The sequence below is a fragment of the Streptomyces sp. NPDC101234 genome (assembly GCF_044767525.1).
In the GTDB taxonomy this organism is placed as follows: Bacteria; Actinomycetota; Actinomycetes; order Streptomycetales; family Streptomycetaceae; genus Streptomyces; species Streptomyces sasae.
Map to the genome: position 1 here is coordinate 1 of NZ_JBIWOA010000023.1, position 193219 is coordinate 193219.

Genomic DNA, 193219 nt, shown 5'->3' on the forward strand with positions numbered 1-193219 from the left:
TCGGCCGCGGCGACCGGCACCAAGGTCACCGCCCGCACCGCCCGCGAGTCCACGGGCCGCCCCGAGCTGACCGAGGCCGCGATCGTGGTCTCCGGTGGCCGCGGCGTCAACGGCGCCGAGAACTTCGCGATCATCGAGGCCCTCGCCGACTCCCTCGGTGCGGCCGTCGGTGCCTCGCGTGCCGCCGTCGACGCCGGCTGGTACCCGCACACCAACCAGGTGGGCCAGACCGGCAAGTCCGTCTCCCCGCAGCTCTACATCGCCAACGGCATCTCCGGCGCGATCCAGCACCGCGCGGGCATGCAGACCTCGAAGACGATCGTGGCCGTCAACAAGGACGCCGAGGCCCCGATCTTCGAACTGGTCGACTTCGGCGTGGTCGGCGACCTCTTCGACGTCGTCCCCCAGCTCACCGAGGAGATCAACACTCGCAAGGGCTGATCAGGCAAGAGGCAATTCCCCGACGCCTACGTCAACAGCCCACAGTTCTACGGGAACACGGTCAGCCCAGGCGCTCCCGGGCCGCGGCCGGGGACTGCCTCGTGGCCGTACGGACCAGTGCCTCGACACGGTCGGCGGGCAGCACGGTACCGGGGCAGTCCATGAACCAGCGCATCGCGTCCTCGGCACCGCTCAGTCCCGGCGGGCGAGGCGGCAGATAGGGCCGCACGTACGCGGAGGTGTTCGGCTCGAACCGCCAGCTCTCGGCGAGGGGCCCCACGTCCACGGCGTCGTAGCCCAGCAGGTCGAGCAGGCGGCGTACCTCGGTCTTCGCCCCGTCGTCGCCGCCGGCCAGCGGCAGCGCGCTGCGGTCGGCGGAGCCGGCGGGCCGGGCGAGCAGCTCCAGCCGGCGGAAGTCGATGTTGTTGAAGGCTTTGACCACCTTCGAGCCGGGCAGTCGCCGCTGCACCAGCTCACTGGAGGTGAGCTCGCTTCGGTCCAACTCGGCGATGAGCCGGTCGCGTTCGGGGTAGTAGTTCATCGTGTCGATGACCGTCTTGCCGGTGAGTTCGGAGACCGGGAGGGTCGTGTAGCCGCCCAGGGGCACCGTGGCCACCACGATGTCCCCGGCCAGCGCGGCTTCCCGCACGTCCGCCGCGTGGGCCCGCCCGCCCCACGAGCGCACCAGTTCGCTCAGCGTCCGCGGCCCCCGGGAGTTGCTCACGACGACCTCCAGCCCGGCGGCGATCGCCAGTCCGCCCAGGGTGCTGCCGATCCGGCCCGCGCCGATGAGTCCGAGAGTGGTCGTCACTTCGTCCGTCCTTCCGTGAGTGGAAACGCCGCCGAGCAGCACGGAACCGCCGTTGTCCGCACGCGCCCGGCGCCGACTCCGGCCGCCGGTATGCCGGCTGCGAGGGGCGGCGTCCGCGGGTGTCCATGCCGTCCGTCCCATCGGCATGGACACCCTACGAGTCGTCCCCGAGCGCACGCCCGCGTCGGCTACCAGGCGACGGGCAGCTCGTAGATGCCGTAGGCCTGCGAGTCCTCCTTGAACTTCAGCTCGGAGACATCGACCGCCATCCGCAGCGTCGGGATGCGGTTGAACAACGTGCTGAAGACCACGTGGAGTTCGACTCGGGCCAGCTGCTGCCCGACACACTGGTGCGGTCCCCAGCTGAACGACATGTGGTGCGATGCCTTGCGGGTGAGGTCGAGCTTCTCCGGCTCGGGGAACGCCTCCGGGTCCCAGTTGGCGGCGGGCAGGGCGGCGATGACGCCCTCACCGGCCCGGATGATCTCGCCGTCGATCTCGATGTCGTCGACGACCGCGCGCCGGGCCAGCAGGTGCGGGATGGTCAGGTAGCGCAGCAGTTCCTCGACCGCGTTGGCGACGAACTTCGGGTCGTCGCTGTTCTCCCGCAGCAGTGCGAGCTGGTCCGGGTTCTGCAGGAGGACCGCGGTACCGAGGGTGATCATGTTGGCGCTGGTGTCATGGCCGGCGACCAGCAGGATGTGCCCGAGCGGGGCCGCCTCCGACATGGCGAGATCGCCCGCCTTGACGCGCTCGGCGAGGTCGGACAGCACGTCCTCGCCGGGGTTGTCCATCTTGGCCTCGATCAGCCCGGCGATGTACTCACGCAGCACGCGCGTCGTCTCCGCGGACTTCTCGGCGCTCTCGAACCGGGCGTTGGTGACTCCGGCGTGCTCCTGGAAGAAGTCGTGGTCCTCGTACGGCACGCCGAGCAGGGCGCAGATCATCAGTGACGGCAGCGGCAGCGACAGCGCCTCGTTCAGATCGGTGGGGTTGGGGCCCGCCAGCATCCGGTCGATGAGGTCGTCGGTGATCTGCTGGATCTCCGGGCGCAGCTTCTCCATCCGGTGCCGGGTGAAGGAGCTGGTCAGCATCCGGCGCCAGCGCTGGTGCTCGGTGCCGTCGGTGTTGTTGATCGACGGCTGCATCTCGGCGGCGTGCTCCTTCATCGCCTCCGTGGTGTGCGGATAGCCGGGCGCACCGATGTTGGCGCTGAGCCGCGGCTCGGCGAGCAGCTGCCGCTGGGCGGCGTGGGTGGTGGCCACCCAGGGCGTGCTGCCGTCCCAGGTCTCGACCCTGCGCACCGACTTGCCCGAGTCGTGCAGCGCGAGCAGGCCCGGCGGCGGCGCGAAGGGGCACTCCGCCGCCCGGGGCGACGGGTACTTCGGCATCTCCTCGGCCGTACCGGCGCCGGTCGTGTTCTCAGCCATGTCCGCACTCCTCTTTCTCGACTTCGTCATCGGACGGCGATGGTCCACGCGCGTTCGTCATGACGTCGGCGGAACTGCCCGCCTCGCCCTGCCGCGGTGGACGGCGACTGCCCCAGGACGGCCTTCGAAGGTCATGCGCGGCTCCTGGCCCACGGCACGGCGATGTGCACGACACCAATCTTACTTCGACCGGTCGGTACAATCAATGAGCGAGGTTCCTTTCCCGCCAGGCCCGGACAGCCGACCACGAAGGCTCCGCCCAGGAGGGGACGGGGGTCGGAAGAGCACGGGCCGGAGGCCGCGACCCATGGGAGTCACGGCCTCCGGTGTTCCCCCCGGCCGGCCGGTCAGTCCGTCGTCTCCGTCTCTCCGACGAGGTCGAGGACGGCACGGTAGGCGAAGGCCAGGCTGCTGCCGATCGGTGTGCCGGCACCCGGATACGCCCGGCCCGACATGGCCGCGGCGGTGTTCCCGGCCGCGTAGAGCCCCGGAATCGCTCCGCCGTCCGGCCGCAGGACACGTGCGTTCTCGTCCGTCTTCAGCCCGCCCTTGGTCCCGATGTCCGAGAGGACGACCGTCGCGGCGTAGAAGGGCGCGGTGCCGATCGGCATGAGCAGCGGATTGGCCAGGTCCGGCGAGGCCTTCGCCGGGTAGTTCATCACGGGGCCGGCGGGGAAGCCCACGATCTGGCTGCTCATCCGGTCCCAGGGGCTCTCGCCCCGGTGGAACCGCTCGTCCACACCGCTGTCGGCGTAGCCGTTGAACTCCTCGACGGTCTTGAGCAGCGCCTCGTGCGGCACCCCGATCAGCTCGGCCAGCGCTTCCAGGGTGTCCGCCTTCTTCAGCGCGCCCGACTCGAACCACGCCGGGTTCGGCGGCTGTTCGGGATCGCCGCCGAAGCTGTCGCGGTCGAGCGTCCGCTGGTCGAACACCCAGTGGCAGGGGATGTGGGAGACGCCCGTGGTGGAGTGCAGCCGCACCATCTCGTGGCCGGCCTGGTCGTAGGGGCGGGTCTCGTTCACGAAGCGTTCGCCGGCGCCGTTGACCCAGATTCCGCCGCGGGTTCCCGAATGGAACACCGGCAGCCCGTCCGGCTGGACGAGGCCCGGCGCGTACCACGCCTCGTCGAGCAGGTCGGTGGCCGCGCCCACTGCCACGCCCGCCTGGAGCGCGTCCCCGGTGTTGGAGGGACAGCCGTTCGACCATGTTCCGTCGAGCGGCACCGGGTGGTACTTCGCCCGGAGCTCCGCGTTGCGTTCGAAGCCGCCCGCGGCGAGGAGCACGCCGCGGGCGGCGCGGAAGGTGATCTCCTCGTCCCCGCTCGTCGCCGTGACGCCGACGACCCGGTCGCCCTCCAGGACGAGGCTCTCCAGCCGGGTTTCGAGCAGGAGCGTGCCGTTGCCGGTCTCCAGGAAGGCCGCCAGGGCCCGGCCGATCAGGGCACGGCCGCCGGTGAGCACCGTGCCGCGCGCCACGCCCCAGCGTTCCCGGGGGATGCTGCCCCGGACCAGGTCGGCCCGGTCGCCGAGGTCCGCGACGGGGACATCGGGCGGGAAGACGGTCCGCCCCGCGAGCGTGGCGCCCGGGGCCGATGCGAAGTAGTCGGGTACGGGTCCATGGACGAACGACTGGAACCAGGGGTTCTGCTCCAGTTCGTCGATCAGCCTGCGCCCCGCCTCCAGATAGGCGTCCTGCATGCGTTCCCTGGTGTCGTCCGCCACCACACTGCGCAGATACGCACGGGCGTCCTCCGGTCCCTCCTCGACACCCGCCCGCTCCAGCGGCGCCGAGCCCGGGTACCAGATGCCCGCGCCGGAGTAAGCGGTCGTGCCGCCGACCCGGTCCGTCTTCTCGATCACGAGAGTCCGCAGTCCCCGCGACGCGGCGACATAGGCGCCGACGAGCCCGCCTCCTCCCGACCCCACCACGACGACGTCGTAGGTCTCCCCACCGGCCATCACTGTCCTCCTCGTGTGCTGCTCTCAGGGGTTGCGCTCCGGGCGCCCGTCCCAGGGCACCCGGAGCGCCGGTGACCGTCCCTTGTCACCTCGCCCGGCGGAACACGCCCGGGAGCATGACGTCCTGCGGTTCGCACGCCGCGCGGCGGAGATCGGCCGGCAGGAGTCGCCGGCAGGACCCGGCCTGCCTCCGGGCGCGGCCGTGTGCACAGTGTGAAGGCGGCCTCTTCGGCCAGGTCGGCCGAATTCCGTTCACCGAGACGGATGGTGCGGGGTGCGGGACCCCGCACGGCGTCAGCGGTTGGTGCGGCCCAGGTCCACCGGCAGCTGGACCCCGGTGATGTGGCGTGCCTCGTCGGAGGCGATCCAGGCGACGGCCGCCGCGATGTCCTCGGCCTGGCTGACACCGTCGGGCAGCACGCCCTGGAAGAAGGCGCTCAGTTCCGGGTCCTTCTCCAGGACCGGGCGGATCCCGGGCACGAGCTTGGTGTCCACGCCGTGCGGATGGACGGTGTTGACCCTGATCCGGTACGAACCCAGTTCGTTGGCCAGGGTTTTGGCCAGTCCGGTGACACCGTGCTTGGCGGCCACGTAGTCGGCCAGCAGCGGCAGTCCGCGCAGTCCGGCGACCGAGCTGGTGAAGACGATGGCGCCGCCGGTCGCCTGCTCGATCATCAGTGGTACGGCGGCCTTCACGGTGTGGAAGGCACCGGTCAGGTTGATGTCGAGGGTGGCGTTCCAGTGGTCGAGCTCGATCTCCCAGGTGCGGGCGAACGTGGTCATGCCGGCGTTGGCCACCACCACGTCCAGCCGCCCGAGTTCGCGGACACTCGCCGTCAGCGCGGACTGCAGGGCGGGGAAGTCGCGGGTGTCCGCCTTGTGGGTCAGGATGCGGCGGCCGAGCTTCTCCACCAGGCGGGCCGTCTCCGCCAGGTCCTCGACGGTCGCCCCCGGGTACTCCGTGGTGGGCAGGTCCTCGCAGATGTCCAGGGCGATGATGTCGGCGCCCTCCGCGGCGAAGCGCACCGCCTCGGCACGGCCCTGGCCGCGCGCCGCCCCGGTGATGAAGACGACCTTGCCCTCGAAACGGCGGGCGATCGGCTCGCCCGGGACCGGGGCCTCGGGAATGTCGGCGGTCATCGGATGTCTCCTTCGTCGACGGCCTGTTGCTCGGTCGAGGCCGGTTTCGGTGCGGGGGCGAGAGCCAGCCCGGCGAGTTCACCGCGCTGCCGCCACTGCGCCAGCATGCTGAAGTAGGCGGTGGAGGTGCCCGGGTAGTTGACGTTCTTGCGGGGCCGGGCCTCGGGGTCCCCCTCGTTGTTCCAGCGGCCCGGTGTGCAGTCCTTGAGGAAGGTGCCGCCGCCCAGGAGCGCGAGGCCCGAGCCCTCCACGACGTGCCGCACATAGGCTTCCTCGCTCTGCCGGGTGGCGTCCGCGATCACCCCACGGCGCTCGAACTCCCCGACGCAGGCGGCCACATGCTGCGCGGTCTCGTCCAGGGTGTGGCAGAAGTTGATCGCGGCGGTGCCCTGGGTGTAGTTCGGCGGCAGGATGAAGAAGTTGGGGAAGCCGCTCGTCATGACGCCGTGGAAGGTCTCCGGTCCGTCCTGCCACTTCTGCGCGAGGGAGACACCGTCGCGGCCCGTCACGTCGAAGCCCACCCGGTCGACGTAGGCGGAGTCCTGGTCGAAACCGGTGGCCAGGACGAGGCAGTCGACCGGGTACTCGACCCCGTCGACCTCGACTCCACGCGGGGTGAGTCGCCGTACGCCCTGCCCCTGGGTGTCCACCAGCCGTACGTTGGGCCGGTTGAAGGCCGGCAGGTACTCGTCGTGGAAGCAGGGGCGCTTGCACTGGTAGCGGTAGTACGGCTTGAGGGCTTCTGCCGTCGCCGGGTCCCGTACGGTCGCGTCGATCCGGGCCCGGATGTTCTCCATGTGCCGCAGATCGGTCGACTCCCGCTTCTCCGCGGCCTCTTCGGGGCTCAGGTCGCCGTACGAGTCGCTGCTGAGCAGGGCGTGGTAGAAGACGGTCCAGCCGTCGCCCACCTGGTCCTCGGTGATCTGCTCGCCGTTGGTGACCAGAGTGAAGTTCTCCCGCCGCCGCTTCGTCCAGCCGGGTTTCTGGCTGCGCGCCCAATCCAGGTCGGTCTCCCCGTTGTTGCGGACGGCGACCGTGGAGGGGGTGCGCTGGAAGAGGAGGAGTTCCCGGGCCGACTCGGCGAGCGGCGCCACGATCTGGACCGCGGTGGCACCGGTGCCGATGACGCCGACCGTCTTGTCCGCCAGCTTGGTGAGCGGGCTGGCGGCATCGCCGCCGGTGTAGTCGTAGTCCCAGCGTGAGGTGTGGAACAGCTTGCCCCGGAAGTCCTCGATGCCCTCGATCGCCGGCAGCTTCAGCGAGGTGAAGGAGCCGTGCGCCACCACCACGTACCTGGCCCGGAAGGCGTCGCCGCGATCGGTGCGCACGGTCCACCTGGCGGCGTCCTCCTCCCACCGCAGCCCCGTCACCGAGGTGTGGAAGAGCGCGTGGTCGTAGAGCCCGAAGTGCCGGGCCAGCCGCCGGGTGTGGGCCAGGATCTCGGGGCCGTAGGAGTAGCGGTGCCGGGGGATGTAGTCGAGTTCCTCCAGCATCGGGAGATAGACGTAGGACTCGACGTCGCACATCGCGCCGGGGTAGCGGTTCCAGTACCAGACTCCGCCCACGTCGCCGGCCTTCTCGACGATGCGGATGCGGTCCAGTCCGGCCTTGCGCAGATGCGCGGCGGCGAGCAGGCCGCCGAATCCGCCTCCCACCACCATCACGTCGACGGTGTCGTGCAGCGGCTCCCGCGGCACGACCTCCATGAAGGGGTCCTCGACCAGGTCCTCGTGGTCCCGAAGGTCGAGGATCTCCCGGCGTGAGGGATCGAGGCGCTTGTCCCGCTCGGCTCGGTACTTGGCGCGCGCCCGATCGAGATCCGTGGGTGCGGCCGAGGTCTGCGTCATCCCTGTTTCTCCGTCCTGGGGAGAGCTGCGCCGGCACGGCAACGGCGTACCGCCTTCCGGCCGACGGGAGCGATTTTATAAAAACAGCTAAATCATGTGAAGGTATCGAACCACTTCAATCAGCTAACTCAATGCTACGATTTTTGAGCCGCGTCGTGCAGTACACGGACTTCCGGGAGGATCGGTCCACATGACTGAGTTCGGTATGCCCTGGGCGGGAGCCGAGGTCGGCGCGACGGCCGAGGCCGCGGGCGCGACGGCCTTCTGCACCGGGGAGTTCGCCGACCACGACGCCTATGTCACGGTCGCCGGGATGGCCGCCGCGACCCGGCGGGCGCTGGTCGGCCCGGCGATCGCGTACGGGTTCTCGCGCACCCCGTTCGCCCACGCCACGGCGATCCGCACCCTGTGGAACCAGGCGCCCGGACGCGTCTTCGCCGGGCTGGGCTCGGGCGCGTTCGCCATCAACCGCGACTGGTGCGGCGTGCCGGCCGACCGTCCCGTGGAGCGGATGTCCGAACTGGTGACGGCCGTACGGACCTGGCTGCACGCCGAGAACGGTCAACGCGTCCGCTTCGAGGGCGAGTTCTACCGGATCGACGCGAAGGTCAGGGCGCCGGTCCTCGGCCGGATCGAGGTCCCGGTGCTGCTGGCCGGGTTCCAGCGGCGGATGGCGACCGCGGCCGGCCGCACCGCCGACGGCATCATCGGCCACGGGCTCTTCACCGACCGCTGGTGGGACGAGGTGGTCCGGCCGGCCGCCGAGGCGGGCTTCCGCGAGAGCGGCCGGGACCGGCGGCCCCTGGAGCACGGCTGGCTGCTGACGGCGATCGACGACGAGGACCCCGAGCGTGCCGTCACCGACATGCGCCGGATGATCGCCTTCTACCTGACCGTCCGCACCTATGACGCGTTCGCCGCGCACCACGGCTGGACCTCCCAGGTCGAGAAGATCAGGGAGGCGTTCGCCGACGGCCGGACGGACGACATGGCGCGGGCCGTCACGGACGACATGGTCGAGGCCGTCGCGCTGTGCGGCAGCACGTCCGACGCCGTCGCCGCCCTTCGCCGGCGCCGCGGCTCCCTCGCCCGGGACGTCGCCTACTTCGCACCGCCGTCCTTCCTGGTGAGCGAGCGCCGCCGACGGGCCTACGCCCACGCCGCCCTGGCCCTGCTGCCCGCCCTCACGTCCGACAAGAATCGCTGAGGAAGCCCGCGCCCTGCCCGCACACACCGACGACAGAGGAGACCTGTCATGCCCCGAGCCCAGGAAGTCGTCCAGGAAGTCCTCGCCCTGCTGGAGCCGATGGTCGCTCCGGACGGTGGTTCCATCCGGCTCGCGGAGTTCGCGCCCGAGCAGTCCCGGCTGACCGTGGACTACTCCCGCGGCCACAACGACGCCTGCTCCACCTGCGTGCTCGACGGCGACTCGCTCAAGGCGTTCATCGAGGAAGGGCTGCAGACCCGGGGCATCGAGCTCTCGGAGGTGACGGTCCGGGAGCCGAGCTGAGCCCTCTCCCGCACAGGAACGGGCGGGGCACGGTGGATTCACCGCGCCCCGCCCGTTTCCGCACCCCCCGTTTCCGTGCACCACCCGGCCGCTACCAGCCGACGAGCCGGTCCAGCAGGACCGAGGTGCTGGAGAAGTAGTCGCCGTAGCCGCCGCGGAAGAACAGCAGCGGGGTCTTGACCGACTCGGTGCGCAGGGCGTGCACCCGGCCGACGGCCAGATGGTGGTCGCCGATCTCCACGACGTCCTCCAGTTCGCAGTCGATCCAGGCCACCACGCCGTCGAGGACCGGATTGCCCAGCGGAGACCGCCGCCAGGTGATGCCGTCGAACCGGTCGGGCCCCCGCGTCGCCATCGACCGGCAGAGCGTCTCCTGGTCGGCCGCCAGGGCGTTGACGCAGTAACGGCCGGCGGCGCGGATCCTCGGGAAGGTCCGCGAGGAGCGGTCCGCCAGGAACGCCACCAGGGGCGGTTCGAGGGAGACCGAGGTGAAGGACCCGACGATCATCGCCTCGGGCCGGCCGTCCGGCATCCCGGCGGTGATGGCCACCACGCTCGTCGGAAAGTTCCCCAGCACCTGCCGGAAGTACGTCCTGTCCTCGGGGGATTCCACGGAGCCGGTGTGAAGGGGGTCGGGTACGCCCTCAGTGTGCATGTGCTTCCTCCTCACCCTCACCCGAGGGACGGCGGTCGGCGGTCGGCGGTCGGCGGTCGGCGGTCGGCGGTCGGCGATCTCAGAGCATCACGCGCAGTTGCGGGGGCAGGTCCACCCCCATCTGCGCCAGCGAGTTGGCGTGGTAGGCCACACCGGGAACATGGATCATGTGGGCGAGGCCCACATGTGCGTCGCGCCAGTAGCGCTGGAGCGGATTGCTGCGCCGGATCACGTTCCCGCCGGACCTCGCGAAGATCTCGTCGAGCGCCGACACCGCGCGCCAGGCGCAGCGCACCTGGTTGCGCCGGATGTCGGAACGCTCCTCGACCGTGACCGTCTCCCCCGCGGCCACCCGGTCGTAGACCCGGCCGATGCCGTCGATCAGCTGCACGCGCGAGGCGGCGATCTCGGCGGCGGCCTCGCCCGCCGCGTAGAGCACATACGGGTCGTCGCGGACCTGGACGCCGGTCACCGCGACGCGCTCGCGCTGCTGGGCCAGGTGGAGGGCGAGGGCACCCTCGCAGATGCCGATGACGGCCGAGGTGATCCCGAGAGGGAACATCGAGGTGAACGGCAGCCGGTAGAGGGCCTCGCCGACACCGTTGCTCACCGCCGCCTCGCCGCCCGAGACCGCGTCCTGGTCGACGGTGCGGTAGGAGGGGATGAAGGCGCCGTCCACCACGACGTCCTTGCTGCCGGTGCCGGACAGCCCGATCACGTCCCAGGAGTCCTCGATGATCTCGTACGACGACCTGGGCAGGATCACGTGCAGGACCTTCGGCGGGGACACCGGCCGGCCCTTGCCGTCCCCGACGAGCGCGCCGAGGAAGACCCAGTCGGCGTGGTCGGTGCCCGAGGAGAAGGGCCAGCGCCCGGACAGGACGTAGCCTCCGTCCACCGGCTCGGCGATCCCGTTCGGCATGTAGGGAGAGGCGATCCAGGTGTCCGGGTTCTCGCCCCAGATCTCCTGCGCCACCCTCGGGTCCATCTGCGCGGCCTCCCAGGGGTGGACGCCCACGACCCCGCACACCCAGCCTGCGGCGCCGTCGTGGCGGGCCACGGCCATGACGGCCTCGGCGAAATCGCGGGGATGGGCCGCGTGGCCGCCGAACTTGGCGGGCTGCAGCAGGCGCAGCACTCCGGCGGAGCGCAGCAGGCCGACCGTCTCGTCGCTCAGCCTGCCCAACTTCTCGTTCTCGGCGGCCAGTTCCGCCAGCTTCGGACCGTACTGCTCGACTCGCTCGACGACGTCATGCGCCATGCCCCGTACCGTCCACTTCCTCGTAGGCCGCCTCCCGACGACGGCGTGGGATATCCCTCATAGTCATTTCTTGCGCCCTCCGCGGGCGGCCGGGTCCCGTTGGGCGGGACTCGACGGCCTTTCTGACGCAGGCCGGGTGCGGTGACAGCAGGTCCTGGTCGACTCGAAGACGGGGGGCGCCGTCCGGCGCTGCGGGGCCGGCGCGATGTCGCCGAGCGGTCGGTGCGGGGACGCGGTCCGCACCGCTTCGTCCGTCACCCGGTCCGTCACCCGGTCCGCCGCGCGCTCATCGTCCCGCGTCCGCCGCTGCGACGGCCGCCATCTGCCCGCTGAGCGGGACAGAGGTGATCAGCGGGCGCGGCCGCGGCCTCGACGTCACCCCCAGCCGACGGGAGATCTCGGCGGCTGTCCACTTGACCCCGGACTTCAGCTCGTCGGCGCGGATCCGCTCCTTGGGACCGCACACCGAGACAGCGGCGATCGCCTGGTCCATGACGAGGACCGGTGCGGCCACGCACGCCACCGTGGACACGGCCTCACCGGTCTCCGTGGCGTATCCGGTGCCGTGGATCCTGGCGAGGGCGGCTTCCAGGGCCTGTGCCGTCGCGATGCTCGCGTCCGTACGACGGGACAGTCCGCTCCACAGGTACTCGTCCACCACTTCCTTCGGGGAGTACGCGAGGATGGCCTTGCCCACCGCGGTGCAGTGGGCCGGGAGCCGGCCGCCTATGCGGGACGGCAGGGTGCTGGCGAACGCTCCGCCGACACGTTCCAGGTAGACCACGTCCTGCCCGCTGAGCACCGCCAGGTGCACCACCTGGCCGGTGGCCGTGCAGAGTTCCTGCAACAGCGGCCGGGCGGCCTCGTTCATCCGGGTACGGTGCACGACCAGACTGCCGATCTCGAACATGCGCAGTCCGAGCCGGTATTCGTTGTCGTACCTGCTCAACAGGCGGGCGTTGACCAGCTGCTGGAGAATGCGGTGCACGGAGGAGCGCGGCAGACCGCTGCGGGCACTGATCTGCCCCAGGTTGAGCGGCCCGGTGGACCGTTCGAAGACACCCAGGATCACGACGACCCTGTCGACCATGCCGGACGGGGATTCGGACACTGCGACCTCGGCTCTGTTTCGTCGGATCAGTACGGCATGCGCGGGCACGGGCCCCGGTGGTCAGACCGGCAACTCCCGGTAAGGGCCCGCGAGATGACCGCCGTCGGCGGTGAACTGGGCCCCGGTGCAGTAGGAGGACTCGTCCGAGGCGAGGAAGAGGGCCATGGCCGCGATCTCCTCCGGCCTGCCCATCCGGGTCAGCGGCTGGCGCCCCACGGTGCGGGCCAGCCGTGCGGCGCGCGCCTCGCCGATCGAGCGGACCAGCGGTGTGTCGACGATGCCGGGGTGCAGCGAGTTGACCCGGATACCGAGGGGGCCGAGGTCGATGGCCAGTGACCGGGTGAGGCCGGTCAGCGCATGCTTGGACGCGACATAGCTCGCCATCGAGCCGACGCCGGTCAGTCCGTCGATGGAGGACACGTTGACGACCGAGGCTCCGTGTCCTTCGCGCAGGAGGGGAAGCATGGCGCGGATGCCGTAGTACGCCCCGTGCACGTTGACGTCGAAGAGCCGGAGGTGGTCCTCGATGTCGAGCTCGTCGATCCGGCCGAGCCGCGCGGGCGCGATCCCCGCGTTGTTGACCAGGACGTCCAGGCGGCCGAACCGCTCCCGCACGGCGGTGGCGGCGGCGTCCCAGTCCGCGGTGGAGGTGACGTCGAGGTGGAGGTAGCCGCCGTCCGCCGATTTCGCGGTCGCCTCGCCGAGGTCGTCCAGGACGTCGCTGACGATCACCTCGGCGCCCTCCCGTGCGAACAGGGCTGCCTCGCAGGCGCCCTGACCGCGCGCGGCTCCGGTGATGAGCGCCACCTTGCCTTGCAGTCTTCCTGTCATGATCGCCTCTCAGGCCATCGAAGCTCCGCCGTTGACGCGGATCACGTGTCCGGTGACGAAGCGGCTCGCCTCGGACGCCAGATAGAGGACCGCGTAGGCCGAGTCGAGCGGCTCGGCGACCGTGCCCAGCGGCGAGGAGGTGGCCATCCTGCTCGCGAGTTCGTCGAACCGGTCCTGCTGGAAGCGGCCCGACGCGTCGACGTGCCGCTGCCGGGTGATGCCGGTGTCCGTCCAGCCGGGTGCCACACCGTTGACGCGGATACCGCGGGGCCCCAGTTCGACCGCGAACGTACGGGTCAGCGCCTCGCCGCCCTTCTTCGCCGCGGCGTAGGAGCCGGTGCCCGCGGTGGCGAAGTCGATGATGGTGGACAGCGTGTTGACGATGCTCGACCCCGGTCGCATGACGCGCGCGGCGGCCTGGGTGCCGTAGAGGACGCTCTTGAGGTTGACGGACAGGACCCGGTCGAACTCCTCCGGCGGGACCTCGATGAGCGGGCGGCGGATCATGACGCCCGCGTTGTTGACGAGGACGTCCAGCTGTCCGAACCCGGAGACGGTCTCGTCGACCAGGGCGGTCACGGCGGCCGGATCGGCCACGTCGAGGCGGTGGGCGACGGCTTCCCCGCCGTCCTCCTTGATGCCGGCCACGGTCGCCTCGGCGTTCTCCGCGTCGAGGTCGGCGACGACGACCCGGGCGCCGGCCGCGGCCAGCACGCCCGCACTGGCCCGGCCGATGCCGCTGCCTCCTCCGGTGACCACGGCCACCTTGCCGTCCAGCCGGAATGCGGTCGACGGATCCATCTCACTCCTCCCCCGCCGTCTCACGGCGGTGCCGAGTTCCTGCGGTGTCCGACCGGCGGGGCTGCTCGAACGGCTCGTCATGCCGCCCCCGCCCCCTCTCGCACCGTGTCGAGTCCGAGTCCTGCGGCGACCTGCGCCGTCACCCCCTCGGCGAACGCCCGGTGTCCCTCGTCGCCCGGGTGGATTCCGTCCACGAGCAGTCCGGCCGGCACCAGGTCCCGGCCCGGCACGAGCGTCACACGCCCGTCCCCGTTCGCCGCGGCGAACCGGCGTACCGACTCCTCCAGGGCCGCCCGCAGATCGGCGAGCGTGGCGCCGAAGCGGTTGGGGGTGTCTTCGCCGTCCGGTCGGACGATGGGGCTCACCACGACGATCGGGGCCTCGGGCAGCCCTTCGCGTACGACGGTGAGGTAGAGCCGCATCGTCTCGGCGATCCGGGCCCCGCTGGTCGGCAGCGAGGTGTACGCGTTGGTGCCCCACGCCAGGGCCACGGCGTCGGCCCCGGAGGCGGCCACTGCGTCAGCGGTGGGGAGTTCTCCCCGGGCCGCCCCCGCGAAGCCGAGGTTGACCAGGTCGAGGCCGAGGGCGTCGGCGACCCGCGAGGGCCAGGCGAGACCGGGTTCGGTGACCGACCAGCCCTGGGTGATGGAGTCGCCGTACACCACCCACAGGGGGCCCTTGGGCGCCGGTTCCGGGCGCCGGTCCCCTGCCAGACCGACGATCGCGATCTCGGCGGACTCCGGCAGGTACACGCGTACGACCTGATCCGGGTCCCGCTCCGGCAGCGGTACGCGCACCACTCCGCCGTCGGCCGGCAGTGGAACCTGCCGCGACGGACGGCCCGGCACCCGCACCACGAAGGCCTCGGCAAACGTGGGCGCGGGCACCGTGGTCCGCTCCTCCACCGACACCGTCAGCTCGACCGTCGACACCGGGCCGGTGAAGGCGAGGTGCACCCCTGCGGGCACCCGGGCGGCCCGCACCGTGTCGGCCGTCAGTTTGGCGCTCGCCGCCGCGGACAGCCGCGAGCCGCCCGCCGCCCATGACACTCCGGGCAGGACACCGCGGAGAAAGCGTTCCGCCTCGACCCGGATCATTCAGGGATCACCTCTCATTGGGGCGGTCCGCTTCGAACCGCGGCTACGTACCCGGGCGTTGAACGCTGCCCATGAATCATCTAACTTACTTAACGGATATCGCTATATTAACGAGGCGGCTCCATCCGGCGTCAAGGAACGTGTCAGCACCTTCCGGGACGCTTCTGCGGACGGCCCCTCGCCAGCCAGGGAGGCACGATGGGCATCACGGAACTCACTCCGGACTACCGCGGTTTGATCGATCTCACAGGCCGGCACGTCCTCGTTCTCGGCGGGGGCCTGGGCATCGGACGGCAGACCTGCCTGGCCGTCGCGGGGGTCGGTGCCAGGGTGTCCGTGGTCGACATGGACCACGTCCGGGCCAAGGCGGTCGCCGAGGAGGTCGGAGGCCTGGCGCTCACGGGCGACGCGACGGACCGGGCGGAGGTCGAGCGGTTCGTCGGCGAGGCCGTGGCGCGGTTCGGTCCGGTGCACGGACTCGCCGACATCATCGGCATGTCCGACAACGGCCCGCTCAGCGAGGTGACCGACGAACTCTGGGCACGCGGGCTGGATCTGAATCTGCGTCATGTCCTCCTCGCCCTGCAGATCGGTGCGCGGGCGATGACAGAGGGCGGCTCGATGGTGTTCGTCGGCTCCGTCTCCGGTCTGCGCTCCGCCCCGAACCACGCCGTGTACGGGGCCGCGAAGGCCGGTCTCGCCAACCTCGTCAGCACGGCCGCCCTGGAACTCGGCCCCGACATCCGCGTGAACGTCGTCGCCCCCGGCCAGACGGCGACCCCGCGGGTGGCCGAACGCCATCCCGAGCCCGACTACTACGAGAAGGCCGCCGAGCAGGTTCCGTTGGGGCGGGTGGGCAGGACGAGCGACATCGCCTCGGCCATCCTGTTCTTCCTCACCGACCTCTCGGGATGGGTCACGGGGCAGACGCTGGTGGTCGACGGCGGGGCAGGGCGGAAGTTCGCCTACCGGCTCTGAGCCTCGGGCACGAACGGGGTGGCGCGGACCCGGAAGCCCCCAGGGCCGCGCCACCCGTCGTCGTCCGTCACAGATGGTCGGCGATGGCCTTCTCGATCAGCGTCCGCGGCTTGGCGCCGACCAGGGTCGTCAGGAGCTGTCCTCCGGAGAACAGCAGGAGCGCCGGGATCGAGGAGACCCCGAATCGCCGGGCGGTCTCCGGGCTCTCGTCCAGATTGACCTTCACGATGTCGAGAGTGCCTTCGTGTGCCTCGGCCATGGCGTCCAGGATCGGGCCCATGACCCTGCACGGGCCGCACCAGGGCGCCCAGAAGTCCACGAGCACCGGCCTGCCGGCCCGTCGGACGACGTCGTCGAAGTCGTCGTCCGTGACCTCGCGCGCGCTTGCCGACATGGTCGCGCCTCCCTTCTCCGGCTCGGCGCCGGGCTATCCGATCGCGATGATCTTCTCGGTGATCGGCGTGGTCATGGTGCCGAAGACGAACTCCTTGGGCGTGCCATGCCCGGCGACGGCGATGTTGATCGCGGTCGGGTCGTTGAACGCCTGGACGGACTGGCTGCGCTGTTCCTCGGGGGTCAGCTGGAACATCCAGTCCCACTCGGGACGCACCAGGCCGCGCTCCCGGAAGTCGATGAAGGGCGCGATGACGTCGGCGATCCGCGGCCGCATGTTGTGCAGCAGGAACCGCTTCACCGCGTCCTTGCTCAGCCCCGCGTCCGCGAACTTCTTCGCCGTCTCCGGCGGCAGCAGGTAGAACAGCCCGTCCTCGTTGCCCTGGAGACCGGCCAGTGTGCTGGTCATGAAGCCGACCTGGGTGAGGGTGGGCGTGCGCGCCGCGATGGAGCGGACACGGCGGTCGGCGGGCCCGTGGTTGGAGCCGAGGTCCCACTCACCCACCGTGTGCACCACCGTCACGGTGCTGTCGTCGGGGCGCAGGCCCTGGCTCACCTGGTAGGGCTCCCAGGGGCTTTCGTCCTCGTTCTCCCCGAGCACCTGGATGTTCTTGCGCACCGTGCCGATGGTGTCGAGGTCCATGCGTCCGGGGATCCAGGCGCCGAGGTTGCGCAGGGTGAGGGCGACCGCCCGGCCGATGCGGATGTTGACCCGGTTGTTGAGACCGGGGCCGAGCGGACTGCGTCCGCTGTTGATGCCGAGCTTCTTCACGAGGGGTCCGTTGACGAGGATCACGGGCGCGAAGGCGCCGGTCGACATCAGCACCGAGAGGTTCATCGGAGGCGGGCACGCGGCGATCGCCTTGAGCGCGGCGATCACGACGGGCAACTCCTCCGGAGTGCACCCGGCCATCGCGGCGTTGACCGCGATCCGCTCCAGGGTGCCCCGGCCGTGCAACGGCGGAACGGTGAGGATCAGCTCGTCCCGCGGCCGCCCCTGGGCCTCGATGATCGCCTCCACCTTCGCCCGGGTCGGCGGATGCAGCGGCAGGCCGTCGCCGAAGTCCCGTTCCAGGTAGAAGGTGTTGAAGGCGTCGACGGCTGCCACCGCGTCGGCCCCGTGGAAGGTGTACGACTCCTGCCACTCGCCGGCGTCCTCCGCCGGCTCCGCGACCGCGGTCCTGTCGTACCCGGCGTCCTCGGTGAGGGCGCGGATGATGTCCTCCGTGACCGGCAGGGTCTGCTCGGCCGCCTGTTCCGCGGTGAGCGCGGTGAAGACCCGGGGCACGACCACGTACCGCAGACCGGGCACCCCGAACACCTTGGCGCTGGTGTCCGTGTCCCGCTCGAAGCCCCGGGCCACGATGGTGACCTGCGGGACCCCGGCCTTCTCCGCCTGGGCGCCGTCGTGGATCAGCCAGGAGGTGCAGGCGCCGCAGTCCGCGGTGGCACCGATCAGGGCGTCGCTCTCCTCGATGGCCCGGCGCAGCAACTCGGGCTCGAAGCGGATGGATCCGGGGTAGAGACGGATCTTGAGGTCCGGGTACGTCTCCTTGATCTTCTCCGCCACCGCACGCAGCGCGACCTCGGCATTGGGCTTGCTGTTGGAGAGCAGCCCCAGCACCTTCCCGTTCAGTGTGTCCAGTCGCGGGGCGATGGGTGACCCCGCCGAATCCTGCTTGTCCGCGGTCGGATTGACCACCTCTACGGTGATCTGCTCTGCGCCGGCCTGGATCGTCACGACCCTCTCCTCAACAGTTCAGTTATTTGTATCAGTTATACGATTCGAGATGGCGTCCCCGTCAATACTCCGGTCCGGGACTGCCGACCGTGGGCTTCTCGATGTCAGCACCGACATCACCGTCACGCCGGTGACCGCGGCGGCGATCACCAACCAGCCGGCCGCTCGGGGACCGGCGGACCGGGTCAGCTGGGCGGCCAGGTAGGGCGTGAGACCGCCGCCGGCCACGGCACCGGCGTTGTAGGCGAACGACGCGGACGTGTACCGCACCCGGGTCGGGAACGCCTGGGTCAGGGTGACGTACATCGCCGGGGCCGCCGCATAGCTGAAGGCCAGGGCGAGTACGTACAGGGCACCCGCTCCGACGAGTGCCCAGGCGCCGCCGGAGGCCACCCCGCGCATGCCGTACAGCAGCGGGAAGACCAGCGCGGCCGAGCCGCCGTAGCCGAGCAGCATCGCCGATCTCCGCCCGAACCTGTCGGTCCACCAGCCGCCCACCAGGAACCCCGAGGCCCCGAGGAACAGACACACCGCCGAGAGCCAGTAGACCCTGATGGCGGGCACGTCCACGACCGTCAGCAGGTAGACGCTCATGTAGGTGACCAGGACGCCGAGCACCATGGTGACGACGAGGTTGAGCACCGCCGCGACCGCGATCATGCGCCAGTGGCCGCGCAGCGCGGCGAGCACGGGTGAACGTTCGACCGCATCGGCTGCGGCCAGCGAACGGAACTCCGGTGAGTCCTCGAGCCGGACCCGGTAGACCACGACGGCGAGGGTCATCGCCGCCGAGAGCAGCAGCGGGACGCGCCAGCCCCAGTGCGCCATCTCCCGCGCGCCGAGCACCGTCACCAGGACACCGACCACGGCAGGCGCGACCGCCACCCCGAGGCTCGACCCCAGGGGTATCAGCGCCTGGAAGCGCCCTCTCCTGCGGCCGCCGTCGGACTCTGACACCAGCGTGGCCGCGCCCCCGATCTCACCGCCCGCGCAGAATCCCTGCACCATGCGCACGAGGACCAGCAGGACCGGCGCGGCGACCCCAACGGTGCCGTAGGCGGGCAGCAGCCCCATGGTGGTCGTCGCGCCGCCCATGCCGATGACGGTGACCAGCAGGGCGGAGCGCCGTCCGCGCCGGTCCCCGAGACGGCCGAAGAACAGGGCGCCGAGGGGGCGGGCGAGGTATCCCACGCCGTAGACGCCCAGCGAGGTGAGGATGCCGGTGGCCCGGTCGCCCGTCGGGAAGAAGAGCGGGGCCATGTAGACGACGAGGAAGCCGTAACAGGTGAAGTCGTAGAACTCGATGAAGGTCCCGAGCATGCTCGCGGTCCCCACCCGCGCCGCACTGGACCGGGTGCCTGTGGCGTCCGGCAGGGCTCGGGGGTTCGGCATGGCTTTCGACATCTTTGTCTCCGCCCGACGGTGTGGGTGTCTGGGTGAGCGGGAGGGCCGGGGCCGTGGCCGTGGCTGTCACGGGTGCACGACGACCTTGAAGGTTCCGGGCGGTCTGGACGCGGCGACCTCGAAGGCCCGTGCGGCCTCCTCGATGCCGAACCGGTGGCTGATCAGGGTCCGGGCGATCTCGGGCCGGTCGGCGAGCAGTTGGGCGGAGTGCGCGAACTCCCTTGTCCCCGCGGCGTCCTGTGCGTACCCCATCGACGGTGCGAAACGGACCTCCTTGAGGAACGCGGCCATGTACGGCCAGCCGACGTCGGGGGGATAGACGCCGACCGTGCTCACCGTGCCGAGCGGCCGGGCGAGTTCGACGGCACGGGACAGTCCGCTCTCGCTGCCGCTCGCCTCGACGACGACGTCGTACAGACCCGACGGCCGGGTCATGCCCAGGCGCTCACCCGCCTCGACCTGATACGGGTGTCTGGCCACGAGCGCCACCTCGGGAGCGCCCATCCGCAGGGCCGCGGCGGCGGCCAGCATGCCGATGGTGCCGGCCCCCACGACCGCGACCCGGGTGCCGGGGCCGACCTCGCCCCGGTGGCAGGCGTGCCAGGAGACGGCGCCCGGCTCGACGAGTGCCGCGTCCTCCAGGGCCAGTCCGGCCGGCAGCGGTACCAGTGCGGACGCCGGCGCCCGGAAGCGCTCCGCCATGCCACCGGGCACGGTCAAACCGACGATGTCCCGGCCCGCGCGCCGGCACATGTTGTGCCGGCCGGCCGCGCACCACTGGCAGTTGCCGCATCTGGCGGTGGCCTCGACGGCCACGGGGGTGCCGTCCGCGGCCGTCCCGGCGATCTCGTGCCCGGCGATCTGGGTGCTTCCGCGCCTCAGATACCTCAGGTCCGAGCCGCAGATACCCACGGCGGCGACCTGAACCAACTCACCTTCTCCGTCGGGTACTTCGGTCTCCACGACCTCGACGCCCGGGGGTGCGCAGCGAACGGCTCTCATGTCGGCCCGGTCCTCACGCGAAGTCGTAGTCCTCGGGGCGGAACTTCGCCAGTAGCTCGTGGTACTCCTCCAGCCGCCAGGGCACGTTGACCTGCTGCCGGCCGAACTCGTTGACGTAGTAGTTGCGGTCCTTGGACCCCGGGTCGTACCAGATGAGGGAGAGCATCGCCTCGTCGAGTCGGCGGTTGTAGTCCTCGAAGACCTGCTCACGCACGGACAGATGGCGGTGGCCGCCCTCGATGAGGGCCACCAGGGCCTCGGCCGTGTACCGCGCCCAGGTCTCCATCCACACGATCAGCGAACCGGACCGGTTCTGCGAGTTGGGACCGTACATGATGAACAGGTTGGGGAACCGCGGCACGGTGATGCTGAGGTAGGCGCGGGGCCCGCCGCCCGCCGGTTCGTTCCAGCGGTCCTCCAGGGTCTCCCCGTCCAGGCCCTCGTACCGGGTGGGCCACAGGTACTTCTGCGTGGCGAAGCCGGTGGCCGTGAAGACCAGGTCGTAGGGGCGTTCCTTGCCGTCGGCGGTGCGGATGCCCGTCGGGGTGAACCGCTCGATGGACTCCGTGACCAGCTCGACGTTGTCCTCCAGCAGCGAGGCGTACCAGTTGTTGTCGACGATGAGCCTGCGGGCCATGGGGGCGTGCCGCGGGATGAGCTTCTCCCACAGGTCGGGCCGGTCGCCCAGCTTGGACTTCACGTACGTGGTCAGGCTCTCCCGGTAGCCGTCGCTGGCCTCGTTGACGAGACCGCCCGCGGCCTGCCACTCGGGGTCCGGTTCCTGGAGGACCTGACCGCCCAGCCGCAGGGTCGCGACCGAGTAGCAGTACCAGTTCCAGTAGTACGGCATCGTGTCCAGCAGCCAGCGGGTCTCCGGGGAGATGGGCTCGCCGTAGCGTTCCCGGGGGCTGATCCACTGCGGGGTGCGCTGGAAGACTCCGACGCTCCGGGCCCGCTCGCGCACGGACGACATCATCTGCACACCGGTCGAGCCGTTGCCGATGATGGCGACGTCGCGTCCGTCGAGCCGTTCCTGGCCGGTGCATTCGGCGGTGTGCACGATCTCGCCCCGGAACTCCTCGATGCCCGGGACGTCGAGGCGTTTGGGTGTGGCGAACAGACCGCTCGCGCTCACCACGGCGTTGGCGGTGAGCGTCCTGGCCCGGCCGTCGGTCACGACGTCGAGTGTCCAGCGGCCGGTCTCGGCGTCGAAGACGGCTTCCCTGACGTCGGTGTCGAAGCTGATGTGCTCGAAGACGCCGTACTTCTTGGCCACGTGCTGGAGGTACTCGCGTACCTCGCCGGCCCGCGCGAAGTACTCGGTCCAGGGGTAGTTCTTCTCGAAGAAGTACTGGTAGAGGAAGTTGGTGGTGTCCACCCGGACGTCGGGGTACGCGTTGATGCTCCAGGTACCGCCGAGTTCCGGGCGCCGCTCGTAGACCGTGTACGGGATGCCGAGGCGCTCCAGCTGGACGGCGACGGCGATGCCGCCGAAGCCGGAGCCGATGACCGCCACCTGGAAGCCCTCCGGTATGGGCGGCCTGGCGCCCGTCCACCGGGCCAGCCGGGGGTGGTCGTCGAAGGCGGCGAGGTCGCGTCGGTAGGCCCAGTCCTGTTCGGTGAGTTCCTCGTTGCGGAACGCCTCGTACATACGGCGCAGTTCGGTGTCGCCCGGCTTCTCCTCGGTGAAGCCGGACGGCTTGTGGAGCAGGAACTCCTTCGCCCGGGCTCGCAGGTCCGGTATCGCTTCCTCGGCGACGACGGTCTGGTCGAGGGCGCCGCCGTACATGGGCGTCGTCCTGAGCGGCACTTCGAGCAGGGACTCGTCCCGGGTGGCCTGGTACAGCGCGAGCCTCAGCGCGTTCAGATCCGCGTCGTCCAGCGCGCGGTCGACGAACGCCTCGTCCACCTGCGGTGGCGTTCCCGTCGCGAGCCTGCCGTTCTCGGTCATGCGGCTCCTTCCCTGCCGACGCACCCGTACTGACGGGCGATCGTCCACACATCAAGGTTATTCAGTTAACTTAATAGACTCATAGAGCTGGATACAAGACAGCGAGAAAGAGGGCGAGGGCATGGGCAGAGCTCAGCCACCCGGCTGCCGCACAAGGCGTTCAAGGCGCACAAGACGAACGGCCGACCGGGCGCTGCGCCGGGTCGGCCGGATCAGATACGAGGAGAGTAGGCGGACGCAGGGCGCGGCCCGCGTCACTTTCCACTGACCGGGACGCCCACTGCGAGGCCGGCGCCCGTCTGCGTGAATGAGACGGCGACGCGCGGATGCCCCGGCGACTGCCGCACGGATGCCCCGGCCACCGCGCGCACCGGCGCCCCGGTGACCGGAGTCAGGCGAAGAGTTCCACCACGGGCTTGTTGTGCAGGTCGTCCTTGAGGAGGTAGGTGCCCGCGACCTTCATATGGTTGCGCCAGTGCCGCTCGGCACCCTCGGCGTCCCGGGCTTCGAGCAGCGTGACAAGGCGCTTGTAGGCCTTGATCGCGCGCTGGAAACGCTCGGGCGACTCGGTCTTGTCGAAGTTGCGCGCGACCCGGTGTTCGAGATGGGTGGCCACGATCTCCTGGAGCACCGCGCCCTGCACCGCGAGGGTCCGGTTGCCGCACCGCTCCATGATCAGCTCGTGGAACCGGTAGGTGAGCCGGGACCACAGGGCCGGGTCGGGCACGGCGTCGTCCTTGGCCTCCACGGCAGACTGCAGTTCCGACACCACCGCTTCGAGATCGGCGAGGTCCTGCTTGGTCCGGCGCTTGGCCAGCATCCGCGCACAGGCGGGCTCCGCGACCATGCGGGCTTCATAGACGTCGTCGACGGTCGTGCCCTGCATCTGCAGGAGCAGGCCGACATGACGTGCCGCCACGGAGAAGTCCGGTGCCATCACCTGGGCGCCGCCCCGGCTGCCACGGCGGACGCTGATGAGCATCTCGGCCTCTAGAATGCGGTAGGCCTCGCGCAGGGTGGGCCGCGAGACCCCGAACTGCTCCATGAGCTGCATCTCGGGCGGCAGGGTCTCGCCGGGCGTCAGCTCGCCCAGGACGATCCGGCGGCGCAGCTGCGCGGCGATCAGCTCCGCCGTCTTGGGCGCGCGGACCGTCTGACCGATTTGCGGACCCGATGTGGCACTCATGGCAATGAGTGTACTTGATTAGCGAGTCTCATCACCTGGGTCGCGACCAGGCCGTCCGCTCACCGGACCCCCTTGTCGAGCCCTCCCGCTCACCGGGACGACCCGCCGTTTTCGAGCTGTAATCATCTTACTGATTTATCTCATCGCTGCTAAGGTCAAGATGCGTGAAGGTCACGACGATGCCGGTGGACACCCGATGAGCCTCAGTCTCGACGAGGGCCAGGAGGAACTGCGCCGACTGGTGCGCGGGTTCCTCGACGACAAGGCCATGATGCACAGGCCACCCCCCTCCGGCACCCGCCCGGAGGAACCGGAGGAGTACGACGGGGACATCTGGCGGCAGCTCTCCGGCGAGCTCGGCCTCACCGGTCTCGCCGTGCCCGAGCGGTACGGGGGTATCGGCCTGGGCCCCGCCGAACTGGGCGTGGTACTGGAGGAGATGGGCCGCGCCCTGTGCCCGAGTCCGTACTTCGCCACGGTGGCACTGGCCGGCCAGACCCTCGCACGGTGCGGGAACACCGCGGCACAGGAGCGCTGGTTACCGGGTATCGCCTCGGGCACCCTCACCGCCACGCTGGCGACGACCGAGCCGGACGGATCGTGGGAGACCGATGTTCTCACCACCACGGCCGAACCGCGCGCCGGCGGCTGGTCCCTGACCGGCACGAAGAGCTATGTGGTCGACGGGCACACCGCCGGTCTGCTGCTCGTGACCGCGCGCTGCCCCGACGGCGTCGGAGTCTTCGCCGTCCCGGACACCGCGCCCGGGATGACCCGCACGGTCCTCGACGCCCTCGACCCGACGCGGCCGCTGGCCAGGATCCGCCTCGACGCCACCCCGGCGACCAGGATCGGCACCGGCGACGCCTCGGAGCCGCTCGCCGCGGTGCACGACCTGGTGCGCGCGGCGGTCGCGGCGGAACAGGTCGGCGGAGCCGCGGCCTGCCTCGACATGGCGGTCGCCCACGCCAGGACCCGTGAGCAGTTCGGGCGCCCGATCGGCTCGTTCCAGGCGGTCAAGCACAAGTGCGCCCAGCTCCTGGTCGAGGTGGAGTGCGCCCGGTCGGCGGCCAGGTTCGCCGGATCCGTGGTGGGCACGCCGGGTACCGAGGCGGCGATCGCGGCCGGCGTGGCCCGCGCCTACTGCTCGGAGGCCTTCACCCATGCGGCGAAGGAGAACATCCAGATCCACGGCGGGATCGGCTTCACCTGGGAGCACCGGGCACATCTCTATCTGCGCCGGGCCAAGTCGTCCGAGCTGCTGTTCGGCACACCGCGCGAGGAACGCGCCCGGCTCGCCCGTCTCACCCGGCTCATCGTGGCAGGAGGGACCCGCCCGTGACGACCACCGCACCCCGTCCGCAGGACCGGGGGGAGCAGGACGACCGAGAGGGTCAGGAGTACCAGGAGGACCGAGAGAACCGGGAGAACCAGGAGTCGCTCGACGCCTTCCGGGCCCGGCTGCGGGAGTTCCTCGCCGGTCACGGACCCGGGCGGCGGCCCCGCGATCCCGAGGAGCGGTTCGCCTGGACCCGTGCCTGGCAGGCCGCCCTCTTCGACCACGGTTTCGCCGGGCCCGGCTGGCCGCAGGAGTACGGCGGGATGGACCTGCCGTTCGCCCACCAGGTGGTGTACCAGGAGGAGTTGGCACGCGCCCGGGTGCCCGGCCCGGTCGGGACGGGCCTCGGGATCGCCGCGCCGACGATCATCAAGTTCGGCAGCGCCGAGCAGAAGCGGCGCTGGCTGCCCGCCATGCTGCGCGGGGACACCGTGTGGGCCCAGGGCTACTCCGAGCCGGAGGCCGGTTCCGACCTGCCGAGCCTGCGCACCACCGCGCGCCGTGAGGGCGACACCTACGTGGTGAACGGGCAGAAGGTGTGGACCAGTCATGCCGCCAGGGCGGACGTCTTCTTCACGCTCGTGCGCACCGGGACCCGGGAGTCCCGGCAGCGCGGGATCACCTATCTCGTCGTCGACGCCCATGCGCGGGGCGTGGCGGTCCGGCCGCTGCGTGACCTGACCGGGGACCGGATGTTCGCGGAGGTGTTCTTCGACGACGTCCGGGTGCCCGTCGCGGACCGGGTCGGCGAGGAGAACGGGGGCTGGCCGCTGGTCCGTACGAGTCTGGGACACGAGCGTGCCGCCGGTGCCATGAACCAGGCGGCGACCTACCGCCGTGTCCTCACCGAGCTCGAACAACTCCTCGCGGACAGAGGCCTGTTGGACGACGCGGACGTACGGGACCGGATGGCCGGCTTCGAGATCCGGGTGCGCATCATGCACTACAACGGGCAGCGCACCATCTCGGACATCCTCACCCACGGGGAGCCGGGTCCGGTCTCCTCCGTGTCACGGCTGCACATCACCGCGTTCGAGCAGGACATCCACGAGTTCGCCGTCGATGTGCTGGGCCCGGCCGGCCTGCTCGGCCGGGGGTCCGAGGAGGCGGTGCAGCGCGGCAGATGGCTGTACGGGTTCCTGCGCACGCGGGCCTCGACGATCGGTGCGGGCACCGCCGAGATCCAGATGAACACCCTCGCCGAACAGGTGCTCGGGCTGCCCCGCGATCCCGGCATGCCCTCGGTCTGAGGTCCCACCGGGCGACGGCCCCGCCCACGGCGAGGAGGCCGCCGCCCGCCTTCGGCACCGGAGAGACGATTTCGACAGGAGAGACGATGAGGCTCGACACCGACGCCGGACTCGACGCCTTCCGCGCCGAGGTGCGGGCGTTCATCGGCGCCCACGCCCCGGGCACGAGGACCCACGCGGGTGTTCGGGCCCCCGCCGCCGCCCTCGTACCCGAACTGCGGCGCTGGACCGCCCGGTTGTACGAGGCCGGCTATCTCGGCAGGTCGTGGCCGTTCGAGTTCGGCGGTCTCGCCGACCCGCGCCCCGGCCCCGGGTTCGTCGTCGCCGAGGAGCTGGCACGGGCACGGGCCTGGGGGCAGATCGGCGCCGGTGCCCTGGCCTCGGGCGCACTGCTGGCGCACGGTTCGGAGGCACAGCAGCGGCACTTCCTGCCCCGGCTGCGGTCGGGCGCGGATCTGTGGTGCCAGCTGTTCAGCGAGCCCGAGGCGGGCAGCGACCTGGCGGGGCTGCGCACCCGGGCGCGCCGGGACGGCGATCACTTCGTGGTCGACGGGCAGAAGGTGTGGACGACCAACGCCCAGTACGCCGACGTCGGATACCTGCTCGCGCGGACCGGTCCGGCGGCGCGCCGGACCCGGGGCATCACCGCGTTCGCGATGGACATGCGCACCCCGGGGGTGGAGATCCGGCCGCTCAGGGAGATCACCGGCACCGCGGACTTCAACGAGGTGTTCCTGGACGGCGTGCGCATCCCCGCCGACCGGGTGATCGGCGAGGTCGGCGACGGATGGCGGGTGGCCGGCGCCAGCCTGGCCCAGGAGCGGGGTTCGGTCGCCGCGCGCAGTGCCGAACTCCTCGACGACCTCGACGGCCTGCTCGCTCTGGCCGCCCGGCCCGGTCCGGACGGGGAGCCCGCGTTGCGGGACGGCGCCACTCGTGCCCGGCTGGGGCGGCTGGCCGCCCGGGTACATGTCGCCGACCTGATGAGCAAGGCGGTGCAGTCCCGGATGGCGGCCGGCACCGACGAGCCCGCCGACCCCGCGATGGTGAAGATCTTCTACAGCGAGACCAACCTCGAAGCGGTCGCCCTGGGCGTGCAGTTGCAAGGGCTCGACGGCCTCCTGGCCGAGGGCGACGAACGTGCCGTGGCCGGGGGCTACTGGCAGGACGCCCTGCTCTACTCCCGGGCCTACACCATCGCGGGCGGCGCCAACGAGGTGCTGCGCGACACCGTCGCCGAACGGGCCCTGGGGCTGCCCCGGGAACCCCGTCCCTGACCCACCGGAAGACATCACAGCGGCCGAGAGGCGGAAACCGTGCTGAGCGTTGCCGAGTTCGACACCTTGGCCGAGCGGGTCGACAACTGGAAGCGCTGGGGCGCGGACGACCAGCTCGGCACACTCAACTTCATCACCCCCGAGGTCGTCAGGAAGGCGACGGCGTCCGTGGTCACGGGCGAGACCTTCTCCCTGTCCATGTCGCTGTCGCTGGACGGCCCGCAGCAGTCCGGCACGAGCGTGCCGGGACGCATCAACCCGGTCCGCACCATGCTCACGATCAACGCGCCGATGTCCGCGTCCCCGGACTCGGTCGCCTACAGCGACGACATCGTGGTGACGCCCACCCAGGCCGGGACGCACTGGGACGCCCTGTCGCACTGCAGCCATCGCGGTCTCATGTACAACGGCGTGCCGGCGGACTCGGTCGACGCCTCCGGGGCCACCAGACTCGGCATCGAGGCGGCCGGCACCATCGTGTCGCGGGGCATCCTGCTGGACGTGGCCCGGCACCAGGGCGTCGACCGGCTGCCCGGCCGGTTCGCGGTGACGCGCGCGGTCCTGGAGGCCGTGGAGGCGGCCCAGGGGACGCCGGTGGAGGAGGGCGACATCGTCCTCGTACGGACGGGGCAGGTGTCGCACTTCCTCGCGGGTGACGTACCGGCCTACCGCCGTCCGGTACCCGCGCTCGACTACGACGCCCCGCTCTTCCTCCACGAACGCCGTGCGGCGGCGGCCGCGATCGACAACATGCCCATGGAGCTGCTGCCTTCCAACGTCGAGGACGTGATGCTGCCCGTGCACATCCTCTGCCTGGTGATGATGGGCATGATCCAGGGGCAGAACTGGGTCCTCGAAGACCTCGCCGCAGCCTGCGACCGCGACCGCCGCTACACGTTCCTGCTCGACGCGACCCCGGAGCGCTTCCTGCGCAGCACCGGCGGAATGGTGAACCCCGTGGCGATCCGCTGAGGGGGCAAGGGCAGTGCTACGAGGGCTCACTGTGGCCGTCGTAGCACCGCCCTGAGTCCGTCCGCGCCGGACGGCTCTCCTAACTCCCCGTCCACACGGGCTCTCTGCGTTCCACGAAGGCCCGTGCGCCTTCCCTGGCGTCGTCCGAGGCGAACACCGCGTCGGACCACGGCGCCTGCCGCTGCCAGACCTCGTCCTGCGGCCAGTCGGACGCGGCGCCCGCCACCGCCTTCGCACACTGCACCGCGAGGGGCGCGTTCTCGGCTACCCGTGCGGCGAGTTGCAGGGCCGCCTGCAGGGCCTGCCCCTCGGCGACCACGCGGTTGACCAGTCCCAGCCGCTCCGCCCGGCCGGCGTCGACGGGGTCGCCCGTGAGCAGCAGTTCCATCGCCACCGAGCGGGGCAGCCGCTGCGGCAGCCGGATCATTCCGCCGCCGCGGGCGACCAGGCCGCGCCGGACCTCGGGCAGTCCGAACCGCGCCCCCTCGGCGGCCACCACCATGTCGCAGGCCAGGGCGAGTTCGAAGCCGCCGCCGAGCGCCCAGCCCTCAACGGCGGCGATGATCGGTTTCTTCGGGGGTGCCTCGACGAGTCCGCCGAATCCGCGGCCCGGCACGGCGGGCCGCTCCCCCTGCGCGAACCGCTTGAGGTCCATGCCCGCGCAGAAGGTCCCGCCGGCACCGGTCAGCACGGCGACGGACAGCTCCGGTGAGGCGTCCAGGCGGTCGACTGCCTCGGCGACGAGATGTGCGGCCGCCAGGGTCATCGCGTTCTTCTGTGCCGGCCTGTCGAGGGTGATCACGAGGATCCGGTCGTGCCGGTCCACCAGGACCTCGGGTGCGGTGCTCATCGCGGGCCCATCCGCAACGCGCCGTCGAGGCGGACGGTCTCGCCGTTGATGTAGGGGTTGCGCACCAGGGTCAGCGCCAGGTCGGCGTAGTCCTCGGGGTTCCCCAGCCGCCTGGGGTGGGGGATGGTCTCGGCGATGCTCCGGCGGATGTCCTCGCGGAGCCTGGCCAGCATCGGGGTGTCGAAGGTGCCGGGCGCGATGGTGTTGACGCGGATCGCCCAACTGGCCAGGTCGCGGGCCGCCACCAGCGTCATCGCGTGCACCCCGCCCTTGGAGGCCGCATACGAGGTCTGGCCGATCTGTCCCTCGAAGGCGGCGGCGGAGGCGGTGAGCACGATCGCGCCGCGGTCGCCGTCCTCGACGGTGTTGCCCGCCATGGCGGCGGCGGCCAGCCGCAGGACGTTGTAGCTGCCGACGAGGTTGACCTCCAGGACCTGCCGGTAGCTGTCCAGCGTGGCTGGTGCTCCGGACCTGTCGAGGATGCGCAGCCGGTCACCGCCGCGGCCGGCGCAGTGCACGACGGCTCGCAGGTTGCCGCTCTCCTGAGCGGCTTCGAGGGGAGCTCGCAGGCTCGCCTCGTCGGTGATGTCCGCCGGCACGAACCGCACGCCGCCGCCTATCGCGGCGGCGGTCTCGGCGCCGGGCGAGCCGGGCAGGTCGGTGATGACCACCTTGGCTCCCGCGTCGGCGAACGCCGCCGCGGTCGCGGCTCCGAGGCCGGAGGCACCGCCGGTGACGAGTGCGGTGATCGCGTCAAGTCGCATGGTTCTCCTGGAGTCGGGCCGGCCGCGGACCGGCGCGTGGCGGGCGGGACACCCGACGACATCGCGCCCCTTGGCCCCACCCGGACAGCATCGGTACAATCAAATAACTAATTTACCTCAAAGGCTCGCCTCGTCGTAGAAGGGTGCCATGACGAAACAGGCCCGCTCGCTTCCCACCGGGCGCAGCTTGCCCCCGCTCTCGAACTGGCTCCGCCGGGTGCTGGACGTCGAGCCGACCGCGACGGCACTGACCTTCGCGGAGTCGGACTTTCCGTGGTCGTACTTCGCCTGCGCCGCAAGCGAGTTGGACGCGCTGCTGAGTGACCGTCCCACCGCCCGGCGGATCGGCCTCGTCCTGCGCAACAGGCCCGGCCAGCTGGCCGCGCTGCTCGCCACGATCGCGACCGGACGGCAGGTCGTCACCCTCAGCCCGCACGTGGGCGACACCGGACTCGGCGACGACATCCGTACGCTGCGCCCGGACGTGGTCATCGCCGACGACGAGGACTGGGGCCGCGACTCGGTCCGCGCCGCCGCCGAGGACACGCGCGCGATCCCCCTGGTCGTGTCGCCGGAGTCCGGGCTGCGGCCGCACCCGGTCTCCTGGGTGCCCGAACCGCCCGGACTCCCGACGGACGACGTGGCCGTGGTGATGATGACCAGCGGCACCACGGGCAGGCCCAAGCGGGTCTCCCTGAGCTACCCGCAGCTCACCGCCGCCTTCCAGGCCGCCGGCACGGTGCTGGACGACAGCACGGGCCCGCGTCTGCGCCAGGGTTACGTCATCCTGTGGTCGTCCCTCGCCCATATCAGCGGGCTCTACTTCGCGATCGCCCACGCCGTCGACGGACGGTCCGTGGCGCTGCTGGAGCGCTTCCAGGTCGAGGAGTGGGCCCGGTCGGTGCGCCGACACCGGCCCCGTCAGCTGCGGCTGCCGCCCACCGCCATCCGCATGGTGCTGCACGCGGACCTGTCCGCCGACACCTTCAGCAGCGTCCGTGCGATCGGCTCGGGCACCGCGCCCCTGCCGCCGGAGCTGGCGGAGGAGTTCGAGGCGCGCTACGGCGTGCCGATCCTCACCACCTACGGCGCGACCGAGTTCGCCGGCGCCATCGCGGGCTGGTCCCTCGCCGACCACCGACGGTGGGGCGCGGCCAAACGCGGCAGTGTGGGCCGCGCGCATCCCGGCATCGAGTTGCGCGTCGTCGACCGGGCTGCGCAGGAGGAGGTGCGGGCGCCCGGCGCCATCGGCCTCCTGGAGGTCCGCGGCCCGCAACTGCCCACCGGCGGCGGCTGGCTGCGCACCAACGACCTGGCCTCGGTGGACGAGGACGGGTTCCTCTTCATCCACGGCCGCGCGGACGACGCCATCAACCGCGGCGGCTTCAAGATCCCGCCCAGCGTGATCGAGGATGCGCTGCACCAGCACCCGGCCGTGAGCGACGCGACGGCCCTCGGTCGCGCCGACGAACGGCTGGGCGAAGTGCCCGTCGTGGCCGTCACGTTGTGCTCCCAGGCCAGCGAGCGGGAACTGCTGGACCACCTCTCCGCCCGGCTGACGCGCTATCAGATGCCGGTGGAGCTGCGGATCCTGGACCAGTTGCCGCGGACCCCTTCGCTCAAGGTCGACCGCCCCCGCCTCCAGGAGCTCTTCGGCGCCGCGCGTACGCCAGAGGAACAACCGTCCATCTCACCCATGGAGGAGCGAAGTTGACCACGTCGACGGATCGGCCGGACTACGGCCTGCTCACCGACGAGGCCGTCGAGCGCTCGCGCCGCCGCATCGGTGTCCCGCAGCGCCGGCTGCCGCCGCACAACCTGGAGGTGACGGCCGACGGGATACGGCACTTCGCGCTCGGCTACGGCGACGACAACCCCCTGTGGTGCGACCCCGCACACGGTCCGGGCACCCGCTGGAAGGGCACGATCGCACCGCCCAACTTCCTCTACACCATGGGCGAGAACGCGGTGGAGCAGGACGACCGGGCCAAGGCGATCCTCAAGGGCGATCCGTTCGCCGGACTCGGCGCCTACCAGGCGGTCATGGAGTTCGAGTACTACCGGCCCCTGCGGCTCGGTGACCGCTGCTCCTGTCTGCGGACCCAGGTGGGCGTGCAGGTCAAGGCGAGCTCCTTCGGCGGCCGGGCCGCCCATGTGACCAACGACTTCCTGTTCGCCGACGGCGCGGGACAGGTGGTCGCGGTGCAGCGCGGCACCTGGATCCACACCGAGCGGCACTCCAGCAGGAAGCGCGCGGACGACAAGAAGGCCCTCGACTTCCCGCCGTACACCGAGGAGCAGTTGGCCCAGATCGACGCCGCGTACGACGCCGAGACCCGGCGCGGGGCGCGCACCCGCTACTTCGAGGACGTGCACGTCGGAGACGAACTCCAGCCGCGGGTCAAGGGCCCGCTCACCGTGACCGACGTGGTCGTCTGGCATGTCGGCTGGGGCATGCAGCTGACCCCGCCGGGCGCCTTCGCGGTCGCCCGGCGGGTGCGCCGCAAGGCGCCCGGGCTCTACCCGCCCAACGCCAGGAACATCCCGGACACCGTGCAGCGGCTGCACTGGGAGCCCGAACGCGCTCACGAGCTGGGCATCCCCATGAGTTACGACTACGGCGGCATGCGCGAGACCTGGCTGACGCACGCGCTCACCGACTGGATGGGCGACGACGGCTGGCTGTTCCGGCTCCGTTGCGAGCACCGCAGGTTCAACTACGTCGGGGACACCACCTGGGTGCGCGGCACCGTGGTGGACAAGGCGGTGGTCGACGGCCGCAACGAGGTGCACATCGAGATGTCGTGCCACAACCAGCGCGGTGAGGTCTCCACGCCGGGCCGGGCGGTGGTCCTGCTGCCCACCCGGCGGTCACCGGTGCGGCTGCCGGACCCTCCGGCGGACAACCTCGGCGATCTCCTCGACCTGGAGATCGCCCGGTTCGCGGACTGACCGGGGCCGGGGCCGGGCCCGGTCAGCGCAGTGTCCACCTCGGCTTGACGAAGTTCTCGCGCGAGACCTGCGGCTTGCCGAGGGGGTTGCCGATGGTGGTGTAGTGCCAGCCGAGCGCCTGGGCCGTCTCGCGGTCCAGGCCGTGCGTCTCCCAGATCGCGCGCACGGTGCCCTGCACGGCCTCCGGAGGCTTGGCGGCGATGATGCGCGCCAGCTCGTCGGCCCGGCCCCACAGTTCGGCGTAGGGCACCAGCTCGGACACCAGCCCGATCTCCCGGGCGCGGGCGGCCGACATCCGTTCGTCCAGCCCGAGCAGCGCCCAGCGCAGCGCCTCGCCGAGGGGGATGCGGCGGGCCAGCCCGATGGGCTCCAGCGCGGAGGTCATGCCGTAGCTGACATGGGGGTCGAAGAAGGTGGCGTCATCGGCGCCGATCACGATGTCGCAGTCGTTCAGCCAGTAGAAGGCCCCGCCGGCCACCATGCCGTGCACCGCCGCGACGACCGGCTTCCAGACCCTGTTCTGCTTGGGGCTGAGGCCGCGTCCCGGATCCTCCTGGCTCCACACGTTCTCGGCGAGGTGGATCCGGTCGTTCACGTCGGTGCCGGTGCAGAAGGCGCGCTCGCCCGCCGCCCGCAGCACCACCACATGGACGGTGTCGTCGGTGCGCACCCGCTCCCAGAGGTCCCGGAACTCGTCCACCATGGTCTGGTTGAACGCGTTGAGCTTGTCCGGGCGGTTCAGCGTCACGGTGGCGACATGCCCCGCCACCTCGAACAGCACCGTCTCGTAGCGATGCGCGGCACCGCCGGGCTGCTGATCCGACATCGTCGCTCCTCTCCCCCACCGGGTTCCGGGCCCACGGGCTTCTCCGGAGCCGATATCCCAGATAGCTTAATCATTGCACTCAATGAGAGGCCAGTGATCCACCACCGGATCCCCAGGAAGGAACGGCCGATGGTCGACTTCGAACTCTCCGAGGAACAGGCCGCGTTGCGCGGGATATCGCGTGACCTCCTGGCCTCGGACTGCCCGCCGCGCTCCGTCCGGTCGGTCGTCGAGGCGGGAGGGGACGTCGACGACAAGCTGTGGGACCGAGGGGTGCGGATGGGCTGGACGGGGCTGGCCACCCCGGAGACTGCCGGGGGCGCCGGGCAGGGGCTGGTGGAACTCTGCCTGGTCGCCGAGGAACTCGGGCGTGCCGCGGCGCCGGGCCCCTTCGTGGAAACGGCGCTGGCGTCCTGGGCCGCGGCACGCGGCACCGCTCCGCTCGCGTCGGAGCTGGCCGAGGGGCGTCTCAAGGCGGCCTTCGTACACCCGGGTTCCCTCGCCGTACGGCGGGCGGGGCAGTCCCTCGTCCTCTCGGGCCGGGCCACGGCCGTCCATGCCGCCGGCTGCGCCGACCTGCTGCTGGTGGCGGTCACCGGGGAGGAGCCGTACGTGCTGCTGGTGCCGACGTCGGCCGTCCGCACCGAACGGCGCACCACGCTGGACCTGACCCGGTCCTGGTACGACGTCCTGTTCGACGACGTGGCCGTGGCGGGCGAACAGGTACTGGCCACCGACCCCACCGAGGCGCGCCGCTGGGTGGACGCGATGGCGGTCCTGACCGCCGCGGACGCGCTGGGCGCCGGGGAGCGGCTGCTGGAGATGACGGTCGGCCATGTCACCGTACGCGAGCAGTTCGGCCGCCCGTTGGGCAGCTTCCAGGCGGTGAAGCACAAGGCCGCCGACATGCTGATCGCGCTGCGCGGGCTGCGGGCCGCCACCTACTACGCGGCGCTGGCCCATGACGCGGAGCACGAGGACGCGACGGCGGCGGCCTCGGTGGCCAAGGCCTTCGCGAGCGAGAACCTCCCCCATGTCGCCGGAGAGGCGCTGCAGTCGCACGGCGGCATCGGCTTCACCTGGGAGCACGACCTGCACCTGTTTCTGCGGCGGGCGACGGTGGACGCGCTGGTCCACGGCACCGCCGCCCACCATCACGAGCGGGTGCTCGCCCATCTCGAACATACCCGTCTCACCCGGCGAGCCGCTTGAGCAGGGCCATGTCGGCGACCTGCCGGTCGTGAGTGGCCGCGACCGGCGAGGCGTTCAGCCCCGTCACCCCGCTCTCGCGGTAGGCGGCCACCCGTTCCGCCACCACGCCGGGCGGTCCCACCAGGGCCAGTGCGTCGACCAGTTCGGCCGGAACCGCGGCGGCGGCCTCGGCCTTGCGGCCCGTCCGGTACAGCTCCTCGATGGTGGCCGCCTGCCCCTCGAAGCCGTACCGGGCGACGAGCGCGTGGTAGAAGTTCTTCCCCCGCGCCCCCATCCCGCCGACGTACAGGGCGATGTACTCGCTCACCCGCTGCCGGCCCTCCGCCAGTTCCGCCGGGTCCTCGCTGACCAGGAGCTTGACGTCGGCGACGATCCGGAGCGGCGGCAGCCCGTCCGGGCGCCGGGCCCCGCCGGCCTCCAGGGAGGGGCCGAACACCTCCTTGGCGGCCTCGGGGAGATACAGGGTCGGCTGCCAGCCCTCGCACAGCTCGGCCGCCAGTTCCACACTCTTCGGGCCCAGCGCGGCCAGGACGATCGGGATGTCGGGGCGTACCGGGTGGTTGATCAACTTCATGGGCCGGGCCCGCCCGGTGCCGCCGCGCTCGGCCGTCAGCGGCAGCTGGAAGTGCCGGCCCTCGTGCCGCAGGGGTTCGCGCCGCCACACCGTCCGGCAGATCTCGACGACCTCCCGGATCCGGGTCAGCGGTGAGGTGTACGGCAGCCCGTGGAAACCCTCCACCACCTGCGGCCCGGAGGCGCCGAGGCCCAGCTGGAACCGGCCGTCCGACACGAAGTCGAGCCCGGCCGCGGTCATGGCGAGCAGCGCGGGAGTGCGCGAGTAGGCGTTGAGGATGCCCGAGGCGATGCGCATCCGCTGCGTCCGGGCGGCGAGATAGCCGAGCTGGCTCACCGAGTCGAAGGTGTAGGCCTCGGGCAGCACCACCGAGTCCACCCCGGCCGCCTCGAAGTCCCCCAGCCGGCGGGCGGCTTCGGCGAAGCCGCCCGAGTAGCTCATCAGCAGTCCCACATCCATGGGAAACCCTTCTGTCTGTCTGTCGGCCGATGCGGGTCCGGCCAGTGGTCAGGGGCGGACCTCTTCGGCGGCTTCGCCCGGCGCCGCCCGCAGCCGGTCGCGCAGCTCGAACTTGCGGACCTTGCCCGACGGGGCCCTCGGCAGATCGGGCACGACCTCGATGCGCTCCGGGGCCTTCTGGGGGGCGACCCGGTGGCGGGCGAACAGCTCACGAACCTCCTCGACGTCCAGCGTGCCGCCGTCGAGGACCACGAACGCGGCCACCCGCTCCCCGTACCTCGGATCGGGTTCGGCGACCACCGCGGCGTGCCGGACCCGGGGATGGGTGGCGAGGATGTCCTCGACCTCCTTGGAGGCGATGTTCTCCCCGCCCCGGATGATGATGTCCTTGATGCGGTCGGTGATGGTCAGATGCCCGTCCTCGTCGAGCCGTCCGACGTCACCGGTGCGGAACCAGCCGCCCGGCGCGAACGCCGAGGCGTCGTACGCCGGATCGCGGTAGCCGACGAACTGGCTGGGCCCACGGGTCAGCACCTCCCCCTCCGCCCCCGACGGCACCGGACGCAGCTTCTCGTCGACGATCCGCACCTCGTCACCGAAGCGCACCAGGCCGTCGGTGAGCGACCGTTGGCGCGCGGAGGCGTCCAGCGGTGAGGTCGCGCAGCGGGGGTGCTCGGTGCTGCCGTAGGCCCGCGCGACGACGATGCCCGCGTCGTCGGCCCTGGCGACCAGCGCGGGCGGCACGCCCGCGGCGCCGATCTGCACGAACCGCAGGCTGGAGATGTCACGGCCGTGCTCCTCGGCGGCCCTGAGCAGCGCCTCCACGTGCAGTGGTGTGCCGCTGGTGATGGTGCACCGGTACGTCTCGACGAGTTCGACGGCGCGGGCCGGGTGCCAGCGGTCCATGTGCACCGTGTCGGTGCCGCCGACGATGCCGCTGCACGCGGCCAGCAGCCCCGCGACATGCCCCGAGGGCCAGGGGATGAGGCGGGTGTCGTCCGGCCCGGCCTCGTTCATCAGGTCGCCCTTGCGCAGCTCGTGCAGCAGCGTGTTGTGCGTGTGCTGCACGCCCTTGGGGACTCCGGTCGTGCCCGAGGTGTAGATCAGCGCGCAGACGTCGTCGGCGTGCCCGCCCTCGGGCGGCGGCGCCTCCTCCGTCCCGTCGAGGAGGGTGCTCCAGGGGACCGTACCCGGCGCCGTACGCTCGCCGATCATGACGACGTGTTCGAGGACCGGCCCCGCGTCGAGGCCGGCCACCCGTTCGACGAAGTCGATGGAGCGCCAGGCGTCGGGCAGGATCAGGACCTTCGCACCGGCGTCCCGGAGGATGACGCCGACCTCGGCCGCGCCGTAGATGTGGGTGATGGGCAGGACGACCGCACCGGCCAGCCATGCCCCGAAGTACGAGACCACCAGTTCCAGGCGGTTGGGTATCTGTACGGCGACCACGTCACCGGGGCGCACCCCCAGCCGGCGCAGTCCGGCCGCCGCACGTCTGCCGAGTGCGAGCACGTCCGCCAGTGTCACCGTGATCGTCTCCGCCTCCGTGGCGAACACGAAGCGGGTGCCGGGGACGCGCCGGCCGGCGTCCTCCAGGGCCTCGGCCACGGTACGCGAGGAGTAGTGGCCCTCCCGATACCAGCGGTCCCTCAACAGCGCGCGGTCGCGCCGCAGTTGCTCGGGTGTCACGACCGCTGCCGTCCCCTCCGCGGTCGAGGCGGTCGGTGTCCCGCTCATGTCAGTCGGCCAGTTCGAAGACGGTGGCGTTGGCGGTGCCGCCGCCCTCGCACATGGTCTGCAGCCCGAACCGGATGCCCTCGCGGCGCATGTGGTGCAGCAGCCGGGTGGCGAGGATGGCGCCGGACGCGCCGAGCGGGTGTCCCACCGCGATGGCGCCGCCGAGCGGGTTCACCCGGTCGGGGTCGGCCTTCACCTCGGTCTGCCAGGCCAGGGGTACGGGTGCGAAGGCCTCGTTGACCTCGAAGGCGCCGATGTCGTCGATCGTCAGACCCGCCCGGTCGAGGACCTTGCGGGTGGCTGGGATCGGAGCGGTCAGCATCATCACCGGGTCGTCCCCGACCACGGCGCCCGCGCGGATGGTGGCCAGCGGCCGCAGGCCGTGCCGTCGGGCCAGCTCGTCGGTCGTGATGAGCAGCGCGGCGGCCCCGTCGGAGATCTGGGAGGCGTTGCCCGCGTGGATGACGCCGTCCTCCCGGAACGACGGCTTCAGCCGTGCCAGGGTCTCGGGCGAGGTGCCGCGGCGCAGCCCCTCGTCCTGGGTCAGGCCGGGCGCGGCGTCCACGGTGACCAACTGGTCGTCGAAGACGTGTGCGTCGATGGCCGCGGCAGCGAGTTCGTGCGAGCGGGAGGCGTACTCATCGAGCCGCTGCCGGCTCAGGCCCCACTTGGCGGCGATCATCTCCGCACCCGTGCCCTGGTCCAGGCGGTCGGTGCCGTACCGGTCCAGTACGGTCCGGCCGTAGGGAAGTCCGGTCTCGCGGGCGGCCCCGAGCGGGACCCGCGACATGGTCTCGACCCCGCCCGCGACCACCCAGTCGTAGGCGCCCGCGACGACGGCGTGCACCGCCGACTCGATGGCCTGCTGGCTCGATCCGCAGGCCCGGTTGAAGGTGACTCCCGGGATGCTCTCGGGCCAACCGGCCGCGAGGGTCGTGAACCGGGCGACGTTGCTGGACTGGTCGCCCAACTGCGTGACGCAGCCCCACATCACGTCCTCGACGTACTCGGGCGGGACGCCCGTGCGGTCGACCAGCGCGCGCAGGACCACCGCCGACAGGTCCACCGGATGGACCTCGCTCAGTGCGCCGTTGCGCTTCCCGATGGGGGTGCGAACCGCGTCCACGATCACTGCCTGACGTGCCGTCATCTCTCCTCGCTCCCACTTCACAGGTTCCGTCGCCCGGCGGCCGTCGCACGGGCACTCGGGTCAGGTGTCCGTGCCGATCTCCGTGCCGATCTCCGTGCCGATCTCCGAGGCGCCCCACCGGGTGAGGGCCTCCGTCAGCGACCGCGCCGGGCGTGCGCGCACCGATCGGCCGCCGCCCAGGGCGGGCCGCCAGCCCGGCCGGCCGTCCGGCGCCGGCACCAGGGCCTGCCGGGCGCTCAAGTGCGGGTGCCCGGCCGCCTCGGCCAGGTTCAGTACGGGCGTCAGGCAGGCGTCCGTGCCCACGGCGGCGTCCGCCCACTCGTCCCGGGTACGCCGGAGCAGGGCCTCGGCGATGTCCCGGCGCAGTTCGGGCCAGCGGGCCGGATCCTCGCGGACGCCGGTCCAGGCGGGGTCGAGTCCGAGCAGTTCGGCCAGTGCGGCGAAGAACGGTGCCTCCAGGGCGCCGATCGCGACATGACCGCCGTCGGCGCAGGGGTAGACGTCGTAGTACGGCGCCCCGGTGTCCAGCCGGTTGGTGCCGGCGACGTCCGACCAGGTGCCGCGGGACCGGTACTCGTGCAGCATGGCGGTGAGGTAGGTCGTGCCGTCCACGATGGCCACGTCGAGCACCCGGCCCACGCCGGTACGCGCGCGTTCGTACAGCGCGGCCAGGACCGACGTCACCAGGTACATGCCGCCCGCGCCGAAGTCCCCGAGCAGGTTGGCGGTCGGCGTGGGCGTCCCGCCGCAACGGGCGGCGTGGTGCAACGCGCCAGTGATCGCTATGTAGTTGATGTCGTGCCCGGCGGTGGGCGCGAGCGGGCCGTACTGTCCCCAGCCGGTCATACGGCCGTAGACCAGTCGCGGGTTGCGGTCGCGGACGTCGTCCGGACCGAGTCCCAGCCGTTCCATGACGCCGGGGCGGAAGCCCTCGATCAGCACGTCGCAGTGGTCGGCGAGCCGCAGCGCCCGCTCGCGGCCCTCGGCCGACTTGACGTCGAGTTCGACGACGGGCCGGTTCTCCACCAGCGCGGGCCGGGCGGCGCCCGGCCGGGCCACGGCCAGCACGTCCGCGCCCAGATCGGCCAGCAGCATGCCGGCGAACGGCCCTGGACCGAGGCCGAGGAACTCCAGGACCCGCAGCCCGTCGAGCGATGGCACCGGTGACATCGGTCCTCCTGCGATGACTCGACGTCATAGGGTATATCAGTTAACGGATTTAGATAATGGCCTGGAGTGCGAAAGGTGTCCGGGCAGCGGCGGACCGGCCTCCGGAACACCCGGGGCGAGAGGCCGAAGCGCAACGCCTCAACGAGAGAGGGGGCACCCGCCGTGCCACCCGGACGGGGCCCCCTCCTCCTCCGCGCGCCCGGCGAAGGGACGCACGCGTGTCGGCTACGAGGCCTCGCCCCCGGGCTTCTCGCTGAACTGGTGCCCGAGGAACGCGCCCGTCCACGCCATCAGGTCGGACGGGACGTAGTAGCCCTGCTCGTCGTTGATCGCATCCCAGTTCACGGCGACGTCCTCGATGCCGGCGATCCCGCCCTCGTGCACATAACCGGGCGTGGAGCCGATGAAGAAACGGGCGAACCGGCCCGCGCCGGCCGCGTAGATCTCTCCGTTGACCGGGCAGTCCTCGTGTGCGAGGTAGGCGACCATGGGAGACACCGCCTCCGAGGTCATGCCCGCCTGCTGGGCGGCCGCGTCGGCGGCGGCCTCGTCCTCGATGCCGCCCATCCGGGTCAGCGCGGCCGGGGCGATCACGTTCACCTTGATGCCGTGGGGCTCGCCGGCCAGCCGCGCGCTGCGGGCCAGGCCGACCACACCGCCCTTGGCCGCGGCGTACGAGAGGTTGTTGTCGAGCCCGAAGAGACCGGCGGAGGTCGTCAGCACGACCCGCCCGTAGCCCTGTTCGACGAAGTGCGGCCAGGCGGCCTTCATGGTGTTGAAGGAGCCCAGCAGATGCACGGCGAGATGACGTTCGAGGTTGTCCAGGTCGACCTCGGGCAGACCGGCCCAGCGGATGATGCCGGCGTTGTTCACGACGATGTCGACCCGGCCGAAGGCGTCCAGGGCGGAGTCGATGATCGCCTTGCCGCCCGCCTCCGTGGAGACGTCGTGGGTGTCGGCGACGGCATCGCCGCCGGCCGCCACGATCGAGTCGACCACCCTCTGCGCGGGGCCGGCGTCCGTGCCCTCGCCCGCCATCGATCCGCCGAGGTCGTTGACCACGACCTTGGCCCCCCGCTCGGCCAGCAGCCGGGCATGGGCACGCCCGATCCCTCGGCCCGCCCCCGTGACGACGGCCACGCGTCCTTCGAAGCTCAACTGGTCCATCGACGACTCCTGTCGTACTGCGCTTGTCCCGTGAAGTGCCGGTGGAGGAGCACCGGCCGCGGATGCGACGAACTGTCATATGCGGTGCGCCCGCCGCCGGGTGGCGGCGGGAGACGCTGCGGCACGAGCCTCGTGCCAGGTGTTGAGGGACTGCCGGAGCCCTGAACCCCGGCAGTCGCCGCCTTCCGTACGAAGGCGGGTGGTCACTCCTCGACGCGGATCGCGAGCGCGGGGCACACGGCCGCCGCGTTGCGCACGTCGTCCGCCAGTTCCGGCCCGGGGGTCTCGTTCAGCAGGACGACGATCCCGTCCTCGTCGCGCTGGTCGAAGACGTCCGGGGCGGCAGCGACACACTGCCCGGCGGCGCAGCACTTCTCTTCGTCGATGACAACCTTCATGGCACTTCTCCTGGTCGGGATTCGTGGGGGTTCAGGGGGTGGACACCGGGGTGTGGAGGCCGTCGACGACCTCCTGGCGCCGCAGCCGCGTCTGCTTGGGCATGTTCCAGCCGAGGACGCCGGTCACGACGCCGTCGCTGGTGTACCGGGCGACGAACCGCCGGGCGGCCACCTCGCCCTCGACGATCTCCACATCGGCGTCGGCGGGAAGCATGCCGTGCACCTGGAGCTTCGCGTCGAACTGGTCGGTCCAGAAGTACGGCACCGGCGCGTACGGCCGGTCGTCACCGAGGATCACCGCGGCGACGGCCCCGGCCTGCTCGGTGGCGTTCGTACGGTTCTCCAGCCGGAGCAGCCGGTCGTAGCCCTCGTGGTGGAAGCGGGCCACGTCGCCGACGGCGTAGATCCCGTCCGCAGCACGGCAACGGGAGTCGCACACCACGCCGTTGTCGAGGGTGAGTCCGCTGTCCGCCAGCCACTGCGTGGCCGGGGCCGCGCCGATCGCGACGACCACGACATCGGCCGGCAGGGTCTCTCCGGTGTTCAGCTCGACTCCGGTGACCCGGCCGTCCTGACCGGTCAGTCCCGCGCAGCCGGCGCCCAGCCGCAGCCGTACGCCGCGCTCGGTGTGCAGGTCGGCCAGCAGCCCGGACACCATCGGGCCGACCTGAAGCGCCATCGGCGCATCGAGCGGGCCGGTCAGGGTGACGTCCAGCCCGAGCGTGCAGGCGGTGGCCGCGATCTCGGATCCGAGCACGCCCTCCCCGACCACGACCAGGCGGGCACCCGGCCGCAGTTCGGCCTTCAGGGCCAGGGCGTCGTCGAGACTGCGCAGCACATGCACGCCGGCCAGCCCGGCCTGCCCGGGCAGGGTGCGGGCGCGTACCCCGGTGGCGATGACGACGGCGTCCGCGGACAGCTCGCGCCCGGACGCCGTCCGCACGGTGCGGGTCGGCACGTCGAGGGCCACCGCTTCCTCACCGAGCACGAAGCCGGCGTCGAGACCCGACAGGACGTCGTCCGTCCTCAGCGTCGCCCGTTCCGCCTCCCACGCGCCGGAGAGGACCTGCTTGGACAGCGGCGGCCGGTCATAGGGCGCATGCGGCTCGTCGCCGATCACGACGACCTCACCTGCGTAACCCTTGCGCCTGACGGCCTCCACGGTGGTGAGTCCGGCCGCGGAGGCGCCCACCACCAGGAGCCGGGCGGGGGCGGTCATGCGCCCACCCCGGCGGCCGTCGGCCGGACGGGCAGCCGTCGGCCGCCGTCCGGGAATCCGTGCTCGATCCTCATACCGTCACTCCGATGCAGCTTCGCGCAGCCGTGCCACGTAACTTATACTTACCGGTCGAAACAATGAATAGGGGTGAAGCGATCCGCGAGGTCACCCGACCCGGAGGAACGCGCGGGCGGCCCGGTCCCCCGCGCCGGGCCGACGCCACCGCGCGGCCCCGGACCCGCTGACGTCACACGAGGTAGCGCCCGCCGTTGGTGCTCAGGGTCTGGCCGGTCACATAGCCGGCCTCCTCCGAGGCGAGGTAGGCCACCGCGTAGGCGACGTCCTCCGGCTGTCCGGCCCGCTTCATCGGCATGTGCGCGGCGGCGGCGTCGATGTCGACGGGACCCTGACGGGCGAGCGGGGTGTCGATGAAGCCCGGCGGGACGTGGTTGACGGTGATGCCCTTGTCCGCGTACTCGATCGCGAGCGCCCGGGTCAGCCCGATCACCCCGCCCTTGGACGCCGCATAGTGGGCCATGGCCGGAGCCCCGGTCTGCGCGGACGAGGACGAGATGTTCACGATCCGCCCCCAGCCCGCCGCCAGCATGTCCGGCACCAGCTCCTTCGTGACCAGGAACGGCCCCTTCAGATTGACACCGATCATCCGGTCCCAGGCATCCTCCGCGATACTCGTGAACGGCTGATAAGCCGTGATCCCCGCGTTGTTGACCAGGATCGTCACCGGCCCCAGCTCCCGCCGGGTCCGGGCGGCAGCCTCGGCGACGGCACCGGCATCGGCCGCATCACCCCCGACCGCGATCGCCGTACCACCCGCCTCCTGAATGGCCGTCGCGGTCTTCTCGGCACCTTCGAGGTTCAGATCCCACACCGCGACCGACGCGCCTCGCGCGGCCAGCACCGTCGCGACGGCCTGCCCGATGCCACGGGCACCGCCGGTGACGACCGCGACTCTTCCTTGCAGTGACATACGTGCTCCTCATGTTGCGTGACGCCTCGCGACGGCCCCTGGCGGGGCCGCGATCGCGTGGCTGATGGTTCTTCCGCGCGGGTTCACCCCGCAGGTCCGTGCCCGCGCGTTCGTCCCCGTAGGTCCGCCCCCACGGGGCCTCCCCGCAGGCCTGTCCCCGCAGGTCTGCCCCCACGGATTCACCCCGTAGATCCGTCCCCGCGGGTTCGTGCGACGCCGTGCGGGGCCCGGCGCGCCGTCAGTCCGCCAGCGCCTTTCGGGCGGCGGTGCGCGCCGCCGTCGCGGCCGGGAAGCCCGCGTAGCCGGCGGCGTGGTAGATGACCTCGGCGAGTTCCTCACGGGTGAGGCCGTTGGTGAGGCCGACGCGGAAGTGGGTCTGCAGTTCGGTCTCGGCGCCGAGCGCGATGAGGATCCCCAGGGTGACCAGGCTGCGGTCGCGCGGGGCGAGTCCCTCACGAGCCCAGAGCGCGCCCCAGACGCTGGTCAGACCGATCTCGACGAGTTCTTCTCCGAGACGCCCGTCCCGCAGGTCGATGTCCCCTTCGGGGAACACGCCCGGCAGCGCGTCTCGCATGGCCCTGAGTCCCGCTTCACGCAGGTCGGTCGGCTCTTCTGCATTCGTGGCCGTCATGTGCGACTCCTGTTGGCACAACGCTGTGTCCGCCCCCCGAGGGAAAGTTAGACCAATCGGTCGGTATAATCAACGTCCACGACGGCATTCGCCTGTCGAGCGGGGCGCCGGACGGCCGCCACGGGCGCACGGCGCGAGATCGACACCATCCAGAGGCCGCCTTCCTGCGACACGGCCATTGATCGAGCCAGGACCCTGCTCTACCCTCGCCTCAATATTCGATCGATCGGTCGAATTAACAAACTCGGGCTCACGCGGGCGGAGCAGCCCACCTGTGCACTGTGGAGGGCAGATGAGCAACACGACGAACACGACGGCATCGGCACCGGAAGGCCAGGCCGACCCGGCCGGCCTGCTGGACGTCGTGGTCATAGGCGCGGGCGTCACCGGTATCTACCAGCTGTACCTGGCCCGCGAGGCGGGCTACTCGGCGAAGCTGCTGGAAGCCGGCAGCGGCGTCGGCGGTGTCTGGTACTGGAACCGCTATCCCGAGGCGCGCTTCGACTCCGAGAGCTACACCTACGGCTACCTCTTCTCCAAGGAGCTGTGGGAGGAGTGGGAGTGGTCGGAGCAGTACGCCGGCCAGCCGGAGATCGAGCGTTACTTCAACTACGTGGTCGACCGCTTCGACCTGCGCCGCGACATCGTCTTCAACGCGAAGGTGGCCTCGGCCGTCTTCGACGAGCAGACCGGCACCTGGACCGTGACGGCCGAGAACGGGACGACGGTCAGGAGCCGGTTCGTCGTCGCCGCCACCGGCAACCTGTCGGTGCCGTTCATCCCCGCCATCAAGGGCCGGGATGACTTCAGGGGCGAGCAGTACCACACCAGCCGCTGGCCCAAGCAGCCCATCGACTTCACCGGCAAGCGCGTGGCGCTCGTCGGGACGGGCTCCAGCGGTGTCCAGGTCGTGCCCGCCATCGCGGACGACGTGGCCTGCCTGACCGTCTACCAGATGAAGGCGGACTGGGTCACCCCGCTCAACAACCGGCCGATCACGGACGAGGAACAGGCCTCCCTGAAGGCCGACTTCGAGCGGATCCGGGACACCCTCAACACCTCCCCCAGCGGCTTCCTGCACGCCATGAACCCGGTGAGCGGTTCCGAGGTCAGCCCCGAGGACCGCCAGGAGTTCTACGAGAAGATCTGGAACAGCCCGGGCTTCACCAAGCTGACCGAGCACTACCGCGACATGACGTACAACCCGGAGATCAACGCCGAGTGGTGCGCGTTCATGGCGGGGAAGATCCGCAGCACCGTCAAGGACCCCGTGACGGCGGAGCACCTGGTCCCCAAGGACGGCGGCTACGGCGCCCGGCGCCCTCCGTTCGGCACCGGCTACTTCGAGGCGTACAACAAGCCGGCCGTCTCCCTGGTCTCCCTCCCCGAGGAGCCCATCGTCCGGTTCACCGAGACGGGCATCGAGACCTCGGAGGGGCTGCGCGAGTACGACATCGTCATCTGGGGCACCGGATACGACTTCGGCACCGGGGCGCTCAACCGGCTGGGAGTGCGCGGACGGCAGGGCCTGGCGCTGGAGGAGTACTGGGCGAACGGCCCGCGCACCTATCTCGGTGTCGCGACGGCGGGTTTCCCCAACTTCTTCTTCCCCGGCGGCCCGCACGGCGCGCTCGGCAACAACCCCCGCTACGCCGGCGACCAGGCGGACTTCACTCACGACGCCATCGTCCACGCGCGCCACCACGGCTATGACGTGATCGAGGTCAAGGCGTCCGCGGAGAAGGAGTGGACCGACCTCATGAACAGCCCCGAGAGCTTCTCCATCTTCCAGAAGGCGAGCTACTTCTACGGGTCCAACATCCCGGGCAAGGCGGTCAGCCAGCTGCTGAACCCCACCGGCCGGTGGAAGCTCCAGGAGCTGATCGGCGAGGTCAAGGAGAACGACTTCAACACCTTCGATCTCTCCAGGACGGGTACCGCGGCCGACGCGTGATCCCGTCACGACGATGCCGGGCCGCCGCCTCCGGGGGCGGCGGCCCGGCATCGGCCCGGTCAGACCTGGTAGCTGGTGGTCCGGCGCAGGAACAGCCACTTCCCGTCGACCCGGCGCAGCGTGTCGACGTAACGGCCGGTGATCTGCACCGCCCAGCCGGACTCGCCGCGCTGGAGGAAGACGACATCGCTCACCGCGGTCGCCTCGCCCTCGCCGGCCGGGGTCACCACCGTGTTGCTCACCATGTGGAGCTGGGGCTGCGTGGGCTCCCACCCCTTGAACGCCTGGCGGATCGCCTCGCGTCCCTCCAGAGGGTCGATGCCCGGCACCTCCAGGACGGCGTCGGGCGTGTACAGGGCCACGATCTCGTCGGTGCGGCCGGCGTCCTGCGCCTGGGTGTGCGCGCCGATGGTGGCACGCACACCGGCGACGGTCTCGGCGTAAGTGGTCTCGCTCATGGATGGCTCCCAGTCCTGACGGTTGCTTGCAGAGCATGGTGTACCTCATTTCGACCGATCAGTCTATTGGAGTGGAGGGAAAAGGTGATCGAGAAGCCGGAAGGCAATGACGGATTTCATTGACCGAGTGGTACAAACTCAATAGCATGACCGCAACAGTCGACAGGGACGTCGACAGAGGAGGCGTTTATCGTGACGAAGCGTTGGAAGCAGCGGCCGCCGGGTTCGACCTGGGGCGACTTCGGTGAGGACGACGAGCTGGGCCGGATCAACCTGCTCACCCCCGAGAAGGTCCTGCAGGGCATACGCGAGGTCGAGCACGGCATCACCTTCAGCCTCAGCCTGCCGCTGGACTATCCCGGCGGGACCTCGCTGAACCAGCGCCGTTACCCGCCCATCCTGCGCCCCACCGAAGACCTCGCCCACAACCAGGACGTCTTCTACAACGTCGTCGCCCGCGAGCAGATCGATCCCTCACTGATCGACGTGTGGTCCGACGACGTGGTGACCCTGTGGCTGCAGTACTCCACCCAGTGGGACTCCCTCGCCCACCAGGGCGCCGAGTTCGACGCCGACGCCGACGGCACCGACGAGCCGGTGTACTACAACGGCTACCGGCCCGGCACCGATCTCGTCGGCCCCCAGGACGACGCCAAGGGCGACGACAGCGGCAGCAAGAGCTTCGCCCGCCACCTCGGCCTCGAACACATGGCGGAGCACGGCGTCCAGGGCCGCGGCGTCCTCATCGACATCGCCCACCACCTCGGCACCGGCTACCAGCCCGTCAGCTTCAAGCAGCTGCAGGACATCATGGCCGCCGACAACGTGACCGTGGAACCGGGCGACATGCTCCTGCTCCACACCGGCTTCGCCACCCAGGTCCTCGCCTGGAACAAGAAGCCCGACCCCGTCGCCATCCACCAGACCGCCGCCTATCTCGACGCCGACGATCCCGACCTGCTCCAGTGGATCGCCGACAGCCAGATCTCGGCACTGATCTCCGACAACTACGCCGTCGAGGGCGTCGGCGTCACCCAGGGCCAGGGCCGCCACACCCTGCTGCCCATCCACCACCTCTGCCTGTTCAAACTCGGCGTCCCGCTCGGCGAGTTGTGGTACCTCAACGACCTCGCCGCCTGGCTGCGCGAACACAACCGCAGCCGCTTCCTCCTCACCGCGCCCCCGCTCAACCTCCCCGGCACACAGGGCAGCCCCCTCACCCCGGTCGCCACCGTCTGACGTCCCGGGCGGCCCCCGCCCACGACGCCGCGATGCCCCAGAACCCGGTTCTGGGGCATCGGTGCGTCCGGGCGGTGCGGGGCAGCGCCCGGACCCCAGGCGATCAGTCGCGCTTCGCCGCCCGGCGCCGCGGGGACGACGCCGGGCCGGATTCCTGCTCGTGATGGATCGGCTCGGGGGTGGCGGTCTCCCGCTTGGCGAGGAACTCGCTCATCCGGTCCTCGAGGTCGTCGAACCCGTAGCCGGGGCTGGCGAAGCCGTGGAAGAGCGTGGCGCAGTACTCGCGCGAGAGGCGGCCGGCGTCCCACTCGCCGGCGGGGTTGATCCACTGGTACGTGTGGTTGTGCATGTTCAGGAACTGCAGGGTGGCGAGCCGGGGATCGAGCCTGCGGAACGACCCGTCCTCCATGGCCGCCACCAGCAACTGCTGGACGACGTCCTCGAACTCACGGCGCTGGTCCAGCAGTCGCGAGCGGTTGGCCCCGTGCAGGTTCCGGTAGTCGTGCTCGTAGACCCAGACATGGTCCAGACGGGCGAGAATGTTCTCCAGGAGCGTCTGGGACAGCATCCGCAGCCGGAGCACCGGATCCTCGTCCAGGGCCGCGATCCGGTGCACGTTGGCGAGCATCGGGCTCATCACCCGGTCCTGGATCTCGACGAGGAGATGTTCCTTCGAGCCGATGTAGTAGTACAGCGCGCCCCGCGCCAGGCCGGCGACATCGCCCACTTCCGCGATCCCGGTGGCGGCGTACCCCTTCTTGGCGAACAGTGCTGCCGCCTTGTCGATGATCTCCTGCCGCTTGATCTCGTAGCCCGGTCCGTGCCCTGGTGGTCTTGCCATGACTCCGCAGTCTAGGTGCTTGGATGCGATGATCGAAGTGCCGTTCCGGATCTTGGATTGCGCGCAAGGTCCGCACGGCACGGAGGCACAGTCGCCAATTCTTTAGACCTATCGGTCTAATCATTGACCGGCGCTTTCTGTGTCACTAGAATTCCCTTAGTCCAATCGGGTGATGTCATACATCACCGCCGGTCCGACCGTGGGGTCCTGCCGATTTCAACCGGGCCGGTTTCGGACTTCTGCAGCAGAGATGCCTCCGGGAGATTTCCCGGAGGCATCTCTGTCTTGCCCCTCGTTTTTCAGACCGCGGCGATACGGCGCAGTGTCTCGGCGATCGTGTCGCGCGAGGGCAGCCACGCGCGCTCCAGGGACGGCGCGTACGGGGCCGGCATCGCGGGCGGGGCGACACGCGTGACGGGAGCGTCCAGGTGCCAGAAGCCCTCGTCCACGGCGAGGGCGGACAGTTCGGCGCCGACGCCGAAGTCCCTTACCGCTTCATGGGCGATGACGAGGCGGTTGGTCTTGGCCAGGGAGGCGAGGACGGTCTCGCGGTCCAGCGGGGCGATCGTGCGCAGGTCGACGACCTCGACGCTGATCCCCTCGGCGGCCAGCAGTTCCGCGGCCGCGAGACAGTCCTGGACCATCCGGGACCAGGAGACCAGCGTGATGTCGGTGCCCTCGCGGACGACCTTGGCCTTGCCCAGCGGGATCAGGTGGTCGGCCGCGGGGCGCGGGCCCTTGAAGCCGTACTGGAGGCGGTTCTCGACGAACACCACGGGGTTGGGGTCCTGGATGGCCGCCCGGAGCAGGCCGTAGGTGTCCGCCGGGGTGGAGGGCATGACCACGGTCAGTCCGGGGATGTGCGCCAGGATGGCTTCGAGGCTCTGGGAGTGCTGGCTGCCCGAGGAGCGGCCCGCGCCGAACTGGGTGCGTACGACCAGGGGCATGGAGGCGCGTCCGCCGGTCATGAAGCGGAGCTTGGCTGCCTGGTTGAGCAGCATGTCGAGGCAGACGCCGATGAAGTCCATGTACATGATCTCGACGACCGGCTTCATACCGGCCATGGCCGCGCCCACCGCCGTACCGAGGATGGCGCTCTCGCTGATCGGGGTGTCCCGGACCCGGCCGGGGAACGCCTGCGCCAGGCCTCGGGTGAGCCCGAAGACGTTGCCGCCCGCGCCGACGTCGATACCGGCCACGAACACCGCTGGATCCGCGGCTAGTTCGTGCTCCAGGGCGAGGCGTACGGCGTCCATCGAGCGGAAGATCTCGGCGTCGGCCGGCAGCGGGGCGGGCTCGGGTATGTAGGCGCGCGGTGCGGAGACGAAGTCCTGGAGGGTCTCGGGGGCGGGCTCGGGCAGGCTCCTCGCCCACTCCACGGCCGCCGTGATCTCCTTGTCGATCTCCTCGTCCACCGCGTCGACCCGGGCCTCGCTCACCCCGGCGGCCGCCAGATGCCGACGGGCCACCAGCAGCGGGTCGCGTTCCTTGGCCTCGGAGACCTCGTCGGCCGTGCGGTAGCGCTGCGGGTCGCCCTCGTAGTGGCCGTGCCAGCGGTAGGTCTCCGCCTCCACCAGGACCGGACCGCCGCCCTGCCGGATCCGCTCGACCACATCGGTCATCATCCCGGCCACGGCCAGCACGTCGTTGCCGTCGATCCGCGCGTATCCGATGCCGTAGCCGGCGGCGCGGGCCGAGAGCGGCGCCCGGTGCTGTTCGGATTCCGGGGAGAACTCGGAGTAGTGGTTGTTCTCGCAGAGGAAGACGACGGGCAGGTCCCATACGGCGGCCAGGTTGACCGCTTCGTGGAACATGCCCTGGGCGACCGCCCCGTCCCCGAAGAACGCCACCACGACATCGCCGGCGGCACGCAGTTTGGCCGCGGTGGCCGCGCCCGCGGCGATGGGCAGGCCCGCGCCGACGATGCCGTTGGCACCGAAGATGCCCAGACCGGGATCGGCGATGTGCATGGAACCGCCGCGGCCGTGGCAGGTGCCGGCGTCCTTGCCCATCAGCTCCGCCATCATCGGGGCCACGTCCAGCCCCTTGGCCAGCACATGCCCGTGCCCGCGATGGGTGGAGGTGATCCCGTCACTGGCACGCAGCGGCCAGCAGGCGCCGACGGCGGAGGCCTCCTGGCCGATCGACAAATGCAGGAATCCCGGGATCTCGGTGGCCTTGTAGAGTTCCGAAGCCCGCTGCTCGAAACGGCGGATGCGGCTCATCCGCCGGTACATTTCCAGGAGTTCATTCGCATGCGTGGATTCCACGCCGCTGATCTGCGGTGCCACAGTCATGTGCGTCCTCGCTACACTCACGCAGGCGATGCGCCGGAACGCACCGCCTCGGCCGTCATTTAATGTACTGGTCGGTCCAGCGAACCGGGGTTCCCGTCGGAGCGCTGCCGCACGAGAAGGGGAGATGCGGATGCCGCGACCGCCAGGACACGGTCCCGACTTCGAGGTCAGACGCCAGAAGATCGTCGACACGGCCGCCGAGCTGTTCGCCCGCCAGGGCTACGCCGCGACCTCCGTCAACGACCTGGGCCGGGCGGTCGGGCTCGCCAAGGGCGCGCTCTACTACTACATCGGCTCGAAGGAAAACCTGCTGATCGAGATCCAGTCGCGGGTGCTGACGCCGCTGCTGAACCGCGCGCGGGAGGTCGCCGGGCTCGACGAGTCCCCGCTGACGCGGCTGCGGCTGCTGTCCGAGTCGCTGCTGACGATCATCTTCCACCGCCTCGACCACATCTGGGTCTACGAGCACGAATACCGCAGCCTCAGCGGAGACGAGCTGGACACCGTGCTGCGGCAGCGCACCGAGTTCGAGCGGCTCGTCGCCGGGATTCTCTCCGAGGCCGCCGGGCAGGACATGATCCGTGCGGTCCAGCCCCGGCTGGCGACCCTGGAGTTCCTCAATCTGCACAATCACACCTACCAATGGGTACGGACCGACGGCTCCTGGGATCCGGCCTTCCTCGCCCGCGAGTACTGCGCCACCCTGTTCCGGGGTTTCGGGGCGGCCGACCATGTCCTGGAGGCCGTCGAGGAACGGGCCGAGGCGTTCAAGCGCGAGCGGCCCGGGCTCCCGCTGGACCCCGAGGCCGTCTGGGGGCCGGTCCCGGTGGCAGGCTGATCCGGTCCGGTGGTATGTGGCACACCACCCTGCCGAAGGCGTGCACCGCCGGGCCTCACGCCCGGCGGACCAGGTCCCTGGCGATGACATTGCGCTGGATCTCGTTCGTGCCCTCGCCGATCTCCAGGATCTTCGCGTCGGCGTAGAAGCGGGAGATCTCCGACTCGCGCATGTACCCGTAGCCGCCGTGGATCTGTACGGCTTCGGAGGCGGCGCGGTTGGCGACCTCGGAGGCGTACAGCTTCGCCATCGCCGACTCCGTGGCGTGCGGGCGGCCCTGGTCGGCGAGCCAGGCGGCGCGGTAGACCATGCACCGGGCGGCCTCGAACTCCGTGCCGATGTCGGCGATCTTGTGCGCCACGGCCTGGAAGGCCGCGAGGGGGCGCCCGAACTGCTCGCGTTCCCTGGCGTGCTGGATCGCGAGCGCGAGCGCCGCCTTGGCCAGCGACATGCTGAGCGCGGCCACGCTGATACGGCCCTTGTCCAGCACGGAGAGGAACTGGCGCAGTCCGCCGCCCTCCTCGCCGATCAGGTGGTCGTCCGGTACGAAGCAGTCGGTGAAGACGAGTTCACGGGTGTCCATCGCGTGCCAGCCGAGCTTCTTCAGCTTGCGGCCCACGGTGTAACCGGGGGTGTCCGTCGGCACATAGAACGTCGCGAACTGCTTGCGGCCCTCGTCGTCCCGCCCGGTCACCGCCAGCAGGGTCACGCCCTGGCTGATGTCCGTGCCGGCGTTGGTGATGAACATCTTGGTGCCGTTGACGACCCAGCCCCCGTCCGCCCGGCGGGCGGTGGTGGCGATGCCGGCCGCGTCGGAGCCGGCGCCGGGCTCGGTCAGGCCGAAGGCGCCGAGGGCCTCGCCCCGCGCGAGCGGCGCCAGCCAGCGGTGCTTCTGCTCCTCGGTGCCGTAGGCGAGCAGCGGCAGGGTGGCGATCGTGGAGTGCGCGTTCCAGGTGGAGGCCACGGACTGGTCGGCCGCGCCCAGTTCCTCCATCACCGCCACGTAGGACACCATGTCGGAGCCGGCGCCGCCGTACTCCTCGGGCACGAGCATGCCCATCAGGCCGAGTTCGCCGAGCTTGGTGAAGATGTGGGTGGGGAACTGTTCGTTCTCCGACCACTCGGCCGCGTGCGGCGTGATCTCGCGAGCGGCGAACTCGCGGACCATCTGCTGCAGCGCCTGCGTCTCTTCAGGCAGGTCGAAATCCATGTCACAGTCCCTTCGGGGTCAGCAGAACCTTGAGATGAGCGGCCCGGTCCCCGGCCAGGTCCGCGAAGACCCCGGCGCCCTCGTCCAGCGCATACCGCCCGGTCAGCAGTGCCGATGCGTCCAGGCGCCCGGTGCTCATCAGGTCGATGACCCGGGGGATGTCGAAGTTGTAGCCGAGGGTGCCGAGCACGGACCGCTCGTAGAAGACGAGTTGTCCCATGTCGATCTCGACGTTGCCGTGGCCGACGCCGGCGAGGACGACCCGGCCGCCGCGCCGGACGGTGGCGACCGCCCGGGCCGCGAGCGAGGCCACTCCGGTCGCGTCGATCACCACGTCCGGACCGATGCGGCCGGTGCGCAGGAACACCTCGCGCCGTACGTCCGTCTCCCGCGGGTCGTAGGCCTCGGTCACGCCGAGGTCCAGGAGTTTCTCCCTGCGTTCCTTCAGCGGCTCGCTCACATAGAGGCCCGCCGCTCCGGCGAGCCGGGCCGCGAGCACGACGGCGAAGCCGATCGGGCCGCCGCCGACCACCAGCACGTTGTCGCCGGGGCCGACGCCCGCCCGGGTCACCGCGTGCAGGCCGACCGCGAGGGGTTCGGCGAGTGCGGCCATCTCGTCGGTGACGTTGTCGGGCAGGCGGGTCAGTCCGGCCAGGGGCACGGTGACGCGGTCGGCGAACGCGCCCGGGGAGGCGAGTCCGACGGAGCCGCTCCTGGGGCAGATGTGGTACTCGCCGCGCACGCACCAGTAGCAGGTGCCGCAGCGCCAGACCGGGTCCGCGGTCACCCGGTCGCCGATCGCGATCCCGGGTACCTCGCTGCCCAGGGCGAGGACGGTTCCGCTGAACTCGTGCCCGAGGGCCAGCGGGGGTTCGGCCCCGGTCAGCGGATGCGGGCCGGTGCGGATCATGTGCGGTCCTTCGAGGAACTCGTGCAGGTCGGTGCCGCACACCCCGCACCAGGAGACCTCGACGACCGCCTCGTGCGGCTTCGGCGGCGGCGGGTCGGACACCTCCTCCAGCCGCAGGTCCCCCGCACCGTGCCAGCGCAGTGCCTTCATGCCTCCCCCTCCTCCTTCGTGTCGTCGTGGTCCGCGTGGCCGCCGAACTTCGCCTTGCCGGGGCCGTGTTCGAGGAAGGAACGGAGTCCGGTGGCCGCGTCGGCCGTGCCGAAGACGCCCGTGAACAGGGACCGTTCCAGCGCGAGGCCGGTGGACACGGCGGTGTCGGCGCCGTGGTCCACGGCCTCCTTGATCGCTTCCAGGGCCGCGGCCGGGCCGTCGGCGAGGGTCCGCGCGTAGGCGAGCGCGGTCGCCAGCACCTGGTCGGCCGGGACGACCTCGTCCACGAGCCCGATCCGCAGGGCCTCCTCGGCCCGGACGTTGCGGCCGGTCATCAGCAGGTTCTTGCTCCGGGCCGGGCCGACCAACCGGGTCAGCCGCTGCGTGCCGCCGGAGCCGGGGATGATGCCGAGCCGTACCTCGGGCTGCCCGAGCACCGCGTCCTCGGCGGCCACCCGGTAGTCGGCGCACAGCGCCAGCTCCAGGCCGCCGCCGAGCGCGTATCCGGTGATCCCCGCGACCACCGGCATCGGCAGCCGGGCGATGTCGTCGAACGTCCGCTGCAGGGCGCGGTTCCAGCCGCGTATCTCCTCGGGCCCCATCGCGGCCAGGGCCTTGATGTCGGCGCCGGCCGCGAAGAGCCGCTCCCCGCCGTGGATCACCACGGCGCGTACGTCACGGGAGTCCGCCAGGTCACGCGCGGCGGCGGCGAGCTCCTGGCGCTGCAGGGAGTCGAACGCGTTCAGCGGCGGATGGGCCAGCCGGAGCACGACGACCGGCCCGTGGACCTCCAGACGGATACGTGACACGGAAAACCCCCTTCTCGGCGGAAACCGCCCCCGCACGACGGTTGTAGGTGGCAGCGGAGCGTCGTAAAGTGCCGCTACCTGTTTTATAGACCAATGGGTACACGAAAACTTTGCAGCGGGCAACCGACCGGTCGGAATATTGCTGGTCACCGAACAAGAGAGTCGCCGGTGGACAATTTCGCGAGCATCCTCGACTACCACTCGGCCCAACGGCCCGAGTCCGTGGCCGTCGTACAGGAGGAACGGCACCTGACGGTGCGCGAACTGCACAGAAGGGTCAATGAACTGGCGGCCGGCCTGACCGCGCTGGGCGTGGGCCGGGGCGACATCGTCGGGCTGCTGCTCTACAACCGGCCGGAGTTCCTGGAGCTGGTGTATGCCGTCAACCGGATCGGCGCGGTCTTCCTGCCGCTGAACTACCGGCTGTCGGAGGACGAGTGGCAGTACATCCTGGACCACTCCCGGGCCAAGGTGATCGTGACCGAGCCGGAGTTCGTCCCGGCGGTGGACCGGATCGCCACCGTGCTGACCGGCCTGGACCACCGTGTCCGGGTGGAGGGCGGGGCCGCCACGCCGGGGTGGACCGGTTACGAGGACCTGCTGGCGCGGCACCGGGGCGCCGTGGTGGCACCCGTCGACGTGGAGCCGGGCGATCTGCAGCGGCTGATGTACACCTCGGGCACGACCTCGCGCCCGAAGGGCGTGTGCATCACCTACGCCAACCTGCAGGCGAAGAACCTCGCGCACATCGTCCACTTCGGGCTGACCGCCGCCGACACCACGCTGGTGTGCGGCCCGCTGTACCACGTGGGCGGGCTGGACATGCCGGCGCTCGGTGTCCTGTACGCCGGCGGAAAGGTCGTGCTCCAGCGGAAGTTCGACGCCGAGGGAGTCCTCGGGGCGATCCAGGAGCAGCGCGTCACCAACCTGTGGCTCGCTCCCGCCATGGTGAACTCCGTGCTGGAGGTGCCGGCCCGGGAGTCGTACGACACCACCTCGGTCCGTTTCGTGCTGGGCGGCGGGGAGAAGACCCCGGAGCCCGTGCTCCGGCGGGTCATGACCGCCTTCCCCAACGCCTGGTTCGCCGACGCCTACGGGCTGACCGAAACCGTCTCCGGCGACACCTTCCTCGACCGCGAGCACTGTCTGTCGAAACTGGGCTCGGTCGGCCGTCCGGTGCCGCACACCCGGGTCCGGATCGTCGACGACACCGGCCGGGAGGCGCCGGCCGGCGAGCTCGGCGAGATCACCCTGCGGGGCCCGAAGGTCTTCGTGGGCTACTGGCGGGACGAGAAGGCGACGGCCGCGGCGCTGAAGGACGGCTGGTTCCACACGGGCGACATCGGGCACGTCGACGAGGACGGTTTCCTCTACATCGACGACCGCAAGAAGGACATGATCGTCTCCGGCGGCGAGAACATCGCCACGCCCGAGGTCGAACGCGTCCTGTACGAGCATCCGGCCGTGCTGGAGGCCGCCGTGGTCGGACTCGCCCACCCCCGCTGGGGAGAGGTGCCGCGCGCCTTCGTGGTCTTCCGCCCGGGTACGAAGGCGGAGGCCGAGGAGCTGAGGGAGTTCTGCCAGGCGCGGCTGGCCAAGTTCAAGGTGCCCGCCCGTTTCGACGTGGTCGACGCACTCCCGCGCACCCCCTCGGGGAAGGTCCTCAAGCGGAACCTGCGCGATCTGCCGACGGAGGTCCAGGCATGACCGATGTGACGAGCGATCTGCGCCTCGACGGAAAGACGGTCTGGGTGACCGGTGCCGGGAAGGGGCTCGGCCGGGCGATGGCCGTGGCCCTCTCCCAGGCCGGAGCGACCCTGGCCGTGACGGCACGCACGGCCGACGACCTGGAACTGCTGGCCGCCGAACTCGCCGTCCACGGGGGCAAGGTCCTGGTGCTGCCCGGCTCCGTGGCCGACTCCGACGCCGTACGCGGCGCGGTCGGCCGGATCACCGAGTGGACGGGCCGGCTCGACGCGGTGATCAACTGCGCCGGCGTCAGCCCCCACTTCACCCGGAGCGAGAAGGTCACGGACGAGGCCTGGCAGCAGGTCATCGACATCAATCTGGCGGGCACCTTCTACTGCTGCCGTGAGGCCGGCAAGGTCATGCTGGAGCAGGGCTCGGGCTCGGTCGTCAACGTCTCCTCGGTGCACGCCGGCGCCGGCTTCGAGCGGATCGCCGCGTACGCCGCCAGCAAGGGCGGGGTCGAGGCGCTCACCAAGTCCCTTGCAGTCGAGTGGGCGGACCGCGGCGTACGGGTCAACGCCCTCGCGCCCGGCTACTTCCGCACCGACCTCAGCTCAGGCCTGCTGGACAGCCGCTGGGGCGAACGCATCGTGGGCGGCACCCCGATGGGCCGGGTCGGCGAGGCCGAGGAACTGGGCGGCGCCGCGGTGTTCCTCGCCTCCGACGCCTCCCGGTACATGACCGGCACCACGGTCACCGTGGACGGCGGCTGGACGGCCTGGTAGCGGAGGAGAAGCCCGCAGGACAACCGCATACGCAGGGCTGAGGGGCGGTCGGTGAACCGTCCCTCAGGCATGCCCGGGTCCGGTGGCCGAACGGGGGCTCCTGCCACGGCTTTCCACTGGCTCGGGCGCTTTTTCTTGACCAACCGATTGATTGTACCGACCGTTGGGTCTACTTTACCGGCAGCCGCACCGCATCGGCTGATTCACCGCGCAACCATTCCCGCGTTCCAGCGCTCCGACGACGTCCCGCTCGGCCTGCTCATCGGCTGACACGGGCGGTCGAAGCCCCGCCGACATGAGCCGCAGTTCGACGTCGGCCCTACACCGACGGACTCCGTGCAAGCCCGCCGGCCCGCCCCGTCCAGGAAACACCAGGCCGTGCCCCAGCCGTGCCCCTCCCGGGTCCGCGGCCACCCGCAACGACCTCCGCTCACCCTCGGAAGGCCTCCCATGTCCCAGACACAGACCACGCCACCCCAGACCCCGGAGAGACACCGCTCCGCCACCCGCAACGGCCTCATCGTGGCCGCCCTGCTGTGGGCGGTTCAGCTGGTGTCGCTCGTCGCCGCCCTGTCCGGCGTGACCCAGGCCGCCATCGCGATCCACTTCCAGACCACCCAGATCGCCTGGTTCACCCTGATGACCCTGCTCACGGGCACGTTCTTCCTGCCCTTCCTGGTCAAGGCGGCGGCCCTGTACGGCAAGCGGCGCGTCCTGCTGATCGCCACCGGCCTGGGCTTCGTCGGAGACCTGGTGGCCGCCATGGCCACCGACTACCGCACCCTGCTGATCGGGCGCGGCATCGCCGGCATCTACACGGCGGCCACCCCGCTCGGCTACGCCATCACCCGCGACGTCTTCCCGCGCCGGTGGGTCGGACTCGCCAACGGCATCATGGCGGGCGGTGTGGGCCTGGTCGCCTTCGGCGGTCCCTTCCTGTCCGGCTGGCTGCTCGATACCCACGGCTTCCGCGGTGTCCTGTGGTTCATGGCCATCAGCACGGCCGTGAGCTTCGCCCTGGTCGCCCTCCTCGTCCCGGAGAGCCCGGTGCGCGAACGGGGCGGCCGGATGGACTGGGCCGGCGGCATCCTCCTCGGCGGCGGGGTCACCCTCATCATCTACGGCGTGGGCGAGGGCTCCGACTGGGGCTGGGGCAGCGGCAGGTTCATCGGCTACATGGCCGGCGCCGTGGTCGCTCTCGTCGCCTTCCTGCTCGTCGAACGCCGGGTCGCCGAGCCGCTGTTCCCGGTGTCCATGACGCGGCGCCGGCCGGTGTGGTCCGCCCTCCTGGCCACCGCGGTGGCGGCCGGTGCGCTCAACGCGGTCGGCGTGGTGATCCAGTTGCTGGTGCTGATGCCGAAGATCCCCCACGTCTCCGACGGACTGGGCTGGACCGGAGAGCACAACGCCATCGTCACGAGCCCGATCAGCGCCATGATCATCGTGGGAGCGGTCGGCACCGGCTCCGTCGCCCGCCGCATGGACAGCCGGATCCTGCTGGCCCTGGGTGTCGCCCTGGCGGTCGTCGGCTACGGCATCGGCACGCAGTACCACTCGACCGCCGGCCAGATCATCTCCTGGGGCGTGGTCGCGGGGCTCGGCACGGGTGTGGTCGTCGCGGTCGTGCCCATCATGGTCATCGAGGTGGTCAGCCCCGAGGAGCAGGCGCTGGCCAACGGCGCCCAGAACCTGGTCCTGGGCGTGGCGCAGATCATCGTCTCCCAGCTGGCCTATGTGGTGATGGCACAGCACGGCATGGTCCTCAAGGGAACCCAGTTCTACCTCGACAAGGGCTTCACCAACGGGATCTGGCTGGTCATCGGCTGCTGCACGCTGGGCGGACTGCTCGTCGCCCTCGTCCCGAAGGCCGAGCGCCTCGACGACGCCGAGGTCGGCCGGGCGGCCTGACCCACCGGGGCTCCCGTATGGCGCGCGGCGATGCGGGAGCCCTGTCGTGATGCCGGCCGGCCGACGGCGATGCGGAGCCCGGTCGTGGATCCCGTCCCGCTGAGTGGGCGGGCGGTGTCCGGTGCGCCGCGGCGGCGATCACACTGCTTGCCGGTACGCAGGAAACGGTTCGGCTCCCTTGTACGGGAGGGCGCTGCCGTGGCGTCGGATCGGGAGGCGGGACAGCATGGCGGGGTCACTCGGCGACAGGGTCGCGTTCATCACCGGTGCCGCCCGCGGGCAGGGCCGGGCGCACGCGGTGCGGCTGGCACGCGAGGGTGTCGATGTCATCGGGGTCGACATCTGCCGGGACATCCCCACCATGGACTATCCCAACGCCTCCCCGGACGACCTCGCCGAGACCGTCCGGCTGGTCGAGCGGCAGGGCCGCAGAATGGTCGGCCTGACCGCGGACGTACGCGACTACCGGAGCCTGAAATCGGCGTTCGACGAGGGCTTCGCCGAGTTCGGGCGGCTGGACTTCATCCTCGCCAACGCGGGCATCGTGCGCTTCGCCGCCGAGGAGGGCGACGAGTTCGTACGGATCTGGCAGGACATCATCGACACGAACCTGACCGGGGTCTTCCACACGGTCCGGGCCGGTCTCCAGGCCATGATCGACGGTGGCCGCGGGGGCTCCGTCGTGATCACGAGTTCGAGCGCCGGTATCAAGGGCACCGGCTCCCCGAACGCGGGCGCCCAGGCCTACACCGCGGCCAAGCGCGGCCTCGTCGGCTATATGCAGACCCTCGCGAACGACCTGGCGCCGCACATGATCAGGGTGAACACCATCCACCCGACGGGCGTCGTCAGCGGCATGACCCAGAACGAGGCGCTGGCGAAGAAGGCCGCGCAGGCCGGCAGCGAGATCTCCCAGATGCAGAACGCGCTGCCCATCGAGATCCTGCAGCCCGAGGACATCGCCAACGCGGTCGCCTGGCTGCTGAGCGACCAGGCGTCCTACGTCACGGGTATCCAGCTTCCGCTGGACGCGGGGTTCTGCGTCCGTTAGGCGTCGGACGGGGGGCGGTAAGGGCTGCCGGCTCAGTAGGCGATCGCGACGTGCAGGGCGCGCTCGCGATCGCCGGCCGTCTCGATCGCCTCGACGATCCGGTCCAGTTCGAAGGTGTGCGTGATGATCGACGCGAGATCGAAGCTGCCGTCGGCCATGATCTGCATGACGTCGAGGACGTCCTCGGGGCGGTAACCGCCCGGGCCGATGATCTCCTGCTCACCGTAGGCGAGCCGGACCAGGTCCACCGGGACCGGCTTCGGGTGCACCGCCACGGCACCGATCCGGGCACCTGGTTTCGCCATCTTCTGGATGGTGCCCAGCAGTTCGTCGGCGCCGGCCGCTTCGACGTAGATGTCGACGTCCGGGAAGGTGCCCAGCAGGGTCGTGACCTCGCCGAAGACCTCGGCCGCCCGCTCCTGGACGTCCTGGCTGAGGGAGTTGCAGGTCTCGAAACCGAGCCCGGCCGCCTTGCCGAGGCGGAGGCCGGCGAGATCCACCACCATGACCTGCTCGACACCGAAGCTCTTCAGGGCCACCGCCGCACCGATCCCGATCGTGCCGGCACCGAACACGACCGCGTTCTCGCCTCGTCGGGGCCGGCAGCGCCGCACGGCACGATGAGCCACGGTGAAGGGTTCGATGAGCCCGGCGACAGGTGTCGGAATGCGCCTGTCCACGGCGAAGACCTGCTCTCCCAGCCGGCAGTCGGGCACGAGGATGTACTCCGAGAATCCGCCGATACACCCCGCCCTGCCCGGGTCCCCCTTCACCAGCAGGGGATACGGGTACACCCGGTCGCCGACGGCCAGTTCGGTCACCTCCGGCCCCACCTCCGCGACCTCGGAGACGACCTCATGCCCGAACTCCTCGCCCGCGAGGATCTGGTGCGCTCCCGGACCGTGCCGGTAGACCGCCACATCGGACCCGCAGATGCCGGCGTGCAGATTGCGCAGGAGTACGTCCCTGGGGCCACAACTCGGCTTCTCGCGCTCGGTGATGACGATATCGAAAGGCCCGTTGTAGATGGCGGACTTCATGTCTCGAGATCCCTTTCTCCGGGTTGTCGAGCGCTGAGCCGCCGAGGGACGATGCCCGGGACGCTCAGTGTCGGCCGCGGTGTCACCGCGCCCGTGAAAGCTACTGCCGGACCCCGTCCGATCAGCCGTCGTATCCCGCTGTGCGGACAGCTTTCTCGATCGTCATCGCGTCGTGCAACTCCGGTTCGGACAGCGGCCGTTGCCGCCGACGCACGGTTCAGCGGCCGCGCCCTGGGCCGACGTCGGCCTGCTCGCGCCGAGCCCGCCCGGTGCCGACCTCTTCCAGGGGCGGACACCGGCCATGAGCCGGCGGCTGCCGTCCAGGATCCGGCGGGCGCGGTCCTCCGGTGAGACTCCCAGCCGCTCCAGGCGGCGCAGCGGGACTTCCGCGCTGACGGTCACCTCCGGTGGGAGGAGCGAGAGGATCTCGGCCAGGGGGAACTCTCCGTCCCCGGGCACGGCCCGGTCGTGTCGGCCCCCGGGGTCTGCACCGCGGAGGAAGACGGACACCGCCGCCGCCCCGATCCCGCCGGCCGCCCCGGTCACCAGCACACGACGTCCGGCGAGCGGTCGATCCATGGGTTCTGCCGTTCGGGTCACGCGCTCTCCTTCGCCGTGGTGCCGGCGGCATGGGGTTCGAAACGGCGTCCACACCGCCGTACCCGTGTGCACGAATACCTGAATTGAGTGCACTCATTCAACCAAGTCATGGGATCGAGGCCGGATTCAGTTCCACTCAGTGGAAACACCGGACCGGGTCAGAGGGCCTCACGGGAAAGGTCGCCTTCGTCAAAGGACCTACGGCCTTGAGGATTCCCGCATGGAGACCCCGGCGTACTTCGACCGCTTCCCGGACTTCGCCCTCGACCGCGCGGCGAGCGGTGTCCTGACCCTGCGGCTGCACAGCGGGGGTGAGCCGGCCGCGCTGAGCGTACGGCTCCACCGCGACTTCCCCCGTGTCCTCAGGGAGATCACCGACGACCGGGACAACCGGGTCCTGGTGCTCACGGGCACCGGCGACCGCTTCATGACCGAGATGGACATGAGGGGCGATCGGCAGGCGTTCAAGCCGCTCCACTGGGACGAAATCTACTGGGAGGGCCGCCAGGTGCTGCGCGCCCTGGTCGATCTCCCGATGCCGGTCGTGGCGGCGATCAACGGGCCGGCCACGATCCACTCGGAGTGGGTCCTGCTCGGTGACATCACGATCGCCTCGGACACCGCGTGCTTCCAGGACTTCCCCCACCTAGCGGGCGAGGTCGTACCCGGCGACGGCGTCCACGTCGTGTGGGAAGAGCTCCTCGGCATCAACCGGGCCCGGTACGCTGCCCTCACCCAGCAGGTGATCCGGGCCGACGAGGCGCTCCGGCTCGGCATGGTCAACGAGGTCGTCCCGCCCGTCGACGTACTCCCCCGGGCGCTGGCGCTGGCCGAGCAGCTTGCGTCGAAGCCACCGCTGCTGCTGCGTCTCACGTCTCTGGCGCTCCGCCAGCGACTCGCCCGGCGGCTGGACGAGGGCGCGACGCTGGGCCTGGCCCTGGAGGGTCTGACCATGGCCGACAAGCCCTACCAGCCGCCCGTCTGAGCACCGCCGGACGGCCCACGGCCCCGGCCGCCGCACGCACATGGTGGAGGCGGCTACACCCCTGGTTGGGGAGTACGCATCCTCGTTCCGGTGAGCCCGGCCCGGGATCGTTGAGATCAGCTGATCACAGCGGCCCCAGTGCTCGTCCGGAAGGGAACCACCATGACATCGACGCTCGCCTCAGAGCCGGAGACGTCGCGTCGGAGCCGGCGGACGGAGACCGAGGCGGCGACGGCGCACCGCTCTCCGGCCGCGCCCGGGCCGCTCGCCTCCTTCGTACGGTTCGTGGTGTGCGGCGGAGGCGTCGGTATCACCTGCGGCCCGGCTGTCACCCTGCTCGCCCAGTCGATGCCCTGGACCCTGGCGAACGCGCTGACCACGGTCGCCTCCACCGTCCTGTGCACGGAGCTGCACGCGCGGTTCACCTTCGGGACCGGGCGTCGTGCCGGTGTGCGCCAGCACTGGCAGTCCGCCGGGTCGGCCACCGCCGCCTACGCGGTGACCTCCGCGGCCGTGCTCCTGCTCCACACGGTCCAGCCGTCCGCCGGGGTGATGCGGGAGCAGGCCGTGTACCTCACCGCCTCCGCGCTCGCCGGGATCGGGCGGTTCCTCGTGCTGCGCCTGTTCGTCTTCGCCGGCCGCAAACGCGCTGCCGGGCCCGTGCGGAAGCCCGCTCGGTTCGTCAAGTCCGGTACCCGGCTCCCCGTGCTCTCCCTGGGTCGCCCGGCCGGTTCGAGCGATCCCGCCGGTTCGCCGGCACTCGGTCCGGCGTAGCACACGTGCAGTATGCAAGCGGTCCGACGCACATCGGTGTGCGTCGGACCGCTCGCATGCCGTCCTGCACGGCGCCGGGCCGACGGGCCGTCACTCGTCCCGCACGGCGGCCCACAGGCCGCCGTCGACGACGATGTCGGCGCCGCTGACGAAGCTCGCCCCGTCCGAGAGCAGGAACGCGGCGACCGCGGCGACCTCCTCGCACCGGCCGGTGCGGCCCAACGGCGTGTGCTCGATGAGCTGCCGCACCGACGAGTGCCGCGCCGCCTCCATCCGCGTCTCGGGCGTGTCGAGGGCGCCGGGCGACAGGGAGCAGACGCGGGCGCCCACCGGCCCGAGCCGCACCGCCTCGGCGCGGACGAAACGGTGCACGCCGTAGGTGGCCCACGGATACGCCCACGCCGGATCCTCCACGGCCGGGCCGATCGCATCCCGGATCCTGGTGAGGAAGTCGCCCTCCAGCGGGGTGTCCAGAACGGCCGCGACCTGCGGATCGGGCTCGATGTGAGCGATGAGCGGAGAGACCGAGGCCAGGTACACGAAGGCCGTGCCGGCGACGGCGAGGGGGCGGAGGGCCTCGGCGAGGAGGGCGCCGGAGACGAAGTCGACGCCGAGGATCCGCCGCCAGTCGCCCTCCTCCGGAGGAACGGTCTCGGTGTGCGCGACGGCCCGCAGGGTGCCGAGCCCGTCGGCGCGTTCGGCGAGCCGCGCGAGGTCGTCCCGGTCGGTGACGTCCACTCCCAGCGCCTCTACGACGATGTGCCCGCCGCGCTCCGAGAGGTCCTTGGCCACCGCGGACGCGGCGGCTTCACTGCGGTCGGCGAGCAGCAGCACGTCCACCATGTCCACCAGGCGCCTCGCGCACTCCTCCCCTGTCCCGCGGCCGACGCCGGTGGCGATCCCCACTGTGGTCATGCGTCACTCCTCACCAGAGACACTCGTCACGGCACGAGTGTCTCGCGAGTGCCCCCGGTGCACCGGCATCAGGACGTGCACACGTTCTTCAGCCCGTCGGCCGCGGCGTCGATCTCGCTGGAGTCCGGGTTGGTGTCGCCGTTCAGAATCGCCCGGTTGTAGTCCTTGATCGCCTTGTCGAGGCGGTCCACCGCCTTGTCGACCTTGCCGTCGTCCGTCTTGCTGTTGATCTTGTCGATGTTCTTCTGGATCGTGGTGATGGACTCCTCGGTCCGGGTGGGGTCCTTGGCCGCGTCCGCACCGGCCTTGTTGATGGCCGTGATGCTGTCGGCGATCGTGTCGGCGTTGGAGAGGCAGTCCAGCGAGTCGGTGGGGTCGCAGCCGGTGGCGAGCCCGGCGGTCAGCGCTACGGCGGCCACGGCGGTGGCGAAGGCGGTGCGGTGTCGGCGGCGGATGACGGCCATGGGACGGTCCCTTCCTGATGTCGGCTCAGCTCGGCGACGGAGCCGCGGAGTCTGATCTCTGCCGACAACGATCCCGTCGCTCCCCCGTCCGCCACGAGGGAGCGAGCTACCCGAGCCGAGGTGTAGCCCGCTACACCCGGCAGGATCCCCCTGACCGCGAGCGGAATGCGAAGACGCCGGTCACACCCCAGTGGGCGGAACCGGCGTCCGGTGCGAGGTGGGGCAGTCGTCCCGGCTACCAGGTGACCGGCAGTTCGCGGACACCGAAGGCGAGCGCGTCGGCCGGGCGGAAGTCCAGTTCGTCACGGTCGACCGCGAGGCGCAGCGTGGGGATACGGCGGTAGAGGGTGCCGTAGACCACCTGGAGTTCGATACGGGCGAGTTGCTGGCCGAGGCACTGGTGGATGCCCCAGCCGAAGGCGTGGTGGTGGCGGGAGTCACGGGTGAGGTCGAGCTTCTCCGGCTCGGGGAACGCCTCGGGGTCCCAGTTGCCTGCGGGCAGCGGTACGACGATGCCGTCGCCGTTCTTGATCTGGGCGCCCTCGAACTCGAAGTCCTCGGCGGCTATGCGCCGTTGACCGAACATCGCGATGGTCAGGTAGCGCAGGATCTCCTCGACCGCGGGAGCGGCGTCCTTCGTGTCCTCGATCTCCCGCATCCGCGCCAGTTGTTCGGGGTGTTCAAGAAGCAGGGCGGTGCCCAGCGTGATCATGCTCGCGCTGGTCTCGTGACCGGCGATCAGCAGGATCATGCACAGCAGGGTGGCTTCGGGGAGGGTGATGTCACCGTCCTTGATACGCGCGGCGAAGTCCGAGAGGACGTCGTCGGCGGGCTCTTCCATCTTCTTCCGGAGCAGCCGCGCGAGGTAGCCGCCCAGCGCCTCGCTCGCCCGCCGGTCGTCCTCCGCGGTCTTGTCGCTGCGGGTGGCGACGGACGCGTGCTCCTGGAAGAACTCGTGGTCCTCGTACGGCACTCCGAGCAGCGCGCAGATCATCAGCGAGGGCAGCGGCAGCGACAGGGCGGTGACCAGGTCGGCCGGCTTGGGCCCGGCCAGCATCTTGTCGATGAGGTCGTCGGTGAACCTCTGGATCTCCGGTCGCAGCGCCTCCATGCGGGGCCGGGTGAAGGGGCGCGTCATCATGCGGCGGATCCGGGCGTGGTCGGCGCCGTCGGCGTTGAAGATGGTCAGCGGGTGGTGGTGGGCGTTCTCGGCCATGGCCCGGTTGGGGTACGGGAATCCCGACCGTTTGTCGTCCGAACTCACCCTCGGGTCGGACAGGATGGCGCGCTGTGCGGCATGACCGGTCACGAGCCAGGGGGTGCTGCCGTCCCAGATCCGGCCCCGGGAGACGGGCGCCGTCTCGTTCAGGGCGCGCAGCCCGGGCGGCGGCGCGAAGGGGCACTTGGCGTCGCGGTCGTCCTGGTAGTAGTAGACCTGCTCGTCGGGGGCGAGCGGGGCCTCTGCTTCAGGCATGGGTTCTCCTACGGTGGTGAGTGGGGGGAAGGGGCGGGCTCGGGACGCGCTATTCCTCGATGCGGATGGCGAGGGCCGGACATACGGCTGCCGCGTTGCGGACCTCGTCGGCCAGCTCCGCCGGCGGGTTCTCGTTCAGCAGGACGACGATGCCGTCGTCCTCGCGCTGGTCGAACACGTCCGCGGCGGCGGCCACGCACTGTCCGGCCGCGACACACTTCTCCTCGTCGACGACGACCTTCATGGGATCTCTCCAGTTCGTCCAGCGGGTCGGGGTGGAGGCCCGGCAGACGACGACGACCTCCAGTCGCCTGCCGGGCCGGCTCGGTGTCGAGACACTGCGTCGGCAGGGCTCAGACGAGGTAGCGCCCGCCGTTGGCGCTCAGGCTCTGACCGGTCACATAACCGGCCTCCTCCGAGGCGAGGTAGGCCACCGCGTAGGCGACGTCCTCCGGCTGTCCGGCCCGCTTCATCGGCATGGTGGCCGCGACCGCGTCGACATCGACGGGACCCTCACGCACCAGCGGGGTGTCGATGAAACCGGGCGGGACGTGGTTGACGGTGATGCCCTTGTCCGCGTACTCGATCGCGAGCGCCCGGGTCAGCCCGATCACCCCGCCCTTGGACGCCGCGTAGTGGGCCATGGCCGGAGCCCCGGTCTGCGCGGACGAGGACGAGATGTTGACGATCCGCCCCCAGCCCGCGTCCAGCATGTCCGGCACCAGCTCCTTCGTGACCAGGAACGGCCCCTTCAGATTGACACCGATCATCCGGTCCCAGGCATCCTCGGCGATGCTGGTGAACGGCTGATAAGCCGTGATCCCCGCGTTGTTGACCAGGATCGTCACCGGCCCCAGCTCCCGCCGGGTCCGCGCCGCCGCCTCGGCGACAGCACCGGCATCGGCCGCATCACCCCCGACCGCGATCGCCGTACCACCCGCCTCCTGAATGGCCGTCGCGGTCTTCTCGGCACCTTCGAGGTTCAGATCCCACACCGCGACCGACGCGCCTCGCGCGGCCAGCACCGTCGCGACCGCCTGCCCGATGCCACGGGCACCGCCGGTGACGACCGCGATCTTTCCTTCCAGCGACATACGTGCTCCTGGTTCGCCTGATTCGTTCGGCCGGTTCGGACGCCGCCCGGAACCGCTACTCGCCCAGCGCCTCGCGCGCCGCGGTCCGAGCCGCCACCGCGGCGGGGAAACCGGCGTAGCCGGCGGCGTGGTAGAGGACCTCCGCGATCTCGTCCCTGGTCAGACCGTTGGTGAGGGCGATCCGGACGTGGGTCCGCAGTTCCGTCTCGGCCCGCAGCGCGATCAGCAGGCCCAGCGTGACCAGGCTGCGGTCCCTGGGGCTGAGGCCCTCGCGGCCCCACAGGGCGCCCCAGACACTCGTCAGGCCGATGTCCACCAGTTCCTCGCCGATACGGCCGTCGCGCAGGTCGACGTCCCCCTCCGGGAAGACCCCGGGCAACGCCGCACGCATGGCCTTCCAGCCGGCGGCTCGCAGATCGTCGGGGGTCCCGGACACCTCTTCGGCGGGCTCCCGGACGTCTTTGGGTGTCATACACGACTCCTCTGACACGGCTCTGTGTGGTTCGCCTGAGCGAAAGTTAATTCAATCGGTCGGTACAATCAATGCTTTCGCGGATCCGTCGATCGCCGACCCGGGCGACACCCGACAGCCGCCGAACCCGCACCGCCGAACCCGCACCGGGACGGGACCGACGGCACAGGCGCTTTGCGGTTCGGGCTACTTGAACGTCGTGACGCGCTTGCGGAACTTCCATACGTCGCCCACCCGGACCAGCGTGTCCTCGTAGCTCCCGACGAGCTGTACCGCCCAGCCCTCCTCGCCGCGCGCGAAGAACACCAGGTTGCTGCTGACGGTCACCTCGTCGCCGGGCGGCGAGGTGAGCAGGATGTTGCCGACCATGTGCAGCTGCGGGGCCTGCGGCGCGAAGGCCCCATAGGCCTTGCGGATGGCCTCCCGGCCCTCGAAGGTGCCCTGCCCGACGATCTCGGCGACACCGTCCTCGGTGAAGAGGTCGGGAATGGCATCGGTGTTCCCGGCGTCGACGGCGTGGGCGTAGGCAGCGATGGTGGCCTGCACGCCGGCCAGGGCGGCTTCGGCGGAAATGGTCATCGGTCTTCTCTCCCAGGACGGTTCAGAGGATGGAGTGGCCCAGGGCCTGCGGCCGGACCCGGCGGACGGAGACACGGCGCCACGTCGGACCGCGGCTCGGCGACAGGCACCCGAAGCCATATTTCGACCACTGAGTCTATTGATACACCAGGCGCAGAGGGAGTGGGTATTCGCAATCACCCCTCTTGTTGACCGATCGGTACAATCCCAATGCCATGCCGCCGGGCAGGCACCGGGACCGCCCCGCACCCCGGCCGCCACCGTCCGAACACCGCAGGCGTGACGGGAACAGGCGAGAGGGGTGTCCCCGGGACTTCGGTCCCGGGGACTCTGCACTGCGCCACCGCGCGCACGGCTGATCCGGAGCCCGAGGTCCGCATTCCACCGAATACGCCGAAGGCTGTTCGACGCGGGCTGCGGGAACCTGTTTCAATCAACGCATCGTCACGTCAAGCGGGGAGAGAACCGATGCCACGACCGCCGGGCCACGGACCGGGCTTCGAGGTCAGACGCCAGAAGATCATCGACATCGCGGCGTCGCTGTTCGCGCAGCAGGGGTACGCGGCGACCTCGATCAACGACCTGGGACGTGCGGTCGGGCTCGCCAAGGGCGCGTTGTACTACTACATCGGGTCCAAGGAGAACCTGCTGGTCGAGATCCAGTCCCGGGTGATGGGCCCGCTCCTCGCGCGCGCCCGTCAGATCGCGGCACTCGACGAGGGCCCCCTGGTGCGGCTGCGCCTGCTGTCGGAGTCGCTGCTGACCATCATCTTCCGCAGGCTCGACCACATCTGGGTCTACGAGCACGACTACCGCTCCCTCAACGGCGAGGAGCTCAAGACCCTGCTGGGGCAGCGCTCCGACTTCGAGCAGGTCATCTCGGGGCTGCTCACGGAGGCCATGGAGCAGCATGTCTTCCGTACGATGTCGGCGCGGCTGGCGACCCTGCAGTTCCTGAACCTGCACAACCACACCTACCAATGGGTGAACCCGGAAGGACAGTGGGACGCGGCGTTCCTGTCACAGGAGTACTGCGCGACCCTGTTCCGCGGATTCGGCGCGCCGGACCACGCCCTGCCGAAGATCGAGGAGCTGGCCGAGGCGTTCAAGCGGGACCACCCCGGGCTGCCCCTCGACCCCGAGACGGAGTGGGAGCAGGTCTCCGCCACGGGCTGACGCAACGGCACGCCGAGGCCCTGCGACGTGATCCGCCCGACACCCGCCAGCCGCCCCCTAGCCGACGAGGCTGGGCACGTCCCGCCGGCCCGGCTGTGGGGTCGTCAGGAGTTCCTCGGACACGGCCCGTACCGCTTCGACCACCAGCGGGGCCACGAGTTCCAGTGCGGAGCGGCCGTCCCCGACAACCGATATCGCGCCGAGGGGTCCTTCGGGCCCGCGCAGCGCGAGGCCGACGCAGCCGAGGTCGGGGAAGCACTCCCCCCGGTCGATCGCCAGTCCGTTGCGGCGCCGTACCAGGGCGAGTTCGCGGTGCAGCTGGTCGAGACGGCCGATGCTGTGCGGGGTACGGCGCTCGATCACCTGCGTGTACCGGGCGTCGATGTCCTCCGGGGACAGCCAGGCGAGCATGGCCTTGCCGAGCCCGGTGCAGTGCGCGACCGCCCGGCCGCCGACCTGGGACGGGATGTCCACCGCGGCCCGGCCTCCCACCTTGTCCAGGTAGTAGATCTCCGGCCCGTCGAGCACGGCCAGGTGCACGACCATCCTGGTCCGCACCGCCAGATCGAGGAGATGCGGTGCGGCGGCGGCCCGCAGGGCGCTGTGGCCGATCTCCCGTCCGCCCAGGCCGAGCGCCCGGGTTCCCAGCGTGTACCCGGCCGCTGTGTGCCGCAGCCAGTCCAGCCGGACCAGCTGGTCGAGTATCCGGTGCGTCGTCGAGCGGGGCAGCTGTGTCCGACGGGAGACCGCTTCGAGCGTCAGACGGGTCTGCGGACGTTCGAAGAGATCCATGATCAGCGTCACGCGCTCCATCATCGACGGAGGCAGCGCGTGGCCGTCGGCCTCGGTCGCACGCGCGCTCAGACGAAGGGCAGACGTCATCGTCGGTGCCTCTCTGCTCAAACTGAAATCAATTCTAGTTCGGCGCCGACGCCAAACTACCAACGCCGTCGGCCGCTGAGAAAGACTCGTGCACCGAATTATTGGGGCGGATGGTCTATTAATTCTTAGAATGCAAAAAAGCGTACCGCTCACCGGGAAAGCGGTCCCGGGAGCGGTACGTGGGCTGGTACGTGAGGTGGGTACTCAGCCGCGGACGAGGTCCAGGGCGATGTCCACGATCATGTCCTCCTGCCCGCCGACCAGCCCGCGCCGGCCGACCTCCTCCAGGATGGTGCGGGCGTCGAGTCCGTACCGGTCGGCCGCGGCCTCGGCATGGCGCAGGAAGCTGGAGTAGGCACCGGCGTAGCCGAGGGTGAGGGTCTCCCGGTCGACGCGTACCGGCCGGTCCTGCAGCGGTCGTACGAGATCCTCGGCGGCGTCCTGGAGGGCGTGCAGGTCGCAGTCGTGCTTCCAGCCCAGGAGGTTGGCGACGGCGACGAACGGTTCGATCGGGCAGTTGCCCGCGCCGGCGCCCTGGCCCGCGAGCGACGCGTCGACCCGGGTGACGCCCTCCTCCACCGCCACCACCGAGTTGGCGACTGAGAGGGAGAGGTTCTCGTGGGCGTGGATGCCGATCTGGGTCTCCGGGTCGAGTACGTCCCGGTAGGCGCGGATGCGGTCGCGGACGCCGTCCATGGTGAGGCGGCCGCCGGAGTCGGTGACGTAGACGCAGTGGGCGCCGTAGGACTCCATGAGCTTCGCCTGCCCGGCGAGGGTCTCCGGGGACGCCATGTGGGCCATCATCAGGAAGCCGGCCACGTCCATGCCCAACTCCCGTGCGGTGGCGATGTGCTGGGCCGCCACGTCCGCCTCCGTGCAGTGCGTGGCGATGCGCACCGAGCGGACCCCGAGGGCGTAGGCCCGCTTGAGCTCCGCGATGGTGCCGATGCCGGGCAGCAGCAGGGAGGTGAGCACCGCGCGGTCGATGGCGTCCGCGGCCGCCTCGATCCACTCCCAGTCGGTGTTGCTGCCCGGCCCGTAGTTGAGGCTGCCGCCGGCCAGACCGTCACCGTGGGCGACCTCGATCGCGTCCACGCCCGCCCGGTCGAGAGCCGCGGAGATCTTCGACACGAACTCGGGGGTGATGCGGTGCCGGATGGCGTGCATCCCGTCCCGGAGGGTCACGTCCTGCACGTAGAGCCTGCGGGCGGCGGTCACTTGGTCACCTCGGTGGTCAGTCGCCGGGCGATGCGCTCGGCGACGCGCAGCGCGGCCGAGGTCATGATGTCCAGGTTGCCGGCGTAGGCGGGCAGGTAGTGCGCGGCGCCCTCCACCTCCAGGAAGACCGAGACCTTGGTGGTGGGCAGCTCGGAGACGTCGTCGGGCAGCAGGGTGTGGACCGGGTCCCCGGCCGCGACCGGGGTGAACTGGACCTCCTGCTTGAGCCGGTAGCCGGGCACGTACTCGGCGACGGCGGCCACCATCTCCGCCACCGAGGCACGGATCTCGTCCTGGTCGGCGTCGCCGGTCAGGCAGTACACCGTGTCCCGCATGATGAGCGGCGGCTCGGCGGGGTTGAGGACGATGACGGCCTTGCCCCGGCGGGCACCGCCCACCCGCTCGATGGCACCGGCCGTGGTCTCGGTGAACTCGTCGATGTTGGCACGGGTGCCGGGCCCGGCCGACCTGGACGCGATCGAGGCGACGATCTCGGCGTAGGGCACCGGGGTCACGCGGCTGACCGCGTGGACGATCGGGATGGTGGCCTGGCCTCCGCAGGTGACCAGGTTCAGGTTCTCGACATCGTTGGCGAGGTGCTCGTCCAGGTTGACCGGTGGTACGACGTACGGTCCGAGGGCCGCCGGGGTGAGGTCGACCAGGCGCTTGCCGTACGGGGCGAGCCGCTTGGCGTTCTCGATGTGCGCCTTCGCGGAGGTGGCGTCGAAGACGATGTCGATGTCGTCGAAGCCGTCCATGCGGATCAGGCCGTCCACGCCCTCGTGTGTGATGGGGACCTTCAGCCGGGCGGCGCGCGCCAGCCCGTCCGACTCAGGGTCGATGCCCACCATCGCGGCCATCTCCAGGGTCTCGGACAGGCGCAGCACCTTGATCATCAGGTCGGTGCCGATGTTGCCGGAGCCGATAACGGCCACCTTGGTCTTCGTCATCCGTGTTCCTTGGCTTCCTTGGCTTCCTGGGCTTCGTGGGCTTCGTGGGCTTCGTCGGATTCGCCGGGTTCACCGGCCTTCTCGGGTGCGGGTGAGAAGGTCGCCGTCACCGAGCCCAGACCGGGCATCTCGGCCCGTACGGTGGTGCCCGGCGGTGTGGGGACGAGCGGGCCGAGGGCGCCGGACAGGACGATCTGACCGGCGCGCAGCGGGTCGCCGAACTCCCGGGCGGTGCGGGCGAGCCACAGCAGCGCGGCGAGCGGATCGCCCAGGCAGGCGGCGCCGTCGCCCGCGGAGGCGAGCTCACCGTCGGCGTACAGCCTCATGGTCACGTCCCGGGGGGTGAACTCCGCCAGAGCGACCCGCTCCGGGCCGAGCACGAACAGCCCGCTGGACGCGTTGTCGGCGACCGTGTCGGTGATCGCGATGTCCCAGCCGGCCACCCGGCTGTCGACGATCTCCAGGGCGGCCACGGCGTGTCCGACCGCCGACCGCACCCGTTCGAGGTCGAGGTCGCCGGTGTCGAGATCGGCGGCGAGCACGAACGCGATCTCCGCCTCCACCCGCGGCTGGAGCAGCCGGCCGCTGGGGACGGCCGGCAGGCCGGAGACGTCCATGTCGTCCAGCAGGACACCGAAGTCGGGCCGGTCGACGCCCACCTGGCGCTGCACCGACTCGGACGTCAGGCCGATCTTGCGCCCGACGACCCGTGCCCCGGCGGCGATCCGGTCGCCGACGACGCGTCGCTGGACGGCGTACGCGAGGCTGATGTCCGCCGGTCCGAGCAGGTCCCGTACGGGTGCACAGGGCCGGTGGTCACGGGCCGCCCGGGTCAGTCGCGCGGCGGCCTCCGTCACGGCGGTCTCCCGGTCCGCGACCACCGCCGGTTCCCAAACGTCTGTCATCGCCATCCTCACCTCGTGCCGGCCTTCAGCGTGGGCCGCCGTCCGGCGCGGCCGTTGCGGGTTTTCCGCTCACCGGGACTCGAAGGCACCTCCCTCCCGGCCCGCTCACGGCGCCGTGAGCAGCCGCGCGGCCAGGCGCAGGTCCGCGTTCCCCTGTTCGGTGGGGATCTCCTCGGTCAGCATGGCCACGAACACCCCCCACCAGCTGTAGACGAGCAGCCGGACCCTGCTGCGCGCGGTCACCGGATCCGCCCGGCTCCCGAGCAGCCGCAGGAGTCGCTGCCCCAGTGCGCTCTCCACGATGTCGATCCGGGTCGGGACGACGCTCGTGTACTCCGTGAACGACGACAGCGCCACCGCCGAGGCCAGCAGCCGGCTGCTCAGCAGTTCGCCGCTGAGCGCGACGAGCGTCTCGCCCGCCTCGGTCGCGCGGTCCGCCCCGGGGGTGCCGTCGCGACCGTGGTCGCGGCCGCCCAGGATCCGGTCGATGTGCCACTCCAGCACCGCCAGGAACAGGTACGGCTTGGACGGGAAGTAGCGGTACAGCGTGGCGATCGCGACCCCGGCCTCCTTGGCCACGTCGTGCATCTGGACGTTCGCCAGGCCCTCGCGGGTACCGAGGTCGGAGGCGGCGCGCAGGATGCGGACGCGGCGGGCGGTCTGGCCGCTCGACATCGGTGCGGCGGGCCGCCGTGCCGCCAGGGGTCTCGCCACGTGTTCCGCCCCCTGCGCCGCGAGCTGCCGCGGGCCGGTGCTCAGCCGGCCTCCGGGCGGGTCAGGAAGGCCAGCACCGCGCTCTCCCAGGCGTCCTTCTGCTCGATCATCGCCCAGTGTCCGCAGTCCGGCAGCACATGGAGCTCGGCCCTGGGCATGGTGCGCATCGGCAGCAGCGCGCTCTCCAGCGGGGTGACCCGGTCGTCCCGGCCCCAGGTCAGCAGCGTGGGCGCGGCCACCTTGTGGAGTGCGGCCCAGACGGACTGGTCGGAGTGGGCCTGGGCGGCCTGCAGCGCGGCCATCGCCTGCCGGCCGTAGATCCGGCGGGAGGCCTCCAGGGTGGCCGGATCGGTGGCACTCGTCCAGCGTTCCTCGATCACTTCCGCGGTGAGCAGTGCCGGGTCGTGCACCATCGACCTGAGCCACCGGACGAGGTTGTCGCGGGTGGGGTCCTCGGCGAACTCCACCAGCAGGTTCAGTCCCTCGCTGGGCGCCGGGGACAGGAGGTTGCGGCCCACGCCGCCGACGGTCACGATCCGGCGGAACAGGTCCTTGTGGGCGATCGCGAGTCCGACGGCGACGAAGCCGCCCATGGAGTTGCCGATGACGTCGACGCGGTCGAGACCGAGGCCGTCCAGGAAGCGCAGAACCGCCTTGGGGGCGGCCACCATCGGGTTCTCGGCGGTCGGGTCGCTCACGCCGAAGCCGGGGAACTCCAGCGCCAGGCAGCGGAAGTGCCGGGCGAGCACGGGAAGGTTGCCCCGGTAGTTGCGCCAGCCCGTCACGCCAGGCCCCGACCCGTGCAGCAGGAGCAGCGGGGGGCCGTCGCCCACCTCGTGGTAGCGCAAGGTGCCTTCGTCGGTGCTCAGTTCACGCAGGGTGTCGTCGTAGCTCGGTGTCATGACGGCCACCGTCCCATCGCGGGCGCGGCGGTCGCCGTGTCCCTCCCGATCAGTGGGACGGCCCCGGCATTGGCGGTATCCGGCTGTCTACCGTCGCAGTCGTTCGTGTTGCCGGGGCTCCGACGGTCGCCCCGGACCTGACCAATGTGAGGGGAGGGCCTGATGGGTGTTCGCTCACTCGGGTACCTGCGTCTGGAGTCCAACGACCTCGACAAGTGGAAGGCGTTCGGTGCCGACTTCCTCGGTCTGATGCCCGTCGAGGGCGGTGATTCCGGGTCCCTGTCCTTCAGGATGGACGACTACCCGGCCCGCATCGTGGTCTCTCCCGGGGCCCAGAGCGGGATGACGGCGCTGGGCTTCGAGGTGATCGACGAACGTGAGTTGGCGCGGCTGGTCGCGGACGTCGAGAAGGCGGGCATCAAAGTGACCGCCGGTACCGAGGCCGAGGCGGCGGAGCGGAAGGTCACGGGCTTCGTCAAGTTCAGCGACCCGGGCGGGAACCCGGTCGAGCTGTTCTACGGCACCGTCCTGGACCATGTGCCCGTGCAGACGCCGCTGGTCTCGAAGTTCGTCACCGGTGACATGGGCTTCGGGCACGCGATCGTCTCCGCCGAGGACGCGCGGACCACGTTCGACTTCTATGTGAACGTCCTCGGTTTCATCGAGCGGAACACGATGCGCTCACCCGGTGGCACGACCTGGTTCATGGGGTGCAATCCGCGGCACCACACGCTGGGTGTGACGCCGATGCCCGGTCCCGGGCGGCTGCTGCACTTCATGGTGGAGGCGGCGACCCTGGACGACGTGGGGCGCGCCCTCGACCGGGCCGCCAAGTACGAGGTGCCGATGATGCACTCGCTCGGCAAGCACACCAACGACCACATGGTGTCGTTCTACGTCTGGTCTCCGGAGAACTACGCCGTCGAGTTCGGCTGGAACGGTCTGAAGGTGCCGGAGCCCGTCCCGGTGTACGAGATCACGGACGGGGCGTTCTGGGGCCACCACTTCACGCCGCCGCCGCAGCCGGCCGGCTGAGCCGGTGGACATGGGTGAGCCCCACGGCCGACGGGCCTGGGGCTCACTCGTGTGTGGTGTTCAACGGACGGTGACGGCCCGTTCCGGGCAGGCCGTCTCGCCGTCGCGGGCCGCCGCTTCGAGTTCCTCCGGAACGTCCGTCTCGAAGGGCAGCGCGTAGCCGTCGTCGTCCAGGCGGAAGAGTTGCGGTGCCGCCGCCGCGCATCGGGCGTGCCCGGAGCACGCCGCCTTGTCGATGGTGATCTTCATCTGACAACTCCGTTCTCAGTCTGCCTGGCCATTGCGTGTACTGAATCCGTCCCGACGGCCGAGAGTCGCCGGCCAACTATCGCCGTAGAGCGGCGACCACGAGCGTTCCCGACCCCCGGACATCAAAACTAAGGACACTCTTCTTTCTGAAGAAGGAGACCCCATGGGCCGAGTACAGGGCAAGGCCGTCTTCATCACGGGAGCCGCGCGCGGTCAGGGCCGGGCCCAGGCGGTCCGGCTCGCCGCGGAGGGTGCCGACATCATCGCCGTCGACCTCTGCGAGGACATCGCCACCAACGGCTATCCGCTGGCCACCGAGGAGGACCTCGCGGAAACCGTGGCGAAGGTCGAGAAGCTCGGCCGGCGCATCGTCGCCCGCAAGGCGGATGTACGGGATCCGGCCGCGCTCAGGGCGGCCGTCGCCGAGGGGGTCGCCGAGCTGGGGCGGCTCGACGCCGTCGTCGCCCAGGCCGGTATCTGCCCGCTGGGGCCCGGACAGACCGCGCAGGCCTTTCTCGACGCCGTGACCGTCGACTTCAACGGCGTGGTCCACGCCGTCGACTCGGCGCTCCCCCATCTGCCCGACGGCGCCTCGATCGTCGCCACCGGATCCCTCGCGGGGCTGACCCCGGCCACCACCGACAACCCGGCCAACGGCCCGGGCGGGCTGGGCTATTCACTGGCGAAGCGCCAAGTCGCCGCGTTCGTGCACGACTTGGCGACGGTCCTCGCTCCCCGGCGGATCCGGGTCAACGCGGTGCACCCCACCAACGTCAACACCGACATGCTCAACAGCGACCTGATGTACCGGACGTTCCGCCCCGACCTGGAGCACCCGAGCCGCGAGGACGCCCTGCCGTCCTTCCCCGCGACGACGGGATTCGGTATTCCCTATGTGGAGCCGGAGGACATCGCCGACACCGTGCTCTTCCTCGTCTCCGACGAGTCCCGCTACGTGTCCGGCATGCAGATGCGCGTGGACGCCGCCGGCTATGTGAAGAGGCGTCCCCAACTTCCCACGTTCTGAATGTCTTTCACGGCCGGCCCGGCACGGGGCAGCGACACGTGTGCCTCAGTGCCACCACGGGATCAGCGCGTCGAGGTGGCGGCGCATCCGGTGCCGGGCCAGCGCCGCGTCGCCCTGCTCGATCGCGTCGAGGATCCGCTGGTGGACGTGCCCGACCTCGTCGGCTGCCGCGTCCCCGGGCAGTGGCCGGTCGTTCCCGGAGGCATGCCTGCGGAACAGCTCGGTGATGATGGCGAGGAAGAGCGACAGCACCGGGTTGTCGGCCAGGGCCGCCAGTTCGGTGTGGAACAGGTCGGCCTTGCGGGTGTCGTCGGGCGGGCCCTCCGTGGTCCAGCGGACGGCCTTCCCGAGGCGCTCGGCGACCTCGGGATCTCCAGCGGCGTGGCGGGCGGTCACCCTGGCGACGATGCCGAGTTCGATGGCGTTGCGCACGATCCGCAGGTCGTCGGCGGTGACGCCCTGGTACTCCAGGAAGAGCGCCATCGTGTCGATGCTGGCCTGCGGTTCGGGCTCGGTGACGACCAGCCCGCCGCCGGGACCGCGGCGCGTCCGGGCGACCGAGTGGTACTCCAGGAGCCGTACGGCCTCCCGCAGGACGGCCCGGCTGATCTCGTAGCGGGCCAGCAGTTCCGTCTCCGAACCGAGGACCGTACCGATCCGCCGGCCGCGCGCGGCGATGTCGTCGTGGATGCGGGCGGCCACGACCTCGGCCAGTTTGGCCCGTGATCCCTCGGCGAGTTCGGGCTCGATCACGTTCCCCGGGACACGGGTTCCGCGGCGCACCCGGTGCTTCTCGATCCATGCCGCGACCGACTCCAGGTGGGCGGTCAGCGCGGCCTGCGCGCGGGGGCCGTCGTCGGCGATGACGGCGTCGACGACGGCACGGTGCTCGCGGTGCGAGAACTCCCTGGCCGCCTGTGTCTCCGCCTTGGTGACACGCCGGGAGGTGTGCGCGTAGCGGGCGGTGAGACGGGTGAGTACGTCGATGAAGAGGTGCAGCACGGGGTTGCCGGACAGCCGGCCCAGCACGGGGTGCAGGGGATCCTGCGAGTGGACCGACGGGACGTCCCGGTGCTCGGTTTCGGCGTCGAGTGCGGCCCGGAGCGTGGTGATGCCCTCTTCGGTGATCCGCTCGGCGGCCAGGCCCGCGGCGATCGGTTCGAGGAGCAGGCGGGCCCGGAGCAGGTCGGTCACGCTGGTGCCGACGTATTCGAGGTAGATCACCATGGCCCGGGTGGCCGGTCCCGCGTCGGGCGCGCGGACGATGAGGCCGCCGCCGGGGCCGCGCCGCATCCGGGCGACCTGGTGGTGCTCGACCAGTCGTACCGCCTCGCGGAGCACCGCCCGGCTCACCCCGAGCCGCTCCCGCAGCTCGCCTTCCGAGCCGAGTGACTCGCCGACGGGCCAGCCCTGACGGATGACGCTCGCCTCGATGCGCTGTGCGGTCTGCGCGGCCAGTTTGCCGACCGGGACGTCCGCCTCGCCGTCGGCGGGATCGCGGTCGACGGCAGTCGCCATGGCCGGCTCCTCCCGGGGAACATTGCGGATCCCCAGTCTATTCGTCTCTGTTCGTCACCAGGGCGGAGGACGCGGGAGAGCGGCGGCCGTCGCCGTGTTCGGGGCACTCATTCCCCGGTACGAGGACTACGACGGTCCCGGAGAGCCGTGCCGCCCACGGGTGCGGGCGGCCGGTTCCTCACCACTCCAGCCTGAGCGACTTGATGCCGTACATGTTGCCGTGCTGCCACAGCTCCTGGCCGGGCGCGAGCCGGTAGTCGGGGATGCGCCGGTGCCATTCCTCGACCGCCACGTTGAGTTCGAGACGGGCAAGGTGCGAGCCGAGGCAGCGGTGCGGACCGGAACCGAACGCGATGTGGTTGGTGGCCTTGCGGTGCAGGTCCACCTCGCGCGGGTTCTCGTAGCGGCCGGGGTCGCGGTTGGTGACCGCGAGCGGGAGCATCACCATCTCGCCCGCCCGGACCGGACAGCCGCCGATCTCGACGTCCTGGGTCGCCTTGCGTGCCGGGACGACGAACGAGTAGACGCGCAGGGTCTCTTCGACCCCGGTGGGGATGAGCGAGGGGTCGGCGAGGATCTCGGCGCGCTGTTCCGGGTGGGTGGCGAAGTGGTACAGCGCCCAGCCGATCGAGATCGGCACGGTGTCGAAGCCGGCCTGGAACATCAGGACGCAGAAGGCGTGCATGTCCCGGTCGTTGATCGGCTCTCCGTCGACGGTCCAGGTCATGGCATGGGAGAGCAGGTCGTCACGCGCCGTTTTGCGGCGCAGGGCGATCTGTTCCTCGAAGTAGGCGGACACCTGTCGCATGGCGGCCAGTTGACGGGCGCCGTCCGGGTCCTCGGCGTGCGGGAGGTGCAGCAGTTCCCGGGTCCAGGCGAGGAAGGTGGGCAGGTCCTCCTCGGGCAGGCCCATGAGGCGCATGAAGACCAGGGTCGGGAAGCGGCGGGCGAACTCGTCGAGCACCTCGGCGCCGTCGCGGTCCGCCAGCGCGTCGATCATCTCCGCCGCGATCCGGCGGACTTCCGGTTCCTTGGCGGCCACGGTGCCCGGGGAGAAGTACCGGCCGAGGAGGCGTCGCCACACGCTGTGTGTGGGCGGGTCCAGCATCTCGGGGATCCACAGGAACTTCGGGTCGGGGTCGAGCGCCGTCACCGACTTGTTGGAGAACGTCCGCCAGTCCTGCAGCGCCTGCTGCACGGCCGGGCCGTCCGTGACGACCCAGAATCCGCGCGCGACGGTACTGCGGAACCCGGAGTGGGCGCCCGCCATCTCGTCCCAGCGCTCCTGGTGGCTGAGGACCGGGCCGCCGAGGCGGTTGTCGAAGTCGTAGGCGGGCAGCCCGTCGTAGGTACCGTCGGGCTCGTCGAACGTCGTGCTCATCTCGGCCCCTCTCGAACGAAGAACGCAGAACGAGTATAAATAGTATACTGATTACTACGATCGCGACGAGTACCCGCCGCAGGAAGACAGACAGGCCCCGGCGTGAGGTCGCCGGGGCCTGTCTCCGCTCCGGGGGTTCAGACCTCCTCGGCGACCGGCGCCAGTTTCCGGCTCGCGTCGAAGCCGACCACCTTGGCGAGGGTGCCGCCGAGGATGGCGGCGCGGTCCTCGTCCCCGACTCCCTCGAAGTTCTCCGCCACGCACTCGGCGCTGCTGCGGAAGGTCCCTTCGGCGTGCGGGTAGTCGTTGCCCCACATGACCGTCGAGAGGCCGGTGATGTGGCGGGCCTTCACGGCCGTCGGGTCGTCCGCGAACTGCACATGGATCTGGCGCCGGACGTACTCGGTGGGCTTGAGCGGGTAGGGCCAGCGGTCGTTGACGGCGAACAGCCGCCCCATCGCGGGCTGTTCCTTCGGGGCACGGCTGTCGTCCCAGAAGCCGAGCCACCAGTCGGGGTCCTGGCCGGTGCCGGTCTTCCAGGCCTTGTCCATGTAGCCCATGAAGGAGACCAGCCAGCCGGCCGTGTACTCGATGAGGTTGAAGTGCAGATCGGGGAAGCGCTCGCAGACCCCGCCGCCGACCAGGCTGGCGATGATGCCCTGCGGGCCGGCCACGGCCGAGCCGACCGCGCTGCCCATGGTGCGGCCGGCGACCATGTCGTCGGTCAGGTTGCCCTTGCCCATGTTCATCGCCGTCATCAGGCCCCGGACGGTCAGCGCCGTCTCGGACACCTCTTCCCTGACCCGCACCCCGCCGGTGGCGACATGGATGAACACCGGCATCCCGTGCGCCTGAGCGGCCGCCCAGACCGGGTCGTACTCCCTCGCGTAGTACGGCAGCGGCGGGATCTCCGGCAGGAGGATCGCGCCGAGGCCCAGCCGGGCGCAGCGCTCGATCTCCGCGACGGCCTCGGGGACGTTCGTGAGCGGAATCGCCGCCGTCGGACGCAGCCGGTCCTTGTACGGCAGATACCTCTCGACGAGATAGTCGTTCCAGACGCGGGCGTGGGCCATGGAGAGTTCGTGGTCGTCGGTGAAGAGGACGAACAGCGAGAGGTTCGGGAACATCACCGAGGCGTCGACGCCGTCGAGGTTCATGTCCCGGATGATGTGGTCCGGATCGCCGTCCGGTGTCTCCCCGCCGATCTGGCGGTACTTGGAGATGGTCCAGCCGTCGAAACCGATGGTGTGCAGTTTCTTGAACTCGGTGTGCCCGCCGTCGACGATCGGCTCGTCGAGGGTGAACTCCTCTTCCCACAAGGCCCGTTCACGCAGTTGGCGGGGAAGCCGGGTCTTGAAGAGATCGACCGGCTCGATGATGTGCGAGTCGCCGGACACGACAAATTCCTTGAACACAGGCGGTACCTCTTTCGAACCTCGTCGTTCGTGGCAGAACCCAACCCGCGAATGATGCGAAGTTAGCTGTACCGGCCGGTCTAGTCAACGATTCAGCATACGGAATGAATACAGGTCCGAAGCTCTGGGAAGCCTGACAAACTGCTGACACGGGAAATTGACATCAGGACTCCCTCCGTCAAAGCAAAATGCGGATACTCAATTGCCATGGCCGGGACCCGCGATCGGCAGCGCGGGACCCGGCCTCGGCGGCCACGCGGGGCCCTAGACGGTCACCGGTTCCGTGGCCGCGGTCCCGGCCAGTTCCTGCTCCTCCGACTTGACCGCACGCAGCAGCACGATCGGCGTGGCGATCTTCCAGACGAAGTACGTGAGCATCGGGACGGTGTTGGCGAGTATCCCGTTCCAGGCCAGCGGACCGGACTTGAAGAGGTAGACGAAGGCGCCCGGGATGAGCAGCACCCCCAGCACCATGCTGAGCCAGCCGTACCAGCGCGGGAAGATCGGACGCTCACGCCGGTCGACGAACGACGCGTACCCGATCGACCAGACCTGCAGCACGAAGATGCAGGCGTTGCCGACCAGCATCAGCCAGAACGTGTCGCTCATCGCGGCCAGCACGTCCGGGGAGTGGATCTCCGGCCGGTAGGCCGCCGCGGACAGGATCGCGAGCGGGAAGAAGAACCCCAGCGGGGCGACGACGCCCGTGGTGAGCTGGATCATGGACAGCAGGCCCCAGCCGCCCTCGACCCGGCGCATCTGAAGGCTCGTCACGACCACGTACGGGTACTCGAAGGGGACGGTGAGCACCATCAGCACGACACACCACAGGATCCCGGTCCGGTGGTCGTGCAGGAACGTGACGATGTCCGCGGGGCTCTTCGTCGGACTCATCGGGGTGAGGATGTCGCCCGCACTGAAGGCGGCGATGAAGCCGACGAGCAGGACGAATCCGCACCACGCCGACATGCGTTCCAGTTTGAGGTAGAGGTCTTTCCGCATCTGCAGCTCCCTTGTTGGCCGACGGCGCCGGACGACGCCGTCTCCTGACGGGCCCGCCGCGTCCCGGCCGACGGGCCCGCCGTACAGCGGCGCCGAGGTCAGATCAGGACGCGCATCGCCTCGGGCAGGTCGAGCCCCATCCGGGCCAGGGCGTTCGCGTGGTAGGCCGTGCCGGGCACATGGATCATGTGCTGGAGTCCGACGTGGGCGTCCCGCCAGTAGCGCTGGATCGGGTTGCCGCGCCGGATGGCGTTGCCGCCGGACCGCGCGAAGATCTCGTCCAGCGCGGACACCGCGCGCCAGGCACAACGGACCTGGTTGCGCCGCACGTTCGCGCGGTCCTCGATCGTCACCGGCCTGCCGGCCTCGACCTGGTCGTACAGCCGGCTGATGCCGTCGATGAGCTGGACCCGGGAGGCGGCGATCTCGGCGGCGGCCTCCCCCGCCGCATAGAGCACATACGGGTCGTCGCGCACCTGGACTCCGGTCACGGCCACCCGGTCGCGCTGCTGGGCGAGATGGACGGCGAGCGCGCCCTCGCAGATGCCGACGACCGCCGCGGTGATGCCGAGCGGGAACATCGACGCGAAGGGCAGCCGGTACAGCGGCTCGGTGAGCCCGACCGCCTCCGCCGCGGCTCCCTCCTGGACCGACTCCTGCCTGATGGCGCGGTGTTCGGGGATGAACGCCTTGTCCACGACGACGTCCTTGCTGCCGGTGCCGGACAGCCCGACCACGTCCCAGGTGCCGTCGATGATCTCGTAGTCCGTGCGGGGCAGCACGACGTGCAGCACGGTGATCGGCATGGCGGGCTTGCCCGTTCCGTCCCCGAGGAGCGCCCCGAGGAAGTCCCAGCGGCAGTGGTCGCTGCCCGAGGAGAACGGCCAGCGGCCACTGAGGACATAACCGCCGTCCACCGGCTCGGCGATGCCGCCCGGCATGTAGGGCGAGGCGATCCAGGTGTCCGGGTCGTCGTCCCACACCTCGTGCGGGAGCCGCGGGTCCATCTGGGCCAGTTCCCACGGGTGGACGCCGACGACCCCGCACACCCAGCCGGCGGCACCGTCGTGCCGGGCCACGGCCATCACCGCCTCCGCGAAGTCCCGGGGATGCGCCGCGAATCCGCCGTACTCCTTGGGCTGCAGCAGCCGTACGACCCCCGCGGAACGCAGCAGTTCGACGGTCCGGTCGCTCAGCCTGCCGAGTGACTCGTTCTCGCCGGCGAGTGCGGCCAGTTCAGGACCCGACTCCTCGACACGGTCGACCACTTCATGCGTCACTCCGCACACCTCCTGGTGACTGGTGCCTCGCACGCACCGCCGCGCCGCCCGCGGCGGGGTGGCCTCAGTGTCGGCGGATCCGACCCGGTTCCGCGGGGCGCTTTCCGCTGACCGGGACAGGTGTGCCGGCACGCGTGACACGGGGTCGCAGCGCGGCGGACGAGCGGCCCCTGAGGGCGGAGAACCAGACGCCGGCGCCGTAGGCGAGGTCGTCGAGACGGCGGGCGATGCCGTAGCGGAGTGGATCGAGGGTGGCCTGATCACGACGGTACTCATATGCGATATCGGCCACGGCGGCGATGGCCGTGGCGCGTCGCACCCGGCCGGAGACCGTGCAGCCGACGGCCGTCAGCGGCCACCAGTGGCGGGTCAGCAGCGCGGAGGTCTGTGCCAGGGTGGCAAGGGCGCCGTTGGCGGTGAGCCGTACGGCGAGCCGGTACGGGTGCCGGGTGCCGTCGAGCTTGCGGGCGATGCGTACCGTGACGACGCCGAGGACGGCCGCGCCGGCCGGGACCGACCAGCGCCGGCCGGCGAACAGTACGGCGGCGAACGCCGTGCTCCACGGGGCGAACACGGCGGGTGCGACGAACTCGGGGTGCCGCTCCGCGAGGGGCTGGGCCCCGGTGCCGTAGACGGCCTTGCGCAGCAGCCAGTCCCGGGTGCGCACGCGATGCTCGTGGGCGGCTTGGACGGCCGGTTCGTAGCGCACCCGCCGTCCCTGCGCCACCAGCCGCCAGCACAGGTCGACGTCCTCCCCCACCCGCATGCTGTCGTCGAACCCCTCCCCCAGCGCGTCGACCCGCGCCACGACACAGGCGGAGGACGCCCAGGAGACCGGGGTGCCGGGGCGTACCAGGGCCGGACGGGAGCCGAGGTCGAGGGACGAGCGGGCGTTCTCGTACCGGGCGATCCAGGTCGGGTCGGCGGCGGGCAGGCCGGTGATCCGGGGTACGACGGCCGCGACCAGGGGGTCCGCGAAGTGCCGGAGCAGGGTGGGGACCGTGTCGGGGTCCAGCACGATGTCGGAGTCGGCGAAGACCACGTAGGGCGTGGTGACGAGCCGGAGTCCGGCGTTGCGCGCGCCCGCGGGACCGGAGTTGGCGGCGAGGGCGACGAGCCGGGCACCGTGCTCGGCGGCGACGGCGGCCACCGCGGCGGGGCGGTGTGACGCGTCGTCGACCACGATCACGGGGTGGCCCGCGCCGATGCTCCGCAGCAGGCGGCCGAGTTGGCGCGGGCGGTCCCGGACCGGTACGACGACCGTGTACCGGGGATCGGCGGGCGCGGGGAGCACTTCGGCGACGGGATGGGCCATGCCGGTGTCGAGCAGCCGGTCCGCGAGGAGCGCGCCCGCCGCGTCACGCACGGCAAGCCGCCGGCCCGCGAACAGCCGACGCGCCCTCGGGGTCAGCCGCAGCAGCCGGGTCGGAAACCCACCGAGGAGAGCCGCCCCACCGTCGACGACCCGGGTGTGCCGGTCGAGTTCGACGACGAAGCCGAGGGGGAGCGTCATCGGCGTCGGCCCTCCCACCCGGGTCGAAGCGTCAGCCGCACCGCCCCTCGCGCCCGGAGGGAGGCGCCATCGGCATGCGCCTTGCGACCATGGGTAAGGCTCATCGGCGTACTCCCGGCTGTCCGAGGGGAGTTGTCGCCGGTGTGCCGGTCCTGGTGGGATCGGTCAGTCGGCCCCTGGTGTCGGCGATCCACGCGGTGATGCGGCGGACCGTGACCGACACCATCGCGTCCAGCGCCCGGCGTCCCTCCTCGGCCGAGGCCCCCGCCGGATCACCGAGCACGCCGGAGGGCGAGACGGCGCGGACGCCACGGGCCGTCAACTCCGGGAGGAGCACGGCCAGTGGGCGTGTGTCACCGGCGACGGCGGCGTCGAGGCGCACCCGCTCCGGTTCCAGGTGCAGCAGCACGGACGTCTCCGCCCGGCCGGCGTGCGCGTCGCCCCCCGGCATGTCGCAGCCGGTCCAGACGGCGTCGTGGCCCTCGGCACGCAGCAGGGCGAGGGCCGTGTCGAGGGTGGCCGTGTTGCCGCCGTGGCCGTTGACGAACACCACACGGCCCGCCCACAGCGACAGCGAGCGCGTCAGTTCCACGAGCACCGCGTGCAGCGCCTCGTGCCCGATCGAGACGGTCCCGGGGAAGTCGGCGTGCTCGCCGCTCGCCCCGTAGGCCACCGGAGGCGCCACCCAGGGCGGGCCGCCGTGCGGGGTGTCCGTGGCGAGGGCGGCGGCCGTCCGCCGTGCGACGGCCCCGGCTACGACGGTGTCGGTGTCCAGCGGCAGGTGCGGGCCGTGCTGCTCGGTGGAACCGACCGGCACCAGCACCAGCGCGCCGGAGGGCAGGGCCGGCCAGACGGCGTCGGCCAGGACTCGCGGCATGGCGTCCCCCGGCATGGTCAGGCGGCCGGTGACTCGGGGGCGGCGGCCGGGACGGCCTGCGGAGCCGCCGGTACGTCCCGGCCGCCCAGGGTCAGCCGGAAGCCGGGAGGGATGACCAGGTCGTCGGGGCGGAGTTCGTGCACGGAGGAGTGCCCGAGGCCCAGGACCGCCGAGTCGAGCCCGCCGCGCAGGATGTCCAGGACGTTCTCGACACCGGCCTGTCCGTTCGCCGCGAGGCCCCAGAGATAGGCGCGGCCGATCAGTACGGCGCGGGCGCCGAGGGCGAGCGCCTTGGCCACGTCGCCGCCGCGGCGGACGCCGCCGTCCAGCAGGACCTCGACCTGGTTCCCGACCGCTTCGGCGATCGCGGGCAGGACCCGGATGGTGGCCGGGGTGGTGTCCAGGTTGTTGCCTCCGTGGTTGGACACGGAGAGGGCGGAGACACCGGCGTCGACCGCGCGCTTGGCGTCGTCCACCCGGGTCACCCCCTTGAGCAGGAAGGGGCCGCCCCACTCGGTGCGCAGCCAGGCGACGTCGTCCCAGGTGGGCGGTGCGGTCTGCATCCACTCGCCGTAGGCGCCGAAGAAGGTGGGGGCGTCGGCGCCGGGGGCGGCGAGGTTGGGCACGGTGAGGTCGGGGAGGCGGCCGGAGCGGGCGTACCGCCACAACCAGCCTGCCCTGGGCAGTACTTGGGGGGCGAACCGCAGCATGGTCCTGAGGTCGAGCCTGTCCGGGATGGCGGGGCTGCCCCAGTCGCGGCCGTGGGAGAAGGACCAGTCGAGGGTGACGATGAGGGCCTTGGCGCCGGCGGCCCGCGCCCGGTCCATACGGCGCACCATGGTCTCGCGAGTGCCGCTCCAGTACAGCTGGAAGAACAGGTCCGGCTGGGCTTTTGCGACCTCCTCCACCGGCTTGCCGGCGAAGGAGCTGAGGCCCATGATGACGCCCCGGCTCGCCGCGGCCCGTGCGACGGCCACCTCTCCGTCCGGGTCCACGGCCTGCACTCCGGTCGGCGAGATGAGCACCGGCAGGGACGTGGGCACACCGAGCACGGTGGTGGACAGGTCGCGTTCCGCGTGATGGCCGACGACCCGTGGTGCGAAGCCCAGTTCGGCGAAGGCCGCGATGTTGTCGTCGATCGTGCGGCCGCGCTCCGAGCCCGCGACGAGGGCGCCGTACACCGAACTCGGCAGCTGTCGCCTGGCCCGGCGCTGCGCCTCGGCGACCGTCTCGAACCAGGGGTTCCTAGCCATGCGCGCCGTCCCGTCCCTTCGGTGTGAGCCGCAGTCCGGCCAGCGGGTCCTCGACGCAGTCGCGCACCGGTGCGGTGGTCCGGTGGGAGTGGTCCCCGGACGGCTTGGGAAGTCCGGCCCCGCCGGCCGGGCGCAGGGTGAGCAGTTTCTCGCCGTGTCCCTGGACGCATTCGGGGTCGGGGCCGTCGAGCGGCAGCCCGGTGAAGAACTTCGCGGCCATGCAGCCGCCCTTGCAGCTGTCGTAGAACGCGCAGGACGTGCAGGCGCCGCCGTGCTGCGGGGTGCGCAGCCGCCGGAACAGCTCGGATGCGCGCCAGACCTCGCAAAAGCCGCCCGGTGCACGGACGTTGCCGGCCAGGAACTCCTCGTGGATGGCGAACGGGCAGGCGTAGACGTCCCCTACCGGGTCGATCAGGCAGACGACCCGGCCGGCACCGCAGAGGTTGAGGCCGGGCAACGGCTCGCCGTAACCGGCCAGATGGAAGAAGGAGTCGCCGGTCAGCACGTTGTCGCCGTGTGCCAGCAGCCAGTCGTACAGCTCCCGTTGCTGTCCGGCCGTGGGGTGCAGTTCGTCCCAGACGTCGGCGCCGCGTCCGGAGGGGCGCAGCCGGGTCAGGCGGAGTTGGGCGCCGAAGCGGTCGGCGAGGGCCTTGAAGTCGTCCAGCTGCGGGATGTTGTGCCGGGTGCAGACCACGGAGATCTTGAAGTTGCGCATACCGGCGGCGGCGAGGTGCTCCAGCGCCCGCAGCGCGGTCGCGTACGAACCGGGGCCGCGCACCGCGTCGTTGACGTCGGCGGTGGCGCCGTCGAGGGAGATCTGGACGTCCACGTAGTCGTTGCCGGCGAGCCGCTCGGCCGTCTCCCGCGTGATCCGCACGCCGTTGGTGGAGAACTTCACACCCACGTGGTGGGCGGTGGCGTAGTCCAGAAGCTCCCAGAAGTCGGCGCGCACGGTGGGCTCGCCGCCGCCGATGTTGACGTAGAAGACCTGCATGGCCTCCAGTTCGTCGATGACGGCCTTGGCCTCGGCCGTGCTCAGCTCGCGGGGGTCACGGCGGCCGGAGCTGGACAGGCAGTGGGCGCAGGCCAGGTTGCAGGCGTAGGTGAGTTCCCAGGTGAGACAGATCGGTGCGTCGAGCCCGTACTCGAACAGGTCGACCAGCCGGGACGAGGTGGACGTGGTGGTCATGAGGTCCTCCCGACGACCATCGACGACCGGACGAGTACGGCGAGGGCCCGGCCGTAGCGGGGCACCTCGTGCTCCCCGAGACCGGCGGCCAGGCAGGCGGCACGCGCCGTGGGCGCCTGACCGAGGCCCTGCACGACGGCGAGGAGCCGACGGTCCTTGAGGAACGAGAGTCTGCGGGTGCCGAAGTGGTACAGCAGCGCACCGAAGGGTTCCGGTCGCACCGAGACCCGCGGATGCAGGTCCCAAGCGCGGTCGAGGTCCATTCCTGTCATGGTGCGGGCCTAGTAGACGCCGCACATGCCGTCGATCGAGACCTCCTCCAGGAGGTCCTCCGCCTCGATCAACGAAACGGTGAGCGCGGTGTCGTCCGCGTCGGGGCCGGTCTCCTCGGCCGGGGCGGCGGGGCGGAGCTCGTTCATGCGGATCTCCTCTCGTCGGACACCGCTGACGCTAGGTGACGTGCGGACCCGGTGCGGGGGCCCGTCCCGGCCACCGGGACTCACCGTCGTACGCACCGGTGGCCGCGCCTTGAATCAAGTGAGAAGCACCATCCGGTCCGCTCGAAAGCGGGCGCCCAGGGCACCGGAACCACGGGTGCACCGGGCGCCCGGCAGGTCAGTCCTTGACCATCGCGAGTGCGGCTTCGGCCTTCCTCCGATAAGTGGCCAGTTTCTCCGAGGGGGCGATCACCTGACGGCTGCGCGGCTTTATCGACACATCGTGTCCCGCTGCCGCCCGTCGGAGCGCGCCGACAGTGGCCTCTTCACGCGGGACATGCGTGAAGGGATCGAAGGAATACCAGCGCATCGCGTTGCGGTGCGTCATCTTGTCGATCTCGGCATCGGTCACGTTGTTCGCCGTGAGCACCTCGTGCAGTTCCTCCGGAGCACTGGGCCACATGGAGTCGCTGTGCGGATAGTCCGCTTCCCAGCAGATGTTGTCGATGCCGATCTCGTGACGGAGCTTCACTCCGATGGGATCGGAGATGAAACAGGTCAGGAAGTGCTCGCGGAAGACCTCGGAAGGCAGCTTGCCGCCGAAGTCCTGGAGCGTCCATGCGGCGTGCATCTCGTAGGTCCGGTCGATCCGTTCCAGGAAGTACGGGATCCAGCCGGTCCCGCCTTCGGACAGTGCGATCTTGATGTTCGGGTACTCCTTGAGCACCCGGGACCAGATCAGGTCCGCGGCGGCCTGGACGAGGTTGATCGGCTGGAGGGTGATCATCACGTCGGGCGGGGCGTCGGCGGCGGTGATCGCGAGACGCCCGGAGGAGCCTATGTGCAGGTTCATGACCGTGCCGCAGTCCGTCAGCGCCCGCCATACCGGGTCCCAGTACTCCGAGTGGAAGCTCGGGTAGCCGAGCGGTACCGGGTTCTCCGGGAAGGTGAGCGAGTGGCAGCCCTTCTCGGCGACGCGGCGGATCTCCTGAGCGCACAGTTCGGCGTCCCAGATGGCCGGCAGTGCCATGGGGATGAAGCGGCCGGGGTGGGCGCCGCACCACTCGTCGATGTGCCAGTCGTTGTAGGCGCGTACCAGCGCGAGGGAGAAGTCGGAGTCCTCGGTGGCGAACATGCGGGCGGAGAAGCCCGGGAAGGAGGGGAAGTTCATCTGGGCCAGCACACCGCCGGCGTTCATGTCGGCGACACGCTCGTCGACGTCGTAGCAGCCGGGCCTGATCTCCTCCAGGCCCTGCGGGTCCATGCCGTACTCCTCCTTGGGGCGCCCGGCCACCGCGTTGAGCGCGGCGTTGCCGACCGAACTGTCCCGGAACTGCCAGACGTCGCTGCCGTCCTCGCGGTGGACCAGACGCGGGGCGTCCTTCTTGTAGCGGTCGGGCAGATGGTGGGCGAACAGGTCGGGCGGTTCGATGATGTGGTCGTCGACGCTGATGAGGATCATGTCGTCGCGGTTCATGGCTGCTCCTTGGGGCTTGGGTCAGTCCGAGGCGGGCAGCGCCTTCGGCGCCTTGATCTGCAACGGCTGTCCGCCGTAGGTCAGATGACCTGTACCGGAGGCGGTGCAGAGGAGTTCGAGGGTGTCGGTGGCGTCGACGTACCGCTTCCCGATCAACGTGTCCGGCGGCTTCTCGTCGGACGGTGCCGGGGGTGCCTCCGTGGAGGGCACCATGGGCACGCCACCGCACTCGATCGGGTCGGTCACCCGCTCCGACGCCCGGATGACGATCACACGGGTGGTGGAGCCGGCAGCGGTGAGCTGGTCACCTGGGCGTGGGGGCAGCGCCATTTCGTGAATCTCCTTCGGATACCGGGGACACCATCGGCACAGCGCCGGCGCGATCACCGAACCGCTCCCCCAGCCGGTCCAGTTCGAAGGACTGGCGGGCGAGCCAGAAGCGCAGGAAATTGGTGAGCGAGTAGCGCAGGAACAGCGCGGCTCCCACCACGGTGGCCGCGATGCCGCCGAGCCCGAGGGCGAGCGCGTCGCCCTGGGCGAGGGAACTGTCCGTGGCGTGGGCGAGCGGAAAGGCGAGGCCGCTGAGGACCAGCCCCGCGGTCATGAGCAGTCCGCCGAGTCGGAGCCAGAGGGTGGTGCGGGCCGCCGCGGGGTCGGGAATCTTCAGTTCGGCGAGCTCGCGGACGAACCGGTCCGCCCGCGAAGCCGGTACGGGTACTGACGTCATGGGGCGCTCCCCAGGTAGTAGGAGGAGAGTTCGGCCTGCAGGGAACTGTCGGGGTGCCCCTGCCACTGGACCCGGCCGCTGACGAGAACGGCGGCATGGTCGGCGATCTTGAGTACGGCGGACGCGAACTGCTCGACGACCAGCACCGCGACGCCCTGCCGGGCGATCTCGGCGACGAGTTCGTAGAGTTCGGCGACGACTATCGGCGCGAGCCCCATGGAGAGTTCGTCGATCAGGAGCACGGCGGGGTCGGTGGCCAGGCCGCGGGCGAGGGCGAGCATCTGCTGCTCGCCTCCGGAGAGGGTGCCTGCCTGCTGGGTGCGGCGGGCGGCGAGGACGGGGAAGCGGCCGTACGCGGTCTCCTCGATCTCCTCCCGACGGCGACCGCGGCCGCAGAAGGTCATCATCAGCAGGTTGTCGCGGACGGAGAGGTTGGGGAAGACGCCGCGGCCCTCCGGGATCAGGCAGACCCCGGCACGGGCGAGGCGGCCCGGGCGGATCCCTTCGGCGTCCCGGCCGCCGATCGACAGCCGCCCGCCGCTGGGGGGATGGAGCCCGGCGGCGACCTTCAGGACGGTGGTCTTGCCCGCGCCGTTGGGGCCCAGGAGCGCCACCACCTGCCCGGCGGCGACCGCCAGGTCCACGCCGGGCAGCACGGTGATGCCGTGGTACGCGGCGCTGACGCCGACGAGTTCCAGCAGCGGTGCGTCGGGCACGGTCATGCCTCCCCCAGATAGGCCGCCAGGACGGTCTCGTCCTGTTGGATCCGAGCCGGCGGTCCACAGGCCACGACACGACCGAGGTCGAGGACGTACACGTCGTCGCAGACGGCCATCACCAGACTCATGTCGTGCTCGACCAGGACGACGGCCATGCCTTCCGCCGCCAGTGCGCGCAGCAGGGCCGCGAAGGCCTCCGTCTCCTCGGCGTCCTGTCCGGCGGCCGGCTCGTCGAGGAGCAGGACACGCGGTTCCTGGACGAGGGCACGGCCGACCTCGACGAGGCGGGCGATACCGGTGGGCAGGGCGTCCGCGGGCGCGTCGGCCGTGCCGGTCAGGCCCAGACGCTCCAGTACGGCGTCCGTCGTACGGGTCGCGTGGCGGAGGTCGGGGCCGAGTTCGGCGGCGACGAGGAGGTTGTCGCGGACGGAGAGCCGGCCGAAGAGTTCGAGATGCTGGAAGGTCCGGGACAGGCCGCGCCGGGCCCGGCGGGCGGGGCCCTCACGGGTGATGTCGCGGCCGTCGAGGAGCACCCGGCCGGTCTGCGGGCGGCGGAGCCCGGAGACGGTGTCGAACAGAGTACTTTTTCCAGCCCCGTTGGGGCCGATCAGGCCGGTGACCCGCCCGGCCGCGGCGGCCAGCGACACCCCGTCCAGGGCGCGGCGGCCACCGAAGGCGACGGTGATCTCGTCAACTCGCAGCAGCGGTGGCACGGCTCAGCACCTCCCCGTCCTCGGGCCGCCACGGGCGGCGTACGCCCCACCACTCGGGCGGGATGTCGGCGGGGGCGGCTTCACGTGCGGTGGCGCGGCCGCGCAGGGCCAGGGCCACCAGTACGGCGGTGGCGAACGCCGGCCAGCCGCCTCCTGGGAGGAACACCGCGAGCGCCCAGCACACGGCGAGCGCGCCGAGCAGTGCGGGCAGCAGCAGCCGGTCGCGGCCGAGCGGTGCCCAGTCGGCCCGCAGCCGTGCGATCACACCGCTCGGGCTGTGCGCGAAGCCCATGCCCGCGAGGGCGATGAGAAGGGCGGACAGGTTCTGTGCCCAGGTGCCGAGCCCGTCCAGCAGTTGCGTGGGCACGACGTACGCCAGTCCGGTGAACAGGCCGGTGCCGACCGAGCCGAGGCCGCCGACGACCGCGATCAGGAAGACGGGCAGTCCGGCGACGAGGTTGAACTGGTCGGCGGTGACGGTCTGCAGCTGCATGCCGTAGAGCGCGCCGCCGAGCCCCGCGATGCCCGCGGAGAGGGCGAAGACCGCGACCTTGGCGACCAGCAGGCGGCCGCCGAGCGTGGCGTAGGCGGCCTCGCTGTCGCGCAGGGCGATCAGTCGCCGCCCGAAGCGACCGCGGCGCAGAGCGGCCACACCGAACGAGGTGACGGCCAGGCCGACGGCGGCGAGGACGAGCAGTTCGGCCGGAGAGGTGAGGTGCAGGCCGAACAGGTCCGGGCCGGTCACGGAGACCGAGCCCTGGTCGAAGAGGGCGATGCGCACGCCCAGGACGTCGAAGGCGGGCAGGGTGAAGATCCACCGGTCGAGGACGGTGGCGAAGGCGACGGTGCCGAGGGCCAGGTAGATACCCGAAAGGCGCAGCGCGGGCAGCGCGACCAGGGCGCCGACGGTCGCGGCGACGAGGACGGCGACCGGGAGCGCCCACAGCTCGCCGTGCGCGCCGAGGTGCCCCCACACGACCGCGCCGATTCCGGCGATGGAGAGCTGGCAGAGGGAGACCTGACCGGCGTATCCGGCGAGCGGCACATAGGACAGGGCGATCACGCCGAGCGAGAAGAGCGTGCCGTACGAGATGACCTGGTCCTCGGTGAGCACGCTGACCAGGACCGGCGCGAGGGCCAGGACGGAGCCCGCGAGGACCAGGCTGCCGCGCCTGCCCGGTAGCGGGACGCGGACCACCGTACGGTCGCGGCCGCGCAGTCGGCGGTGCGGGAAGGCGAGCAGGGCCAGGAAGAGCAGCAGGGCGGGGGCGGCCAGGCGCAGGCCGGGGAGATAGTCGTTCTGCGGGAGGTAGCCCGCGAGGTAGGCCTCCAGGAGGCCGACGACGACCGCGCCGAGGAAGGTGAGGGGCAGGCTGCGCAGTCGTCCGAAGACGGCGGCGGTGTAGGCGCTGACGATGAGCAGGGAGAGCTGCTGGGCGTCGAGCGCGACGGTGGGGGCGATGAGGATGCCGCCGACGGCGGCGAGCTGGATGCCGAGCACCCAGGCCAGCCGGCCGGCGCGCAGCGGGTCGGCGCCGGTCAGCCCGGCGAGGGCGCGGTCGTCGACGGAGGCACGCATCTCCGTGCCGGCCCGGGTGTGGTGGAGCAGGAGCCACAGGCCGACGGCGATGGCCGACGCGGTCGCCATGGTGATCGCCTGGTGCCAGGTGACGACGGCCGGTCCGAGGTGGACGGCCGGCTCACCGGCGAAGAACGGGGTGAGCGGGCGGGGTGTGTTCGGGTCCCAGACCCAACGGGCGAGCGCGATGCAGCCGGCGAGCAACGCGACCGTCATGACCAGGCGTTCGGCCTCTCCCAGGGCTTGTACGGGGCGCATCAGGACGCGTTCGACGAAGAGTCCGAAGGCGGGCGCCAGGACGAGGAGCACGACGGTCAGCGCGACCGGTACCGGCCAGCCCCAGCCGACGGCCAGCTGCCAGTAGGCGAAGGCCGCGAGCATTCCGGCCGCGCCGTGGGCGAAGTTGAAGACCCCGGCCGTGGTGTGGGTGAGCACCAGGCCGCTACCGATCACGGCGTAGATGGCGGCGGTGCTCAGGCCGACCACCGTGAAGGCCAGGAACTGATCCATGGATTGGAAACTAGCTTCTCACTAGAGGAGAATCAACCATTCGCACAAGGGGAGGTTCCTTCACGCCGGTCCGGGGGCACACCGGTCCACGGCGCACACCGGCCGCAACTCCGGCGAGCTGCGGCGTTGACGGCGGCAACCACACGTGGAAGCGTGATACTCGATTTCGAGAATCACATTCTCATCCAGTTGCCATGGAGGCCCCTTGAGTGCCACCGACGACCTGATCGAGATCCAGCAGCTCCTCGCCCGGTACGCGGTCGCCATGACCCGTGGTGACGTGGACCGGGTGCTGGGCGTCTTCACCCCGGACGGCAGCTACAGCGCGTTCGGCGACACCTACCCGCTGGACGAGTTCCCGGCGCTGATCGCCGCCGCTCCCAAAGGCCTCTTCCTGGTCGGCACACCGGAGGTCGAGCTCGACGGCGACACCGCCACCGGCACCCAGCCGCTGTGCTTCGTCGAGCACTCCGAACACCGGATGCGCATCGGCTACTACAACGACACCTACGCCCGCACCCCGGACGGCTGGCGGCTGCACACCCGGGCGATGACCTTCATCCGCCGCAGCGGCGCCCACGACTCGGGCCGCCCGCACGCCTTCGACCGCACCCGGTCATGAGGACCGACGCGTTCCGGCGGGGTCTGCGCGCCTGGCTGGACGACAACGATCTGACGCCACCGCCCCATGACTCCCTCGATGCCCAGGTCACTCAACTGGCGCGGGTGCGCGAGGCGTTGTGGGAGGCGGACTGGATGCGGTACGGCTGGCCGCGTGCGGTGGGCGGCCTCGGCGGGAGCGGCACGCTGCGCGCGGTACTCGGCGAGGAGGTCGCCTCGCGGGCCCTGGCCGAGCCCGGCATCTGGTCGATGGTCGAGGTGCTGGTACCCACCGTCGTCGACTACGCGCCGCCCGCGCTCGCCGCCGAGATGGTGCCGCGGCTGCTGTCGGGCCGGGAGCAGTGGTGCCAAGGCTTCTCCGAACCGGGTTCGGGCAGTGACCTGGCCTCACTGTCCACGCGGGCGGTGCCCGACGGGGACGACGTCTGGGTGGTGTCCGGCCAGAAGGTGTGGACGAGCCTCGCCCAGTACGCGGCCCGCTGTGTCCTGCTGGCCCGCACCGGAGGACCGGGCCACGCCGGCATCAGCGCCTTCCTCGTCGACATGGACAGCCCCGGCATCACCGTACGGCCGCTGCGCACGATGCACGGCGTCGACGAGTTCGCCGAGGTCTTCCTCGACGACGTACGCGTACCGGCGCACCGCATGCTGGGCACCCCCGGCGACGGCTGGCGACTGGCGATGGACCTCCTGCCCCACGAGCGGTCCACCTGCTTCTGGCACCGCACCGCCCACCTCTACCGCACCCTTGACCGCCTGCTGGCCGACGACTGTGAGCCGGACGCCGACGCCCTCGGCGCCGTCTGGCTCGACCTGCACACCGTGCGCTGCCGCTCGGCCGCGACCCAGCGGAGGCTGGCGGCGGGCGGACGGCTCGGCCCGGAGACGTCCGTCGACAAGATCCTCCTGGCCACCGCCGAGCAACGGCTGTTCGACACCGCGCGCGACCTCCTGCCGGGCACCATCGAGCTGGCCGAGGACGCCGGGTGGCGCACCGGATACCTCTACTCGCGGGCCGCCACCATCTACGGCGGCACCGCCGAGATCCAGCGCAACATCGTCGCCCGGCGCCTGCTCGGCCTCGGAAGGGAGTGACAGGCAGTGGACACCGCCGAACGCGGACTTCTGGAAGAGGCGCTGCGCAAGACCATGACGACGAGCGAGCCCGGCGCCGGGCTCGACGCCGCGCTCGCCGACCTCGGCTGGACGCAGATGCTCGCCGAGGAACCTGACACCGCCGTCCCGCTGGTCTTCCGGCTGCTCGGGGAGACGGGGGCGCAGTCCGCCGTCCTCAACGACGTCGTCCTGCACGCGGCCGGGCGGCCCGTCGGAGGGACGCTGCCGCTGCCGTACGCGGGCGGACTGTGGGTGGAGTGGGCGCGGGACGGCTCGCCGGGAGCGGGTGCGCTCGACCCCGGGCTGCCGCTGCGCCGGGTGGACCCGGGCGAGGCTGTCCCGCTCGGTGCCGTCCCGCTCGGTGCCGGGTGGCGGGCGCTGGGCTGGTGGCTGCTGGGCACCGGCCGTGCCATGCTCGGACTCGCCCGTGAACACGTCCTGGACCGACAGCAGTTCGGGCGGCCGCTCGCCTCCTTCCAGGCGCTGCGTCACCGGCTCGCCGAGGCCTTCGTGGCGTTGGAGGGGGCCGAGGCGGCTCTGGGCGCGGCCGAGGACGACACCGGCGCGCTGCTGGCCAAGGCCGCGGCGGGGCGGGCCGCCCTCACCACGGCCCGCCACTGCCAGCAGGCCCTCGGCGGGATCGGCTTCACCGCGGAGCACGCGCTGCACCGGCACGTAAAACGGGCCCTCGTCCTCGACGGACTGCTCGGCTCGACCCGCGAACTGACCCGTGAGGCAGGCGCCTTGCTGTTGCGCGAACGCCGGGCGCGCCGCCTCGTCGACCTGTGAGGAAGCACGTGACCACGGATCTCTGGAAAGATCTCCTCAGCTGCCTCGACCTCTCCGCCCGAGCCGTCGGCACTTATGACGGCCGCTCACAACAGCTCGCGTACCGGCGGCTGTTCGGTGGTCAGTTCCTCGCCCAGTTCGCGCGGGTCGCCTGTCTGGCCGCGCCCGGCAAGGCCCTGAAGTCGCTGCACACGCAGTTCCTGCGGGAGGGCCGGACCGGGGAACCGGTGCGCTACGAGACCGAAATTCCGCAGCAGGGCCGTACCTTCGCGACCGTACGGCTCACCGCGCGCCAGGAGCACGGAGTCGTCGCGGTGGCGAGCGCGAGCCTGCATGTGCGGGAGGAGGGCCCGGACCGGCAGACGGTGGAGCCCGTACCGGCGCTGCCCGGCCCGGAGCGGACCGTCGAACTCGGGCTGCTGCCCTGGGAGTCGCGGGCCGCCACCGACCTCGACACCGCGAAGCCGGAGCCGCCCGCCCATGAGTTGTGGACGCGCATCCCGGCCGCCTCGCCCGATCTTGCGCCCGCGCTGCTCGCCTACGCCACCGATCTGACCTTGATCGGCACGGCGCTGCGCCCAGTGGAGGGCGTCACCCAGGCGGACTCGGGCGTGGCGTTCGCCTCGGCGGTGACCGCGCACACCGTATGGTTCCACCGCCCGTTCGGCACCGGGCGGTGGCTGCTGCTGCGCCAGCACAGCCCGCTGGCAGCGCACGGGCGGTGCTTCGGACGCGGGGACGTTCTGGGTGAGGACGGGATGCTCCTGGCCTCCTATGCGCAGGAGTCACTACTGCGCTTCGGCTAGGGCGCGGGCACCTCCAGGACCAGGGCGGATCCCATGCCGCCGCCCGCGCACATCGCGGCCACGCCCACTCCTCCGCCCCGGCGGCGCAGTTCGTGGACGAGTGTGACGACCATGCGCGCGCCGGTGGCGGCCACGGGGTGGCCGAGCGAGCAGCCGCTGCCGTTGACGTTCACCGTGTCCGGGTCGAGGCCGAGGCGGCGGATCACGGCGACCGGTACGACGGCGAAGGCCTCGTTGATCTCGAAGAGGTCCACGTCGGGGACGGACATCCCGGCCCGTTCCAGCGCCTTGGGGATGGCGTGCACGGGCGTCAGCCCGGTCTCGGCCGGGTCCAGGGCGACCGAGGCCCAGGAGCGCACCCGGGCCAGTGCGGGCAGGCCGAGCCGCTCGTCGGCGACCGCGACGGCGGCGGAGGCGTCGTTGGTGCCGCTGGCGTTGCCGGCCGTGATCGAGAAGCCCTCGATCTCAGGGTGCAGCGGTTTGAGCGCGGCCAGCCGTTCCGCGCTGGTGTTACGGCGCGGGTGCTCGTCGGCCTCGAAGGCGCCGTACGGCGTGTCGACGGGCACGATCTCGTCCTTGAAGCGGCCCTCGTCCTGGGCGCGCACGGCGTTGCGGTGTGACCGCAGCGCCCACGCGTCCATCTCCTCGCGCCCGATGCCCTCCTGCACGGCCGTGTTCCAGCCCACGGTGATCGACATGTCCAGGTTGGGCGCGTCCGGGCGGTCCGGGTGGGTCGGGGGCACCCAGTGTTCGGTGTCCAGGAAGGACGACTTGGGCGCGGTGGAGAAGGAGTGGACGCCGCCGGCGAGGACGAGGCGGTCCATGCCGGCCCTGATGGAGGCCGCCGCGGTCTGTACGGCGGCCAGTCCGGCGGCGCAGTGCCGGTTCAGGGCGAGGCCGGGCACGCGGGGCAGCCCGGCGGTGAGGGCGGCGTGCCGGGCGACGACGCCGCCGCCGTAGTGGGACTCGGCGAGCACCACGTCGTCGACGAGGTCGGGGTCCAGTCCCTCCGCGACCGTAGAGACGATGCGGTCGGCCAGGTCGTAGGCGGTGGTGCTGCGCAGGGTGCCTTTGAACGCGGTGCCGATCGGTGTGCGCAGGGCGGTGACGATCACGGCCTCAGACATCGGCGGTCTCCTCCAGTTCGGCGACGAGGGTCCGGCGCAGGAGCTTGCCGGTGGGGGTGCGGGGCAGTTCTGTGCGGAAGACGACGACATCGGGCGTCTTCGAGGAGCGGAGGTGGCGGCGGGCGAAGGCACGGATGTCCGCCGGGTCCCCCGAGCCGACCAGGACAGCCACCAGCCGCTGCCCCCACTCGGGGTCGGGGACGCCGAGGACGGCGGCCTCCCGCACCCCCGGGTACTGGAGGAGCACGTCCTCGATCTCGGCGGGGGCGATGTTCTCGCCGCCGCGGATGATCGTGTCGTCGGCGCGTCCCTCGACGAACAGGTAGCCCGCGTCGTCGAGTCGGCCCCGGTCGCGGGTGGCGAACCAGCCCCGGTCGTCGAGCGCCCGGGTGCCGGCGTACTCCCCCGAGATCTGCTCGCCGCGTACGAAGACGAGCCCCGTCTCGCCCGGCCCGAGCACCTTGCCGTCCTCGTCCCGGATCTCGACCTCGATCCCGGGCAGCGCACGGCCGACGGAACCGAGCCGGGCCCGTACGGCCGGGTCCTCGGAGACCAGGGCCTGCCAGTGGTCGTCGGGGCCGAGGACGCAGATGGAGGAGGCGGTCTCCGTGAGGCCGTACGCGTTGACGAAGCCGGTCTCCGGGAACTGCCGCAGCGCCCGCTCCACCACCGGGCGCGGGGTGCGTGCTCCGCCGTAGGCGAGGCTGCGCAGGGTGGGTGTCCCGGCCCGGTTCTCGCCGAGATCGGCGGTGATACGGGCGAGCATGGTCGGCACCAGCATGGCGTGGGTGACGCGCTCGCGGCGGACCGTGGCCAGCCAGTCGGCCGCCTCGAAGGAGGCCTGGTAGACGATCCGGCGGCCCGCGTAGAGGTTCGTCAGCAGGTTCATCAGCCCGGCGACGTGGTACGGCGGGAGCGCCACCAGGGTCGCGTCGTCGGCCTCGGCCGAGCCGAAGTCCTGGGTGTTGAAGACATAGGCGAGCAGGTGGCGATGGCGCAGCAGTGCCGCCTTGGGGGCGGAGGTGGTGCCGCTGGTGTAGAGGATGACGGCGGTGGCGTCCCGGTCGTCGGGGGCCGGCCGCCACTCGGCCTCGCCGGATGGCGCGAGGAGGGCGTCGAGGTCGTCCGGGCCGAGGAGAGCGGCGCCCGGGTGCTGCTCCCGCAGGGCCGCCAACTGCTCCCCTCCCAAACGGTAGTTGAGGGGGATGAAGGGAACTCCGGCCAGGGCCGCGCCGAACAGGGCGACCGGGTAGGCGAGGTGGTTGACGCCGAGGTAGAGGACCGCGGGGCGGTCGCGGAAGCGGTCGGCCGCATGACGCGCGAGGCGCTGGAGTTCGGCGGCGGAGAGCGAACGGCCGCCCTCGGTGACGGCCGGCCGGTCCCCCGCGGAAGCGGCCATTTCCAGGATCACGGCTATGTTCATGAGAATGGCATTCTCTTACACTCAGAGGCTCACTAGCAAGAGAGGGGAACGGCAATGCTCATCGAGGGTTCCTCGGCCCTGGTGGTCGGCGGCGCGGGCGGGCTGGGCGAGGCGACGGTACGGCGGCTGCACGCGACGGGCGTCCGGGTCGTGGTCGCCGACCTGGCCGACGACAAGGGCAAGGCGCTTGAGGAGGAGCTGGGGGTGCGGTACCTCCGCACGGACGCCACCGACGAGGACTCGGTGGCCTCGGCGGTCGAAGTGGCCGAGGGCGTGGGTGAGTTCCGTACGGCGGTGGACTGTCACGGCGGGCCTGCGCACGGCGGCCGGCTCGTCGGCAGGGACGGGGCGCCGCTGGACCTCGCCGGGTTCCGCACCACGGTCGACGTCTATCTCACGGGGGTGTTCAACGTGCTGCGGCTGGCCGCCGCGGGCATCGCCCGCACCGCTCCCGTCGGGGAGGACGGCGGGCGCGGGGTGATCGTGACGACGTCGTCGATCGCGGCGTACGAGGGCCAGATCGGCCAACTGCCGTACGCCGCGGCGAAGGGCGGGGTGAGCGCGATGACCCTGGTGGCCGCCCGCGACCTGGCGCCGCTGGGCATCCGGGTGGTGTCGATCGCGCCCGGCACGGTCCTCACGCCCGCGTACGGCAAGGCCGCCGACCAGCTGGAGGCGTACTGGGGACCTCAGGTGCCCCACCCGCGCCGGATGGGACACCCCGAGGAGTTCGCCGCCCTGGTCCAACACCTGTGCGAGAACCCCTACCTCAACGGCGAAGTGATCCGCCTGGACGGGGCATTGCGGTTTCCCCCGAAGTGAAGCGCCCCGTCAGCGGCGCGGGGAACTGCGCGACCAGCCACGACGGCGCCGCGGAGGACCGACATCAGTCACCCCCCATCTCCTGCAGCGCCTTCTCCCAAAGCCACCCGGCATACGCATGAAACGCGTCCCCCATCCTCCGGTTCAGCTTCCCCGCCAGCGCACGGGAATGGCTGCCCTCCAGCAGCGCGGCGAGCCGGAAGCAGGCCAGGACCTGGTACCAGCGGAAGGCGGAGACGTCCCGGCCGGTCCGCTCGGCGTAGTACGCGACGAGCTCGGCACGGGACGGCATCCCGTCCCAGGGCTGGAGCTGCGGGTCGCTGCCGGGCGGGTCGCCGGGCTCCCGCCAGGCCGTGAGGATCCAGGCCAGGTCGAGGAGCGGGTCGCCGAGGGAGGCCATCTCCCAGTCGACGACGGCGGCGAGGCGCGGGGCATCGTGGGCGAACATGACGTTGGCGAACTGCAGGTCGCCGTGGACGATCCCCGTCGCGCCCTGTTTCGGGGCGTGCGCGACCAGCCAGTCGGCGACGGTGTCGACGTGCGGGCTCTCGCTCTCCAGATAGGCGGGATCGGCGCGGTAACCGTGAAGCATCTTCAGGTACTTGGGGGTCTGCCGCTCCAGCCAGCCGTCCGGACGGCCCAGGTCGGCCAGATCATGCGCGCCGGGGTCCACCGCGGCCAGCCGTGCGGCGCCGTCGACGAAGGCGAAGGCGACCGCGCGCCGCCACTCCGGGTCCTCGGCGTACCGGCCGGGGAGCTGCCCCCGGGGCATGAAGCCGTCGATCTTCTCCAGGACGGAGAAGGGCGCACCGAGCACCGACTCGTCCTGGACACTGGCGTACAGGTGCGGGTGCGGTACGTCGGTGGCGGCGAGGGCGCCCAGAACGCGGCCCTCGCGGCGGAAGGCGTCGGAGGCACCGGCCCGGAGGTGCCGGCCGGGGCGGCGCAGGACGAGTTCGGTGCCGTCGGCCCGTCGGAGGGTGAACAGGAGGTTCTGCGCCCCGCCGGTGAGGGGTTCCAGGGCGGTGACGGGGCCGTCGCCGGGGAGGTCGGCGAGGCCGGGCCAGGCGTTGAGGCGGTCGAGGTCGGGTGTCGTGTCGTCGGGGCCGTGCGCCTCGCTAGTGCTCACCAGGTCACCGCCGTCCCCTTCAGGCGGTCCGCGTATTTCGCGCGGGCCGCGGCCAGCCGGGTGGGCAGGTGCGCGGAGCCGAAGAACCGGTCCTCGGCCGGGGTCGCGTCCTTCAGCAACAGCCGGGCTATGACGTCCTGGTGGGCCTCGGTGGGGCCGTCGGCGACACCGAGGGTGGGGCCGGAGTGCCACATCTTGGCCAGGGGCAGCTCGTTGGAGACGCCGAGCGCGCCGTGGAGGTGCAGGGCCCGGTAGGCGACGTCGACGAGGACCTTGGGGGTGGCTACCTTGACGCCGGAGACGTGCAGCCGGGCCCGGCGGGCGTCGGCCGGGTCACCGGTCTCGGCCGCCCGGTCCGTCTGCCAGGCGGCGTGCAGGACCTGGAGGCGGAACTGCTCGATCTGCACCCAGGTGTCGGCCAGTTGGTGGCGTACGGCCTGCTGGTCGGAGAGCGGGCCGCCACGGGTGCGCCGGGAGGCGATCCGCTCGGTCATCATCTCCAGGGCGCGCCGGCACTGGCCGACCGAGCGCATCGCGTGGTGCAGTCGGCCGCCGCCGAGGCGGGTCTGCGCGATGAGGAACCCCGAACCGGGCTCGCCCAGCAGGTTCGCCGCCGGCACCCGGCAGTCGGTGAACCGGAGGTAGGCGTGGACGCCCTCGCCGAGCGGCTCACCGGCCATACCCGTGCCGCGCACCATCTCCATGCCGGGTGTGCCGGCCGGGACCAGGATCATGGACGCGCCCTTGTGCACGGGCACATCGGGGTCGGTGACCACCATGGCGATGACGAAGGCCGCGTGGGGGTAGTTGGAGGCGAACCACTTCTCGCCGTCGATCACCCATTCCTCGCCGTCACGGACGGCGCGGCAGGTGAAGCCGCCCGGGTCAGCGCCGCCGGTCGGTTCGGTCATCGCGAAGGTGGACACGATCCGCCCGTCGAGCAGCGGCTCCAGGTACTCCTTGCGCTGTTCCTCGGTGGCGTAGTGGGCGAGGATCTCCGCGTTGCCGGAGTCGGGGGCCTGGGTGCCGAACACCATCGGCGCCCAACTCGACCGGCCGAGGATCTCGTTGAGCAGGCCGAGCTTCACCTGTCCCATACCCGTGCCGCCGAGCGAGGGCGACAGGTGAGCGGCCCACAGCCCCTGTTCGCGCACCTGGCGCTGCAACGGACGGACCACTTCCCGGAAGACCTCGCTGTCGCGGGCGTACGGCTCGGCGTTGCCCGGGAACAGGACGTCGAGCGGCTCGATCTCCTCATGGACGAACCCCGCGGCCCAGTCGAGCTTCTCCTGGAACGCGGGGTCGGTACTGAAGTCCCACATGACGCATCCACCTTCCTCCAGAATGCCGTTCTGAAATTAGCAGAACGGCATTCTCGCGTCCAGCAACAGGGCGCCGAACAAAGGGACTCACCCCCTGCGGGGATCCGGTGCGCGCACGCCCGCGAGCAGGAAGCCGACCAGGTGCTCGGTCTCGGCGCGCCCGGGCACCTCCTCGGTGAACAGCCAGTACTGCAGGGCCGCGACGACCGCACCGGCCGCGGTCCGGGCGGATCGCATCGGGTCTCCCGACCCCAACTCGGCCGCAGGCTGGGCGAACAGCGCGGCCAGGGCGTCCACCAGCGCGACGGTGACATGCGAGGCCCGGGGCGCATGGCCGGTGGCGTTGGCCAGCACCGCCCGAGTCTGCCGGGCCAGGGTCGCATCGGCTGCCTGCCGTACGACCGCTTCGAGGCCCGCTCGCAGCCGCGCCTCCGGGCCCCGCCCGGCCGCCTGGGCGATCCGATGCCGGACGTACCCGACGAGGGTGCGCGCGCCGCGCTCGACGATGGCCTCGACCAGGGCGTCCTTGCTGGCGAAGGAGCGGTAGAAGGCGTCGTTCGACAGCCCCGCGGCGGCCACGATGTCGGCCACCCGGGGCCGGCGTCCACCGCCCGCCACCATCAGGGCCAGTCCGGCGTCCAGCAACGCCTCGGCATCACGGTCCCGAATGTTATTCTGCACATTGGAGAACGCTACTCTCACATTCGAGAACGCTCCAGGAGGCGGCCATGGGCCACGCGGACGAACTGTTCGACCTCTCCGGCCGGGTGGTCCTCGTCACCGGCGGCAGCCGGGGGCTGGGGCGGGCGATGGCGTTCGCGGCGGCCCGCTGCGGTGCGGACGTGGTCGTCGCCAGCCGGAAGTACGACGCCTGCGCTGCGGTGAGCACCGAGATCGAGAAGGAGACGGGACGCTCGGCGCTCCCGTACGCCGTCCACGTGGGCCGCTGGGACGAGCTGCCCGGCCTGGTCGACGCCGTCTACGGGCGCTTCGGCAGGCTCGACGCGCTGGTCAACAACGCCGGGATGTCCCCCGTCTACGACGACCTGACCGAGGTCACGGAGAAGATGTTCGACGCGGTGCTGGGCCTCAACCTCAAGGGGCCGTTCCGGCTGTCCGTGCTGGCCGGGGCCCGGATGGCCGAGGCCGGGGGCGGCACGATCGTCAACGTCAGTTCCACCGGCTCGGTCCGGCCGCGTCCGGCGATCGTGCCGTACGCGGCCGCCAAGGCGGGACTCAATGCGGTGACCGTGGGACTTGCGCAGGCGCTCGGCCCGGCGGTGCGGGTCAACACACTGATGTGCGGCCCGTTCGCCACCTGGGCCACCCGCGGCTGGCAGCAGGACCCGGAGCAGCTCGCCGAGGGGGTCCGGGCGCACGCGCTGCAACGCATCGGGGACCCGCGCGAGGTCGTGGGCGCCGCGCTCTACCTGATGTCGGACGCGTCCTCGTACACCAGTGGGGCGACGCTGCGGGTGGACGGCGGGATGCCGTGACGTCTAGGGGGTACCGGTGTCACCGTGTTCGCCCAGGCCCGGCGGTGGGCCGTACGACGGCTCGTAGCCGGTGACCCGGAACGGGCTGCCGACCAGCCGGAGGCCGCCCGCGTCCACCACCGCGTCCGGAGCCTGGGCCAACGCCTCGGGGAGGGTGCGGACGGCCGCGGCGGGGACCCGGAGCGGGCGCAGGCGGCTCTCCCAGCCGACGGCCGTGTCCGCGGTGAGCGCCTTGGTCACCGCGGTGATCACCTCGTCGCGGCGTGCGGCGCGTTCGGCCATCGTCGGGAAGCCCTCGATGCCGGCCTCGGCGGCGAAGGTGCGCCAGAAGCCGTCGTGGGTGATGAACAGGGCCAGATGACCCTCGGCGGTCGGGAACAGCTGGGCGGGGACGTAGTAGGAGTGCGCTCCGCCGAGGCGGCGGGGGGCGACCTGGTCGTTGAGCCAGACCGAGGCGTGGTAGTTGAGCTGGGAGAGCATCACGTCCCGCAGGGAGACCTCGATCTGTCCGCCCCGCCCGGAGACCACCTGGGCCAACAGACCGAGCGCGGCGGCGAGTCCGGCGGAGTTGTCGGCGGAGGAGTAGCCCGGCAGCAGGGGCGGTCCGTCCGGGTCGCCGGTGAGGGCGGCGATGCCGGTGGCGGCCTGGACCACGTAGTCGAAGGCGGGTTCGTCGCCGGCGTCCATGCCCCAGCCGGTGAGGGCGACGCACACCAGGCGTTCGTTGTGGGGCTTCAGGGCTTGGTAGGTGAGGCCGAAGCGGCGGATGGCGGACGGTTTGAGGTTGACGAGCAGCGCGTCCGATTCACGGACGAGGCCGTGCAGCCGGTCCTGTCCGCCCGGTGTGGTCAGGTCCAGACGGACCGAGCGCTTGCCCCGGTTGAGGCTGGCGAAATAGGCGTCGGACACCTGCCGGGACAGGTCGCCGCCGGGTGGTTCCACCTTGGTGACCTGTGCCCCGAGGTCGGCGAGCAGCATGGTGGCGTACGGACCAGCAAGAATGTGGCCGACCTCCAGGACGCGCAGTGCCGCCAGGGGGCCCGGCCCCCCGGTCACCGGAAGTCCGCGGCGAGGGCGGCGACCGCGTCCCGGGTGCGGAGCTTGGAGGCGACCAGTTCGTCGCGTCCGGTGCCGATGGGCAGCAGACGGACGGACAGGTCGGTCACTCCCGCGTCGGCGAAGCGCCGGAAGCGGGCCGCGATGGCCGCCTCGTCACCGGCGGCGCACAGGTCTCCGACGTCGCGTGCGTCGCCGTACTCAAGGAGCCGTTGGTAGTTGGGCGAGACCTCGGCCTCGCCGAGGATCCGGTTGGCGCGCTCCCGGGCCGCGTCCACCTCGTGCGGTGCGCAGAGACAGACGGGGATGCCCGCCACCACGCGCGGGGCCGAACGACCGGCGTCCTCCGCCGCCTTGGTGATGGTCGGCACGACGTGCTCGGCCACGGCCCGTTCGTCCGCCATCCACAGGACGGTGCCGTCGGTGTACTCGCCCGCGATGCGCAGCATCAACGGGCCGAGGGCGGCGACCAGGACCGGCAGAGGGGCGACCGGGGCGAGGGTGAGCGGATTGTGCACCTGGAAGACGTCGTTCTCGACGTCCACCGAACTCGCGCCGCTCAAAGCAGCGTTGAGGACTTCCAGATAGGCGCGGGTGTACGCGGCCGGCTTCTCGTACGGGACGCCGAGCATGTCCCGGACGATCCAGTGGTGGGAGGCGCCGACGCCGAGGGCGAGCCGGCCCCCGGCCGCCGCCTGGGCCGAGATCGCCTGCCGGGCCAGGGCGACCGGGTGCTGGGCGTGCACCGGGACGACCGCCGTGCCCAGTTCGATGCGCGAAGTGGCCTGCCCCATCAGGGAGACGGCGGTCAGGGCATCGAAGTCGGTGGGCACCTGCGGTACCCACACGGTGTCGAAGCCGGCCTCCTCGGCCCAGCGGGCGTCGTCGGCCATGCGCGCCGCCTTGTGCGCGGCGTCGCCACGCTCGGGACCACTCATCACTCCGACTCGCATGTCAGCCCTCCTGGACGGTCAGTGCGCGGATGTCCGCGACGATGGCGTTCAACGGGGTGCCGGTGGGAAACACGGCGGCCGCTCCGGCCTCCCGCAGCAGCGCCACGTCGGCGGCGGGAATCGTGCCGCCGACCACGACGGGGATGTCGTGGGCCCCCGCCGCGCGCAGCCCGCTGACAGTACGGCGGGTCAGCGTGACATGGGCGCCCGAGAGGATCGACAGACCGACCACGGCCACGTCCTCCTGGACGGCGGTGGCGACGATGTCCGCCACCCGCCACCGGATGCCGGTGAACACCACCTCGAACCCGGCGTCCCGCAGTCCGCGCGCGACCAGCTTGGCTCCACGGTCGTGCCCGTCGAGCCCGGGTTTGGCGACGAGGACCCGCACCGGCGCGGTCATCAGAACACCACCGGCTGCCGGAACTCGCCCCACACCTCGCGCAAGGCGCCGGCCGCCTCGCCGACCGTGCAGTAGGCGTCGGCGCAGGCGATCAAGGGGTCCATGAGATTGGTGTCTCCTTCGGCGGCCCGTTTCAGCTCAGTGAGCCGAGCCCGTACGTCGGCGGCGCTGCGCTCGGCCTTGACCTGGGCGAGCCGCTTGAGCTGCCGTTCCCGCCCTTCCGGGTCGAGTTCGTAGGTGGCCAGGTCGGGCGAGGGCTCCTCGGCGGTGAAGCGGTTGACGCCGACGACGGGCCGCAGCCCGGAATCGACCTCCTGGTGCGACCGCCAGGCCTCGTCCGCGATCAGCCCTTGCAGATAGCCGTCCTCGATACAGCGGACCATTCCGCCGTGCGCCTCCAGATCGGCCATGATTCCGGCGATGCGGTCCTCGCTGGCGTCGGTGAGCGCTTCCACGAAGTACGACCCGCCCAGCGGGTCGGCCACCCTCGCCACGCCCGTCTCGTGGGCGAGGATCTGCTGGGTGCGCAGGGCGAGCGTCGCCGACTCCTCGCTGGGCAGCGCGAACGGCTCGTCCCAGGCGGCGGTGAACATCGACTGCACGCCGCCGAGCACGGAGGCGAGGGCCTCGTAGGCGACCCGCACGGTGTTGTTGCGGGCCTGCGGCGCGTACAGCGAGGCCCCGCCGGCCACGCAGCCGAAGCGGAACATGCACGCCTTGTCCGTCTGCGCGCCGAACCGCTCGCGCACGATGGACGCCCAACGGCGGCGCCCGGCGCGGTACTTGGCGATCTCCTCGAAGAAATCGCCGTGGGTGTAGAAGAAGAAGGAGATCTGCGGGGCGAACTCGTCGATGGTCATACGGCCGCGTTCCAGCACCGTCTCGCAGTACGTCACCCCGTCCGCAAGGGTGAACGCCATCTCCTGTACGGCGTTGGCGCCCGCGTCCCGGAAGTGGGCGCCCGCGACCGAGATCGCGTTGAAGCGGGGCACCTCGGCGGCGCAGAACTCGATGGTGTCGGCGATCAGCCTCAGCGACGGCTCGGGCGGCCAGATCCAGGTGCCGCGCGAGGCGTACTCCTTGAGGATGTCGTTCTGGATGGTGCCGGTCAGTTTGGCGCGCGGGATGCCGCGTTTCTCGGCGGCGGCGACGTAGAAGGCGAGCAGGACGGCCGCCGTGCCGTTGATGGTGAAGCTGGTGCTGATCCGGTCCAGCGGGATCGTGTCGAAGAGGATCTCGGCGTCGGCGAGGGTGTCCAGGGCGACTCCGACGCGGCCGACCTCGTCCGTGTACTCCGGGTCGTCGGAGTCGTAGCCGCACTGGGTGGGCAGGTCGAGCGCCACCGACAGGCCGGTGCCGCCCTGGTCGAGGAGGTAGCGGTAGCGGCGGTTGGACTCCTCGGGGGTGCCGAAGCCGGAGTACTGGCGCAGGGTCCAGGTGCGGCCGCGGTAGCCGGTGGGGTAGTTGCCGCGGGTGAAGGGGAAGGTGCCGGGGTCCGGGGGTTGGGCGCGCAGGTCGTCGGGGCCGTAGACCGGCTTGAGGGGGATGCCGGACGCGGTGCGGGGTTCGTCGGTCATGACAACTGGTCCTTCATCACCTTGCCGGTGGCGTTCAGCGGCAGCTCCGTGCGGAACTCGACCTGCCGGGGCACCTTGAAGCCGGCCATCCGCTCCCTGGCCCAGGTGATCAGCTCGGCCTCCGTCACCGTGCCGCGCGGCACCACGAACGCCTTGCCGACCTGGCCCATGCGTGCGTCGGGCACGCCGATGACGGCGGCCTGGGCGACGGCCGGGTGCCGGAGCAGGAAACCCTCGATCTCGGCCGGGTAGGCGTTGAAGCCGCCGACGATGAACATGTCCTTCTTGCGGCCGGCGATCCTCAGCCGCCCGTCCCCGTCGATCTCGCCCAGGTCCCCGGTGTGCAGCCAGCCGTCAGTGTCGATGGCCTCGGCGGTGGCCTCGGGGTCGTCGAGGTAGCCGAGCATGACGGAGTAGCCGCGTACGAGGACCTCCTTGTCCTCTCCGAGGCGCACCTCGAAGCCCTCGCAGGGCCTGCCCACGGTCGTGGCGACGGCCTCGTACGGGTCGCCGGGCCGGGACGCGGTGACGGTGCCGGCCTCGGTGAGGCCGTAGCCGGTCATGAGGTGGGTGAAGGGCAGTTCGGTGGTGATACGGCGGACCAGTTCGACGGGGATGTCGGCGGAGCCGGTCACCGCGACCCGGAGCGAGGACAGATCGTGCCCAGCGCCGGCTTGGAGCAGGGAGTGGTACAGCGTGGGCGGGCCCGGCAGGATCGTCACCCGCTCCCGCTCCACCAGGTCCAGGACGCGGTCCAGGTCGAAGACGGCGACCGGGAGCACGGTCGCGCCCCGGATCATCGAGGCGACGAGGCCCGCCTTGTAGCCGAAGATGTGGAAGAACGGGTTGACGATCACATAGCGGTCGCCCTGCCGGAGTTGGGCCAGCTCGCACCACTCGGAGTACGCGCGGAGAGTCTGGCCGTGGGTGGTCATCACGCCCTTGGGGCGGCCGGTCGTGCCGGAGGTGAAGATGATGTCGGCGACGTCGTCCGCACCGACCTCGCGCTCCAGCGGCTCCCCGGAGCCCAGGAACCCGTCCGCCCTCAGGTCGATGACGGGGACACCGGGCGGACCGCTGAACTCCCGGTCCAGGAAGCCGTTCTGGACGCAGAGCATCCTGGCGCCGCTGCGGACGACGATGTCGTGGGCCTCCTCGTCCCGGAACCGGGTGTTCACCGGGACCAGCACCGCTCCCGCGGTGAGCGCGCCGAACGCGGCGAGGGCCCACTCGGCCGAGTTCGGCGCCCACACCGCGACCCGGTCGCCGGGTCCGACGCCCACCGAGGCGAACGCCCCGGCGGTGCGCCGGACCCGGTCGGCGAAGTCGGCGAAGGTGAGCCGCAGTTCACCGTCGACCACGGCCTCCGCGTCCCCGAACCGGTCGGCGGCGCTGCGCACCAGCTCGGGGATGCTGCGCCAGGGCGGTTCGGGGATGCTGCGCCACGGCATCGGCGCGGTCATGCGTCGATCAGCCGGGCGAGGTTGCCGCCCATGACCCTGGCCTTGTCGGCCTCGGTCAGCTTGGCCAGGTGGTCGACGTAGGTGACCGGGTCGGCCAGGCCCTCCGGGTGGGGGTAGTCGGAGCCGAACAGGACACGTTCGATGCCGATGAGGTCGCCGAGCCGGGCCATGTCCTCCTCCCAGAACGGGCTGATGTGGATGTTCCGCCGGAACGCGTCGACCGGGTCCTCGTGGAACTCGTGGGGCATCTTCTTGTGCACGTCCACGAGCCGGCCGAGCAGCGGTTCCACCCAGGAGGCGCCGTTCTCGATCACCGCGACCTTCAGCTCCGGGAAGCGGGAGAGCGTGCCGTGGCAGATCAGCGACGAGACCGCGTCCTCGATCGGCCGCCACTCGATGACCTGGCGGAACGCGTTGGGCTTGAAGGGCAGGAACTCACGCTGGTTGCCCTCCCAGTCGTTGGCGTAGCGGGCGTAGCCGCTGTCGGAGGAGTGGAAGGCGACCAGCACACCGGTCTCGACGACCCGCTTCCAGAACGGGTCGAACTCCGGCAGCGCGAACGAACGCGTGGCACCGAATCCGGGCACGGGCGCGGGCCGGACCAGGATGGCGCGGGCGCCCCGCTCCACCACCCAGTTCAGCTCCTCGATCGCTTTCTCGACGATCGGGAGGGTGATGACGGGCACCGTGAAGATGCGGTCCTTGTAGGTGAAGGACCAGGTGTCGTGCAGCCATTCGTTGAGGGCGTGGATGACCGCGTGGATCAGCTCCGGGTCGTCCTTCATGCGCTCCTCGATGAGGCTCGCGAGGGTGGGGAACATCAGGCTGCGCTGGATGCCCAGTTCGTCCATCAGCTCCAGGCGCGGGGCCGGCTCCCGGAAGGCGGGCACGGAGTGCATCGGCTCGCCGAATATCTCCCGCCGGGTCTTGCCGGTCGGGTTGCCGACCTTGAAGTACTCCTCCATGGCGCCCGGCCGGGCGACCACCTCGAAGGTGGGGTTGGGGATGTACTCGCTGATCCGGCCACGGATCGCGATCTTCGTGCGGCCCCGGACGGTCACGTACTCGATGGCTCCGTCGTACTCCTTGGGCAGGTACTTCGTGAGCGCTTCCTGCGTCTCGTAGAGGTGGTTGTCCGCGTCGAAGAGCGGATACGCGAGCGCGCGAGAGGGCATGAGATCCTCCTTCACCAATCTTGAGAATCGTATTCTCACTGTGCGGTAGTGGCAATGTGCCGACGGAGCTCGAACTTCTTGACCTTTCCGCTCGGCGTACGGGGGAAGTCGTCGACCGTGCGGATCTCCTCGGGCCACTTCTGCCGGGCGAGGCCGGCCCGCTGGAAGTGCACGCGCATCTCGGCCAGGACCGGTGCGGACCAGCCGGGACGCATGCGCAGCACGGCCGCGGCCCGCTCTCCCAGGCGCGGGTCGGGGACGGCCACCACGGCGGCCTCGGCCACCCCGGGCAGGCCGAGCAGCACCTCCTCGACCTCCAGGGCGCTGATGTTCTCGCCGCCGCGGATGATGACGTCGGCCTTGCGGTCGGTGATGGTCAGGTACCCGTCGGCGTCGAGCACGCCGATGTCACCGGTGCGGTACCAGCCGTCCTCGTCGAAGGCGGCGGCGGTCAGGTCGGGGTCGGTGTAGCCGAGGCAGAGGTCCGGGCCGCGGGTGAGGATCTCGCCGTCCTCGGCCAGCCTCAACTCCACGCCGGGCAGCGGGAGTCCGTCGGTGTGCAGCCGCTTGGCGGCGGGACCGTCATAGGGGGTGCAGGTCACGGAGGGGTGCTCGGTGGAGCCGTAGGCGCGGAAGACGCCGATCCCCAGGGACTCCAGCCGGGTCGTCACGGCGGAGGCCACGGAAGCACCGCCCAGACCCGCGTACTTGAGGTGCGCGATGTGCTCGGGTGTGCAGTCGGGGTGGTCGAGGAGGCTCGTCATGTAGTACGTCGCTCCCCCGCCGACCGTCAGCCCCTCGGTCCGCATCAGCGCGAGGGCCTGGGCGGGGTTCCAGGTGTCGCCGAGGTTGACCGGGGTGCCGTCGAGGACGGGGATGAGGAAGGCGTTGATCATGCCGATGAAGTGGCCGACCGGCGCCACGGTGAACTGCCGCCCCCGGTCCGGCGGATAGCTCGCGGCCAGCTGGCGGGTCTCGCAACCGAGGGTCCGGTGACTGTGGATCACGCCCTTGGGGTCCCGGGTGGTGCCGGAGGTGAAGGCGATCAGGGTGGGGGCGTCGGGGTCGGCGGGAAGGACGCCGGCCAGCGGCTCGTCGGCGAGCAGCGCGTCGAAGTCGCGGCCGACGACCCCGACGACCGGGACATCCGCGCACAGCTCCGGGTGGAACACGGACCTGCCGAATCGCTCGGCCGCGAAGAACGCCTTGGGGCGGGCGGCCCGCAGGATGTAGCCGACCTCCTTGGGTCCGTAGAAGTGGACGACCGGTACGACCACCGCGCCCAGGAAGGCCGAGGCCCAGAACACGGCAGCGGCCTCCATCCAGTTGGGCAGTTGCATGGCGACGACGTCGCCGGGGCCCACCCCACGCGCCCGAAGCCCGGCGGCCAGCCGCCGCGCCACCCGCTCGACATCGGCGAAGGTCCCCGCCCACGGCCGTACCTCGGAGTGCACACGGAATTCCACGTCCCCGGCCGTGGCCAGTCCGGTGGCCAGCAGCTCACCGAGGGTCTCGCGGGTCCACCAGCCCTCCGCCTCGTAGCGCGCGGACAGTTCGGGCGGCAGCGGCCGCAGGGCACCGAGGAAGGTCGTCGGCATGGCAGGGGTTCTCCTCGTCGCAGTCGCCATTGCACCTGTAGGAGAATTGCACTCTCCCATAGCGAGAAGGTAAGTTCCATACATGGCACGGGACCATGGCTTCCATCCGGTGCGGATCACCCGGATCGTCGACGAGACGCCGGACACGCGCACCTTCGCCCTCGACGCGCCGTTCCCCTACCGAGCCGGACAGTTCCTGACCTTCAAGGTGTGCGGGACGCTGCGGAGTTACTCGATGTCGTCCTCACCCGACACCGACGGCGAGCTGTGCGTGACGGTGAAACGGGTGCCGGGCGGTCTGGTCTCCGGCTGGCTGCACACTCACCTGCGGCCCGGCGACACGCTCGAAGCCACCCGGCCCGGCGGCTCCTTCTGCCTGCGCGCGGATGCGGCGAAGCGGCCACTGGTCGGATACGCCGGCGGGAGCGGCATCACACCGGTCTTCTCCCTCGTCAAGAGCGCACTGGCGACAACACCTCGCAGTGTCCGGTTGCTGACGGCACATCAGAGCTCGGGATCGGCGATCTTCCGCGAGGCCCTGGACGCCCTCGCAGCACGCCATCCCGGCCGGCTCCGGCTCCACGACCATCTCGACGACCGGGACGGACTGGTCGGAGCCGAGGAGATACGCGCCCTTGCCGACGGCGACGCGGACCACTACATCTGCGGACCCGAGCCGTTCATGGCACTGGTCGAGAGCACCCTGACGGCCGCCGGGACGCCCGCAGAGCGGATCTTCGTCGAGCGGTTCACGCCGGCGCCCTTCAAGGAGACGCCCGCCGACGCCGTCCCGGCGCCCTCCGAGGAGACGTCAGCCGGCGCCGTCCCGGGCACCGTCACCGTCGCCCTGCGCGGACAGCGCCGTACCGTGCCGCAACGCGTCGGCGAGACGCTGCTGCAGAGCGCGCGCCGGGCGGGTTTCACCCCGCCCTTCTCCTGCGAGTCCGGGGACTGCGCCACCTGCATGGCACGGCTGACCGACGGCGAGGCCAAGATGCGGGTGAACAACGCCCTGGACGCCGACGAGATCGCCGAGGGCTATGTGCTCACCTGCCAGGCCGAACCCACTACCGCCGAGGTGACCGTCGTCTACGAGGACTGACACCGCCGGACCATCGGCACCCGCCCGTTCGACCGGAAGGCCACGCATGGTTGACCTGGAAATCGAGGACGGCCTGGCCGTCCTCACCATCGACCGCCCGCACGCCCGCAACGCGATCGACCCGGCCACCATGGGCGAACTGGACAAGGCCCTGGACGCGGCCGAGGGGGCGAGGGCGCTGGTGGTGACCGGCGCAGGCGACAAGGCGTTCGTCTCCGGCGGCGACCTCAAGGAGCTGGCGCGGCTGCGCACCGAGGACGAGGCGGCCGGGATGGCGCTGCGGATGCGGGCACTGTGCGACCGGATCGCCGCCTTCCCCGGGCCGGTGGTGGCGGCCCTCAACGGGCACGCCTTCGGGGGCGGCGCGGAGGTCGCGGTCGCCGCCGACATCCGCATCGCCGCCGCCGACGTCCGCATCGGCTTCAACCAGACCAAGCTCGCCATCGTGCCCGCATGGGGTGGCGCCGAGCGCCTGGCCCGGTTGGTGGGGCCGGGCCGGGCGCTACTGCTGGCGGGCACCGGGCGCGTCCTGGACGCGGCCGAGGCCGAGCGGCTGGGGCTGGTGGACCTGGTGTTGCCCCGCGCCCAGTTCGCCGACGGCTGGCGGGAGGTGGCCTGCTCGCTCGCCACCGCGCAGGCCCGCGAGATCAAGAACCTGACCACCCGGACCCGGCCGTCGCACGAGGCCGCGGCGGCCTTCGCCCGGCTCTGGGTGGCCGACGAACACTGGCAGGCGGCGGAGAAGGTGATGTCCCGTGGCAGGTGAGATCCACCTCGAGGAAGGGCCGTTCGGACCGGAGGTACGGCCCGAGGGCGCGCCCGTAGAGCAGACGGTGCTGTATCTGCACGGCGACCCACGGCTCGCCGGCACCCCGCAGGACGCCCTGCCCACGGCCCGCGAACTGGCCCGGCACACCGGTTACGCGGTCGTGTGCGCCCGCTACCGGCTCCGTTTCCCGGAGGCCCTGGAGGACGTGTACGCCGCCTGGCAGCACTGCCGCGACCGAGGGCCCGTAGCCGTGGCCGGCAAGCGGCTGGGCGGTGCCCTCGCCGCCGGTCTGCTGCTGCGGCTGCGCGACGAGGGGGCGACTCCGCCGTCCTGCGCGGTGCTGTCGTCACCGCTGCTGGACTTCACGCTGGACGCGTCCAGCCTGCTGCTCAACGCGGCCGCCGACCGTACGGTGGACGCCGAGGCCCTGTCCGTCCGGGCGGCCGCGTACGCGGGCCCGACACTGCGCACCCACCCACTGCTCAGCCCTCTGCACGGCAACCTCCACGGCCTGCCGCCGATCCAACTGCACGCGGCGGGCACGGAGATGCTCCTGGACGACACCCTGTCCCTCGCGACCCGGGCGGCGCACTCGGGGGTCGAGGTCGACATGCGGATCTACGAGGACTCCTCCGCCCAGGGACTCAGGCAGCTGGAGGCCACGGCGGCGTTCCTGCGCGTCTGGTGCTCGAACGGCCTGGTCTCACCGCAGCGGACCTGAAGGGCACGGCGCGGCGGACGGCATCGGCGGCACGGATACCCACCGTGCCGCCGATGCCGTCCGCCTGTCCGGCCTCTCGCGGACCGGCACGGCCGTCCCTGACGCCCGGAAACCGCCGGCCGGCGCCGCGTCGCCCCCTCCTGTTCGACGCGGTGCCGACCGGCGGTCACGGTTCCGTACGGCGGTCAGGATCCCCGCGTGTCGTCGCGGTGCACCCGGCCGCCCTTCATCACGAAGCACACCCGCCCCGTGACGGACAGATCGTCGAGCGGGTCGCCGGGTACGGCGATGACGTCGGCGAGCAGGCCCGGCCGCAGTCCGCCCCGGTCGACGGCACCGATCAGCTCGGCGGCGACCGTGGTCGCGGCACGCAGGGCCTGGAGCGGCCGCATGCCCCGGTCGACGAGGGCGAGTAGTTCCAGGGAGCCTTTGCCATGCGGGATCGCGGGCGCGTCGGTGCCGAGGGCGACCTTGACGCCCCGCTGGATGGCACGCGCGGTGGACTCACGGGCACGGGGGAAGACCTCGGCGGCCTTGGCACGCAGGGCCGGGTCCGCGTGGTCGGTGTTCATGCCCTCGGTGAGGTAGGTCGTGGCCACCAGGAAGGTGCCACGCTCCACCATCAGGTCCAGCGTGCCGTCACTCGCCAGGAAGCCGTGCTCGATGCAGTCGATGCCGGCCTCGACGGCGGCGCGGATCGCCGAGTCCCCCATGCAGTGGGCGGCGACCCGCACGCCCGCCCGGTGTGCCTCGTCGACGATGGCGCGCAGTTCCTCGTCGGAGTACTGCTGGGCGCCCGCCGGGCCGGTATGCGACATCACACCGTTGGAGGCGCAGACCTTGATGACCTGGGCCCCGTACTTGATCTGGTACCGGACCGCCTTGCGCACCTCCGCCACGCCGTTGGCGATGCCCTCCTCCACGGTCAGGGGCAGCACCCCGGGGGCGAACGCCTGGAACATGGTCGGGTCCAGGTGCCCGCCGGTCGGCGCGATCGCGTGCCCGGCCGGCACCACACGCGGTCCCTCCACCCACCCCAGGTCGATGGCCTTCTTCAGGGCCACGTCCAGCAGCACGCCCCCGGTCTGCACGAACAGACCGAGGTTCCGTACGGTCGTGTAGCCGCGGTGCAGTGTGCGGCGGGCGTTGGCGACCGCGCGCAGGGTGCGCAGCGCCGGGTCCTCCTGGACGGAGATCAGCGGGCTGCGGTGGTCGGGGCCGCCGAGGAAGAGGTTGACCTCCATGTCCATCAGGCCCGGCAGCAGGGTGACGTCCCCGAGGTCGTGCACGACCGTGCCCTCGGGCAGCCGACTCGGCTGGACCTCGGCGATGTGCTCGCCGACCACCAGCACCTCACCCGGCTCGACGAGTTCACCCTTGTCGACGTCGAGCAGCCGGGCCGCCCGCAGGAGCACGGGCGGCGGCGGTGTCGTCTCCCGCCCCGCCATCACACGGCGGGTTCGACGACGGCGTTGATGCTGGCGGGCCCGCTGTCCGGGACCCTCGGCTGTCCCCAGGCCTCCACCGGGAAGGCGATGGTCACCAGTGAGCAGAACGCCCACAGCAGCCGCTTGTCCTGCTCGCCGATCCCCTCCATTGCGACCTGCTCCAGGTACACGGTGCCCTTCTGCAGCAGCGGGAACGCCACGTCGTAGAAGGCCTGCAACTCCTCCATGGTGCTCGCGACGCGCTTGGCGTAGCGGGCGCGCTCGCCCTGGATCGCCCAGTCCGCGAACGGTTCCAGCTCGTGGAACCCGTCGGGAAAGACCGTGGTCATGTCTGTACCCTCCCTGTCTGCTCGATGGGTGTCTCAGGACGCGGGGGCCGGTGCCACCGGCTGCTCGTAGGCGCGCACGAACTGCCGTGCGGTGGCGTGCAGATGGCGCAGCAGGACCTCCTGGTCGCACAGCGGGAACTCGTCCACGGTGCGCGACTCCAGCATGGTCTGGGTGGCCTCCAGGGTGTTGCCGTCCTGGAGGCCGTACTCCTTGAACGACACCACCGCGAGTTCCTGCTGGAGCCGCTGGAAGGCGTTCTCGGGCGGGACGAAGTAGCAGGTGCCCTCGAAGATGTGGGTGTTGTAGGACGTCGGCCAGTAGTGGTAGGTCAGCACCCAGTTCGGCCGCCAGACCAGCAGCATGAAGTTGGGGAAGAAGACGAAGGAGTCCATGCCCCAGAGCTTGCTGCGCGTGGGGTTGATCGCCGGCGGCAGCTGCTCGGTGGTCAGGCCGATGTCGGGGGCCTCCCAGGCGCCGAACAGGCCGCTGCGCAAAGCCCGTTCGACGGGCTTGACCATGACCCGCTCCTTCGGCGGTGCGATGCCGCCCCAGGAGGAGACCATGCTGTGCGGGCCGTCGATGTCGTACGACAGTGCCTCGTACCCGTACTTCTTGATCTTGGCGGCCTCTTCGGCGACGTACTGGCCCGAGTGCAGGATCGGCGCGTGGTAGAACTCGGCGAACGCGTCGATGAACAGCTTCCAGTTGCTGCCGATCTCGGCACGGTACTTGTGCACCTGGGTGAGCTTGTGGAAGGGGTAGCCGTCCATGCCCTGGGCGAACTTGCCCAGGTAGTCCCGCAGCGGCGTGGTGTTGTCCGGGTCGAGGTTGACGAAGACGAACCCCTCCCACACCTCGGTCTGCACGGCCAGCAGCCCGTACTTCGACTTGTCGACGCCGAAGAACTCCGACTCCTGCTGGACGAAGGCGAGCTTGCCCTCCAGGTCGTAGCGCCAGGCGTGGTACTTGCAGGTGAAGGCACGGCAGGTGCCCTTGGTCTCCTCGCGGGGATAGTCGTCCCACACGAGCTTGTTGCCGCGGTGGCGGCAGACGTTGTGGAAGGCACGTACCTCGCCGTCGGTGCCGCGCACCACGACGACGGAAGCGCGGGCCGCGTCCAGCTCCTTGGTGAAGTAACTCCCCTTGCGGGGCAGTTGTTCGACCCGCCCGACGTTCAGCCAGGTCCGCCTGAAGATGGCGTCCCGCTCCAGTTCGTAGAACTCCGGTGAGATCGAGTCCGCGTAGGAGACCGGCTCCGTACCGATCTTGAAGTGCTCGGTCCAGCTGCCCTCGGCGGGCTTCGCGAAGTGCGCCATGAGTGGGAACCTCCGGTCGGTCGACACCGCCACGATAACAATCGTCTCTGATTTGGAGAATAGCGTTTCCGTATTCTGCATATGGAACCTATGGTCGTGTCACCGGCATCGCGGCTCTCACGAGTGGAGGACGCTCTTGACGACACGCCACGACCACTGGATCGACGGCCGCCCCGAACCGCCGGAGAACGGCACCTGGCTGCCGACGCTCGACCCGGCCACCCGGCTGCCCGGCGACGAGATCGCGGCGGGCGGCCCGGCCGACGTCGAACGCGCCGTCCGTGCGGCGGAGCGCTCCCGGCACGACTGGGCCGCCCTCTCGCCCGCCGGGCGCGGCGCGGTCCTGCACCGGATCGCCGACGCGATCGAGGCCGACGCCGGGACGCTGATGCGGCTGGAGCGGGAGTGCACCGGGAAGGTCCCCGCGCAGCTGCGGCTGGAGGCCGACATGTCGGCGGCCTACTTCCGCTACTACGCGGGGGTGGTACGGGCCGCCGGGCACGGGACGGTCATCGAGCAGGGGGCGGGCGTCCACACGTACACGCGCTACGAGCCGTACGGTGTGGTCGGCGTGATCACGCCCTGGAACCTGCCCCTCAACCAGGCCTGCCGGGCCCTCGCCCCCGCCCTGGCGATGGGCAACGCGGTGGTGGCCAAGCCCTCGGAGTTCACCTCGGCCTCGACCCTGCACCTGGCCCGGCTGGCCACCCGCGCCGGCCTGCCGGACGGGGTGCTGAACGTGGTCACCGGCACCGGGTCGGCCGCGGGCGAGGCACTGGCCGCCCATCCGGGGGTACGGCGCCTGGCCTTCACCGGGTCGGTGGCCACGGGCCGGTATCTCGCGGGCGTGGCGGGCGGCCGGCTGGTCCCGCTCACACTCGAACTGGGCGGCAAGTCGCCCCTGGTGGTGTTCGCGGACGCGGATCTCGACCGGGCGGCGGCCGCCGCGGTGACGGCTGTCGCGGCGAACTCCGGGCAGGTGTGCTCGGCGACCGCGCGACTGCTGATCGAGGAGTCCGTGCACGACGAGGTGGTGGACCGGGTGGTCACGGCCGTGGAGAAACTGCGGCCCGGTGTGGACTTCGGCCCGCTGATCACGCAGGCCCAGTACGACAGGGTGCTGGACTTCCTCGCCGACGCCCCGGTGCCGGCCGCCACCGGCGGCGGCCCGTACCCGCGGGGGCCCGAGGCACGCGGACTCTACATCCGGCCGACCGTGTACGCCCGGGTGGACCCGCGCGCCCGCATCGCCCGCGAGGAGGTCTTCGGACCGGTCCTTGTCACGCTGCCCTTCCGGGACGAAGCGGAAGCACTGGCCCTGGCCGACGGCACGGACTACGGGCTGGTCGCCGCGGTGTGGAGCGGCGACCTGGCACGCGGACTGCGGCTCGCCGAGCGGATCGAGGCCGGCCAGGTGGCCGTGAACGGCGGTCCGCTCACGATCGAGACACCGTTCGGCGGCTACCGGCACAGCGGCTACGGCCGGGAGAAGGGCCTGACGGCACTGCAGGAGTACGCGCAGCTCAAGACCGTCAGCGCGAGCCTGGGCTGACCCACGGAGGGGATGACACATGTACGACGACGTATGGCAGCAGGCTGCACGGGCGGTACGCCGCGAGGTCATCGGCGACGACGGCACGGCGACCGTGGACACCCTGCCGGCCGGGTACCAGGACTTCGTCACGGCGACGGCCTGGGGCGTCTGGGCCCGTGGCGGCCCGCTGAGCAGGCGCGACCGCAGTCTGCTGGTGCTGGCGATGACGGCGGCGACCGGCCGTATGGGTGCCTTCCGGATCCATCTGGAGGCGGCCCCGCGCACCGGGGTCACCGATGCGGAGATCGACGAGCTCCTCTTCCAGCTGACCGCCTACTGCGGCGCCCCGGCCGGGACCGAGGCGTCGGCGGTCCTGCGCGAGGTCCGTGCCGCCCGGGAGGCGGTGTGAGCGGGCGACGGCCTGTCGGCTTCATCGGACTGGGCAACATGGGTGGCGCGCTGGCGACGAACCTGGTGCGCGAGGGCTTCGAGGTGGTGGCGTACGACGCCGCCGGCCCGGCCCGCACCCCGGTCGGCGCCCGCTGGGCACCGAACCCGGCCGAGGTCGCCCGGACGGTCGGCACGGTGGTGCTCAGCCTGCCCGACGGCACGGTCTGCGGGAACGTCGTGGGAGACCTCCTGGCCACGAGGGACCGCAGGGTCACCCACGTCGTGGACACCTCCACGGTGGGCGTCTCGGCGGCCCGCCAGCTGGCGAGCACCGGGCTGTCGTACGTCGACGCGCCCGTGTCGGGCGGCGCGGCGGGGGCGCTCAAGCGCACCCTGATGGTCATGTACGCGGGTTCCGACGACGCCTGCGCGCATGTCGAGCCGGTGCTCGCGGGTCTCAGTGACCGCAGGCGCCGGGTGGGCGACCGTCCCGGGCAGGCGCAGGCGTTGAAGCTCGCCAACAACTTCCTGGCCGCGACCGCGCTGGCGGCGGCCAGCGAGGCCGTCACCTTCGCGCAGGCCGCCGGCCTGGACATGGACGTATTGCTGGAGGTGCTCAACGCGTCCAGCGGCCGCAGCGGAGCCACCCTCGACAAGTTCCCGCAGGAGGTGCTGACCGGCCGTTACGCCTCGGGGTTCAGCAACTCGCTGATGGCCAAGGACATACGGCTCTATCTGCGCGAGGTGGACGAGACGGCCGGGCCCGCGGCCCTCGCCGCCGTCACGGAGGCGCTCTGGGAAGCGTTCGCCGCGGCCGAGCCGGGCGTCGACTTCACCCGCATCTACCCATTCGTCAGCGGCAGTTGAGAATCCGGGACGCTGTCGGTGCCCAGCAGCACGGTCAGCGCCTCGCGCACGATCCGGGGGTAGCGTTCGGCGTCCTGGTCCACGAGCCACAGCTGGTGGACGCCTTCGATGAGGGCGAGCACGGCGGCCGCGGCGGTCCGCGGGTCCAGTCCGCTGGGCAGCCGGTCCCCGTATCTCTCGACGAGCTGGGCGGTGAGGTGCTCCTGGAGGGACCGGCTGCGTTCACGGACGTAGCCGCACGCCGGTTCCTGGCCGGTGACGGCCTCCGCGAGGACCACCGTCTGCACGGTGGCGAGCGAGGGATGGTGCAGTTCGAACGCCACGGCCTCCGCGAAGTAGCCGGCCCAGTCCTCCCCGAGCCTGCGCCCCGCGAGATGCTCCCGGTTGAGCTGTTCACGGAAGTCGAGGAGATCGAGGAGCAGCCGCTTCTTGCTCGGGAAGTAGTGCAGCACGCCCTGCCTGGTGAGTCCGGCGCGTTCGGCCACCGAGTCGATGGAGGTGCCCTTGAACCCGCGTTCGGCGAAGACCTCCAGGGCCGCTTCCAGGATCTGCTGACGCCTCGCCGACACCACGTTGGGCCCCTTCCGCCGTTGGAGAGGTGCCCGCCCACACTATGCAGGCGCGCCTCGGCAGGGCGAGAGGGCGTACGGAGTCCGTCCTCACTTCCCCATCAGGGCCAGGGCTGCCAGCGCAGCCCCTCGGAGTGTTCCGGCCTCGTGCACCTCGGCCGTGTCCGCGATGTCGGCGAAGAGGCGGACGTCCTTGGCGAGCAGTCCGCCCGCGTGGGCGGCGATGCGGTCGAGGGTGCCGCCCGCGTCGGCGACCCGTTCCAGGGCGAAACTGGCCGCGCTGCCACGGGGCAGGACCCGGGTGAGCGCGACACGGTCCAGACCGAGGTCGGCACCCACACCGAGGACATCGGCGGCGAGCCCCAACTGGGCGGTGAACAGCAGATTGTTGAGGATCTTGGCAAGCTGTCCGGAGCCGGTCGGGCCGAGATGGACGACGGGGTCGCCGTAGGTCTCGAACACCGGACGGCAGTAGGCGAAGACCTGGGGATCGCCGCCCGCCATGACGAGCAGCGTGCCCTGCTCGGCGGCCCGGCCGCCCCCGCTGACCGGTGCGTCCAGGAAGGAGACACCGCTCGCCCGGGCCAGTGCCTCCAGTCGGCGGCAGGTCTCGGGATGCACGGTGGAGTGGACGGAGATCACCCCGCCCCGGCGCAGCCCGGCGAGGACCCCGTCCGGGCCGGTGACCACCTGTTCCACGTCTGCGTCGTCGACCACGCACAGGCACACCAGGTCGCTGGCGGCGGCCAGTTCGGCGGGCGAGCCGGCCGTCTTGGCGCCGCTGTCCGCGAACGGGGCGAGCGTGGCGGACCTGCGGGCCCACAGGGTCGTCTCGTGTCCGGCCCCGGCGATCCGCCGGGCCATGGGAGCGCCCTGGCTGCCCAGTCCGATGAAGCCCACACGCACGGGTGCTCTCCTCACGTCAGGTCGTCTTCCGCGGGCGCCAGAACACCGCCAGCAGGCCGGCGGTCGCCACCCCGCCCACCGCGAGCACGAGACCGGCGCCCGCCCATCCGGTCACCGTGATGTCCGCCGCCGTGTCGAGCGCGTACTTCCCCGGTCCCCAGGCGCCGAGCGCCACCGCGAGCATGCCGAGGACGAGGACGTACTCGTAGCCCTCCTTGAACACGAAGAAGCCGTGGGGCCGGTGGGCGAGCAGACCGGCGACCAGCATCACCGACAGCACGGCCGCGCAGGCGAGCGGAGTCAGCAGACCGAGCACGAGCAGGGCGCCCGCGCCGAGTTCGGTGAGGACGCTCAGCCAGGCCTGGAGCCGGGGCCGGGTCAGGCCGAGGCCGCCGAACCAGCCCGCGGTCCCGCCGATCCCGCCCGGACCGCGCCAGTGGTTCCAGCCGTGCGCCGCCATGACCGCGCCCAGCACCAGGCGCACGGCCAGCAGGGCCGTGTCCGAGGCCTCACCCATCCCGGTGCCGCCTCTCGATGGGCAGGGCCTGGACGCCGAGCGCGCACTCCTCCACGAAGGCGAGGACGTGCAGGTGGTAGGCGAGAGCCGTGCGGCCGACACTGGTGTTGTGGCCGGCGCCCGCCTGCTCGTGCACTACGACGCGGGGCGACCCGGTGAACATCGAGGCGAGGTCTGCGAGTCCCTCGGGGCCGTTCGCCCAGACCTGTTCGTACTCGGCGAGGGTGATGTGGACGGGCACCGGCACCTGCCCCGAGAGCCGGGCGAACTCCTCCTGCCAGTTCTCCCGGTGCCCTTCGTAGGCGGGCGAGGCGGAGCCGATGGTCCGGCCGCCGTACACGTCGGGCGGGTAGGCGTGCGGCGGATCCCACAGCGCGCGGCGGAGGTTGGGCCGGGTGCGAGTCGGATCGCGCCGCCATTCCTCCATCGCCAGTACCGAACGGGGGTGGTGGACCCGGCCCATCCCGGCCAGTTCGATGCCGAGCAGGTCGGCGCCCCGCCGGTCGCTCGCCATGCGGACGGCGAGTTCACACCCCGCCGAGTGCGCCCAGAGGAACACGCCGAGACCGAGATCACGGCCCTCCAGCAGCGCGGCCACGGCCTCGTAGGCGAAGTCGGTGCGCTGCTCGGGCGTGCCCATCCGATCCTCGTGCCCGGCCGAACTGCCGTAGCCGGGGCGGTCCAGGGCCAGGACGGTGAAGCCCGCGGCGGCCGCGGTGCGCAACAGGGAGAGCCGGGGGTGGCCCGGGTGGTCGAAGTAGGCGGAGTTGGTGGCGCCGCCGTGCAGGGCGACGATCACGGCCTGCGGGCGGGGCACCTCGGCGAGCAGCACCGAGGCGGGCACTCCATCCACATCGACCGTCAACTGCCTTATGAAATGGCTGAGTTCAGGTTCGAGCGAGGTCATACGAGCGTCCTGGATGTCATCCGTCCGTCCTGAGCAGGAGTACGCCGCCGGGAGTGAGCCCGCCGCTGGAGACCACCGCGGTGCACGCACCGGCAACCTGGCGGTCGCCGGCCTCGCCGCGGAGCTGGAGCACCGCCTCGTGCAGCAGGCCCATACCGTGGGTGCGGCCGTGCGAGAGCTGGCCGCCGTGCGGGTTGAGGGGCAGTACCCCGTCGCGGGCGATGTTCTTGCCGCCGTCCAGGAAGTCGCGGGCCTCGCCGATGCCGCAGAAGCCGAGGGCCTCGATCCAGGACAGGCAGTTGAAGGTGAATCCGTCGTAGAGCAGCGCCACGTCCACGTCGGCGGGGCGGAGGTCGGTGCGGGTCCACAGATGGGCGGCCTGGCCGAGGACTTGAGGTTCGTGGGTGAGGGTGGACTGGTCCCACTCCGGGCGTTCGAGGATCTGGGTGCCGACGGCCTCGAAGCGGACCGGGGGCCCGGGAAGGTCGGGGGCCGTCTCGACGGCGGAGACCACGACGGCCGTGGCGGCGTCGCAGGGGACGTCGCAGTCGTACAGGCCGAAGGGGGTGGTGACGGTGCGGGCGGAGAGGTAGTCGTCCATCGTGAGCGGGTCGCGGTAGATGGCGTCGGGGTGACGGGCGGCGTTCGCGCGCTGGTTGAGGGCGATCCAGCCGAGGGTCTCGCGGGTGGTGCCGTAGCGGTGCATGTGCCGCTGCGCGTTCATCGCCAGCATCATCGCCGGGGAGACCGCACCGAAGGGCTTGAACCAGCCCTCGGGGCCCGCGGGTTGAGCAGCCCGGATCCTGCCCTGCTTCAGCAGTTCGGCGTACGTCGACTCCCACACCGTGCGGAAGCACAGCACATGCCGGGCCAGGCCGCCCGCCACCGCGAGCATCGCGGCGATCAGCGAGCCGCCGGGGCCGAAGGTCTCCCCCGCGCCGTTGTGCCAGACGGGGTGGATGCCGAGCGCCGACTCCAGCGCGGTGACCCCGCCCTCGGCGAAGCCGCCGTACGCGCCGCCGCCCGGGTAGGTGGAGAGGCCGTCGATGTCGTCGAAGGCGAGTCCGGCGTCGGCGACGGCCTTCTCGCAGGCCTCCACGGTGAGTTCGAGGGGCGGGACCATGAGGCGGCGGCCGATCCGGGAGGCTCCGGCGCCGCTGATGACCGCGCGCTCCTCGAACTTACGGGAGACGGGTGCCGTACGGACGTGTTCCCGCATGCGTTCCGGAGCGGGTTCGTCGGCGGGCAGCGGTGCGGGCGGGGGCTGCTCGGCGCACGGCCGGAACAGCGGCAGCCAGACGTCGTGGGTCTGCTCGAACACCGCCTCCATGCGCATGCCGAGCCGCAGTTCCTCCGGCGCGCAGTCCACGAGGTTGGTGGTCAGCCGGACCCGTGGGTCCTCCTCGATCGCCACCTGGGCGACGACGAACGGGGTGGGCAGGCCCGGGAAGGGGAAGCGGTGGTTGACCGTGAAGCCGATGAGGGTGGCGAAGCCCGACACCTCGCGGGGGTCGCCGGTGCGGCCCCGGCAGTACCGGCAGACGGGCTGCGGCGGGTGGATCAGGGACGAGCAGGAGCCGCAGGAGCGGAAGCGGAGCCGTCCGTCGCGGCCGGACGTCCAGAAGAACTCGGTCTCCGGGGGCGTCACGGGCCGGGGGCGGACGGCTCCGGGCCTCTCGTCGGACGTGCTCAACGGAGCTTCGCCTCCGCCTTGCGTACCGTCACCGGTTCCGCCAACCCCTGCTCTTCGCAGGCCCGTTGAAGAGTCTCCAGGGTCTCCGCGAGGCCGGGACCGAGCCGCCGGCCCGGGGTGAAGGTGGCCGGGAGCCGGCGCATGCCCTGGATGACGCCGATGGTCTCGTAGTGGACCGTGCCCTCGGGATCGCAGACGAAGTCCGGTACGCGGTCGAGGACATGGAGCAGCATCCGCTTGAAGACCGCACGGGCCACGTTCGATCCGATGCAGCGGTGGATACCCAGGCCGAAGGCGGTGTGCCGGTTGCCGCCGCGGGCGAGGTCGACGCGGTCCGGGTCGGCGAAGACCGCCGGGTCACGGTTGGCCATCGCCCAGGACAGCCACAGCCGGTCGCCCTCCTTGAACTGCTTGCCGGAGATCTCGCAGTCCTCGGCGACCGTACGGCCGTCCCCGGGCGCCGGGGTGAAGTAGCGCAGGAACTCCTCGGTGGCCGTGTCGAAGAGGGTGTCGCGCTCACGGCTGAGGCGCTCGCGTTCGTCCGGGTGCTCGGAGAGCCACTCCAGGGCGTGCGCGGTCAGCGCGGTCGTGGTGTCGAAGCCGCCTCCGATGAGCAGCGCGAGGGCACCGACCAGGTCATCCTCGGCCGGTGCCTTGCCGTCGATCTCCAGCCGGGCGAGGGCGTCGGCGAGGCCGGGGCGCGGGGCCGTACGGACCTCCTGGAGGGTGGCGGCGATGTCCTTGATCATCGCCATGTGGGCCTGAATCACCCGGGCCATCTCAGGGGAGGTGGGCGGGGTGTAGACGCCGGCGTGGGCGGGTTCGTTGTACAGCTCCCACTTCTTGAGCGGGATGCCCATCATGGCGAGGGTGAAGACGGCGGGGACGATGTTGGCGAGGTCGTCGACGAAGTCGATACGGCCGCTCTCGATCCGCTCGTCCAGACAGGCTCGGGTCACCTCGTCGATGAAGGGGATCCAGCGCTTGATCGCCGCCGGGGAGAGATAGGGGTTGAGAGCGTTGCGGTAGGCACGCTGCTCGGGCGGGTCCATCTCCAGGAAGCCGCCGCGGATGCCCCTGCCGCGGGCCGGGGCGGGGATGTTGATGCCGTGGTAGCCGCGGCGCTCACCGTGCACGTCGTGGTCGTTGGAGAGCTTCTCGCCGGCCCGGGCGAAGGCGAGCAGTTCGCGGTTGCCGGCGGCCACCCAGTGGCCGCCGTAGGTGTCGGACCAGGCCAGCGGGCAGCCGGAGTGGAATTCCTGGGTCTGTTCCTCGAAGTGGTGCCGGTACTCGGGGGCGTGCCGGTCGAAGTGGACCCGGGGCTGTTTGCGGGCCTCGTCGCCCGGGTCGTCCGGTGCGGTCGTCATGGGGTGGCTTCCTCTCCGTCCGCCGGATGCGGGTCAGAACAGGCTCAGAACACGCTGATGGCGCGTTCGGGGCAGGAGCGGACGGCCTCGATCACCGCGCCCTCCTGGTCGGCGGGGACGTCCTCGGTGACCGGTGAGGAATGCCCGTCGATCTCGCTCAGTTCGAAGACCTTCGGCGCCCGCATGGCGCACAAGGTGTGGCCCTGGCAGCGCTCGGGGTCGACGCGTACCTTCACGTGTCCCGCCTCCGGTTTCATTTCAGGTCGGCCATGGACTTGCCGACGCTCGCGAGGGTGGCCGGTGTGCCGTAGTCGGCCTTGTACTTGTATGCGGGGGCGTCACAGCGGTAGGCGCCCTGGTCCGGCTGGAAGTCGGCCGCCTGCCAGCCCTTGGCGGTCGCCTCGACGATGGAGTAGCACTTGGGCGGCTCCTTCGAGGTGAGGTCGAACGGGGCCTGCAGACCGCCCGCCGTCCAGTCGGTGTTCTTCACCGCGTTGTCGTACACGCAGGTGCGGGTGAGGGTGGCGCAGTCGCGGGCCGCCGTGGCGAACAGCAGCCAGGCGGAGAAGGCGCGCAGGGCCGGGTAGGTGACCTGCTTGTCCGGCGCGTACTTCTTGTAGAGGTCGATGACCTGCCGGGTGGCCGGGTTGGCGGCGGCGCTCTCCAGCGGTGCGGTGGCGAACAGTTCGGCGTAGTTGTGCTGCTTGGCCAGGGCGGTACCGGCGAGTTGGAGGAAGGCCGGGCCGTAGGCGTTGCTGTTGGCGTCGATCCAGTCAGGGGTGTACCCGATGTTGGTGAGGGCCTGTTCGAGTTTGGCCAGGGACGCGAAGTCGCCGAGGAAGACCAGGCCCTTGACGCCCTTGTTCTTGATCGACTGGGCGTACGGCGTCCAGTCGGAGACCCCGGCCGCGGGGTAGAGGTCGTTGTACGAGACGGTGCCGCCGAGGCCGGCCACCGCCTCCTTGAACTGGGCGACCATCACCTTGGTGACCGGTGCGTCGCCGGCGATGATGCCGACCTTCTTCGCCGAGTCCGGGTACTTGTTCTTGAGCAGCCAGGTGTAGTAGCCGGCGTACTGGAAGTACCCGGCGACCGGCTGGGAGGCCATCACCTGGAGGTCGGAGCCGATGGCACCGATCTGGCTCGACTGGCCGGGGAAGTTGGGCAGCAGGCACTTGAGTCGGTCCTGCACTCCGAGGCTGTCCAGCGCGGAGCCGCCGCCGACCAGCGCGAAGTCGGACTTGCAGGCCTCCAGGACCGCTTGGCGGACCTGGGTGAGCTTGCTGTCCCGGGTGACGGCGACGAGCTTGCGGCCGTTGATGCCGCCCGCGTCGTTGCACCAGGAGGTGAACACCTTTGCGGCGTCCGGGAACTCGGAGTTCTTGGTGAAGCCGATGTCGGACATCACGCCGACCTGGATCTTGTCGGCGGTGACGCCCTGGGCGGTGGACGACTTGGCGGTGCCGGGACCGCAGACGTTCTTGAGCGTGCCGAAGTCGGCGCTCGACGCGGCCGATCCGCTCGCGGTGGGGCTCGCGTTGTGTGCGGCGTCGGAGCCGGTGTCGTCGCCGGAGCGCGTGGAACAGCCGGCGAGCAGCACCGCGGTCACGGTGACCGCGCCGATCAGCAGCCTGCGCATGGTGCCTCCTCGAAGGGCTCGGACGCCGTCGTCCGAGGGAGGTGCGGGAGTGCGGGGTCAGGTGACCGCGCCGCTCGCCTTCAGGGCGAGGATGCGGTCCCAGTCGTAGCCGAGCTCGGCGAGGATCTCCTCGGTCTGCGCGGCGAACTCCGGTGCGGGGCCGAGGCGGGTGTCCTCGACGTCGAACTGGACGGGGCTGGCGACGAGTTCGAGGTCACCGGCCTGTCCGAGGTAGCCGTTGGCACGGGCCTGGGTGTCGGCGGCGGCCTGGAGGGTGTCCTGGACGGGGGCCCAGGGACCGTCGAGGGCGGCGAACCGCTCGGACCATTCGGCGAGGGTGCGGCCCGCGATGATCTCCCGGAGGATCTTCACCGCCTCCTCGGTGTGCTCGGCGATGGACTCGCCGGTCGCGAACCGGGGGTCCGCGGCGAGGTCGGGTCGGCCCAGGCAGTGGCAGACGCCCGGCCAGAACTTGCCCGGCTGGAGCATGACGAACGAGATGTAGCGGTCGTCGGCCGTCCGGTAGAGGCCGGAGAGCGGGTTGCGGGGCGAGCCGTGGGCGCTGGGCCGAACGCCCTCCCAGGCCCGGTCCAGGTGCAGGGAGAGGCCGATGGCGTGGCCCATCGCCCACAGTCCGCTGCCGAACAGGGAGACGTCGACCACCGCCGCCTCGCCGGTGCGTTCGCGGCGCAGCAGGGCGGCCGCGATACCGCCGGCCAGGTTGGTGCCGGAGATGGTGTCGCCGTAGGCGGGTCCGGGCGGGCTGATCAGGCCCTCGGTGCCAGGTGGGGTGATGCTGGCGGCGGTGCCGGCGCGGGCCCAGAAGGCGGTCATGTCGTAGCCGCCCTTGTCCGCCTCGGGGCCGCGCGGTCCGAGAGCGCTGCCCCGGGCGTACACGACACGGGGGTTGACGGCGCGGATGTCGTCGACGTCGATGCCGAGGCGGGCCCGGGAGCCGGGCATGAAGCTGGTGAGGAACACATCGGCGTCCTTGGCCAGTTCGTACAGCACCTCGCGGCCCTCGGGCCGGGCGATGTCGAGGCCGATGGACCGCTTGCCGCGGTTGGCATGGGCGACGTTGGGGTTGGGGTCGCCCTCGACCCTGAAGGTGCCGGTCTGGCGCAGTCCGCGCTGCGGGTCGCCGTTCACGGCGTGCTCGACCTTGACGACGTCCGCGCCCCAGTCGGCGAGCACGGCCCCGGCCGAGGGCACGAAGCCGTACATCGCGACTTCGAGGACCCGGATGCCCTCCAGTGGCCTCATGCCTGCTCCAGGGGTACGACGACCCGGGCGAAGGACTTCTCCTCCAGGAACTCCTCGAATCCGGCACGCCCGCTCTCGCGGCCCACGCCGGACTGCTTGTAGCCGCCGAAGGGCACGTCCGCGCCGAAGTAGTTGCCGCCGTTGATGGAGAAGGTGCCGGTGCGGATGCGCCGGGCGAGGCGGATGGCGCGCTGCTCGTCGGCGCTGTGCACGGCGCCGGACAGGCCGTAGCGGGAGTTGTTGGCGATCCGGACCGCGTCCTCCTCGTCGTCGAAGGGGATCACGGCGAGGACCGGGCCGAAGACCTCCTCCTGGGCGATCTCGCTGTCCGGGTCGACGTTCGCGAGGAGGGTGGGTTCATAGAAGTAGCCCGGCTCGATCCGGTTGCCGCCCCGGACGAGGGTCGCGCCCGCCGCCACGGCCCGTCGCACCATGCCGTCGACCTTGTCGCGCTGCTGCTCGCTGATCAGCGGGCCCATGGTGGTCTTGGGGTCGGTGGGGTCGCCGACGGTGACGCGTGCCATGCCGGCCGCCACCAACTCCACGATCCGGTCGTGGTGTTCGCGCGGTACGAGCAGCCGGGAGGTGAGGGCGCAGCCCTGGCCGGAGTGGGAGCAGATGGTGAACGCGGCGAACATGCCGGCCTTCACGAAGTCCGCGTCCTCCAGGACGATCATCGCCGACTTGCCGCCGAGTTCGAGGAAGACCCGCTTCACCGTGTCCGCGGCCGCGGCCATGATCTTGCGGCCGGTCGTGGTGGCGCCGGTGAAGGTGACCACGTCGACGTCGGGGTGGGTGGTGAGCAGTTCGCCGACCCCGGCGCGTGCCGAGCTGAGCACGTTGATCACGCCGGGGGGTATGTCGGTGTGCTCGGCGATGAGTTCACCGAGCGCGAGGGTGGTGAGCGGGGTCTGCGGGGCGCCCTTGAGCACGACGGTGCAGCCAGCTGCGAGGGCGGGGGCGATCTTGGCGAGGGCCAGCTGGTTGGGGTAGTTGTACGGCAGGATCGCGGCGACGACGCCGGCCGCCTCCTTCTCCACCCAGCGCTGGTGGCGCTGGCCGCGCGACTCGATCTCGCCGAGGTCCTCGGTGAACTCGTAGGTCTCCAGCAGGTCGGCGTAGAAGTTCACGATGCCGATGGGCTCGTCGAGTTGTGGTCCGTGGGTGAGCTGGCGGGGGGCGCCGACCTCGGCGATGGTCAGTTCGCGCAGTTCCTCGCGGTGCTCGTCGAGGGCCTGATGGAGCTGGCGCAGGCAGCGCACCCGCAGGTCCCGGTCGGTGGACCAGCCGGTGGTGTCGAAGGCGCGGCGGGCGGCGGCGACGGCGGCCTCGGCGTTGGCGGTGGTGCCGTCGGGGGCGTGGCCGAGGAGCTCACCGGTGGCGGGGTTGTAGCTGGGGAACGTGGTGTCGGCGGTGAGGAGTTTGCCGTCGATCAGCTGGGACGCGCCTGCGGGCGCGCTCACAGCCGCACCAGCGATCCGCCGTCCACGGCGAGCACCTGGCCGGTGACCCAGGACGCGTCGTCGGAGAGCAGGAACAGCAGCGCGCCCGCCTGGTCCGCGGGGGTCCCCATACGTTTGAGGGGGAAGGACTGCACCATGGCCTTGCGGTATTCCTCCGGGATGATGTCGCGGGCCGCCTCGGTGTCCGTCGGTCCGGGTGCGATGGCGTTGACGCGGATGCCGCGCGGGCCGAGTTCGGCGGCCAGCGAGATGGTGAGGTGGTTGATGCCGGCCTTGGCGAGTCCGTAGAAGCCGGTGGCCTGCCAGGCGGCGGTGGAGGACTGGTTGACGATCGCCGCGCCCTCCTTCAGGTGGGGCAGCACGGCGCGGGTGACGTGCAGCGCGCCGAGCAGGTTCACCTTGAGGAACCGGTCCAGGTAGTCGTAGTCCACGGTGACGACGCCCTCGCGGCGCATCCCGTGGAAGATCGCCGCGTTGTTGACGAGGTGGTCGATCCTGCCGTACTCGCCCATCACGGTGGCGGCGAGCCGCTCTGCGGAGGACGGGTCGGCGACGTCGACCCCGACGAAGAGCGCGTCGCCGATGTCCATGGCGACGCGCTTGCCCTGCTCCTCGTTGAGCTCCGCCACCACGACCCGCGCACCCTCGGCGGCCAGTGCCCGGGCATATCCCTCACCGATGCCCTGGCCGGCCCCGGTGACGACCACCACCTTGTTCTGCAACCGCATCCCAGCCTCCTTGCTCGGTTGGGCTGGAAACTACATTCTCATTTTTGGCGAATCAAGGTCTCGGACACGAGAATATGACGCTCTTCCACTTCCGGCCTCAACCCCTTGGAGAATAAGGTTCTCACAAACGAAAGGGGAGTTTCCATGATCGACTCGAAGGCCGTACGCCCGTCGCTCGGCGTGGAGTTCACGGGCGTCACGGACCCGCTCGACGACACCTTCGTCCATCGCTGCGTCGAGGCGCTCAAGTGGCGCGGGGTGCTCGTCGTACGCGGGCTGTACCTGAACGACGAGCAGCAACTGGCGTTCAGCCGCAGGCTCGGCGAGGTGGTCGCGCTGCGCGACCAGGAGATCTTCCCCATCTCGATCAATCCGGCGAAGAGCGCGAGCGCCAAGTACCTCAAGGGCGCCTTCTTCTGGCACCTCGACGGCACCAGCGACGACGTCCCTGTCAAGGCGACCACACTCACCGCCCGGCATGTGGCCACGGTCGGCGGCGGCACGGACTTCGCCAGTACCTACGCCGCGTACGAGAACCTGCCGGTCAAGGACCGTGAACGCTACGAGAGTCTGCGGGTGGTGCACACCTTCGAGGCGGCGCAGCGGCTGGTGACCCCGGACCCCACCCCGGAAGAACTGGCCGGCTGGCGCACCCAGCCCGCCCACGAGATGTCCCTGGTGTGGCGGCGCAGGGACGGCCGCCGCTCCCTCGTCGCCGGTGCCACCGCCGACCACGTCGTCGGGATGGACCCCGAGGAGAGCCGCGCCCTCCTGGACGACCTGCTCGACTGGACCACCCAGGAACGGTTCCGCTACACCCACGACTGGGAGGTCGGCGACCTGGTCGTCTGGGACAACACCGGGATCCTGCACCGGGCGTTGCCGTACGACGAGAGCTCCGAGCGGCTGCTGCACCGGACCACCGTCGTCGGTGACGAGGCCTTCGCATGACCGGGACGGCCGTCCAGGCCAGAACTGCGGCCGTCCAGGCCAGGACTGCGGTCGTCACCGGCGGCGCCTCCGGCATCGGTCTGGCCGTCGCCCGCCGGCTCGCCGCCGACGGGCTGAAGGTCGCCGTACTGGACCTCGCCCCCGCCCCGGAGGCCTACGCGCTCACCGTCGACGTCGCCGACCGGGCCCAGGTCGACAAGGCGATGGACGCGGTGCGCGAGCGCCTCGGCCCCGTCTCGGTGCTGGTCAACGCGGCCGGCAAGGACGGTTTCACCCGCTTCGGCGACATGGCCTTCGCCGACTGGCAGCGCGTCGTCGACATCAATCTCAACGGTGTCTTCCACTGCGTGCAGTCGGCGCTGCCGGACATGTGGGAGGCCCGCTGGGGCCGGATCGTGAACATCTCCTCCTCCAGCACCCACTCCGGCCAGCCCTTCATGGCCCACTACGTCGCCGCCAAGTCCGCGGTGAACGGCCTGACCAAGTCCCTCGCGCTGGAGCTGGGTCCGCGGGGCATCACCGTCAATGCGATCCCGCCGGGCTTCGTCGACACCCCGATGCTCCGCAGCGCCGAACGCGAGCAGCGCCTGGGCGGCACCATCGAGGAGCACATCGCGCGCACCCCCGTACGCCGGGTGGGCCGGCCCGAGGACATCGCCGCGACCTGCTCCTTCCTGGTGAGCGAGGAGGCCGGTTACATCACCGGCCAGATCATCGGCGTGAACGGAGGCCGCAACACGTGACGAGGCTGTCGCCGATACCGTACGAGGAATGGGACGCCGAGGTCCTGCGGCCGCTGACGGGCGGTCGCACCATCCCGCCGTCCAACGCGCTCGGTCTGCTGCTCAACCATCCGCGGCTGGCCAAGGCGTTCCTGACCTTCAGCACCCAACTGGTCTACCGAGGCACACTGCCGGACCGGATGCGGGAGCTGACGGTCCTACGGGTCGCCTGGCGCAACCGCTGCCGGTACGAGTGGGCGCACCACGTCCTGATGGCCCGGGAGGCCGGTGTCACGGACGAGGAGCTGGAAGAGGTACGCCGGGGCGCGGACACCCTGGTGAACCGGGCGGTGGACGAGCTCGACACCACCTCCTCACTCTCCGACGAGGTGTACGCGGAACTGGCCGAGGAACTGGACGCGCGGCAGTTGATGGAGTTCGTTTTCACCGTCGGCGCGTACCGCCTCCAGGCCATGGCGTACAACACCTTCGGTGTCGAGCCCGATGCGGGCATGGACGAGGGCGGGATGGACGGAGAAGGGTGAACACGCAGCCTCCCCCGCACCCGCCCCTGCGGGTCGTCCAGTGGGCCACCGGAAACATCGGTACGCGCTCGCTCCGTGCCGTTCTCGACCACCCTCGCATGACGCTGGCCGGTGTCCGTGTCACCGGTCCGGACAAGGCCGGACGCGACGCCGGCGAACTGTGCGGGACCGGCCCGACGGGTGTCGTCACCACCACCGACCCCGACGAGATCCTCCGGCTGCGCGCCGACTGCGTGCTGTACATGCCCCGGACGACCAGCCATGACGAACTGTGCGCCCTGCTGGCGTCCGGCGCGAACGTGGTGACCACGGCGGGCGGTTTCCACCACCCGGCGAGCGTGGATCCCGCCCTCAGGGCGAAGGTCGAGGAGGCCTGCGGGCGGGGCGGCACATCGCTGTACGCCACGGGCAGCAGTCCGGGCTTCATCACCGAGGCGGTGCCGCTCGTCCTGGCCTCCGTGCAGCGGCGGCTGGAGAAGCTGACCATCCACGAGTACGCCGACCTGTCCCGGCGGAACTCACCGGGTCTGCTGTTCGACGTGATGGGCTTCGGCGGAACACCGGACGGTGCGTTCGACGAAGGCCGACTGGCCCACGTCAGGTCGGGCTTCGGGCCGTCCCTGCGGCTGGTCGCCGACGCCCTGGGCCTGCCCCTGGATTCCGTCGAGGCCCGCGGCCGACTCGGCACCGCCGCGCGCACGACCGGCATCGCCGCCGGAGTGCTGCGTGCCGGGACGGTGGCCGCCCAGCGGATCACCCTGTCCGGTCGCCGTGCCGGCCGTACGCTGCTGGAGTTCGACGCGACCTGGTACTGCACCACGGACCTGGACGTGGACTGGGACCTGCGCCCCACCGGCTGGCATCTGACGGTCGACGGAGACACGCCCCTCGACATCGACATGCGGTTTCCGGTGCCCCTGGAGCGGCTGGCCGCCGTGTCACCCGGCTACACCGCGCACCGGGCGGTGAACGCCGTCCCCGCGGTCTGCGCGGCCGCCCCCGGCATCCGTACGACCGTGGACCTCCCCCTGTTCACCGCGGACCTCGGCTGACGCCCGGTGCGGGAGGGGACCGCGGTCCCCTCCCGTTCAGCCCTGCTTGAGACGGTTCTTCATCTCGTCCAGCCGGGTCAGGATCGGATAGCCGTCCACGCTCAGGGCGTTGCCGTGCCCGGTCTGGTGGATGTCGAAGACGGACTGGAGGGCGGCGTAGAAACCCTGCACGTCGAGGGTCTGGTTGACAGCGCGCTTTGCCTGACGGAGGCCGAAGGGCGGCATCTGCGCGATCCGCCGCGCCAACTCGTTGGTGGCAGTACCGAGTTCGTCCAGCGGGACGATCCTGTTGACCATGCCGACCTGTTCGGCCTCCAGGGCGGTCAGAGGCCGGCCGGTGAAGAGGATCTCCTTGGCCTTACGGGGCCCCAACTCCCAGGTGTGGCCGTGGTACTCGACCCCGCCGATGCCCATGTGGACCACCGGGTCCGAGAACTCGGCGTTCTCGGCGGCCACGATCAGGTCGCACGGCCAGCAGAGCATGAGCCCGGCGGCGATGCACTTGCCCTGGACGGCCGCGATGGTGGGCTTCGGGATGTTGCGCCATTTCAGCGAGTATTCGAGGTACCGGCGGGTCTCGGCGTCGTAGATCCACTCCAGGGTGATCTCGCCGGGGCCGGGCCAGCGGTCCTTGAGGTCGTGGCCGGCGGAGAAGTGCCGTCCGTTCGCCCTGAGCACGACCACCCGCACCGACTCGTCCCGGGCCGCACGGGTCCAGGCGGCGTCGAGGTCGTCGAGGAGGGCCATGGTCTGGGCGTTGGCGGCCTCGGGGCGGTTGAGGGTGATCGTCCCGATGCCGTCCTCGGCGTCGTACAGGATCTGGTCCATGGCGGGTGTCCTCTATCGCGGCAGGCCGAGGATGCGCTCGGCGACGATGTTGCGCTGGATCTCGCTGGTGCCGCCCGCGATGGTGCCGGCGAAGCTGCGCGCGTACCGCTCGAACCAGCTGGAGATGAACGCCTCGTTGTTCATGTGGTGGTACGGCCCGGTCCGCGCGGGGTGCGGCAGGCCGTCGGCGCCGTGGGCCTCCAGAGCGTGCAGCGAAGCGGACTGGACGGCCTCGGAGCCGAGCAGCTTGAGCACGGAGAGCTCGGCGGGGTCGCGGTCCGGGCCGAGTTGCCGGTAGCCGAGCAGCCGCAGCGCCTGGAGGTCCATGAGGAGGGTGGCGTACCACTCCTGGCCGGCGCCGACGTCGGCGGCGTCCTGCACCAGGTCCTCCAGGCGTTCGGCGAACGACAGCCACAGCAGGGTGCGTTCGTGTCCCAGGGAGCCGTTGGCCACCCGCCAGCCCTCGTTCAGCGGCCCGACGAGGTTCTCGCGCGGCACCCGGACGTCCGTGAGGAACACCTCGTTGAAGTCGAGGTCGTCCTCGGCGGCGATCGAACCGAAGGGGCGCCGTACGACGCCCTCGGTGGCCGTGGGGATCAGCAGGGCGCTGATGCCCTGGTGCCTGGGCGCGTCGGGGTCCGTGCGCACGAAGGCGAGCAGGACGTCGGCGTCGTGTGCGCCGGAGGTCCAGATCTTCTGACCGTTGACCGTGAAGGTGTCGCTGCCGTCGCTGTCGAGCACGGCCCGGGTGCGCAGGGAGGCCAGGTCGGAGCCGGCCTCGGGCTCGCTCATGCCGAGGGCCGCGGTGATCTCGGCACGCAGGATCGGCACGGCCCAGCGGCGCTTCTGCTCCTCGGTGCCGAAAGTGATCAGGGAAGCCGCGATGATGCCGAGGCCCTGCGGGTTGAAGCTGTGGTAGATCCGGCGGCGGGCCAACTCCTCCAGATGCACCAGTTGTTGCGGCAAGGTGGCACCGCGGCCGCCGTACTCCGGTGGCTGGCCGGGCAGCAGCCAGCCCGCGTCGAACAGGGTGCGCTGCCAGCGGCGGGCCCAGTCGGGGAGGTGGGCGCTGGAGCGGGAGCGGTCCCGCGCCTCGGCCTCAGCGGGGAGTTCGGCGTCCAGGAAGTCGGCGAACTCAGCGCGGAAGGCGGCCACTTCGGGATCGTCGGCGAGTCTCATGACGCCAGCAGTGCCTTCCTGTGCGCGGACGCGGTGCCGAGGAGCAGGTCGCAGGCCTGGGCCCGCTTCAGGTGGTACTGGAGCTCGTTCTCCCAGGTGAAGCCCATGGCCCCGAAGAGTTGCAGCCCGTGCCGGAAGACCAGGCGCTGACACTCTCCGGCCGCGGCCTTGGCCATGTGGGCGGCCCGGGTGCGCCGGGGGTCGTCCTCGGCGATGGTCAAGGCGGAGAAGTGGGTGAGGGCACGCGCGCGTTCGATCGCCACGTGCATGTCGGCGGCCTTGTGCTTGACGGCCTGGAAGGAGCCGAGCGGGCGGCCGAACTGCACGCGCTGTCTCACATGGTCCAGGGCCAGATCGAGGATCCGGCGGCAGGCGCCGACCGCGGTGGCGGCAAGGCCGGTCAACGCCAGGTCGGGCACGCCCTCGGCAAGGGCACCGGCCTCGACCTCTGCCAGGTGCAGGGTGGGGTCGAGCACGGGGACCCGGCGCGCCGCCAGTTCCGCACCCGGTACGACCACCACCCCGTCCGGGGTGAGCAGCGCGACCTCGTCGGCGCGGTCGGCGTCCAGGACGTACCGACCGGCGCCGTCGAAGACCGCCGTGCCGCTGCCCGCGGGGAGCCGGCCGGTCAGCGGGGCGAACCAGGTGGCCGTGGCCAGGAACGGGGTCGGGTCGGCGACATATCCCAGCTCCTCCAGGATGAGGACGAGTTCCAGCGGTGGTGCCTCCAGCCAGCCGAGCCCCCGATAGGTGCTCCACTGCCGTTCCCCGGGCCGGCCGCGGACCTTGGCGACCGTCTCGCGCACCGTGCGCCGCAGCAGCAGCTGATCCTCGTCGAGTTCGAACTCCACGCCCGCCTCCGCCCTGTCCGTACCGGTGGCCGCACGCCGGGCGCGAGCCCGGGTCGGGCGAGAATACCATTCTCTCTATATGAAAGTAATGCTCTTGTTTCCTACGGAGTGCGATTCGGTAGGGGGAGTACCCCTCCTTTTCACATGCGTGGAGTACCGTTCTACGCATGAGTGCCGTCCCCGCAGAACCGGTCGAGACCCCCGAGCCCGCCTGGCGGCAGCGCGCCGTCGAGCGCTCCACCCGGGCCGCGAAGCTGCGCGCCGAGCAGCGCGTCCAGCGGTTCCTCGACGCCGCCCAGGAGCTGATCGCCGACAAGGGCACCACCGACTTCACCGTGCAGGAGGTCGTGGAGCGCTCCCGGCAGTCGTTGCGCAGCTTCTACCAGCACTTCGACGGCAAGCACGAGCTGCTGCTCGCCCTCTTCGAGGACGCGCTCTCCACATCCGCCGCGCAGATCCGGGAGAAGGCCGCCGCGGGACAGGACCCACTGGAGCGCCTGAAGATCGCGGTCGACCTGCTGTACGACTCCTCCACCCCCCGCGAGGGCCAGCAGTCCCCGCTCTTCACGGACTTCGCGATCCAGCTGCTGGTCACCCACCCGGACCAGGTGGCCTCCGCCCACCTGCCGCTGCTCGCCTATTTCACGGAGCTGGTGGAGGAGGCGGTCGAGGCCGGGCAGGCCGTGACCGCGAAGCCCCGGCGCACCGCGTCCCTGATCATGCAGACGGCGATGTTCACGGCCCAGGCACCCGCGGCACCGGTCGGGGCACACCCCTCCCCCATCACCGCCGAGGAGGTGTGGGCGTTCTGCCTGGGCGGACTCAGGGGGCCCGGCACCGCGCAGAGCCCGGCCACGACGGCGCCGTCAGCGGATGCGCCCGCGACGACACGTAAGGCCTCCGCGGCGACACCCAGGACAACCCCGGCGAAGAAGACCACGACCACGCCGCAGAAGCGGGCAGCCGCCGCGAAGAAGGCCGCTCCTGCGAAGAGGGCCGCCACGAAGGCCTCCACCTCGAAGGCCGCCACTTCGAAGGCCACCCGCCCCCAGGCGTGACACGGCGGAACCAGGGCCTCCGCGGGTTCGTCCGCGGAGGCCCTTCGCCGTAACGCGGGCCCCTGCCACGCCTCGGGCCGCCGCCCCGCAGACCCTGCCAGCCCTCGGCCGGACCAGGGCCTCCGCGGGTTCGTCCGCGGAGGCCTCTCGCCGTACCCGGGCCCCCACCACCCCGCAGGCCCCGGCGCCTCTCGGGCCGTGACCTTCCGCCGCCTGGACCGGTCCGCGACCCCTGCCATCCCGATCCACGCCTCATCTCCTTCCGTCGACCCTCGCACCCCTCCCCTCACCCGCTGAACCTCTCCGTCAATTCCCCCTGCAGAGCCCGAGCTTGAAGCCTCGGCCCCCTTGACGGACGCTTTCGGTCTGACCTTTGATATGTTTCGCCATCAGCCGCCGGCAGAGGGGTTCCCCGCCGTGGACTTCGAGCTGACCGAGGACCAGGAGACGATCCGCAAGGCCGTGACCGGTCTTCTGCGCGACTTCGACGACCGTTACTGGATGGAGAAGGACCGCGACCATGCCTTCCCCGAGGAGTTCTACGACGCCGTCGCGGGCGGCGGCTGGCTGGGCCTCACGATCCCGGAGGCGTACGGCGGCCACGGCCTCGGCATCACCGAGGCCACCCTGCTGCTCGAACAGGTCGCCCGCTGCGGCGGGATGAACGCGGCCAGCGCCATCCATATGTCGATCTTCGGCATGCACCCCGTGGTCGTGCACGGCTCCGAGGAGCTCAAGCGGCGCACGCTGCCCCGGATCGCGGACGGCGATCTGCACGTCTGTTTCGGCGTGACCGAACCGGGCGCCGGTCTGGACACCGCGAGCATCACGACGTACGCCCGCCGGGACGGCGACCACTATGTCGTCAACGGCCGCAAGGTGTGGATCTCCAAGGCGATGGAGTCCGAGAAGATCCTGCTCCTCACGCGGACCTCGAAGGCCGACGAGGTCGGGAAGCGCACGGACGGTATGACGCTGTTCCTCACCGACCTCGACCGCGACCGGGTCGACATCCGCCCGATCCCGAAGATGGGCCGCAACGCCGTCACATCGAACGAGCTGTTCATCGACGAGCTGCGCATCCCCGTCGAGGACCGGGTCGGCGAAGAGGGCCACGGCTTCCGCTACCTCCTCGACGGCCTGAACCCCGAACGCATGCTGATCGCCGCCGAGGCGCTCGGCATCGGCCGGGTGGCCCTGGAACAGGCGGTGCGGTACGGCAGGGAGCGGGAGGTCTTCGGCAGGCCGATCGGCATGAACCAGGGAATCCAGTTCCCGCTCGCCGACTCCCTCGCCCGGCTCGACGCGGCCGAGCTGGTGCTGCGCAAGGCGACCTGGCTCTACGACCACGGCCGGTCCTGCGGACGGGAGGCGAACACCGCCAAGTACCTGTGCGCGGACGCCGGATTCACCGCCGCCGACCGGGCGCTGCAGACGCACGGCGGCATGGGCTACTCCGAGGAGTACCCGGTCGCCCGCTACTTCCGCGAGGCGCGGCTGATGCGGATCGCGCCCGTCAGCCAGGAGATGGTCCTGAACTATCTGGGCTCGCACACGCTGGGACTGCCCAGGAGCTACTGAGGAGCTGGGATGACCGACCGTACGGATCTGTTCGACCTCACAGGGCGCTCGGCGCTGGTGACCGGCGCCGCGGGCGGTATCGGCTCGGCGGTCGCCGAGGCGCTCGCCCGGGCCGGGGCGGCGGTGCTCGTGACCGACGTCGACGAGACGGCCGCGGCGGCCGTCGCCGGGAAGATCTCCGCCGCCGGACTGACCGCGGACAGTGCCGCGCTCGACGTGACCGACCGGGCGAGCGCCGACGCGGCGGTGTCCCGGGCGGCCGCGCTCGCCGACGGCACCCTGCACATCCTCGTCAACAACGCCGGGATCACCGCGCCGGCCATGTTCGCGAACCTGGAGGAGGACGCCTTCCGGCGGCTCCTCGACATCCATGTCCTGGGCAGCTTCCACTGTGCGCAGGCCGCGTTGCCCCACCTCCCGGACGACGGACGCGGCCGCATCATCAACGTCACCTCGTCCGCCGGGATCGTCGGCACGCTCGGGCAGGTCAACTACTCCGCGGCCAAGGCCGGCATCATCGGCCTGACCAAGTCGCTCGCCCGCGAACTGGCCCGCAGGCGCATCCTGGTGAACGCCCTCGCCCCACTGGCCGCGACCCCGATGACGGAAACCATCCGGACGAACGAGAAGTTCGCCACTCAGATGCTGGCCCGGATCCCGCTGGGCCGCTGGGCGGAGCCGGAGGAGGTCGCGGGAGCGTTCGTCTTCCTCGCCTCCGACGCGGCCTCCTTCATCACCGGTCAGGTACTGCCGGTCGACGGGGGCATGGTGATTTGACTGCTCCCCTCCCTGGAGGCAAGAGGTGCCTGCCTTCAGAGCTGAGCGGGGATTCCTGGCTCAGGCTGCCTCCGGGAGCAGCGCTCCCGGAGGTCTTACGCCCTCGGCACCAGCCGGGTTCAGACCTGCCCGGACGAGCATCACGCGGGCGGAGTTCCTGTCTCTGGGGGAGACGGCTCCGCACGCGGTGCAGGCGCAGGTGCGCTCGGACAGCGGCAGTGCGTGCTCGGTTCTCGCTCCGCACGATGCGCAGTCCATGGTGGTGTACGCGATGGGGGTACCTCCCATGCCTTTCGGGCTATGGGGAGCACGAGGCGGATGTCCCGTCCGTGCTTGCGGCCCATCTCGATCAGGGCGTTCTTCGTGGCGCCGATCGCGACGTCGGCCGCTTTGCGTGCCATCGATGATTTGGCGAGGAACTTCGGCTTGAAGTCCTCGACGGCGATGACGTCGTGGTCGGTCACGACCTTCTTGGCCCACCTACGGCCGGTATCCTGCCGCTGCCGGGCGATCTTCGCGCAGGTCTTCGCCCGCCACTTCTTCGCCTCGCGGTAGCCCTTCGAGGCGGCCTGTCCCTTCTTCGGTTTACGGCGGGCCATCATCCGGTCGTACCGGGTGAGCCTGGCCTGGGCCTTACGGCCGTGCTGAGGGTGCGGGAGGTCGTAGGCGTCGGAAGTGGTGGTCGCGGTCTCCTTCACGCCCCAGTCCACACCGAGCACCCGTCCGGTCCGGGGCAGCAGCTGCACCTCGGCGGGGACCACGAACGAGCAGTACCAGTGCCCGACGCTGTCCTGGTACACGCGTACCGAGGAGGGCTGGGCGGGCAGGTCCCGCGACCACACCACCGTCAGTACGATCCCGCCCGCCAGGTGCAGGCAGCCGCCCTTGAGCCGGAACCCGCGCTTGGTGTGGTTCAGGGTCGGCAAGGTGTCGCGCTTCTTCTTCCACTTCGGCATCCCGGCCCGCTGCCGCTGCGGCAGGCGTTCCCGGATGTCCTTCTGCGCCTTGGCGCGGGACCTGCCGAAGTCCCGGATCAGCTGCTGGGGAACCGAGCTGCCTTGGCACAGCCACGGCGTGTGCTTTCGCGCCCCGGTCAGCATCTTGTCGAGCTGCGCAGGGCCACAGGTCCGCTTCTCCTCCGTGGCCTGGTTGCGCAGCTGGGTTGCCTTGGACTTGGCGACGCATTCGTTCCAGATCCACCGGCACCGGTCCCATTCCGCCAGCAGCGCCGTACGAGCGGTCGACGACACGCGAAGCCGGTACGTGTACCGAGCGTGCCCGGCCTCGCCAGCTCATCTTGATGTCGTCATGACGCCACTGTGGCATCATGATCCGCTTCTCGCTCCGGATCCCGGCAGATCTACACGAACGGGTGACCGCCCAAGCTACCGCGGACCGGCGATCTCTCAATTCCGAGATCCTCCACCCGCGAATCCCGGTGACAGCCTCGGACGCCCCTGTGTTGAATGGTTCAGCCGAAACGGACGTCCGACGAGAGGCCTGAACCCGTGCCCAGCGCCGAGCCCTCCCCCCGCATCCCCCGTTTCGGCACGCTGACCGTGCCGAAGGCGTCGGACGTGCTGGCGGCGGAGGTCCGCGAGCGGATCCTGTCCGGGGAGATCGGCGAGGGCACGGCACTGCCCCCGGAGCGTCAGCTGGTCGAGCAGACCGGGCTGAGCCGGGCCACCGTGCGCGAGGCGCTGCGGATCCTGGAGGTCGAGCGGCTGGTGGACATCCGGCCGGGGCGCGGCGGCGGGGCTTTCGTGCACCGGCCGGGGCGCGAATCCCTGGCGAACACCGTGCAGTTGGTGATCCGCGGCCAGCAGATCCGGCTGGAGGCGCTGCACGAGACCCGGGAGGCGATCGAGCCCACCTGCGCCGCGCTGGCCGCGCGCCGGCGCACCGACCGGGACCTCACCGAACTGGACTCCGCGAACGCGGAGTTGAAGGAGGCCGGGGACGACGCCCAGCGGTTCCTGCGGGCGAACGTGCGCTGGCACAGCGCGGTGGCACGGGCGGGCGAGAACGAGCTGCTCATCGGGTTCATGAGCGCGCTCTCGCAGTCGATCCACGCGGCCACGAACCTGGAGCAGTTCACGGGGGCTGACATCCGCGAGGTCACCGCGCGGGCACACGCCCGGGTCACCGACGCGATCCGGGCCGGCGACGAGGCGGCGGCCATGCGCCGGATGTCCCGGCACGTGTGCGGGTTCGCACGCGCGGCGGCCGAGGTCGACGTGCGCGAACGCGTGGAGCTGACCGACACCGAAGGCTGACCCCGATCGCCGAAGACCGACCGGCCTCGAAGGCGGACGGCCACCGCTCAGAGCAGAGCACGACCGCGCCTCACGAGAATCACATTCTCATTTTCGCGCAACACCATTGACAGTTACGGCCTGACCTTTAATAACATCGCTGCCATGAGCGAGGTGAGTCCCGTGCTGACCGTGGCCGCCGACGGCGACGTCCGTATCGTCACCCTGAACCGTCCGGAACGTCTCAACGGCGTGTCCGAGGAACTTCACCGCAGGCTGTCCGAGGTGTGGCGCGAGCTGGCGGACGACACCAAGGCCCGGGCCGTGGTCCTCACGGGTGCGGGCAGGGCGTTCAGCGCGGGCGGCGACTTCGACCATCTGCGCCGCCACCATGACGACCCGGAGCTGCGCGAGCGGTCGATCCGGCTCGACCGGACCATCCAGACGGAGATGATCCGTTTCCCGCTGCCCGTCATCGCGGCCGTCAACGGCCCTGCGGTGGGCCTGGGTTGCTCCCTGGCCCTCGGCTGCGACCTGGTCCTGATGGCCGAGGACGCCTATCTCGCCGACCCGCATGTCTCGGTCGGTCTGGTGGCGGGTGACGGCGGGGTGACCCTGTGGCCGCTGCTGACGAGCCTGCTCCGGGTGAAGGAGTACCTGTTCACCGGGGACCGTATCCCGGCGGCCACCGCGGTCGGGCTCGGCCTCGCCAACCGGGTCGTACCCGGCGCCGACCTGATGCCCGAGGCGCTCGCGCTGGCACACCGGCTCGCCGCGCAGCCCGCGGAGGCGCTGCGTGCGACGAAGGCTGCGCTGGCCACCGTGGTCGAGCAGGTCTCGCGCGGCGGCATGGAGGCGGCACTCCTCGCGGAGCGGTCCACGATGACCAGCCCGGACCACATCCGCATCGTCGACGACCTCGCCACCCGCGCTCGCCGCCGCCCGACCGCACCCGAGGAGGACTGAGCGTGCAGCCCGAGGAGTTCACGCTCGTCCGCGACCTGGTCCGCACGTTCGCGACCCACCACGCCGTCGACTCGGCCGACGCCATCGGGCCCAAGTCCCGTGCCGCGGCGCAGGAGGCGCTCAACGGACTGGGCCTCGCCGAGCTCCGCCGTACCACCCCGCCCGCCGCCACCGTCCAGGAGTGCGCCCTGCTCGCCGAGGAGCACGGCCGCCTGCCGCTGACCACCTCGCTGCTCGGTACGACCCTGCTGGCTCCGGAGCTGCTACGGCTGCTCGGCACGGGCGAGCACGGCACACGGTTCACGATCGCCCTCGCCCCCGACCTGCGTCTCCCCGGACCACGAGCGGCAGAACTGCGCGCCTGGGACTGCGACGGAGCGGACGCGGCTCTGTACGTCGACACCGAAGGCACCGTGACCCGAGCCGAGCCGGGTTCTCCGGCCCCGACCGCCGACCTGCTGCGCAGCGTTCGAAAGGCCTCCGCTGTGGGCAAGCCTCTCGGCCGGCTCGCGTCTGAGGACCGACAGCGGTGGCAGGCGTACGCGCTGGTGCTCGTCGCGAGTGAACTCGTCGGCGCTACAGGGTCGTTCGTCGAGCGGAGCGTGGAATACGCCCGCGAGCGGAGTCAGTACGGCCGCCGGATCGGCTCCTTCCAAGCCGTCCAGCATCTGCTCGCCGACGCGACCGTCCTGGTCGAGGCCTGCACCAGCGCCACCCGGTACGCCGCCTGGTGTCTCGACCACGAGCCGCCGGAGCAGGCGCTCGCGGCGGCCCGTGTGGCCAAGGCGGAGGTGAACACCTCGGCGGTGGAGGCGGTGTACGCCGGGATGCAGGTGTTCGGAGGCATCGCCCAGACCTGGGAGCACATCGCCCACCTGTATCTGCGCAAGGTCCTGGTGGGCGCCACGACGCTGGCCACCACGGCCGATCTGCTGCCCGCCCTCGCCGCACCGGAGGCGACGCGATGACCGACGGCCCCCTCGACTTCGGCGACCCGGCGGACCTGGAGCGGCTGCGGCAGGGCTTCCGCACCTGGCTGGCCCGGCACCCGCTGCCCCAGCGGCGGCCGGACGAGCCGGTCCCCACGTTCCTGCACCGCTGGCACCGGATCCTGCACTCCGGCGGCTGGGTCGGCCTCGATGTGCCGGAGGAGTACGGCGGCCGTGGTCTGACACCGCTCCACCAGGTCGCCGTCAGCGACGAGTTGGGGGTATACGGCGCCCCCGGGGTGCCCCGGATCGGCTATCTCGCCCATGCCCTCCTGCGGTTCGGCTCCGAGGAACAGCGCCGTCGGCTGCTGCCGCGGATGCTCCGCGGCGACGACGTCTGGTGCCAGGGCTTCAGCGAGCCGGGCGCCGGATCGGACCTGGCCGGCATGAGCACCTACGCGCAGCCACAGTCCGACGGCGGGTATCTCGTCAACGGGCAGAAACTGTGGACGAGTTACGCCCAGTACTCCGACCTCTGCCTCCTCCTGGCCCGCACCGACCGCGGCGCTCCCGCGCACACCTCGATCTCGGCGTTCGTGCTGCCCCTGGACCGGCCCGGCGTGACCGTACGCCCGCTGCGCGCGGCCAACGGTGACGAGGAGTTCTGCGAACTGTTCCTCGACGACGTCCGTCTGGAGGAGCCCGAGCGGGTCGGCGCCGAGGGCGACGGCTGGCCGTTGGCGATGACGACGGTGTCGTACGAACGCAATGCCCTCGACACCGGGCACCTGTCCAAGTACGGGCTACTCGTCAACCGCCTGCGCCGCACCGCGCACGAGCGGGGCAGGAGCCTGCCGGACGGCCTCCTCGCGCGGATCGGCCGGTGCGTCGTCGACTACCAGGTCCTCGTCGCGCACGCCCGGCGCCGTACCGCGCAGCGGCTCGCCGGTCAGGTCGCCGGACCGGAATCCTCCGTCGACAAGCTGCTGATGACCCGCGCCGAGCAACGGCTCTACGAGACAGCCCTGTTGGTGTTCCCGGACGAACTCCACACGGAGGGCGGCGAGATCTTCGCCGACTACCTCTACTCCCGGGCCGCGTCCGTCTACGGCGGGACGTCCCAGATCCAGCGCAACATCATCGCCAAGCGGCTGCTGCGCCTGCCGGCCGACGACCGCGCCTGAACGGAGTCCGTCGATGCGACACGACCAGGAGTTCCTCAGCATCCCGAACGTGATCAGGATCGCCGCACGACGGTTCGGCGACGCCCCGGCCCTCGTCGACGACGCGGTGCGTCTGACCTTCCGGGAGCTGGAGGAGCGGATGGTCCAGGCGGTGCGTGCGGCGCTCGCGCTCGGCATCGGCCCCGGGGACCGGGTGGGCCTGTGCGCTCCGAACTGCGCGGAGTGGATCGTCGCGGCCCTCGGTATCCAGGGGGCCGGAGGTGTGGTCGTCCCTCTGAACACCCGTTTCAAGGCCCAGGAGATCTCCTACATCCTGCGCAAGTCGGGTGCCAGGGCCCTCTTCGCGGCCTCCTCCTTCCTCGGCACCGACTACATCGGCGCGTTGCGGCGGGCCGATCCCGACCTGCCCGCCCTGGCCACCGCCGTATCGCTCCTCGGGCCACCGGGGGAAGCCGCCCTGGGCTGGCAGGACTTCCTCGACGCGGGAGCGGGGACCGCGCCCTCGGCCGCACACGCGTCGATCGACCGGATCACCCCGGACGACCTGTCCGACGTGATGTTCACCTCCGGCACCACCGGCCACCCCAAGGGCGTGACGCTCACCCACGGGCAGTCCCTGCGGGCGTACGGCTGGATGTCCACGGAGTACACCTTCGACGCCGCCGACACGTTCCTGGTCATCCCGCCGTTCTTCCACTGCTTCGGCTACAAGGCGGGCTGGCTCGCCTCCCTGATGCACGGCGTGACGGTGATCCCGATGGCCGTCTTCGACGCGGGACGGGCCCTGCGCATCATTGCCGAGGAACGGGTCAGCATCCTCCTCGGCCCGCCCACCATCTTCCACGACCTCCTCAACCACCCCGACCGGTCGTCGTACGACCTGTCGTCACTGCGGGTGTCCATGACGGGCGGCACCACGGTCCCCGAGGCCCTGATCCACGCCATGAAGAAGGAGCTGACCTTCGACGTCGTGCTGAGCGCCTACGGGCTGACCGAGTCGAGCGCGCTGGTGACCAGCACCCGGGTCGGTGACGCGGAGGAGACGGTGGCCCGCACCACCGGCCGGCCCATACCGGGCGTCGAGGTCCGCATCACCGACGACACCGGACAGGACGTCGGGCCGGGCGGGGACGGGGAGATCCTGGTGCGCGGTTACAACATCACCCGCGGCTACTGGGAGGACCCGGGGGCCACCGCCGCCACGATCGACCCCGACGGCTGGCTGCACACCGGCGACATCGGCCGCCTCGACCCGGACGGCAACCTGGCGGTGGTCGACCGCAAGAAGGAGATGTTCATCGTCGGGGGTTTCAACGCCTACCCCGCCGAGATCGAGAAGCTGCTGCTCGGCTGCGAGGCCATCGCGCAGGTCGCGGTGATCGGTCTCCCCGACGAACGGCTCGGCGAGGTCGGCTGCGCGTTCGTCGTACGCCGGCCGGGAGCCGAGGCCACGGACGAAGACGTCATCGCCTGGGCCAGGGAGCACATGGCCAACTTCAAGGTCCCCCGTCGGGTCCGCTTCGTGGACGCACTCCCGCGCAACGCGAGCCAGAAGGTCCTCAAACACGAGCTGCGCACCCTTCTCGGAGAGCACTGAGATGGGCGGACCGCTGGCCGGCGTCACCGTCGTGACGCTGGAACAGGCCGTCTCGGCTCCCATGTGCACCCGTACGCTCGGCGACTTCGGCGCCCGTGTCATCAAGGTGGAGAACCCCCGGGGCGGTGACTTCGCCCGTCACTACGACGACGTGGTCGGCGGACTGGCGGCGCACTTCGTGTGGGCCAACCGCGGCAAGGAGTCGGTCGCACTCGACCTGAAGTCGGAAACCGGCCTGGTCGTCCTGCACCGGCTGCTGGAGCGCGCCGACGTGCTCGTCTCCAACCTCTCCCCCGGCACCACGGCCAAGCTCGGGCTGTCCTCCGCCGACCTGGAGGTACGGCACCCCGCGCTGATCGCCGTCGAGATCGACGGGTACGGCCCCGGCGGCCCGCTCTCCCACAAGCGCGCCTACGACATGCTGGTCCAGGCGGAGTCGGGAGCCTGCTCGGTGACCGGTCTGCCCGGCGCCCCGGCGAAACCGGGCCCGCCCGTGGCGGACGTGTGCAGCGGACTGTACGCGGCGCTCTCGATACTGGCGCTTCTGTACGGCAGGGGCCGGGGCGGTCCGGCACCGTCGGTCGCGGTCAGCATGTTCGACACCATGGCCGAGCTGATGGGGTATCCGCTGACGTACACCCTGCATTCCGGGATCGAACAGCAACCGCTCGGCATGAGCTCGCCCGCCGTCGCGCCGTACGGCGCCTACCCGACCGCCGACCGGCAGACCGTCGTCCTGGGCACCACCAACGAAGCCGAATGGCAGCGCCTGGCGAGGGAGTTGATCGGCCGCCCGGACCTGGCGGACGACGAGCGGTTCCGCACGAACGCCGGCCGGGTCGAGCACCGTACGCAATTGGACGCCGCGATCGCTGCCTGGTGCGCACGGCACGATCTGGCGTACGTCCAGGACCGCGCGGACGCCGCCGGGATCGGCAACGCCCGCTACAACACGCCTAAGGACGTCCTCGCCCACGAGCAACTGGCCGCCCGCGACCGCTGGCGGGAGATCCGGACACCGTCGGGTCCGGTCCCCGCGCTGCTGCCGCCACCCGTCATCGCCGGGTACGACCCGCCGATGGGCGCCGTGCCCGCGCTGGGCGAGCACACGGACGCCGTACTGACCGAACTGGGCTTCAGTGACCAGGACATCGACGCGCTGCGCGCGCAGGGAGCGGTGCGGTGAGCGTGCTGCTGACGAGCGACGCCGGTGGGGTGCGCACGCTGACCCTCAACCGGCCCCACCGCAGGAACGCCATCGACGCCGAACTGTGGGAGGCGCTGGCTTCGGCGCTGAGGGAAGCCGGCGACGACAGCACCGTACGGGCGCTCGTCCTCACCGGAGCGGGCGGCGCGTTCTGTTCCGGTGCCGACATCTCCCGGCCGATCGTCGACCGGCATCCGCTGCACCGGATGCGGACACTCACCGAAGTCACCCTGCTGCTGCACGAGTTGCCCTTTCCCACCGTCGCCAAGGTGACGGGGGTGGCGGTCGGCGCGGGCTGGAACCTGGCGCTCGGCTGCGACCTGGTGGTGGCCACGCCCGGGGCTCGTTTCTCGCAGATCTTCGCGCGGCGCGGCCTGTCGCTCGACTGCGGCGGCTCGTGGCTGCTGCCGAGGCTCGTCGGACTCCAGCAGGCCAAGCGGCTGGCCCTGTTGGCGGAGACGGTCGACGCCGAGGAGGCGCGGGCGCTGAACCTGGTGACCTGGGTCGTGGCTGCCGACCGGGTGGACGCCTTCGTCGACGACCTGACGGTGCGTCTCGCGTCCGGCGCGCCCGTTGCGCTCGCCCAGATCAAGGCGCTGCTCGACGAGGGCGCCGACCGCACCCTGCGGGACGCGTTGGCGGACGAGGCGCGGGCGCAGGCGGTCAACTTCGCCACCGCGGATGTCTGGGAGGCGTACACCGCGTTCGCCGACAAGCGCGAACCGAAGTTCACCGGCCGCTGGGCGGTGCCGAGACGAACGGAGAACGACACATGACGCGGGAAGCGGTGATCGCGGCGGCGGTCCGTACGGCGGTCGCGAGACGGAACGGCGGCCTGGCCGGCGTCCATCCGGCGGATCTGTCCGGGGCGGTGCTGACGGCGCTGGCCGACCGGGCCGGGATCGATCCGGCGGCCATCGACGACGTGATCTGGGGATGCGTGTCCCAGGTCGGCGACCAGTCCGGCAATATCGGCCGCTATGCCGTACTGGCCGCCGGTTGGCCCGAGAGCATCCCCGGGACCACGGTCAACCGGGCCTGCGGATCGAGCCAGCAGGCCCTGGAGTTCGCCGTGCAGGCGGTCCTCTCGGGGCAGCAGGACGTGGTCGTGGCGGGTGGCGTCGAGGTGATGAGCCGGGTGCCGCTGGGTTCGGCGAAGGCGGACGGAATGCCGTACGGCCCCCAAGTCCTCGGCCGGTACGAGGACTTCTCCTTCAATCAGGGCGTCTCCGCCGAACGGATCGCGCAGAAGTGGGGCCTCACGCGGGAGCGGCTCGACGCGTACGCCGCACTGTCGCACGAGCGGGCGGCGGCCGCGCAGGACGGCGGGGCCTTCGACGAGCAGATCGTGCCCGTGGCCGGGGTCGCGGCGGACGAGGGCGTCCGCCGGGGCACCAGTGTGGAGACACTGGCGAGGCTCAAGCCCTCCTTCCAGGACGACGGCGTCATCCACGCCGGCAACGCCTCGCAGATCTCCGACGGCGCGGCGGCGCTGCTGATCACCACGCCGGAGCGGGCTCGCGAGCTGGGTCTGCCCCCTCTGGTGCGGTACCGGGCGGGCGCGGTCGTCGGCTCCGATCCGGTGCTGATGCTGACCGGGCCGATCCCGGCGACCGAGAAGGTGCTGCGCAAGGCCGGTGTGGCCCTGCCGGAGGTCGGGGTGTTCGAGGTGAACGAGGCCTTCGCGCCCGTCCCGCTGGCGTGGCTCGCCGAGACCGGCGCGGACCCGGAGCGCCTCAACCCGCTCGGCGGCGCGATCGCCCTCGGCCATCCGCTGGGCGCGTCGGGTGCGGTCCTGATGACGCGCATGATCCATCACATGCGCGCCCACGGGATCCGCTACGGCCTGCAGACCATGTGCGAGGGCGGCGGCACGGCCAACGCCACCCTCGTCGAACTCGCGGAATGACAGGGGCGGTCGGCATGCGACGGGATGTCTTCACCGAGGACCACGAGGCGTTTCGGGCACTGGTGCGGGAGGTCGTGGCGAAGGAGGTGGTGCCGCACTACGGCGAGTGGGAGAAGGCGGGGCGGGTCCCGCGCGACTTCTTCACCACGCTCGGCTCGCTGGGTCTGCTGGGGATGGCGATCCCGGAGCGGTACGGCGGGGGCGGCCGGCCCGACTACCGCTACAACGTCGTCCTCCAGGAGGAGGCCGCCGCCGCCCTGGTCACCCTGGGCACCGTCCGCACCCAACTCGACGTCATACTCCCCTACTTCCTCGCCTACGCGAACGGGGAGCAGCGCGAACGCTGGTTCCCCGGCCTGGCGTCCGGGAGGCTGCTCACCGCCATCGCGATGACCGAACCGGGCACGGGCTCCGACCTCGCCGGTATCCGTACGACCGCCGTGCGCGACGGCGACGCCTATGTCCTCAACGGCGCCAAGACCTTCATCACCGGCGGGCTGCTGGCCGACCTGGTGATCGCGGTGGCGCGTACGGCGACCGATCCGGGCGACCGGCGGGCGGGGCTCACGCTGCTCGTCGTGGAGGGCGGCATGCCGGGGTTCACGCGTGGCCGGACGCTGGACAAGATGGGCGTCAAGGCCCAGGACACGGTCGAGCTGGCCTTCGACGGCGTGCGGGTGCCGCTGGCCAACCGGCTCGGCGAGGAGGGCGCGGCCTTCGGATACCTGGGCCACAACCTCTCCCAGGAACGGATGACGGTCGCGGTCGGCTCGGTGGCCCAGGCACGGGCCGCGCTGGATACGACCGTCGCCTACGTCAAGGAGCGCGAGGTTTTCGGCTCACCGGTCGCCGCCTTCCAGAACACCAAGTTCGAACTGGCCGCCGTCGCGGCCGAGATCGAGGCGGCGCAGGCCCTGCTGGACCGGGCCGTCCTGGAACTGGTCGACGGCCGGCTCTCCGGCGCCGACGCGGCGAAGGTCAAGCTGTTCTGCACCGAGATGCAGGCCCGGGCCGTGGACCGATGTCTTCAACTCTTCGGCGGATACGGCTACATGCTGGAGTATCCGATCGCCCGGCTGTACGCGGACGCCCGCATCACGCGGATCTACGCGGGAACGAGCGAGGTCATGAAGGTCATCATCGCCAAGTCACTGGGGTTGTGAGCCATGTCCGTGGAGGACTTCGCCGGCCGGCCGGGCACCGCCTTCGTCGCGGGCGGCACCGGCGGCATCGGCACGGCGGTCGTACGGACGCTGGCGGAACACGGCAGCGACGTCACGTTCACCTACCGGGCCAACCACGAGGCAGCCACAGCCCTGGTGGACGAGGTCAAGGCGTCGGGTCTCCATGTCCGGTCACTTCAGGTCGACTTGACCGACGAGGTGGCGACCGCGACGGCCGTCACCGCGGCCGCCGAGACGTCCGGCGGCCTGCACACACTCGTGTACGCGGCCGGACCGCACGTACCCATGACCCATCTGAGCCAGGTCACTCCCGCCCGGTACCGTGCCCAACTGGAGGCCGACGCCGTGGCGTTCTTCAACCTCGTCCATCCGGCGCTGCCGTTGCTGCGGGCGAGCGGGGGCAGCGTCGTCGCGGTCACCACCGTCGCGACCCGCCGTTACCCGGTCCGTGACGGGCTGTCCTCGGGGGTGAAGGGCGCTGTCGAGGCGGTCGCCCGTGCCCTGGCCGCCGAGGAGGGCCGGTACGGCGTCCGGGTCAACTGTGTCGCTCCCGGCATGCTCGACGACGGCATCGCGGCCCGGCTGATCGAGACAGGGGAACTCGACGAGAACGCCCTCGCGATCACCCGGCGCAACATCCCGCTGCGCCGGTTCGGGCGCGCCCAGGACATCGCGGAGGCCGTCTGCTTCCTCGCCTCGGACCGGGCCGCGTTCATCACCGGGCAGGCACTGGGGGTGGACGGCGGATACAGCGTCTGAGCGGACGGGTTCAGGAAGTGATCGCCCGGCCGCCGACATAGGTGGCCCGCACGAGATCGGCGGTCAGGGCGTGGAGAGCCTCGCGCAGCGGAACGTGGAGCAGGCACAGGTCGGCCACCGCCCCCACGGACAACCGCCGTGCGCGGGCGGGACGTTCAGGGGTGCCCAGGAAGAGCCGCAGGGCGGCCTCCGGCGTGACGGCCTCCCCGTCGTCCCGTTCCGCAGCGGCCCGCATCACGGCCCACGGGTCGGGGGTTCCGTACGGTGCGTCGGTTCCGGCGGCCAGCGGGATGCCCGCCTCGGCCAGGCTGCGACAGCGGTAGAGGTGCGGCCGGTCGTCGGGGCGCACGTCGGTGGCGTACTCGGGTCCGCGCTCGACAGGGAAGTGCGGCTGGGCCACGACCGTCACGCCGAGCCGCCGCAGCCACGGCATGGTCTCGACCGGGATCACTGCCCCGTGCTCGATGCGGTCGCCCGCGACCGGCCCGGCCTCTTCCAGGGCGAGAAGGGTCACCAACAGCTGCACTCGGGTGACGCAGTGCACGGCGACCGGGCGGGGCCGCAATCCGATGAACGTGGCCGCGAGGTCGGTGGGCGTCGGCAGGCTCGGGTCGTCGAGCATGATCTTGACGGGTGCGTCCACGCCCATGACGGCGACCCGCTGGGGCAGCACGGCCAGCGTCCGTGCCAGACCCGGCGCCGGGCGAGGGTCGGCATTGGTGAACCCCGTGACACCGTGTTGTGCGGCGCGCCGCCCGAGTTCGGCCAGATCGAGCCGTACGGGAGGGACGAGACGGCGCAGGCGCCCGTCCTCCCGCCACAGCCGCCCGTCGTCGAACTCGGAGACATCGTCCAATCCGGACGCCCGCAGCGCGGCGCTGTTGAGGAACCACATGGCGCCGCTGCGATGCTGCACCCTGACGGGTCGGTCGGGCACGATCGCGTCCAGTGCCCAGCGGTCCAGATCGCCCGCCACGCTCTCGTGGTAACCGATCGCTCGCACCCATCTCCCCGGTGTCCCTTCGCACAGCGCCGCAGCGAGCCCGGCACGCCCCCGCACATCGGCGGGGCCGACCCGCACGGAGGCGGCGGCTGCGGCCAGTGCGGTGAGATGCACATGGTGGTCGTGGAGCCCGGGCAGCAACGCCCCGCCGTGACCGTCCAGGTCGGCCGGTCCCGGCAGCCGGGGACCGATGTCCGCGATCCGGCCGCCCGTACCGACCCGCACGTCCACCCGACCGTGGCCCTCGACTTCCACATCGTGGATCAGCAAGGTGCTGTCCGGCCGGCGGCGAGGGCGCCCGCGCACGCGGCCATGGACACGCTCAGCAGCTCACCGCCACCGGAGGCCAGGGAGCGTGCGACGGCGTGGGCGGCATACAGACCAGTGATGGGATCGGCTGTCGCGTCACCGAGGAACACCGGATCGCCGTACGCATCCCGGCCGGTCAGCCCTGCGGCCACCGCCGCGTCGTCACCGAAGGCGATACGGTCGTCGTCGCGTCCGTACCCGGTGATGCTGACCCAGACCCGGCCGGGGCGAGCGGCCAGGAACTCCTCGGCATACACGCCGAGTCGCCGCAGTGCCCGGGGACGGGACGCCTCGATCACCACGTCGGCTTCGGAGACGGCCTCCGCCAGAGCGCCGGAGGCGAAGTCCAGCACCAGACTCTCGTGACCGTCGTGCAACCAGCGGTAGAAAGCGGGAACGCCGAAACGCGCCCCGTCCGCCCGACCGGTGCTCTCCACCTTCGTCACATGCGCTCCGGCCAGCCCCAGCAGGCGCGCGCACAACGGCCCGGCCCACAGCGCGGACAGGTCGACGACTCGCAACCCCGCCACATCGCGTCGACGGGGTACTCCATGGCGTTCGGCCCGTACCGGAGCACGGTTGCCGCCGGCCTCCTCGTGCGCCGCCGCCGCGATTCCGAGCCGCTGGGCTTCGCGGGCGAGTTCGGTGGCCGGAGCGCGCAGGGCGGCAGTGCCCAGGTCGGCACCGGGCGCGCCGAGGAGCGCCAGCAGCGCGGGAAGGGACGCGTGATCGTCCGGGCGGGCCAGGTTGATCGCCGCCCAGCCGTCCGCGGTAGGCAGAAGGCGGCAGGAGCCGCCCGCTGAGATCCTCCCCCGCGGTTCGAATCCGGCCAGCTCGGCTCGGCGGAACAGGGTGACGGGCAGGTCGACCGGCACCCCTGTGAGCCGGGTGAAGTCGTCCGTCAGAACGACAAGTGTGCCGAGGCAGGGTTCGATCTCTGCCATCCATCGGTCGAGAATGACATTCCCCATGACGCGAACACCCTTCTCCCAAGGGAGACGCCAGATTACACTCACGGGATCGTGGAACCTCCTTTCATCCTGGTCGACCTGGACCGTCCTGCCAGACCGTCAGCCGGGAGGGACCAGGTCACCGTCGCCGTGGCGAGAACACCGAGAGAGGTGACCGAGGAGTTCGACATACTCCTCACGGCCGCCCCCGATCCCCCACGTCCATGGGTGAGTTGCGCCGATCCGTACGCCACCGCGTCGCTCCTGCGGGACACCGTGGCCCGGCATCCCGCAGCCTGCGTCACCCTCGCCCAGGTGCTCCGGATGGGCGCCGCACTGCCCCCGTCCGACCGGCTGGTCCTCGAATCCCTCGCCTACTCCGCGCTTCTGGCGGGCGGAGACTTCCGTACCTGGCTGGCCTCGTCCCGCCCCCGCACCCCGCGCCCCACCGCCGAACCCGTCCGGGTCCACCGTGACGGCGAGCGCCTGAGGCTCACGCTGGACCGCCCCTGGGTACGCAACGCCTTCGACGCGGCCACGAGGGACGCCTTGTGCGAGGCACTGGAGGTGGCTGTTGCCGATACGACGATCACCGAGGTCCACCTGTACGGCAACGGGCCGGCTTTCTGCAGCGGGGGCGACCTGTCGGAGTTCGGCACGACACGCGACCCCGCCGAGGCGCACCGCATCCGCGTCCACCGCAGCCCGGCCGCGCTGCTCCAACGGTGCGCGCCCAGGGTGACGGCCCATCTCCACGGCGCATGCGTCGGCGCCGGCATCGAACTGGCCGCCTTCGCGGGGTCGGTGACCGCCGCCCCGGACACACTGATCCGACTGCCCGAGATCGAGATGGGGCTCATCCCCGGAGCGGGCGGCACCGCCGGCCTCCCGCCTCGCATCGGCCGCGAACGCACCGCCTACCTGGCCCTGTCAGGCGCCCCGACGAATGCCGCAGAAGCGCTGCGCTGGGGGCTGATCGACACACTCGATCCAAGCCCGGGGATCCGCGCCAGCGGCAGCACACGCGAACTGCACCGACAGGCCAGGCTGAAGAGCGAGCAAGACGCCCAGGTACCGAGGTGACGGCCGGGCCCGGCGCGGGGGCCCGTCCCGGCCATCGGGACTCTCCGTTGTGCGGGCCGGTGGCCGCGCCTTGAATCACCTGACCATGAGACCGACCGGACACCACCGCGGCCGGGCAACCCGCTTCGACGTCATCGTGGTCGGCGCCGGTGCGGCGGGAGCAGCCCTTGCGGCCCGGCTCGCCGAGGACCCCGACCGCACGGTCCTGGTACTGGAGTCGGGTCCGGTGCCGGGCCTGCCGCCGTCGTTCGCACCGGAGTTGCTGGACGCCCGGCTGGTCCCCGGTGCGCAGCCCGGCCACCCGGCCGTCCAGCCGTTTCCCGCGCGCCTCACCGCCGGCCGCCCGTACACGGTCGTCCGGGGCCGTGTCCTCGGCGGCTCGACCACCGTCAACGGCGGGTACTTCGTGCGGGCCCGGCGGGAGGACTTCGACCGGTGGGCGGCAGCGGGCGGCGGTCCGGTCTGGTCGTACGACCGGATGCTCCCGTTCCTGCGGGTGCTGGAGACCGACCTGGACCACGGCGCCGGTCCGCTGCACGGCGACCGGGGGCCGGTGCGCCTCCGCCGCACGGACCTGCGCCATCCCGCGACGGCGGCGTTCGGTGCGGCCGCCCGCCGGCTGGGATTTCCCGCGGAACCCGACAAGAACGCCCAGGACGAGCCGGGGTTCGGTCCGGTCCCCTCCAACGCCGTGGACGGAGTACGGGTCAACACCGGCCTCGCCTACCTGTCTCGGATGTCCGGACGGCCCAATCTCTTTGTGGAAGGGGACAGTACGGTCCTCTCGGTCGTCGTCGAGCGCGGACGCGCGACCGGCGTCGTGGTCGAGCGGCACGGGCGCCGGACGACCGTGCGCGGGGGTGAAGTCGTGCTCTGTGCGGGGGCGTTGCGCTCCCCGCAGCTGCTCCAGCTCTCCGGGATCGGGCCGCGGGCAGCACTCGCGAGGCTCGGGATACCGGTCATCAGGGACCTGCCCGCCGTGGGCGCCCGGTTCGGCGACCATCCGCAACTGGTACTGGAGTGGGCGCCCCGGCGGCCGCTGCCCGAACCTGTCGGCTCGTGGCTCGGCGGAGCCCTGCACCTGCCCGCGTCCGACGGCGACCACCCGGCCGGGGATCTGGAGATACTGCAGTCCCTCGTCCCCATGGCCGGACTGACCGGCGGACGGGTGTCCATACCGGGAGCTCCCCTGGCGTTCCTGGTGTCCGTCCAGACACCCCGGCCGACCGGCCGACTGCGCGTGGGCTCCGCCGGTGCCACGGAGCCGCCGAGCCTCGCCCACGGTTACCTGTCCACGGCCGAGGACCGCCGGCGCCTGCGCGAAGTGGTGCGGGTCTGCGCCGAGTTGACGGCGACGGCCGACTTCGCCGAGGTCGGATCCGGGCTCGCTGAACCGGGGCCGAGGGTCCTCGCCGACGACCGGCTGCTCGACACGTGGATCCACGGACACCTCGGCACCTGCCACCACACCTGCGGCACGGTTCCGCTGGGCCCGGCCGTCGACGCGTACGGCAGGGTGCACGGCATGGCGGGCCTGCGGGTCGCGGACGCCTCGATCCTGCCGACAGCTCCGCTGCGGGGGCCGGCGGCCACGGCCGTCCTCATCGGCGAGGTGGTCGCGGACGCCATGCGCCGGGGATGAGGTGATGCGGACCGGGAGTTGAGGGGGTTCGGTACGCCGTCACCTGTCGCGGACGGCCGCGTAGACCCCGCCGTCGACGAGGATGTCGACGCCGTTCAGGAAGCTCGCGCCGTCCGAGAGCATGAAGGCCACGACCTCGGCGATCTCCTCCGAGCGGCCGGTCCGGCCGAGCGGTGTCGCGTCGATCATCCGCTGCATCGACGTCTGCTTGGCCGCCTCCTGTCGGCCCTGCGGGGTGTCGATGATGCCCGGTGCCAGCGAGCACACGCGTGCTCCGACCGGTCCGAGCCGCACCGCCTCCCGCCGCGCGAACCGGGCCACACCGTGCTTGGCCCACGGGTAGGCCAGGTTGGACTGCTCGATCTCCGGCCCGACGGCGTCGCGGATGCGGTCGAGGAAGTCCTCCCGCAGCGGCTCGTCCAGGATCGCCCCGATGGCCGGATCGGGGTTGTCGACCCGTGCGAGCAAGGGTGACATCGAGGAGAAGTACACATGTGCGGTGCCCTGGACGGCCAGCGGGCGCAGCGCCTCGGCCAGCAGGGCGGTGCCGATGAGGTCCACCTCGAAGATGCGCCGCCAGTCGGCCATGGTGGGCGAGATGCCGGCCGCGTGGGCGACGGAGCGCAGCGTGCCGAGCTCGGCCACCCGGCCGGCGAGCCCGGCCAGGCCCTCGCGATCGGTGATGTCGACGCCGAACGACTCGGCGTGCGCCCGGCCTGCCGCGTCGTTGAGGTCCTTCGCCACCGCCGCCACGCCCGCCGCATCCCGGTCGACGAGCAGCAGCACGTCCACGGTGTCGGCGAGCCGCCGGGCACAGGCCTCTCCCATGCCGCGTCCGGCTCCGGTGACTATTCCTACGGTCGTCATGCCCTGCTCCTCGGTGAAGTGCCGTCCCTCGACCGTGCCGTCGGCCCGGGGCTCGCGGGCCTGACCGGGTGGCTCGCCCGGTTCGGGTGCGGTGGCCACGGTCGTCGTACCGGCATGCAAACCCGCCTGGCTGACAGCCGCCGGACCGCTTCCGGACAACTTCCGGACGTGACGGCAGTCACACCGGCTGATCACGGCCGACTCGCCGTCCGCCCCGACGACCGGTCACGACCGACCCGCCCGCCGACCCGCCGACCGGTCACGACCGACCCGCCATCCGACCCGCCGACCGGTCACGACCGACCCGCCATCCGACCCGCCGACCGGTCACGACCGTACGGCCCGCGCCCTCAGTGGCGGGTCCGCCCGAGCCGGTATCCGAAGCCCCGGTGTGTATGGATCAGGGCGGGTTCTTCCCGGTCCACCTTCAGACGCAGCCGGGAGACGAGTTTCTCGATGGCCTCGCTCGCCCGGAACTCGCCCCACACGTGCCGGCTGATCTGCTCCTTGGACAGCACACGCTCGGCGTTGGCGAGCAGATGGCGCAGCAGCCGGTACTCGGCCGGGGACAGACGGAGCGCCCTGGAACCGCGCCGGGCCTGGCAACCGACCGCGTCCAGCACCAGGTCGCCGTAGACGGCCTCCCCCGCCTCACCCGCGGAGTGCCGGCCTCGCAACAGGATCTGCGCACGCGCCAGGACCTCGGCGGCCCGGACCGGCTTGGTGACATAGTCCTCGCGGCCGCGACCGAGCACGGGCAGGAGGGTGTGGAGGTATTCGCAGGTGATCAGATAGAGCAGCGGCGGCCGGTCCTCGGGCGGGATACGACGGCCCCGGGCCACTTCCTTGAGATCCGGCAGCGTGGCGTCCCAGACCACCAGGTCGAACGGCCGGCGGGTGAGCTGCTCGATCCCCTCGAAGCCGGTTCCCGCCGTGCCCGCGACGCGGTAGCCGGCCAGCTCCAGCGTCGTGGTGAGCAGATCGGTCTCCGTGGCGTCGTGTCCGACGATCAGCACGTCCCGGCCGCCGGTGCGGGACGGCGCCGACTGGACTTCGAGGTTCCCTCGCATGGCTGACCCTTTCGTGGTGGTGGGACGGGCAGCACCCGGGCTAATAATTGCCTAACTCAAGCAAACCCACTACCGTCCTCCCCATGTGGAAAACGGTGCGCCGCGCGGCATGGGCCACGGTCCACCTCTTCGCGGCCGCGGCGATGGCCTTCGGCTCATGGATCTTCATCACCGTGCTGCTGATCACCGCGGTCGGCACGGTGGCCGTCGTCGGTGCCTGGCTGCTGCCCGAGACGGTCCTGCTGATCCGGCGGATCGCGGGGGCCAAGCGGAGCCTGACCGCCGCGTGGACCGGCGTGAAGATCCCCGAGGTGTACCAGCCGCTGGCCGGCACCATGCGCGAGCGGATCGTCCGGTCGGTACGCGACCCCGGCACGCGCAGCGATCTGCGCTGGATGGTCGCCTACTGGTTCTACGGCGCCCTGCTCGCCCTCGCCCTGCCGCTGTGGCCACTGGGACTGGTCGTCGACGGCGTGTGGTGCGGGCTGCTGCGCCGCGAGGCGGTCGTCCTGCCGCTGATCGTGCGGCTCGCCGACCTGGAGGCCGACTGGTCGACCGCCCTGCTCAAGCCGTCCCCGCAGGCGCAGCTCACGGCCCGGGTCGAGAGGCTGGCGCAGACGAGGGCCGACGCGATCACCGCCCACGGCGCCGAACTGCGCCGTATCGAACGCGATCTGCACGACGGGGCACAAGCCCAGCTCGTGGCACTGTCCATGCGCATCGGGCTCGCCAAGCGCGCCTACGGCCGTGATCACCAGACTGCCCTGAGACTGCTGGACGAGGCCCAGGCGCAGGCCGAGAAGGCGCTGACGGAACTGCGGCACGTCGTCCGCGGCATCCATCCGCCGATCCTGACCGACCGCGGGCTCACCGGTGCGGTGCGCGCGCTGGCGGCGAGCAGCGGGCTGGAGGTCGCCCTGGACGACGGCGGCCTGGACCAGGGGATACGGGCGCCCGCGGCGGTGGAGGCGGCGGCCTACTTCGTGGTGGCCGAGGCACTCACCAATGTCGCCAAGTACAGCGGGGTCACCCGCGCCGAGGTACACCTCGTCCGGGCCCGGCGCGGCCTGCGGGTCCGGGTCCGGGACGAGGGCTGTGGCGGTGCCGACGAGTCGGGCGGCTCGGGGCTGCTCGGTATGCGGCGCCGGGTCGCCGCGCTCGACGGAACCGTGCGGATGTCCAGCCCCGTCGGGGGCCCGACCATGATCGAAGTGGAGCTGCCGTGCGTGTGGTGATCGCCGAGGACAACGCCCTGCTGCGGGAGGGACTGGTCCTGTTGCTGACCTCGGCCGGGCACGAGGTCGTGGCCGTGGCGGGCAGCGGCCCCGAGGTCGTGCCCGCGCTGCTGGCGCACCGCCCGGACGTGGCCGTGCTCGACGTCCGGATGCCGCCCTCCTTCCGTGACGAGGGGCTGCGGGCGGCGCTGGAGGCGCGCGAGCGGATCCCCGGGCTGCCGGTGCTGGTGCTCTCGCAGTACGTCGAGGAGTCGTACGCCGCAGAGTTGCTGGGCGGCGGCACCCACGGGATCGGCTATCTGCTCAAGGACCGGGTGGGCCGGGTCGACGAGTTCCTCGACGCGCTGGAGCGGGTCGCGGCGGGCGGCACCGCGCTCGACCCCGAGGTGGTCACCGAGCTCCTCACCCGCCGGAAGGACTCGCCGCTGGACTCGCTCACCCCGCGCGAGCGGGAGGTGCTGAAGCTGATGGCGGAGGGGCATGACAACGCGACCATCGCCAGGACCCTGGTCGTCACCGAGCGCGCGGTCCACAAGCACATCGGAAACGTCTTCCTGAAGCTGGGCCTGCCGCCGAGCGACAGCGGTCACCGCCGGGTCCTGGCCGTGCTGGCCTACCTGGCACACGCACCCCAGGCGTGACCGCCACGTTCGACACAGAGCGCCCTGTGGGGCAGGCGGCGGCAGCGGGTGGCCGTCGCCCGCGCCCTGGTATCCCGCCCGAAGGTCCTCGTCCGGGACGAGGCGGCCTCCGCGCTCGACGTGTCGATACAGGCCCAGGTGCTCGACCGGCCGGTGGGGCGCGGCACGACCGACGAGGTGCTCACCGTGCCTGTACACGACTACACGCATGGCTTGTCGGCGGCCGTCCCCCGCGAGGGCCGGCGCCCGGCCCGTCGGTCGTGACGCGCCCGTCACCGCCGGACGTCGGCCGCTACGTCCGTGCGGTGGCCGTGACCCCGCCGTCGACCGGGATCACCGTGCCGGTCAGACAGCTCGCCGCGTCCGAGGCGAGGAACAGCGCCATCCTCGCGACGTCGTCGGGGACCCCGACCCGGCCGAGCGGGACCTTCGCGGCGATGGCGTTCAGCGAGGCGTCGATGGCGCCCTCCTGGAAGGCCGCCCGCATGCCCGCCGTGTCGGTGCCTCCCGGGCAGATCGCGTTCGCGCGGATGCCCTCGGGCGCGAGCAGCAGGGCGACCGACTTCATGAACTGGATGACGGCACCCTTGGTCGCCGAGTAGACCGGCAGGTCGGGCACCTCGACCAGGCCGGCCGTGGACGCCGTGAAGACCACCGACGCCGACCGCGACCTGCGCAGCAGGGGCAGCAGCCGCTGGGTCATCACGGTCGGCACCCAGACGTTGAGCGTCATGCAGGTGTCCCAGTCGGCGGTGTCGAAGTCGAGCGCGCGCGGTCCTGTCACACCGACGTGATTGAACAGCACGTCCAGGACGTCGTGTTGGGCGATGACCGAGTCGAGGAACGCCTCGACCGCCGGCCGGTCGCTCAGGTCGACGACGTGCGCCTCGCCCGAGCCTCCCGCGCCGACCAGTTCGGCGACCGTCTCCTCGGTCCGGGCGGCGTCGACGTCCACGACGACGACGTGCGCGCCGTGGGCCGCGAACAACCGGGCGGCAGCACGGCCCATCCCCGAGGCTCCGGCCGTGACGGTCAATGAGATGCTCCCCTCTCCCCCGGGCACCTCATGTTACGTTCATTGTACCGATCGGTCAATGAAATATTAAGCGCAGGGGACACGCAGGTCAGACACCACGGCAGGGGCCAAGTCGCAGCCACCCATCCCCAGTTAGACGAACTGTCAAATTACCGAACCGTAACCTACGTGCTGCTATCACGAGTAACTTACTGACGCGTAAGGTTCTGGCGAACCACCCCCCAGCGGCATGAGCCGGCCCGGGACGGCCGCGCTCTCCCGCCGCATTCACCTGTGCACCTCACTGCCGGCCGCATCACAGGAGGTTCGCCATGCCCGCACGCAGACGGCTGCTCGCAGCAGCAGTCACCGCTGCCGCCTGCCTCGGCGCCCAGGCCCTCGCAAGCACCGTCGCCACGGCGGCGGACGAGGTCGTCTCCCGAGGCGTCACCATCCCCGCGTTCTACGACCCGCCCGCCGGCCTGCCCACGGCGAACGGCACCCTGATCCGCAGCGAGCCCCTCCCGCTCGCCCTCAGCCTGCCCGGCCTGGACGGGCCGCTGCCCGGCAGCGCGACCCGCCTGATGTACAAGTCCACCGATTCCAATGGTCAGCCGGTGGCCGTCACCGGCGCCTACATCGAACCGACCGCCGCGTGGCACGGCGACGGTCCCCGGCCGCTGGTGGCGCTGGCCCCCGGCACCATGGGACAAGGCGACCAGTGCGCCGCGTCCCTCGGTCTGGAACACCCGCTGACCGTCAACAGCCAGACGGTGTCCTTCGGTTACGAGGATCTGGCGATCTACCGCCTCCTCGCGAAGGGCGTCGCGGTGGTCGTCACGGACTACGTCGGGCTCGGCGCGACCGACCGGCTGCACACCTACGTCAACCGCGTCGACGAGGGACACGCGGTGCTGGACGCCGTCCGCGCCGCCCGCGCGGTCGACGGAGCCTCCGTCACCAACGCGTCCCCCGTGGGGCTTTTCGGCTACAGCCAGGGTGGTGGAGCGACCGCCGCCGCGGCCGAACTGCAGGCGTCGTACGCCCCCGACGTCACCCTCTCCGGAACCTACGCGGGCGCGCCGCCCGCCGATCTGACCTCGGTGACCAAGGCCATCGACGGCAGCGAACTGGCCGGCGCGCTGGGCTGGTCGCTCAACGGCTTCCTGCAGTCCGACCCTTCGCTCAAGCCCATCGCCGAGGCACATCTCAACGCCGCCGGGAAGGCCGCCCTCGCCGACCTGTCGACCATGTGTGTCGGAGACGCGCTCTTCGGCTACGGGTACGCGAAGAGCACCAAGTGGACGACCGACGGCCGGTCCATCAGCGACATCATCGCCGCCACACCCGCGCTGCAGTCGTTCCTGGACAGCCAGCGCATCGGCACCCTCAAGCCGTCCGGGCCGGTCCGCCTGGCAACGGGCGTCAGCGACAACCTCGTTCCGCACGCCCAGGCACGACAGCTCGCCGTCGACTGGTGCCGCAAGGGAGGCGACGTCACGTACAAGCCCGTCGTCCTGCCCAATGTCGGAAGCGCGCTCCTGAACCACTTCGCCCCGCTGCTCACCGACCAGGGCGACGCCATCGGCTGGCTGACCGACCGCCTCGCGGGCAAGGCGGCCACCTCCAACTGCTGGAGCATGCCCGTCCAGCCGTGACCGGGCCACGGCACACCGTAGGAGGCTGCCGGAGGCGATGCTTCCGGCAGCCCCGTCAGGCGTGCGGAGGAGGTGCGGAGGCGGTTCTGAGCTGCCCGGCAACGGGGTGATGCCGGCGGCGGGCGTCTCCTCCAGGACACCGCGCAGGAAGGCGATACGCGCGGGGCTCTCGCCGTGGAGCGTTCCGCCATTCGACCACCACAGGACGTCGGCGGCGGCGAGGTGGCACTCGCCGTGTGTGACATAGCCGCGCCGCACGGTCGCCTCCCCGAACCGGCGGACCAGTTCCTGCGCGGAGAGGTTGCCCCAGCCGTGCGGCGGGCGTACGCGCGGATCACGTCGGCGAAATGGTGCCACTGCTCGGCCGGCTCGGACTTCACGAGGTCGTACTCGTCGGCCAGGGACCACCGCGCGTTGGGCAGGACGACGAGCCGGGACACGACGTGGCGCAGGTGGCGGTCGTCTGCGGCCGGCCCCATTCCGGAGCAGCCCCACCGGTCCCGGCCCGGTGACCGTGCCCGGGCCGACAGCAGCCGATCGTGCCGGGAGCTTCCGTGCCGTAGAGCCGGGCCACCGCGTCCGAGCCGACCGGAGCGCCGTCGACACCTGGAGCCGTCCCCGAAGGGGAGATCCGTGTCCGTGGAGTGCCGGAGACGGCATCTGTGCAGAAGCGACACACAGACTGCACACTGCCTGGCCAAAGGCTCGCTACCGTTCTGGCCGTTCGATGCCACGTGCGAACGAAAACAGGCCACGGCTCATGTTGCCGCTGGCGCAGTCGAGTCAGGAAGACCGCGGATGGACTACTGCTCCTCGTGCCGTCGGCACCTCAACGGCGCCCTGGCGTGCCCCGGATGCGGCGCCTACGCCCCGGACATCGCGCCCCGCGCCACCGCGGCCCCCGTGACGACCGGTGCGACGGCCTGGCAGGCCCCGGCCGACAACGCATGGCACGACGAACCGGACGTGTACGCCGAAGAGCACGCCGAGGACCCCTACGACGGCCCGGACACCGCCGCGTCGGCGTCGCCGCTCGGCCGGGCGGCCCGGCGCCGCCAGCGGGCCCGCTGGAAGAAGAACCAGCGCCGGGCCGTGGTGGCCACCGCGGTCGCCCTGGTCGGCGGCGGTCTGACCGTCGCCTCGCTGGGCCGGCAGTCCACGGACCGGGCCCAGGCGGCCACGGCCCCGGACAACACGACCATGGGGGTGGCGGGCGAACAGGCCACCGAGCCCACCCTGGCGGTGTCGACTCCGACCGGCCGGCACCGGGCCCCCGACGCCACGCCCGCCGCACGGACGGCCGCGGTGAACGCCCCGCACGAGCAGACCGCCGGCACGCCCCGGGTCACTTCGACACCCCGGCAGAACACCGGTGCCTCGGCGCGGCCCACGGCGACGTCCGCAGCCCAGCCGCAGTCCGCCACCACCACGTCCGCCACCACCGCCGCGCAGTCGCAGCCGACGGCCACGCCCACTGCCACCGCCGCCACCGGCACCGGCACCGGCACCGGCACCGGCACATCGACATCGACGGCGAGCCCCGCGCCGACCGCGACCGCGCCCTCGGAGCTCTGCCTGCTCGTCATCTGCCTGGGCTGACCGCCGAGGGGGCGGTCAGGTGATGCCGAGCTGGAACCATCCGGCCCAGCCGCCCGTCGCGTCCCACCATGTGCTGTGGACGGTGCCGTCCGTGCCGACCGCGAACAGGTCCAGATGTTCGGTGATCCGGGTCAGTGCGGCGATCTGGCTGCCGGGCTTGGCGAGACCGCCGGACACGTTGAACCATGCGGCCCAACCGGTGGTGTCGTGCCACCACGTCGAGTAGATCCGGTTGTCGGTGCCGACGACGAACAGGTCCATGTGGTTCGTGTACCGCACCACGGCCGTGACCGGTGAGCCCGCCGACGCGGCGCCCCCGGACACCTGGAACCAGCCCGCCCAGGCACCGCGCGCGTCCCACCATGTCGACATGATCCTGCCGTCGGACGCCGTGGTGAACAGGTCGAGATGGTCACGGTGGCGGGCGACCGCGGTGACGGTGGAGTCGGGCCGGCAGGTGACGCCCGGCAGCGGGAACCACGCCGACCAGCCGCTGCGCTCGTCCCACCAGGCGCTGTAGACGCGGTTGTCCGTGCCCACCGTGAAGACGTCGAGATGGAAGGGGTAGCGTGCCACGGCCGTGACCGTGGCACCGTTCGCCGCGACACCGCCGCCGATCTGGAACCAGTCGGAGGCCCAGCCGGTACGGGCGTCCCACCAGGTGGACATGGTCCGGCCGTCGGACGCCGTGGTGAACAGGTCCAGGTGGTCGGCGTACCGGCTGACGACGTTGACCGTGGAACCGGGACGCGCGACCAGGCTGCCGACCTGGAACCAGTTCGCCCAGCCGGTCGACTGGTCCCACCAGGTGCTCCAGATCCGGTTGTCGGTGCCGACGACGAACAGGTCCAGGTGGCCGGCGTACCGTGCGACCGAGGTGATCGGCGCGCCCGTGCCGCCGGGTGAGGCGAAGCCCCCGGAGATCTGGAACCACCCCGCCCAACCGCTGCTCGCGTCCCACCAGTTGGACATGGTGCGCCCGTCCGCCGCCGCGGCGAAGACGTCGAGGTGCTCGGGGTAACGGGCGACGACGCTGATCGGCGTGCGGTCGCGGGCGGGCAGGGTCGCGAGCGGGCCGATCCGGTTCCAGATCACCTGCCGGCACACCCGGCAGAAGGGAACGCCCAACTCGCGCATCTTGCAGGTGTATTCGGGCCGGTAGGCGCCGCAGTGGTAGTAGTGCGCGCCCTCGAAGGTGCCGACCGTCCCGGTGGGGACCATGCTGGGCCGTGAGTCCACGGTCGCGCAGTTCGGGTTGCTCATCGTGGGCAGGGCCGTGTTCGCGGCGACCGCCCAACCCCATTTCAGGGTGGTGCGGTCGGTGTTCAGCGTGACGTTCGGCTCGGAGGGCTCACCGGCCGGATGGTGGTCGTGTCCGGTCTCGTTGCCGCCGGCGTAGTACGGGTACTCGTCCGCGAGCCCGTACGCCGTGTGCCCGGCCTCATGGATGGCGATCTCGGTCGCGCCGCTCGCGAGGGAGTACGTGCCGACCGAGCCGCCGCTGCCGCCGTAGACGGTGGAGTTCACCACGACGATGGCGGCGGAGAACTCCGGCACCTGGGCCGCGGCGGTCTGCAGGACCGTCGAGTTGTTGCACACGAGCAGCCGCCGGATGCCGTTCGCGCCGAACGTGGAGTCGAAGTAGGTGCGGGCCGTGGCGCCGGTGCCGCCGGCGCCGGCCGGGTCGTCGGCGCCCGAGTCGGTGGAGGTGACGTTGACCCGCCAGATGTTGATCGCCGGCGCGAGTTCGTCGTAGGGCGCGGTGGCGGTCAGTGCGTTGACGAAGTCCTTGCACGCGGTGTTGAAATCGGCCTGCTGCGCGGCGGTGAAGCCGTCGCCCAGCAGTACGACGGTGAAGGCCCGGTTGCGCGGCGCGGATCCGAAGATCTGGGTACGGCCCTGGACGGTTCCGTCCGAGGTGGTCATCCCGGCCCCCTACCGCTCGAGCCGGAAGGTGGCGAGGTCGACATCCTGCGTGGCGCCGGGCGGCGGACTCGTCGCGCCGCCGGGCGCGAGCCGCGCCCCGGGGGCCGCGGGTGCGGCGCGGACCACGGCGACCTGGACGGCCTCCTCCGGTGCGGGCAGGAGCACGGTGAAGGCACCGCGCGGCTCCACGTCGACCCGTGTGATCGGCTGCGAGTGGTCCTCCGGGAAGACCTCGGCGCTCTCCCGGAAGGCCCCGCGGGCGGGAACGCGGGCCAGGCGCTGCCCCTTTTCGTCCCGGGTCTCGACGAAATTGCCGGGACGTACCTCGGGATGGGCGTCGAAGCCGCTGATGACCGCGTCGACCGGCTGCTGGGAGACGAGGCGGACCGAGTCGCCCTCGTACTCGAAGATCAGCCGGACGGCCCGGGCGGCGGGCGTCTGTTGTGGGCCGGCCATAGTGATTCCTCCCCCGGAGAGTGTGATGTCCGGAGATGTACCCCTCCTGCCAGGCGCCCCGCAAGGCTGGTGTCCGCCGACGGGCGGGAACTCGCACCGGGGCGCTCCGTCCCGTCTAACCGGGGCTCACACAACGGGCTTAGCCGGTTCGCCGGGGGTACGGGGGCGGTACGGCGTGACGAGAGGCCGACCCGAGAGGCGCTCACATGGTATCTCCGGCCGATCATGAGCGCCCGTCGGCACGGTGGCCGCACCGGCGGGCACTCTCGGCCCTTGGAGACCTCCGGCTCGCTCCCCTACGCCACCGTGTGCGGTATCCAGACGGCTGCGTGGAAGGGCCCGTTGACCGAGACCGGGTCGGCGGGCGGGAGTGCCGCACTCCCTGCGACGACGCCGCTGCGGTTGACCTGCGTCGCGGCGGAGTTACGGCCGCCGAGGGAGGCCAGGTAGGTGAAGTCGCCGTTGTCGACGCGGGCGACGAAAGCGAAGGAGTTGGGGGCGAAGTTGTCGCCGACCACGACGTGCCCTCTGATCTGCTTGACTTCGGTGACACCGCGTCCGGGGCCGATCGTGGCAATCGTGTGCGTGTTGAGGTCGTACGAGCTGGAGAGCAGGCTGTCGCCGCCGACCACGGTGTCCCCGCTGATCAGCTGAGCAATCAGGAAGTGGAACCCCAGGTCCGTGCGGATGCCGGTACGGAGGTCGTAGGCGTATCCGGAGAGGCCGTTGCCGGCCGTCCGGGACTGGCCGACCACGGTGGAACCGCTGATGTCGTTGGCCGTGCTGGCGCTTCCGCCGAGGGTGCCGAGGTCGGTCATCGTCCGGGTGCGCAGGTCGTACGCGAACCCGTGCGTCGTGCCGGCAGGGGTGTCCGGCAGGGAGGAGTCGCCCACCACGGTCGCACCGCTGACGGCCGCGGCGGTGCTGTCGCCCGACGGCCCGGCCAGGCTGCCGAGATCGGTCATGGTCCGGGTGCGCAGGCTGTACGCGAACGCGTGGGTGACCGCGTCACCGGAGAGCGACGACGTCCCCACCACGGTGTCACCGTCGAGGCCGGTGATGTCGGTGCTGCTGCCGCCGAGAGTGCCGATGTCGACGAGCCGGCGGGTCCGGAGGTCGTAGACGAATCCATGAGCCGGTCCGCCGGCGGAGAGGTCCGACTCCCCGACGACGTGGTCCCCCTCCACACCGGTCGCCCGGCTGGAGTCGCCGAGCGTGCCGATATCGGTCATGGTGTGTCTGCGCAGGTCGTAGGCGAAGGCGTGTTCGGAGGCGTCGCCGCTCGTCAGCGAACTCCCGACGACCGTACGGCCGTCGATGGCGGTCGCCGCGCTGCGGGTACCGCCGAGGGTGCCGAGGTCCTGCACGGTGTACTGCGCGGACCCGGCGGCCGGCTCGGCCGACGGTGCGCCGGCTCCGTACGCCGGACCGGCGCCCACGGCCAGCAGGCCCGCGCCCACCAGAGTCCAGGCACGTAAACGTATGCGCATGATGCCCCCCTGAAACGATCGGTCGAAACGAGCAGGGTTCGGCGGACCGCTGTGCCCTCCCCAGGCACGGGCCGACCGGTTGCCGCACAGCCCTCACTTGTACATCAGTTCCGATCGGTCACACAGTGGGCGTTCGGCCACGAACAAGACGTTCGCGACCGCCGCCGGGACACGGCCGAGGGCGTCCGGCGCGGAGGAGGGCGGCGGTGGATTCTCATGACGCGCCCGGCAAGGGTGCGCCACGATGATCGCCACGACCGACGGAATCGCATGGCTCGCCGCTCCTCATTCGATCGCCTTCGGCGGCTACAGCGTGGTGCTCGCCCGGGGGCTGGACGCCGAGGAGCTGGTTTCCCGCCTCACCGCGACGGTGTTCGGCCCGGCGCGCACGGTCCGCAGCCTGGGCCGGCTCACCGGCAAGGAGCTGATCGATGCCGTGGAGGACGACAGTTGGGGCCCCTGCCCCGCGATAGGTCTGCGTCATGGAGAGGTCGGCGAGTGGGTCTTCGTGGTCAAGTACGGCGGCTGGCAGGCGGAGTTCGGATCGCAGGCGCCGGTCTCCCGGGGCGGCGCACACGTCTTCGAGCTGGAATTCGAGGAGGAGAACGGCAAGCCGGTACCGCCTCAGTTCTCCTATCTCCATGACGATCGCCTCGCGTGCGCCTTCAACCTCCACCTGGACGGATCACGGGGCTACGACGGGGGGAAGGGCGACCGCGAGGTGGCGGTCGGCATCGCGGAAATGCCGGCTGCTGCCGGCCTGCCGGACGCCGACATGCCTCGGCGCGACGTGCACCGCACCGCACTGGGGGTCATCGAACGGTACTTCGGCCTGTCCCTGCCGCGCAGCCAGGTGCTGGAGGCCCACTCCCCGCCGTGATCCTGGAGCAGGAGGCACCGCTACGACGGCGGGGCCCTACCACGGCAGGGCATGGCTCCCCGCCGTCACGGCCTTCAGTTCGGTCAGTGACTCGCGGAGCAGGTCGGCCAGTTCGCGTTGTTCGGCGGGGGCGATCCAGCGTTCGTAGCCGATCTTGAAGACGGCGATCCCGGCCTCGGCGGCGAGGGCGGCGGCGGGGTCCGGGACGCCTCGGGCGCGCAGGGCTTCCGTCACCGCAGCGCAGAGCGTGGCGAGTTTGATCAGTTCGCGTTCCTGGAGTTCCGGGTGCGAGCCCACGACGGACTGCCGCTGCCGGGAGTGCTCGCGCTCCGGGAACACCGCCGCCACCGCCTCCAGCCCCGCCGCCACGACGTCGATAGGCGCGGCGGACGGGGGCGCCTCGGCGACCGCCGTCGTGAACACCTTCTGCAGCACCTCCGAGCCGCCGAACAGCACCTCGCGCTTGTCGGCGTAGTGCCGGAAGTAGGTGCGCTCGGTGAGCCCGGCCCGCCGGGCGATCTCCGCCACCGTGGTCTGTTCGTAGCCGCGCTCGCCGAACAGTTCCAGCGCCGCCCGCGCCAGGCGCTCCCGCGTGTTCGGCTCCCATCTACCCATGGCCGGATCCTACGCGATGACAGTCCCTGACATCAGTGCTACGGTCGATGACGACAGTCACTGACATCACTCGATGCCGCCCGACGGCATCGACACCCACTCGTGGTCTGAGGTACTCCCATGCGCATCTTCGTCACCGGCGCTTCCGGCTGGCTCGGTTCCGCCCTCGTCCCCGATCTCCTCGACGCGGGGCACGAGGTCACCGGCCTCGCCCGCTCCGACGCCTCCGCCGCCGCGCTCTCCGGGGCCGGAGCCGGTGTGGTCCGGGGCACGATCGACGACCTCGACGTCCTCGGCACGGCCGCCGCCGCGTCGGACGGCGTGGTCCATCTCGCCTTCAAGCACGACATCGCCTTCACCGGCGACTTCGCGGGCGCCGCGCAGGCCGACCGCCGGGCCGTCGACACCCTCGCCGACGCGCTGGCGGGCAGCGGGCGCCCCCTGGTGGTCGCCGGCGGGTTCATGGGCTTCACGCCGGGGCGCACGGTGACCGAACGGGACATGCCGACGACCGACGGATCGGCACTGTCCGAGCGCGCGGCCACCGCCACGGCGGTACTGGCCGCGGCCGAGCGGGGCGTGCGCTCGTCGGTGGTCCGGCTGTCACCGACCTGCCACGGTGACGGGGACGCCGGGTTCATGGCGTCCCTCGTCGCCCTCGCCCGCACCACGGGCGTCTCCGGCTACCTCGGTGACGGCGCCAACCGCTGGCCCGCCGTCCACCGCCTGGACGCGGCCCGGCTGTTCCGGCTCGCGGTGGAACGGGCACCGGCCGGATCCGTACTGCACGGCGTCGCCGACGACGGCGTCGAGATCCGCGCCGTGGCGGAGGTGATAGGCCGTCACCTGGACGTCCCGACGGCCCCGGTCGCCCCCGAGGACGCCCCGGCCCACTTCACCTGGCTGGCCGGCCTCATCGGCCAGGACCTCCCCGCGTCCAGCGCCCTCACCCGCGAACTCCTCGACTGGCGCCCGCTGGGACCGGGCCTCCTGGAGGACCTGGAGAAGGGACACTACTTCCGCACCTGAACCCGTGAACCCGTCAGGTCACCGGTTCGCCACGCGGTAGCAGAGGTAGACGACTCCCGAGCCGAAGGTGCGGGTCTGCACGAGTTCCAGATCCACCCGGCGCTCGCGCCGGGGAAAGAACGGGATGCCACCGCCGACCAGCACCGGGTAGACCACGGTCCGGTACTCGTCGATCAGGCCCAGCGCAGCCGCCTCCGCGGCGAGAGTCGCGCCGCCGATCGCGATCTCCCCCTCCCCCGGTTCGGCTCGCAACCGCTCGATCTCCTCCGCGAGGCCTCCACGGGCCGGCCGGGCATTTCCCTGCACCTCCGACAGCGTGGTGGAGAACACCACCTTCGGGAGCCGCTTCCAGAGCGCGGTCCACTCGAGCTCCGGGGCGCCGAGCGACGGATCCTGGTCGGCGGTCTCCCAGTACAGCATCGTCTCGTACAGCCGTCGTCCCAGCAGATGGACGCCGACCCCTCGGATCTCGTCGATCCAGAAGCGGAAGACCTCCGCGTCCGGCGCCGTCCAGGCGAAGCCGCCGTCCGGCCCGACGACATAGCCGTCGAGTGAGACGCCCATCGAATAGGTCACCCTGCGCATGAGAAGTCCTCCTCGGTCACCGGTTCGGCAGTAGGACCGCCAAACGCCGCAGAACTCATCGCGGCTCGCGGGATCCCCTGGGGAGATCACCTCACCGGGGCGGGGAGAATGCCGGTCGCCCGGGGATTCATCAGGCCGGTGGCTGGATGTAGTCCTCCAAGCGGGCTACCGCGAACCCCTGCTCATGGATGCGCCGGAGCAGGTTGGCGAACATCTGCGTCATCGTGGCGCCCTTGAGCTCGGAGGGCCCGCGGAAGTGGGCGAGGATGATGTCGCCGTCGCGCAGCTTCTTGTCCGCCGTCTGGTACTGCATATTGCGAATCTGCATGGACTCCCGCCACCACACGATCGCTCGGGGTCCGCACTCGCCGACCGCGGTCCTGGTGTCGCTGTCGTACGCGCCGTAGGGCGGCCGGAACAGCAGCGGTGCGGTGCCGTACTCCCTGGTGAGGATCTTCTGGTCGCCGCACACCTCTTCCTTCTGGCGGGCCAGCGGGATGGTGTTCATGACGGGGTGGTGCAGGGTGTGGTTCTGGATGTGGTTGCCCAGTGCCTGCAGCGGCTTGAAATACGCGTAGTCCGCTTTGATGGCGTCGTTCATCAGGAACATCGTGATCGGTATCCTCAAGTCCCGCATCATCTCGATGAACTCGGGATCCTTCTCCTGGCCGTCGTCCACCGTGACGAAGACGACCTTCTGCGAGGTCGGTATGTGGGTGAAGACCGGCACGGTTCCGGTGGCGGAGAGCTTCACCGGCTTGTCGGCCGGCGGCTGCGGTGCGGTGGACAGAGGCGTCAGGCCCCACCTGCGCCAGAGTGCGGCGTCAGAACTCTTCGGCGCGGTTCTGCTGGTGCCGCCCGGTGCGGCGGACTGCGAGGCGCGAGCCGTGTGACCGGTTCCGCCCGCCGAGCCCGCGCCGCAACCGCCGACCGCCAGGGCCACCGCGGCCGTCCCCGTCACCGACCGGTACAACCTGCCCCGACTGCCGCGCCGCTCCACGGTTCCCGTCCCTCAGCTGACATCCGACCCCTGACCGCCGAAGATAACCCGACAATACGAAAAACGATCAATAGCCAGGTGTGATTCCGGAAAGCATGTGGCGCAAGACCGCGAACCGACGGCCGGAACCGGCCCTCCGACGCATCCGGTCATGACGCGCTCGGCATTGCCGACGTCCTCGGTCCTCAGCGGGGCCCGTGCACGCCGCGCACGTGACCTTCGCGCCGGCAAGGTCGATACTGCCGTCAGCGACACCCGCGACCCTGCCGGCCACCTCACCCCCCTGCGAGCCTGACGACCCGTCATCGAAGTCAGCACCGAGTCAGCATCACCCCTGCCACGACCTGCCCCCGATCGCCACGGACCGTTACCGACCACCTGGTTCGGAAGTCCCCCGCATCCGCCCTGACCTGCGACGACGCAGGTCAAGGGCTAGGCTGCTAATGTCACTGGGAGGTACCCATGAAGATGCTCATCAACGTTCCGGAAACCGTGGTGGCGGATGCGCTGCGGGGCATCGCGGCCGCTCATCCCGATCTCACCGTGGACGTGGAGAACCGGGTGATCGTACGGCGGGACGCCCCCGTCGCCGGTCAGGTCGGGCTGATCTCGGGCGGCGGTTCGGGGCACGAGCCGTTGCACGGCGGGTTCGTCGGTCCCGGGATGCTGTCGGCGGCCTGTCCCGGTGAGGTGTTCACGTCTCCCGTTCCCGACCAGATGGCGCGGGCCGCCGCGGCCGTGGACAGCGGAGCCGGTGTGCTGTTCGTCGTGAAGAACTACACAGGTGACGTGCTCAACTTCGACATGGCCGCCGAACTCGCCGAGGACGAGGGCATCCAGGTCGGAAAGGTCCTCGTCAACGACGACGTGGCCGTCACCGACAGCCTCTACACCGCCGGCCGCCGCGGTACCGGCGCCACCCTGTTCGTGGAGAAGATCGCGGGCGCCGCTGCCGCCGAGGGGCAGCCGCTGGAGCGGGTGGAGGCCATCGGGCGGCAGGTGAACGAGAACTCGCGCAGCTTCGGTGTCGCGCTGAGCGCCGTCACGACCCCGGCCAAGGGCAGCCCGACCTTCGATCTGCCGCCGGGCGAGCTGGAGTTGGGCATCGGCATCCACGGCGAGCCGGGCCGGGAGCGGCGGGCCATGATGACCTCCGGCGAGATCGCCGACTTCTCCGTCAACGCCATCCTGGAGGACATGCCGCCGCGCAACCCGGTGCTCGTCCTGGTCAACGGCATGGGCGCCACCCCGCTGCTGGAGCTGTACGGCTTCAACGCCGAGGTCCAGCGCGTGCTCGCCGAGCGCGGGGTCACCGTGGCCCGCACCCTGGTCGGCAACTACGTGACCTCCCTGGACATGGCCGGCGCCTCGGTCACCCTCTGCCAGGTCGACGAGGAGCTGCTGCGGCTGTGGGACGCGCCGGTGAAGACGGCGGCCCTGCGCTGGGGGATGTGAGCGAGGAACAGTACCGACCCGCGTCCGTACGCAACGCAAGGAGATCCAGTGCTCGACGCCGAATTCTTCCGCCGCTGGATGGCGGCGACCGCCACCTCCGTGGACCGCGAGGCGGAGCGGCTCACCGCCCTCGACTCCCCCATCGGGGACGCCGACCACGGCAGCAACCTCCAGCGCGGGTTCAAGGCGGTCATGGCCGCGTTGGAGAAGGACTCACCCGACACCCCGGGGGGCGTGCTGACGCTCGCCGGACGTGTGCTGATCTCCACGGTCGGCGGCGCGTCCGGGCCGCTGTACGGGACGCTGCTGCGCAGCACCGGCAAGGCGCTCGGCGACGCGGCCGAGGTCGGCGAGGAACAGTTCGCCGAGGCGCTGCGGGCGGGGGTGGACAAGGTGATGGCGCTCGGCGGTGCCGCGCCCGGGGACAAGACGATGATCGACGCCCTGGTGCCGGCCCTGGACGCACTCGGCGACGGGTTCGGCGCGGCGCGTGCCGCCGCCGAGCAGGGCGCCGAGGCGACGATTCCGCTGCAGGCCCGCAAGGGCCGGGCCAGCTACCTCGGCGAACGCAGCATCGGCCACCAGGACCCGGGCGCCACCTCGTCGGCGCTGCTCATCGCGGGGCTGGAGGAGGCGTCCGGTGAGTGACGACAAGCTGGTCGGGATCGTGCTGGTGTCGCACAGCGCGGAGGTCGCCGCGTCCGTCGCGGAGCTGGCCAAGGGACTGGCGGGCGGGGCCACGGCGGTGCCGGTCGCCGCCGCCGGCGGTACCGAGGGCGGCGGGATCGGCACCAGCGCCGAGCTGATCGCGGCCGCGGCCGCGGCCGTGGACCGGGGTGCCGGGGTCGCCGTCCTCACCGACCTGGGCAGCGCGGTGCTCACGGTGAAGGCACTGCTCGCCGAGGGCGACGAACTCCCGGACGGCACCCGCCTGGTGGACGCCCCGTTCGTCGAGGGCGCGGTGGCCGCGGTCGTCACGGCGGCCACCGGGGCGGATCTCGGCGCGGTGGAGTCGGCGGCCGCCGAGGCGTACACCTACCGCAAGGTCTGAACCCCTGGAACCCCCTGGAACCCCCTACGACAGCCCGCCCGCCACGACCGCGAGGGCCGAGCGCATGGTCGCCGTGAGTTCGGCCTCGGCCGTGGCGGGCTCCGTGGTCCCGTCGGCGACGCGCCAGGCGTAGTGCTCGGCGGCCGCGCGCAGGGCCGCGTTGAGCATGGCCGCCTGGATGGTGGGCCGCAGATCGTCGGCGGGGAGCCCGGCCCGTTCGGCCAGGGCGCGGGCGAACGCCGGTTCGGCCTCGTCGTAGGACTGCAGCCATTCCGCGCGCAGGCCCGGTTCGTCGCGGGTCAGTCGGACCAGGGCGCCCATGGTGGCGCGGTCCGGGCTGCGCGCCAGGCGGCTGTCCGTCGGTACGGCGTCCCCGATCGCCTCCTCCAGTGCCTGGCCGGGCCGCCAGGCGCGCAGACAGTCGGCGATCACCTCGATGCCGGCCGCGAACAGCGGTCGTACGCAGGCCTCCTTGCTCGGGAAGTAGCGCCACACCGTGCGCGCCGAGACCCCCACCGCCTGCCCGATCTGCTCCCCGGTGGTCGCGGCCACCCCCTGGGCGACGAACAGGTCCACCGCGGCCCGGGCGATCTCCAGTCTGGTCTCGGCCTTGCGCTCCTCGGTCAGGGGCGGGCGTCCGGTGCGTCCCCCTGCGGTCATCTGTCCCTCCGGCGTCGGTGACTGCTGCACCGGGATTCTCTCCGAAGCGGCGGTAGATTCCGTCGACGACTTTATGTCACTCAGCGACATAAAGTCGTATGGTGTGACCGGAAACGGGCGCCTGGCGCCCTCGAACCACCAGATCGGAGCACCACATGGCCAGCGGACTCGACGGGCGTGCCGTCATCGTCACCGGCGCGGGATCGGGCATCGGGCGTGCCGCCGCCCTGGCCTTCGCGAGGGAGGGCGCCCGGGTGGTGGTCGCCGACCTCAACGCCGAGGGCGCGGCCGCGACGGTGACGGAGATCGAGGAGGCGGGCGGTACGGCCATGGCCGTCACCGGCGACCTCAGTGAGCAGTCCGTCGTGGACCGGGTGGTCGCGACCACTGTGGAGCGGTTCGGCGGAGTGGACGTCCTGGTGAACAACGCCGGGATCATGGACCGCATGTCGGCGCTGGGCGAGGTGAGCGACGCGGAGTGGGAGCGGGTGATCCGGGTCAACCTCACCGCGCCGTTCCTGCTGACCCGGGCGGTGCTGCCGCACATGCTGGCGGCGGGCCGGGGCGCGATCGTCAACACCGCCTCCGAGGCCGGCCTGCGCGGCAGCGCGGCGGGCGCGGCCTACACGGCCTCCAAGCACGGCGTCGTCGGCCTGACGAAGTCCCTGGCGGTGATGTACCGCAACCAGGGCATCCGGGCCAACGCGATCGCCCCCGGCGGCACCAGGACCGGGATCGAGATCGAACTGGCGGACGGCGCGCACGGTCCGGCCGCGCTCGGCCCCTACTTCGGCAACGTGGGCCAGGTCTCCGAGCCGGAGGAGCAGGCGGCGGCGATCGTCTTCCTGGCCTCGGACGCGGCCGGCAACATCAACGGCGCGATCCTGCCCGTGGACAACGGCTGGGCAGCCGTCTGAGCCGAGGCGGGCCGGCCGGGACGGGAGCGGGGTCCGGTGCCGGCAGGTCCGTCCTGTCGCCGACGGGTGCCGAGTCGTCGCTGACGTCGTAGCCGCCGACGCCCTCCCTTCGGCCGGTTGCGGACCGTCAGGGTCCAGAGGCGTCGGGCCGCCCGGCCTGTGCCTCACACGTCTCCTTCGTCACGGCCACACCGAGACGGTCCACGGCCGTCACCACGCCGTCAGTCGGGTCAACCCCGAACTGGCAGCCGATGCACGTCGGTTGGTGTGCGGGTTACCCCGGACCTCATGCTTGGATGGTCTCGACCGGTGCGGTATCGCGACCCGGCCGCCACCTCCCGTGGCGGACCGGGACGCAGGAGCATGAGGACCTGTCTTCGGTGCACGGGGACAGGGCAGGGGGTGGGAGGAACGGTGTCGGACGGCACTGCCGGGGCCGCGTTCGCCGAGTTGCTGCGGGAGTTGAAGGATCGCTCCGGGCACAGCTACGGAACGCTGTCCAGACGGCTCCACATGAGCGCGTCGACGCTGCACCGTTACTGCAACGGCGACGCCGTGCCGACCGACTACGGGCCGGTCGAGCGGTTCGCGCGGCTGTGCAAGGCGTCGCCCGAGGAACTCGTCGACCTGCACCGGCGCTGGGTGCTGGCGGACGCGGACCGGGGACGGACGGGCGCGAGGGCGTCGGGCGACGACGCGAAAGCAACTGCGGCTGCGGCCGCCGCTTTCGCTGAGGCACCCCGGGAGACTCCTCGGGGTGCGGCTCGGGGGCCGGCGGAGAGATCCGAGTCCCCGGCGGAACCTGTGCCGGTGCCGGAGGCGGCCGAATCGGCTCCGGGCAGCCCTGTCCTGCTCCCCGGCGGCAGGCCCGCCGCCTCCGCCGGACGACGCGGCATCCGCGGGCCCGTCCTCGCCGGGATCGCGGTGGCCGCCGTCGCGAGCGTGGTCGCGCTCACCGCGACCCTGCCGTCACGCGGCGACGACAGCCGGGACCGGTCGGCCGGGGCCGCCTCCGCCACGGCCGGCGCTCGGCGCGGCACGGACGGCCGGACCGCTTCCGCGTCTCCGTCCCACGCCTCGCCCTCGGTCTCCGCCGCAGCCTCCGCCTCCGCCACGGATCTGGCCACCAACACCGCGAAGGCATCGCCCGGCGGCACGGCCGGCACGACCCCGTCGGCCACCGGCGCGGACACCTCGACCGGGGTGCCTCTGACGGTGCACACCCGGCCGTACAGCTGGGAGGACCAGTGCAGCCAGCATTATCTGGTCGACGCACCGCCGGACCAGGTGGCCCCGCCGCCCGTCGAGAACGACGCGCCCGCGTGGGTGGCGGCCGAGGGGGCCGTCTCCGCGGCCGAGCAGTACGTCACGCTCACCGTCCAGGGCGCCGGTGCGGACACCGTGGTCCTGGACAGCCTGACCGTCCGCACGACCGGCAGGAGGGCGCCGCTCCCCTGGACCGACTACACCATGGGCGTCGGCTGCGGCGGCGGCGTGTCGACCCGCTCCTTCAGCATCGACCTCGACGCCGCCCGTCCTGCCCTGGTGCCCAAGGACGGTCAGCACGGCTTCCCCATCAAGGTGAGCGAGTCCGACCCGATGGTCTTCTACGTCAGGGCCGACGCCTCCGCGTACGACACGAGTTGGTATCTCGAACTGAACTGGTCCAGCGGCTCCCGCCACGGCACCGTCCGGATCGACGACCAGGGCCGCCCCTTCCGCACCAGCGGCAGCGGCGGACGGCCCGCCTACTGGTATCTCCTCGGCGGCGACTCGTGGACCAAGGCGGACACCCCCTAGGCGCCCCTAGGCGTCGCCGCGTGAAGCCGGGCCCGCCCACCGGTGGCGGGGAAGGGTTCCCCGCACCGGACCCGTCGAGCGGACCGCGCGAGCGGCCGGCCGCGGCGGCCGAGCGAGGCGCCGCGTCCGGAGGGTGAGCACCTGGACCGTCCCGGACACGCCGTCCCGTTCGGGTGCATGGCGTGCTCTCTCCCGGGCCGGGCGGCGGGTCGCGGACGGCTCGGGTCGTCCCCGGCTCGCGGGCGGCGTCGCGTGCTTCCCGGCCCGCGGTCGGCGGCCCGGCCGCCCGGTGCCTCTGCCCGGGACCGGACTAGTCGCTCCCGGTGAACAGTGCCGCCAGCCGCTCCCCCTCCGCCTCCGCCTCCGCGTGGTCCTCGATGGGCTTGATCACCGAGTCCTTGAAGACGATGTACGTGACTCCGGAGGGGACCCCGCCGGCGCGCGGGTCGGGGTTGATACCGAGGCCTTGGGCGGTGGCGTACGAGGCCTCGCCGATGATGTCGCGCGGTCCCGTGTCGCCCACGACGGCGAACTGCACCCGGCCCTTGTAGATCACGGCGCCGACCGCACCGCCCCGGACACCGGACGCACGGTGGTCCCAACGGCCGCTGGGGGCGGGTACGACGATGTAGGGCAGCGTCTCCGCGTCGAGATGGCGGCCGTCGGACTGCTGGTAGGCGGTGGCGGCGGAGAATGCCGGATCGGCGGCATGGTTGCAGTGGGCGGTGGGCCGGCCGTCGCAGTCGATGTCGAGGTCGGCCTTCCAGAACACGGCCTGCTCGGTGTCGCACACGGGGACGGTGGCGGCGGTACCGGCGTCGGTACGGTAGCGGCCCTTGGACACCTCGGTACAGTCGCGCACCTGGTCCAGCAGGTCGGTGGCGGTGATCCGGTGCCGTGCGCCGGGGGCCATGAGGGGGCCGACGGGGATGGGCGACGTGGTCGGGGCGAGCAGGGCGGCGCCGGCCGCGGCCAGCGTCAGCAACTGGACACGCACGATGAGGGACCCTCTCCGTGGGGGACATGGAGTCACCCAATGTGGTGCCGGTCCGGTCCCCGGGCCAGCAAGCGAAGGCTCCACAGGGCCGTACGGAGCAAGAAACTGACACTCCGTGAGAATCCGCCGGGGGCCGGGGCGCTGAGCCGGTGTCAGCCCAGGCCGCCCCGGCCGCCCGCGTCGGCGCGGGATCAGCGACGACAGCGTTCCGCGCCACAGGCGCGAACTTCCCTGCTCTTGCGGGAAGTTCGGCCGCAGTACGTTCAGCATACGTAACTCCGGCCCGACGTCCGCAATACGGCCCTCTTGCTGTCCGCATGCCGGGCAGACCATATTGGTCCGGACCATTGCCGTGCTGCCGTCCCCGGAGAGGCGGAACCGTGCGCCGAGCCGTCGTCGTGGTCTGTGTCCTGCTGTCGGTGACGTCCTGCGGCTGGGGCGGGGCCGCCGACGGCGACAGCGGCCGGCTGCCCGGCGCGCCGACGGGGGTCACCGCGACGGCCGGGAGCGCCACCAGCGTGCATGTCATGTGGAACGCACTGCCGGACGGTGCCGGGATCCGCGCCTACGAGGTATATCGCGGCACCACGAAAGTCGTTGAAGTGCCCGGGTCAGAGCACATGGTGGAGGTCACCAGGCTCAGACCGTCCACGGTGTATGTGTTCACCGTGCGGGCGCGGGGCGGCGACGGCAGCCTCGGCCCGGGCAGCCCCGGGGTGCGGGCGACGACACCGGCGCTGGTCGCGGCGGACCGCTCGGCGCCGACCCGCCCGGCACACCCGAGCGGCCAGGCCGTGGGCAGCCGTGCGGTGCAGCTGTCCTGGGGCGCCTCGACGGACGACCGGGCGGTGTTGTCGTACGACGTCTACCAAGGCGACACCCGCATCCACAGTGTGGGCGGGAACCAGACGGCGACCGTGGTGACGGGGCTGCGGCCGGGCACGCGCTATGTGTTCACGGTCCGGGCCAGGGACGCCGCCGACAACCTCTCGCCCGCGAGCGCGGTGGTCCGACTGACCACGCCGGGCAGCGACGACGGCCGGGACACCGCGCCGACCCGGTTCACCGCGAAGAGCCACGCGGAAGCGGGCGCGTACTACCTCGATCTGGCCTGGGACCCGCCGCGCGTGGACGGTGTGGTCACGGAGTACCAGATCCGGCTCGACGGCACGGCGACCACCTCGCTGGTGTGGGGTGGCACCCCGCCGAAAGGCCGCTCCGCCTACAGCTTCTATGTGGGACGGGACCATGGGGTCGTACACCATGTGCGGCTGCGGGCGCGGTTGCCCGACGGGACCTGGGGCGGGTGGTCGGTGGAGCGGGCCGTGCCGACGGGGTCGTGACCCGCCCCGCGCGTGGCCGTCCGGCGGAGCGCGTCACCTGACCGGGCGCCCTCCGGGTGCGGGGCGGGCGGGGGCCGTCTTCGCTGAACCTGAGGCAGCACGGGAGTCTCCCGATCCTCGGCGGCGCAAGGGACGTTCCGCCAACCGTGCCGCCGGAGGGCAGCCAATGCGCACTACACGACTTCTCCTCCGCTCCGGCCTGACCCTGGCGGCCGCCGCCGCGCTCCCGGCCTGGCTGGCCGGGCCGTCCGACGCGGTCTCGGGCATCTCGGTGAGCACCACCGGCACCACGGTCTCGGTGGTCACCAGCGCCTGCACCCAGAGCAACGGCAGCTGGGGCAACGCCTCGCTGCTCAACAGCAGCCAGGCCTCGTTCGCCCAGGGGCGGCAGGTGGCCCTGTCGGGCACCACCGTGAGCCAGTCGGCCGCCTGGTCGGGTGTGTCGCCCGGGACCTACACGGTGGTCGTCGTCTGTTCCAACGGCGGTACGGCGGGCACCCAGTCGGTGATCGTCTCCGCCGCCCCCGCCGTGCCCGCTCCTCCGACGACCTCGTCCACCAACAGGCCGGCCGCGCCCGCCCGGGGTGTGATGGGCGGTCTGGGGGGTGCCGCCCGTGACTACGGCCCGCTCACCCTGGGCATCGGCGCGGCGCTGGTCGGCACGGGCATCATCGCCACGGGCTGGTACCTGCGCAAGCGCTCGAAGCCCTATCGGCTCTAGGGGGTCTTGCGAAAGTGCCGTCGTTCGCCCGAAGGGCGGGCCGTGCGGCGTCAGGTGCGTGCTCTGGGGGTGCCCCCGGCCGAAGGCTGGAGGAGTGCCGGGCGGAAGTCCTCGTACTGGACGTACTCGGGCTTTCGCCCGGTGCGGCGAGAGTGCGTGCATGGCGTCGCGCGGCAGGCGGGGCTTTCGCAACCCCCCTAGGACCCCTCGGGGAGTTCACCGAACTCCTGGAGGGCGTGGGTGAGCCACTGCGTCCAGAAGGTCTCCAGATCGATGCCGGCCCGCAGCACCAGGTGCCGGAGCCGGTCCTCGGGGGCGTCCTTGCCCGGCGGGAAGTCGCGGCGCTGGATCTCCTCGTACTCGGTCAGCTGCCGCTGGTGCAGTTCCAGATGGCGGCGCAGGTCGGCCTGGAGTCCGTCGGTGCCGACGACCGCCGCCGCGCGCAGCCGCAGCAGGAGCACGTCCCGCTGCGGCTTGGGGTCCTGGGAGGCGGCGGTCCAGCGGGCCAGTTCGGCGCGGCCCGCGGGCAGGACCTCGTAGCTCTTCTTCTGCCCGCGGGCCGGCTGTTCGGCCGGCAGTGCGCGGATGTAGCCCTCGGCCTCCAGTCGTCCCAGCTCGCGGTAGATCTGCTGGTGCGTGGCCGACCAGAAGTAGCCGATCGACTTGTCGAACCTGCGGGTCAGATCCAGCCCCGACGACGGCTTTTCGAGCAGGGCGGTGAGGATCGCGTGCGGGAGTGACATGGGCTCATCCTAGGGAGGGCCCCTACAGGGCGGCGGCCAGCTCGGTGCCCTGCTTGATGGCCCGCTTGGCGTCCAGTTCGGCGGCGACGTCGGCCCCGCCGATCAGGTGCGCGTTGCAGCCGGCGGCGACCAGCTCCTCGTACAGGCCCCGGCGCGGTTCCTGGCCGGTGCACAGCACGACGGTGTCGACCTCCAGGACGGTGCTCTCCCCGTCGACGGTGACATGCACTCCGGCGTCGTCGATCCGGTCGTAGCGGACGCCCGGGACCATGGTGACGCCCCGGTGCTTGAGCTCGGTGCGGTGGATCCAGCCGGTGGTCTTGCCGAGGCCGGCCCCGACCTTGCTCTCCTTGCGCTGCAGGAGGTGGACGGTGCGCGGGGGCGCGGGGCGCTCGGGGGCGGCGAGCCCGCCGGGGCCCTGGTAGTCCATGTCGACGCCCCAGTGCTTGAAGTACGTCGACGGGTCCTCGCTCGCCTTGTCGCCGCCGTCGGTCAGGAACTCGGCGACGTCGAAGCCGATCCCGCCGGCACCGAGGATCGCGACCCGGTCGCCGACGGGCGCGCCGTCGCGCAGCACGTCGAGGTAGCCGAGCACGCGGGGGTGGTCGACGCCCGGGATGTCGGGGGTGCGCGGGGTGACTCCGGTGGCGACGACGACCTCGTCGTAGCCGGTCACGTCCTCGGGTTCGACGGTGGTGTTCAGGCGTACGTCGACGCCGTGGGCGTCGAGCTGGTGGCGGAAGTAGCGCAGGGTCTCGTCGAACTCCTGCTTGCCGGGGACCTTGCGGGCCACGTTCAGCTGGCCGCCGATCTCGCTCGCGGCGTCGAACAGGGTGACGTCGTGGCCGCGTTCGGCGGCGGAGACCGCGCAGGCGAGGCCGGCCGGGCCCGCGCCGACGACCGCGACGCGCTTCTTCAGCCGGGTCGGGGCGAGGACCAGTTCGGTCTCGTGGCAGGCGCGCGGGTTGACCAGGCAGGAGGTGATCTTGCCGCTGAAGGTGTGGTCGAGGCAGGCCTGGTTGCAGCCGATGCAGGTGTTGATGGCCTCGGGCGTACCGGCCTGCGCCTTGGCGACGAAGTCGGGGTCGGCGAGCATCGGGCGGGCCATGGACACCATGTCCGCGTAGCCGTCGGCGAGCAGCTCCTCGGCGACTTCCGGGGTGTTGATGCGGTTGGTGGTCACCAGCGGGACGGACACCTCGCCCATCAGCTTCTTGGTGACCCAGGTGTAGGCGCCGCGGGGCACGGAGGTGGCGATGGTGGGGATGCGGGCCTCGTGCCAGCCGATACCGGTGTTGATGATGGTCGCCCCGGCGGCCTCGACGGCCTTGGCGAGGGTGATCACCTCGTCGAGGGAGGAGCCGCCGGGCACCAGGTCCAGCATGGACAGCCGGTAGACGATGATGAAGTCGTCGCCGACGGCCTCGCGCACCCTGCGGACGATCTCGACGGGGAAGCGCATCCGGTTCTCGTACGAGCCGCCCCAGCGGTCGGTGCGGTGGTTGGTCGGGGCGGCGATGAACTCGTTGATGAGGTAGCCCTCGGAGCCCATGATCTCGACGCCGTCGTAGCCGGCCTGCCGGGCGAGGCGGGCGGTGCGGGCGTAGTCGTCGATGGTCCGCTCGACGTCCTCGTCGGTGAGCTCGCGGGGCGGGAAGGGGCTGATCGGGGCCTGCAGCGGGCTGGGGGCGACCAGGTCCCGGTGGTAGGCGTAGCGGCCGAAGTGCAGGATCTGCATGGCGATCCGGCCGCCCTCGCGGTGCACGGCCTCGGTGATGGCCCGGTGCTGCCCGGCCTCCTCCTCGGTGGTGAGCTTGGCGCCGCCCTCGTAGGGCCGCCCCTCGTCGTTGGGGGCGATACCGCCGGTGACGATGAGGCCCACTCCGCCGCGCGCCCGGGCGGCGTAGAACTCCGCCATCCTCTCGAAGCCGCGCTCGGCCTCCTCCAGGCCCACGTGCATGGAGCCCATGAGCACGCGGTTGGGCAGCGTGGTGAAGCCCAGGTCGAGCGGGTTCAGCAGGTGCGGGTAACGGCTCATCTGGGCCTCCGTGCGCGGTGTCGTCACCGTAGTTGTAGAGGACCGCGCACGGTTTATGCAACTAGTTGCACAAAGGCTCACAGTGGCATGTCACACACCACGCCGCTCTCGGACAGCCCGGTCACCGGCTTTCGAGCAGCACATGCAGCTCCCTCTCCTGGTCCCCCGAGGCGGAGGACAGGTTGCGTACGGCGAACAGGGAGTCGAGGGTCGTGTGGAGCCGGCTGATCGCCCAGTACCCGCCCTGCGCGTCGGCCTCGACCGGTGCCGAGAGCCGGGGCGGCGGGGTGCACTCGTGGGCGTCGGTGACCTCGAACGTGCCGAGCCACACCATCGGGCGGGTCTCGTGGAGCTGTTGCGGCACGTCCTCGGCGGCCCGGTCGGACTCGAAGCACTGGCACAGCGTGTCGAACACGATCCGCGCGTCCTCCTTGCTGCATCCGCTGATCTCGAGGGAGACGGGTTCCTCGTGCAGTCGCTCAGGGACCATCGTGATCGCTCCTCTCATGACGATGGCGCGGTGTCACGGGTTCCCCCGCGAACCGCGCCATGCCAACAGAAAAGCACCGATTCACGAGCGCTGCACCACCCGCCGGCGCACCCGGAAGGAGTCAGCTCCGCGTGAACTTGTACGTCTTGCTGTCCGTGAGGATGCAGAAGCCGGGCGACATCACGATGACGCGCAGGGTGCCGGTGCGCCGGTCGTAGTCGATGCCCTCGACCTCGTAGGTGCCGGAGCAGGAGCTGCGCAGCGGGAGCTGGCGCAGGGCGGTGACATGACCGGTGACGTCGCCCGTGCCGGGCTTGGCGGACAGGTCGATCTGCAGGAGCGGCTTGGTGTAGCCGAAGAGGCTGCCGTCCGGGTCGTCGGAGGAGCACAGCAGCGTGGTGGCGCCGGTGAAGTCGCAGCCCTGGACGTCGCGCACGGCGTGGTCGAGGTTCACCACGGAGGCCAGCGGGAGGTTCGCGGACGGCGAGGTGCTCTTGTTGGCGCCCGGTGTCGGGAAGACCAGGAAGCGGGTCATCGTGCCGTACTCGCCGGAGAGCATGTACTGGCTGTCGGGCGAGATCGCGTCCCAGGAGTTGTTGAGCGCCTCGCCGGAGGCGAGCGTGTGGGTGTACTCCGACCAGGTGCCGTCGGGCGCCTGCACCCGGTACATCTTGGCGGTGCCGGAGTCCGCCTGGTACGGCTCGACGTAGTAGCCGTCGTAGGACTCGTCGGGGTCGCCGACGTGGTTCCAGCCTCGGCTGGAGACGCTGACGGGGATGGTGCCGATGCCGGTGTACCGGTTGGCACTGTTGGCCGGGACCTCGACCGAGGTCAGGCCCTGGCTCTCGGTGAGCGGGTCGGCGCGGTCGGAGCCGGTCTCGGTCCAGGTGTCGGCGGCGGAGGCCGTACCGGTGGACAGGGCGAAGGTCGCGGCGAGGGCGATCAGGGCGGTCAGGCCTGCGCGACAACGTTGCCGGGTGGACGCGGGCATGGAAGCCTACTCCTCGGTACTGGGGGGTGGGAGGCGGGTGCGCCGACCAGTCTGGCGCGGACCCGGTCGACATGTACAGACCAATGACGGGGACGGGAAGGTGAACTCACGTCACTGCCGTCTCCGTGGTCACTTCGCCGTACGGATGCCGTCGTGTTGAGAGATGGTGGAAAAGTCGGCGGCGGCGTCGGTGATTCGGGTGTGAGCGCGATAGAACATGGGGAGTCGGCACGGGGGACGACGTGCCGTACGGAAGTTCGAAGGCGGTGCGTGCAATGAGTCCAGCCGAGGCCTCGGCGGCCGAGGGCGAGGAGCCGGTACGCGGGCCCGTGCGGCCCGGCGGACTGCTCGACGTCCTGGGCATGGCCTCGATCGTGCTGGACGCCAAGGGGCGCATCGTGCTGTGGAGCCCCCAGGCGGAGGAGCTCTTCGGCTATCCGGCCCACGAGGCGCTCGGGCAGTACGCCGCCCGGCTGATGGTGGATGAACGCCACATCGAACTGGTCGGCAAGCTGTTCTCGGACGTGATGCGCACCGGGCAGAGCTGGGCGGGCGGTTTCCCCATCCGACACAAGGACGGCACCACCCATGTGGTGGAGTTCCGCAACATGCGGCTCATGGACGACAACGGCGACGTGTTCGCGCTGGGGCTCGCCGCCGACCAGTCGACGGTGCGCCGGCTGGAGCAGGACGTGGCGCTGTCCGAACGCATCGTGAAGCAGTCACCGATCGGGCTGGCCGTCCTCGACACGGATCTGCGGTTCGTGTCGGTCAACCCGGCGATGGAGCGGATGAACGGTGTCCCGGCAGCGGAGCATGTGGGGCGGACGATCCGCGAGGTGCTGCCCTCCCTGGACGCCGACGCCCTGGAGTCGGCCTACCTGCGGGTGCTGCGGACCGGCGAGCCGGTCATCGACGAGTCCGCGGTGGGCCGTACGCCGGCCGACCCGGACGAGGAGCACATCTGGTCGGTGTCGGTCTACCGGCTGGAGGACGCCCTCACCAACGTGCTGGGTGTGGCGGCCTCGGTGGTGGACATCACCGAGGCGTTCCGGGCCGGTGTAGAGGCCGAGAACGCGCGCCGCCGACTGGCCGTGATCGCCGACGCGTCCGCCCGGATCGGCACCACCCTGGACCTCGACCGCACCGCCCGTGAGCTGGCCGACGTCGCCGTGCCGGAACTGGCGGACGTGGCGTCCGTGGAACTGCTGGACGCGGTCGTGGAGGCCCGGCCCCACAGCACGCTCGGCCCGGCCGAGCCCGCGCTGATCCGTGCCCTCGCCGTGCGTGCGGAGCAGGAGGCGGACGCGGTCCAGGCGGCCGACACGCCGGGCACGGTCGCCCGGTACGCGCCGGACCGGCTGATCACCGAGTGCGTACGGACCGGGGAGGCCGTCGTCGTCCGGCAGGTCAAGGACGAGGACCTGCCGAGGATCGCCGCCTCCCGCGAGGCCGCCGTGCTGCTGGGCCGCGCCGGGGTGCACTCGTATCTGGCGGTGCCGCTGATCGCGCGCGGCGAGGTGCTGGGCGCCCTCGACCTCAAGCGCACCCGCAATCCGGCGTCCTTCGACGACGACGATCTGCTGCTGGCCAGGGAACTGGCGGCGCGGGCGGCCGTGCAGATCGACAACGCCCGCTGGTACCAGAACGCCCGCACCACCGCGCTGACCCTGCAGCGCAGCCTGCTGCCGACCCACCCGAGGGTCACCAACGGCCTGGAGGTCGCCTCCCGCTACCAGCCGGCGGGCGAGACCGTCGAGGTGGGCGGTGACTGGTTCGACGTGATCCCGCTGGACGGCGGCCGGACGGCGCTCGTGGTGGGCGATGTGATGGGCAGCGGTATCAACGCGGCCGCGACCATGGGCCGGCTGCGCACCGCGACCACCACGCTGACCTCACTGGGCCTGGATCCGGCGGTCCTGCTGGAGCACCTGGACAAGACCACCTCGGGTCTGGACCACTCCATCGCGACCTGCGTGTACGCCGTCCACGACCCGCAGCTGCGCCAGTGCCGGATCGCCAACGCCGGCCATCTGCCCCCGGCCCGGGTCCGCCCCGGCCGGCCGCCGGAACTCCTCGACCTGCCCACCGGGGTCCCGCTGGGCGTGGGCGGGGTCCCGTTCGCCACGACGACCGTGGACTTCGAGCCCGGCGACGAGCTGGTGTTCTACACCGACGGTCTGGTGGAGACCCGCAGCCACTCCCTGGACGAGCGATTGGACGCGCTGCTGGACCTCCTCGACGACCCCGGCCGCCCCCTGGAGGAGGCCTGCGACCTGCTGCTGCGGGAGCTGCACCACCCGGACAACCACGACGACGTGGCGCTGCTCATCGCGCGGGCGCTGGAACTGCCGTAGCAGCGAGGACCGGTGGCCGCGCACCGGATCCGGGTGCGTCGAACGCGGGCTGATCGGATTCACAGGGACCGATTACCAGGTTCTTATCAGCGAACTCTCACACTTCACACAGAGGCATGCGCCGCGCGATGCCGCGTGCCGTTCGCCGATGGGAGCGAGCCGTGACGCACGAACCCGAGCAGGAACACCGCCGCGCCGGCGACGGAACAGACCCCTCCATCCCGCCGATGCCCGACCGTCCTCCGCAGGCCGCCCCGGAGTGGGAGGTGCTGGCGGGGCCGGGACCGGACCGCGAACCGGGCGCGCCGCTGCGCGCCCGCTGGCGCCGGCGGTCCCTCCGCACCCGTGCGGTGACCGTGGCGTTCGTGGCCGGGGCGCTGGCCCTCGGCGGGACGGTGGCGTTCGCCGCCGGTTCCGGCGGCGGCGCCCCCGCCACCCCGCCGGCCGCCTCCGGGGCGCCGTCGGCGCCTTCGTCCCCGGACGGGCACGGCCCCGGGCACGGCTGGTCCGGGATGGGCGGCATGGGTGTGCACGGCGAGGCGACGGTCAAGGACCCGGACACCGGCAAGTACGTCGTACGGGTCTGGCAGCGGGGCACGGTCGAGAAGGTGGCCGGTGACCAGGTCACGGTGAAGAGCGACGACGGTACGTCGTGGACGTGGACCGTGGGCTCGGGCGTCAAGGTGCGCGGGGATGCCGGCTCGCTGAAGAAGGACGCGAAGGTGTTCCTGGTCGGCACCCGCGGGAACGACGGCAGGCTGGCCGCGTCCGGCGCCTTGTCGGGCGACTTCATGGGCATGGGCCGGGGCGGTATGCACGACCGCATGCACGACCGGGGCGGCCCCTGGCAGCGCCCCGGCGACGGCTCCCCGTCGCCCGGCCCTTCGGGCAGCGGGGCCACCACCTAGTAGGACTCCGTTAAGTTGCTCTGGCTCTCGGGTTCTGGCTGGTGGGGGTTGTTCTGGGCAGGGGTTGGTGGCAGGTGGTGCAGGTGCCG

185 protein-coding genes, 1 tRNA gene and 1 pseudogene are annotated in these 193219 nt (G+C 71.3%); 71 read left to right on the plus strand and 116 right to left on the minus strand.

The genetic code is table 11. From position 1 onward, the window contains the following. A partial coding sequence (locus ACIRR9_RS34665; protein ID WP_403760145.1) for an electron transfer flavoprotein subunit alpha/FixB family protein occupies positions 1-441 on the plus strand: 441 nt, incomplete at its 5' end. 61 nt (positions 442-502) lie between these two features. Here the strand turns inward: ACIRR9_RS34665 and ACIRR9_RS34670 are convergent. From ACIRR9_RS34670 to ACIRR9_RS34690, 5 genes are all read right to left on the minus strand, one after another. Then, positions 503-1252: an NADPH-dependent F420 reductase gene (locus tag ACIRR9_RS34670; protein ID WP_403760148.1), complete on the minus strand. Its 750-nt coding sequence runs from the start codon at positions 1250-1252 to the stop codon at positions 503-505. 188 nt (positions 1253-1440) lie between these two features. Next, positions 1441-2682, minus strand: a complete 1242-nt coding sequence (locus ACIRR9_RS34675) for a cytochrome P450 (RefSeq protein WP_403760151.1) — start codon at positions 2680-2682, stop codon at positions 1441-1443. Positions 2683-3029: 347 nt separating this feature from the next. Continuing rightward, positions 3030-4640 carry an FAD-dependent oxidoreductase gene (locus ACIRR9_RS34680; RefSeq protein WP_403760153.1) on the minus strand — a complete coding sequence of 537 codons (1611 nt, stop codon included), beginning with the start codon at positions 4638-4640 and terminating at the stop codon, positions 3030-3032. Between the two features lie 294 nt (positions 4641-4934). Continuing rightward, positions 4935-5780 (minus strand): mycofactocin-coupled SDR family oxidoreductase, encoded by an 846-nt coding sequence (locus ACIRR9_RS34685; RefSeq protein WP_403760156.1) that lies wholly within the window; start codon positions 5778-5780, stop codon positions 4935-4937. Next, on the minus strand, positions 5777-7627 hold the full coding sequence (locus ACIRR9_RS34690; RefSeq protein ID WP_403760159.1) for a flavin-containing monooxygenase: 1851 nt from the start codon (positions 7625-7627) through the stop codon (positions 5777-5779). Before ACIRR9_RS34690 ends, ACIRR9_RS34685 begins: the two co-directional genes overlap by 4 nt. Positions 7628-7817: 190 nt before the next feature. On the opposite strand from ACIRR9_RS34690, the gene ACIRR9_RS34695 reads away from it, so the two are divergent. Both ACIRR9_RS34695 and ACIRR9_RS34700 read left to right on the plus strand, forming a co-directional pair. Continuing rightward, entirely contained in the window at positions 7818-8834 is a 1017-nt protein-coding gene (locus tag ACIRR9_RS34695; protein ID WP_403760161.1) for an LLM class flavin-dependent oxidoreductase, read from the plus strand. A gap of 48 nt (positions 8835-8882) precedes the next feature. Continuing rightward, positions 8883-9137 carry a NifU family protein gene (locus ACIRR9_RS34700; RefSeq protein ID WP_403760164.1) on the plus strand — a complete coding sequence of 85 codons (255 nt, stop codon included), beginning with the start codon at positions 8883-8885 and terminating at the stop codon, positions 9135-9137. Positions 9138-9228: 91 nt separating this feature from the next. On the opposite strand, the gene ACIRR9_RS34705 is transcribed toward ACIRR9_RS34700, so the two are convergent. The 6 genes from ACIRR9_RS34705 to ACIRR9_RS34730 all read right to left on the minus strand — a co-directional run bounded on the left by ACIRR9_RS34705 (position 9229) and on the right by ACIRR9_RS34730 (position 14893). After that, positions 9229-9792 (minus strand): flavin reductase family protein, encoded by a 564-nt coding sequence (locus ACIRR9_RS34705; RefSeq protein WP_403760166.1) that lies wholly within the window; start codon positions 9790-9792, stop codon positions 9229-9231. Positions 9793-9871: 79 nt separating this feature from the next. Further along, positions 9872-11053: a hydroxylase gene (locus ACIRR9_RS34710; protein ID WP_403760169.1), complete on the minus strand. Its 1182-nt coding sequence runs from the start codon at positions 11051-11053 to the stop codon at positions 9872-9874. A 286-nt stretch (positions 11054-11339) separates the two neighbouring features. Then, entirely contained in the window at positions 11340-12164 is an 825-nt protein-coding gene (locus ACIRR9_RS34715; protein ID WP_403760172.1) for an IclR family transcriptional regulator, read from the minus strand. 60 nt (positions 12165-12224) lie between these two features. Next, positions 12225-12995, minus strand: a complete 771-nt coding sequence (locus ACIRR9_RS34720) for an SDR family NAD(P)-dependent oxidoreductase (protein WP_403760175.1) — start codon at positions 12993-12995, stop codon at positions 12225-12227. A gap of 9 nt (positions 12996-13004) precedes the next feature. Beyond that, a complete protein-coding gene (locus tag ACIRR9_RS34725; RefSeq protein WP_403760178.1) occupies positions 13005-13796 on the minus strand; it encodes an SDR family NAD(P)-dependent oxidoreductase in 792 nt (263 codons plus the stop codon). Between the two features lie 77 nt (positions 13797-13873). Next, positions 13874-14893 (minus strand): GDSL-type esterase/lipase family protein, encoded by a 1020-nt coding sequence (locus ACIRR9_RS34730; protein WP_403760181.1) that lies wholly within the window; start codon positions 14891-14893, stop codon positions 13874-13876. A gap of 198 nt (positions 14894-15091) precedes the next feature. Here ACIRR9_RS34730 and ACIRR9_RS34735 point away from each other — a divergent pair, with 198 nt between their 5' ends. Further along, positions 15092-15871 carry an SDR family NAD(P)-dependent oxidoreductase gene (locus tag ACIRR9_RS34735; RefSeq protein WP_403760184.1) on the plus strand — a complete coding sequence of 260 codons (780 nt, stop codon included), beginning with the start codon at positions 15092-15094 and terminating at the stop codon, positions 15869-15871. Positions 15872-15938: 67 nt separating this feature from the next. Here the strand turns inward: ACIRR9_RS34735 and trxA are convergent, their stop codons facing one another. The 6 genes from trxA to ACIRR9_RS34765 form a co-directional block, all read right to left on the minus strand. Next, positions 15939-16265, minus strand: coding sequence for a thioredoxin (gene trxA / locus ACIRR9_RS34740; protein WP_403760186.1), 327 nt, complete (start codon positions 16263-16265; stop codon positions 15939-15941). 33 nt (positions 16266-16298) lie between these two features. Further along, complete coding sequence (locus ACIRR9_RS34745; protein ID WP_403760189.1) at positions 16299-18005, minus strand: hypothetical protein; 1707 nt, start codon at positions 18003-18005, stop codon at positions 16299-16301. 18 nt (positions 18006-18023) lie between these two features. Further along, positions 18024-19397: an MFS transporter gene (locus tag ACIRR9_RS34750; RefSeq protein ID WP_403760191.1), complete on the minus strand. Its 1374-nt coding sequence runs from the start codon at positions 19395-19397 to the stop codon at positions 18024-18026. 78 nt (positions 19398-19475) lie between these two features. Beyond that, positions 19476-20411, minus strand: a complete 936-nt coding sequence (locus tag ACIRR9_RS34755) for a zinc-binding dehydrogenase (RefSeq protein WP_403760194.1) — start codon at positions 20409-20411, stop codon at positions 19476-19478. Positions 20412-20424: 13 nt separating this feature from the next. Further along, positions 20425-22362, minus strand: a complete 1938-nt coding sequence (locus tag ACIRR9_RS34760) for a flavin-containing monooxygenase (RefSeq protein WP_403760197.1) — start codon at positions 22360-22362, stop codon at positions 20425-20427. Positions 22363-22753: 391 nt separating this feature from the next. Further along, positions 22754-23548, minus strand: coding sequence for a FadR/GntR family transcriptional regulator (locus tag ACIRR9_RS34765; RefSeq protein WP_403760200.1), 795 nt, complete (start codon positions 23546-23548; stop codon positions 22754-22756). 196 nt (positions 23549-23744) lie between these two features. On the opposite strand from ACIRR9_RS34765, the gene ACIRR9_RS34770 reads away from it, so the two are divergent. The 4 genes from ACIRR9_RS34770 to ACIRR9_RS34785 all read left to right on the plus strand — a co-directional run bounded on the left by ACIRR9_RS34770 (position 23745) and on the right by ACIRR9_RS34785 (position 28386). Beyond that, positions 23745-24890 (plus strand): acyl-CoA dehydrogenase family protein, encoded by a 1146-nt coding sequence (locus ACIRR9_RS34770; protein WP_403760203.1) that lies wholly within the window; start codon positions 23745-23747, stop codon positions 24888-24890. Beyond that, positions 24887-26137, plus strand: a complete 1251-nt coding sequence (locus ACIRR9_RS34775; RefSeq protein WP_403760205.1) for an acyl-CoA dehydrogenase family protein — start codon at positions 24887-24889, stop codon at positions 26135-26137. Before ACIRR9_RS34770 ends, ACIRR9_RS34775 begins: the two co-directional genes overlap by 4 nt. 86 nt (positions 26138-26223) lie before the next feature. Further along, complete coding sequence (locus ACIRR9_RS34780) at positions 26224-27414, plus strand: acyl-CoA dehydrogenase family protein (RefSeq protein ID WP_403760208.1); 1191 nt, start codon at positions 26224-26226, stop codon at positions 27412-27414. 39 nt (positions 27415-27453) lie between these two features. Beyond that, positions 27454-28386 carry a cyclase family protein gene (locus tag ACIRR9_RS34785; protein ID WP_403760211.1) on the plus strand — a complete coding sequence of 311 codons (933 nt, stop codon included), beginning with the start codon at positions 27454-27456 and terminating at the stop codon, positions 28384-28386. 79 nt (positions 28387-28465) lie between these two features. Here ACIRR9_RS34785 and ACIRR9_RS34790 read toward each other — a convergent pair whose 3' ends face one another. Both ACIRR9_RS34790 and ACIRR9_RS34795 read right to left on the minus strand, forming a co-directional pair. After that, on the minus strand, positions 28466-29236 hold the full coding sequence (locus ACIRR9_RS34790) for a crotonase/enoyl-CoA hydratase family protein (protein ID WP_403760214.1): 771 nt from the start codon (positions 29234-29236) through the stop codon (positions 28466-28468). Continuing rightward, positions 29233-30000, minus strand: a complete 768-nt coding sequence (locus tag ACIRR9_RS34795) for an SDR family oxidoreductase (protein ID WP_403760217.1) — start codon at positions 29998-30000, stop codon at positions 29233-29235. The genes ACIRR9_RS34790 and ACIRR9_RS34795 overlap by 4 nt, the downstream gene beginning before the upstream one ends. A gap of 148 nt (positions 30001-30148) precedes the next feature. On the opposite strand from ACIRR9_RS34795, the gene ACIRR9_RS34800 reads away from it, so the two are divergent. Both ACIRR9_RS34800 and ACIRR9_RS34805 read left to right on the plus strand, forming a co-directional pair. Next, on the plus strand, positions 30149-31714 hold the full coding sequence (locus ACIRR9_RS34800) for a class I adenylate-forming enzyme family protein (protein WP_403760220.1): 1566 nt from the start codon (positions 30149-30151) through the stop codon (positions 31712-31714). Continuing rightward, positions 31711-32952 carry a MaoC family dehydratase N-terminal domain-containing protein gene (locus ACIRR9_RS34805; RefSeq protein ID WP_403760222.1) on the plus strand — a complete coding sequence of 414 codons (1242 nt, stop codon included), beginning with the start codon at positions 31711-31713 and terminating at the stop codon, positions 32950-32952. Before ACIRR9_RS34800 ends, ACIRR9_RS34805 begins: the two co-directional genes overlap by 4 nt. A gap of 22 nt (positions 32953-32974) precedes the next feature. Here ACIRR9_RS34805 and ACIRR9_RS34810 read toward each other — a convergent pair whose 3' ends face one another. Further along, positions 32975-33778, minus strand: coding sequence for an enoyl-CoA hydratase/isomerase family protein (locus ACIRR9_RS34810; protein WP_403760225.1), 804 nt, complete (start codon positions 33776-33778; stop codon positions 32975-32977). 129 nt (positions 33779-33907) lie between these two features. On the opposite strand from ACIRR9_RS34810, the gene ACIRR9_RS34815 reads away from it, so the two are divergent. Then, positions 33908-34990 (plus strand): acyl-CoA dehydrogenase family protein, encoded by a 1083-nt coding sequence (locus ACIRR9_RS34815; protein ID WP_403760228.1) that lies wholly within the window; start codon positions 33908-33910, stop codon positions 34988-34990. Here ACIRR9_RS34815 and ACIRR9_RS34820 read toward each other — a convergent pair. The 9 genes from ACIRR9_RS34820 to ACIRR9_RS34860 all read right to left on the minus strand — a co-directional run bounded on the left by ACIRR9_RS34820 (position 34971) and on the right by ACIRR9_RS34860 (position 44483). After that, positions 34971-36023 (minus strand): LLM class F420-dependent oxidoreductase, encoded by a 1053-nt coding sequence (locus tag ACIRR9_RS34820; protein WP_403760231.1) that lies wholly within the window; start codon positions 36021-36023, stop codon positions 34971-34973. The two genes, ACIRR9_RS34815 and ACIRR9_RS34820, sit on opposite strands and share 20 nt — an antisense overlap. 48 nt (positions 36024-36071) lie before the next feature. Further along, a complete protein-coding gene (locus ACIRR9_RS34825) occupies positions 36072-37760 on the minus strand; it encodes an AMP-binding protein (RefSeq protein WP_403760234.1) in 1689 nt (562 codons plus the stop codon). 1 nt (position 37761) lies between these two features. Next, positions 37762-38910 carry a thiolase family protein gene (locus ACIRR9_RS34830; RefSeq protein WP_403760237.1) on the minus strand — a complete coding sequence of 383 codons (1149 nt, stop codon included), beginning with the start codon at positions 38908-38910 and terminating at the stop codon, positions 37762-37764. A gap of 60 nt (positions 38911-38970) precedes the next feature. After that, a complete protein-coding gene (locus ACIRR9_RS34835; protein WP_403760240.1) occupies positions 38971-40080 on the minus strand; it encodes a CaiB/BaiF CoA transferase family protein in 1110 nt (369 codons plus the stop codon). A 225-nt stretch (positions 40081-40305) separates the two neighbouring features. Further along, positions 40306-41247, minus strand: coding sequence for an SDR family NAD(P)-dependent oxidoreductase (locus tag ACIRR9_RS34840; RefSeq protein ID WP_403760243.1), 942 nt, complete (start codon positions 41245-41247; stop codon positions 40306-40308). 203 nt (positions 41248-41450) lie between these two features. Further along, positions 41451-41645: a ferredoxin gene (locus tag ACIRR9_RS34845; RefSeq protein WP_362335670.1), complete on the minus strand. Its 195-nt coding sequence runs from the start codon at positions 41643-41645 to the stop codon at positions 41451-41453. A 31-nt stretch (positions 41646-41676) separates the two neighbouring features. Continuing rightward, the gene (locus tag ACIRR9_RS34850; RefSeq protein WP_403760246.1) at positions 41677-42864 is read right to left on the minus strand and encodes an NAD(P)/FAD-dependent oxidoreductase; all 1188 of its coding nucleotides are present in this window, start codon (positions 42862-42864) and stop codon (positions 41677-41679) included. Between the two features lie 247 nt (positions 42865-43111). Continuing rightward, complete coding sequence (locus ACIRR9_RS34855; protein ID WP_403760249.1) at positions 43112-43852, minus strand: SDR family NAD(P)-dependent oxidoreductase; 741 nt, start codon at positions 43850-43852, stop codon at positions 43112-43114. 238 nt (positions 43853-44090) lie between these two features. Further along, entirely contained in the window at positions 44091-44483 is a 393-nt protein-coding gene (locus tag ACIRR9_RS34860; protein WP_403760252.1) for a carboxymuconolactone decarboxylase family protein, read from the minus strand. Positions 44484-44775: 292 nt separating this feature from the next. Between ACIRR9_RS34860 and ACIRR9_RS34865 the strand changes: the two genes are divergently transcribed. Then, positions 44776-46437: a flavin-containing monooxygenase gene (locus tag ACIRR9_RS34865; protein WP_403760255.1), complete on the plus strand. Its 1662-nt coding sequence runs from the start codon at positions 44776-44778 to the stop codon at positions 46435-46437. 59 nt (positions 46438-46496) lie between these two features. Here the strand turns inward: ACIRR9_RS34865 and ACIRR9_RS34870 are convergent, their stop codons facing one another. Continuing rightward, on the minus strand, positions 46497-46895 hold the full coding sequence (locus ACIRR9_RS34870) for a nuclear transport factor 2 family protein (protein ID WP_403760258.1): 399 nt from the start codon (positions 46893-46895) through the stop codon (positions 46497-46499). Positions 46896-47087: 192 nt separating this feature from the next. On the opposite strand from ACIRR9_RS34870, the gene ACIRR9_RS34875 reads away from it, so the two are divergent. Then, positions 47088-48134, plus strand: coding sequence for a cyclase family protein (locus ACIRR9_RS34875; RefSeq protein WP_384571958.1), 1047 nt, complete (start codon positions 47088-47090; stop codon positions 48132-48134). Positions 48135-48237: 103 nt separating this feature from the next. On the opposite strand, the gene ACIRR9_RS34880 is transcribed toward ACIRR9_RS34875, so the two are convergent. Together ACIRR9_RS34880 and ACIRR9_RS34885 are read right to left on the minus strand one after the other, a co-directional pair. Beyond that, on the minus strand, positions 48238-48975 hold the full coding sequence (locus ACIRR9_RS34880) for a TetR family transcriptional regulator (RefSeq protein ID WP_403760261.1): 738 nt from the start codon (positions 48973-48975) through the stop codon (positions 48238-48240). 299 nt (positions 48976-49274) lie between these two features. Next, positions 49275-51272 (minus strand): pyruvate dehydrogenase complex E1 component subunit beta, encoded by a 1998-nt coding sequence (locus ACIRR9_RS34885; RefSeq protein WP_403760263.1) that lies wholly within the window; start codon positions 51270-51272, stop codon positions 49275-49277. A 130-nt stretch (positions 51273-51402) separates the two neighbouring features. On the opposite strand from ACIRR9_RS34885, the gene ACIRR9_RS34890 reads away from it, so the two are divergent. Continuing rightward, positions 51403-52110 carry a TetR/AcrR family transcriptional regulator gene (locus ACIRR9_RS34890; protein WP_403760266.1) on the plus strand — a complete coding sequence of 236 codons (708 nt, stop codon included), beginning with the start codon at positions 51403-51405 and terminating at the stop codon, positions 52108-52110. A 55-nt stretch (positions 52111-52165) separates the two neighbouring features. Here the strand turns inward: ACIRR9_RS34890 and ACIRR9_RS34895 are convergent, their stop codons facing one another. From ACIRR9_RS34895 to ACIRR9_RS34905, 3 genes are read right to left on the minus strand one after another with little or no spacing between them, the layout of a single operon-like run. Further along, positions 52166-53320: an acyl-CoA dehydrogenase family protein gene (locus tag ACIRR9_RS34895; RefSeq protein WP_403261033.1), complete on the minus strand. Its 1155-nt coding sequence runs from the start codon at positions 53318-53320 to the stop codon at positions 52166-52168. Between the two features lies 1 nt (position 53321). Continuing rightward, a complete protein-coding gene (locus ACIRR9_RS34900; protein ID WP_403760269.1) occupies positions 53322-54380 on the minus strand; it encodes an alcohol dehydrogenase catalytic domain-containing protein in 1059 nt (352 codons plus the stop codon). Continuing rightward, on the minus strand, positions 54377-55189 hold the full coding sequence (locus ACIRR9_RS34905) for an enoyl-CoA hydratase/isomerase family protein (RefSeq protein WP_403760272.1): 813 nt from the start codon (positions 55187-55189) through the stop codon (positions 54377-54379). Before ACIRR9_RS34905 ends, ACIRR9_RS34900 begins: the two co-directional genes overlap by 4 nt. A 168-nt stretch (positions 55190-55357) precedes the next feature. On the opposite strand from ACIRR9_RS34905, the gene ACIRR9_RS34910 reads away from it, so the two are divergent. From ACIRR9_RS34910 to ACIRR9_RS34925, 4 genes are all read left to right on the plus strand, one after another. Next, positions 55358-56896 carry a long-chain fatty acid--CoA ligase gene (locus tag ACIRR9_RS34910; protein ID WP_403760275.1) on the plus strand — a complete coding sequence of 513 codons (1539 nt, stop codon included), beginning with the start codon at positions 55358-55360 and terminating at the stop codon, positions 56894-56896. Then, positions 56893-57663, plus strand: a complete 771-nt coding sequence (locus ACIRR9_RS34915) for an SDR family NAD(P)-dependent oxidoreductase (protein WP_403760277.1) — start codon at positions 56893-56895, stop codon at positions 57661-57663. The genes ACIRR9_RS34910 and ACIRR9_RS34915 overlap by 4 nt, the downstream gene beginning before the upstream one ends. 450 nt (positions 57664-58113) lie before the next feature. Continuing rightward, positions 58114-59571 (plus strand): MFS transporter, encoded by a 1458-nt coding sequence (locus ACIRR9_RS34920; RefSeq protein WP_403760279.1) that lies wholly within the window; start codon positions 58114-58116, stop codon positions 59569-59571. Between the two features lie 226 nt (positions 59572-59797). Continuing rightward, the gene (locus tag ACIRR9_RS34925; RefSeq protein ID WP_403760281.1) at positions 59798-60622 is read left to right on the plus strand and encodes a mycofactocin-coupled SDR family oxidoreductase; all 825 of its coding nucleotides are present in this window, start codon (positions 59798-59800) and stop codon (positions 60620-60622) included. A 32-nt stretch (positions 60623-60654) separates the two neighbouring features. Here ACIRR9_RS34925 and ACIRR9_RS34930 read toward each other — a convergent pair whose 3' ends face one another. Beyond that, the gene (locus ACIRR9_RS34930) at positions 60655-61662 is read right to left on the minus strand and encodes a zinc-binding dehydrogenase (protein WP_403760284.1); all 1008 of its coding nucleotides are present in this window, start codon (positions 61660-61662) and stop codon (positions 60655-60657) included. 162 nt (positions 61663-61824) lie between these two features. Further along, entirely contained in the window at positions 61825-62262 is a 438-nt protein-coding gene (locus tag ACIRR9_RS34935; protein ID WP_403760287.1) for a hypothetical protein, read from the minus strand. 220 nt (positions 62263-62482) lie between these two features. Between ACIRR9_RS34935 and ACIRR9_RS34940 the strand changes: the two genes are divergently transcribed. Further along, positions 62483-63247 (plus strand): enoyl-CoA hydratase/isomerase family protein, encoded by a 765-nt coding sequence (locus tag ACIRR9_RS34940; RefSeq protein ID WP_403760290.1) that lies wholly within the window; start codon positions 62483-62485, stop codon positions 63245-63247. A 162-nt stretch (positions 63248-63409) separates the two neighbouring features. Then, entirely contained in the window at positions 63410-64021 is a 612-nt protein-coding gene (locus tag ACIRR9_RS34945) for a GtrA family protein (protein ID WP_403760293.1), read from the plus strand. Positions 64022-64111: 90 nt separating this feature from the next. Here the strand turns inward: ACIRR9_RS34945 and ACIRR9_RS34950 are convergent, their stop codons facing one another. The 7 genes from ACIRR9_RS34950 to ACIRR9_RS34980 form a co-directional block, all read right to left on the minus strand. After that, on the minus strand, positions 64112-64936 hold the full coding sequence (locus tag ACIRR9_RS34950) for an SDR family oxidoreductase (protein WP_403760296.1): 825 nt from the start codon (positions 64934-64936) through the stop codon (positions 64112-64114). A 68-nt stretch (positions 64937-65004) separates the two neighbouring features. Next, positions 65005-65400, minus strand: coding sequence for a hypothetical protein (locus ACIRR9_RS34955; RefSeq protein ID WP_365352154.1), 396 nt, complete (start codon positions 65398-65400; stop codon positions 65005-65007). A gap of 235 nt (positions 65401-65635) precedes the next feature. Beyond that, positions 65636-66874 (minus strand): cytochrome P450, encoded by a 1239-nt coding sequence (locus ACIRR9_RS34960; RefSeq protein ID WP_403760299.1) that lies wholly within the window; start codon positions 66872-66874, stop codon positions 65636-65638. Positions 66875-66923: 49 nt separating this feature from the next. After that, positions 66924-67118: a 4Fe-4S domain-containing protein gene (locus tag ACIRR9_RS34965; protein ID WP_365352158.1), complete on the minus strand. Its 195-nt coding sequence runs from the start codon at positions 67116-67118 to the stop codon at positions 66924-66926. 109 nt (positions 67119-67227) lie between these two features. Continuing rightward, positions 67228-67968, minus strand: coding sequence for an SDR family NAD(P)-dependent oxidoreductase (locus ACIRR9_RS34970; protein WP_403760302.1), 741 nt, complete (start codon positions 67966-67968; stop codon positions 67228-67230). Between the two features lie 55 nt (positions 67969-68023). Then, on the minus strand, positions 68024-68440 hold the full coding sequence (locus ACIRR9_RS34975) for a carboxymuconolactone decarboxylase family protein (protein WP_403760305.1): 417 nt from the start codon (positions 68438-68440) through the stop codon (positions 68024-68026). A gap of 186 nt (positions 68441-68626) precedes the next feature. Next, positions 68627-69019: a nuclear transport factor 2 family protein gene (locus ACIRR9_RS34980; protein ID WP_403760308.1), complete on the minus strand. Its 393-nt coding sequence runs from the start codon at positions 69017-69019 to the stop codon at positions 68627-68629. 468 nt (positions 69020-69487) lie between these two features. Between ACIRR9_RS34980 and ACIRR9_RS34985 the strand changes: the two genes are divergently transcribed. Further along, entirely contained in the window at positions 69488-70195 is a 708-nt protein-coding gene (locus ACIRR9_RS34985; RefSeq protein WP_403760311.1) for a TetR family transcriptional regulator, read from the plus strand. Between the two features lie 57 nt (positions 70196-70252). Here ACIRR9_RS34985 and ACIRR9_RS34990 read toward each other — a convergent pair whose 3' ends face one another. The 6 genes from ACIRR9_RS34990 to ACIRR9_RS35015 form a co-directional block, all read right to left on the minus strand. Beyond that, a complete protein-coding gene (locus tag ACIRR9_RS34990) occupies positions 70253-71011 on the minus strand; it encodes an IclR family transcriptional regulator (RefSeq protein ID WP_403760625.1) in 759 nt (252 codons plus the stop codon). A 270-nt stretch (positions 71012-71281) separates the two neighbouring features. Further along, complete coding sequence (gene dmpG, locus ACIRR9_RS34995) at positions 71282-72295, minus strand: 4-hydroxy-2-oxovalerate aldolase (RefSeq protein WP_403760314.1); 1014 nt, start codon at positions 72293-72295, stop codon at positions 71282-71284. Beyond that, positions 72292-73245 carry an acetaldehyde dehydrogenase (acetylating) gene (locus ACIRR9_RS35000; RefSeq protein WP_403760316.1) on the minus strand — a complete coding sequence of 318 codons (954 nt, stop codon included), beginning with the start codon at positions 73243-73245 and terminating at the stop codon, positions 72292-72294. The genes dmpG and ACIRR9_RS35000 overlap by 4 nt, the downstream gene beginning before the upstream one ends. After that, a complete protein-coding gene (locus tag ACIRR9_RS35005; protein WP_403760319.1) occupies positions 73242-74150 on the minus strand; it encodes a 2-keto-4-pentenoate hydratase in 909 nt (302 codons plus the stop codon). The genes ACIRR9_RS35000 and ACIRR9_RS35005 overlap by 4 nt, the downstream gene beginning before the upstream one ends. A gap of 105 nt (positions 74151-74255) precedes the next feature. Beyond that, entirely contained in the window at positions 74256-74864 is a 609-nt protein-coding gene (locus ACIRR9_RS35010) for a TetR/AcrR family transcriptional regulator (RefSeq protein WP_403760322.1), read from the minus strand. Positions 74865-74905: 41 nt separating this feature from the next. After that, the gene (locus ACIRR9_RS35015) at positions 74906-75766 is read right to left on the minus strand and encodes an alpha/beta fold hydrolase (RefSeq protein WP_403760325.1); all 861 of its coding nucleotides are present in this window, start codon (positions 75764-75766) and stop codon (positions 74906-74908) included. Between the two features lie 162 nt (positions 75767-75928). Between ACIRR9_RS35015 and ACIRR9_RS35020 the strand changes: the two genes are divergently transcribed. Continuing rightward, positions 75929-76801, plus strand: coding sequence for a VOC family protein (locus ACIRR9_RS35020; RefSeq protein WP_384566417.1), 873 nt, complete (start codon positions 75929-75931; stop codon positions 76799-76801). A 60-nt stretch (positions 76802-76861) separates the two neighbouring features. On the opposite strand, the gene ACIRR9_RS35025 is transcribed toward ACIRR9_RS35020, so the two are convergent. Then, on the minus strand, positions 76862-77050 hold the full coding sequence (locus tag ACIRR9_RS35025; protein WP_365342403.1) for a ferredoxin: 189 nt from the start codon (positions 77048-77050) through the stop codon (positions 76862-76864). A gap of 163 nt (positions 77051-77213) precedes the next feature. Here ACIRR9_RS35025 and ACIRR9_RS35030 point away from each other — a divergent pair, with 163 nt between their 5' ends. After that, a complete protein-coding gene (locus ACIRR9_RS35030) occupies positions 77214-78077 on the plus strand; it encodes a mycofactocin-coupled SDR family oxidoreductase (RefSeq protein WP_403760327.1) in 864 nt (287 codons plus the stop codon). A 45-nt stretch (positions 78078-78122) separates the two neighbouring features. On the opposite strand, the gene ACIRR9_RS35035 is transcribed toward ACIRR9_RS35030, so the two are convergent. The 17 genes from ACIRR9_RS35035 to ACIRR9_RS35115 all read right to left on the minus strand — a co-directional run bounded on the left by ACIRR9_RS35035 (position 78123) and on the right by ACIRR9_RS35115 (position 95667). Next, positions 78123-79595, minus strand: coding sequence for a FadR/GntR family transcriptional regulator (locus tag ACIRR9_RS35035; protein ID WP_403760329.1), 1473 nt, complete (start codon positions 79593-79595; stop codon positions 78123-78125). A gap of 178 nt (positions 79596-79773) precedes the next feature. Then, positions 79774-80976, minus strand: a complete 1203-nt coding sequence (locus tag ACIRR9_RS35040; RefSeq protein ID WP_403760332.1) for a cytochrome P450 — start codon at positions 80974-80976, stop codon at positions 79774-79776. A gap of 137 nt (positions 80977-81113) precedes the next feature. After that, complete coding sequence (locus ACIRR9_RS35045) at positions 81114-82373, minus strand: amidohydrolase family protein (RefSeq protein ID WP_403760334.1); 1260 nt, start codon at positions 82371-82373, stop codon at positions 81114-81116. 282 nt (positions 82374-82655) lie between these two features. After that, the gene (locus ACIRR9_RS35050; protein WP_403760337.1) at positions 82656-83393 is read right to left on the minus strand and encodes a hypothetical protein; all 738 of its coding nucleotides are present in this window, start codon (positions 83391-83393) and stop codon (positions 82656-82658) included. 98 nt (positions 83394-83491) lie between these two features. Beyond that, complete coding sequence (locus ACIRR9_RS35055) at positions 83492-84673, minus strand: hydroxylase (RefSeq protein WP_403760340.1); 1182 nt, start codon at positions 84671-84673, stop codon at positions 83492-83494. 64 nt (positions 84674-84737) lie between these two features. After that, positions 84738-86186, minus strand: a complete 1449-nt coding sequence (mftF, locus tag ACIRR9_RS35060) for a mycofactocin biosynthesis glycosyltransferase MftF (protein WP_403760343.1) — start codon at positions 86184-86186, stop codon at positions 84738-84740. A 100-nt stretch (positions 86187-86286) separates the two neighbouring features. After that, complete coding sequence (gene mftE, locus ACIRR9_RS35065; protein ID WP_403760345.1) at positions 86287-87063, minus strand: mycofactocin biosynthesis peptidyl-dipeptidase MftE; 777 nt, start codon at positions 87061-87063, stop codon at positions 86287-86289. A gap of 17 nt (positions 87064-87080) precedes the next feature. Continuing rightward, on the minus strand, positions 87081-88316 hold the full coding sequence (gene mftD / locus ACIRR9_RS35070; protein ID WP_403760347.1) for a pre-mycofactocin synthase MftD: 1236 nt from the start codon (positions 88314-88316) through the stop codon (positions 87081-87083). Continuing rightward, positions 88309-89505 (minus strand): mycofactocin radical SAM maturase, encoded by a 1197-nt coding sequence (mftC, locus tag ACIRR9_RS35075; RefSeq protein WP_403760350.1) that lies wholly within the window; start codon positions 89503-89505, stop codon positions 88309-88311. The genes mftD and mftC overlap by 8 nt, the downstream gene beginning before the upstream one ends. Beyond that, on the minus strand, positions 89502-89777 hold the full coding sequence (gene mftB / locus ACIRR9_RS35080; protein ID WP_403760352.1) for a mycofactocin biosynthesis chaperone MftB: 276 nt from the start codon (positions 89775-89777) through the stop codon (positions 89502-89504). Before mftB ends, mftC begins: the two co-directional genes overlap by 4 nt. 9 nt (positions 89778-89786) lie before the next feature. Continuing rightward, positions 89787-89924: a mycofactocin precursor MftA gene (gene mftA / locus ACIRR9_RS35085; protein WP_365342427.1), complete on the minus strand. Its 138-nt coding sequence runs from the start codon at positions 89922-89924 to the stop codon at positions 89787-89789. A gap of 196 nt (positions 89925-90120) precedes the next feature. Then, positions 90121-91419 carry an amidohydrolase family protein gene (locus tag ACIRR9_RS35090; protein ID WP_403760356.1) on the minus strand — a complete coding sequence of 433 codons (1299 nt, stop codon included), beginning with the start codon at positions 91417-91419 and terminating at the stop codon, positions 90121-90123. A gap of 21 nt (positions 91420-91440) precedes the next feature. Then, complete coding sequence (locus ACIRR9_RS35095; protein WP_403760358.1) at positions 91441-91749, minus strand: hypothetical protein; 309 nt, start codon at positions 91747-91749, stop codon at positions 91441-91443. Then, positions 91724-92146 carry a hypothetical protein gene (locus tag ACIRR9_RS35100; protein ID WP_403760361.1) on the minus strand — a complete coding sequence of 141 codons (423 nt, stop codon included), beginning with the start codon at positions 92144-92146 and terminating at the stop codon, positions 91724-91726. Before ACIRR9_RS35100 ends, ACIRR9_RS35095 begins: the two co-directional genes overlap by 26 nt. Then, the gene (locus ACIRR9_RS35105; RefSeq protein ID WP_403760364.1) at positions 92143-92868 is read right to left on the minus strand and encodes an ABC transporter ATP-binding protein; all 726 of its coding nucleotides are present in this window, start codon (positions 92866-92868) and stop codon (positions 92143-92145) included. The genes ACIRR9_RS35100 and ACIRR9_RS35105 overlap by 4 nt, the downstream gene beginning before the upstream one ends. Beyond that, positions 92865-93578, minus strand: a complete 714-nt coding sequence (locus tag ACIRR9_RS35110; protein ID WP_403760367.1) for an ABC transporter ATP-binding protein — start codon at positions 93576-93578, stop codon at positions 92865-92867. Before ACIRR9_RS35110 ends, ACIRR9_RS35105 begins: the two co-directional genes overlap by 4 nt. Next, on the minus strand, positions 93556-95667 hold the full coding sequence (locus tag ACIRR9_RS35115; RefSeq protein ID WP_403760369.1) for an ABC transporter permease: 2112 nt from the start codon (positions 95665-95667) through the stop codon (positions 93556-93558). The genes ACIRR9_RS35110 and ACIRR9_RS35115 overlap by 23 nt, the downstream gene beginning before the upstream one ends. Positions 95668-95872: 205 nt before the next feature. Between ACIRR9_RS35115 and ACIRR9_RS35120 the strand changes: the two genes are divergently transcribed. From ACIRR9_RS35120 to ACIRR9_RS35135, 4 genes are read left to right on the plus strand one after another with little or no spacing between them, the layout of a single operon-like run. Then, entirely contained in the window at positions 95873-96289 is a 417-nt protein-coding gene (locus ACIRR9_RS35120; protein WP_403760371.1) for a nuclear transport factor 2 family protein, read from the plus strand. Then, entirely contained in the window at positions 96286-97383 is a 1098-nt protein-coding gene (locus ACIRR9_RS35125) for an acyl-CoA dehydrogenase family protein (RefSeq protein ID WP_403760374.1), read from the plus strand. Before ACIRR9_RS35120 ends, ACIRR9_RS35125 begins: the two co-directional genes overlap by 4 nt. Before the next feature lie 6 nt (positions 97384-97389). Next, on the plus strand, positions 97390-98193 hold the full coding sequence (locus tag ACIRR9_RS35130; protein WP_403760377.1) for an acyl-CoA dehydrogenase family protein: 804 nt from the start codon (positions 97390-97392) through the stop codon (positions 98191-98193). An 8-nt stretch (positions 98194-98201) separates the two neighbouring features. After that, entirely contained in the window at positions 98202-98999 is a 798-nt protein-coding gene (locus tag ACIRR9_RS35135; RefSeq protein WP_403760380.1) for an acyl-CoA thioesterase, read from the plus strand. Here the strand turns inward: ACIRR9_RS35135 and ACIRR9_RS35140 are convergent. Together ACIRR9_RS35140 and ACIRR9_RS35145 are read right to left on the minus strand one after the other, a co-directional pair. Further along, on the minus strand, positions 98996-100126 hold the full coding sequence (locus ACIRR9_RS35140) for a thiolase family protein (RefSeq protein WP_403760383.1): 1131 nt from the start codon (positions 100124-100126) through the stop codon (positions 98996-98998). The two genes, ACIRR9_RS35135 and ACIRR9_RS35140, sit on opposite strands and share 4 nt — an antisense overlap. Continuing rightward, positions 100119-101549: a class I adenylate-forming enzyme family protein gene (locus ACIRR9_RS35145; protein ID WP_403760386.1), complete on the minus strand. Its 1431-nt coding sequence runs from the start codon at positions 101547-101549 to the stop codon at positions 100119-100121. The genes ACIRR9_RS35140 and ACIRR9_RS35145 overlap by 8 nt, the downstream gene beginning before the upstream one ends. Positions 101550-101603: 54 nt before the next feature. Here ACIRR9_RS35145 and ACIRR9_RS35150 point away from each other — a divergent pair, with 54 nt between their 5' ends. Further along, on the plus strand, positions 101604-102371 hold the full coding sequence (locus tag ACIRR9_RS35150) for an SDR family oxidoreductase (protein ID WP_403760389.1): 768 nt from the start codon (positions 101604-101606) through the stop codon (positions 102369-102371). A gap of 64 nt (positions 102372-102435) precedes the next feature. Here the strand turns inward: ACIRR9_RS35150 and ACIRR9_RS35155 are convergent, their stop codons facing one another. The 3 genes from ACIRR9_RS35155 to ACIRR9_RS35165 form a co-directional block, all read right to left on the minus strand. Further along, entirely contained in the window at positions 102436-103500 is a 1065-nt protein-coding gene (locus ACIRR9_RS35155; RefSeq protein ID WP_403760392.1) for a phosphotransferase family protein, read from the minus strand. Further along, positions 103497-104822 carry an acyl-CoA dehydrogenase family protein gene (locus ACIRR9_RS35160; protein WP_403760395.1) on the minus strand — a complete coding sequence of 442 codons (1326 nt, stop codon included), beginning with the start codon at positions 104820-104822 and terminating at the stop codon, positions 103497-103499. Before ACIRR9_RS35160 ends, ACIRR9_RS35155 begins: the two co-directional genes overlap by 4 nt. 87 nt (positions 104823-104909) lie before the next feature. After that, the gene (locus ACIRR9_RS35165) at positions 104910-105503 is read right to left on the minus strand and encodes a TetR/AcrR family transcriptional regulator (protein WP_403760398.1); all 594 of its coding nucleotides are present in this window, start codon (positions 105501-105503) and stop codon (positions 104910-104912) included. 47 nt (positions 105504-105550) lie between these two features. On the opposite strand from ACIRR9_RS35165, the gene ACIRR9_RS35170 reads away from it, so the two are divergent. Then, positions 105551-106318 carry an SDR family NAD(P)-dependent oxidoreductase gene (locus tag ACIRR9_RS35170; RefSeq protein ID WP_403760401.1) on the plus strand — a complete coding sequence of 256 codons (768 nt, stop codon included), beginning with the start codon at positions 105551-105553 and terminating at the stop codon, positions 106316-106318. A 3-nt stretch (positions 106319-106321) separates the two neighbouring features. Here the strand turns inward: ACIRR9_RS35170 and ACIRR9_RS35175 are convergent, their stop codons facing one another. From ACIRR9_RS35175 to ACIRR9_RS35205, 7 genes are read right to left on the minus strand one after another with little or no spacing between them, the layout of a single operon-like run. Then, on the minus strand, positions 106322-107374 hold the full coding sequence (locus ACIRR9_RS35175) for a CaiB/BaiF CoA transferase family protein (RefSeq protein WP_403760404.1): 1053 nt from the start codon (positions 107372-107374) through the stop codon (positions 106322-106324). Then, positions 107371-108327: a TIGR03564 family F420-dependent LLM class oxidoreductase gene (locus ACIRR9_RS35180; protein WP_403760407.1), complete on the minus strand. Its 957-nt coding sequence runs from the start codon at positions 108325-108327 to the stop codon at positions 107371-107373. The genes ACIRR9_RS35175 and ACIRR9_RS35180 overlap by 4 nt, the downstream gene beginning before the upstream one ends. A 1-nt stretch (position 108328) precedes the next feature. Beyond that, positions 108329-108730, minus strand: a complete 402-nt coding sequence (locus tag ACIRR9_RS35185) for a cobalamin B12-binding domain-containing protein (RefSeq protein ID WP_403760410.1) — start codon at positions 108728-108730, stop codon at positions 108329-108331. Next, positions 108730-110307, minus strand: a complete 1578-nt coding sequence (locus tag ACIRR9_RS35190; protein WP_403760412.1) for a methylmalonyl-CoA mutase family protein — start codon at positions 110305-110307, stop codon at positions 108730-108732. Before ACIRR9_RS35190 ends, ACIRR9_RS35185 begins: the two co-directional genes overlap by 1 nt. Then, positions 110304-111770 carry a FadD3 family acyl-CoA ligase gene (locus tag ACIRR9_RS35195; protein ID WP_403760415.1) on the minus strand — a complete coding sequence of 489 codons (1467 nt, stop codon included), beginning with the start codon at positions 111768-111770 and terminating at the stop codon, positions 110304-110306. Before ACIRR9_RS35195 ends, ACIRR9_RS35190 begins: the two co-directional genes overlap by 4 nt. After that, positions 111767-112945 carry an amidohydrolase family protein gene (locus ACIRR9_RS35200; RefSeq protein ID WP_403760418.1) on the minus strand — a complete coding sequence of 393 codons (1179 nt, stop codon included), beginning with the start codon at positions 112943-112945 and terminating at the stop codon, positions 111767-111769. The genes ACIRR9_RS35195 and ACIRR9_RS35200 overlap by 4 nt, the downstream gene beginning before the upstream one ends. A 35-nt stretch (positions 112946-112980) precedes the next feature. Further along, positions 112981-114543, minus strand: coding sequence for an AMP-binding protein (locus ACIRR9_RS35205; protein WP_403760421.1), 1563 nt, complete (start codon positions 114541-114543; stop codon positions 112981-112983). Positions 114544-114625: 82 nt separating this feature from the next. Here ACIRR9_RS35205 and ACIRR9_RS35210 point away from each other — a divergent pair, with 82 nt between their 5' ends. The 3 genes from ACIRR9_RS35210 to ACIRR9_RS35220 are packed head-to-tail and all read left to right on the plus strand — an operon-like array spanning position 114626 to position 117135. After that, positions 114626-115645, plus strand: coding sequence for a 2Fe-2S iron-sulfur cluster-binding protein (locus ACIRR9_RS35210; RefSeq protein ID WP_403760424.1), 1020 nt, complete (start codon positions 114626-114628; stop codon positions 115643-115645). A 46-nt stretch (positions 115646-115691) separates the two neighbouring features. After that, positions 115692-116411 (plus strand): enoyl-CoA hydratase/isomerase family protein, encoded by a 720-nt coding sequence (locus ACIRR9_RS35215; protein WP_403760427.1) that lies wholly within the window; start codon positions 115692-115694, stop codon positions 116409-116411. Beyond that, positions 116401-117135 (plus strand): alpha/beta hydrolase fold domain-containing protein, encoded by a 735-nt coding sequence (locus ACIRR9_RS35220; RefSeq protein ID WP_403760430.1) that lies wholly within the window; start codon positions 116401-116403, stop codon positions 117133-117135. Before ACIRR9_RS35215 ends, ACIRR9_RS35220 begins: the two co-directional genes overlap by 11 nt. A 185-nt stretch (positions 117136-117320) precedes the next feature. On the opposite strand, the gene ACIRR9_RS35225 is transcribed toward ACIRR9_RS35220, so the two are convergent. The 3 genes from ACIRR9_RS35225 to ACIRR9_RS35235 are packed head-to-tail and all read right to left on the minus strand — an operon-like array spanning position 117321 to position 120229. Then, on the minus strand, positions 117321-118583 hold the full coding sequence (locus ACIRR9_RS35225; RefSeq protein WP_403760433.1) for an amidohydrolase family protein: 1263 nt from the start codon (positions 118581-118583) through the stop codon (positions 117321-117323). Further along, on the minus strand, positions 118583-118912 hold the full coding sequence (locus tag ACIRR9_RS35230) for a hypothetical protein (RefSeq protein ID WP_403760435.1): 330 nt from the start codon (positions 118910-118912) through the stop codon (positions 118583-118585). The genes ACIRR9_RS35225 and ACIRR9_RS35230 overlap by 1 nt, the downstream gene beginning before the upstream one ends. A 33-nt stretch (positions 118913-118945) precedes the next feature. After that, on the minus strand, positions 118946-120229 hold the full coding sequence (locus ACIRR9_RS35235) for an aromatic ring-hydroxylating dioxygenase subunit alpha (protein ID WP_403760438.1): 1284 nt from the start codon (positions 120227-120229) through the stop codon (positions 118946-118948). A 136-nt stretch (positions 120230-120365) separates the two neighbouring features. On the opposite strand from ACIRR9_RS35235, the gene ACIRR9_RS35240 reads away from it, so the two are divergent. Genes ACIRR9_RS35240 through ACIRR9_RS35250 form a run of 3 tightly spaced genes read left to right on the plus strand, consistent with a single transcriptional unit; the run spans position 120366 to position 123020 of the window. Continuing rightward, positions 120366-121781, plus strand: a complete 1416-nt coding sequence (locus ACIRR9_RS35240) for an aldehyde dehydrogenase family protein (protein WP_403760441.1) — start codon at positions 120366-120368, stop codon at positions 121779-121781. A gap of 19 nt (positions 121782-121800) precedes the next feature. Then, positions 121801-122172, plus strand: coding sequence for a carboxymuconolactone decarboxylase family protein (locus ACIRR9_RS35245; protein WP_403760444.1), 372 nt, complete (start codon positions 121801-121803; stop codon positions 122170-122172). Then, positions 122169-123020 (plus strand): NAD(P)-dependent oxidoreductase, encoded by an 852-nt coding sequence (locus ACIRR9_RS35250; RefSeq protein WP_403760446.1) that lies wholly within the window; start codon positions 122169-122171, stop codon positions 123018-123020. The genes ACIRR9_RS35245 and ACIRR9_RS35250 overlap by 4 nt, the downstream gene beginning before the upstream one ends. Here ACIRR9_RS35250 and ACIRR9_RS35255 read toward each other — a convergent pair. The 11 genes from ACIRR9_RS35255 to ACIRR9_RS35305 all read right to left on the minus strand — a co-directional run bounded on the left by ACIRR9_RS35255 (position 122996) and on the right by ACIRR9_RS35305 (position 134072). Next, positions 122996-123592, minus strand: coding sequence for a TetR/AcrR family transcriptional regulator (locus ACIRR9_RS35255; protein ID WP_403760449.1), 597 nt, complete (start codon positions 123590-123592; stop codon positions 122996-122998). The genes ACIRR9_RS35250 and ACIRR9_RS35255 overlap by 25 nt on opposite strands. 87 nt (positions 123593-123679) lie before the next feature. Continuing rightward, positions 123680-124495, minus strand: coding sequence for an NAD(P)-dependent oxidoreductase (locus ACIRR9_RS35260; protein WP_403760450.1), 816 nt, complete (start codon positions 124493-124495; stop codon positions 123680-123682). Between the two features lie 16 nt (positions 124496-124511). Beyond that, entirely contained in the window at positions 124512-125012 is a 501-nt protein-coding gene (locus ACIRR9_RS35265; protein WP_403760452.1) for a DoxX family protein, read from the minus strand. Next, entirely contained in the window at positions 125005-125919 is a 915-nt protein-coding gene (locus tag ACIRR9_RS35270; protein WP_403760454.1) for an alpha/beta hydrolase, read from the minus strand. Before ACIRR9_RS35270 ends, ACIRR9_RS35265 begins: the two co-directional genes overlap by 8 nt. 16 nt (positions 125920-125935) lie before the next feature. After that, positions 125936-127612: a thiolase C-terminal domain-containing protein gene (locus ACIRR9_RS35275; RefSeq protein WP_403760457.1), complete on the minus strand. Its 1677-nt coding sequence runs from the start codon at positions 127610-127612 to the stop codon at positions 125936-125938. After that, the gene (locus ACIRR9_RS35280) at positions 127609-128979 is read right to left on the minus strand and encodes a cytochrome P450 (protein ID WP_403760460.1); all 1371 of its coding nucleotides are present in this window, start codon (positions 128977-128979) and stop codon (positions 127609-127611) included. The genes ACIRR9_RS35275 and ACIRR9_RS35280 overlap by 4 nt, the downstream gene beginning before the upstream one ends. Before the next feature lie 44 nt (positions 128980-129023). After that, entirely contained in the window at positions 129024-129215 is a 192-nt protein-coding gene (locus ACIRR9_RS35285; RefSeq protein ID WP_384566562.1) for a ferredoxin, read from the minus strand. 17 nt (positions 129216-129232) lie between these two features. Next, positions 129233-130618 carry an ABC transporter substrate-binding protein gene (locus ACIRR9_RS35290; protein ID WP_403760463.1) on the minus strand — a complete coding sequence of 462 codons (1386 nt, stop codon included), beginning with the start codon at positions 130616-130618 and terminating at the stop codon, positions 129233-129235. A 57-nt stretch (positions 130619-130675) separates the two neighbouring features. Further along, complete coding sequence (locus ACIRR9_RS35295) at positions 130676-131881, minus strand: CaiB/BaiF CoA transferase family protein (RefSeq protein WP_403760466.1); 1206 nt, start codon at positions 131879-131881, stop codon at positions 130676-130678. Next, on the minus strand, positions 131878-133344 hold the full coding sequence (locus tag ACIRR9_RS35300; protein ID WP_403760468.1) for an aldehyde dehydrogenase family protein: 1467 nt from the start codon (positions 133342-133344) through the stop codon (positions 131878-131880). The genes ACIRR9_RS35295 and ACIRR9_RS35300 overlap by 4 nt, the downstream gene beginning before the upstream one ends. Then, positions 133341-134072, minus strand: coding sequence for an SDR family oxidoreductase (locus tag ACIRR9_RS35305; RefSeq protein WP_403760471.1), 732 nt, complete (start codon positions 134070-134072; stop codon positions 133341-133343). Before ACIRR9_RS35305 ends, ACIRR9_RS35300 begins: the two co-directional genes overlap by 4 nt. Before the next feature lie 144 nt (positions 134073-134216). Here ACIRR9_RS35305 and ACIRR9_RS35310 point away from each other — a divergent pair, with 144 nt between their 5' ends. Genes ACIRR9_RS35310 through ACIRR9_RS35325 form a run of 4 tightly spaced genes read left to right on the plus strand, consistent with a single transcriptional unit; the run spans position 134217 to position 137342 of the window. After that, entirely contained in the window at positions 134217-135023 is an 807-nt protein-coding gene (locus tag ACIRR9_RS35310) for a TauD/TfdA dioxygenase family protein (protein ID WP_403760474.1), read from the plus strand. Then, entirely contained in the window at positions 135020-135766 is a 747-nt protein-coding gene (locus ACIRR9_RS35315) for an SDR family oxidoreductase (protein ID WP_403760477.1), read from the plus strand. Before ACIRR9_RS35310 ends, ACIRR9_RS35315 begins: the two co-directional genes overlap by 4 nt. Further along, positions 135763-136290: a carboxymuconolactone decarboxylase family protein gene (locus tag ACIRR9_RS35320; protein WP_403760480.1), complete on the plus strand. Its 528-nt coding sequence runs from the start codon at positions 135763-135765 to the stop codon at positions 136288-136290. Before ACIRR9_RS35315 ends, ACIRR9_RS35320 begins: the two co-directional genes overlap by 4 nt. After that, entirely contained in the window at positions 136287-137342 is a 1056-nt protein-coding gene (locus ACIRR9_RS35325; protein ID WP_403760483.1) for a dihydrodipicolinate reductase, read from the plus strand. The genes ACIRR9_RS35320 and ACIRR9_RS35325 overlap by 4 nt, the downstream gene beginning before the upstream one ends. A gap of 36 nt (positions 137343-137378) precedes the next feature. Here the strand turns inward: ACIRR9_RS35325 and ACIRR9_RS35330 are convergent, their stop codons facing one another. From ACIRR9_RS35330 to ACIRR9_RS35340, 3 genes are read right to left on the minus strand one after another with little or no spacing between them, the layout of a single operon-like run. Then, the gene (locus ACIRR9_RS35330) at positions 137379-138170 is read right to left on the minus strand and encodes an enoyl-CoA hydratase (RefSeq protein WP_403760485.1); all 792 of its coding nucleotides are present in this window, start codon (positions 138168-138170) and stop codon (positions 137379-137381) included. A gap of 12 nt (positions 138171-138182) precedes the next feature. Next, positions 138183-139349 (minus strand): acyl-CoA dehydrogenase family protein, encoded by a 1167-nt coding sequence (locus ACIRR9_RS35335; protein ID WP_403760488.1) that lies wholly within the window; start codon positions 139347-139349, stop codon positions 138183-138185. Next, entirely contained in the window at positions 139346-140200 is an 855-nt protein-coding gene (locus tag ACIRR9_RS35340) for an acyl-CoA dehydrogenase family protein (protein WP_403760491.1), read from the minus strand. The genes ACIRR9_RS35335 and ACIRR9_RS35340 overlap by 4 nt, the downstream gene beginning before the upstream one ends. Before the next feature lie 167 nt (positions 140201-140367). Here ACIRR9_RS35340 and ACIRR9_RS35345 point away from each other — a divergent pair, with 167 nt between their 5' ends. The 3 genes from ACIRR9_RS35345 to ACIRR9_RS35355 all read left to right on the plus strand — a co-directional run bounded on the left by ACIRR9_RS35345 (position 140368) and on the right by ACIRR9_RS35355 (position 143616). Then, complete coding sequence (locus ACIRR9_RS35345; RefSeq protein WP_403760494.1) at positions 140368-141258, plus strand: TetR/AcrR family transcriptional regulator; 891 nt, start codon at positions 140368-140370, stop codon at positions 141256-141258. A gap of 417 nt (positions 141259-141675) precedes the next feature. Then, positions 141676-142839, plus strand: coding sequence for an acyl-CoA dehydrogenase family protein (locus ACIRR9_RS35350; protein ID WP_403760497.1), 1164 nt, complete (start codon positions 141676-141678; stop codon positions 142837-142839). 9 nt (positions 142840-142848) lie between these two features. After that, entirely contained in the window at positions 142849-143616 is a 768-nt protein-coding gene (locus ACIRR9_RS35355; protein WP_403760500.1) for an SDR family NAD(P)-dependent oxidoreductase, read from the plus strand. A 60-nt stretch (positions 143617-143676) separates the two neighbouring features. On the opposite strand, the pseudogene ACIRR9_RS35360 reads toward ACIRR9_RS35355, so the two are convergent. Continuing rightward, positions 143677-144866, minus strand: a pseudogene (locus ACIRR9_RS35360) (RNA-guided endonuclease InsQ/TnpB family protein). A 77-nt stretch (positions 144867-144943) separates the two neighbouring features. Between ACIRR9_RS35360 and ACIRR9_RS35365 the strand changes: the two are divergent. The 8 genes from ACIRR9_RS35365 (at position 144944) to ACIRR9_RS35400 (ending at position 152530) form a co-directional block, all read left to right on the plus strand. Beyond that, positions 144944-145120, plus strand: a complete 177-nt coding sequence (locus tag ACIRR9_RS35365) for an Arc family DNA-binding protein (RefSeq protein WP_403760503.1) — start codon at positions 144944-144946, stop codon at positions 145118-145120. A gap of 4 nt (positions 145121-145124) precedes the next feature. Next, positions 145125-145892 carry a FadR/GntR family transcriptional regulator gene (locus ACIRR9_RS35370; RefSeq protein ID WP_403760506.1) on the plus strand — a complete coding sequence of 256 codons (768 nt, stop codon included), beginning with the start codon at positions 145125-145127 and terminating at the stop codon, positions 145890-145892. Positions 145893-146036: 144 nt separating this feature from the next. Beyond that, entirely contained in the window at positions 146037-146837 is an 801-nt protein-coding gene (locus ACIRR9_RS35375; RefSeq protein WP_403760509.1) for an enoyl-CoA hydratase/isomerase family protein, read from the plus strand. Between the two features lie 2 nt (positions 146838-146839). Beyond that, positions 146840-147805: an acyl-CoA dehydrogenase family protein gene (locus ACIRR9_RS35380; RefSeq protein ID WP_403760512.1), complete on the plus strand. Its 966-nt coding sequence runs from the start codon at positions 146840-146842 to the stop codon at positions 147803-147805. Then, on the plus strand, positions 147802-148950 hold the full coding sequence (locus tag ACIRR9_RS35385) for an acyl-CoA dehydrogenase family protein (RefSeq protein ID WP_403760514.1): 1149 nt from the start codon (positions 147802-147804) through the stop codon (positions 148948-148950). Before ACIRR9_RS35380 ends, ACIRR9_RS35385 begins: the two co-directional genes overlap by 4 nt. Positions 148951-148963: 13 nt before the next feature. Next, on the plus strand, positions 148964-150547 hold the full coding sequence (locus ACIRR9_RS35390; protein WP_403760517.1) for a FadD3 family acyl-CoA ligase: 1584 nt from the start codon (positions 148964-148966) through the stop codon (positions 150545-150547). A gap of 1 nt (position 150548) precedes the next feature. Further along, entirely contained in the window at positions 150549-151733 is a 1185-nt protein-coding gene (locus ACIRR9_RS35395; RefSeq protein ID WP_403760520.1) for a CaiB/BaiF CoA transferase family protein, read from the plus strand. Continuing rightward, positions 151730-152530, plus strand: a complete 801-nt coding sequence (locus ACIRR9_RS35400; RefSeq protein WP_403760522.1) for an enoyl-CoA hydratase/isomerase family protein — start codon at positions 151730-151732, stop codon at positions 152528-152530. Before ACIRR9_RS35395 ends, ACIRR9_RS35400 begins: the two co-directional genes overlap by 4 nt. A gap of 108 nt (positions 152531-152638) precedes the next feature. Here the strand turns inward: ACIRR9_RS35400 and ACIRR9_RS35405 are convergent. Further along, positions 152639-152718 (minus strand) — tRNA-OTHER (locus ACIRR9_RS35405). Between ACIRR9_RS35405 and ACIRR9_RS35410 the strand changes: the two genes are divergently transcribed. From ACIRR9_RS35410 to ACIRR9_RS35420, 3 genes are read left to right on the plus strand one after another with little or no spacing between them, the layout of a single operon-like run. Next, positions 152695-153663 (plus strand): thiolase family protein, encoded by a 969-nt coding sequence (locus ACIRR9_RS35410; protein ID WP_403760525.1) that lies wholly within the window; start codon positions 152695-152697, stop codon positions 153661-153663. The two genes, ACIRR9_RS35405 and ACIRR9_RS35410, sit on opposite strands and share 24 nt — an antisense overlap. 14 nt (positions 153664-153677) lie before the next feature. Then, positions 153678-154826 carry an acyl-CoA dehydrogenase family protein gene (locus ACIRR9_RS35415; RefSeq protein WP_403760527.1) on the plus strand — a complete coding sequence of 383 codons (1149 nt, stop codon included), beginning with the start codon at positions 153678-153680 and terminating at the stop codon, positions 154824-154826. 3 nt (positions 154827-154829) lie between these two features. After that, complete coding sequence (locus ACIRR9_RS35420; protein WP_403760529.1) at positions 154830-155606, plus strand: SDR family NAD(P)-dependent oxidoreductase; 777 nt, start codon at positions 154830-154832, stop codon at positions 155604-155606. 10 nt (positions 155607-155616) lie between these two features. On the opposite strand, the gene ACIRR9_RS35425 is transcribed toward ACIRR9_RS35420, so the two are convergent. Then, the gene (locus ACIRR9_RS35425) at positions 155617-156879 is read right to left on the minus strand and encodes an amidohydrolase family protein (RefSeq protein ID WP_403760532.1); all 1263 of its coding nucleotides are present in this window, start codon (positions 156877-156879) and stop codon (positions 155617-155619) included. After that, positions 156873-157862 carry a CoA transferase gene (locus ACIRR9_RS35430; RefSeq protein WP_403760535.1) on the minus strand — a complete coding sequence of 330 codons (990 nt, stop codon included), beginning with the start codon at positions 157860-157862 and terminating at the stop codon, positions 156873-156875. The genes ACIRR9_RS35425 and ACIRR9_RS35430 overlap by 7 nt, the downstream gene beginning before the upstream one ends. Positions 157863-157940: 78 nt before the next feature. Here ACIRR9_RS35430 and ACIRR9_RS35435 point away from each other — a divergent pair, with 78 nt between their 5' ends. Further along, a complete protein-coding gene (locus ACIRR9_RS35435; RefSeq protein WP_403760538.1) occupies positions 157941-158951 on the plus strand; it encodes an enoyl-CoA hydratase/isomerase family protein in 1011 nt (336 codons plus the stop codon). 85 nt (positions 158952-159036) lie between these two features. Beyond that, positions 159037-160593, plus strand: a complete 1557-nt coding sequence (locus ACIRR9_RS35440) for a GMC family oxidoreductase (protein WP_403760541.1) — start codon at positions 159037-159039, stop codon at positions 160591-160593. A gap of 39 nt (positions 160594-160632) precedes the next feature. Here ACIRR9_RS35440 and ACIRR9_RS35445 read toward each other — a convergent pair whose 3' ends face one another. Beyond that, on the minus strand, positions 160633-161559 hold the full coding sequence (locus ACIRR9_RS35445; RefSeq protein WP_403760544.1) for an SDR family oxidoreductase: 927 nt from the start codon (positions 161557-161559) through the stop codon (positions 160633-160635). A 251-nt stretch (positions 161560-161810) separates the two neighbouring features. Then, complete coding sequence (locus ACIRR9_RS35450) at positions 161811-162530, minus strand: response regulator transcription factor (protein WP_403760547.1); 720 nt, start codon at positions 162528-162530, stop codon at positions 161811-161813. A gap of 83 nt (positions 162531-162613) precedes the next feature. Here ACIRR9_RS35450 and ACIRR9_RS35455 point away from each other — a divergent pair, with 83 nt between their 5' ends. The 3 genes from ACIRR9_RS35455 to ACIRR9_RS35465 are packed head-to-tail and all read left to right on the plus strand — an operon-like array spanning position 162614 to position 164670. Beyond that, positions 162614-163765 (plus strand): histidine kinase, encoded by a 1152-nt coding sequence (locus ACIRR9_RS35455; protein ID WP_403760550.1) that lies wholly within the window; start codon positions 162614-162616, stop codon positions 163763-163765. Beyond that, on the plus strand, positions 163753-164406 hold the full coding sequence (locus ACIRR9_RS35460) for a response regulator (protein ID WP_403760552.1): 654 nt from the start codon (positions 163753-163755) through the stop codon (positions 164404-164406). The genes ACIRR9_RS35455 and ACIRR9_RS35460 overlap by 13 nt, the downstream gene beginning before the upstream one ends. A 48-nt stretch (positions 164407-164454) precedes the next feature. After that, the gene (locus tag ACIRR9_RS35465) at positions 164455-164670 is read left to right on the plus strand and encodes a hypothetical protein (protein ID WP_403760554.1); all 216 of its coding nucleotides are present in this window, start codon (positions 164455-164457) and stop codon (positions 164668-164670) included. Positions 164671-164698: 28 nt separating this feature from the next. Here ACIRR9_RS35465 and ACIRR9_RS35470 read toward each other — a convergent pair whose 3' ends face one another. Then, on the minus strand, positions 164699-165442 hold the full coding sequence (locus ACIRR9_RS35470) for an SDR family NAD(P)-dependent oxidoreductase (protein ID WP_403760557.1): 744 nt from the start codon (positions 165440-165442) through the stop codon (positions 164699-164701). A 311-nt stretch (positions 165443-165753) separates the two neighbouring features. Between ACIRR9_RS35470 and ACIRR9_RS35475 the strand changes: the two genes are divergently transcribed. Then, positions 165754-167079, plus strand: coding sequence for a lipase family protein (locus ACIRR9_RS35475; protein ID WP_403760560.1), 1326 nt, complete (start codon positions 165754-165756; stop codon positions 167077-167079). A gap of 798 nt (positions 167080-167877) precedes the next feature. Next, entirely contained in the window at positions 167878-168678 is an 801-nt protein-coding gene (locus ACIRR9_RS35480; RefSeq protein ID WP_403760563.1) for a hypothetical protein, read from the plus strand. A 15-nt stretch (positions 168679-168693) separates the two neighbouring features. Here ACIRR9_RS35480 and ACIRR9_RS35485 read toward each other — a convergent pair whose 3' ends face one another. The 3 genes from ACIRR9_RS35485 to ACIRR9_RS35495 all read right to left on the minus strand — a co-directional run bounded on the left by ACIRR9_RS35485 (position 168694) and on the right by ACIRR9_RS35495 (position 172550). Then, positions 168694-170604 carry a M64 family metallopeptidase gene (locus ACIRR9_RS35485; RefSeq protein ID WP_403760566.1) on the minus strand — a complete coding sequence of 637 codons (1911 nt, stop codon included), beginning with the start codon at positions 170602-170604 and terminating at the stop codon, positions 168694-168696. Between the two features lie 9 nt (positions 170605-170613). After that, on the minus strand, positions 170614-171060 hold the full coding sequence (locus tag ACIRR9_RS35490) for a hypothetical protein (protein WP_403760569.1): 447 nt from the start codon (positions 171058-171060) through the stop codon (positions 170614-170616). Positions 171061-171356: 296 nt separating this feature from the next. Beyond that, positions 171357-172550, minus strand: a complete 1194-nt coding sequence (locus tag ACIRR9_RS35495) for a hypothetical protein (RefSeq protein WP_403760572.1) — start codon at positions 172548-172550, stop codon at positions 171357-171359. A 244-nt stretch (positions 172551-172794) separates the two neighbouring features. Between ACIRR9_RS35495 and ACIRR9_RS35500 the strand changes: the two genes are divergently transcribed. Then, the gene (locus ACIRR9_RS35500; RefSeq protein WP_403760574.1) at positions 172795-173430 is read left to right on the plus strand and encodes a DUF6461 domain-containing protein; all 636 of its coding nucleotides are present in this window, start codon (positions 172795-172797) and stop codon (positions 173428-173430) included. A 36-nt stretch (positions 173431-173466) separates the two neighbouring features. Here ACIRR9_RS35500 and ACIRR9_RS35505 read toward each other — a convergent pair whose 3' ends face one another. After that, on the minus strand, positions 173467-174045 hold the full coding sequence (locus ACIRR9_RS35505) for a TetR/AcrR family transcriptional regulator (protein ID WP_403760577.1): 579 nt from the start codon (positions 174043-174045) through the stop codon (positions 173467-173469). 120 nt (positions 174046-174165) lie between these two features. Here ACIRR9_RS35505 and ACIRR9_RS35510 point away from each other — a divergent pair, with 120 nt between their 5' ends. Next, entirely contained in the window at positions 174166-175074 is a 909-nt protein-coding gene (locus tag ACIRR9_RS35510) for an SDR family oxidoreductase (protein WP_403760580.1), read from the plus strand. Between the two features lie 18 nt (positions 175075-175092). Here the strand turns inward: ACIRR9_RS35510 and ACIRR9_RS35515 are convergent, their stop codons facing one another. Together ACIRR9_RS35515 and ACIRR9_RS35520 are read right to left on the minus strand one after the other, a co-directional pair. Continuing rightward, positions 175093-175659: a dihydrofolate reductase family protein gene (locus tag ACIRR9_RS35515; protein ID WP_403760583.1), complete on the minus strand. Its 567-nt coding sequence runs from the start codon at positions 175657-175659 to the stop codon at positions 175093-175095. 130 nt (positions 175660-175789) lie between these two features. Then, complete coding sequence (locus tag ACIRR9_RS35520) at positions 175790-176620, minus strand: polysaccharide deacetylase family protein (protein WP_403760586.1); 831 nt, start codon at positions 176618-176620, stop codon at positions 175790-175792. Between the two features lie 501 nt (positions 176621-177121). Between ACIRR9_RS35520 and dhaK the strand changes: the two genes are divergently transcribed. The 3 genes from dhaK to ACIRR9_RS35535 are packed head-to-tail and all read left to right on the plus strand — an operon-like array spanning position 177122 to position 179165. Beyond that, positions 177122-178114: a dihydroxyacetone kinase subunit DhaK gene (gene dhaK, locus ACIRR9_RS35525; RefSeq protein WP_403760589.1), complete on the plus strand. Its 993-nt coding sequence runs from the start codon at positions 177122-177124 to the stop codon at positions 178112-178114. A gap of 48 nt (positions 178115-178162) precedes the next feature. Further along, positions 178163-178762 carry a dihydroxyacetone kinase subunit DhaL gene (gene dhaL / locus ACIRR9_RS35530; protein ID WP_403760592.1) on the plus strand — a complete coding sequence of 200 codons (600 nt, stop codon included), beginning with the start codon at positions 178163-178165 and terminating at the stop codon, positions 178760-178762. After that, positions 178755-179165, plus strand: coding sequence for a PTS-dependent dihydroxyacetone kinase phosphotransferase subunit DhaM (locus ACIRR9_RS35535; RefSeq protein ID WP_123971653.1), 411 nt, complete (start codon positions 178755-178757; stop codon positions 179163-179165). Before dhaL ends, ACIRR9_RS35535 begins: the two co-directional genes overlap by 8 nt. Before the next feature lie 24 nt (positions 179166-179189). On the opposite strand, the gene ACIRR9_RS35540 is transcribed toward ACIRR9_RS35535, so the two are convergent. Continuing rightward, positions 179190-179825, minus strand: a complete 636-nt coding sequence (locus tag ACIRR9_RS35540; protein ID WP_403760595.1) for a TetR/AcrR family transcriptional regulator — start codon at positions 179823-179825, stop codon at positions 179190-179192. A gap of 155 nt (positions 179826-179980) precedes the next feature. Between ACIRR9_RS35540 and ACIRR9_RS35545 the strand changes: the two genes are divergently transcribed. Together ACIRR9_RS35545 and ACIRR9_RS35550 are read left to right on the plus strand one after the other, a co-directional pair. After that, positions 179981-180742: an SDR family NAD(P)-dependent oxidoreductase gene (locus ACIRR9_RS35545; protein ID WP_403760598.1), complete on the plus strand. Its 762-nt coding sequence runs from the start codon at positions 179981-179983 to the stop codon at positions 180740-180742. 414 nt (positions 180743-181156) lie between these two features. Continuing rightward, positions 181157-182542, plus strand: a complete 1386-nt coding sequence (locus ACIRR9_RS35550) for a helix-turn-helix domain-containing protein (protein ID WP_403760600.1) — start codon at positions 181157-181159, stop codon at positions 182540-182542. A 310-nt stretch (positions 182543-182852) separates the two neighbouring features. Here ACIRR9_RS35550 and ACIRR9_RS35555 read toward each other — a convergent pair whose 3' ends face one another. Further along, positions 182853-183539, minus strand: coding sequence for a glycoside hydrolase family 75 protein (locus ACIRR9_RS35555; protein ID WP_403760602.1), 687 nt, complete (start codon positions 183537-183539; stop codon positions 182853-182855). 380 nt (positions 183540-183919) lie between these two features. Between ACIRR9_RS35555 and ACIRR9_RS35560 the strand changes: the two genes are divergently transcribed. Together ACIRR9_RS35560 and ACIRR9_RS35565 are read left to right on the plus strand one after the other, a co-directional pair. After that, complete coding sequence (locus ACIRR9_RS35560) at positions 183920-184882, plus strand: fibronectin type III domain-containing protein (protein ID WP_403760605.1); 963 nt, start codon at positions 183920-183922, stop codon at positions 184880-184882. 166 nt (positions 184883-185048) lie between these two features. After that, complete coding sequence (locus ACIRR9_RS35565; protein ID WP_403760608.1) at positions 185049-185603, plus strand: hypothetical protein; 555 nt, start codon at positions 185049-185051, stop codon at positions 185601-185603. A 197-nt stretch (positions 185604-185800) separates the two neighbouring features. On the opposite strand, the gene ACIRR9_RS35570 is transcribed toward ACIRR9_RS35565, so the two are convergent. The 4 genes from ACIRR9_RS35570 to ACIRR9_RS35585 all read right to left on the minus strand — a co-directional run bounded on the left by ACIRR9_RS35570 (position 185801) and on the right by ACIRR9_RS35585 (position 189865). Next, a complete protein-coding gene (locus tag ACIRR9_RS35570; protein ID WP_403760610.1) occupies positions 185801-186346 on the minus strand; it encodes a PadR family transcriptional regulator in 546 nt (181 codons plus the stop codon). Between the two features lie 22 nt (positions 186347-186368). Further along, on the minus strand, positions 186369-188384 hold the full coding sequence (locus tag ACIRR9_RS35575) for an FAD-dependent oxidoreductase (RefSeq protein WP_403760613.1): 2016 nt from the start codon (positions 188382-188384) through the stop codon (positions 186369-186371). Positions 188385-188505: 121 nt separating this feature from the next. Further along, positions 188506-188874, minus strand: a complete 369-nt coding sequence (locus tag ACIRR9_RS35580; RefSeq protein ID WP_365345668.1) for a hypothetical protein — start codon at positions 188872-188874, stop codon at positions 188506-188508. A 121-nt stretch (positions 188875-188995) separates the two neighbouring features. Then, positions 188996-189865, minus strand: a complete 870-nt coding sequence (locus ACIRR9_RS35585; RefSeq protein ID WP_403760616.1) for a hypothetical protein — start codon at positions 189863-189865, stop codon at positions 188996-188998. Between the two features lie 275 nt (positions 189866-190140). Between ACIRR9_RS35585 and ACIRR9_RS35590 the strand changes: the two genes are divergently transcribed. Then, on the plus strand, positions 190141-192222 hold the full coding sequence (locus tag ACIRR9_RS35590) for a SpoIIE family protein phosphatase (protein WP_403760619.1): 2082 nt from the start codon (positions 190141-190143) through the stop codon (positions 192220-192222). A gap of 161 nt (positions 192223-192383) precedes the next feature. Next, entirely contained in the window at positions 192384-193130 is a 747-nt protein-coding gene (locus tag ACIRR9_RS35595; RefSeq protein ID WP_403760622.1) for a hypothetical protein, read from the plus strand. The last annotated feature ends 89 nt before the right edge of the window (positions 193131-193219 follow it).

Coding starts and splice junctions, on each gene's coding strand:
- ACIRR9_RS34675 (WP_403760151.1), bottom strand. CDS start 2,682: ATGGCTGAGAACACGACCGGCGCCGGTACGGCCGAGGAGATGCCGAAG.
- ACIRR9_RS34680 (WP_403760153.1), bottom strand. CDS start 4,640: ATGGCCGGTGGGGAGACCTACGACGTCGTCGTGGTGGGGTCGGGAGGA.
- ACIRR9_RS34685 (WP_403760156.1), bottom strand. CDS start 5,780: ATGACCGCCGACATTCCCGAGGCCCCGGTCCCGGGCGAGCCGATCGCC.
- ACIRR9_RS34690 (WP_403760159.1), bottom strand. CDS start 7,627: ATGACGCAGACCTCGGCCGCACCCACGGATCTCGATCGGGCGCGCGCC.
- ACIRR9_RS34695 (WP_403760161.1), top strand. CDS start 7,818: ATGACTGAGTTCGGTATGCCCTGGGCGGGAGCCGAGGTCGGCGCGACG.
- ACIRR9_RS34700 (WP_403760164.1), top strand. CDS start 8,883: ATGCCCCGAGCCCAGGAAGTCGTCCAGGAAGTCCTCGCCCTGCTGGAG.
- ACIRR9_RS34705 (WP_403760166.1), bottom strand. CDS start 9,792: ATGCACACTGAGGGCGTACCCGACCCCCTTCACACCGGCTCCGTGGAA.
- ACIRR9_RS34710 (WP_403760169.1), bottom strand. CDS start 11,053: ATGGCGCATGACGTCGTCGAGCGAGTCGAGCAGTACGGTCCGAAGCTG.
- ACIRR9_RS34720 (WP_403760175.1), bottom strand. CDS start 12,995: ATGACAGGAAGACTGCAAGGCAAGGTGGCGCTCATCACCGGAGCCGCG.
- ACIRR9_RS34725 (WP_403760178.1), bottom strand. CDS start 13,796: ATGGATCCGTCGACCGCATTCCGGCTGGACGGCAAGGTGGCCGTGGTC.
- ACIRR9_RS34730 (WP_403760181.1), bottom strand. CDS start 14,893: ATGATCCGGGTCGAGGCGGAACGCTTTCTCCGCGGTGTCCTGCCCGGA.
- ACIRR9_RS34735 (WP_403760184.1), top strand. CDS start 15,092: ATGGGCATCACGGAACTCACTCCGGACTACCGCGGTTTGATCGATCTC.
- trxA (WP_403760186.1), bottom strand. CDS start 16,265: ATGTCGGCAAGCGCGCGCGAGGTCACGGACGACGACTTCGACGACGTC.
- ACIRR9_RS34750 (WP_403760191.1), bottom strand. CDS start 19,397: ATGCCGAACCCCCGAGCCCTGCCGGACGCCACAGGCACCCGGTCCAGT.
- ACIRR9_RS34755 (WP_403760194.1), bottom strand. CDS start 20,411: ATGAGAGCCGTTCGCTGCGCACCCCCGGGCGTCGAGGTCGTGGAGACC.
- ACIRR9_RS34760 (WP_403760197.1), bottom strand. CDS start 22,362: ATGACCGAGAACGGCAGGCTCGCGACGGGAACGCCACCGCAGGTGGAC.
- ACIRR9_RS34765 (WP_403760200.1), bottom strand. CDS start 23,548: ATGAGTGCCACATCGGGTCCGCAAATCGGTCAGACGGTCCGCGCGCCC.
- ACIRR9_RS34770 (WP_403760203.1), top strand. CDS start 23,745: ATGAGCCTCAGTCTCGACGAGGGCCAGGAGGAACTGCGCCGACTGGTG.
- ACIRR9_RS34780 (WP_403760208.1), top strand. CDS start 26,224: ATGAGGCTCGACACCGACGCCGGACTCGACGCCTTCCGCGCCGAGGTG.
- ACIRR9_RS34790 (WP_403760214.1), bottom strand. CDS start 29,236: ATGAGCACCGCACCCGAGGTCCTGGTGGACCGGCACGACCGGATCCTC.
- ACIRR9_RS34795 (WP_403760217.1), bottom strand. CDS start 30,000: ATGCGACTTGACGCGATCACCGCACTCGTCACCGGCGGTGCCTCCGGC.
- ACIRR9_RS34800 (WP_403760220.1), top strand. CDS start 30,149: ATGACGAAACAGGCCCGCTCGCTTCCCACCGGGCGCAGCTTGCCCCCG.
- ACIRR9_RS34810 (WP_403760225.1), bottom strand. CDS start 33,778: ATGTCGGATCAGCAGCCCGGCGGTGCCGCGCATCGCTACGAGACGGTG.
- ACIRR9_RS34815 (WP_403760228.1), top strand. CDS start 33,908: ATGGTCGACTTCGAACTCTCCGAGGAACAGGCCGCGTTGCGCGGGATA.
- ACIRR9_RS34820 (WP_403760231.1), bottom strand. CDS start 36,023: ATGGATGTGGGACTGCTGATGAGCTACTCGGGCGGCTTCGCCGAAGCC.
- ACIRR9_RS34825 (WP_403760234.1), bottom strand. CDS start 37,760: ATGAGCGGGACACCGACCGCCTCGACCGCGGAGGGGACGGCAGCGGTC.
- ACIRR9_RS34830 (WP_403760237.1), bottom strand. CDS start 38,910: ATGACGGCACGTCAGGCAGTGATCGTGGACGCGGTTCGCACCCCCATC.
- ACIRR9_RS34835 (WP_403760240.1), bottom strand. CDS start 40,080: ATGTCACCGGTGCCATCGCTCGACGGGCTGCGGGTCCTGGAGTTCCTC.
- ACIRR9_RS34840 (WP_403760243.1), bottom strand. CDS start 41,247: ATGGACCAGTTGAGCTTCGAAGGACGCGTGGCCGTCGTCACGGGGGCG.
- ACIRR9_RS34845 (WP_362335670.1), bottom strand. CDS start 41,645: ATGAAGGTTGTCATCGACGAAGAGAAGTGCTGCGCCGCCGGGCAGTGT.
- ACIRR9_RS34850 (WP_403760246.1), bottom strand. CDS start 42,864: ATGACCGCCCCCGCCCGGCTCCTGGTGGTGGGCGCCTCCGCGGCCGGA.
- ACIRR9_RS34855 (WP_403760249.1), bottom strand. CDS start 43,852: ATGTCACTGCAAGGAAGAGTCGCGGTCGTCACCGGCGGTGCCCGTGGC.
- ACIRR9_RS34860 (WP_403760252.1), bottom strand. CDS start 44,483: ATGACGGCCACGAATGCAGAAGAGCCGACCGACCTGCGTGAAGCGGGA.
- ACIRR9_RS34865 (WP_403760255.1), top strand. CDS start 44,776: ATGAGCAACACGACGAACACGACGGCATCGGCACCGGAAGGCCAGGCC.
- ACIRR9_RS34870 (WP_403760258.1), bottom strand. CDS start 46,895: ATGAGCGAGACCACTTACGCCGAGACCGTCGCCGGTGTGCGTGCCACC.
- ACIRR9_RS34880 (WP_403760261.1), bottom strand. CDS start 48,975: ATGGCAAGACCACCAGGGCACGGACCGGGCTACGAGATCAAGCGGCAG.
- ACIRR9_RS34885 (WP_403760263.1), bottom strand. CDS start 51,272: ATGACTGTGGCACCGCAGATCAGCGGCGTGGAATCCACGCATGCGAAT.
- ACIRR9_RS34890 (WP_403760266.1), top strand. CDS start 51,403: ATGCCGCGACCGCCAGGACACGGTCCCGACTTCGAGGTCAGACGCCAG.
- ACIRR9_RS34895 (WP_403261033.1), bottom strand. CDS start 53,320: ATGGATTTCGACCTGCCTGAAGAGACGCAGGCGCTGCAGCAGATGGTC.
- ACIRR9_RS34900 (WP_403760269.1), bottom strand. CDS start 54,380: ATGAAGGCACTGCGCTGGCACGGTGCGGGGGACCTGCGGCTGGAGGAG.
- ACIRR9_RS34915 (WP_403760277.1), top strand. CDS start 56,893: ATGACCGATGTGACGAGCGATCTGCGCCTCGACGGAAAGACGGTCTGG.
- ACIRR9_RS34920 (WP_403760279.1), top strand. CDS start 58,114: ATGTCCCAGACACAGACCACGCCACCCCAGACCCCGGAGAGACACCGC.
- ACIRR9_RS34925 (WP_403760281.1), top strand. CDS start 59,798: ATGGCGGGGTCACTCGGCGACAGGGTCGCGTTCATCACCGGTGCCGCC.
- ACIRR9_RS34930 (WP_403760284.1), bottom strand. CDS start 61,662: ATGAAGTCCGCCATCTACAACGGGCCTTTCGATATCGTCATCACCGAG.
- ACIRR9_RS34940 (WP_403760290.1), top strand. CDS start 62,483: ATGGAGACCCCGGCGTACTTCGACCGCTTCCCGGACTTCGCCCTCGAC.
- ACIRR9_RS34945 (WP_403760293.1), top strand. CDS start 63,410: ATGACATCGACGCTCGCCTCAGAGCCGGAGACGTCGCGTCGGAGCCGG.
- ACIRR9_RS34950 (WP_403760296.1), bottom strand. CDS start 64,936: ATGACCACAGTGGGGATCGCCACCGGCGTCGGCCGCGGGACAGGGGAG.
- ACIRR9_RS34955 (WP_365352154.1), bottom strand. CDS start 65,400: ATGGCCGTCATCCGCCGCCGACACCGCACCGCCTTCGCCACCGCCGTG.
- ACIRR9_RS34960 (WP_403760299.1), bottom strand. CDS start 66,874: ATGCCTGAAGCAGAGGCCCCGCTCGCCCCCGACGAGCAGGTCTACTAC.
- ACIRR9_RS34965 (WP_365352158.1), bottom strand. CDS start 67,118: ATGAAGGTCGTCGTCGACGAGGAGAAGTGTGTCGCGGCCGGACAGTGC.
- ACIRR9_RS34970 (WP_403760302.1), bottom strand. CDS start 67,968: ATGTCGCTGGAAGGAAAGATCGCGGTCGTCACCGGCGGTGCCCGTGGC.
- ACIRR9_RS34975 (WP_403760305.1), bottom strand. CDS start 68,440: ATGACACCCAAAGACGTCCGGGAGCCCGCCGAAGAGGTGTCCGGGACC.
- ACIRR9_RS34980 (WP_403760308.1), bottom strand. CDS start 69,019: ATGACCATTTCCGCCGAAGCCGCCCTGGCCGGCGTGCAGGCCACCATC.
- ACIRR9_RS34985 (WP_403760311.1), top strand. CDS start 69,488: ATGCCACGACCGCCGGGCCACGGACCGGGCTTCGAGGTCAGACGCCAG.
- ACIRR9_RS34990 (WP_403760625.1), bottom strand. CDS start 71,011: ATGATGGAGCGCGTGACGCTGATCATGGATCTCTTCGAACGTCCGCAG.
- ACIRR9_RS35000 (WP_403760316.1), bottom strand. CDS start 73,245: ATGACGAAGACCAAGGTGGCCGTTATCGGCTCCGGCAACATCGGCACC.
- ACIRR9_RS35005 (WP_403760319.1), bottom strand. CDS start 74,150: ATGACAGACGTTTGGGAACCGGCGGTGGTCGCGGACCGGGAGACCGCC.
- ACIRR9_RS35015 (WP_403760325.1), bottom strand. CDS start 75,766: ATGACACCGAGCTACGACGACACCCTGCGTGAACTGAGCACCGACGAA.
- ACIRR9_RS35020 (WP_384566417.1), top strand. CDS start 75,929: ATGGGTGTTCGCTCACTCGGGTACCTGCGTCTGGAGTCCAACGACCTC.
- ACIRR9_RS35025 (WP_365342403.1), bottom strand. CDS start 77,050: ATGAAGATCACCATCGACAAGGCGGCGTGCTCCGGGCACGCCCGATGC.
- ACIRR9_RS35030 (WP_403760327.1), top strand. CDS start 77,214: ATGGGCCGAGTACAGGGCAAGGCCGTCTTCATCACGGGAGCCGCGCGC.
- ACIRR9_RS35035 (WP_403760329.1), bottom strand. CDS start 79,595: ATGGCGACTGCCGTCGACCGCGATCCCGCCGACGGCGAGGCGGACGTC.
- ACIRR9_RS35040 (WP_403760332.1), bottom strand. CDS start 80,976: ATGAGCACGACGTTCGACGAGCCCGACGGTACCTACGACGGGCTGCCC.
- ACIRR9_RS35050 (WP_403760337.1), bottom strand. CDS start 83,393: ATGCGGAAAGACCTCTACCTCAAACTGGAACGCATGTCGGCGTGGTGC.
- mftF (WP_403760343.1), bottom strand. CDS start 86,186: ATGACGCTCCCCCTCGGCTTCGTCGTCGAACTCGACCGGCACACCCGG.
- mftE (WP_403760345.1), bottom strand. CDS start 87,063: ATGCCGCGAGTCCTGGCCGACGCCGTCTGGCCGGCCCTGCCCTCCGGC.
- mftD (WP_403760347.1), bottom strand. CDS start 88,316: ATGGCTAGGAACCCCTGGTTCGAGACGGTCGCCGAGGCGCAGCGCCGG.
- mftC (WP_403760350.1), bottom strand. CDS start 89,505: ATGACCACCACGTCCACCTCGTCCCGGCTGGTCGACCTGTTCGAGTAC.
- mftB (WP_403760352.1), bottom strand. CDS start 89,777: ATGACAGGAATGGACCTCGACCGCGCTTGGGACCTGCATCCGCGGGTC.
- mftA (WP_365342427.1), bottom strand. CDS start 89,924: ATGAACGAGCTCCGCCCCGCCGCCCCGGCCGAGGAGACCGGCCCCGAC.
- ACIRR9_RS35090 (WP_403760356.1), bottom strand. CDS start 91,419: ATGAACCGCGACGACATGATCCTCATCAGCGTCGACGACCACATCATC.
- ACIRR9_RS35095 (WP_403760358.1), bottom strand. CDS start 91,749: ATGGCGCTGCCCCCACGCCCAGGTGACCAGCTCACCGCTGCCGGCTCC.
- ACIRR9_RS35100 (WP_403760361.1), bottom strand. CDS start 92,146: ATGACGTCAGTACCCGTACCGGCTTCGCGGGCGGACCGGTTCGTCCGC.
- ACIRR9_RS35105 (WP_403760364.1), bottom strand. CDS start 92,868: ATGACCGTGCCCGACGCACCGCTGCTGGAACTCGTCGGCGTCAGCGCC.
- ACIRR9_RS35115 (WP_403760369.1), bottom strand. CDS start 95,667: ATGGATCAGTTCCTGGCCTTCACGGTGGTCGGCCTGAGCACCGCCGCC.
- ACIRR9_RS35125 (WP_403760374.1), top strand. CDS start 96,286: ATGAGGACCGACGCGTTCCGGCGGGGTCTGCGCGCCTGGCTGGACGAC.
- ACIRR9_RS35140 (WP_403760383.1), bottom strand. CDS start 100,126: ATGTCTGAGGCCGTGATCGTCACCGCCCTGCGCACACCGATCGGCACC.
- ACIRR9_RS35145 (WP_403760386.1), bottom strand. CDS start 101,549: ATGAACATAGCCGTGATCCTGGAAATGGCCGCTTCCGCGGGGGACCGG.
- ACIRR9_RS35150 (WP_403760389.1), top strand. CDS start 101,604: ATGCTCATCGAGGGTTCCTCGGCCCTGGTGGTCGGCGGCGCGGGCGGG.
- ACIRR9_RS35160 (WP_403760395.1), bottom strand. CDS start 104,822: ATGTGGGACTTCAGTACCGACCCCGCGTTCCAGGAGAAGCTCGACTGG.
- ACIRR9_RS35170 (WP_403760401.1), top strand. CDS start 105,551: ATGGGCCACGCGGACGAACTGTTCGACCTCTCCGGCCGGGTGGTCCTC.
- ACIRR9_RS35180 (WP_403760407.1), bottom strand. CDS start 108,327: ATGCGAGTCGGAGTGATGAGTGGTCCCGAGCGTGGCGACGCCGCGCAC.
- ACIRR9_RS35185 (WP_403760410.1), bottom strand. CDS start 108,730: ATGACCGCGCCGGTGCGGGTCCTCGTCGCCAAACCCGGGCTCGACGGG.
- ACIRR9_RS35190 (WP_403760412.1), bottom strand. CDS start 110,307: ATGACCGACGAACCCCGCACCGCGTCCGGCATCCCCCTCAAGCCGGTC.
- ACIRR9_RS35195 (WP_403760415.1), bottom strand. CDS start 111,770: ATGACCGCGCCGATGCCGTGGCGCAGCATCCCCGAACCGCCCTGGCGC.
- ACIRR9_RS35200 (WP_403760418.1), bottom strand. CDS start 112,945: ATGCCCTCTCGCGCGCTCGCGTATCCGCTCTTCGACGCGGACAACCAC.
- ACIRR9_RS35205 (WP_403760421.1), bottom strand. CDS start 114,543: ATGCCGACGACCTTCCTCGGTGCCCTGCGGCCGCTGCCGCCCGAACTG.
- ACIRR9_RS35210 (WP_403760424.1), top strand. CDS start 114,626: ATGGCACGGGACCATGGCTTCCATCCGGTGCGGATCACCCGGATCGTC.
- ACIRR9_RS35215 (WP_403760427.1), top strand. CDS start 115,692: ATGGTTGACCTGGAAATCGAGGACGGCCTGGCCGTCCTCACCATCGAC.
- ACIRR9_RS35225 (WP_403760433.1), bottom strand. CDS start 118,583: ATGGCGGGGCGGGAGACGACACCGCCGCCGCCCGTGCTCCTGCGGGCG.
- ACIRR9_RS35230 (WP_403760435.1), bottom strand. CDS start 118,912: ATGACCACGGTCTTTCCCGACGGGTTCCACGAGCTGGAACCGTTCGCG.
- ACIRR9_RS35235 (WP_403760438.1), bottom strand. CDS start 120,229: ATGGCGCACTTCGCGAAGCCCGCCGAGGGCAGCTGGACCGAGCACTTC.
- ACIRR9_RS35245 (WP_403760444.1), top strand. CDS start 121,801: ATGTACGACGACGTATGGCAGCAGGCTGCACGGGCGGTACGCCGCGAG.
- ACIRR9_RS35265 (WP_403760452.1), bottom strand. CDS start 125,012: ATGGGTGAGGCCTCGGACACGGCCCTGCTGGCCGTGCGCCTGGTGCTG.
- ACIRR9_RS35270 (WP_403760454.1), bottom strand. CDS start 125,919: ATGACCTCGCTCGAACCTGAACTCAGCCATTTCATAAGGCAGTTGACG.
- ACIRR9_RS35280 (WP_403760460.1), bottom strand. CDS start 128,979: ATGACGACCGCACCGGACGACCCGGGCGACGAGGCCCGCAAACAGCCC.
- ACIRR9_RS35290 (WP_403760463.1), bottom strand. CDS start 130,618: ATGCGCAGGCTGCTGATCGGCGCGGTCACCGTGACCGCGGTGCTGCTC.
- ACIRR9_RS35295 (WP_403760466.1), bottom strand. CDS start 131,881: ATGAGGCCACTGGAGGGCATCCGGGTCCTCGAAGTCGCGATGTACGGC.
- ACIRR9_RS35305 (WP_403760471.1), bottom strand. CDS start 134,072: ATGCGGTTGCAGAACAAGGTGGTGGTCGTCACCGGGGCCGGCCAGGGC.
- ACIRR9_RS35310 (WP_403760474.1), top strand. CDS start 134,217: ATGATCGACTCGAAGGCCGTACGCCCGTCGCTCGGCGTGGAGTTCACG.
- ACIRR9_RS35315 (WP_403760477.1), top strand. CDS start 135,020: ATGACCGGGACGGCCGTCCAGGCCAGAACTGCGGCCGTCCAGGCCAGG.
- ACIRR9_RS35330 (WP_403760485.1), bottom strand. CDS start 138,170: ATGGACCAGATCCTGTACGACGCCGAGGACGGCATCGGGACGATCACC.
- ACIRR9_RS35335 (WP_403760488.1), bottom strand. CDS start 139,349: ATGAGACTCGCCGACGATCCCGAAGTGGCCGCCTTCCGCGCTGAGTTC.
- ACIRR9_RS35345 (WP_403760494.1), top strand. CDS start 140,368: ATGAGTGCCGTCCCCGCAGAACCGGTCGAGACCCCCGAGCCCGCCTGG.
- ACIRR9_RS35355 (WP_403760500.1), top strand. CDS start 142,849: ATGACCGACCGTACGGATCTGTTCGACCTCACAGGGCGCTCGGCGCTG.
- ACIRR9_RS35365 (WP_403760503.1), top strand. CDS start 144,944: ATGATCCGCTTCTCGCTCCGGATCCCGGCAGATCTACACGAACGGGTG.
- ACIRR9_RS35375 (WP_403760509.1), top strand. CDS start 146,037: ATGAGCGAGGTGAGTCCCGTGCTGACCGTGGCCGCCGACGGCGACGTC.
- ACIRR9_RS35385 (WP_403760514.1), top strand. CDS start 147,802: ATGACCGACGGCCCCCTCGACTTCGGCGACCCGGCGGACCTGGAGCGG.
- ACIRR9_RS35390 (WP_403760517.1), top strand. CDS start 148,964: ATGCGACACGACCAGGAGTTCCTCAGCATCCCGAACGTGATCAGGATC.
- ACIRR9_RS35395 (WP_403760520.1), top strand. CDS start 150,549: ATGGGCGGACCGCTGGCCGGCGTCACCGTCGTGACGCTGGAACAGGCC.
- ACIRR9_RS35415 (WP_403760527.1), top strand. CDS start 153,678: ATGCGACGGGATGTCTTCACCGAGGACCACGAGGCGTTTCGGGCACTG.
- ACIRR9_RS35420 (WP_403760529.1), top strand. CDS start 154,830: ATGTCCGTGGAGGACTTCGCCGGCCGGCCGGGCACCGCCTTCGTCGCG.
- ACIRR9_RS35430 (WP_403760535.1), bottom strand. CDS start 157,862: ATGGCAGAGATCGAACCCTGCCTCGGCACACTTGTCGTTCTGACGGAC.
- ACIRR9_RS35440 (WP_403760541.1), top strand. CDS start 159,037: ATGAGACCGACCGGACACCACCGCGGCCGGGCAACCCGCTTCGACGTC.
- ACIRR9_RS35450 (WP_403760547.1), bottom strand. CDS start 162,530: ATGCGAGGGAACCTCGAAGTCCAGTCGGCGCCGTCCCGCACCGGCGGC.
- ACIRR9_RS35455 (WP_403760550.1), top strand. CDS start 162,614: ATGTGGAAAACGGTGCGCCGCGCGGCATGGGCCACGGTCCACCTCTTC.
- ACIRR9_RS35475 (WP_403760560.1), top strand. CDS start 165,754: ATGCCCGCACGCAGACGGCTGCTCGCAGCAGCAGTCACCGCTGCCGCC.
- ACIRR9_RS35480 (WP_403760563.1), top strand. CDS start 167,878: ATGGACTACTGCTCCTCGTGCCGTCGGCACCTCAACGGCGCCCTGGCG.
- ACIRR9_RS35485 (WP_403760566.1), bottom strand. CDS start 170,604: ATGACCACCTCGGACGGAACCGTCCAGGGCCGTACCCAGATCTTCGGA.
- ACIRR9_RS35490 (WP_403760569.1), bottom strand. CDS start 171,060: ATGGCCGGCCCACAACAGACGCCCGCCGCCCGGGCCGTCCGGCTGATC.
- ACIRR9_RS35495 (WP_403760572.1), bottom strand. CDS start 172,550: ATGCGCATACGTTTACGTGCCTGGACTCTGGTGGGCGCGGGCCTGCTG.
- ACIRR9_RS35500 (WP_403760574.1), top strand. CDS start 172,795: ATGATCGCCACGACCGACGGAATCGCATGGCTCGCCGCTCCTCATTCG.
- ACIRR9_RS35505 (WP_403760577.1), bottom strand. CDS start 174,045: ATGGGTAGATGGGAGCCGAACACGCGGGAGCGCCTGGCGCGGGCGGCG.
- ACIRR9_RS35510 (WP_403760580.1), top strand. CDS start 174,166: ATGCGCATCTTCGTCACCGGCGCTTCCGGCTGGCTCGGTTCCGCCCTC.
- ACIRR9_RS35515 (WP_403760583.1), bottom strand. CDS start 175,659: ATGCGCAGGGTGACCTATTCGATGGGCGTCTCACTCGACGGCTATGTC.
- dhaK (WP_403760589.1), top strand. CDS start 177,122: ATGAAGATGCTCATCAACGTTCCGGAAACCGTGGTGGCGGATGCGCTG.
- ACIRR9_RS35540 (WP_403760595.1), bottom strand. CDS start 179,825: ATGACCGCAGGGGGACGCACCGGACGCCCGCCCCTGACCGAGGAGCGC.
- ACIRR9_RS35545 (WP_403760598.1), top strand. CDS start 179,981: ATGGCCAGCGGACTCGACGGGCGTGCCGTCATCGTCACCGGCGCGGGA.
- ACIRR9_RS35565 (WP_403760608.1), top strand. CDS start 185,049: ATGCGCACTACACGACTTCTCCTCCGCTCCGGCCTGACCCTGGCGGCC.
- ACIRR9_RS35570 (WP_403760610.1), bottom strand. CDS start 186,346: ATGTCACTCCCGCACGCGATCCTCACCGCCCTGCTCGAAAAGCCGTCG.
- ACIRR9_RS35575 (WP_403760613.1), bottom strand. CDS start 188,384: ATGAGCCGTTACCCGCACCTGCTGAACCCGCTCGACCTGGGCTTCACC.
- ACIRR9_RS35580 (WP_365345668.1), bottom strand. CDS start 188,874: ATGGTCCCTGAGCGACTGCACGAGGAACCCGTCTCCCTCGAGATCAGC.
- ACIRR9_RS35585 (WP_403760616.1), bottom strand. CDS start 189,865: ATGCCCGCGTCCACCCGGCAACGTTGTCGCGCAGGCCTGACCGCCCTG.
- ACIRR9_RS35590 (WP_403760619.1), top strand. CDS start 190,141: ATGAGTCCAGCCGAGGCCTCGGCGGCCGAGGGCGAGGAGCCGGTACGC.